Annotated in this window: 188 protein-coding genes, 4 tRNA genes and 7 pseudogenes; 113 read left to right on the plus strand and 86 right to left on the minus strand. The window is 40.4% G+C overall.

Annotation, left to right across the window (positions count from 1 at the left end; all coding sequences use genetic code 11):
- The 7 genes from B5G52_RS22165 to B5G52_RS06170 form a co-directional block, all read left to right on the plus strand.
- A partial coding sequence (locus B5G52_RS22165; RefSeq protein WP_217896162.1) for a hypothetical protein occupies positions 1 to 187 on the plus strand: 187 nt, incomplete at its 5' end.
- Between the two features lie 134 nt (positions 188 to 321).
- Positions 322 to 1,626, plus strand: coding sequence for a hypothetical protein (locus tag B5G52_RS06140; RefSeq protein WP_087531791.1), 1,305 nt, complete (start codon positions 322 to 324; stop codon positions 1,624 to 1,626).
- A gap of 390 nt (positions 1,627 to 2,016) precedes the next feature.
- On the plus strand, positions 2,017 to 2,892 hold the full coding sequence (locus tag B5G52_RS06145; RefSeq protein ID WP_254911151.1) for an alpha/beta hydrolase: 876 nt from the start codon (positions 2,017 to 2,019) through the stop codon (positions 2,890 to 2,892).
- A 128-nt stretch (positions 2,893 to 3,020) separates the two neighbouring features.
- Entirely contained in the window at positions 3,021 to 3,419 is a 399-nt protein-coding gene (locus tag B5G52_RS06150) for a molecular chaperone DnaJ (RefSeq protein ID WP_087531793.1), read from the plus strand.
- Between the two features lie 482 nt (positions 3,420 to 3,901).
- Positions 3,902 to 4,003 carry a transposase gene (locus B5G52_RS22315; protein WP_087531795.1) on the plus strand — a complete coding sequence of 34 codons (102 nt, stop codon included), beginning with the start codon at positions 3,902 to 3,904 and terminating at the stop codon, positions 4,001 to 4,003.
- Between the two features lie 231 nt (positions 4,004 to 4,234).
- On the plus strand, positions 4,235 to 4,549 hold the full coding sequence (locus tag B5G52_RS06165; RefSeq protein WP_087531796.1) for a hypothetical protein: 315 nt from the start codon (positions 4,235 to 4,237) through the stop codon (positions 4,547 to 4,549).
- The gene (locus tag B5G52_RS06170) at positions 4,546 to 5,040 is read left to right on the plus strand and encodes a hypothetical protein (RefSeq protein ID WP_087531797.1); all 495 of its coding nucleotides are present in this window, start codon (positions 4,546 to 4,548) and stop codon (positions 5,038 to 5,040) included. The genes B5G52_RS06165 and B5G52_RS06170 overlap by 4 nt, the downstream gene beginning before the upstream one ends.
- A gap of 37 nt (positions 5,041 to 5,077) precedes the next feature.
- Here the strand turns inward: B5G52_RS06170 and B5G52_RS06175 are convergent.
- Positions 5,078 to 5,257 (minus strand): annotated as a pseudogene (locus B5G52_RS06175) (IS110 family transposase); the annotation flags it as partial.
- Between the two features lie 76 nt (positions 5,258 to 5,333).
- Between B5G52_RS06175 and B5G52_RS06180 the strand changes: the two are divergent.
- The gene (locus B5G52_RS06180) at positions 5,334 to 6,308 is read left to right on the plus strand and encodes a transposase (protein ID WP_087531798.1); all 975 of its coding nucleotides are present in this window, start codon (positions 5,334 to 5,336) and stop codon (positions 6,306 to 6,308) included.
- A 533-nt stretch (positions 6,309 to 6,841) separates the two neighbouring features.
- A complete protein-coding gene (locus B5G52_RS06185; RefSeq protein ID WP_140394304.1) occupies positions 6,842 to 7,384 on the plus strand; it encodes a hypothetical protein in 543 nt (180 codons plus the stop codon).
- A gap of 91 nt (positions 7,385 to 7,475) precedes the next feature.
- On the opposite strand, the pseudogene B5G52_RS22320 reads toward B5G52_RS06185, so the two are convergent.
- Positions 7,476 to 7,772, minus strand: a pseudogene (locus tag B5G52_RS22320) (hypothetical protein); the annotation flags it as partial.
- Between the two features lie 417 nt (positions 7,773 to 8,189).
- Complete coding sequence (locus B5G52_RS06195; protein WP_087531800.1) at positions 8,190 to 11,963, minus strand: TonB-dependent receptor; 3,774 nt, start codon at positions 11,961 to 11,963, stop codon at positions 8,190 to 8,192.
- Positions 11,964 to 13,640: 1,677 nt separating this feature from the next.
- On the opposite strand from B5G52_RS06195, the gene B5G52_RS06205 reads away from it, so the two are divergent.
- Together B5G52_RS06205 and B5G52_RS06210 are read left to right on the plus strand one after the other, a co-directional pair.
- On the plus strand, positions 13,641 to 13,928 hold the full coding sequence (locus B5G52_RS06205) for a hypothetical protein (protein ID WP_087531801.1): 288 nt from the start codon (positions 13,641 to 13,643) through the stop codon (positions 13,926 to 13,928).
- Between the two features lie 267 nt (positions 13,929 to 14,195).
- Entirely contained in the window at positions 14,196 to 14,927 is a 732-nt protein-coding gene (locus B5G52_RS06210) for a DUF2071 domain-containing protein (RefSeq protein WP_369679916.1), read from the plus strand.
- A 162-nt stretch (positions 14,928 to 15,089) separates the two neighbouring features.
- Here B5G52_RS06210 and B5G52_RS06215 read toward each other — a convergent pair whose 3' ends face one another.
- Positions 15,090 to 17,288: a TonB-dependent siderophore receptor gene (locus tag B5G52_RS06215; protein ID WP_087531803.1), complete on the minus strand. Its 2,199-nt coding sequence runs from the start codon at positions 17,286 to 17,288 to the stop codon at positions 15,090 to 15,092.
- Positions 17,289 to 17,522: 234 nt separating this feature from the next.
- Between B5G52_RS06215 and B5G52_RS06220 the strand changes: the two genes are divergently transcribed.
- Entirely contained in the window at positions 17,523 to 18,533 is a 1,011-nt protein-coding gene (locus tag B5G52_RS06220; RefSeq protein ID WP_087531804.1) for an alpha/beta fold hydrolase, read from the plus strand.
- A gap of 107 nt (positions 18,534 to 18,640) precedes the next feature.
- The gene (locus B5G52_RS06225; protein ID WP_087531805.1) at positions 18,641 to 19,354 is read left to right on the plus strand and encodes a deiodinase-like protein; all 714 of its coding nucleotides are present in this window, start codon (positions 18,641 to 18,643) and stop codon (positions 19,352 to 19,354) included.
- 47 nt (positions 19,355 to 19,401) lie between these two features.
- Here B5G52_RS06225 and B5G52_RS06230 read toward each other — a convergent pair whose 3' ends face one another.
- Positions 19,402 to 20,481 (minus strand): methionine synthase, encoded by a 1,080-nt coding sequence (locus B5G52_RS06230; protein ID WP_087531806.1) that lies wholly within the window; start codon positions 20,479 to 20,481, stop codon positions 19,402 to 19,404.
- A 58-nt stretch (positions 20,482 to 20,539) separates the two neighbouring features.
- Positions 20,540 to 21,514 carry a DUF1852 domain-containing protein gene (locus B5G52_RS06235; RefSeq protein WP_087531807.1) on the minus strand — a complete coding sequence of 325 codons (975 nt, stop codon included), beginning with the start codon at positions 21,512 to 21,514 and terminating at the stop codon, positions 20,540 to 20,542.
- Positions 21,515 to 21,880: 366 nt separating this feature from the next.
- Between B5G52_RS06235 and B5G52_RS06240 the strand changes: the two genes are divergently transcribed.
- Positions 21,881 to 22,687, plus strand: coding sequence for a sulfite exporter TauE/SafE family protein (locus tag B5G52_RS06240; RefSeq protein WP_087531808.1), 807 nt, complete (start codon positions 21,881 to 21,883; stop codon positions 22,685 to 22,687).
- A gap of 16 nt (positions 22,688 to 22,703) precedes the next feature.
- Here the strand turns inward: B5G52_RS06240 and B5G52_RS06245 are convergent, their stop codons facing one another.
- Positions 22,704 to 23,594 (minus strand): TIGR01777 family oxidoreductase, encoded by an 891-nt coding sequence (locus tag B5G52_RS06245; protein WP_087531809.1) that lies wholly within the window; start codon positions 23,592 to 23,594, stop codon positions 22,704 to 22,706.
- A 131-nt stretch (positions 23,595 to 23,725) separates the two neighbouring features.
- On the opposite strand from B5G52_RS06245, the gene B5G52_RS06250 reads away from it, so the two are divergent.
- Positions 23,726 to 24,757 (plus strand): AI-2E family transporter, encoded by a 1,032-nt coding sequence (locus B5G52_RS06250; RefSeq protein ID WP_087531810.1) that lies wholly within the window; start codon positions 23,726 to 23,728, stop codon positions 24,755 to 24,757.
- 66 nt (positions 24,758 to 24,823) lie between these two features.
- Here B5G52_RS06250 and B5G52_RS06255 read toward each other — a convergent pair whose 3' ends face one another.
- From B5G52_RS06255 to B5G52_RS06275, 5 genes are all read right to left on the minus strand, one after another.
- Complete coding sequence (locus tag B5G52_RS06255) at positions 24,824 to 25,195, minus strand: hypothetical protein (RefSeq protein ID WP_254911152.1); 372 nt, start codon at positions 25,193 to 25,195, stop codon at positions 24,824 to 24,826.
- A gap of 31 nt (positions 25,196 to 25,226) precedes the next feature.
- On the minus strand, positions 25,227 to 26,564 hold the full coding sequence (locus tag B5G52_RS06260) for an ATP-binding protein (RefSeq protein ID WP_087531812.1): 1,338 nt from the start codon (positions 26,562 to 26,564) through the stop codon (positions 25,227 to 25,229).
- Entirely contained in the window at positions 26,558 to 27,232 is a 675-nt protein-coding gene (locus B5G52_RS06265; protein ID WP_087531813.1) for a response regulator transcription factor, read from the minus strand. Before B5G52_RS06265 ends, B5G52_RS06260 begins: the two co-directional genes overlap by 7 nt.
- A gap of 3 nt (positions 27,233 to 27,235) precedes the next feature.
- Entirely contained in the window at positions 27,236 to 27,499 is a 264-nt protein-coding gene (locus tag B5G52_RS06270) for a PepSY domain-containing protein (RefSeq protein ID WP_140394305.1), read from the minus strand.
- Positions 27,500 to 27,650: 151 nt separating this feature from the next.
- Positions 27,651 to 27,953: a YciI family protein gene (locus B5G52_RS06275; protein ID WP_087531814.1), complete on the minus strand. Its 303-nt coding sequence runs from the start codon at positions 27,951 to 27,953 to the stop codon at positions 27,651 to 27,653.
- 176 nt (positions 27,954 to 28,129) lie between these two features.
- Here B5G52_RS06275 and B5G52_RS06280 point away from each other — a divergent pair, with 176 nt between their 5' ends.
- Positions 28,130 to 29,554, plus strand: a complete 1,425-nt coding sequence (locus B5G52_RS06280; protein ID WP_087531815.1) for a sodium-dependent transporter — start codon at positions 28,130 to 28,132, stop codon at positions 29,552 to 29,554.
- A 62-nt stretch (positions 29,555 to 29,616) separates the two neighbouring features.
- Here the strand turns inward: B5G52_RS06280 and B5G52_RS06285 are convergent, their stop codons facing one another.
- Both B5G52_RS06285 and B5G52_RS06290 read right to left on the minus strand, forming a co-directional pair.
- Positions 29,617 to 30,255: a CPBP family intramembrane glutamic endopeptidase gene (locus B5G52_RS06285; RefSeq protein WP_087531946.1), complete on the minus strand. Its 639-nt coding sequence runs from the start codon at positions 30,253 to 30,255 to the stop codon at positions 29,617 to 29,619.
- 78 nt (positions 30,256 to 30,333) lie between these two features.
- Positions 30,334 to 30,912: an inner membrane-spanning protein YciB gene (locus tag B5G52_RS06290; protein WP_087531816.1), complete on the minus strand. Its 579-nt coding sequence runs from the start codon at positions 30,910 to 30,912 to the stop codon at positions 30,334 to 30,336.
- A 157-nt stretch (positions 30,913 to 31,069) separates the two neighbouring features.
- Between B5G52_RS06290 and B5G52_RS06295 the strand changes: the two genes are divergently transcribed.
- Both B5G52_RS06295 and B5G52_RS06300 read left to right on the plus strand, forming a co-directional pair.
- Positions 31,070 to 31,339: an HU family DNA-binding protein gene (locus B5G52_RS06295; protein WP_087531817.1), complete on the plus strand. Its 270-nt coding sequence runs from the start codon at positions 31,070 to 31,072 to the stop codon at positions 31,337 to 31,339.
- A 136-nt stretch (positions 31,340 to 31,475) separates the two neighbouring features.
- A complete protein-coding gene (locus tag B5G52_RS06300; protein ID WP_087531818.1) occupies positions 31,476 to 32,054 on the plus strand; it encodes a type 1 glutamine amidotransferase domain-containing protein in 579 nt (192 codons plus the stop codon).
- A 59-nt stretch (positions 32,055 to 32,113) separates the two neighbouring features.
- Here B5G52_RS06300 and trpA read toward each other — a convergent pair whose 3' ends face one another.
- From trpA to B5G52_RS06330, 6 genes are read right to left on the minus strand one after another with little or no spacing between them, the layout of a single operon-like run.
- Positions 32,114 to 32,941, minus strand: coding sequence for a tryptophan synthase subunit alpha (gene trpA / locus B5G52_RS06305; RefSeq protein WP_087531819.1), 828 nt, complete (start codon positions 32,939 to 32,941; stop codon positions 32,114 to 32,116).
- Positions 32,938 to 34,122 carry a tryptophan synthase subunit beta gene (trpB, locus tag B5G52_RS06310; protein ID WP_087531947.1) on the minus strand — a complete coding sequence of 395 codons (1,185 nt, stop codon included), beginning with the start codon at positions 34,120 to 34,122 and terminating at the stop codon, positions 32,938 to 32,940. The genes trpA and trpB overlap by 4 nt, the downstream gene beginning before the upstream one ends.
- 7 nt (positions 34,123 to 34,129) lie before the next feature.
- Positions 34,130 to 35,494, minus strand: coding sequence for a bifunctional indole-3-glycerol-phosphate synthase TrpC/phosphoribosylanthranilate isomerase TrpF (gene trpCF, locus B5G52_RS06315; RefSeq protein WP_087531820.1), 1,365 nt, complete (start codon positions 35,492 to 35,494; stop codon positions 34,130 to 34,132).
- Positions 35,487 to 36,554 (minus strand): anthranilate phosphoribosyltransferase, encoded by a 1,068-nt coding sequence (gene trpD, locus B5G52_RS06320; protein WP_087531821.1) that lies wholly within the window; start codon positions 36,552 to 36,554, stop codon positions 35,487 to 35,489. Before trpD ends, trpCF begins: the two co-directional genes overlap by 8 nt.
- Before the next feature lie 8 nt (positions 36,555 to 36,562).
- Entirely contained in the window at positions 36,563 to 37,180 is a 618-nt protein-coding gene (locus B5G52_RS06325) for an aminodeoxychorismate/anthranilate synthase component II (protein ID WP_087531822.1), read from the minus strand.
- 1 nt (position 37,181) lies between these two features.
- Complete coding sequence (locus tag B5G52_RS06330; RefSeq protein WP_087531823.1) at positions 37,182 to 38,750, minus strand: anthranilate synthase component 1; 1,569 nt, start codon at positions 38,748 to 38,750, stop codon at positions 37,182 to 37,184.
- A gap of 422 nt (positions 38,751 to 39,172) precedes the next feature.
- On the opposite strand from B5G52_RS06330, the gene B5G52_RS06335 reads away from it, so the two are divergent.
- From B5G52_RS06335 to B5G52_RS06365, 7 genes are all read left to right on the plus strand, one after another.
- The gene (locus B5G52_RS06335) at positions 39,173 to 40,030 is read left to right on the plus strand and encodes a PHP domain-containing protein (RefSeq protein WP_087531824.1); all 858 of its coding nucleotides are present in this window, start codon (positions 39,173 to 39,175) and stop codon (positions 40,028 to 40,030) included.
- Positions 40,023 to 40,643: an L-threonylcarbamoyladenylate synthase gene (locus B5G52_RS06340; RefSeq protein ID WP_087531825.1), complete on the plus strand. Its 621-nt coding sequence runs from the start codon at positions 40,023 to 40,025 to the stop codon at positions 40,641 to 40,643. The genes B5G52_RS06335 and B5G52_RS06340 overlap by 8 nt, the downstream gene beginning before the upstream one ends.
- 20 nt (positions 40,644 to 40,663) lie before the next feature.
- Complete coding sequence (locus B5G52_RS06345; protein ID WP_087531948.1) at positions 40,664 to 41,488, plus strand: ScpA family protein; 825 nt, start codon at positions 40,664 to 40,666, stop codon at positions 41,486 to 41,488.
- A gap of 377 nt (positions 41,489 to 41,865) precedes the next feature.
- Positions 41,866 to 42,333, plus strand: a complete 468-nt coding sequence (locus B5G52_RS06350) for a hypothetical protein (RefSeq protein ID WP_087531826.1) — start codon at positions 41,866 to 41,868, stop codon at positions 42,331 to 42,333.
- 134 nt (positions 42,334 to 42,467) lie between these two features.
- Positions 42,468 to 42,953, plus strand: coding sequence for a hypothetical protein (locus B5G52_RS06355; protein WP_087531827.1), 486 nt, complete (start codon positions 42,468 to 42,470; stop codon positions 42,951 to 42,953).
- 401 nt (positions 42,954 to 43,354) lie between these two features.
- On the plus strand, positions 43,355 to 43,909 hold the full coding sequence (locus tag B5G52_RS06360) for a cytochrome b (protein WP_087531828.1): 555 nt from the start codon (positions 43,355 to 43,357) through the stop codon (positions 43,907 to 43,909).
- A gap of 1 nt (position 43,910) precedes the next feature.
- Positions 43,911 to 44,489 carry a YceI family protein gene (locus B5G52_RS06365; protein WP_087531829.1) on the plus strand — a complete coding sequence of 193 codons (579 nt, stop codon included), beginning with the start codon at positions 43,911 to 43,913 and terminating at the stop codon, positions 44,487 to 44,489.
- Between the two features lie 36 nt (positions 44,490 to 44,525).
- Here the strand turns inward: B5G52_RS06365 and B5G52_RS06370 are convergent, their stop codons facing one another.
- Together B5G52_RS06370 and B5G52_RS22025 are read right to left on the minus strand one after the other, a co-directional pair.
- Positions 44,526 to 45,377: a TIGR02285 family protein gene (locus B5G52_RS06370; protein ID WP_087531830.1), complete on the minus strand. Its 852-nt coding sequence runs from the start codon at positions 45,375 to 45,377 to the stop codon at positions 44,526 to 44,528.
- Positions 45,378 to 45,497: 120 nt separating this feature from the next.
- Positions 45,498 to 45,665 (minus strand): hypothetical protein, encoded by a 168-nt coding sequence (locus tag B5G52_RS22025; protein WP_167850818.1) that lies wholly within the window; start codon positions 45,663 to 45,665, stop codon positions 45,498 to 45,500.
- 384 nt (positions 45,666 to 46,049) lie between these two features.
- On the opposite strand from B5G52_RS22025, the gene B5G52_RS06375 reads away from it, so the two are divergent.
- From B5G52_RS06375 to icd, 6 genes are all read left to right on the plus strand, one after another.
- Positions 46,050 to 46,592 (plus strand): dienelactone hydrolase family protein, encoded by a 543-nt coding sequence (locus B5G52_RS06375; RefSeq protein ID WP_087531831.1) that lies wholly within the window; start codon positions 46,050 to 46,052, stop codon positions 46,590 to 46,592.
- A gap of 57 nt (positions 46,593 to 46,649) precedes the next feature.
- Complete coding sequence (locus B5G52_RS06380; protein ID WP_087531832.1) at positions 46,650 to 47,594, plus strand: acetoacetate decarboxylase family protein; 945 nt, start codon at positions 46,650 to 46,652, stop codon at positions 47,592 to 47,594.
- Positions 47,595 to 47,614: 20 nt separating this feature from the next.
- Entirely contained in the window at positions 47,615 to 49,858 is a 2,244-nt protein-coding gene (locus B5G52_RS06385; protein WP_087531833.1) for an NAD(P)-binding protein, read from the plus strand.
- Between the two features lie 100 nt (positions 49,859 to 49,958).
- Positions 49,959 to 52,226: a TonB-dependent receptor gene (locus B5G52_RS06390; protein WP_087531834.1), complete on the plus strand. Its 2,268-nt coding sequence runs from the start codon at positions 49,959 to 49,961 to the stop codon at positions 52,224 to 52,226.
- A 29-nt stretch (positions 52,227 to 52,255) separates the two neighbouring features.
- Complete coding sequence (locus B5G52_RS06395; protein ID WP_087531835.1) at positions 52,256 to 54,946, plus strand: 7TM diverse intracellular signaling domain-containing protein; 2,691 nt, start codon at positions 52,256 to 52,258, stop codon at positions 54,944 to 54,946.
- A 113-nt stretch (positions 54,947 to 55,059) separates the two neighbouring features.
- Positions 55,060 to 56,319 carry an NADP-dependent isocitrate dehydrogenase gene (gene icd, locus B5G52_RS06400; protein WP_087531836.1) on the plus strand — a complete coding sequence of 420 codons (1,260 nt, stop codon included), beginning with the start codon at positions 55,060 to 55,062 and terminating at the stop codon, positions 56,317 to 56,319.
- A gap of 1 nt (position 56,320) precedes the next feature.
- Here icd and B5G52_RS06405 read toward each other — a convergent pair whose 3' ends face one another.
- Positions 56,321 to 56,770, minus strand: a complete 450-nt coding sequence (locus B5G52_RS06405) for a hypothetical protein (RefSeq protein WP_087531949.1) — start codon at positions 56,768 to 56,770, stop codon at positions 56,321 to 56,323.
- A 118-nt stretch (positions 56,771 to 56,888) separates the two neighbouring features.
- Positions 56,889 to 58,160 (minus strand): nitrate regulatory protein, encoded by a 1,272-nt coding sequence (locus B5G52_RS06410; protein ID WP_087531837.1) that lies wholly within the window; start codon positions 58,158 to 58,160, stop codon positions 56,889 to 56,891.
- Positions 58,161 to 58,644: 484 nt separating this feature from the next.
- Here B5G52_RS06410 and B5G52_RS06415 point away from each other — a divergent pair, with 484 nt between their 5' ends.
- Positions 58,645 to 59,490 (plus strand): formate/nitrite transporter family protein, encoded by an 846-nt coding sequence (locus B5G52_RS06415; protein WP_087531838.1) that lies wholly within the window; start codon positions 58,645 to 58,647, stop codon positions 59,488 to 59,490.
- 6 nt (positions 59,491 to 59,496) lie between these two features.
- Positions 59,497 to 61,197 (plus strand): protein kinase, encoded by a 1,701-nt coding sequence (locus B5G52_RS06420; protein WP_356948019.1) that lies wholly within the window; start codon positions 59,497 to 59,499, stop codon positions 61,195 to 61,197.
- A 119-nt stretch (positions 61,198 to 61,316) separates the two neighbouring features.
- Here B5G52_RS06420 and cobA read toward each other — a convergent pair whose 3' ends face one another.
- The 4 genes from cobA to B5G52_RS06440 all read right to left on the minus strand — a co-directional run bounded on the left by cobA (position 61,317) and on the right by B5G52_RS06440 (position 66,351).
- Entirely contained in the window at positions 61,317 to 62,180 is an 864-nt protein-coding gene (cobA, locus tag B5G52_RS06425) for a uroporphyrinogen-III C-methyltransferase (RefSeq protein ID WP_087531840.1), read from the minus strand.
- Between the two features lie 21 nt (positions 62,181 to 62,201).
- A complete protein-coding gene (nirD, locus tag B5G52_RS06430; RefSeq protein WP_087531841.1) occupies positions 62,202 to 62,558 on the minus strand; it encodes a nitrite reductase small subunit NirD in 357 nt (118 codons plus the stop codon).
- The gene (gene nirB / locus B5G52_RS06435) at positions 62,545 to 65,121 is read right to left on the minus strand and encodes a nitrite reductase large subunit NirB (protein ID WP_087531842.1); all 2,577 of its coding nucleotides are present in this window, start codon (positions 65,119 to 65,121) and stop codon (positions 62,545 to 62,547) included. Before nirB ends, nirD begins: the two co-directional genes overlap by 14 nt.
- A 282-nt stretch (positions 65,122 to 65,403) precedes the next feature.
- The gene (locus B5G52_RS06440; RefSeq protein ID WP_087531843.1) at positions 65,404 to 66,351 is read right to left on the minus strand and encodes a LysR family transcriptional regulator; all 948 of its coding nucleotides are present in this window, start codon (positions 66,349 to 66,351) and stop codon (positions 65,404 to 65,406) included.
- Between the two features lie 104 nt (positions 66,352 to 66,455).
- Between B5G52_RS06440 and aceK (B5G52_RS06445) the strand changes: the two genes are divergently transcribed.
- From aceK (B5G52_RS06445) to B5G52_RS06465, 5 genes are all read left to right on the plus strand, one after another.
- Entirely contained in the window at positions 66,456 to 68,267 is a 1,812-nt protein-coding gene (aceK, locus tag B5G52_RS06445; RefSeq protein ID WP_087531844.1) for a bifunctional isocitrate dehydrogenase kinase/phosphatase, read from the plus strand.
- A gap of 45 nt (positions 68,268 to 68,312) precedes the next feature.
- A complete protein-coding gene (locus tag B5G52_RS06450) occupies positions 68,313 to 68,705 on the plus strand; it encodes a hypothetical protein (protein WP_087531845.1) in 393 nt (130 codons plus the stop codon).
- 19 nt (positions 68,706 to 68,724) lie between these two features.
- Positions 68,725 to 69,687, plus strand: coding sequence for a zinc-binding dehydrogenase (locus B5G52_RS06455; protein ID WP_087531846.1), 963 nt, complete (start codon positions 68,725 to 68,727; stop codon positions 69,685 to 69,687).
- A 70-nt stretch (positions 69,688 to 69,757) separates the two neighbouring features.
- On the plus strand, positions 69,758 to 70,012 hold the full coding sequence (locus tag B5G52_RS06460; protein WP_087531847.1) for a DUF2999 family protein: 255 nt from the start codon (positions 69,758 to 69,760) through the stop codon (positions 70,010 to 70,012).
- Between the two features lie 94 nt (positions 70,013 to 70,106).
- A complete protein-coding gene (locus tag B5G52_RS06465; protein WP_087531848.1) occupies positions 70,107 to 70,655 on the plus strand; it encodes an HPP family protein in 549 nt (182 codons plus the stop codon).
- 46 nt (positions 70,656 to 70,701) lie between these two features.
- On the opposite strand, the gene B5G52_RS06470 is transcribed toward B5G52_RS06465, so the two are convergent.
- From B5G52_RS06470 to B5G52_RS06505, 8 genes are all read right to left on the minus strand, one after another.
- Positions 70,702 to 70,953, minus strand: coding sequence for a DUF3862 domain-containing protein (locus tag B5G52_RS06470; protein ID WP_087531849.1), 252 nt, complete (start codon positions 70,951 to 70,953; stop codon positions 70,702 to 70,704).
- Positions 70,954 to 70,967: 14 nt separating this feature from the next.
- On the minus strand, positions 70,968 to 71,804 hold the full coding sequence (locus B5G52_RS06475) for a peptidoglycan binding protein CsiV (protein ID WP_087531850.1): 837 nt from the start codon (positions 71,802 to 71,804) through the stop codon (positions 70,968 to 70,970).
- Positions 71,804 to 75,277: a transcription-repair coupling factor gene (gene mfd, locus B5G52_RS06480; protein WP_087531851.1), complete on the minus strand. Its 3,474-nt coding sequence runs from the start codon at positions 75,275 to 75,277 to the stop codon at positions 71,804 to 71,806. The genes B5G52_RS06475 and mfd overlap by 1 nt, the downstream gene beginning before the upstream one ends.
- 43 nt (positions 75,278 to 75,320) lie before the next feature.
- Positions 75,321 to 76,214 carry a carbon-nitrogen hydrolase gene (locus B5G52_RS06485; RefSeq protein ID WP_087531852.1) on the minus strand — a complete coding sequence of 298 codons (894 nt, stop codon included), beginning with the start codon at positions 76,212 to 76,214 and terminating at the stop codon, positions 75,321 to 75,323.
- Positions 76,214 to 77,266: an agmatine/peptidylarginine deiminase gene (locus B5G52_RS06490; RefSeq protein ID WP_087531853.1), complete on the minus strand. Its 1,053-nt coding sequence runs from the start codon at positions 77,264 to 77,266 to the stop codon at positions 76,214 to 76,216. Before B5G52_RS06490 ends, B5G52_RS06485 begins: the two co-directional genes overlap by 1 nt.
- Before the next feature lie 61 nt (positions 77,267 to 77,327).
- On the minus strand, positions 77,328 to 77,942 hold the full coding sequence (locus B5G52_RS06495) for a PilZ domain-containing protein (protein ID WP_087531854.1): 615 nt from the start codon (positions 77,940 to 77,942) through the stop codon (positions 77,328 to 77,330).
- 121 nt (positions 77,943 to 78,063) lie between these two features.
- On the minus strand, positions 78,064 to 81,237 hold the full coding sequence (locus B5G52_RS06500) for an efflux RND transporter permease subunit (protein ID WP_087531855.1): 3,174 nt from the start codon (positions 81,235 to 81,237) through the stop codon (positions 78,064 to 78,066).
- A 14-nt stretch (positions 81,238 to 81,251) separates the two neighbouring features.
- The gene (locus B5G52_RS06505) at positions 81,252 to 82,448 is read right to left on the minus strand and encodes an efflux RND transporter periplasmic adaptor subunit (RefSeq protein WP_087531856.1); all 1,197 of its coding nucleotides are present in this window, start codon (positions 82,446 to 82,448) and stop codon (positions 81,252 to 81,254) included.
- A 219-nt stretch (positions 82,449 to 82,667) separates the two neighbouring features.
- Between B5G52_RS06505 and B5G52_RS06510 the strand changes: the two genes are divergently transcribed.
- Complete coding sequence (locus B5G52_RS06510; RefSeq protein ID WP_087531857.1) at positions 82,668 to 83,267, plus strand: TetR/AcrR family transcriptional regulator; 600 nt, start codon at positions 82,668 to 82,670, stop codon at positions 83,265 to 83,267.
- Positions 83,268 to 83,530: 263 nt separating this feature from the next.
- Here the strand turns inward: B5G52_RS06510 and B5G52_RS06515 are convergent, their stop codons facing one another.
- Positions 83,531 to 84,295 carry a haloacid dehalogenase type II gene (locus B5G52_RS06515; protein WP_087531858.1) on the minus strand — a complete coding sequence of 255 codons (765 nt, stop codon included), beginning with the start codon at positions 84,293 to 84,295 and terminating at the stop codon, positions 83,531 to 83,533.
- A 170-nt stretch (positions 84,296 to 84,465) separates the two neighbouring features.
- Here B5G52_RS06515 and B5G52_RS06520 point away from each other — a divergent pair, with 170 nt between their 5' ends.
- The 4 genes from B5G52_RS06520 to B5G52_RS06535 all read left to right on the plus strand — a co-directional run bounded on the left by B5G52_RS06520 (position 84,466) and on the right by B5G52_RS06535 (position 90,139).
- Entirely contained in the window at positions 84,466 to 85,362 is an 897-nt protein-coding gene (locus B5G52_RS06520) for a LysR family transcriptional regulator (protein ID WP_087531859.1), read from the plus strand.
- Positions 85,363 to 85,470: 108 nt separating this feature from the next.
- Positions 85,471 to 86,025, plus strand: coding sequence for an RNA polymerase sigma factor (locus tag B5G52_RS06525; protein WP_087531860.1), 555 nt, complete (start codon positions 85,471 to 85,473; stop codon positions 86,023 to 86,025).
- Entirely contained in the window at positions 86,022 to 87,098 is a 1,077-nt protein-coding gene (locus B5G52_RS06530) for a FecR domain-containing protein (protein WP_087531861.1), read from the plus strand. Before B5G52_RS06525 ends, B5G52_RS06530 begins: the two co-directional genes overlap by 4 nt.
- Positions 87,099 to 87,223: 125 nt before the next feature.
- Positions 87,224 to 90,139, plus strand: coding sequence for a TonB-dependent siderophore receptor (locus B5G52_RS06535; RefSeq protein ID WP_140394307.1), 2,916 nt, complete (start codon positions 87,224 to 87,226; stop codon positions 90,137 to 90,139).
- Positions 90,140 to 90,207: 68 nt separating this feature from the next.
- Here B5G52_RS06535 and B5G52_RS06540 read toward each other — a convergent pair whose 3' ends face one another.
- The 6 genes from B5G52_RS06540 to B5G52_RS06565 form a co-directional block, all read right to left on the minus strand.
- The gene (locus tag B5G52_RS06540) at positions 90,208 to 90,654 is read right to left on the minus strand and encodes a PA2169 family four-helix-bundle protein (protein ID WP_087531862.1); all 447 of its coding nucleotides are present in this window, start codon (positions 90,652 to 90,654) and stop codon (positions 90,208 to 90,210) included.
- A gap of 168 nt (positions 90,655 to 90,822) precedes the next feature.
- Complete coding sequence (locus B5G52_RS06545) at positions 90,823 to 91,761, minus strand: LysR family transcriptional regulator (protein WP_087531863.1); 939 nt, start codon at positions 91,759 to 91,761, stop codon at positions 90,823 to 90,825.
- A 15-nt stretch (positions 91,762 to 91,776) separates the two neighbouring features.
- Positions 91,777 to 93,501, minus strand: a complete 1,725-nt coding sequence (gene aceK, locus B5G52_RS06550) for a bifunctional isocitrate dehydrogenase kinase/phosphatase (RefSeq protein WP_087531864.1) — start codon at positions 93,499 to 93,501, stop codon at positions 91,777 to 91,779.
- Positions 93,502 to 93,587: 86 nt separating this feature from the next.
- Positions 93,588 to 94,073, minus strand: a complete 486-nt coding sequence (locus B5G52_RS06555; RefSeq protein ID WP_087531865.1) for a hypothetical protein — start codon at positions 94,071 to 94,073, stop codon at positions 93,588 to 93,590.
- Between the two features lie 115 nt (positions 94,074 to 94,188).
- Positions 94,189 to 95,694 (minus strand): DUF3413 domain-containing protein, encoded by a 1,506-nt coding sequence (locus B5G52_RS06560; RefSeq protein ID WP_087531866.1) that lies wholly within the window; start codon positions 95,692 to 95,694, stop codon positions 94,189 to 94,191.
- A 5-nt stretch (positions 95,695 to 95,699) separates the two neighbouring features.
- The gene (locus tag B5G52_RS06565) at positions 95,700 to 95,912 is read right to left on the minus strand and encodes a DUF1414 domain-containing protein (RefSeq protein ID WP_058558974.1); all 213 of its coding nucleotides are present in this window, start codon (positions 95,910 to 95,912) and stop codon (positions 95,700 to 95,702) included.
- Between the two features lie 62 nt (positions 95,913 to 95,974).
- Here B5G52_RS06565 and yejK point away from each other — a divergent pair, with 62 nt between their 5' ends.
- Complete coding sequence (gene yejK / locus B5G52_RS06570) at positions 95,975 to 96,988, plus strand: nucleoid-associated protein YejK (RefSeq protein ID WP_087531867.1); 1,014 nt, start codon at positions 95,975 to 95,977, stop codon at positions 96,986 to 96,988.
- A gap of 181 nt (positions 96,989 to 97,169) precedes the next feature.
- On the opposite strand, the gene rne is transcribed toward yejK, so the two are convergent.
- Positions 97,170 to 100,781 carry a ribonuclease E gene (rne, locus tag B5G52_RS06575; protein WP_087531868.1) on the minus strand — a complete coding sequence of 1,204 codons (3,612 nt, stop codon included), beginning with the start codon at positions 100,779 to 100,781 and terminating at the stop codon, positions 97,170 to 97,172.
- A gap of 613 nt (positions 100,782 to 101,394) precedes the next feature.
- Between rne and rluC the strand changes: the two genes are divergently transcribed.
- Together rluC and B5G52_RS06585 are read left to right on the plus strand one after the other, a co-directional pair.
- A complete protein-coding gene (gene rluC / locus B5G52_RS06580; RefSeq protein WP_087531869.1) occupies positions 101,395 to 102,360 on the plus strand; it encodes a 23S rRNA pseudouridine(955/2504/2580) synthase RluC in 966 nt (321 codons plus the stop codon).
- On the plus strand, positions 102,357 to 103,004 hold the full coding sequence (locus B5G52_RS06585) for an HAD-IA family hydrolase (protein ID WP_087531870.1): 648 nt from the start codon (positions 102,357 to 102,359) through the stop codon (positions 103,002 to 103,004). Before rluC ends, B5G52_RS06585 begins: the two co-directional genes overlap by 4 nt.
- On the opposite strand, the gene B5G52_RS06590 is transcribed toward B5G52_RS06585, so the two are convergent.
- Entirely contained in the window at positions 103,001 to 103,597 is a 597-nt protein-coding gene (locus B5G52_RS06590; protein WP_087531871.1) for a nucleoside triphosphate pyrophosphatase, read from the minus strand. The two genes, B5G52_RS06585 and B5G52_RS06590, sit on opposite strands and share 4 nt — an antisense overlap.
- A gap of 142 nt (positions 103,598 to 103,739) precedes the next feature.
- Here B5G52_RS06590 and yceD point away from each other — a divergent pair, with 142 nt between their 5' ends.
- The 14 genes from yceD to B5G52_RS06660 all read left to right on the plus strand — a co-directional run bounded on the left by yceD (position 103,740) and on the right by B5G52_RS06660 (position 115,481).
- Complete coding sequence (yceD, locus tag B5G52_RS06595; RefSeq protein WP_087531872.1) at positions 103,740 to 104,264, plus strand: 23S rRNA accumulation protein YceD; 525 nt, start codon at positions 103,740 to 103,742, stop codon at positions 104,262 to 104,264.
- 9 nt (positions 104,265 to 104,273) lie between these two features.
- Positions 104,274 to 104,444, plus strand: coding sequence for a 50S ribosomal protein L32 (gene rpmF, locus B5G52_RS06600; RefSeq protein WP_008109865.1), 171 nt, complete (start codon positions 104,274 to 104,276; stop codon positions 104,442 to 104,444).
- A gap of 12 nt (positions 104,445 to 104,456) precedes the next feature.
- Positions 104,457 to 105,500, plus strand: coding sequence for a phosphate acyltransferase PlsX (gene plsX / locus B5G52_RS06605; protein ID WP_087531873.1), 1,044 nt, complete (start codon positions 104,457 to 104,459; stop codon positions 105,498 to 105,500).
- Between the two features lie 61 nt (positions 105,501 to 105,561).
- A complete protein-coding gene (fabD, locus tag B5G52_RS06610) occupies positions 105,562 to 106,488 on the plus strand; it encodes an ACP S-malonyltransferase (protein ID WP_087531874.1) in 927 nt (308 codons plus the stop codon).
- Between the two features lie 13 nt (positions 106,489 to 106,501).
- The gene (gene fabG / locus B5G52_RS06615; protein WP_087531875.1) at positions 106,502 to 107,248 is read left to right on the plus strand and encodes a 3-oxoacyl-ACP reductase FabG; all 747 of its coding nucleotides are present in this window, start codon (positions 106,502 to 106,504) and stop codon (positions 107,246 to 107,248) included.
- 240 nt (positions 107,249 to 107,488) lie between these two features.
- Positions 107,489 to 107,725, plus strand: coding sequence for an acyl carrier protein (gene acpP, locus B5G52_RS06620; protein WP_016707440.1), 237 nt, complete (start codon positions 107,489 to 107,491; stop codon positions 107,723 to 107,725).
- Positions 107,726 to 107,838: 113 nt separating this feature from the next.
- On the plus strand, positions 107,839 to 109,080 hold the full coding sequence (gene fabF / locus B5G52_RS06625) for a beta-ketoacyl-ACP synthase II (protein ID WP_087531876.1): 1,242 nt from the start codon (positions 107,839 to 107,841) through the stop codon (positions 109,078 to 109,080).
- Between the two features lie 54 nt (positions 109,081 to 109,134).
- A complete protein-coding gene (gene pabC / locus B5G52_RS06630) occupies positions 109,135 to 109,956 on the plus strand; it encodes an aminodeoxychorismate lyase (RefSeq protein ID WP_087531877.1) in 822 nt (273 codons plus the stop codon).
- Complete coding sequence (gene mltG / locus B5G52_RS06635; protein ID WP_087531878.1) at positions 109,950 to 110,945, plus strand: endolytic transglycosylase MltG; 996 nt, start codon at positions 109,950 to 109,952, stop codon at positions 110,943 to 110,945. Before pabC ends, mltG begins: the two co-directional genes overlap by 7 nt.
- Before the next feature lie 33 nt (positions 110,946 to 110,978).
- Entirely contained in the window at positions 110,979 to 111,605 is a 627-nt protein-coding gene (gene tmk, locus B5G52_RS06640) for a dTMP kinase (RefSeq protein WP_087531879.1), read from the plus strand.
- 1 nt (position 111,606) lies between these two features.
- Entirely contained in the window at positions 111,607 to 112,494 is an 888-nt protein-coding gene (holB, locus tag B5G52_RS06645) for a DNA polymerase III subunit delta' (RefSeq protein WP_087531880.1), read from the plus strand.
- Positions 112,495 to 112,511: 17 nt separating this feature from the next.
- Positions 112,512 to 112,838, plus strand: coding sequence for a PilZ domain-containing protein (locus tag B5G52_RS06650; protein WP_087531881.1), 327 nt, complete (start codon positions 112,512 to 112,514; stop codon positions 112,836 to 112,838).
- Positions 112,839 to 112,850: 12 nt separating this feature from the next.
- Positions 112,851 to 113,624, plus strand: coding sequence for a TatD family hydrolase (locus B5G52_RS06655; RefSeq protein ID WP_087531882.1), 774 nt, complete (start codon positions 112,851 to 112,853; stop codon positions 113,622 to 113,624).
- A 6-nt stretch (positions 113,625 to 113,630) separates the two neighbouring features.
- Positions 113,631 to 115,481, plus strand: a complete 1,851-nt coding sequence (locus B5G52_RS06660; RefSeq protein ID WP_087531883.1) for an alkaline phosphatase D family protein — start codon at positions 113,631 to 113,633, stop codon at positions 115,479 to 115,481.
- Here B5G52_RS06660 and B5G52_RS06665 read toward each other — a convergent pair.
- Together B5G52_RS06665 and rsmF are read right to left on the minus strand one after the other, a co-directional pair.
- Positions 115,478 to 116,290, minus strand: a complete 813-nt coding sequence (locus B5G52_RS06665; protein ID WP_087531884.1) for a polysaccharide deacetylase family protein — start codon at positions 116,288 to 116,290, stop codon at positions 115,478 to 115,480. The two genes, B5G52_RS06660 and B5G52_RS06665, sit on opposite strands and share 4 nt — an antisense overlap.
- Positions 116,291 to 116,611: 321 nt before the next feature.
- Entirely contained in the window at positions 116,612 to 118,054 is a 1,443-nt protein-coding gene (gene rsmF / locus B5G52_RS06670) for a 16S rRNA (cytosine(1407)-C(5))-methyltransferase RsmF (protein ID WP_087531885.1), read from the minus strand.
- 255 nt (positions 118,055 to 118,309) lie between these two features.
- On the opposite strand from rsmF, the gene B5G52_RS06675 reads away from it, so the two are divergent.
- From B5G52_RS06675 to B5G52_RS06715, 9 genes and pseudogenes are all read left to right on the plus strand, one after another.
- Entirely contained in the window at positions 118,310 to 119,011 is a 702-nt protein-coding gene (locus tag B5G52_RS06675) for a GntR family transcriptional regulator (RefSeq protein WP_087531886.1), read from the plus strand.
- Positions 119,012 to 119,090: 79 nt separating this feature from the next.
- Entirely contained in the window at positions 119,091 to 119,963 is an 873-nt protein-coding gene (gene prpB, locus B5G52_RS06680) for a methylisocitrate lyase (protein WP_087531887.1), read from the plus strand.
- A gap of 26 nt (positions 119,964 to 119,989) precedes the next feature.
- A complete protein-coding gene (gene prpC / locus B5G52_RS06685; protein WP_087531888.1) occupies positions 119,990 to 121,117 on the plus strand; it encodes a 2-methylcitrate synthase in 1,128 nt (375 codons plus the stop codon).
- 94 nt (positions 121,118 to 121,211) lie between these two features.
- On the plus strand, positions 121,212 to 123,821 hold the full coding sequence (acnD, locus tag B5G52_RS06690) for a Fe/S-dependent 2-methylisocitrate dehydratase AcnD (RefSeq protein WP_087531889.1): 2,610 nt from the start codon (positions 121,212 to 121,214) through the stop codon (positions 123,819 to 123,821).
- Between the two features lie 12 nt (positions 123,822 to 123,833).
- The gene (gene prpF, locus B5G52_RS06695) at positions 123,834 to 125,021 is read left to right on the plus strand and encodes a 2-methylaconitate cis-trans isomerase PrpF (protein WP_087531890.1); all 1,188 of its coding nucleotides are present in this window, start codon (positions 123,834 to 123,836) and stop codon (positions 125,019 to 125,021) included.
- A 386-nt stretch (positions 125,022 to 125,407) separates the two neighbouring features.
- Entirely contained in the window at positions 125,408 to 128,542 is a 3,135-nt protein-coding gene (locus B5G52_RS06700) for a hypothetical protein (RefSeq protein WP_087531891.1), read from the plus strand.
- Between the two features lie 62 nt (positions 128,543 to 128,604).
- Complete coding sequence (locus B5G52_RS06705) at positions 128,605 to 129,696, plus strand: hypothetical protein (RefSeq protein WP_087531892.1); 1,092 nt, start codon at positions 128,605 to 128,607, stop codon at positions 129,694 to 129,696.
- Positions 129,697 to 129,705: 9 nt separating this feature from the next.
- Entirely contained in the window at positions 129,706 to 131,580 is a 1,875-nt protein-coding gene (locus tag B5G52_RS06710) for a hypothetical protein (RefSeq protein ID WP_087531893.1), read from the plus strand.
- Positions 131,581 to 131,962: 382 nt separating this feature from the next.
- Positions 131,963 to 133,219: pseudogene (locus tag B5G52_RS06715) on the plus strand (IS256 family transposase).
- Here B5G52_RS06715 and B5G52_RS06720 read toward each other — a convergent pair.
- Together B5G52_RS06720 and B5G52_RS06725 are read right to left on the minus strand one after the other, a co-directional pair.
- Positions 133,192 to 133,551 (minus strand): DDE-type integrase/transposase/recombinase, encoded by a 360-nt coding sequence (locus B5G52_RS06720; RefSeq protein ID WP_087531894.1) that lies wholly within the window; start codon positions 133,549 to 133,551, stop codon positions 133,192 to 133,194. The pseudogene B5G52_RS06715 and the gene B5G52_RS06720 overlap by 28 nt on opposite strands.
- 190 nt (positions 133,552 to 133,741) lie before the next feature.
- A complete protein-coding gene (locus B5G52_RS06725; RefSeq protein WP_087531895.1) occupies positions 133,742 to 134,020 on the minus strand; it encodes a transposase in 279 nt (92 codons plus the stop codon).
- Positions 134,021 to 134,087: 67 nt separating this feature from the next.
- Between B5G52_RS06725 and B5G52_RS06730 the strand changes: the two are divergent.
- Positions 134,088 to 134,414, plus strand: a pseudogene (locus B5G52_RS06730) (glycoside hydrolase family 9 protein); the annotation flags it as partial.
- 89 nt (positions 134,415 to 134,503) lie between these two features.
- Here the strand turns inward: B5G52_RS06730 and B5G52_RS06735 are convergent.
- From B5G52_RS06735 to B5G52_RS22195, 6 genes are all read right to left on the minus strand, one after another.
- Complete coding sequence (locus B5G52_RS06735; RefSeq protein ID WP_176372514.1) at positions 134,504 to 135,412, minus strand: GntR family transcriptional regulator; 909 nt, start codon at positions 135,410 to 135,412, stop codon at positions 134,504 to 134,506.
- Positions 135,413 to 135,743: 331 nt separating this feature from the next.
- A complete protein-coding gene (locus B5G52_RS22175) occupies positions 135,744 to 135,932 on the minus strand; it encodes a hypothetical protein (protein ID WP_217896163.1) in 189 nt (62 codons plus the stop codon).
- Positions 135,904 to 136,170, minus strand: a complete 267-nt coding sequence (locus B5G52_RS22180; protein WP_217896164.1) for a hypothetical protein — start codon at positions 136,168 to 136,170, stop codon at positions 135,904 to 135,906. The genes B5G52_RS22175 and B5G52_RS22180 overlap by 29 nt, the downstream gene beginning before the upstream one ends.
- Positions 136,170 to 136,553 carry a sulfatase-like hydrolase/transferase gene (locus B5G52_RS22185; protein WP_217896179.1) on the minus strand — a complete coding sequence of 128 codons (384 nt, stop codon included), beginning with the start codon at positions 136,551 to 136,553 and terminating at the stop codon, positions 136,170 to 136,172. Before B5G52_RS22185 ends, B5G52_RS22180 begins: the two co-directional genes overlap by 1 nt.
- Positions 136,554 to 136,611: 58 nt before the next feature.
- The gene (locus tag B5G52_RS22190) at positions 136,612 to 136,941 is read right to left on the minus strand and encodes a hypothetical protein (protein ID WP_217896165.1); all 330 of its coding nucleotides are present in this window, start codon (positions 136,939 to 136,941) and stop codon (positions 136,612 to 136,614) included.
- A 43-nt stretch (positions 136,942 to 136,984) separates the two neighbouring features.
- Complete coding sequence (locus tag B5G52_RS22195) at positions 136,985 to 137,314, minus strand: sulfatase-like hydrolase/transferase (RefSeq protein WP_217896166.1); 330 nt, start codon at positions 137,312 to 137,314, stop codon at positions 136,985 to 136,987.
- A 452-nt stretch (positions 137,315 to 137,766) separates the two neighbouring features.
- On the opposite strand from B5G52_RS22195, the gene B5G52_RS06745 reads away from it, so the two are divergent.
- The 4 genes from B5G52_RS06745 (at position 137,767) to B5G52_RS06760 (ending at position 143,464) form a co-directional block, all read left to right on the plus strand.
- Entirely contained in the window at positions 137,767 to 138,042 is a 276-nt protein-coding gene (locus B5G52_RS06745; protein ID WP_087531896.1) for an EF-hand domain-containing protein, read from the plus strand.
- A gap of 95 nt (positions 138,043 to 138,137) precedes the next feature.
- The gene (locus B5G52_RS06750) at positions 138,138 to 139,541 is read left to right on the plus strand and encodes a sulfatase-like hydrolase/transferase (RefSeq protein ID WP_217896167.1); all 1,404 of its coding nucleotides are present in this window, start codon (positions 138,138 to 138,140) and stop codon (positions 139,539 to 139,541) included.
- 131 nt (positions 139,542 to 139,672) lie between these two features.
- A complete protein-coding gene (locus B5G52_RS06755; protein ID WP_087531897.1) occupies positions 139,673 to 141,574 on the plus strand; it encodes an alpha-L-fucosidase in 1,902 nt (633 codons plus the stop codon).
- Positions 141,575 to 141,583: 9 nt separating this feature from the next.
- Positions 141,584 to 143,464 (plus strand): sulfatase, encoded by a 1,881-nt coding sequence (locus tag B5G52_RS06760; protein WP_217896168.1) that lies wholly within the window; start codon positions 141,584 to 141,586, stop codon positions 143,462 to 143,464.
- Positions 143,465 to 143,759: 295 nt separating this feature from the next.
- Here the strand turns inward: B5G52_RS06760 and B5G52_RS22325 are convergent, their stop codons facing one another.
- Together B5G52_RS22325 and B5G52_RS22330 are read right to left on the minus strand one after the other, a co-directional pair.
- Positions 143,760 to 144,218, minus strand: coding sequence for a pirin family protein (locus tag B5G52_RS22325; RefSeq protein ID WP_254911153.1), 459 nt, complete (start codon positions 144,216 to 144,218; stop codon positions 143,760 to 143,762).
- Positions 144,215 to 144,619 (minus strand): pirin family protein, encoded by a 405-nt coding sequence (locus B5G52_RS22330; RefSeq protein ID WP_254911154.1) that lies wholly within the window; start codon positions 144,617 to 144,619, stop codon positions 144,215 to 144,217. Before B5G52_RS22330 ends, B5G52_RS22325 begins: the two co-directional genes overlap by 4 nt.
- 103 nt (positions 144,620 to 144,722) lie before the next feature.
- Between B5G52_RS22330 and B5G52_RS06770 the strand changes: the two genes are divergently transcribed.
- Positions 144,723 to 145,109 carry a LysR family transcriptional regulator gene (locus tag B5G52_RS06770; protein WP_254911155.1) on the plus strand — a complete coding sequence of 129 codons (387 nt, stop codon included), beginning with the start codon at positions 144,723 to 144,725 and terminating at the stop codon, positions 145,107 to 145,109.
- Between the two features lie 150 nt (positions 145,110 to 145,259).
- Here the strand turns inward: B5G52_RS06770 and B5G52_RS06775 are convergent, their stop codons facing one another.
- Together B5G52_RS06775 and B5G52_RS06780 are read right to left on the minus strand one after the other, a co-directional pair.
- Positions 145,260 to 147,791, minus strand: a complete 2,532-nt coding sequence (locus B5G52_RS06775) for a LamG domain-containing protein (protein WP_087531898.1) — start codon at positions 147,789 to 147,791, stop codon at positions 145,260 to 145,262.
- A gap of 299 nt (positions 147,792 to 148,090) precedes the next feature.
- Positions 148,091 to 149,728 carry an arylsulfatase gene (locus tag B5G52_RS06780; RefSeq protein ID WP_217896169.1) on the minus strand — a complete coding sequence of 546 codons (1,638 nt, stop codon included), beginning with the start codon at positions 149,726 to 149,728 and terminating at the stop codon, positions 148,091 to 148,093.
- Positions 149,729 to 150,112: 384 nt separating this feature from the next.
- On the opposite strand from B5G52_RS06780, the gene B5G52_RS06785 reads away from it, so the two are divergent.
- The 4 genes from B5G52_RS06785 to B5G52_RS06800 all read left to right on the plus strand — a co-directional run bounded on the left by B5G52_RS06785 (position 150,113) and on the right by B5G52_RS06800 (position 156,580).
- Complete coding sequence (locus tag B5G52_RS06785; RefSeq protein WP_087531899.1) at positions 150,113 to 151,498, plus strand: sulfatase-like hydrolase/transferase; 1,386 nt, start codon at positions 150,113 to 150,115, stop codon at positions 151,496 to 151,498.
- 27 nt (positions 151,499 to 151,525) lie between these two features.
- Positions 151,526 to 153,391, plus strand: a complete 1,866-nt coding sequence (locus tag B5G52_RS06790; RefSeq protein WP_087531900.1) for a sulfatase — start codon at positions 151,526 to 151,528, stop codon at positions 153,389 to 153,391.
- A gap of 140 nt (positions 153,392 to 153,531) precedes the next feature.
- On the plus strand, positions 153,532 to 155,016 hold the full coding sequence (locus B5G52_RS06795) for an arylsulfatase (protein WP_087531901.1): 1,485 nt from the start codon (positions 153,532 to 153,534) through the stop codon (positions 155,014 to 155,016).
- Positions 155,006 to 156,580 carry an alpha-L-fucosidase gene (locus B5G52_RS06800; protein ID WP_217896170.1) on the plus strand — a complete coding sequence of 525 codons (1,575 nt, stop codon included), beginning with the start codon at positions 155,006 to 155,008 and terminating at the stop codon, positions 156,578 to 156,580. Before B5G52_RS06795 ends, B5G52_RS06800 begins: the two co-directional genes overlap by 11 nt.
- 59 nt (positions 156,581 to 156,639) lie before the next feature.
- On the opposite strand, the gene B5G52_RS06805 is transcribed toward B5G52_RS06800, so the two are convergent.
- Positions 156,640 to 157,416 (minus strand): IclR family transcriptional regulator, encoded by a 777-nt coding sequence (locus B5G52_RS06805; protein WP_087531902.1) that lies wholly within the window; start codon positions 157,414 to 157,416, stop codon positions 156,640 to 156,642.
- Positions 157,417 to 157,800: 384 nt separating this feature from the next.
- Here B5G52_RS06805 and B5G52_RS06810 point away from each other — a divergent pair, with 384 nt between their 5' ends.
- From B5G52_RS06810 to B5G52_RS06820, 3 genes are all read left to right on the plus strand, one after another.
- Positions 157,801 to 160,617: a TonB-dependent receptor gene (locus B5G52_RS06810; RefSeq protein WP_217896171.1), complete on the plus strand. Its 2,817-nt coding sequence runs from the start codon at positions 157,801 to 157,803 to the stop codon at positions 160,615 to 160,617.
- 116 nt (positions 160,618 to 160,733) lie between these two features.
- Positions 160,734 to 162,413: a VCBS domain-containing protein gene (locus B5G52_RS06815; RefSeq protein ID WP_087531904.1), complete on the plus strand. Its 1,680-nt coding sequence runs from the start codon at positions 160,734 to 160,736 to the stop codon at positions 162,411 to 162,413.
- A 111-nt stretch (positions 162,414 to 162,524) separates the two neighbouring features.
- Complete coding sequence (locus B5G52_RS06820; protein ID WP_087531905.1) at positions 162,525 to 164,435, plus strand: sulfatase; 1,911 nt, start codon at positions 162,525 to 162,527, stop codon at positions 164,433 to 164,435.
- A gap of 35 nt (positions 164,436 to 164,470) precedes the next feature.
- On the opposite strand, the gene B5G52_RS22335 is transcribed toward B5G52_RS06820, so the two are convergent.
- A complete protein-coding gene (locus B5G52_RS22335; RefSeq protein WP_254911156.1) occupies positions 164,471 to 164,599 on the minus strand; it encodes a hypothetical protein in 129 nt (42 codons plus the stop codon).
- Positions 164,600 to 164,828: 229 nt separating this feature from the next.
- On the opposite strand from B5G52_RS22335, the gene B5G52_RS06825 reads away from it, so the two are divergent.
- The 8 genes and pseudogenes from B5G52_RS06825 to B5G52_RS22030 all read left to right on the plus strand — a co-directional run bounded on the left by B5G52_RS06825 (position 164,829) and on the right by B5G52_RS22030 (position 177,174).
- Positions 164,829 to 166,316: a sulfatase-like hydrolase/transferase gene (locus tag B5G52_RS06825; RefSeq protein ID WP_087531906.1), complete on the plus strand. Its 1,488-nt coding sequence runs from the start codon at positions 164,829 to 164,831 to the stop codon at positions 166,314 to 166,316.
- 2 nt (positions 166,317 to 166,318) lie between these two features.
- On the plus strand, positions 166,319 to 167,788 hold the full coding sequence (locus B5G52_RS06830; protein ID WP_087531907.1) for an arylsulfatase: 1,470 nt from the start codon (positions 166,319 to 166,321) through the stop codon (positions 167,786 to 167,788).
- A 260-nt stretch (positions 167,789 to 168,048) separates the two neighbouring features.
- On the plus strand, positions 168,049 to 169,242 hold the full coding sequence (locus tag B5G52_RS06835; protein WP_087531908.1) for a putative glycoside hydrolase: 1,194 nt from the start codon (positions 168,049 to 168,051) through the stop codon (positions 169,240 to 169,242).
- Positions 169,243 to 169,582: 340 nt separating this feature from the next.
- Positions 169,583 to 172,021 carry a hypothetical protein gene (locus B5G52_RS06840; protein WP_140394306.1) on the plus strand — a complete coding sequence of 813 codons (2,439 nt, stop codon included), beginning with the start codon at positions 169,583 to 169,585 and terminating at the stop codon, positions 172,019 to 172,021.
- Positions 172,022 to 172,233: 212 nt separating this feature from the next.
- Positions 172,234 to 174,693, plus strand: a complete 2,460-nt coding sequence (locus B5G52_RS06845) for a hypothetical protein (protein WP_087531910.1) — start codon at positions 172,234 to 172,236, stop codon at positions 174,691 to 174,693.
- Positions 174,694 to 174,776: 83 nt separating this feature from the next.
- The gene (locus B5G52_RS22200; protein ID WP_217896172.1) at positions 174,777 to 175,016 is read left to right on the plus strand and encodes a hypothetical protein; all 240 of its coding nucleotides are present in this window, start codon (positions 174,777 to 174,779) and stop codon (positions 175,014 to 175,016) included.
- A gap of 12 nt (positions 175,017 to 175,028) precedes the next feature.
- Positions 175,029 to 176,684: pseudogene (locus tag B5G52_RS06850) on the plus strand (sulfatase-like hydrolase/transferase); the annotation flags it as partial.
- Positions 176,685 to 177,000: 316 nt separating this feature from the next.
- Entirely contained in the window at positions 177,001 to 177,174 is a 174-nt protein-coding gene (locus B5G52_RS22030) for a hypothetical protein (RefSeq protein WP_176372515.1), read from the plus strand.
- 19 nt (positions 177,175 to 177,193) lie between these two features.
- Here the strand turns inward: B5G52_RS22030 and B5G52_RS06855 are convergent, their stop codons facing one another.
- Positions 177,194 to 178,231: a sialate O-acetylesterase gene (locus B5G52_RS06855; RefSeq protein ID WP_217896173.1), complete on the minus strand. Its 1,038-nt coding sequence runs from the start codon at positions 178,229 to 178,231 to the stop codon at positions 177,194 to 177,196.
- Positions 178,129 to 178,707 carry a hypothetical protein gene (locus B5G52_RS22205; RefSeq protein ID WP_217896174.1) on the minus strand — a complete coding sequence of 193 codons (579 nt, stop codon included), beginning with the start codon at positions 178,705 to 178,707 and terminating at the stop codon, positions 178,129 to 178,131. Before B5G52_RS22205 ends, B5G52_RS06855 begins: the two co-directional genes overlap by 103 nt.
- Positions 178,708 to 179,039: 332 nt before the next feature.
- Between B5G52_RS22205 and B5G52_RS06860 the strand changes: the two genes are divergently transcribed.
- A complete protein-coding gene (locus B5G52_RS06860; protein ID WP_087531911.1) occupies positions 179,040 to 180,581 on the plus strand; it encodes an arylsulfatase in 1,542 nt (513 codons plus the stop codon).
- A gap of 79 nt (positions 180,582 to 180,660) precedes the next feature.
- Positions 180,661 to 181,479: a S9 family peptidase gene (locus B5G52_RS06865; RefSeq protein WP_087531912.1), complete on the plus strand. Its 819-nt coding sequence runs from the start codon at positions 180,661 to 180,663 to the stop codon at positions 181,477 to 181,479.
- Between the two features lie 136 nt (positions 181,480 to 181,615).
- Here B5G52_RS06865 and B5G52_RS06870 read toward each other — a convergent pair whose 3' ends face one another.
- The 3 genes from B5G52_RS06870 to B5G52_RS06880 form a co-directional block, all read right to left on the minus strand.
- Positions 181,616 to 181,903: a PDZ domain-containing protein gene (locus tag B5G52_RS06870; RefSeq protein ID WP_087531913.1), complete on the minus strand. Its 288-nt coding sequence runs from the start codon at positions 181,901 to 181,903 to the stop codon at positions 181,616 to 181,618.
- A gap of 136 nt (positions 181,904 to 182,039) precedes the next feature.
- On the minus strand, positions 182,040 to 182,303 hold the full coding sequence (locus B5G52_RS06875) for a hypothetical protein (protein WP_087531914.1): 264 nt from the start codon (positions 182,301 to 182,303) through the stop codon (positions 182,040 to 182,042).
- Positions 182,304 to 182,443: 140 nt separating this feature from the next.
- Positions 182,444 to 182,737: a transposase gene (locus B5G52_RS06880; RefSeq protein WP_087531915.1), complete on the minus strand. Its 294-nt coding sequence runs from the start codon at positions 182,735 to 182,737 to the stop codon at positions 182,444 to 182,446.
- Between the two features lie 472 nt (positions 182,738 to 183,209).
- Between B5G52_RS06880 and B5G52_RS06885 the strand changes: the two genes are divergently transcribed.
- Both B5G52_RS06885 and B5G52_RS22510 read left to right on the plus strand, forming a co-directional pair.
- The gene (locus B5G52_RS06885; protein WP_176372516.1) at positions 183,210 to 183,491 is read left to right on the plus strand and encodes an EF-hand domain-containing protein; all 282 of its coding nucleotides are present in this window, start codon (positions 183,210 to 183,212) and stop codon (positions 183,489 to 183,491) included.
- 401 nt (positions 183,492 to 183,892) lie between these two features.
- Positions 183,893 to 184,138, plus strand: a pseudogene (locus tag B5G52_RS22510) (hypothetical protein); the annotation flags it as partial.
- Positions 184,139 to 184,390: 252 nt separating this feature from the next.
- Here the strand turns inward: B5G52_RS22510 and B5G52_RS22515 are convergent.
- The gene (locus B5G52_RS22515; RefSeq protein ID WP_369679917.1) at positions 184,391 to 184,579 is read right to left on the minus strand and encodes a winged-helix domain-containing protein; all 189 of its coding nucleotides are present in this window, start codon (positions 184,577 to 184,579) and stop codon (positions 184,391 to 184,393) included.
- Between the two features lie 390 nt (positions 184,580 to 184,969).
- Here B5G52_RS22515 and B5G52_RS22520 point away from each other — a divergent pair.
- Positions 184,970 to 185,368: pseudogene (locus B5G52_RS22520) on the plus strand (sel1 repeat family protein); the annotation flags it as partial.
- Between the two features lie 408 nt (positions 185,369 to 185,776).
- On the opposite strand, the gene B5G52_RS06895 reads toward B5G52_RS22520, so the two are convergent.
- The 8 genes from B5G52_RS06895 to B5G52_RS06930 all read right to left on the minus strand — a co-directional run bounded on the left by B5G52_RS06895 (position 185,777) and on the right by B5G52_RS06930 (position 200,971).
- Positions 185,777 to 188,257, minus strand: a complete 2,481-nt coding sequence (locus B5G52_RS06895) for a PDZ domain-containing protein (protein ID WP_217896175.1) — start codon at positions 188,255 to 188,257, stop codon at positions 185,777 to 185,779.
- 47 nt (positions 188,258 to 188,304) lie between these two features.
- A complete protein-coding gene (locus B5G52_RS06900; protein ID WP_217896176.1) occupies positions 188,305 to 189,783 on the minus strand; it encodes a sulfatase-like hydrolase/transferase in 1,479 nt (492 codons plus the stop codon).
- An 88-nt stretch (positions 189,784 to 189,871) separates the two neighbouring features.
- Positions 189,872 to 191,437 (minus strand): hypothetical protein, encoded by a 1,566-nt coding sequence (locus B5G52_RS06905; protein WP_087531918.1) that lies wholly within the window; start codon positions 191,435 to 191,437, stop codon positions 189,872 to 189,874.
- Between the two features lie 124 nt (positions 191,438 to 191,561).
- Positions 191,562 to 193,388 (minus strand): alpha-L-fucosidase, encoded by a 1,827-nt coding sequence (locus B5G52_RS06910; RefSeq protein WP_087531919.1) that lies wholly within the window; start codon positions 193,386 to 193,388, stop codon positions 191,562 to 191,564.
- 125 nt (positions 193,389 to 193,513) lie between these two features.
- Positions 193,514 to 196,630, minus strand: a complete 3,117-nt coding sequence (locus B5G52_RS06915) for an efflux RND transporter permease subunit (protein ID WP_087531920.1) — start codon at positions 196,628 to 196,630, stop codon at positions 193,514 to 193,516.
- The gene (locus B5G52_RS06920; protein WP_176372517.1) at positions 196,620 to 197,744 is read right to left on the minus strand and encodes an efflux RND transporter periplasmic adaptor subunit; all 1,125 of its coding nucleotides are present in this window, start codon (positions 197,742 to 197,744) and stop codon (positions 196,620 to 196,622) included. Before B5G52_RS06920 ends, B5G52_RS06915 begins: the two co-directional genes overlap by 11 nt.
- A gap of 118 nt (positions 197,745 to 197,862) precedes the next feature.
- Positions 197,863 to 199,257: a TolC family protein gene (locus tag B5G52_RS06925; RefSeq protein ID WP_176372518.1), complete on the minus strand. Its 1,395-nt coding sequence runs from the start codon at positions 199,255 to 199,257 to the stop codon at positions 197,863 to 197,865.
- A 145-nt stretch (positions 199,258 to 199,402) separates the two neighbouring features.
- Entirely contained in the window at positions 199,403 to 200,971 is a 1,569-nt protein-coding gene (locus tag B5G52_RS06930; RefSeq protein ID WP_217896177.1) for a sulfatase-like hydrolase/transferase, read from the minus strand.
- A gap of 655 nt (positions 200,972 to 201,626) precedes the next feature.
- Here B5G52_RS06930 and B5G52_RS06935 point away from each other — a divergent pair.
- From B5G52_RS06935 to B5G52_RS06945, 3 genes are all read left to right on the plus strand, one after another.
- The gene (locus tag B5G52_RS06935) at positions 201,627 to 202,868 is read left to right on the plus strand and encodes an acetylxylan esterase (RefSeq protein WP_176372519.1); all 1,242 of its coding nucleotides are present in this window, start codon (positions 201,627 to 201,629) and stop codon (positions 202,866 to 202,868) included.
- Positions 202,869 to 202,978: 110 nt separating this feature from the next.
- Complete coding sequence (locus B5G52_RS06940; protein WP_087531924.1) at positions 202,979 to 203,770, plus strand: IclR family transcriptional regulator; 792 nt, start codon at positions 202,979 to 202,981, stop codon at positions 203,768 to 203,770.
- A gap of 844 nt (positions 203,771 to 204,614) precedes the next feature.
- Positions 204,615 to 206,531, plus strand: coding sequence for an arylsulfatase (locus B5G52_RS06945; protein WP_254911157.1), 1,917 nt, complete (start codon positions 204,615 to 204,617; stop codon positions 206,529 to 206,531).
- 90 nt (positions 206,532 to 206,621) lie between these two features.
- Here B5G52_RS06945 and B5G52_RS06950 read toward each other — a convergent pair whose 3' ends face one another.
- Positions 206,622 to 206,774, minus strand: coding sequence for a hypothetical protein (locus tag B5G52_RS06950; RefSeq protein ID WP_254911158.1), 153 nt, complete (start codon positions 206,772 to 206,774; stop codon positions 206,622 to 206,624).
- Positions 206,756 to 207,043: a hypothetical protein gene (locus B5G52_RS06955; protein ID WP_087531926.1), complete on the minus strand. Its 288-nt coding sequence runs from the start codon at positions 207,041 to 207,043 to the stop codon at positions 206,756 to 206,758. Before B5G52_RS06955 ends, B5G52_RS06950 begins: the two co-directional genes overlap by 19 nt.
- A 1,035-nt stretch (positions 207,044 to 208,078) precedes the next feature.
- On the opposite strand from B5G52_RS06955, the gene B5G52_RS06960 reads away from it, so the two are divergent.
- From B5G52_RS06960 to B5G52_RS07005, 10 genes are all read left to right on the plus strand, one after another.
- Positions 208,079 to 208,384, plus strand: a complete 306-nt coding sequence (locus tag B5G52_RS06960; protein ID WP_087531927.1) for a UxaA family hydrolase — start codon at positions 208,079 to 208,081, stop codon at positions 208,382 to 208,384.
- Positions 208,381 to 209,574 carry a UxaA family hydrolase gene (locus B5G52_RS06965; RefSeq protein ID WP_087531928.1) on the plus strand — a complete coding sequence of 398 codons (1,194 nt, stop codon included), beginning with the start codon at positions 208,381 to 208,383 and terminating at the stop codon, positions 209,572 to 209,574. The genes B5G52_RS06960 and B5G52_RS06965 overlap by 4 nt, the downstream gene beginning before the upstream one ends.
- Before the next feature lie 14 nt (positions 209,575 to 209,588).
- The gene (locus B5G52_RS06970; protein WP_087531929.1) at positions 209,589 to 210,617 is read left to right on the plus strand and encodes an aldo/keto reductase; all 1,029 of its coding nucleotides are present in this window, start codon (positions 209,589 to 209,591) and stop codon (positions 210,615 to 210,617) included.
- A 5-nt stretch (positions 210,618 to 210,622) separates the two neighbouring features.
- The gene (locus tag B5G52_RS06975) at positions 210,623 to 211,471 is read left to right on the plus strand and encodes an amidohydrolase (protein ID WP_087531930.1); all 849 of its coding nucleotides are present in this window, start codon (positions 210,623 to 210,625) and stop codon (positions 211,469 to 211,471) included.
- An 11-nt stretch (positions 211,472 to 211,482) separates the two neighbouring features.
- Entirely contained in the window at positions 211,483 to 212,250 is a 768-nt protein-coding gene (locus B5G52_RS06980) for an SDR family NAD(P)-dependent oxidoreductase (protein WP_087531931.1), read from the plus strand.
- 52 nt (positions 212,251 to 212,302) lie between these two features.
- The gene (gene fucP, locus B5G52_RS06985; RefSeq protein ID WP_217896178.1) at positions 212,303 to 213,649 is read left to right on the plus strand and encodes an L-fucose:H+ symporter permease; all 1,347 of its coding nucleotides are present in this window, start codon (positions 212,303 to 212,305) and stop codon (positions 213,647 to 213,649) included.
- Positions 213,650 to 213,994 carry an L-rhamnose mutarotase gene (locus B5G52_RS06990; RefSeq protein WP_087531932.1) on the plus strand — a complete coding sequence of 115 codons (345 nt, stop codon included), beginning with the start codon at positions 213,650 to 213,652 and terminating at the stop codon, positions 213,992 to 213,994.
- Between the two features lie 25 nt (positions 213,995 to 214,019).
- Positions 214,020 to 214,868 carry a fumarylacetoacetate hydrolase family protein gene (locus B5G52_RS06995; RefSeq protein ID WP_087531933.1) on the plus strand — a complete coding sequence of 283 codons (849 nt, stop codon included), beginning with the start codon at positions 214,020 to 214,022 and terminating at the stop codon, positions 214,866 to 214,868.
- 62 nt (positions 214,869 to 214,930) lie between these two features.
- Positions 214,931 to 216,067 carry an FMN-dependent L-lactate dehydrogenase LldD gene (lldD, locus tag B5G52_RS07000; protein ID WP_087531934.1) on the plus strand — a complete coding sequence of 379 codons (1,137 nt, stop codon included), beginning with the start codon at positions 214,931 to 214,933 and terminating at the stop codon, positions 216,065 to 216,067.
- Positions 216,068 to 216,522: 455 nt separating this feature from the next.
- Complete coding sequence (locus tag B5G52_RS07005) at positions 216,523 to 218,631, plus strand: multiheme c-type cytochrome (protein WP_087531935.1); 2,109 nt, start codon at positions 216,523 to 216,525, stop codon at positions 218,629 to 218,631.
- A gap of 277 nt (positions 218,632 to 218,908) precedes the next feature.
- On the opposite strand, the gene B5G52_RS07010 is transcribed toward B5G52_RS07005, so the two are convergent.
- The 6 genes from B5G52_RS07010 to B5G52_RS07035 form a co-directional block, all read right to left on the minus strand.
- Positions 218,909 to 218,984: transfer RNA gene (locus B5G52_RS07010), tRNA-Val, on the minus strand.
- A gap of 176 nt (positions 218,985 to 219,160) precedes the next feature.
- Positions 219,161 to 219,246: transfer RNA gene (locus B5G52_RS07015), tRNA-OTHER, on the minus strand.
- Between the two features lie 46 nt (positions 219,247 to 219,292).
- Positions 219,293 to 219,369: transfer RNA gene (locus B5G52_RS07020), tRNA-Val, on the minus strand.
- A 26-nt stretch (positions 219,370 to 219,395) separates the two neighbouring features.
- A tRNA-Val gene (locus tag B5G52_RS07025) sits at positions 219,396 to 219,472 on the minus strand.
- Between the two features lie 111 nt (positions 219,473 to 219,583).
- A complete protein-coding gene (locus B5G52_RS07030; RefSeq protein ID WP_087531936.1) occupies positions 219,584 to 220,645 on the minus strand; it encodes a DUF3080 family protein in 1,062 nt (353 codons plus the stop codon).
- Positions 220,626 to 221,978: an MATE family efflux transporter gene (locus tag B5G52_RS07035; RefSeq protein WP_087531937.1), complete on the minus strand. Its 1,353-nt coding sequence runs from the start codon at positions 221,976 to 221,978 to the stop codon at positions 220,626 to 220,628. The genes B5G52_RS07030 and B5G52_RS07035 overlap by 20 nt, the downstream gene beginning before the upstream one ends.
- A gap of 133 nt (positions 221,979 to 222,111) precedes the next feature.
- Between B5G52_RS07035 and B5G52_RS07040 the strand changes: the two genes are divergently transcribed.
- Positions 222,112 to 222,735, plus strand: coding sequence for a riboflavin synthase subunit alpha (locus B5G52_RS07040; RefSeq protein WP_087531938.1), 624 nt, complete (start codon positions 222,112 to 222,114; stop codon positions 222,733 to 222,735).
- On the opposite strand, the gene B5G52_RS07045 is transcribed toward B5G52_RS07040, so the two are convergent.
- The gene (locus B5G52_RS07045; RefSeq protein WP_087531939.1) at positions 222,732 to 222,935 is read right to left on the minus strand and encodes a CPXCG motif-containing cysteine-rich protein; all 204 of its coding nucleotides are present in this window, start codon (positions 222,933 to 222,935) and stop codon (positions 222,732 to 222,734) included. The two genes, B5G52_RS07040 and B5G52_RS07045, sit on opposite strands and share 4 nt — an antisense overlap.
- 147 nt (positions 222,936 to 223,082) lie before the next feature.
- On the minus strand, positions 223,083 to 223,943 hold the full coding sequence (locus B5G52_RS07050) for a fructosamine kinase family protein (RefSeq protein WP_087531940.1): 861 nt from the start codon (positions 223,941 to 223,943) through the stop codon (positions 223,083 to 223,085).
- A gap of 124 nt (positions 223,944 to 224,067) precedes the next feature.
- Between B5G52_RS07050 and B5G52_RS07055 the strand changes: the two genes are divergently transcribed.
- Entirely contained in the window at positions 224,068 to 224,763 is a 696-nt protein-coding gene (locus B5G52_RS07055) for a DUF445 domain-containing protein (protein ID WP_087531941.1), read from the plus strand.
- Between the two features lie 63 nt (positions 224,764 to 224,826).
- On the opposite strand, the gene B5G52_RS07060 is transcribed toward B5G52_RS07055, so the two are convergent.
- Positions 224,827 to 225,195 (minus strand): DUF3718 domain-containing protein, encoded by a 369-nt coding sequence (locus tag B5G52_RS07060; RefSeq protein WP_254911159.1) that lies wholly within the window; start codon positions 225,193 to 225,195, stop codon positions 224,827 to 224,829.
- Positions 225,196 to 225,533: 338 nt separating this feature from the next.
- On the opposite strand from B5G52_RS07060, the gene B5G52_RS07065 reads away from it, so the two are divergent.
- From B5G52_RS07065 to B5G52_RS07075, 3 genes are all read left to right on the plus strand, one after another.
- Positions 225,534 to 226,319: a hypothetical protein gene (locus tag B5G52_RS07065; RefSeq protein ID WP_087531943.1), complete on the plus strand. Its 786-nt coding sequence runs from the start codon at positions 225,534 to 225,536 to the stop codon at positions 226,317 to 226,319.
- 113 nt (positions 226,320 to 226,432) lie between these two features.
- Entirely contained in the window at positions 226,433 to 227,815 is a 1,383-nt protein-coding gene (locus B5G52_RS07070) for an amidohydrolase (protein ID WP_087531961.1), read from the plus strand.
- A 12-nt stretch (positions 227,816 to 227,827) separates the two neighbouring features.
- Positions 227,828 to 229,069 (plus strand): amidohydrolase family protein, encoded by a 1,242-nt coding sequence (locus B5G52_RS07075; RefSeq protein WP_087531944.1) that lies wholly within the window; start codon positions 227,828 to 227,830, stop codon positions 229,067 to 229,069.
- Positions 229,070 to 229,194: the final 125 nt, after the last annotated feature.

Consider the following 229,194-nt stretch of genomic DNA (forward strand, 5'->3'; position numbering starts at 1 on the left):
AGAAGGGCTTGCCCCGGGGATGTTTATTTATACTGATAAACTGTTTTCTTCTGACGCACATTTTAATGATTTACGCGATGCCTTAAAAGGCACTCCATATGAACATCGTATCCTTCTAATGTCAGAAGTTGGAATAACAAAAGAAAAAGAAACGGGGCAGTTTAGGTCTCAAATGATAGTCACTTAACAAGCGCTTTAAACGGAACAAAAACAGTTGGTTAGGTTCCGCTTCGCTCCACATTATAACCAACAATTTTTGTCCGCTTAAGCGGGCGTTAGCACTTTCGCAAGTTTCGTTATCAATCAAATTTAAGGATCAAAATGTCAAAGATTGAATTACCAGCAATTATAGAAAATACACAACCTACATTAATCGCTATTACAAAAGCTTTAGGTGTTCCAAGAGATCTACTTGCATCAGATGATGAAATTGAAAATGCATGGGAAAGCCTGCCTAGATTAATGAAAAAAATTCCTCCAGAATTAAGAACGGAGGGGCTTGCGAAAATGTGCGTAGCTGTTTCAACAGGCCTATTTGATAGTGCGATTAACTACATTTGGAATTCCTCAGTTATTGAGTTGCGTGATAAAGTTAAACGTTTTGGTTTAAATGTAGTGGAACAAGTTACTGATAGATCTAATTTCGATGAAAGAGTTCTATTAGAAATGAAAGATGCTGAGTTACTTACTCTTTGTCTTAAATTGAACCTGATAACAGAAGATGGTTATTTCTTCTTAGATCAATGTCGAGATATTCGAAATAATTTTTCTGCTGCACATCCTGTAGTTGGTCAAATTGATGATAGTGAATTCCTTTCTTTTGTAAATAGATGTGCTAAATATGCTCTAGGCAATGAAAATAACCCTGTAGGGGTAAACCTTCAAGCATTTATACAGGCATTAAAATCAGGCCGCTTTGAAGCAGAGCAAAGAAAACAGTGGGTTAAAAGAGTTAAAAGAACCCATGAAGCTCAAAGAAATTTATTACTAATCACGCTTCACGGTATTTATTGTGACCCAGATGGTAATGAGAAATCTCGTTTAAATGCAATTGACATATGTTCAGCTATCCAAGACGACTTTACGCCTAAAAATAAAGAAGATTTAATTGATAAGCACGCTGAGTATGCGGCGAAAGGTGATGATAAGAGACATAAAGCATCTCAACAGTTTTTTGAAAAGCTAAGAATGCTTGCGTTACTCGATGAAAATGAATGGCATGCATTAATTTCAAATACATGTAAAAAGTTAATAGGTGTTCATCAGTCATTTGATAATTTTTATAATGAACCACCATTTGCGGATAGGTTACTTGAATTGTCTCAGCAAGGAGAAATCCCCGATACTGTAAAAAATTCCTTTGTTAATGCAATTGTAATGTGTGCCATTGGCAATCAGTGGGGAACATCTGAATCTGCGTATGGTAGTTATAAAAAGATGGTTGAAGGTTTTTCGCCAAGTGAAATACAAATTATGCTTCAATTACCAGATCGTAAAAGCATTATTTCTCAAAGAATTAAGTCATATAAACGCTGTAAAAATAAATTTATAGATTTGGTGAAAAGTTTAGAGTCAGCATCTGTACCAACCAATGCAAAAACATTATATAAAAAGTGGTCGGTGTAAAAAGTGCTAACAAGTTGCTCAAACGGACACGTACAGTTTGCTCGCGCTTCGCGCATTTTAGCAAATTGTACTTAGCCGCTTAGCAAAGCGTTGAGGCTGTAGAATTACTCTTTTTTAAGAAAAACAGCTTGTTTTATGGGTTCCAAATGCATTACCTAATGCTTTAAAAACGCTTAGAGTTAATTATAGGAGCTCGTTTTTTAATTGAATTTGGCTGTTAGAGTAATTCTACAGCCTCGTTAGCTGCCTACTAAGGTTTTGTGAAATATTTAACGTTTTGTACCAAAAAGGAATAACATAATTAAATTAGTTTTTTATATTATTTTCGCTGCTTTAGCGTCTGGCTGTACTTCGGTTGGTAGTTACATCATATCAAACCCTGATATTTATTTGTCAGAGGCAGAATTTATCAAAGCTGAGCCTGAAGAAATTGGTTTCACAAGACATGAGTTTTGCTCACAGAAAAAAAAGGTGTGTATTCCATATTTATCTGCGTCTCCATATTTCTCTGAAGATTTCCCAGCGGGTAGCTCTGTTTATTACAACCTTCATGCAATAGGCAATGGAGTAGAAAATACAATATCTCACACGATGACACCGGATACTTTTAACCGCATAAACGGAACAGCCGTTATACTGCATGGATATGGCGGGAATAAAGAAGTAATGATGGCTACTGCGATTTATTTTAGGGCACTTGGCATGAATGTGGTGATTCCTGATTTATTTGGTCACGGTGAATCAAATGAAAAGTTTGCCTTTGGCTCTCGAGAGCATCATCTACTCTCTCAACTTATCCGTCAAATGACAGATAAAAAGGAAAATAAAGAATTACTAGTTGTTGTCGGACACTCAATGGGAACTCTAACTGCAAGTAATTTACTGACATATGAATATGTAGATGCGGCTATTTTGCTTGCTCCTATGATGAGATTCGATCTTGCTGCAAAAGAATATCTACCAAATAAATCCCCGATGCTAAGTAGCTTTTTTTCTAAACACATAGATAATATCGTAACTCACGCAATGGAAGACGCTTCAGTTAAGCTAAAAGAAACAGATATTTTAATTAATTTAAATGAAAGCAATAAGCCAGCTTTATTGGTAAATTCAAATATTGATTCAGTTTCACCGCCAAATTACTTTTCAACTGTTAAAAATAAGCAATTAACAAAACTTATTTTTGAAAATCGTGCTCATTCAAGCTTAATGGTTTTTAATAAAGAAGACTCTAGCAAAATTGAAAAGTGGTTGTTCAATCTTTAAATGGTTACGGCAGCAGCTAACAAGCTGTTTAACAAGGACAAAATACAGTTGGCTTTTGCTCCTTCGTCGCTTCTTCTAGCCAACTATATTTTGCCTATTAACAGAGCGTTATGCATAAGGGGGGATCGATGAATAAAATATTTTCTCTGATATTAGCTACTTCACTTTTTGGCTGTGGGGCTACTTCCCCAGTTAAGGAGGAACTCGGGTATGAAGGTCACAATTCGAATGGGGTGGCTGTCTCAGAGCTGTTGGAGCAATTGAAATCGAATCCTGATGTGCAAGTAAGAGTTGAGCGTGGTTGGCAAATCGCAGAAGTTAAGTCAGAAAGGGCGTTGTATTCATTTACGCCAGAAACGCATCCGGCTCACCCTTCGTATGTAAAACGTGAAGTAATACAGAAGGAAGGTTCTATTTATATTGAAACTAGTGCTCGTTGCGGTGCTGGTAAAAACGTTTGCGACCAGCTTGTAAGAGACTTTATTGAGCTAAACAATAAGGTTAAAAAAAGTGTCGGCGGCAAGTAATGCATAATCGGGTAGCCGGAGGTCTCTAACCTCCAGCCCCCACACCACCCATCATGCGGGTCCGCAATGGGCGGTTCATCTCCCGTAATGAATATTGACCCAAATATCTCTCAATGACACTAAACCTTGTGATGCTAGATAGTCATTACCTAGTGCAATGTTAATTCCTTTTGTTTTTGAGCTTCTACAAGGGCCCTTGCTAGTGATACCACAGGCTATGGCGAGTCGTTCGCTAACACCCAATTTCATTAAACTGCGTACTTTAGTGCGTGCTATTCCTTATAAATAGCGCCATTGGCGCCAGTAGCACATTCTTGTTTATGTGGACCTAGTGTTCTAAATCCACTGTTAGCAAATTTAAATGAAAGTTAAAATAGATAGTCCAATGGGGCGACGGCAGCTTTTAAAAAGGAATGGCAAACGACTTGATTCTATAGAGCCTGCTTTTAAATAAAAAGCGGAATATTACAGTCAATAAAGGCATGAATAAATTGACCTTACGGGGTCAAACGAAAGTGAATGCTCAGTGGCAGCTGTATTGCCTTGTTCATAACATAGAAAAGCTGCAAAACACGATGCATTAAGAAGGAAAAGCCCTTTTAACGTAAAATAAAGCCACGCAAACTCCGCAATTCCTTCCAAAACACCAATTAAAACAACCGCAAATTTTCTTCTTATATTTTATATAAAATAGCGATAACTGATTGAACCAAAATAGGAACTCGGCTATGGTGGATTCATCAATAAAAATAAATTTAAAACGAGTTAATCTACAGGCTCGTTATAGGGCTCTCGAAAATGGAGTATTTAATTAAATGAAATTATATGTCTTGGACAAATCATCCAATGAAAAGACATACTTAAAGCAATCTGCAAGCTCTAAGGAAGAGCTTGCAAACTTACTTGGTGCTAAAAGGTTTCGTCTTGACGATAAAATTTATTCTGTAAATGAAGTTATTGCAGAGGCGGATGAAAATACAGCTGGAGCTATGGCAGCTGGTGGAGTTATTGGTGTTGTCGGAGGAGTTCCCGGAGTAATTATCGGCGGTCTAATAGGTGCATTACTTGGTAACAGCTCCGACAATGAAGACAAATTAAAGACAGAAAAATTCAATAGGAGTCAAGTGTGACTCCAGAAAAACTAAATTTTAAGCTAATCGGTGTTTTTCTCCTCCTCATGACCCTGTCAGTTCTTCTTATCCTAAACAAAGAACCGACCATGTTGCTCGTCAAATCAGTCCTAGAATGGAAACAGCTTAACGCCACGTTATGGTTAGGCTTTTTTTCGTGCTTCATTGTTCATTATTTATCCATAAAAAAAGAAACTGGTTATGTAGGCGGCCTCATCTTTAGTCACTTTGGCAAGTTTGCCGACACCGCGTTTGCAATAATTACTTACGGGCTAGCATCAACAACATCAGCTGCAATATTAAAAGGGGTTTATGTACAGCAATTCTTTGGTGAAAGAGTATATTTTCAAAACTTTGATCAAATTGATATTTATTCAATGCTCGTTGTTTGTATTTTCCTCCTAGGCTATTCACTGTACGCTGCTTTTGCCGCTCTTAAAAATGCTGTAATTCTTTCAAAATCAGAAACAGCTATTCCAGTTAATGAGTAAGCCTTATAACAAGTGACTATGGTGTCAATTCCTAATTTCAAACCATTATAGGATCCCACATGACACCATCTCTCACCATCGAATTAATGATTACTATAAGCTTTCTTAGACAGGCAATAATTGCCACTTTTTTAGGTTTACCTGCCGCGACTAGCCGATGATAAATAGCTTTAAATTTAGGGTTACACTGGATAGCTGACATCATTAAATAAAGAAGACACCCATCCTAAAGTTTGTATTTCGCCAATTTTTTACTAAAGTTTAATTAGTCTAAAAAATAAACAGGGTGAAATATGGCTACTGCAAGAAAACGGCAAGTAAGTTTGGCAGATACAAAGTATTATCACTGTATTTCACGTTGCGTTCGGCGTGCATTTTTATGTGGTGAAGATCATTTTACTGGCCAATCCTACGAACACCGCAGAGGCTGGGTTGAAGATAAGCTATTAGAGTTAGCCAAGGTATTTTGTATTGATGTGTGTGCTTATGCCGTAATGAGTAACCACAGCCATTTAGTACTCTATGTTGATGATAAAAAAGCAAACAGGTTGAATGACAAAGCAATTGTTATTCGCTGGCATAAACTGTGTAAAGGCACCTTGCTAACGCAGAAATACGTACAAGGTGAGAAGCTAAGCAAATCAGAGCTCATCTTTTTTAATCAAACGGTCAAACAGTATCGCGAACGCTTATCAAACATTAGCTGGTTTATGCGGTTGCTAAATGAAGATATAGCGCGCAAAGCGAATAGGGAAGACAACTGCACAGGCCGGTTTTGGGAAGGTCGCTTTAAATCACAAGCTTTGTTAGACGAAGCAGCACTTGCAGCATGTATGGCCTATGTAGACTTAAACCCCATTAGAGCGAAAATGGCTAATACCCTAGAAGAGTCTGACCATACCAGTGTTCAAAAACGTTTAACAAGCGCGACAGAAGGTAAGCAACCTAAACAGTTACTTCGCTTTGCAGGTATGTCGCGTCAAATAATGCCTAAAGGACTGCCATTTGAGGTTAAATCATACCTTGAACTAGTTGAGTTAACAGGACGAATAATACGGGAGGATAAACGAGGGCATATTGATAATTCTTGTCTTCCTTTACTAGAAAGATTAAATATATCCCCAGAAAACTGGTTAAAACTAACCACTCAATTTACACGTGTGTTTCATGGTGCTGTAGGCAGGGCATCATCACATGAAAGTTATTGTGAAAACCTCAACCGCAAACGGCGAACAAACATGAGTAACTGTGAAAAGTTATTCGGATAGAGCGAAATCCCCATAAGAAGTACTTTCACTGCATAATGCAGGTATTCTCATGTCTGTTATTTAAGTTTTACACGAAATTCACTTATTTTGAAACATAAGCTAGTTTCACAAAGTGATATGTGCGTACATTCAGCATTTAAATTTTAATTTTGTAGTGCTATTTGAATAATTTAAAGTGGGTGTCATTGTAGTTGTTTACGGTGGCCGTTAGATCACATGACTTCGCTATCTTGTGCTAGCTCATCTCCAGCCTACGCCTCATATGATGTTTTTGTTCATCAGCTCGCACTTACGTTTATAAAGAATGCTAGCGGCTTCTTCCCGACTATTTCTCGCGATTTAGCCCTTGCCATTCGCGAGTGTCTATCGTTTAATAACAGTATGTTATTTAAACGGTGATCTTCCTACAGAGGACTTTCACCTCATAAGTCAATGCCCATGTCGGGCGTACACAAGAGAATCCAGGTGACGCCTACGGCGCACCTGATTTTGGCGTTTTATGGTTCTTTTGAATATGGAGTGTTCATCAAATTTTGATCTGGTTAATTATATTTTGTGAGGTGGGATTCTGGATTTTTTTGTTTGGTGGTCTGTTTGTACGTTATATAATAAAACTTCCAAAACTTGGTAGTTCCCTGCTTTTATGTGTCCCACTCTTAGATGTTATTTTACTAGTTGCAACAGCATATGATTTGCGTTCTGGTACAACCGCAGAATTTGCACATGGACTCGCAGCAGCATATTTAGGGTTTACATTAGTATTTGGCCATGGCGTGGTGAAGTGGGCGGATAATTATTTTGCCTATAAATATAATGGGCAAAACAAACCTCATGAAAAATATGGTTGGACTTACACTAAGTATGAATGGGGACAATGGTTTAAAGGCATACTGGCCTGTTGTATCGCTAGTGTTATATTGTATTTGGCTATAATTTTTGTAAATAATGAGATTAAAACAGAAGCACTTAAAGATTGGATGTACATATTACCATCGCTCATGTTTTTTTGGTTTTTGTTTGGACCACTCTGGTACACAATATTTCAAAAAACTAAGCCCCAAATTACCAGTGAATAATATACAAACCATAATCGGGTAGCCGGAGATCTCCTCCAGCCCCACACCACCCATCTTGCACTTTTTATTAACAGGAAGTGCAATGGGCGGTTCATCTCCCGTAATGAATATTGATCCAAATATCTCTTAATGACGCTAAACCTTGTGAAGCTAAGTAGTTATTGCCTAGCGCAATGTTAATTCCTTTTGTTTTTGAACTTCGACAAGGGCCCTCGCTTGCAAGCGCCTACTCTTGGTACTGGTGATACCACATGTTATGACTAGTCTCTCACTGACCCCCAATTTCATTAAACTGCGTATTTTAGTACGTGCTATTCTTTAATAGAGAGCGCCATCGCCGCCAGTAGAACACCCTTATCCTACGGCGGATCCAATGATTTAAATCCACTGCTAGCTAATTTAAATAAAGGTCAAAATAGACAGCACAATGGGGAGACGGCAGCTTTTTATTGAAGTAATGGCAAATGATTTGATTGTATAGAGCCTGCTTTCCTTTAAATAAAAAGCGGAATATTACAGTCAATAAAGGCATGAATAAATTGACCTTACGGGTCAAACGAAAGTGGATGCATTCACTTGATTCTGCGGCAAATGTATTGCTTAGTTCATAATATAGAAGGCTGTAAAACACGATGTATTAAGAAGGGTAAGTCCTTATTGGAGTTTTTCAAGTTAGTTGTCGCCTCGAGAGAACAGAACAAACAACAAAATATGCCTGTCCTTTTTATTTGGCTGTAAGCCTAATAACCCCTCTGGGTATATGCACGAGCTTACCCCATAGTTGAGGTAAGCTCGCAAAGTTATTTTAGAAAGTCCAGTTTAGTCCCACATAGTAACGACGACCGTTAGTCCATTCGTTAACATATACCTTGTCTAAATGGTTTTCATAGTAAGGTTTAAGCTCTTCAACAGAAATGCCACTTGCTTCAGATAATATAGCAAATGCAGCATCGCCAGTCACTGATGATTCAACAATGTTATTGCCATTATCATCAGTTGCAATAACACGGTTACCCGTTGGTACACCATCATCACCAATTTCATCTACCCACTTCATATTATTAATGACTGGATCATTGACAATTTGTGAACGATCTAAGTAGTGCACGACATTTTCGTTGGTCAAGTTGGTCACAGCGAAACTAGCTACTACGTTATCCATGATTTGATAGGTCGCTTTAAAGTCTAATTGCGAGCGAGCGTCTGTGTAACGTATTCCCTCGCTATCGCTTTGGTTAGCAAATTCACTACGATAGTTATACGAAAGTCGTGCTGAAAACGTTTCATTTTCAAAATACACAGAGGCATTTAACGTATCTTGAGATTGACCAAACATAGGTTCCGATTGAACGGTTGTCTTGGTGCTAAAGCCTGTTACTTCAAAATAATCACGTTGTGATGGGTCGCTCACATGCGTTTCAACATCGCTCATATCGCCGACTTCATAGGCGAATGTAGAGTTGGTGAACATCTGATCTGGTACGTCAGTGTAGGTATAGTTCACCAAACCACCAAAGCCATTGCCAAAGTCGTGTTGAAGTTGCATCTCAAGACCTTTAACTTTTTGTTCTCCGGTATTGAAGTAAGAACTGACAACGTAGTCACCAAAAACAGGGTAGCCGTTATTATCCGTTCTGCCTTCGTCTCCTAAATAATCTAAGTTTTGCACTTTAGATGTTGCGCGTACCATATCCTTGATATCTTTTTGGAACGCCGTAACAGAGAATATTGAAGACTTATCAAAATACCACTCAACCCCAATTTCACTGTTAATTGAGGTGTAAGAGCCAAGATCTGGATTACCCACCGAGCCCCTACGTTGTGAGTCCATAGCTAAACGCTCGGCTAAACCTTCTTCGGTTAGGTCTTGCTGGCGTCCATCGTTATATAACCTATAACGTTCGGTGGCTAGGTAAAAGGTGCTTCTCATCTGGTTTAGGCTAGGGTGAGAGATATTTTTCGACGCGGCAGCTCTTAAAATCAGATCATCGGCCAAATCATAAGAAATATTAAAGCTCGGTAAGTAATCTTTTGTGCTACTGGTTTGTACTAATGGTGCGTAAATATTAAAGCCGGCCAACTGTTCTACATAACCTGCTTCACTTGAATCTAAAGGGTAAGATAACGGCTGGCCATTTTCATCTTTGGCTACTTCATTACCGATAGATTCACGTTCGGTGTCTACAACACGTAAACCGACATTACCGCGAAATTTTTCGCCGCTAAAGTTGGCCATGGCATAGTAAGCTAAATATTCTTCGTTTACATCGTAATAGTCACCAGCAGATTCCGTCATACCTGAGCGACAACCGTAATAGTTATTCGGGCCAGAGTAGGCGGCAATGGTGTCTTCACAACTGCCTTTGTTTGGCGTGCCTTCTGAGTGTAATACTAAAAAGTGATCGTTGAGTAGTGCATCTCGCTTATTCTGATCAATAGCAAAATATTCATCTGGGATATCATGGCCGGCGGTATCTAAGCCTGATACGGTGCCGCCTGCAATTTCTCCGGCTAAAATAACTGGGAACGCGCTGACTTCGTTGGAATAACCGTGAAATCTTGCATCTTCAGTAAAGTAGTCTTCAGTGTGGTTTAGCTTACGAAGTTTGCCACCAAATTTCACACTGTCAATGTAGAACTTGTTGTCCAGTTCCCAAGTGATATCAGCCTGAAAGAAGTCTTCGGTATTTTCACGGTAGCGAGCTGTGTTGCGTAAACCACCCGTTAGCAAGTAAAACTCATTGGTTGGGGCAAGTAAGAAGTTTTGGGCGCGCTGCTGTGCAGCTGCTAATTCATCACCAGTTAAAGAAGGGTCGGCTTCTACACCCCAATATACTTTACCTGTATCAGGGTTATAACCGTAGCCGAGGTTGACACCTTCATAGGTTGGAATTTTAAGGGCTGTATCATCACCAGAATAGGGGGTTTCAGAGTCGCCATATCGGCTAGCTAGGGTGGTTGCACGATCTAACACGGTGCTTTCAGCGCTTGTGCGTCCTGCTTGAAGTTTAATCTCAAATTGGTCTGCCGTGTAGTCCATAGTAAGATGGACTCTACTTTGATCGGTTTCGGTACCGCTGCGATCATTGGAATCCCTACGCACCATTTCACCCCATGTAGCTGGGTTCGTACGATAGCCATTGCCATCCCAAATTTCACCAGCATTACCCACTAAGTATACGCCATCAACAGGATAGGTTGCTGATAAAACAATATCTTGAACGGGATCCATTACTAACCGAGGATCAACACCGGGTACACCATTACTATAGAGTAGCTGACTGGCTCTGTAGGTTTGCGCGTATAAGTTATCACTCTTATTGTCGCGATCTGAGCTGTTTTGGTTTAATTCAAGGTTAAAGTTTAGTGCATCGGTTGGCGCCCACTGTAAATTTATTGTTGTGTCAAGACGGCTTTCCTCAGTGGAAAAGGCTGGTGAATAAAGCATATTACCGATATTTAAAGGTGCGGTTTGGCCTAAACCGCCATCTCTACGGCTACCCCAGAAGAGCCCCCAATCAGGATCTATATAAGTGGGATTCATCACTTCATCAAGCTGCCCCCAATTTTGGGTGTTATTGTTCCAGACGCCCGAGTTATTTGACTCAACGCCAGCTTGGGCAAATGGCCAGTACCCTTCGTATAGTCCATCAGCATTAAAGCCATTACCTGCTACGGCTTCTAAGTCACCATAGGTATAACCATTTAAGGCCATATGGCGAGTGACAATTAAGTTATGCCCACTCATATGTCTTAACTTAATATCACTGCTTAAACATTCTTCGGTTGGACAATCGATAGGATCAGTTTTTTGAAAGCCTGTACCACTGCCTACGCCACCTGATTCAAAACCAGAGCGTAATGCATTACGTTGTTGTAAGCTGACGCTAATTGACGCACCAAAAGTTTGTTCGTCATTGACAAAGTTATATGCGGTGGAAACTTGTGGCGATGACTTTTCTGAAGAGTCGTTGTATTCCGCTTCAACATTGAAGTAACCATAACCATCTTCCTGCTCTAACGGTTTTTTGGTATGCAATACAACGGTGCCACCAATACCGCCAGCGTCTAAGTCAGCGCGCGCTGACTTGTATACTTCAATTTTCGATACTTGATCAGCAGGGATGTTAGAAAAGTCAAAAGCATTGCTCTCCGACTGACCGGGTAAATAGGAAACAGATTTTGCTGATTGGCCATTAACTAGGGTATTTGTTAGTTCAGGTGATGTGCCTCGAATTGAAACTTTTGAGCCTTCTCCAAATTGCCGCTCAATTTGCACCCCTGCAACACGTTGTAAAGCTTCGGCCATATTTTTGTCAGGATTTTTGGCAATATCCTCGGTATTAATGGAGTCAACAACGGTATCAGCAAAGCGTTTATTGTTTAAGTTCTCACGCAATGAAGAGCGAATACCGGTTACTTGAATAACCTCTATTTCTTCCTGTGATTTATTTTCTAATATTTTATTTGCTGTTTTCTCTGTATTAGATTGCTCCGCGAAAACAGTGGTAGAGACACTAGCAGTAAAAAATATAGCCGAATGAAGTGCAACGGTTATTCTGGATAAGCGTGGTTTCATGTTTTTCCTATTGATTTATTTGTTATTTTAATGCCATCGCACCTTTTCTATGAAAGGTTTATTACGAATGACCCCTTGAACAACTCTATTGTTACTGAATTGAAGTATTAATATAGTGTAAAAAAAATAAATATCAAGAATATAATATTCTAACTACTTTATTTGTTCTTTTATTTTATATTCTTGTGAAAAACGAGATACTGAATATATGGGGTCATCGGATGCTACTGCGCCGCAGTACAATAAATAAAATAGGACAGCCATAAAAATTTTTGCAAGAATCATAGTATCAACTACTGTTGTTATACATAGCTAAATAAGGTTGGTATTTTATGACTCGCGCAAGAAAATAGCTGATTGATTTAGCATCCACATCTTATTATCACTTAATCTCACGGTGTGCTAGGCGAGCGTTTTTGTGTGAAGATGATAAAGATACAGATACAGGTAAAAACTGTGATCATCGTCGGGAGTGGCTAGTAGCACGGATAAAGCTATTAAGTAAGTATTTGCCATAGAAATTGCCGCCTACGCGATAATGAGCAATCACTACCACCTTGTTGTGAATGTCAATAGACGTCAGGCACTTGATTAGTTTGATGATGAAGTAATTAACCGCTGGTATCAGCTTTACAATGGTCATGTTTTGGTTGATCGCTGCTAAAATGGAGAGAAGTTAGATAAGGTAAGTGACTTATTTTTTAATGAAGTTATCGCAAAATGGCGAGAAAGATTGTATGACATCAGCTGATATATGAAAAACCTCAATGAGTACATTGCCCGTGAGGCCACTGAAGAAGATAACTGCACAGGAAAGTATTATTCGCAGCCATCCCTGGCGCTCACCCTTCGGGCTGCCTAACGGCATTCAAATTTATTTCCTATTAATTTGTGGGAAGGGCCTTTCCTTTTGTTAAAGATCAATCACAAGCATTATTAGATGAAACCGCAGTGCTTAGTTGCATGGCCTACGTTGATTTAATCCTATCAGAGCAAACATGGCCGATACGCTTGAAGACAGTGATTTTACGTCAATTCAAGAGCGTATAGCGCATTTCAAAGCTCAAGCCATTTGGCGGCAACCACATTAAAGACACGCTCCCTTTTGCCTTATTGGATTACATTGAATTAGTCGATTGGAGTGGCCGTCATATAGCTCCAAAGAAAAAAGGACATATCAACAAGGTTGTACCAAAAGTGTTGCTCAATTTGAATATAGAAGAAGCGCACTGGCTTGAATCAATTCAACGTTTCAGGCAGCAAACAACGGTTAAAGCAACAAGCTGCAACCAATGACGTGAAATGGTACAAAAGCGCAGGTTGAGTGAAAAGTGAAAGTCTCTTCAAGTGAATTGTCAAAAAAATACAATTAAGTTATTGATAAAAATCAAATCTCTAGATCATATTTACTGCCTAAAATTCATTCCAAGCTACTTAACTCTACGTTTTGCAACAAACATTGCATAAAAAATAATTCCAACGTTATCCACGATGAGAGAGTTGTTAAATTTTTAACCACAAAATATGCCAGTCCTTTTTATTTTATACTTTACGTAAAATCGACGTAACTAATTGAATAAAAATAGGAACTCGGCTATGGTTAATGCATCAATAAAAATAAATTAAAAACGTGTAATTCTACAGGCTCGTTATACGTTTAGTCAGGATTGGAGTTCAATGGACGATCAAGCAATTAAAATTCAACGAAGTGGGTACCTGATAAAAGCTTTGATGTTATTTGTAATGTATTTACAAGTGGCTCAGTATTATCAAACAAACATTTTGGACTTTGGCGAAATAGCTGCCACCTTTGGAATACTGTGTTTCTTTCGTGGTCTTCTGCTAAACCCATTATTACTGGCATCTCCTTTAAAAAGTTGTTTTAAATCAGGCTTCAGATTTACCAAAAGTAGTTATAAATATTTTCTACTTGCTGTAGTTTTAATAGCAGTTGGTGCATTGTAAAAAAATGTACAACACATATGAGCCTTAACTCTATCAATAGGCACTAGTATTTTATTTGACCGTTTTTATACAGTGGCGGTCAATTCCAAATCAACTCTAATTCAATAAGTAAATTCGTTTACTTCGTCTGTCGATGTGGTTATTAAGCAAGTTGCTTACGGCAAACACATTTAGGGTGCGTTACGCAGTAATCTCTTATTGCGATCTCATCGCAGCTAGGCTTTTCCTATATCCTTTTGGGGTTGCTGGAGCACTACGACTAAATGGATTGATGTTTTATGTAAGTTGCAACATTTTGCAATCATCACTTATGCAGTAGACCCTTCAAGGTTCGCTGGGATGTTTCCTGCACGTTTTAAGTTAGACACCTTACAAATCAACGATGAAGAAAAAGCGCTTATTTCAGTAGTACCATTTATTGATGTTGACTTTACTTCCGCAGTTTATCCATTTCCTAAATTTACTATGGGGCAAACCAATTACCGGATCTATATAATAGATAAGCAAACCAATGAACGCTGTGTTTGGTTTTTGGGAACCACGTTAGATTCATGTACTCTCGCAGTACCCAGGTTACTTTGGAATTTACCTTGGTACCCAGGTAAAGTTAAGTTTGATTGTGCGTTTGATGAAACAGAACAAATATACCGTAAATATAAAATGACGACAGAAGCTGCCTGGGCTCCTGTAAGCGTCGAACTAACACAGAGCAAAGATGCAAAAATTGAATTGTTGGGATTCCCTGATACGCAAACGGGGCTTGTGTATTTAACGCATCCATTAGCTGGCTTTTATTATCGTCATGATGGAAAACTAGGTACTTATAGGGTGTGGCACAAGCAATTAGAAGTAGCTTCTGCAAACGTCAATTTAGCTCGTTTTGGCTTATTATCTCGCTTAGGTTTAGTTACAGAAAAAGAGCAACAATTACCGCACAGTGTGCTAATTGAGCCGACAAATGAATTCACTATTTACTTACCGCCAAAAGTAGTGAAATAAAAATATATTATTCAAATTCATTTAAAGAGTGTTTTGAAAACTTAGGTATCACCACCTCTAAAGTAGCAATGACGAATGTTAGTTATACCCGAACAACAAACTAGTTTACTTTGAAATACCACGCGATTATAAAATCGCGTGGTATTTATTATGGCTTATGAGTTAATACGTCCATTTAATTGTAAAGTCGATATTTTGAGGCTCACCGTAGTTGGCAAAATCAATATTAGCCCAATATTTTTCGTCAGTTATATTGGTTGCACTTAGTGTTGCATTCCATGAATGATTAAAGCGCCAGTTAGCGTATAAGTTAACCAGCATGTAAGCACCTTGTTGGTAAGTTACGCCTTCACTTTCTAGTGGATGATTCACACCATATCCAGTGATTTCACTTTGCCAATTAATGCCGCCACCTATATTTAATTTATCTAACGATCCTGTGAATTGATAATGCGTGGAAAGCTGAACAGAGTGCTCTGGTAAATTAGTCCATATGCGGTCATTCTCATTCCGTGTGGTGTCAACATAGGTGTATCCAGCATTGATCTGCCATTCATTGCTGATGCGGCCACTTAAACTAATTTCAACCCCTTTACTTTCAGTGCCATCAACACCTTTATAAGCAGAACTGCCATCTGGCAATGAGTAATCTGGCTGGGTTAGATCTCGTACACCGTAATTATCTTGTTTGGTATTAAATATGGCAAGGGTTGCCATAAGTTGACCATTATAAAATTCACTTTTAATACCTGCTTCTAAGTTGCTACCGAGTACGGGGGCAAGCAAGTTATTATTTTTATCTTTGTAGTTTTGTGGTGTAAAAATATCTGTGTAGCTTGTATAAAGGCTTGTTGCTGGTGTCAGATCATAAACAACACCTACATAGGGGGTAATTTCGTTACTTACTTTATAGTCACCAGTCGTATTGGCATAAGCTGAGTCTGTATCATAATTGTCGGTGCCTGTTTCCCAAGAGGTAACCCGTGCGCCCCCGACGAATGATAAGGCCTCGGTTACCCGAAAGCGCGTTGCCGCATAAAAACCATATTGATCTGTTTGGCTTGTTCGGTACGCCCCAGTAGTAGCATAGCTGGGTTTGGGGGCTTCACCATCATAATCCCACGCATTTGGTACATTGTAAGACCAGTCAGATAGTGAAGAGTAACCTAAGCTTGTTGATTCATGTTGGCTAATGTTAAGGCCGAACATGAGTTCATGCTCACGCTCAAACAAACTGTAACTGCCCGTAAGGTACAAATCTAGGCTGTCGCGCGTGTCTTCAGTAGAGCCCACTGCACCTCGTAAGAATACCCCTTCACCAGTGTCACGATCAGGCAAACCAGAGGCATAAACACGCAAACTTTCAAGCTCACCTTCGGTGTGGTTTAACGCTGCTCGTAATTGCCAATAGTCGTTGAAGTGGTGTTTTACATCAGCAAATACAGTAGATGATTCTCGTTGCCATTTAGTCCACTTAGGCGCATAGCTGGTGGTAACTGGTAAGTTTGCTTCGTTACCATCACTGGCAAAAATTGGGATGGTACCCCATGTACTTCCCTCGGGGTTATTATCTTGGTTTTGATAACCCAATGATACTGTTGTGTTTTGGGTAATGTCGGCTTCAATAATGCCCATCATAGCTAACTTGTCTTCTTGATAACGCTCAAGATAACTATCAGAATCTTGATAAGCAACGACTAGGCGACTTCTAACGCTGCCATCTTCGGTTAGCGGTAAAGAAATATCGGCAACACCACGGCGTCGATCCCATGAGCCAATGCCTGCAGATATAGACGCGTCGAACTCTTGTTTTGGGCGCTTTCGTATCATATTAACCGTGGCCGAAGGTGAACCAACACCACTTAATAGGCCATTGGCACCACGGATCACTTCGACTTGTTGATAGAGTGAGGTGTCGTATTCTTGATTGGTTGAGCCACTATAAGTTGGAATGCCATCTACTTGGAAGTCGGTAATTTGAAAGCCTCGAGCAAAGTAGAGCGGGCGCTGACTATCATATTTTGTGACATTCACCCCTGGTACATTCAGCATTATATCGTTTATGTCAGTAATACCGCTTAAATCCATCAGTTCGCGCGAAATACTCGTAACAGACTGCGGTAGCTCTTTGGCTGACAGTGGTATTCTAGTAGGGTTTTGACTTGAAAAAGGGGAGCTTTTTACCTCTATAACTTCTATATCTTGGTTGTTTTTGTTTATATCTTTAGCTTCTTGCGCCAAAAGTGCTGGTCCATAAAGAGCCGCTGTAATAGCTAAGGCTAAAGAGTATCGATTTTTTTTAAAACAGGGAGCTGATGTCGTTGACGTGTTTTGCAAGCTGTGTTCGTTGTTAAAGCTCATGTATCTATTTTCCCTTAAAAGATTACGTTAATGATAATTGTTTGTATTATCTTGATTTGAGGTCTACGAGTCAATCGAAGATCCAGCAAAAAAGGTAAGAAAGATAAATAAACAGCTATGGTATTGATGACTATAATGAAATAGTTAAGGGCAAACTTAGATAGCAGTAAGTGTTCGTTAATAGAAGGTATAGTAGTTTAGAGTACCTAAATATTTGCGAATATAGGAGTACAGATGGGGTTGTTCAGAGGTATGTTTGCGATATTTAGCACGCTAATTTTATTGAGCGGCTGTGATAAGTTTGACGATAAAGTTGAGGTGTCTGCTGAGCAGCATGCTTATTTACTGCCTGATCGCCAAACACAAAATGCTCAGTTACAGCAGCAATCGGCTAATGGATTATCTCATGAGCAACTTTATCAACGCGCTTTGAGTTTATGGCCTATTGATTATCGTGAGTTAAGTATTCCTACTTCACTTGGTCAAGCTAGAGTTATTGTTGCGGGGCCTATAGAGGGAGAGCCTGTTGTACTATTACATGGTATGCAAGCAAACTCGGCCATGTGGTATCCCAATATTACAGCATTAGCAGAGCATTATCGGGTGTATGCTATTGATGATTTACTGGGCTCCGGTGGTTCGCTTGCCAATACTGATATTACGGACATGACGCAGGTAGTAAGCTGGTATCAAGAATTGTTTAATCTTATGGGGCTAGATTCAATCCATTTAGTTGGGGCTTCTCGCGGTGGATGGCAGGCAACAGCGATTGCTTTAGCAGAGACGCGTAGCGATTCGTCTCGTATTGCAAGCTTGGTATTACTTAGCCCAGCTCAAACCTTTGGGTGGATTGAGTTTAGCGGTGATCTACTGTCGAGCATTCTTTTTACGCTAAACCCTGAGCGGAATAAAGTGCATGAGAGCTTACAAAGTTTGTCGAGCAATGCACATCAGATTGACCCTGTATACCTTGATCAATATGTAGCAGCGCTGGATAACGACCCGGTACCCGATCTAATTACTGAGATACGGCCGTTTTCAGATCAACAGTTACAGCAAATAACCTTACCAACATTAGTTATGATTGGTGATAACGACATAATGAATAATCAAAATAGTCTTGATCGGGCAAGAAAAATGTTGAAATCAGTACAGGCTGAGCAAGTTCAAAGTGCGGGCCACTTTTTAACCGTCGATCAAGCAGAGCATGTAAACCGTGTGGTATTGGATTTCTTATCACAGTAAAATTTTTGCTCTTTACTTGTTTAAATAAGGTGGACAAGGCCATTGTTCAGTGTATCTGGGTTCTATGCAATCAGTGTCGCCACCTATCAAGTTGCGAGGTGTAACCTATGAAAAATTACAATTATGATGAGTTTACAAGTAAAAGCTATGATTTAGATAATTTTTACGGGCCCGATATTGGTGAAAAAGCCATGGATTTCGCATTAACGAACACTGATGGACAAACCGTACAATTACTTGATTTTTATAACGAGTTTTTGGTGCTTGAGCTTGGCAGTATTACATGCCCATTATTTCAAGGTCGACGAGAAGGAATGGCAAAGCTAGTTAGTTTATTTCCCATGGTTAATTTTTCAGTTTTATACGTAAGAGAAGCACACCCCGGAAGTAATATACCTTCACACAAATCGGCAACTGAGAAAGTTAGCTGTGCGATAGCACTAAAAAGTGATCAAGAAACAAGAACCATCCTTATTGACGACATTAAAGGAACTGCACATGATGCTTATGGTGGTTACCCGAATGCGGTATTCATTATTAATCGTAATGGCTGTATTGTGTATAGAAGTGATTGGAATAATGTGTCGGCTATAAAAAAGGCACTTCATAGGCTTTTGAGTGGTAAGCCCGCTAATTCGAAGAGTTACTTTTTGCCAGTGCAACCTACAATAGCTTTAAAAACGTTGAAGCGAAGTGGTCAAGGTGCGATCAAAGATTTTTTGCTGGGGCTACCAACCTTGATATGGAAAAATGTAATTAAAAGAAATGTATTACTTTTCTTTAATCTAACAAAAACTGTCTCGCCAGATAAAAGGTGTTGAACTGTACCGCGAGACGCAAGCTCATGCCTCACGGTACAGTTTGGTTTTTATACGCTTTGCGCACAAAGCTGGTTTGAATTACTTTCTAGCGAAAGCTCTTCACGAACAATGTTTGCTCCTTCACTGAGTGCATTTAGCTTACCTCTCGCTACAGAGCGAGGCAGGGGAGCCATGCCACAGTTTGTACATGGGTAAAGCTTATCTGCATCAACAAATTGCAATGCCTTTCTTAGGGTGTTTGCAACTTCTTCAGCTGTTTCAATGGTATTGGTTGCAACGTCAATTGCGCCCACCATTACTTTTTTACCACGTATTAGTTCAAGTAACTCCATAGGAACATGAGAGTTATGACATTCTAATGAGATGATGTCGATATTTGACTTTTGCAGCTTAGGAAAGGCTTCTTCGTACTGTCGCCACTCGCTGCCCAACGTTTTCTTCCAGTCGGTGTTCGCTTTGATGCCATAGCCGTAACAAATATGCACAGCTGTTTCACATTTAAGGCCTTCAATTGCTCTTTCTAAAGTGGCAATGCCCCAATCGTTTACTTCATCAAAAAATACATTAAATGCGGGCTCATCAAATTGAATAATATCAACGCCCGCGGCTTCTAGCTCTTTCGCTTCTTGATTGAGTATTTTGGCAAATTCCCATGCCAGTTTTTCGCGACTCTTATAATGATCATCATAGAGGGTGTCTATCATGGTCATTGGCCCAGGTAATGCCCATTTAATTGGTTTGTCTGTTTGCTGGCGTAGGAACTTAGCATCCTCGACAAACACTGGTTTTTGTCGTGAAACCGGGCCTATAACACTTGGCACACTGGCGTCGTAACGATCACGGATTTTAACTGTTTGTCGCTTTTCAAAGTCAACACCATTAAGGTGCTCAATAAATGTGGTAACAAAATGCTGGCGTGTTTGTTCGCCATCACTGACAATATCAATACCCGCTTGATTCTGTTCTTGCAATGACACTCGCAGTGCATCCTGTTTGCCCTCAATGAGTTGCTCGTCTTGTAGTTTCCAAGGAGACCAAAGTTTTTCAGGCTCTGCAAGCCAGACAGGTTTAGGTAAACTGCCAGCAGTTGAAGTGGGTAAGAGTATTTTGCTGTTAACTGTATTCATAATAAAATTGAGCCGTTTATTTAGTTAATTTTAAATTTTGCCGTTCTTAGTGCGATACCTAGGCGTAATTTTGAGACCATTGCTCAAGCACATTCTGATATGGCTTTATAAAGTGTTGCTCAGCAAACTTGCCTTGCTCACTCGCTAACTGACTACGCTCTTCTCGGTCATAAACGATTTGTGTTAATGAATGATCAAGGTTTTTTAAATTAGGTTGATAGCATTTTCCAGCAACCGCATTGGCGTTATAGATCTCAGGTCGATAGATTTTTTGAAAGGTTTCCATCGTACTAATTGTGCCTATTAGCTCTAGCTGCGTGTAGTCATTGAGTAAATCACCAAAAAAGAAAAATGCTAATGGTGCAACGCTATTTGGGGGCATAAAGTAGCGTACCTGTAGACCCATTTTTTTGAAATATTGCTCAGTTAACGAAGATTCATTCGGGTGATATTCAACACCTAAAACAGGGTGCTGATTTTCACTGCGGTGATAAGTTTTATTATCAGACACACTAAGGCATATCACAGGTGGCTTCTTAAAGTGCTGCTTGTAAGTTTGTGAGTTAACAAAGTACTGGAATAGTTTACCGTGTAGCTCACCAAAGTTATCAGGAATACTGAATGTGGTCTTTCCTTTATTATGAGCTGGCAGCAATATACTAAAATCGTAATCGCGTACATAAGAAGAAAAGTTGTTGCCAACAATGCCTTCAATGCGCTTATTGGTTTTGCTGTCAATAATGTTTGTTTTTAGTATTTCGATAGATGGAAAGCTATCACCACTGCCTTGCACGTCAATATCAACAGAGACAATTTCAAGTTCAACAGAATAGCGGTCGCCGTTAGGGTTATCCCAATGTGCTAGTGCATTAAAGCTGTTGTCGATCATTTTTAAGGCGTTACGTAAGTTCTCTTGGCGATAACTGCCTCTTGCTAAATTAGCAAAGTTGGTAGTGATACGTGTGCTGTTAGATGGGTGGTAGTTTTCATCAAGGCACTCACTCTTAACTGTAAATGTGAAATTTGTATTCATTGCTGTGGTATCCAATCTGTTTTAAAGCGTGAGTTAGTTATACGTGGATCGATACATGAATAAAAACGGTATAATTTCACATAAAACATGAATCATCTTCATGCTATTTTTTATATACACTCGCTTATTGCGTGATATTAGGTGTTTAAAATAAATTTTTGACCAATGATTTATCTGGATTTCTATACATCTAGACTTCTTTTTTCTTGATGTGTATTTTTTTCATGTGAAACATGAGGATTATTCAGCAGTTATCATCGATTTAAGCCTGAATGGGCATCATTTATATTGATATACTCGCGTTTGGTGGAGTTAGTTACACCTATTATAAGAGCATTGTAATTATTAAAATAAGAGATAAGTTGAATGAGTGAAATGATATTATTGATTGTATACTGCGCAATACTTGGGTGCGGTGTGGGTTTTTTAGCCGGGTTACTAGGTATTGGTGGGGGGCTTGTCATTGTACCAATATTGAGCAGTATATTGCTTCATTTCGAGATTTTACCAGCTGAACAAGTTGTGATTGGCGCAATTGCCACATCGTTAGCCTCAATTTTATTTACGTCTACGTCATCTGCAATCGCCCATCATAAAAATGGTAACGTGCCTTGGGATTTAGCGCCATGGGTAATGACTGGTGTAGCCTTAGGTGCGCTGATCAGCGGCTTTATTGCTGCACTTTTACCGGAATCAGTTGTACGTTTGGTGTTTGCAGTGAGTGTGGTGCTTATCGCAATCAAGATGTTTTTTAGTAAAAGTACCTCAACGAATGAGCGCGACATTCCTAATAAAGGCGTGCTTACTATTTTTACAACACTCACAGGAGGTCTATCTGCCATGATAGGCATCGGTGGTGGTGCATTATTAGTGCCTTTGTTAACGTTCTTCTCAGTTGATATGAAAAAAGCTATTGGTTGCGCATCTGCTTGCGGCATTGTAATCGCATTATTTGGCTCTTTAGGGTATGTCAGCTCGGGGAGTGCTTATTTTTCGCTTGAAGATGGTTTCGCTGGATTTGTATATTTACCTGCGCTTTTTGGCATTGTTTGTACATCTTGGTTTATGGCACCTGTAGGTGCAAAAGCCACTCACTACTTACCAGTTGCGACGATTAAAAAAATCTTTGCCGCCTTATTGGTTGTGACTGCCATAAAAATGATTATGGGTTAACAGTTTGTTTAACCGCCTAAGTTAGGCTATCTAACGCTTTTGACAGGGTTGGGTAAGTAAAGGCAAAGCCTGCGTCTACTAACTTTTGTGGCAAAACAAATTGACCATGAATAAGCAAATCAGCCATTTCGCCCATCAAAATATTAAGTACCCACGCAGGCATAGGTAATATAGCGGGACGATGAAGCGCTTTTGCGAGTATTTTACTAAAATTGTAATTGCTCACAGGTGATGGGGCTGTGGCGTTTATTGCCCCATTTAGGTGGGGGGTTTCAAGCGTAAACTCTAATAATGAAACCATGTCATCAAGATGAATCCATGACATGCCTTGCTCACCACTTGCTATAGGGCCGCCTAAGCCTAGTTTAAATGGCGGCAGCATTTTCGCCAAAGCACCGCCATGACTTGCTAGTACAATACCTGTGCGAATCACGCAGACTCTGGTGTGTTGTGATTGCGCGCTTAGTGCTGCTTGTTCCCAGTCATCGCAAAGTGTGTGGCTAAATTCTGGATGGATTTTTTCATATTGTTCGTTGATAAGTTGAGAGCCTTGACGACCGTAATAGCCAATGGCGCTGCCTGATATAAAAGTGTGCGGGGGAGTGTCACATTGCATTATTGCATCACTAATTTGTTGAGTTAAGCCGATGCGGCTATCTCTGATTTTTTGCTTTTGTTGTGAACTCCAGCGTTTATTTACAATAGGTTCGCCAGCAAGATTAATTACACAATCAATGGTGTTAAAGTTAATGTTACTTACATCATTTACATAGCATAGTTCGTTACCAAGTTTTTGTTCGGCTGATTGTGTGTCTCTAGTTAAAACGCTCAATGTGTGAACGCGTTTTAATTTTTTACACAAAGCACTCCCAACCAAGCCTGTTGCACCAGTGATGAATATGTTCATTTGCCTACCTCAGCGATTATTCAATTAAATTGTTATACGAAGTAAAGCTGCTTTTGATCACTTTGCAAACATTTCATTTTATTAACTTTTCACATACACTGACTGCAGTTTTTATTTTCAAGGATTGTGGTTTGGCGGGACTAACTGGAGTAAACAAAAGTTTAGTTATTTTTGCGGCATTGGTTGTAGGGCTTGCAGGTATTAAAGCTGCAAGTGTTATCGTAATTCCGTTTGTATTAGCGGCATTTTTGGCGATCATCTGTAACCCTTTGTTAGGATTTTTTGCGCGTTATAAGATCCCTAAAGGCATTGCTATTATGTTAGTAATGCTGATGGTAATTGGTATTGGCGTTAGTTTAGGTGGGCTTGTAGGGCAGTCATTAACTGATTTTTCAAAGGATTTACCTGAATACAAAGCTAAGCTACAAGAAGAGTTTATTTGGCTGGTGGATGTAGCTGGGCGTTACAATATATTAATTAATAAAGAACAGTTAATCTCAATGTTTAACCCTGGAAAAATGATAGATGTGGCTACAAACATGCTTACAGGACTAGGTGGCGTAATGGCCAATTTGTTCTTAATCATTTTAACTGTGGTGTTTATGTTATTTGAAGGACCGATGTTTAGTAAAAAAATACATATGGCATTAGATGATCCGGATATGAAAATGAAACAAATCGATCGGTTTTTAAATTCGATTAATTCATATTTAGCTATCAAAACGCTAGTGAGTTTGGGGACAGGTGTATTAGCTGCATTAATATTGTGGGTACTAAACGTTGACTACTTTGTATTGTGGGGAGTGGTTGCTTTTATGTTTAACTACATTCCTAATATTGGTTCGATTATCGCGGCAATACCTGCTGTTTTACTTGCGTTAATTACACAGGGTCCTTTAATTGCGGGGATTGTAGGCGCTAGTTATTTAACTATCAACACGGTAATGGGTAATATTGTCGAGCCAAGGTTTATGGGCAAGGGGCTTGGGCTGTCAACGCTCGTGGTCTTTTTATCTTTAATCTTCTGGGGGTGGTTATTGGGCACTGTGGGTATGCTGTTATCGGTGCCTTTAACTATGATAGTAAAAATTGCACTGGAGACCAGCGACGAAGGGCGTTGGCTTGCTACCTTACTTGGTAATGGTGAAGAGATAGAAAAATAACGAAGCTAATTATGCTTGAGTTAAATTAAATAGCCACGCTCTGATGCGTGGCTTTTTATTGCTTGATTAAAACAACTTAAGTGGCTGCTTTAATACCTCAATATGCTGCTCTAAAATAGCTATTTCACAGCGTTTATAAACAATAGCAGCTTGCGTCGCGTTGGGCATTTTGTGCAGGTAACGCCAACGACAGCTATCTTCTAAAAAGCGGTTTTGGCTTTTAATACTGCGTTTAAAGATTGGCATTAACTGGGTGTTACCCGTATCGTCCTGGATTTTACCTAAATCCAATGTCAGTTTATTGATCCAAGTTTGCTGACTGCGCTCTAAAGAGGCGATTTCTTTATCCAAACATTGAATGTATTTTTTAGATTCATCTGTTGTTGGTTGTTCCGCTAAGGTGCATTCATTTGCATATGATGCAGTGCTAAACATCATACATAGTGTGCTTATATATAGATTTAAGCGGTTATTTTTTGCCATTATAATTAAACTCTAAAGTAAATTGCGCGCCATTAAGTTGCTCTGAATCGGCAATTGTTAATGTGCCGTGGTATGACTTCACAAGATCTGAAACGATAGCCATTCCAACTCCATGTCCGCTTTCGTATGTATCTAAGCGGGTGCCGCGGGTAAGTAATGATTCACGTTTATCTAGGGGGACACCTGGACCATCATCACTTATCACAATGCGAAGCGACTTGCTTTGTATAACTTGTATATCGACCTGAGAGCGACAAGCTTTACAGGCGTTATCGATTAAGTTTCCAAGTAACTCAAGTAAATCTGTTTTGTCCCCTAAAAAGTAATCTTTATCAGAGGCAGTACAATGAAATATAATATCTTTGTCGCGGTAAACTTTACTCATTGCATTCAAAATAGAATCAAGAACAGGCTTAATAGCAGTTTGTTTTTTCCATGTGTCTGATGCGCCAGTTGCTGCACGTTTTAATTGGTGTTCGATCATCACATTAATACGGTCTAGTTGCTCTTGCGCGTCGGCATCATTGGCCAGCGGACTTGATTTTAATACGGCAAGTGGCGTTTTTAGCGCATGGGCTAAGTCACTTAAGGATGCTCTATAGCGCTCTTTTTGGCGTTGTTGTGATTCAAGCAGCAGGTTTAAGTCAGATTTAATCGTTTGTAATTCAACAGGGTAAAGTCCCTTTATTTGTTGAATGTCGCCTGATTCGATGGCTTTGATTTCTTTATCTAAACGTTGCAGGGGGCGTGCGCTCCACACAAAACCAACGGCCATTAATGCTGCAATGGCAACACCCATTACATACATCCAGTTCACTAAGGTTTGTTTAAAGCCATCCATTAAGCGCAGCAATGCATCGTTGCGCTTTAGCAGAATGAACCGGGCTTGCTCTGATTGATCAATATTATTGAGAATAACAGTAAGACTTAATTGCCAATAAATTGTGTTTTTGTATTGTACTCGTCTAAAATCAGCTGCACCGGCTTTTGTTTCTACATAGTCAGGAACAAAGTTCACATTAACAGCAGATTCTGAGTGCCATACTGGCTGATCATCACGATAGATCATGGCGTAGGTATCGGAGTTTAGCCTATTGAGCTCTGGCGCCAAAATTGTGCTAGGCATAATTATGCCGCGCTCAGTAAAGTCGACTTCTGATATCAGGGAATATAAATGTGCTTCAAGTGTTTTTTCTGTCGCTTCAACAAGTGAAGCGTAATAGGCTTTGCCTATAGAGAAAAACAGAATCGGTAAGGCAACTAATAAAACAAAGACAAGGATAAATCCTTGCCTTACTTTTAACGGGATTTGCGAAGCTACCACTGGCTTTTGAGCCTATATCCACGTCCGCGCAGTGTTTCAACTGGGTTTAAGGTACCATCAGGGTCAAGCTTTTTACGTAAACGCAGCACAAATACTTCAATTACATTTGAGTCTAGGTCAAAATCTTGGTCGTAAATGTGCTCAGTTAACTCTGATTTAGAAATTACTTTTTGTGGATTTACCATCAAGTATTCAAGTACTTTGTACTCGTAGGCCGTTAAGCTTAGCTCTTTATCGTCAACCCAAACTTGCTGTGAACGAGTATGAATTTTGATTGGGCCAGCGGTCATTTCAGGATTTGCTTTACCAGCACTGCGGCGAATTAACGCATTACAACGGGCAATTAACTCTTCAACATGAAATGGTTTAGTAAGGTAATCGTCAGCACCAGCATCAAGTCCTTCAACTTTGTCTTGCCAGCGGTCACGCGCAGTAAGGATTAAAATAGGAATAGTCACGCCTTGTGCGCGAGCTTTATTGATTAACTCGATACCGTCGATTTTAGGCAGGCCTAAATCGACAACGGCCATATCAAGTGGGTATTCTGTAATGTGGAATAAACCAGCCTCACCGTCGTGACAAAGATCAACACTGTAGCGTTCTTTTTCTAAAGCATTACGCAGGTTATCTGCTAAGTGTAAATCATCTTCAATTACTAAAATTCGCATTTCTTAATCCTTTTTCACTTTGCCGGTTTTTTTATTAACGTGAACGTCGACTACATGGCCGTCATTTTTTAATATTCTTACGGTATAAATATCGTTTTGGTCAGTAATTTTTAGTGTTTTACCATCTTCGTTTTTTTTAGCAAGCTCAACAGCTTGCTTTTTGCTTATTGCTGCTTTTTTAACGTGGGGTTCTGCAACGCTATTATTCGAATAAACGCTACACAATAAAGCAAACGCCACAAGATTGAAGGCAAATACAGTACGCATGATGGGGAAACTCCTAAACCAGACCTTATTAGTTTAATGAACCAAGCAACTAAAACTCAAGTAAAAACCGTAAAATAGTGTGATTCATTTTAACTAGTCTAGTTAACAACCAGTGAACAAACCCTGAACTTATTATTGAACTTTTTGGTTTTTATTTACCAAACACTTTTTTAAATGGTTTTACTACGGAGCTATCGTAAACACCGCCACTTACATAAGGATCAGCAGCAGCCCATTCACGCGCCTCTTCTAAAGATTCAAATTGTGCAACTACTAACGAGCCTGTAAAACCAGCTTCGCCTGGGTCTTCACTGTCAATGGCAGGTAAAGGGCCTGCTGTTAACAAGCGGCCTTGGCTATCAAGCTCTTCTAATCGAGCAAGGTGAGCAGGGCGAGCCGCTTTTCTAAATTCTAAACTATTCTCTATATCTTTAGAGTAAATCATATACAACATAATGTGTGCTCTGTGTTTGCGAGTAAGAATAAGTCCCATATTAGCACAGGGAATTTAGTCGGCGAAGATTTTAGCTTTACAGTGTGTAACTATTTTTAAACTGAATCTGCTTGAAAAGCCCAGTAGAACACTGGTAGAGTCGCTGGGATAGTACAAAATAATAATAAGGTTTTTAAATGAGCGATAATCGTGAGCACTTTAGCTCCCGCCTCGGATTTATATTAGCAGCTGCAGGTTCTGCGGTAGGTATTGGTAACCTAGTGGGCTTTCCTGTTTCTGCAACAAAAAATGGTGGTGGAGCATTTTTGCTTATTTATGCACTGTTTGTCATTTTTATTTGCTTACCAGTGATGATGGCTGAAATGGCAATGGGCCGCCAAGCGCAAAAAGATCCACTTAATGCGTACAAGCTGCTTTCTGGCAATGATAAAAAATGGACATTTGCTGGCTTTTTAGCTGTGTTAACGCCTTTTATGATTGCAGTATTTTATATGGTTATTACCGTATGGATTTTTGGGTATTTAAGTCAGGTCGCAATGGGTAATCTCGATCAACTTGCGGATCCTAAAAGTTTTGGTGCGTTTATAAATAGTACCAGCGTATTTGGTTACATGGCCGTTGTTGCAATAATTGTAAACTTAATACTCATGGGTGGGGTTAAGCAAGGTATTGAAAAGGCGGCTAAATTCTTAATGCCGGCTTTGTTTGTATTACTCATTGCTCTGGTTGTTTATGTATTGACACTTGATAACGCGATGGCCGGTGTTAAGTATTATATCATTCCTGATATATCAAAAATGAATGCAAGTGTGCTCAATGGCGCATTGGCTCAAGCGTTCTTTTCATTGTCATTAGGTATGGGTATTTTAATGACCTATGCTTCTTATATATCGAAAAAAGACGATATAGTTGGTAGTGCGAAAATGGTTGCTGTTACCGACTCTTTGGTAGCGTTCATTGCAGGCTTAATGGTGTTGCCAGCTATCTTTAGTTTTAACCCAAATACGGATCCAGCGAAGTTATCTGATTCATCAGTATCTATGATTTTTGAATTTTTACCTAAGATCTTACTCGCATTACAAACTGATATTGGTTATCTGGGCGCATCAGTAGTGGCCTTTATATTCTTTTTGTTGGTGTTTTTTGCTGCGATCACCTCTTTGGTGTCAATAGTTGAAGTACCTACAGCAACACTCAGTGAGCGCAAAGGCATCAGCCGTAAGATGGCATTGTTAATTTTATCTGCCACGGTAGGTTTACTCACTGTTTTGTGTACCATGTCATTTGGGATGGTTGAAGGGTTAACATCATTTGTTAACTATGGCGGCGGTTCAAAAAGCATGTTTGACCTTGTGTACGATGTTTTTTATGACACAATTTTACCGCTCAATGGCTTAATGGTGTGCTTGTTTGTAATGTATCGCTGGAAAAAAGCACGCTTAACTGAAGAACTAAGCCAAGGTTGCCCAAGTTACGCCGGTAGTTTCACTGAAAAGTACGTGAACTTTTCACTGTCTACTTTTATTCCTGTCATTTTAGTACTGATATTTATCAATACCGTTGCAACTAAGTTTTTTGCAGTGAGTATTTTTGGTTTTTAGTTCTAGATAATAACTTCCCATAATCAAGCCGTACTTTTTATAGTGCGGCTTTTTTATAAGTGTCATAACGCTCCTGCATCTAAATACTGGCCAATGCCAAGCGTAAACATCCAAAGCCCCCATAAACTATGTTCAATCACACAAACAAAGGTTGAGCGGCTTTGGGCGTAGGTATAAGAGAATAACAACCCGCCCAAAAAAGCTAACAGCACAGCAACCCAATTAGCATACACAATATGGGCTAACGCAAATACAGATGCACTGATCACAATACGTACTGTTTTATTTGGCATTATGCGTTTATAGCGGTGAAAAAAATAAGTTCGAAATATTAGTTCTTGCGGTAATACTGAAAGTAACGGGTAGAGTACAAGCAGTAATAGCCAATCATTAAACGATGTACGGGGCATTATAAACCAGTTGCCTTGATTCATAATTGAATAAAACACGCCTGAGAATAATGCGCCGATAAAAAAGAAACTAAATAACCTGCGCTTAACAGCTGAAAACTCCCCTAAGCTGGTTAATCGAAAACGTTTAAAGTGAGGATCGCCTAATAACAACATACCACATACACTCATCAAAATGATAAGTGCAGGAATAAGCCAATTTGCTAAATGAGCTCTAAGGCCAAACCCGATTAAGGGTAAGGCAATAAATATTAAGGTAAATTCAAACCAACGGTATTGAGAGGCGTTCAAGGTCATCTCGGCTTTGACTTTGCTCGCTAGGCTATCAAGCTAAAACGACATATTTATGACATGGACGGCGATTTTTGCTTATTTACTAGGCTTCACGTTATCCTCGGGGAAGTATTTGTAAAGCGCTAAAATACTGGCAAAGATACTAACAAAGGTGATTGCCATTAAACCAAACACTTTAAAGTTGACCCAAATATCAAGGGGGAAGTTATAAGCAATGTATAAATTAAGCGCTGCTACACTTGCGGTAATGATTATCCAAACTAGATTAAGCTTTTCCCAGGTAGCCTTTGGTACAGCAATCGGTTGCTGCGTATCAAAGGCATTGTTTAGCATCGACTCTAATGCTTTTTGTACTAAGTTTTTAGCAAAAATATACCGGCTAACGATTAATGAAATTGCTAACCCTGCATAAATAATTGTCGCTTTTAGTTTTACGAATTGTGCATCATGAAATACCAGTGTAAGCGTACCGAGTATTATCGCTAAAGCTAAAAATAACCACTGTCGGGTTGGGACTCTGCCTACTTTTAAATAGCTGTAGGCAACTTGGATAAATGTGGTAGCCATTAATAGAGCGGTTGCCCAATAAATATCAGCTAACTTGAATACAATAAAAAATAACAGTAGCGGAATAAATTCAATAATTGCGTGCATACAGCGCTTAGTAAATAAAATTAGGGTTGACGTTTTACCAAGTTATTTACCTAGATACAAGGTTGACTTACGCGTGTGTAAGGCTTAGCCTGCGTGCCTTTGATTTTTAGACCAATTTGAACCGTAACGTTTCGCAACGGGGATTTAGGAGCATTTTATGAATAAAGCAGAACTTATTAGCGCAATGTCTGAGCACAGTAAATTAACTAAAAAAGATTCAAAAGCAGCCTTGGCTAGCATGCTGACAACAATTACAAACTCACTTTCACAGGGTGATCAAGTACAAGTAAACGGATTTGGTACTTTTGCTTTAAGTTATCATCCTGCGCGCTCAGGGCGTAACCCGCAAACAGGTGAAACTATCGAAATTGAAGGTGCGAACAAACCGGTTTTTAAACCCGCCAAAGCGCTTAAAGACGCACTATAATGTAGATTATTCTCACCCTGTTACGCAATTACAGGGTGTTGCTCCTACCTTTTAAATATCTTTAATAATTTCAATAGGTTAGACGTGGCATGTTGTCTGCTTTTAATTCTAAAAGGTTTTTAAATAAGGAGATAATATGTCTACATTACAAACAGGTACACAACTTAGCGGTAAAACCATCGCTATATTAGCAACCGATGGCTTTGAACAAAGTGAGCTATTTTCACCGCGTAGCGCATTATTAGATGCGGGTGCAAAAGTTGAAATCATCTCAATTAAAGAAGGTGAAATCACCGGCTGGGATGAAGATGTATGGGGCGATAAAGTCACTGTTGATAAGCTCGCAAGCGACGCTGACAGTGGTGATTACGATGCTTTACTCTTACCTGGTGGATTATTTAACCCAGATAGCTTACGCCAAGATAAAGATGCAAAAGCGTTTGTGGATGGCTTTTTTGGTGCGAAAATGAATAAACCCGTTGCGGCAATTTGTCATGGTTCTTGGCTATTAGCTGAGATCAATAAACTAAGAGACCGTACTGTCACGTCATTCCCAAGTATTAAAACAGATTTAATGAATGCAGGCGCTAACTGGGTTGATGAAGAAGTGAGTGTGGATAAAGGCTTAGTAACCAGCCGCAGTCCCGCTGATTTAGCTGCGTTTAATCGTAAATTTATTGAAGAAATTATCGAAGGCAAGCATCAAGCGCATTAATGGCATTTAAAATATAATAAAAAGGGGGCGCTTTGTGCGCCCCTTTTTATTGGTAAACCTTACAGCTGTGTCGCTGCTTTCATTGATGCGACAAACTCTTTCAGGCCTGTCAGCATAGCATCTGGGTTATCGAGGTTTGTTTCGATAATTTTAACTACTGCAGAGCCTGAAATAGCACCTGCAGCGCCAGCTGCTAGCGCCGCTTTTACATCATCTGGTGTTGAAATACCAAAGCCTAATAGTGCTGGAGCACTGTGGTACTCTTTTAATTTAGTGACAATTGACGATGCGGGCATTTGTGCTTTAGTTTCAGTGCCGGTAACTCCTGCACGAGATAGCAAGTAAGTATAACCGCGGCCATATGAAGCACACTGACGCACAGTATCATCTGAGGCGTTTGGCGTAGCAATAAAGATAGGGTCAATTCCGTTACTCATTGCAGCTTGGCGAAACATTTTTGATTCATGTAGGGGCACATCTGCAACTAAGATTGAATCAACGCCAGCAGCTTTTGCATCAGTATAAAACTTTTCAAGGCCACGCTTAAAAACCAAGTTAGAGTACAGTAATAGGCCGATTGGAATATTAGCATTATATTCGCGAACTTGTTTAATGATATCAAAGCAGTCTTGGGTATTAATGTTTACATCAAGCGCACGAATATTTGCAGCTTGGATCACTGGACCGTCGGCAATCGGGTCTGAAAATGGAATACCGAGCTCTAGTGCATCAGCACCACCGTCAATTAAGCTTTTAATTATCTCTACACTTAGCTCTTTATTTGGATCGCCAATGGTCACAAAGGGGACGAAAGCACCTTGATTTTGCTCTTTTAAGGCTGCAAACGTTTTACCGTAACGGTCAGATTGTTGAGGTGCTTGGCTCATGATTGCTCTCCTTTTGACAGTACATCCATTACATGTGATAAGTCTTTGTCACCTCGGCCACTTAAATTAACCACTAAAACAGTTTCTTCTGTTTGTTGCTCAGCGTATTTTAATGCGTATGCAAGGGCATGACTTGACTCAAGTGCTGGAATAATCCCTTCATTTTTAGCCAGTAGCTGAAACGCTTCAAGTGCTTCGGTATCTGTTATACCCACGTATTGGGCACGGCCTGTTTCGTGTAAAAACGCGTGCTGTGGACCTACAGCTGGGTAATCGAGCCCCGCAGATACAGAGTATGATTCTTCAATTTGGCCATCATCATTTTGCATAATATAGGTATATGTACCGTGTAAAATACCTTTAGTGCCTTTACAAATTGTTGCGCCGTGTTCATGGGTATCTAGCCCTTTACCAGCAGGCTCTACACCGATGAGTTTTACACTCGGCTCGCCAATAAAATCTGTAAACATACCAATGGCATTTGAGCCACCGCCAACGCAGGCAAGTACGGCATCAGGCAAACGGCCTTCTGCTTTTAATACCTGTTGTTTGGCTTCTTCACCAATCATTTTTTGAAACTCACGAACCATGGTTGGGAACGGGTGTGGTCCAGCGGCCGTACCAAGTAGATAGTGTGCATCTTTATAATTAGCAGACCAGTCGCGAAGTGCTTCGTTTACGGCATCTTTAAGTGTGCCAGAGCCTGCGGTTACAGGGATGACTTCAGCGCCCATTAACTTCATACGAAATACGTTTGGCTGCTGGCGTTCAACATCTTTTGCACCCATGTAAATACGACATTTTAAGCCAAGTAAAGCACACGCTAACGCCGTTGCTACGCCATGTTGGCCTGCGCCTGTTTCAGCGATTACTTCTTTTTTGCCCATACGCTTAGTTAACAACGCTTGACCTAATACTTGATTGGTTTTGTGCGCGCCACCGTGTAATAAATCTTCGCGCTTTAAGTATAATTTTACTTTCGGGTTTTTAATTAAATTACGTGTAAGCGTTAGCGGTGTAGGGCGACCTGCGTACTCATTCAGTAATTTTTCAAACTCTGCCTGAAAGGCTGCATCAGTTTGTGATTTATTAAATTCATCTTCTAACTGCTTAAGCGCAGGAACTAGGAGCTCTGGCACAAACATGCCACCAAACTCACCAAAATATGCTGGATTGTTCATTTTAACCTCAATATTTACGGATGCTGTTAAATGCATCATTTAATTTGTTTTGGCATTTTTTGCCTGCGCTTAGCTCAACCCCAGAGTTTAGATCTAGACCTTGAGCACCTTGGTATAAAGTGCCTTGGATATTACTTGCGTTTAGTCCACCTGCTAACATAAATGGCTGATTCGCATTGTTTAGAATTGACCAATCAAATGTTTTACCTGTGCCACCTTCATGGGTATCGCTGTAGGTGTCGTAAAGGTGGCGATCAACGCTATTAAGTTGATCAGGCAAGTTATCTTTGACCGCTTGGGCTTTCCAGATTTCACAATTGTTTGGTAACAGCGGGCGTAGTTCGTCAATGTAAGCTTGGGTTTCTTGTCCGTGTAACTGCACTGCTGCTAGCTTTAAGGTTTGTGCATGTTCAGCAACCTCACCAATGCTGGCATTTACAAACACACCGACAAACGCAAGAGGCGCGCTCTGAGTAATTTGTAACGCACAATCAAGGTCTATAAAGCGGGGAGATTTAGGCGCAAAAATAAGTCCGCCAAACACAGCTCCACTGTTATAGGCAGCGATAGCATCTTGGCTACGGGTTAAGCCACAGACTTTATTTTCACCTAAAATAACACTACGACAGGCGCGTTCTAAATCGCGTTCAGCCATTAATGAGCTACCAATTAAAAACCCGTTACACAATGGCGCAAGGCGTTTAACATCTTGGTGAGTGTAAATACCAGACTCAGAGATAACGACTTTGTCATTAGGGATCAGTTTACGTAATTTTTCAGTCGTCGCTAAATCAGTGCTTAAGTCACGTAAATCACGGTTATTAATACCAATAATTTGTGCATCAAGAGCAAGAGCTCGCTGTACTTCAGCTTCATTGCTCACCTCGGTTAATACTGCCATATTAAGGCTTTTGGCAACGCTTGCTAAAGCTTCATATTGGCTATCGTCAAGCACTGAAAGCATCAGTAAAATTGCATCGCCACCATAAATTCGAGCCATGTAAATCTGATATTCATCAATGAAGAAGTCTTTACAGATCAGTGGTTGCTCTACTTGACTGCGAACAAATTCTAAATAATCAAAACTGCCTTGAAAATATTTTTCATCGGTTAACACACTGATACAACTTGCATGATTTTTATAGACACTGGTGATTTCGGCTAAATCAAAGGGCTCACGAATAAGTCCCTTCGAGGGAGATGCTTTTTTACACTCTAATATAAACTGTGTGCCAGGGGCCGCTAACGCTTTATAAAAGTCACGGTTTGTTGGTATTGCTTGTGCTTTGAAGCTTTCAAGCGGGCGTTTGGCTTTTCGCTCAGTTAACTCTATTTTTTTATCGGCGACTATTTTGTCTAATACATTAGCCATTGGTTACCTCTGGGTTTATGACTTTATTACTTTGCTCAACAATGGCGTTTAATGTGTTTAAGGCTTGACCAGATTTTAAAACGTCGGCAACTTGCTGTGCGCCTGTTTTAAAATCATCTACTTTAGCAGTTAAATACAGCAGCGCTGCGACGTTAACTATAATCGCTGCATTGTGTGCTGGCATGCCTGTACCAGCTAAAATAGCTCGGCTGGCATTTGCGTTGTATTCTGGGCCTTCACCGGCTAGTAATTCAAGTGAATAGTTTGCAAGACCAAAATCTTCAGGAGTAAGTGTGTATTCTTTAAGCTCACCATTATCAAGCTCAACAACAGTGGTGGTGCCATGTAATGCAATTTCATCCGTGCCGGCACCATGAACGACCATCGCCCGCTGTGTGCCTAACGTTTTCAGTGTTTGTGCCATAGGCAGGCATAAACTTTCATCGTAAACACCAAGTAGTTGTACTTGTGGAGCTGCTGGGTTAGCCAGAGGCCCTAGAATATTAAAGATTGTACGTGTTTTTAATGTAGTACGAACGCCCATCGCATGGCGCACACCACTGTGATAATGAGGAGCGAATAAAAACGTAAAACCTGTTTGCTCAAGGCATGCAACGGCTTGTGCTGGGGTCATATCAATATTAATACCCAAGGCTTTAAGTAAATCGGCAGAGCCTGAATTACTCGATACACTGCGATTGCCATGTTTAACCATATTTATGCCGCAAGCTGCGGCTACAATTGCAGCAGTAGTACTAATATTGATGGTGTTTGAACCATCGCCACCAGTACCGCAACTATCTGCAAGCTGCGTTAATTGTGTTTCAAATTGCACTGCATTGGCACGCATAGAGGCAGCAGCGCCAGCTATCTCGTCGCTGACTTCGCCTTTAATTTTTAATGCGACGAGTAAAGCAGATAACTCAATCTCGCTCACTTCGCCTTGCATGATTGCATTGAACAACTGTTGGCTTTGGCTAAAGCTTAATGATGTTTGTGCGAGTAACACATCAATAAGAGCATGGGTGTTATGCGTTGTTGATTGCTGATTTACTGACATAAAATCCTCTACTGCTGTGCGTTAGCTAAAAACTGCATACTTTTTTGCAAAAGTGCTGCGCCATTAGGCGTTAAAATTGACTCAGGATGAAACTGATAGCCAAGGGCGTTATCTTGCTGGTGGTAAATAGCCATCGGGATAGCGCCGAAGTTTGCAATCACGGCTACACTATCAGGGACCATAGTGGCCATTAATGAATGATAACGTGCAACCGGCATGCGCTCGCCCATCCCATTGAAAACAGGGTGTTCACTGAGCTCTATGATTGATGACTTACCATGCACGGTTTCGCCTGCATGGCCAATAATACCACCGTAACTTTGTGTTAATGCTTGTTGCCCTAAGCATATTCCTAGCATTGGAAATTTCCCTTTGCACAATTCAATTAGTGCCATTAAACAACCTGCATCTGACGGTGTTCCAGGACCGGGTGATAACACTAAAATGACAGGTTTTGTCTCACTGCACATTTTATTAAAAATAAGCTGCGCATCTATGTTGTTACGATATACCACTAAATCGCTGCCCAACATAGAAAGTTCATCGACTAAGTTATAACTAAATGAATCAAAGTTATCTAAAAAATAAATTTTTACATCGGCAAGGCTGCTATTATTCAAGCTCATTTTATTGTCCTTGGTACGTCGATTGAATGGCTGTAATAACCGCTTGTGCTTTAGCGCGCGTTTCATTGGCCTCTGATTGTGGATCTGAATCATGCACTACGCCAGCACCAGCTTGAACGTATGCGGTGTTATTTTTAACAAATGCAGAGCGAATCACAATGCAGCTGTCCATCGTACCATCACCTGTTAAATAACCTACCGCGCCACCGTAACTACCGCGACGTTTTCCTTCAGTTTGGCGAACAAGCTCAGCTGCACTAACTTTAGGTGCACCAACAAGCGTCCCCATGTTCATGCAAGCTTGATAGGCGTGCAAAGCATCAAGTTCGGGCTTTAAAGTACCAACAACACGTGACACTAAGTGCATCACTTGCGAGTAGCGGTCAACTTTTAATAGTTCTTTCGCATGGCGAGTGCCCGGTACACTAATACGTGCTACGTCGTTACGTGCTAAATCGACCAACATTAAATGTTCTGCGCGTTCTTTTTGATCATTACGTAATTCAAGCTCAATACGGCTGTCTAAGTCTGGGTTGATTTGGCCGTTAGCAAACTTGCCACGTGCACGTGTGCCCGCAATAGGATAAACCTCAACCTGTTGACTGGTTGGGCAAAACTTCAATGCTGATTCAGGAGATGCACCAAATAGAGCAAATTCACTGTCGCGCATATAAAACATATAGGGGCTTGGGTTTTGCTGCTTAAGTTTGCTGTAAGCGTGAAGTGGGTTTGCACATGGCAATGAGAATGTCCGTGAGGGAACGACTTGAAAAATATCACCATCAACAATGTGCTTTTTCAAGCCTTGCACTTGCTCACAATATACCTCATCACTAATATCGACATTAACCGTGCTGGTGCCGCTTGTTTGCTCTGCACTGAAATCGCACGCTTGATCGCATACTTTGTTTAAACGTTCGAGCTTTTTGCCTATTTCAAAGCAGTTAGCATGAACATCAGGGCCATTAAATACATTACCGATTAACTCAGTTGTTTTTGCTTGATGATCAATAATAACGAGTGTTTCTGCAAGGTAGAATACATAATCAGGGCAGGTGTTTTCACCATCAGGTACGTCACTGAGCTGTTCAAAGTTAGCTACCATATCGTAGGCAAATACGCCGCCTAAAAATAAAGAAAACGGATTGTGCGTGGTGCTAGTTATATTATTGATACAACAGCGCAGGGCGCTAAATGCGTTATCAGCAACCAACTTACTGGCTTCATCAATATCAGCCGTAGTGCCTTGGTATTCAATGGTTAATGTGTTCTGATTTAATGTTGTGATGCAATTTTCTAACTTATCGTTTAAATAAGGGAGTAATTGCATACCATTGTTAGATTGTGCTGTGACCGTGACGGTTTTACCTGTGCAGGTAATTTTTAATGCGCAATCGACTAAAATTAAACTCTTTACACTGTCTTTTGAATCGATCTCTGCTGATTCTAATAGTAATGAATTATCAGTATCGAGTAACGCATACAATGCCAGTGGGCTGTGTATGTATTCTCGCATTTCGGTGATGCTAGTAACTTCACCTGGCATTGTTGTTATGTGACTAAAAATCAAACCTCATTCCCTCAAAATAATAAACCCCGCAAGCTATGCTGTGCGGGGTTTGAATAACGATATCTATATTTTAGATAGACCATTACCGTCCCGCTATACCAGGCGCCACCACCAACGATGTGTAAGAGTTGTTACGTTATTCATGTTTGTTACCCTAAAATTTAAATATAAAAAAACCCGCATTAAGCGGGTTTAGAATGTGTTAGACACGACAATTCGTCACCCGATAATTTACGAGTGCCACCACCAGATAGTGTTTTGGATTGAATTGATCATTGTTTTTATTCTTTATGTGTCTGTAAGTGGCTACAGTAAACCGTACCTGAGGCGTTAGTGTCAAGTGTTTATTTAAAACAATTTATTTAAAAAATTTGTTATACTTCATAACAATTAAACGATTATAACTTTAGTAGTCATCTCTTTTGATAAAATACGATTTACATAGCCACACCACACATTCTGACGGGCAATTAAGTGTTGAGCAATTATTGCTGCGCGCGGTTGAAAAAAATATCGATGTGTTTGCAATCACTGATCATGACACTGTGGCGGCTATTGAGCCTGCTCAAGCATTTATAAAAAGCCAACAATTACCACTGTCATTGATACCGGGTGTTGAAATATCAACAAAGTGGGAAAGCTTCGAGATCCATATTGTAGCGCTCAACGTAGACGTACAACAGAACGAACTTTGCGATTTACTATCACAGCAGCAGCAAAAACGTGCTGAACGGGCAAAAGAAATTGGCCGACGTCTTGAAAAAAATGGCTTTGATGGCATTTATGAACAGGCAAAAGCACTTGCAGAAGATGCCCAAATAACCCGTGCGCATTATGCCAGAGCATTAATAGAACGCGGTGTTGCTAAAACGATTCCGGGTGTGTTTAAAAAGTATTTAGGCCGCGCTAAAACGGGTTATGTACCAAGTACGTGGTGTGATATGCAAACGGCTATTAGTGCAATTCATGCTGCTGGTGGTGTCGCGGTTATCGCGCATCCTGGGCGCTATCAAATGTCTAATAAATGGCTACGCAAGTTATTGCTACAATTTAAAGAAGCTGGTGGCGATGCAATGGAAGTTGCACAGCCGCAGCAAGCGCCTAGTGAGCGCCAGTTTTTAGGTGAGTTAAGCCGAGAATACGGCTTGCTTTGTTCACAAGGGTCTGATTTTCATTTTCCTACTAGCTGGTTAGAACTAGGAAAAAACTTATATTTGCCAAAAGATTGCCAAGGCGTTTGGCAAACTTGGGAAGGCCAAGAAGGAGACGCACATGAGTGATTTTTTTCATATTCATCCAGATAATCCGCAGCCGCGATTAATAAAGCAAGCGGTTGATATTATTAAAAAAGGCGGCGTTGTTGTCTACCCAACAGATTCTGGCTATGCAATAGGCTGTAATTTGGGTAACAAACAAGCAAAAGAGCGTATTGAACGCATTCGTGGTATTGAAAAACACCATAATTTCACTTTGGTTTGCCGCGATTTATCCGAGTTATCGACTTATGCCAGAGTAGATAATCAGTTATTTAGGTTAATAAAAAATAATACACCAGGGCCTTATACCTTTATTTTTAAAGGTACTAAAGAAGTGCCTAAACGGTTATTAAACGATAAGAAAAAAACCATCGGGATCCGCGTAATTGAACATCCAATTACTTGTGCATTACTGGCCGAGTTAGGTGAGCCGTTAATGTCATGCTCACTGATTTTACCAGATGAACAATTCACAGAATCAGATCCTGATGAAATTCGTGACCGCATTGGCCCATTGGTTGATTTAATCATCCACGGCGGCTATTTAGCAGAGCAAGCAACCACGGTAATAGATTTATCAGAAGATGATGTTGAAGTGCTACGAGTTGGCTGTGGTGACACCGCACCGTTTGAATAGCGCATATTGTAGTGAACGGTGTGGATAACCCAAACCCTGTTGAGCCTCAAGAGCCAGTGCAGCAAAAGCTGCCGCTGGCTTTTTTGCATGGCAAAGCGGTTATTGATACCCCCGAAGATTTATATATTCCTCCTGATGCTCTTGAAGTTATTCTTGAAACATTTGAAGGGCCGCTGGATTTACTACTTTATTTAATAAAAAAGCATAAACTAGATATTCTTGAGTTGTCCATTTTTAGTATCACTGAACAATATGTTCGATACGTAGAAATGATGAGCGAATTTCAACTTGAACTGGCGGGAGAGTATTTAGTAATGGCGGCGCTTTTAGCGCAAATAAAATCGAGATTATTGTTACCAAAACACGAAGAGCTGGAAGAAGAGGAAGATCCTCGTGCTGAGCTGATACGCCGTTTGCAAGAATATGAACAATTTAAAAAAGCAGCTGAAAACCTAGATGAAATCCCTCGAGTTGGGCGAGAAATATTTACAGCTCACGCTTTAATGGCCGAGCAAGAAGAGCCAAGTCAATTATTACCGGATGTAGAATTAAAAGACCTACTTTTAGCGCTCAGTGATGTGATGGCCAGAGCTAAAACCTTTGAGCATCATCAAATAACCGCTGAAGCACTCTCAACCCGAGAGCGAATGAGCTTAATTTTGGCGAAACTCTCTAATGCGGGCACACAACTGCCATTTACTGAGTTATTCACCCTAGATGAAGGACGCAGCGGCGTAGTCGTTAGCTTTATCGCCATGTTAGAGCTCATTAAAGAAAGTTTGATCACTTGTCTACAAGTAGAGCCTGCCACGCAAATATATATAGGTTTAGTTGAAAATAATTAGTGTTGCGTAGTTCATATTCGATCAGTTAGTTTTGGCTGCTATATCAAATCAACGAGTTAATCTGCTTAATTGCTCAGACTCATCGCGACTGTGTGTTAGAAAATATCATTGCTTAATTGTTAAATATTCGGTTTAATAGGGACATAATGAATGCTGAGTAGCGCAGGGATAGCTTAGATACGATAGGCACGCCAGTAAAGTTGGCTTGATATCGCTTAGGTCATAAAAAACCTTTCCTTATAAGTAAAGTCCATAGCATAAACAACACCAACTCTAACACACCGAGCAGGTAGCGCCTCAGTCCAACAAGCGATTATGCAACATAAACTGCGTGTCGCATAAATACTAAAATGTTATGTGCTTCAGAAGTTGAGATTATGCATTTAAAGTTTTTGAGTATTACAATCCTTTTGATTATGTTGTCGGCGTGTGCTGAACGGCGAATTGATATCATTGATCGAAATGGAAAAATAGTTGGTGGTTGTATTGCTGGGTTTGATTGGCATCTTCATGGATTACAAGACTCAATTGATTACATGCTTTATCAATGCGCTAAAGAGTCGATAGCGGCGGGGTATTCTATAACCGATAACTCACTACTCGAAAAGGATTTTTCTCTACCCGATCCCCCAGCGGGTAAATCGTGGAACAGGAAATTAGCAATAGAGAGTTATAAAAAAGGGGACATTACAGAAAGGAAATTAGGGTATGTTCTTGCTGAGATTGAATACAGTTACCAAAAAATCATAATGGCAGCTGAAGATGACCTGTCTGAGGGTAAAATAGATATGGTCGAATTCAATCAGATAACCAGAAAAGCTAGATTTGAGTGGCTTGGTGAGTAAAGCACATAACAAACAACTGTTGTCGCTCACTGCGTTCGCTGGGACAGTAACATGGAGGCTTCTGTTGCTTCGCTCCAAGTTAAGCCTGCATGTTACTGCCCCAAAGTTGGGCGTTAAAATTTTAGGATAGTCCAATGGTAACTCCAATAATAATTCTTTTAATTCTCTTTTCCCCGTTAGTAATTGCTTTTCTTTATTCGAAATTTAAAAAAGTACCAATTAACATAAACAAATATGCTTGTTGGGGGCTAGGTCTAGCATTCATATTCTTTTTTATCGGTCACATAGTAAAAGCAAATGGAATGGCTGAAATGTTACCGCCTTGGGTGCCTTTTAAAATGCCATTAATATATATTACTGGTGCAATTGAGCTGTTAGTTGGTATCGCTCTTTTTGTATCAAGATTTCAACTTGTCGCTGCAAAACTTGGTATTATTATTTTAATAGTTTTCTTCCCTGCAAATATATATGCTGCATTAAATAGCGTTGGCCTTGGTGGGCATCAATGGGGGCCTATTTATTTATTAATACGCGCTCCCTTACAAATAATATTAATAGTATGGGCGTATTATTTGTGCATAAAAAATTATAACACATATAAGCCTTTACTCTGTCAATAGGCACTAGTATTCTTTTTGACCGTTTTTATACTGTGACGGTCAATCCTAAATCAATAAACAAATTCGTTTTCTTCGTCAGTCGATGTGGCTGTTAAGTAAGTCGCTTATGGCAAACATATAAACAACAAAACAGGACATGCACATTTTTAGAAAAATTATGTGTTTTCTTTTTAATTCTCTCCAATTGTAAGTACAATTGACCTGACTCGCCAACTCGCACTCTTTACAATAAATGCAAACTCGCACCTTTGATATGAGGTAGGCCAAGTTACACTTTCCACACATATACAAACTTGCCATTTTTACTGTGCATATACGCACATAACTTGTTTGTTATTCGCTATTTTCTTTTTATTCGGTACGGGATATTCTAGGTCCATCAAATCAAGGAGCCGTTCAGTATGTTTAAAAATACTCAGTCAAGTTATGGCTTGGTGGCAATTTTCCTTCATTGGCTAATGGCTGTGATGGTTATAGGGTTATTTGGCTTAGGACTGTATATGGTTGAATTAACTTATTACGATAGCTGGTATAAAGGGTCAATGGATTTACATAAAAGTGTGGGTATTACACTCGCAGCTTTGCTTATTTTTAGGTTTGCATGGCGGGCATTAGGTACACAACCTGATCCAGTTGCAGGCTCAAGCAAGCTAGTCAATAAAATAGCGCACAGCGCACACCAAGTGATCTATGTGTTATTGATTAGCATCGTGATTTCAGGGTATTTAATTTCAACTGCAGATGGTCGCTCAATTGACGTGTTTACGTTATTTAGCATTCCCGCCATTGAGTTCTCAGTTGAAAATCAGGCAGATATTGCAGGTAAAGTTCATTACTGGGCAGCATGTAGTTTAATTGGCCTTGTAATTTTGCATGCACTTGGGGCATTAAAACATCACTTTATCGATAAAGATAAAACCTTAATTAGAATGATCAAACCACTAAAGGATGATTAGAATGAAAAAGTTATTTGTTACTGCAGCGGTTGCTGCAACACTTTTTAGTGCCACAGCAGCACAAGCTGCGGATTACGTTATTGATACAAAAGGTGCTCACGCGTTTGTTAATTTTAAAATTAAGCACTTAGGGTACAGCTGGTTGCATGGTCGTTTTAATACATTTGACGGTGAATTTAGTTATGATGCTAAAAACCCAAATGCATCAACGATTATGGTCAATATTGATACAAAAAGCATCGATTCAAATCATGCCGAGCGTGACAAGCATTTACGTGGCGGTGACTTTTTAAATGTTGATAAATTTCCAAAGGCGAGCTTTAAAAGCACATCAATAAAATTTGATGATGATGGTGACGAAGCAGATGTAACCGGTGAATTTACACTGCACGGCGTGACAAAAACTATTACTTTTGAAATTGATAAAATTGGCGAAGGTAAAGATCCATGGGGTGGTTATCGCGTTGGTTTTGAAGGTGAGACGAGCCTGAAGCTGGCCGACTATGGTATTGACTATAACTTAGGCCCAGCATCGACTCATGTTGATATTGGCTTATATATTGAAGGTGTACGTAAATAGCCTTTAACCTAACTAGCTAAGTTGATATTGAGCGCCTCATTTTCGTGAGGCGTTTTTTTGTAAGCGCTGGGCCAAAATAGGCCTTAAATTATCGGGTAGCCAACGTAATAAGATTTCATTGTAAGCTTGCTGTTGTTTTACTGCGATAAGGGCTTCATTCAACACATTAATATGCTCATTACCTAGGGTAGTATCTGTACAACCAATGTATCCATCACTCAATTTTGCGGCTTCAATAAGTTGTAATTGGGTTAACTCATCATCGTACCCCATCGATTTTGCAATATAAAAATGCTCACTTGGGTAGCCTAATAAAATATCAATACGTTTCTTTTTTAACATATAAGTAAGACTTGCCAATGTGTCTCGCCCTGGTCTAATAATGATAGAGGCATCGGCACTATTATTAATTATTTTATCTATTTCAACGCCATAAGAGCGACTCATTGAAATACCAAGCGTGAGTTTCTGCTCGTTGAGTAGTTGACTAAAAGATATAGGGTCTGCAGCATCGATTTTTAGCTGGCTAAGAAGTTCTTTATGAATTGATAGCGATGGCGACAAACCCGTTGTGGAGCTTTCCTCACTGAAGCTAATATGTTGGCGGCGATGTTTACTTTGATATAAAGAGAGCATACAGAATGTTTTATTCGGGTTAGACACTTCTTGTAGAGCTCTACTTGACGGGAGTATGACCCTATTAAACGTATAATGAGGTAGTTGTGTTTCTAGTAACGAGATCACACTTTCGTCACGACCTGTACCTGCATATTGCCCATTTAATATATAGTATGGTGCAAAGTCGACTATGACCCAGTTAATTGTTTTGCTTTGCACGTTTAGAGAAACACAACCACATACAATAGAAAAAATGAAAACACGTAACATTGAATAATCTACCGACTTTATGATTCATTAATAGAGTGTAGCAGGGGAATTATTTAAGTAAAAAGTAAAACGCCAGCAAAAGCTGGCGAATATGGTATTGAATGTGTTTATCAAATTAGATTAATTAGCTTTTAGCCATTTAACAAATTGACGAGCATCACTCGCTTTAGTGAATAAGGCGTTTTTTAAACCTTGTGTATCAGAAAAAATGACACGTTGTTTATTCACTGAAATTGATTGCACCGGATGGGCAATTTGGATCATAGATCCGTTATAACTATAAGACATAATAAAACTCACTTTTTTCTTGTTATCTAGGTGCTGCTAATTTTTATTAGCCTCAAAAGCACATATAGATAGACCATTTGTGTTTAGCTTCATTATAGTGTTGACGATCTTTATGACATTTATGCGACCATATTAAAAATATGTCGTAATCTGAATTAGGGTTCTCGCCGTACAATAACTTAGCTTTATAATATACGTTTTTGCGGGCTTACTGGATCAGGGTAAAGGGGTTAACCGCTAGGCTTTTTAGGACCAAGAGATAATCTTATGTCAGTTTTTTACTTTAGGCAAGTGTTATTTATTTTTTCTGGTGTTTAGATTCATTTCATTGTAGTTTAAATAGGTAACAGTCGGATGAGCAAATAACAATAAAGTAACCAACTCATGAAATACATATTTGTTAGTGATATTTTTGGTAAGACCGCCCCTCTTAGCCATTTTGCTAGGCAGTTTAATGCTGAGCATCGAATTATTGATCCATACAACGGACAACTTCAAACTGTTGTTGATGAGCCTATCCAATACGCACATTTTATTGATAAGTGTGACCACGATGGTTACTTTCACAAACTTAACTCTATTTTAACTAAGGTTAGTGAATCTACTACGGTAATTGGTTTTAGTGCAGGTGGTGCAGCTGCTTGGCGTAGCGTAGCTAAAGTGAAAAATCCCCATATTAAAAAGCTCATCGCCTTTTACCCGAGTCAAATTCGACATCATCTTGATGTTGCTGCGCCCATTCCCTGTGAAATAATTTTCCCAAGACAAGAACCCCATTTTGATGTGTATACAGTGATGGAAAAAGTCAGTACACAACATAAAATAACCTGCAAAGTTAGTGACTACCAACATGGCTTTATGAATCCGTTATCTGCAGGGTTTAATAGTGCTGGCTACCAATATTTTAGCCAATATTTATTAGCTTAAAATAAGTGTTACCCACAAAGGGGTCTATACTTGTTTTTTTAATTGAAAATATTGACTATGATTTCTTGTTCTAAGCAGTACCAACACTTTTTATCTAACCCAATTGCTAAGCCGCCTTGCAGAATGACTAACGCCAAGATGTATGGCTTTTTTGCTCAAATTGAAGAAGTAAAAGTGCAGCGATTCATTGATAACACCTTGAATGTCGCCGCACCACCTCATACTCGATTTGAGGGAGTTGGTGAATATGGCCTTATTACATTCACGGATATCGAAAAAATAGCCTCCCTGACAGCACCTTATGATCAACATGGCTGGATGCAAGAAACTGACATAATCATTTGGTTACCTGTGGCTAAAGTGGTAGGGCAGGGGGGTGATGAAAGTATTACTCACTTGTATTGGTACCCGGCGTTTATTTGCGTTAATAATATTTATGCCTTGATTAATGGCCGTGAAACATGGGGTTATAACAAGTACATGTGTGATTATACAATGCCCCTTACACCTTCCCATGAACTCAACTTTTCGATTTCCATGGATTGCTTTAAGTACTTTGCTCCAGATTCAAAATTACAACAGCACGAGCTTTTTACCATTGTATCGGGTGAAAGTGATGGTCATAGTTTACTCTCAATGCTTGAAAATTTTGGTGAGGATATAGCGGATTTATTCGCACAGAAGCATTTAACAATTGATACAGCTTTATTAAAGCAGTTGTTGAGTGGCTTTGTTAATCCACAAATGGATCAAATATTGTTTAAGCAATTTCCTGATGGCAAAGGCGATGAAGCGGTGTACCAAGCCGTTTTATATTCACCGTCTGAAATTAAAAAGGTGCATAGTTTTAAACTATTAAAACCAGATTTTGATTTAACCTTGAACCAACTTGATAGCTTCCCGTTGGCAGACATGTTTGGTTTTAAAATAGGCAAGCAACCGCTTTATTTACCATTTTATATTGAAATGGACTTTGATCAGCTTGAAGCAAATCACCTTTAACCGGTTATATTGAGAAAAACATGAGTCAAGAAAAGATAGTTATCATAGGTGGCGGAGTTGCCGCTATGACAGCGGCTGTGTACCTTACAGAGCAGAATGATTGGCAAAAAAAGCGTCAAATCACAGTGTACCAACAAGGGTGGCGACTTGGTGGAAAGGGAGCAAGTGGGCGTAACAGTGCCAAAGGAGAACGTATAGAAGAGCATGGATTACATGTTTGGTTTGGTGCTTATGTGAACAGTTTTAAAACCATTGAGACGGTTTATGATAAGTTAAATCGGCCTGCAACTAGTCCTCTAGCCACTTGGCAGCACGCGTTAAAACCGCACAGTTTTATTGTCCTTGAGGAGTTTATAGATAACCAATGGCAAACATGGCCAATTGATTTTCCTTTGCTACCTGGTAATCCAGCACAAGGAAGCCTAGATATTACCCCATGGGATTTTGTGAAAATGACCTTAGCATGGCTTAAAAAATGGATTTTTGAATTACAAACTGTAGCTGATAACGCTAATAGAAAAACACAATTAAGTACAACCAAAAATCGAGACCAATCTTTGCTAAGGCATTTATATCAACAGGTGGAAGACGTGGCTGAAGATAGCCAAGAACTTTGGCAACGATTCAGTGATGACATTCATCAGCGAGCAAAAACGATTAGCTCGACTCCGAGTTTATTAATCGATAAGTTAAATAGTTTTGTTCATGCAGATAAAACCTTACTCCCACAGCTTCATGAAAAAAAAGACGGTTTAGTTATTTGGTATATTGTAAGAAAGCTTAAGCGCTGGATAAATGAAGAGCTTATCGAATTAATGGATGAGAATGCTGAACTTAGACGTTTATATATTTGCGCCGATTTAGCTATTGCGATGTTAGTAGGACTCGTCAAGGATAAAGTGTATCGTGACGGCTTTGGTGTTATTAATAAATACGATTTTCGTCAATGGTTAATAAGAAATGGAGCAAATAGAAAGTACAGTGCTGATTCTGCCCCTGTGCGCGGATTTTACGATTTAGTTTTTGCATACCCTAAAGGAGACTTTAGTAAACCTAATGTAGAGGCGGGGGTCGCCGCGTTGGCAATGCTTCGTATAGCGCTGTGTTATCGTGGTGGCGTAATGTGGAAGATGCAAGCGGGCATGGGAGATGTTATTTTTGCACCCATTTATGAGTTGTTAAAAAAGCGGGGAGTTACATTTCACTACTTTCATCAATTGCAAAATATCAGCCCAGGTATTAATCGTCAGGGTGATAACTATATTAAGTCTCTTGAAATACAACAGCAGGTATTACTAAAGCATTCACATTACGACCCATTAATCGAGGTTAAGAACCTACCTTGCTGGCCAAGTGAACCTTTGTACGAACAAATATCTCCTGAACAAGCGACGTTACTGCAACAAAAGAGCGTTAATTTGGAGTCTTTTTGGAGTGATTGGCCATCTATTTATAGGTTACACTTTGGCGAAGACTTACCGTGCGTTAAATTACAACATAAAGTTGATTTTGATTGTGTTGTATTGGGGGTTTCTGTTGCATCATTAAAGCATGTTTGTCCTGAATTACTCTCAGTGGACGCTAAGTTATCAGATCAGGCAAACTACGTTAAAACCGTGGCGACGCAAGCGAGCCAATTATGGTTGAATAAAACAGATGAGCAACTTGGTTGGCAGTTTTCACCTGCGAGTAAAGAAGGGCCGATCCTGAGCGGCTTTAGTGAACCATTTGATACTTGGGCCTCAATGGGGAATTTATTAGATAAAGAATGCTGGCCTAATGCAAATCAGCCAAGCAATATTGCATACTTTTGTAGTGCATTTGCGTGTGATGACACCCCGCCAAAAACAGATCATAACTTTGTAAAAAAAGCACAGGCGCAGGTTAAAGCGAACCTCATAAGTATGCTAAAAGAGAGAATGCAGCCATTGTGGCCACTTAGTTACCATGACAATGAATTTGATTGGTCTGTTTTGTACGGAAAAAACATTGCAGAGCAAAGAGTCGGTGAGCAATATTGGCGGGTTAATGTTGATCCTAGCGAGCGGTATGTGTTATCGGTTGCAGGCTCTAGCCAGTATAGAATTGCAACAGATGAAACGATTTTTAACAACTTATTTATTACTGGTGATTGGATTAAAACGGGAGTGAATGCCGGGTGTGTAGAGGCCGCGGTAATGGCGGGCATGCAAACTGCAAGGGCGATATGTGGCTATCCAGAATATATAAGTGGAGAGAATGCTTTTGAGCCACCGGAATATTAAATAAACTTTTCGCTTTGGTGCAGTTTTAGCCAATGAGTTAGTCTATAATCAATGACATAACAGCATATTTACATACACTCGTAACAAGGTTGGTTGCATAATGAAAACCCACAATAGCTTTATGTCAAAAAACATAGGGTATATGAGCTCATTTGGCTTATTGTTTCCTTTACACCTGCAAGCGACTGGCGTGCAGGTTTTGTACGACAGCAACATGGAAGTCATTGAAGTTTATGCACAAAAAAGGGCGCAAAGAATAGAAGAAGTCGGTATTGCTATCAGCCAAGTAAAAGGTGATGTACTTAAAGCGCAGCATTACAAGGATTCAACAGAGTTATCGGTATTCTCACCTAATTTTAAAATTAGCCAAAATGCGGCTGAAGGCACCCCGCCAGCGGTAAATATCCGTGGCGTTGGTTTAATTGATTACAACACGGCAAATACATCACCGGTTGCTATATATGTTGATGATATTGCTGTTGGCTCTGCTAGTAATCAATTAGTAAACCTGTTTGATATAGAGCAAGTTGATATTTTACGCGGCCCTCAAGGCACACTATTTGGTCGTAACTCAACCGGTGGAGCGATTTTAATTCGTTCAAAACGCCCAGAGTTCGAGCAAAGCGGCTATTTCACCGCAGGAGTTGCTAATAATAATGCCAATAGTGTTGATGCTATGTTCAACAGGTCGTTGAGTGATAATACGGCCTTGCGGGTAGCATTTAACTACCAAGACTATGACTATTCAACAAAAAATACTTATCCTGCGGCTCCCACAGCAGGGATGGAGCAAATAAATGCACGCATTTCTTTTTTAGCTGATTTTGATTCAGTGCAATTATTACTTAAAGGTCATATTCAAGATTGGGAAGGAATAGTTCAACCTGTTGGGAGTATAGGGGTGGTTGCCAACCCGTTAACGGGAGAGCGATGTAGTCCAGCTCAAGCAGGTTCAACACAATGTTTTGATAGCTTTGGCTTTAATGATGCAAGTGATGATTTTTACACCGTGAGCGTAAATAATGACTCTCCTCATAAAAGTAATGGGAAAGGCGTAAGTGCGCATTTAAATTGGCAACTTAGTGATAATTATGAGCTGATTTCTTTAACCAGCTTTAATGAGCTGGAGCGTCAACATGCTTTCAATTGTGATGGCTCACCCGCTCGCTTATGTGAAGGGAGTCTAGGTTTAGATACACATCAATTTACGCAAGAGCTTAGATTACAGTCGCAATTAAGTGAGCATTTTTTAACAGCTGGGTTGTATTTTGCTGATGAATCTATAAAGCAAGATAACGTGAACGATATTTTACGTGATTTTCGCGGCGTTCTGCCCGCAGATCTCACAGCTACTTTTTTTTACGATAACCACATCACAACACAAAGCATCGCGGCATTTACACAGTTAGATTATCAATTATCTACCAATTGGTTACTGAGTGCTGGTTTGCGTTATTCTTATGAGTCCTTGGATTTTGATTCTCTCTCAGAGCTAAATATTGTGGCCACACCTACAGATTTAAAAGGCGTGCGAGTACCTTTTTACCAAGTACAAGGCGCTCAATCTGATAATGGATTTTCAGGACAGCTAGGGCTAAATTATCAATTTGAGAAACACACGCATGGCTATTATCGCTTTGCAAACGGTGCAAAAAGCGGTGGCTATAATGGTGGTTTTTTATCTTCACCTGAGCAAGCTCAGCTTGCTGATTATCAAAGTGAACGTTTGAATGCACACGAAGTCGGCACTAAATCTTGGTGGCCAGAACAAGGAGTGCGGTTCAATTGGGCTGCATTTTATTATGACTATAATGACCAACAAGTATTTATGAATCAGCCTTCAGCATCTCCCCAAAGCCCACCCGTACAGCTGTTGGAAAATGTGGGAGACTCAATAATATACGGTTTGGAGGCAGAACTTGATTACGCTATCTCAAGGGGACTTAACCTTCAATTTACCTTAGGCTATATCCCTCATGCTGAATTTGAAGAGTATATAGACCCACTTGGCAATGAGCTTACAAATAAGCGGCTCCCATTTACCTCAAAATGGAATGCAAGTGCTGGACTTAAGTACACATTTGAGCTTGCGACAAACCCCTTAACTGCGCAGTTACTTATAGATTATCAGTCAGATTACTATTTTGATCAAAACCAGAACCCGTATGCGATGCAAGATGGTTATAGTATTGTTAATGGTAACCTCCGTTATCAATTAGAACAGTGGGGCTTTGTTGTTTGGGGTAAAAATCTGTTCGATACCCAGTACAGTAATTTAAAGTTTGATTTAAGTTCTTTTCTAGGCATGCTCGAAGATTTTAAAGGTGAAGGGCGACGTTATGGGCTGGATATTAGCTATCAATTCTAGCCATGATATATTTATTTAAGGTGCGATGTATGCCAGCTCGGGCAACGCTAAGACAATTGCTATACATTTTAATGATCTGTTGCTCGCATGTGGCCGTAGCAAATAATTCAGATGTATATATTTATAATACGCCCAATCAAAGTGTAAACTTATTAAATCAAGGCCGTGTACTTGAAGTTCGAAATGGCGCTTTTCCTAGTAGTAGTACCGATATCTCCGCTTGGCTTGAAAATAAAAAGCCTCAGAACAGAACCACCTTTTTTGGCGGAAGTTTTTGGTTTGTTATTCAGCTCGAAAATCAAAGTCAGTTACAGGAGTTAGTGTTATTTCCTTACAATACCTTGTTGTCAAAAATTGAAACGCGTATTTATGACATGTCAGACTCTAGTCGTGCTGTTGCGCGTTATGAAACAGGCGGGTTAGTCGAAAATGAATTCGCCTTTCATTATGGTAATAAAATACAGCTTACGCCCAATAAACCCTACTTTTTAATCGCTAAATTTCAAAGTGACTATTTTTATACTCCTCCTAAGCTAGTGCTTACACCTTATGATGAGTTTTTTGCTAAAACGACTATTCAAAATATGATCATGCTGCTGTGCTTTGGAGTGGGTATTGCACTTGGCTTATATAACTTACTGATATACTTTGCCGCTCGTGATGTAACCCATCTTTATTATGCGCTATTCACCGCGTGCTGGGTGCTGGCTTGGAGCCAGTTTTTTCATATTCCGGATCAACTTTTTGGTTTTTACAACGCTCATTTTCATTGGTTGGGCTTTAGTCTTATTCCGATGGCTAATATACTGTTTTATAACAATCTACTAAGGCTGAAAGAAACGTCACCTAAATTATCCTTAGTGTCTTTATCATTAGGGTGTATTGCTACTGCGGGGGTGCCATTAGCGATCATTTGGCCCGGTTTTGGCTTTATTTGGGCCACACTCGTTACTGGATCTACCTTATGCTTAGGTATGCTAGTAGGTATCAGAAGTTGGATGAGTGGCTTTAAACCAGCTCGTTACTTTGTGCTTGCTTATTTAGCAATGGCTATCCCTAATATGATCGGTAATTTAACCAACCTTGGCTTGATTGCGCCGATGGCTTTTGATTTATACTTACTTGGTTTAATTGGTACTGCGCTTGATGCCATGTTATTAGCATTTGCTGTGGCTAATAAATTTAGACTTCTACACGAGGAAAATGTAGCGCTAACGAAAAATTTAGAGCAAAAAGTGCAATCACGTACTCACGAGTTACAACAATTAGCTGAAGAACTGCGTGATGCCAGCGAAGCGAAAAGTCGCTTCTTAGCAAATATGAGTCATGAAATTCGCACCCCTATGACCTCTATAATTGGTTATGCAGATGGTATTATTTTGGGTGATATCAAGCCCCATGAGCGTAATCATGGTATCCGAGTTATTTTGCAAAACAGCCGCCATGTGTTGGGTTTAATCAATGACATATTGGATATGTCGAAAATTGAGGCGAACCGTTTAGAAATTGATTTAGTTGAAACTGACTTATTTGCCACTATCGCAGAGATTGAATCGCTACTTGGTAAGCAAATTCGAGATAAAGGATTAAAATTTGGTGTTGATTATGTCTTTCCGCTACCCGATTGGATTATTTCTGATCCAACGCGTCTTAGGCAGGTCTTATTAAACTTAGCAACGAATGCGCTTAAATTTACCAGTGTTGGGCATATTCAGTTAGTTGTTGCTTGCTCGGCAGAGCAGCTTAAAATTACAGTTAAAGATACCGGAATTGGCATGACACAAAGCGAGCGAAAAGAATTGTTCTCGCCATTTTATCAAGCTGATTCATCAATTTCGCGTAAATATGGTGGGACTGGCCTTGGCTTAAATATCTCTAAGAGTTTAGCTCATAAACTCGGTGGCGATTTAACCGTGAGTTCTGAAGTTGGTTGTGGCAGTGAGTTTTGTTTAGAACTTAACTTAAAAATTACGGATAAAACAAAATGGATTAATTCATTTGATGAGGTGATCTGCCATGAATCAAAAGAGGTCCCCGAAAATATCTGCCAACAAAACCTAGTCGGCGAGGTATTAATTGCAGAAGATCACCCAGAAAATCGCCAGCTTATAAAACGAATTTTGGAACGAATGGGCTTAACAGTAACAGCCGTCGAAAATGGTCAAGATGCAGTTCAAGCAACCCTTGATGAGCAATTTGACTTAATTTTACTTGATATACAAATGCCAATTATGGATGGTGAGCAAGCGATTCATATTATGCAAGCAACAGGACTTTCCACACCCATTGTCGCTTTAACGGCAAACACGATGAAACATGAAATCGACCGCTATTTAAAGCAGGGGTTTATTGATCATATCGCTAAACCAATTGATAGAACACAGTTTAGTCACAAGATTGCCAGTTACTTGGATATAGAAATAGCTGATGATGTGAAGCTCCCTGATCATGAATTTGAATTACTCAAACATGATTATATTAAAGGGCTACGCATTCAAAAAGAAACGTTACTGCAACAGTTTAAATCCGGTGATATGACGGGCTTTGCCCAAAGCGTGCACATGATAAAAGGGACCGCAGGGATGTTTGATTGCTTAAGCCTTTATAAAAAGTCAGTTGAATTAGATAAAGTTATAAAAGCTGATTCAGTCACGCTTGATTCTCAGTTAGTGAATGCTTTGTTTACAGCCATTGATGATGTTCTGGCTGAGCCATCTTAATGGTTAACTATTTAACTGTTGAATAGTCGATATCACTTTTTGAATGCAGACAAGTCAGTAAGTAGATGATTTAATATATTATCTTCTCTGGTATGAATCATGTAAGAGGCTTAATGGATTATCAACACATTTCAGTGCCAAGCGAAGGCGAACAGATTAGCATAAATGCCGAAGGGCAATGGCATATTCCGAATAAGCCCATTATTGCTTTTATTGATGGTGATGGTGTTGGCGCAGATATCTCCCCCTTAGTACGCCAGATTGTTGATAATGCAATAGCTCATTGTTATGGCAGTACTAAAAAAATTTACTGGCTTGAAGTGTTTAATGGTGAAAAAGCTGCAAAGTTATACGACGGTGATTGGTTCCCACAAGAGACAATTCACGCGGTAAGGCAATTTAAAATCGCGATTAAAGGCCCGCTGACTACTCCCTTAGGCGGAGGTTTTCGCTCACTTAATGTAGCGCTACGCCAGGAAATGGACTTATTTGTTAATATGCGGCCAATCAAAGGCTATAGTGCACTGCCTTCACCGTTAAAATATCCTGAAAAAACCAAGATTGTTGTTATTAGAGATAGCTCTGAGGATATTTACTCTGGTATTGAATGGCAAGCAGGTAGTGTTGAAGCCGAAAAAATGTTGGATTTTTTATCTCAAGAGATGGGCGTGACACGATTACGTTTTGATCAGCAATGTGCAATAGGGATAAAGAATATTTCTAAAGAAGGCGCTGAGCGATTAATGCGTTATGCTCTTGAGTATTCACTTGAACAGCAAAGTGATTCACTTACCGTGGTTCATAAAGGCAATGTATTAAAGTTTACAGAAGGTGCATTTAAACGTTGGGGATTTGATTTAGCTAAACGAGAATTTGGTGCGAAGGAGCATGAAAATGGTCGTTGGCTTATTATAGAGCGTGTTCAGCGAGCCCCACTTATTATTAAAGAAGTGATAGCAGATAATATGTTACAACAAGCATTAATGACCCCCGAGCAATTTGATGTAGTTGTAACGACAAATCAAAATGGGGATTACTTAGCGGATATGCTGACTGCACAAGTGGGCGGCATCGGTATTATGCCAGCGGCAAATTTAAATAATGACGTTGCGTTTTTTGAACCCACACATGGGCCATTTGAACGAATTGCTGGCACTGATACTGCAAACCCTAGTAGTAGTATTTTAAGTGCGGTGATGATGTTGCGGTTTATGAATTGGCATGATGCTGCACAAGCGATAGAAAATGCACTTGCCGCTACATTAGATGCGAATGAAATAACATTTGATCTTGATACAAAATCGCATAGCGCGACGATCCTCAGCTGCAGTGAATTTGCAATGAAGATCATCGAGCGTGTAAAGCAGTCATAATTTAAGCTGCGTTACTATTTGTAAAACTTTCGCGGTACATGCAAGGGCGATTAGTAAGTTTAGCAGCACGTTGATAAATAACTTTAGCGTCATGCTCATTGCTTGGCGTGGCACTGAGTGTATCCATTATAGCTACAACAATAATTGCAGGCACTTGACAACAAAACTCATCTAAAACGGCCGTTGTAGTTTGAGCATCTGCATGACAATGTGGGTGCGCGTGCTCAACTTGATACGCGTGAAGCAAAGTTTGGGCATCTAAAGCTGCATCATTTTCATGTTTGTTTTTACGGCACTGGCAGCCAAATTCATCCACCAATGTTGCTAAGGCTTGATAAATCTCTTCGCTCGTTAACCTTGTTTTTTGGCAAAGTTGCTGTTCAATAAATGCATGAAGATTACCATCGATGAATAAGCCGTCTTGTTGGGTGAAACGTTCTGTAGTTTGCATCATAATAATATCTCTTAGTTATAGTGTGAGTGAATCATTTGTATGACTTCACTCTAGCGCTAAGAGTACTATTTATGAAATTGTTGTTTTCAATAACTGATATTGATTTTATTAATATTTAAGAGCTTATAATGTGTTGGTCTTTATTCATGGCTTTGAGCACGTGTTTTGCGACCTCAAACAGAGAACATTGTTGGTCCATTGCTTGTTTCTGCAAACGTTTGTGCGCTTGCTCTTCAGTGATATCTAGATGTTGGATCAAGATTAACTTTGCTCTATTTAATGTTTTTTGTTCACTTATTACTTGTTTGGCATCTTGCAAGGCATCGTTCATCTGTTTTAGGTGTTCACTTTGTTCCATGATTAAATCGTAAAAAGTGCGGTTGCTTGTGAGTCGATGCTGCGCTAAGTTGCTATTATTAGAGGTGTAATCAACGCTCGAACCTGACCCATCTAAAGGAATGTCACTCAGTGCTTTTATATGATTTTTGTGTTCATGTAATTGACGTTTAGCAATATGAATCTGTTTCTCGGCGCTAGTTGTTAGTTGCTCTGCGATTAACTTCTCGATTCTATGCATATGATTAATACGTGTGGTTGTGATGTCGTACCAGACTTCGCTTATTTCGCTGAGCTGTGAACTACCTTGCGGTAACTCTTGTATTAAATTGCGCAGCCTTTGTAGTTGAACGCTTGCTTCGTCTTCAGTTAGTTGTGCGTACGCTGAAGTTAAATCATTACCGGCATATTTTAAAAATATAATAAAATTGTCTTGCTGTGTATTTTGTAAGTGAGCTAGCTGGTCTTTGCGCTGTGTGCTAAATGCACCAGATGCAAAACCGATAGCACCGCAAGCACGCTCTTGTCCGGCATGTTCTTTTGCTTGCACAAAATTAAATAGTGCAATTAAAAGTCGGGTGATCAGTGGATCACTTGCGCCATCAGCGGCTTCTAATAGAATATTTAATAATGAACTAATATGTTGTGAAAAAGCTTGGCTTGCATGCTCTGCCGTTACTTTTTGATTGCGAATTTGTTCTCGTAAAATGGGTAATCGTGCAAGGCATTGTAAGCTAAAAGTTATTCGATTAAATAAACGTGTATTACCTATGCTGTGTTTTGAATTTAAGTAATGTTGCTTTAACTCAGTATAAAGTTGTTGCTCGGATTCAATACTCTGCGCAATTTGTTCACGACGTTGTTGCACAAAACGCTCACAACCTGAAGCAATAAAAATATTACTGATACCACGTTCTTTTTGAAGTTGATGAATAAAGTGGCCTAGAGTTATTAATGTTTTACAACTTATGGCTAAGTGCTGTAGCGCATTAATTTCTTCATGTTTTGCTGCAAGTAAAAATTGTTCTGTGAGAGGGCTGACTCTGGGCATAAAATTTAATATGTTTATATTATTATTGTTAATAATAGTGCAACCCTTGTTCCAGTCAGCAAAAATATTAGGTCAGAATAAAGCATCGCTTTTTAAGGTTATGAAATAACGAGAATTAAAAAGTATATAGTTTATTTTAACTAAGCAACTTTTGGCACTTAGTAATATAAAACACTCACTTTATCTGATCTTTTTGGTGCGTAAAATGGAAATTCGCACTATGTTGGCGCAAATGAATTCACCGTTTATTCTGATTAAAAGTGTATAACCATCTGTTTAAAAGTGACTTTTAAACAGATGGTTATATTGGCACTGTTGTTGCTTTAGTAATAAAGTCAATCGGGTTGTGTGCCCTCACAGTGTGTTTTAGTTAAGACGAAGACGTCTACTTATTTGCTCAATAAGCAAGTAGTAGGCGTTTTTTTTTGCCTGAAATATAGCAACGCACAGTGGTAATTAATCAATAACAACGAAGGTGAATACTATGGCTTATTTAATACCCACAGAATTTGTTACAAAAATGGTCGACTCTGGTGAGTCAAAAATCTATATGTCGACTCGCGATACACTAATACGTGCGTTTATGGCGGGCGCTATTTTAGCATTAGCCGCAGTATTTGCGGTGAGTGTAGCAGTGGCAACTGGATCTCATTTATTAGGGTCAGTGTTATTTCCTGTTGGATTTATCATGTTGTACTTGATGGGGTTCGATTTATTAACAGGGGTATTTGTATTAACCCCTTTAGCATGGCTTGCCAAGCGTCCTGGAGTCACGTGGTCACAAATTCTACCGCACTGGGGTAAAGTATTCGCAGGTAACTTCTTAGGCGCATTAACTGTTGCATTTATGATGGCGTTTATATTTACCTATGGTTTTAATACTGATGGCGGAGCAATCGCAGCAAAGGTTGGCCACATCGGTGAAGCACGTACGTTAGGGTATGCGGAATATGGTACTGCTGGTTGGCTAACTATTTTTATTCGCGGCATGTTATGTAATTGGATGGTCTCTCTCGGTGTTGTCGGTGCGATGATTTCAACACATGTTAGTGGCAAAGTGATTGCGATGTGGATGCCAGTGATGTTGTTCTTTTTTATGGGTTTTGAGCACTCTGTTGTGAATATGTTTTTATTTCCGTTTGCACTTATGATGGGTGGCGATTTCTCAGTAATGGACTATTTAGTATGGAATGAAATACCAACTGCACTAGGTAATTTAGTGGGCGGGTTGGCATTTACTGGGTTAACTTTATATACCACGCATTATAAAACTGCACCAAAGCGCTCTTTAAATACGCAAGAGCCTATTAGTAAACCTGTTACGGGTTAACGCATAGTGACACAGCTAAGCCTACGGATAGGGCAACACTCAAGCGCCGGTAGCAAAGATATTAATCAAGATTGCTACGGCGCTTTTGTGCCAAATAGTCCTGAACTTGAACTCAAAGGAGCTGTTGTTGCATTAAGCGACGGAGTAAGCAGCTCACAAGTCAGCCAAGTTGCGAGTGAAACAGCAATAAAAAGTTTTCTTTCTGATTATTATTGTACCAGTGATGCGTGGTCGGTTAGCCATGCGGCGCAACAAGTTTTGACCAGTACGAATGCATGGCTGTATGCGCAAAATCAGCAAGGTCCTTATCGGTTTGATGTTGAAAAAGGCTATGTTTGCACTTTTTCAGCGGTGATATTCAAAAAACAACATGCCCATATTTTGCATATTGGCGATAGCCGTATCTATCACCTTAGAGAGGGTAATGTATCGCAGTTGACTCGTGATCACCGCTGGTATCAGGGAAGCGATACCAGCTATTTAAGTCGTGCACTTGGTGCCGCAGGCCATTTGCACTTAGATCACGACAGTGTAGAGCTTGTACAAAATGACGTGTTTTTTTTGATGACGGATGGAGTCAGTGATTATTTAACTCCAATCCTGATGCAGGAAATATACGCCGAATATTTGCATGACTTAGATGCTTGCGCTGAGGCGTTTGTTGAAACAGCACTTAATGCTGGTAGTGATGATAACCTCACGGTGCAAATTGTGGTGGTTGATCATGTAGATGATAAAAACCAGCATTGTCTATTTGATGAGCCTCTTCCATTACCACCTATGTTATCAAGTAACGATGAATTTGATGGTTATAAAATACTTCGTTCTATTCATCGTTCAAGTCGCAGCCATGTATATCTAGCTGCGGATTTAACGAGCGCTCAACAATTGATAATAAAAACCCCTTCAATTGATTTATCCTATGACCATGAATACCTAGAGCGTTTAATGCTCGAAGAGTGGGTCGCAAAAAGAGTGAGTAGTCCTCATGTCATTTCGATTCCTCGCATATCACGGGAGCGCAGCTATTGGTACACTGTAAGTGAATATATTCAAGGGCAAACCTTAGCACAGTGGCTTGTTGATCATCCACAGCCTAGCATCATAGACATACGAGCTATCATTGAACAAGTGGCGAAAGGGCTGATGGCTTTACACCGAAGCGATATTTTGCACCAAGATCTACGCCCTGAAAATATAATGGTAGACAATAATGGCACGGTAAAAATTATTGATTTAGGCTCGGTGCGCGTTGCAGGTATTGCAGAGCTTGAGGACTCACAGTTACTTGGCACGGCGATGTATACAGCCCCTGAGTATTTTGTTGGCGGCGGTGGCAGTGCTTGCTCAGATCTGTTTTCATTAGCTGTACTCACATATTATATGCTCTGTGGTCGTTACCCTTATGGAGTCAATGTTGCTAAAGCTCGAACGTTATCAGCACAATATAAATTAAATTATCAGTCAGTTGTTGATCCTGAACGTGATATCCCACTCTGGATTGATGCAACCCTCAAAAAAGCGTTACAGCCCAACCCTGCAAAACGCTATCAAGTATTATCTGAATTCATTTTTGATTTACACAACCCAAATCCTGCATTTTTAACCAATTTAAATCCGCCATGGGTAGAGAAAAATCCAGTGCGTTTTTATCAAGGCTTATCGGTGCTATTAGCTTTGTTACTCGTCGTATCATTAATAACATAGGCACCACTATCTGTTTCCGATGAAATACAACGATTAGCAAAGTCAGTAGTGAAAAAGTGGGCCTGTAGGCCCATCATAAAGTGGTTAGGAAGGGAATGGGGAATCTAGTAATAAAGGTGTTAAACCTGTGCTGCGCTTATTTCAAGCAATTGTTTTTCAATAGCCATTTGATGATGTATTACCTCTCCAATCATGATCAAGGTAGGGCCTGTGAGGTTTGCAGTTGCTGATTTATTGGCGATATCTTCAAACGTTCCACTAATTACTTGTTGGCTTGCGGTTGTGACTTGCTCTAGTAAAGCAATGGGGGTGTTTATTGGCCAACCTACAGAGCATAAACCATCTACTAACTGAGATAGGCGGCCTAAACCCATGTAAACAACTAAAGTTGGATTGTCTTGATTAGGCAGGTGATGATAATTTTCCCATTTTGGCTGTTGTTTTGGGTCTGCAAACTGTGCTGTCATAAAGGTAACACTACGGGCAACCCCACGTGCTGTAAGAGGGATACCTGTGTAAGCAGATGCTGCACATGCGGTAGTTACACCCGGCACTATGGCAAAGGGAATATTATGCTCTGCAAGGGCATCAGCTTCTTCATTAACGCGGGCAAAAATACTTGGGTCGCCCCCTTTTAACCGAATGACTGTATGTCCCTGCTGAGCATAGTTAACTAATAACTTACTTATATTAGCTTGTTGCATTGAGTGTTTGTTAGCACGCTTGCCAACAAAGACCCGTTGTGCGTTTTCAGGAAGAGTACGCAGCAGCTCAACCGAGACTAACCAATCGTATAAAATAACATCGGCACTTTCAATTAACCGCTGCGCTTTAACTGTGATCAGTTCTGGATCGCCAGGTCCTGCTCCAATTAAATAGACATGACCTTGCTTTTGGCGGGTTTTAGATTGATTAAATGGTTTGCTGATCAAATTAGCTAACCAGTTTGATTCTGACCCCATAAAATAAGAAAGTACACTCATAAGTTTTCCCTAAACAATTAACTAAGCTGCGCTAGTTTGCTCTGCACAGACTTGTGCTTGGACAAATACACGGTCGTTTTCAATTTTGACGGGGTACGTTGCAACACAAACATCGCTTTGTTCTATACATTGCCCTGTTTGAAGGCAAAAATGCTGTTTATATAACGGAGAGGCGACAACTAGCGAGTTTTGCATACTGCCGATAATGCCCCGAGATAAAACATTGGCATCACCGATAGGGTCATAGTTATTGATGGCAAAAACCGCTGCTGGCTCTTGTGGAATATAGAATAAAGCGATTTGTGTATTCTCAACTAATGCACATACGCCGCTGTCTGCTACTAGATCATCAATTGATGCGATATCATGCCACAACATTGTCTTGCTCCTTTTCAATTTCAACAACTGGGATTAACTGCTCGGTACTACGCGAATGGTTTCGTTTTTCTGATTTTGTTGCCGGGCGGATTTGGTTCCGCTCTTGGACAAACAAAATATTACTGTCTTGCTCTGGGCTATTTACAAATTGGCGGAAGCGTTTGACAGCTGTTTGGCTTTCAATTGTGGTTTTCCATTCACATTGATAGGTCGCTACTACATGCTCCATTTGTGCTTCAAGCTCGGAACAAATATTTAAGCTGTCTTCGATAACAACTTTACGTAAATAGTCTAAACCTCCTTCAAGGTTTTCCATCCACACAGATGTACGTTGTAGTTTGTCTGCTGTTTTAATGTAAAACATGAGTATGCGGTCAATATAGGTGATCAGCGTTTGCGTATCGAGATCAGTGGCAAATAAGTCAGCATGGCGTGGACGCATGCCGCCATTACCACACACATAGAGGTTCCAGCCATTTTCAGTGGCAATTACACCAATATCTTTACTTTGTGCTTCAGCGCATTCACGGGTACAGCCAGATACGGCCATTTTAATTTTATGTGGTGATCGTAAGCCCTTGTAGCGATTTTCAATGTCTATCGCTTGGCCAACACTGTCTTGTACGCCATAACGGCACCATGTACTGCCAACACAGGATTTAACCGTACGCAAGGATTTACCATAGGCGTGGCCTGTTTCGAAGCCAACATCAATCAGCTTTTGCCAAATGATTGGCAGGTGCTCAAGGCGGGCGCCGAATAAATCAATACGCTGACCACCTGTAATTTTACAGTACAGATTAAACTCTTGTGCTACCTCCCCAAGAACAATGAGTTTATCTGGTGTGATCTCGCCTGCTGCAATTCGTGGAACAACTGAGTATGAGCCATCTTTTTGCATATTAGCTAAGAAGGTATCATTGGTATCTTGTAAGCCAACATGGGGTTTATTGAGAATGAAATCATTCCATGTTGCCGCTAATATGTTAGCCGCTGCTGGTTTGCAAATATCACAACCTTTACCTTGACCAAACTTGTTCAGTAGGTCATCAAAAGTTTTGATGCCATCAACTTTTACGAGGTGCATCAATTCTTGACGAGAGTAGGCGAAGTGTTCACAAATGTGATTGTTAACTTCAACCCCGCGAGACTCTAATTCTTGATCAACCACTGTTTTTAGTAATGCGGCACATCCGCCACAGCCACTAGCAGCTTTTGTACAACTTTTAACTTCGCCCAGCTCACAGGCACCCCCATCAATGGCGCTGATGATGTCGCCCTTACTGACATTGTGGCAAGAGCAAATCGTTGCGGCATCTGGAAGTGCTGAACTAGAAAGTGTTGGAGCGTCACCAGTTACTGGTAAAATTAAACATTCAGGGTTTTCTGGTAGGGTCATGTCGTTCAACATGTATTGCAGTAATGTATCGTAATCACTGGTATCGCCAACAAGTACGGCACCAATTAATTTGTCTGTTTGCTCATTAAAAACGATTTTTTTGTAACTACCACGAATAGGGTCTTGATAGACCATCTCTTTACAATTTTCGGTTTTGCCGTGAGCATCACCAATTGAGCCCACTTCAACACCAAGTAATTTTAATTTAGTGCTCATATCGGCGCCAGAGAAGGCTAAATCACCACCACTGAACTGACTTGCGACAACACGCGCCATATTATAACCAGGTGCAACTAAACCAAATATGAAATTGCTCCACAAGGCGCATTCACCGATAGCATAAATATCCGGATCAGATGTTTGGCATTGATTGTTGATAACAATACCGCCTCGGGGACCTATTTCAAGCTCTGTGGCACGGCCTAATTGGTCGTATGGGCGAATGCCAGCCGAGAATAAAATAATATCTGTTTCAAGGTGGCTGCCATCGCTGAAGTTCATTCGGTAACGGCATTGCTCCCCTTTGACAATTTCTTGTGTGGCTTTACCGGTATGAACGGTAACACCTAATTGTTCTATTTTATTTTTAAGTAATTCACCACCAACTTCATCAAGTTGTACACCCATAAGTTGTGGCGCAAATTCGACCACATGCGTATCTAACCCAAGTTGTTTTAGGGTATTACTGGCCTCAAGACCTAATAGACCACCACCCACTACCACACCTACTTTACTCACTTTGGCGCTTTGTTGAATTGCTTCTAAATCTTCTAATGTACGATAAACCAAACAATGGGGCTGATCATTACCAGGAATTGGCGGCACAAATGGGTATGAGCCGGTTGCTATAACAAGTTTATCGTAGTCATATTGCTGACCAGTTGTTGTTTTAACAACTTTATTTTGTTTATCTATCTGATCAACCCATGTATTAGTGTGTACATTTATATTGAGTTGCTGATAGTTTTCTGCAGTTGTTAAAGCTAAATCAGCAGGGCTTTTACCATCAAAAACGCTCGATAGATATACGCGGTCATAGGCTAAATGAACCTCACCGCATAACACGGTTATGACAGCATTCGCATCGCTGGCACGCATTTGCTCTACAAAGTGATGACCCACCATGCCATTACCAATGACGAGAATTTGTTGGGGTGTTTGCATGTGGTATTCCTTAGTTTTGACGGTTTTACAAACACAAAAAAGCCCGCCACTTAAAGTAATAAAACAGTAAGTATGCGGGCTTCTTTGCCTAAAATTTAAGTTGTTTTTTTTTATTGTTTTAGTAAGCGCAATTAAGTGCTCTTAATTCTTATAAAGCAGATAAAGTGCCAACTTATTAAGTTGTTGAATTTAAGTGTAATTTATAAGTGGAGAATGAAATCATAACGAAGTATTGATCTATTTTAGTGCGCCTTAGCACCATCTTGGTCGGTACAATGATACTTAACGATCTGCGACGGTGCTTGCAAAGTTCAGTAATTCACGGCGTAGCCATTGGTGCGGGCTGGCATGATGTAGCAGTGGGCTCCACAACATCTTTATTTCAATCGGGACCACTTGAAATGGCACTGGGCTGATAACTAAATCTGTATGTTTAGCAAGGAGCATGGCTTGTCGACGAGGCAAAGTGGCGATAAGTTTTGCCGATTGGCAAAGTAAGCTTGCCACCATATAGTGGCGGGTGAACACCCGAATATGTCGTGTTTGCTCTAATTGCCACAGAGCCTCATCAACCCAGCCTAGCTTTTGACTGCCTGACTTATTCGTAACGGCGGCTTCAGCCCCCCAACCGGCTCTATTAACCCATATGTGCTGCGCAGCTAAGTAGCTTTGTAGATCAGGTTTATTTAAATAACGATTATTAGGGTGCATTAAGCAGCAATAATTATCGCGCCATACACTGGCTTGATGAAATGAGCGAGGCATGCCATTAAAGCGATTGATTGCTAAATCAATAGTGCCTTTTTCCATATCTTGAAGGTTTACGTCACTGGGACTGAGCACATCAAAATTAAGGCCAGGGTGTTTTTCGAGTTGTTCAGTAATGAAGGGCGCAACTAAGGTAGACTCTAAATAATCGTTAGCCATTATCCTAAAAGTGACTTGGGCATCGGTTGGGTCAAATAAATCACTGGGTTGTGTTATCGCTTCAGCCATTTTGAGAAGCGCTTCTATTTCAGGCTTGAGGCTCAATGCTTTTGCTGTTGGCGTCATATTACCGGCAGCGCGAACGAGTAGTGGATCATCAAATAAATCACGTAAGCGTTTTAGTGCATTACTCATGGCAGGCTGTGTTAACGCAAGTTTATTTGCAGCTTTTGAGACATTTTGCTCGTCAATGAGTACATTGAGATACACTAGTAAGTTGAGATCGACATTTCTTATATTCATCTGATCAATCTTATTCATTCGCTTTATTAATTATCTAAATTAAAGCCTGCTTGCTATGCTCTGTAAACAGCTAAAATAAAATAGTCGTCATAAGTGATAAAAATATGCCAAATCTACAGCCTGCATCATCTTACAATTGTGCGCTTGAACACGTTATTGCAACTAAACTAGCACGAGCAGTATTCGCAGGCTTTGAAGCCATGTTTGCAGAATTTTTAAATATCACCTTGGGCGCACAAAGCCGTTTTGAACAAAGGCAATGGCATGATATACAAGCAGCTATGCGAGCACGTTTACAAGTATACGAGCGCCAAGTTGCCAATGTTAGCGATACGGTAAAACTCATTGCTTACAATGAATATGATGATGCAGCAATCTGGCAACAAGCAAAAAATGTCTATGCTGCGATGGTGTCGAATCATGAAAACCAACCTATCGCCCATACGTTTTTTAATTCAACATTTGGTGCGATATGGCACGATAAAAAAATTCGCACAGTCCACTTATTTGTTTTAAAGGCAAAATATCGTACAGCTCCTCGGCCATTTGATAGTTTAGTGAAGCGAATATCATTACAATTTGGTTTCTCTGAGGCAGTAAAGCAGCTTATTTTAGCGCAAGCATTTCGGGTCAAGTTTAGTAATTTTGAGCATGATGTTACCCAGTTACAGCATACTTTAACAATGGGGGCGAAACACCAGTGCCGCCAAGTATATGAACTTATAAACTTAAATAATGGTTATATAGAATATGCCAATTCATTGTTTTTTAGAAATAAAGCATGTTATTTGATAGGCCGGTGCATTGCTAAAAATGGCGACAACATGCCCTTTGCGATTGCCATATTAAATACCGAGGATGGTTTAAAGTTAGATGCGGTGATGATGGGGGCAGATCAACTCAGTTTACTATTTGGCTTTGCTCGTACTTATTTTATGGTAGATACCGACCAACCAGCACGCTATGTAGATTACCTATCAGTGCTATTGCCACATAAACAGCGGTTTGAGCTGTTTAATGCGATTGGATTTATTAAACATGCAAAAACTGAGTTTTATCGTTACAAGGTAGACACCACTAAAAACAGTCCAAAATCAGATAAGTATATCAGCGCCCCAGGTACCCCTGGTATGGTAATGTTAGTGTTTACCACCCCTGGTTCTGAATACGTTTATAAAGTAATTAAAGATAAATTTAACGGACCCAAAACCGCTACAAAAACCCAAGTTATGGCTAAGTATGATTTTGTAAAGCAAGCTGATAGGGTGGGCCGGCTGGTTGATACACATGAGTTTAGGTATTTAGCGTTTGACTTATCTCGCTTTAGTGATGAACTCCTAAGCCATATGCAACAAATGATTGGTAGCAGTATGGCCATCTCTGAAAAAGCACTTATTTTAAAGCATGTGTATGTTGAGCGTAAAATGACACCGCTTAATTTATACTTGAATCAATGCGATGACACAGAACTAACCAAAGTGATGATTGACTATGGTAAGGCTATCAAAGATTTAGCTGGGGCAAATATATTTCCAGGCGATATGTTAATGAAAAACTTTGGCGTTACCCGCTGGGGTCGTGTGGTATTTTATGATTATGATGAAATTTGTCCATTAACTGAGTGCAATTTCAGAGATATTCCAAAAAGTGACAGCCAACATGATGAGTTAAGTGCGCACAGTTATTTTGATATTGCAGATAACGATGTGTTTCCGAGTCAATTTAACATTTTTTTTAGCGCTAACGACACGGCATTTACTGTATTTAAGCAACATCATAGCGATATTTTTTCAGCGTCGTTTTGGCAACAATGCCAAGCAAATATAACCGCAGGGCACATATACGACGTTTACCCGTATAAAACTAGTTGGCGGTTTAAGAATATCGATCCTAACCAGAAGTATGATAGGGATTAATTTCAGTAAAAGGTACAATTTGCAAAAACTTTTAAAGGAAAAATTGTGAAAGCCTATTTACTAACAGGGTTACTACTTGTCGCGGGGCAAACATTTGCAAACCCACTGTTGGGGAGTTGGGAGTTTGTAGAGGGAAAATATGCGGTTGATGATGGCTATGTAACAGCCAAAGCCCCGCAGTTAACCTCAGTAAAATTAATAACAAAAACACACTTCAACTACATAACACAAAAAAGCGGCAAGTTTCATTATGCTGGCGGCGGTAAATACATAATTAAAAATCAACAATTCATAGAAACATTTGGTTATGGTAATATTTCTTCATTATTGGGTAAAACAATGGCTTTTGATTACAAAATTGAAGGTGATTTGTGGCATCATTCGCTCACTGAAAATGGTAAGTTAGTAGAAGCTGAAATATGGCGAAAGTTAGACTAAAGACCACACTGAGGAGCCTATGAAATTTATTGCACACGAAAATAAAACATTATCACTGAGTGAAACAACAAAACCAAACTTACAAGCAGATGAAGTACTTATAAAGGTTGCAGCTATAGGAGTTAACCGTGCCGATTGTATGCAACGACAAGGTAAATACCCTGCACCAAAAGGCGATAGCCCTATTTTAGGGCTTGAATGTGCTGGCACTGTGGTTGAGCTTGGCGCTGATGTAGAAAAAAGTTGGCTCAATCAGCGCGTTTTTACATTGTGTGCCGGTGGTGCGTATAGTGAATATGTGGCAGTGGATGCTGCACAAATAATGGCTTTACCAGATAGTATATTGATGGAGCAAGGCGCAAGCATAAGCGAAGTGTATTTAACTGCATATGGTGCACTCTTTGGGTTAGGTAACTTACAACAGGGGCAAACCGCGCTTATTCATGCTGGGGCCAGTGGGGTAGGCGGGGCTGCAATTCAAATGGCGAAACGCGTGGGAGCGACTGTTGTTATTACCGCAGGGAGCGACGAAAAGTGCCAACACGCCAAAGAGCTGGGTGCAGATCATGCCATTAATTATAAAACAGATGACTTTGTTGAATATATGCAAACCCATACATTAACAGCCAATGTCATTGTTGATCCGGTATCTGGCCGATACTTAAATAAGAATGCAGCAATCGCGGCAATGGATTGTCAAATTATTATGCTGGCGTTTTTAGATAGTCGATTTGCTGAGGTTGATTTTGCTCGACTATTACAAAAACGTATTTCGTTTCATGCCTCTACTTTACGTAACCGCAGCAAAGCATTTAAACGCCAATTACGCGATGAGTTCGTTAACCAATTTTATGATGATATTGCTAACCAACATTTTGATTTTAATATTTATAAAACCATGCCATGGCAACAAGCAAATGAAGCCCATGCAATTTTAGAGCGCAATGAAAATGCCGGTAAAGTCGTGTTACAGGTTAAATAAGTAATATCTATTTAAAACTAATTATTTGCCCATATAATTAGTGCAATTAAAAGTAATGTAAGGTAAGAATATGAACCCAATTATAGCAACATTAAAAGAACATGATGTGAGTGATGAAAAAGTTCACGAGCTTTTTCAAGCATTTACGCAAAACCCAATGATGGCAATGGGGTTAGTACAACAATTAGGTATTCCACCAGAGAAACTACAAGCGTTAATGGGTCTTGTTATGACCCAGCCACAGCTAATCAAAGAAGCTGCTGCATCATTAGGTATTTCTGATGGCGAACTTGAAAAAGCCAAAGAGCAATATCAAAATCAGTAATAACTAGTTTTTAAGCTGTTTGACTAATCAAATAACTAATAGAGCATTGCTTTGGTACTGCTCTTTTTTATGTATTTATTTTTTAGAGATATTAATGCGATTGTTTTTGTCCCGTATGGCTGCAACGAGCCAGTGCCCACCACGCAAACCCGTGAGTAAAATCATGTGGTCGTTGTTAGGCTCTTTTTTAGGTATTTACTTAGTAGCCTTAATTGGTAAAACGTTGCAATTTGATCCCTTAACTAACTTATTTTTAATTGGCTCATTAGGCGCAACAGCAGTCCTCATATATGGAGCGCCACTAGCAGAATTTTCACAGCCGAGAAACCTTGTAGGTGGGCATGTTTTAAGTGCTTTGATAGGCGTTACAGTGGCTAAGTTTTTAACTGCTGATTTAATGCTAGCGAGTGCTATTGCAGTGTCACTTTCAATCGCCGTTATGCACTTAACACGAACTTTACATCCTCCGGGTGGTGCAACAGCATTGATTGCAGTTATCGGTGGTGAAGGAATTAATCAACTTGGTTATTATTATGTGATTAGCCCCGTTTTATTTGGCGCGTTGATTATGTTATTGGTGGGTTTACTTGTTAATAACTTATCGCGTAACCCTAAGCGGCATTACCCTGTGTATTGGTGGTAATGCACAAAGGTTTAAGATGGTAGCAGGCTACCATCTTATGACTTACTTACTTTTCTAAGCCTGTTTTGCTATACAAAGATACTTTATCTGAGACTAAGGTGATCTCGATGTTTTTTGTTTCATCTCCCCACGTACAATTAGTATGGAGGGTTTTTTCAACGCAGTCATCAGCACTTCCTAGAATTGCTTCAACCTCAGTTTTATCCATCCCTATTGAGATTTTTTCGTAGTTTTCTAAACTTACTTTTGAGCAAGCAGCAAGTGATAAAGTAGCCGCAATAATTAAAAGCTTTTTCATAGGTAGTGTCCTTTTTAGTGTTTAAATTTTCTTATTTGTACAATCATGCCCATTTTGGGGTGGTCAAAATAATGAACTTCACCACTTATTACGCGTTTAAATTGTGAAAAACGGGCGCTTTGGATTTCTCCGTTAACACGCTTTTCACTGATATCAATATTTGCATTAATATAAAGGTAGTGGCGTAGATAAATATTAAAAAAACCGTCTAATTCCCATTTTTCAGAAGCTTGTTGCATTGCTGGCTCAAATGATTGGCTTGGATTAACTAAGCTTATAAAGTTAGCGTTATTAGCGAGGCTAGTATTTGTAATTGGCGGTGTGGTTAGGTGTTGCCCACCAAATAGTTTGATACTTTGTGAACGCGATTTACTTGCTCCTTCAAATCGCCAACCAGTGTGCAGTAAAGGTTTTAAACCTTTACGCACCAACTCGCGTTGTTGGCTTTTAAATTGTAGCTGCTCAGGGTTTAACAAATAGGTGCTGACCATGTCATCTCTGGTTTCTGCTTCTGGGCTCAGCGGCAAAGAGTCATAGCTAGCAATGTAATCAATAGTATCATCACATAAACTTGAACGGCTGGCGCCAATTACAGTATCAGTTAGCGAAGTTGAACTAAATCGGCTGTCTCCAGCAATACATTCTTGTTTAGCTTGTTGAGCATACAAAGGTGTTAGTAAGTCAATTTTGTTGCTTGCCTTAATAGGCTCTTTTTTAAGGCTAAAATCTTCTTGTAAATAAGGAGCAGGGCGCTGTTTGAATATAAGCACTTCTACTTCAAACCATCGCTCTGCGAATGCTGCGCTGCTAAATACACAACACAAAATTAATAATGATTTTTTTAACAACATTAATGGCTAACCTTTTTAGAGAAATCTGCAATCATTGCAGTGACCATCTTTAAGCGTTCACGGGCATTAGCCTCGCTGATCGCAAAGCGCAGTTTATTTGCGCCATCCATTTTGTACACATGGGGTGCACTTTGTATCAAACCAATGATGAAGCTTGGGTTAACCTTTGTATTTTGGCTAAACTCAAAATAACCACCTTTTGGATTTGCTTCAATCTTTTTAATACCTAATTCACTGGCTTTTAGCTTAAGTTGCTGCAAACTAAATAGGTTTTTAGTTGCATCGGGCAGTAAACCAAAGCGGTCAATTAGTTCAACTTGAAGTTCATCCATATCATCTACAGTAGCACAGCTTGCAATACGTTTGTAAATACCCAAGCGGGCGTTTACATCATGAATATAGTCATCAGGTAGTAATGCGGCGAGTTTTAAATCGACCTCGCTTTGTTGTTGTAATAAATTATCAAGGGTTGGCTCTTTACCTTCGCGCAGTGATTGTACGGCTTGTTCGAGCATTTCCATGTATAAATTAAAGCCAATGGTTTGCATTTGCCCTGATTGGTCATCACCGAGTAATTCACCCGCGCCACGAATTTCTAAATCATGTGTCGCTAATGCAAAGCCAGCACCTAAATCCTCAAGTGATTCGATAGCCTCTAAGCGTTTTACAGCATCTTTAGATAATGACTTAGGGTGACCAGTTAATAAATAAGCGTATGCTTGATGATGGCTACGACCTACACGGCCACGTAGCTGATGCAGTTGGGCAAGGCCTAACTTATCGGCTCGGTCCATGATGATGGTATTGGCGGTTGGAATATCTATACCGGTTTCAATAATGGTGGTACACACTAAAACATTGTATTTTTGATGATAAAATTCACTCATTAACTGTTCGAGTTCACGCTCGCGCATTTGTCCATGCGCTGAAGCAACACTCGCTTCAGGCACCCACTCACTGATCTCTTGAGCTACGCGGTCAATGGTTTCTACATTGTTGTGCAAAAAGTATACTTGGCCACCACGCTTGATTTCACGTAATACAGCTTCGCGAATAAGCTCTGCATCGCGCTGGCGAACAAAGGTTTTTACTGCCAAACGCTTAGCTGGTGGAGTGGCGATAATTGATAAGTCTCGCATGCCGCTCATTGCCATATTTAATGTACGTGGGATAGGTGTTGCGGTAAGCGTTAAAATATCGACATCGGCGCGTAATGATTTGATCTTTTCTTTTTGACGCACACCAAAGCGGTGTTCTTCATCAACAATAAGTAGACCTAAATCTCTAAAATTAATATCTTGCTGTATTAACTTGTGCGTGCCGATGACAATATCGAGTTTACCTTCGGCCATCTTTTCAAGGGTGTCTTTTTGCTCTTTAGGTGAGTTAAAACGTGAAAGCACACCAACTTCAATAGGAAAATCAGCAAACCGGTCTTTAAAGTTTTCAAAATGTTGTTGGGCAAGTAGGGTCGTGGGCACTAATACGGCCACTTGTTTATTGTCGTTAACAGCAATAAATGCGGCGCGCATAGCAACTTCTGTTTTACCAAAGCCAACATCACCACAAACCAGTCTATCCATGGCATGTTTACTTTGCATATCACCAAGCACAGCTTCAATGGCATTGCGTTGATCATCGGTTTCTTCAAATGGGAAGCCATCACTAAATACGCGGTATGCACTGCCATCAAGGGCGAAAGCATTACCGGGTTTTGCTTGGCGCTGAGCGTAAATATCAAGCAGCTCTGCGGCGACGTCGCGTACTTTTTCAGCAGCGCGTTTTTTGGCTTTCTCCCAAGCGTCAGAGCCGAGCTTATGCAACGGCGCCGTGGCTTCTTCACCACCAGAGTATCGGCTTAACATGTGCAGTGCCGATACGGGCACGTAAAGTTTAGCTTCACCGGCATAGGTTATGGTGACAAACTCAGTGACGAGTCCAGCAGCATCAATAGTTTGTAGTCCTTGATAACGCCCAACACCATGATCTAAATGCACAATGGGTTGACCAACTTTAAGCTCAGCTAAGTTGCGGATCAGCGCATCTTGGCTTGCTTCGTATTTATGCTTTCGACGACGGCGCTGAGATACTTTAATTCCCAGTAATTCTTGTTCGGTAATAATACTAAGCGCGGGCTTTGCACTTAATAGTACACTTTGCTCAAGGGGGCTGACGATTAAACCGACATCGCTATTGCTAGCGGTAAAGTCATCAAACGAGTCAAACTCTTTGAGTTTTAAGCCACTGGGTTTGAGTAATGCAAGTAAAGACTCACGACGTCCGTCAGATTCTACCGAGATCAGCACGCGGCCTTTTTGTTTCTTTTGCGCCGCTATATATTCAATAAAAGCTTGATACGGTTCATGTTGCTTGTGATCAATTCGTACAGCAGGGAGATCGCTTGTGGCTAAATTCTTATTCCCTGCTTTGGTGGGTAATTTTGCTTGGCTTAAGCGTATGCGGGCAAAGTTACCTAAGTTTGAAAACAGCTCATTGAGTGGCTGATAAAGCTCAGTTGGCTCAAGTAAAGGTCTTAACGGGTCTACGCGACGGTTTTCATAGCGAACATTTACATCATGCCAAAATTGATCGGCTGCATGCTCTAAATCACCATATTGCATCACTGTTGTAGTATCTGGTAGATATTCAAATATGGTTGCAAGCTGCTCAAAAAACAGCGGCATATAATACTCAATACCCGCAGGCCAGTTTCCTTTAGTGACTTGCATGTAGACGGAATCTTGCTCTGAGCTGGCGCCAAACTTTTCGCGGTAGTTTATTCTAAAACGCTCAATGTCAGTTTCATTGGTCGGAAACTCATGGGCAGGGAGTAGTTCTATTTTATCTACTTTTTCGTCAGAACGTTGAGTTTCAACATCGAATAGGCGAATTGAGTCGAGCTCGTCATCGAAAAAATCTAACCTAAATGGGTGCGGGCTCCCCATAGGGTATAAATCAACTATGGAGCCACGAATAGCGTATTCACCATGCTCCATAACCTGTTGAACATGCAAATAACCCGCTTGCTCAAGATTACTCCGTAAGCTGTGTGTGTCGAGATTATCGCCTACTTTAAAGTTTAGCGTAGAGCCATAAATAAACGAGGCAGGGGCAGTGCGCAGCATTAAGGTAGATACAGGAACAATTAATACACTTTGTTGTTCTTTTTTCAGTGTATTAAGAGTCGCCAAACGTGACGAAATAATATCTTGGTGTGGCGAAAAGTGATCATACGGCAGGGTTTCCCAATCAGGAAACACCATCACCGGGTGATCAGGTAATAAATAATCAAGTTCCGTCTCTAAACGCAGCGCACTGGGTGTATCTGGGGTAACAATCAGCACTAAGCCACTTTGTTGTTTTACCCCTTGTGCAATAGCGATACTTAACCCGCTACCGGTGAGTTGCCCCCATTGAATTTTATCTTTTTGAGATTTTACCCAAGGCAAGGCTGCCCATTGCGCAAACGCCATTTATTACTCCTTAAATGCGCCTCAACTGAGGCGCTAATTTATTCTAATCGCGGTAAATTTTAGTGAGGTCTTGATAGTGATCAATTCGACGATCACGTAAGTAAGGCCATATACGTCTTACGTTCTCTGAGCGTTTTTGATCAAGTTCTACCACTAAAATTTGCTCGTCAGTATTATTTGCTTCGCTGAGCATTTCACCCTGAGGGCCTGCAATAAATGAATTGCCCCAAAATTGAATACCGTCACTTTGCTCGCTTGGATCACTTTCATGACCTACGCGGTTGGCACTGATAACGGGCACGCCATTGGCAACAGCATGAGCACGTTGCGAAATAACCCATGCATCTTTTTGTCGTGTCTTTTCGCCGTCATCGTCACGTGGGTCCCAACCAATCGCGGTTGGGTAAATTAATAACTCAGCACCCGCCATCGCCATCAAGCGTGCAGCTTCAGGAAACCATTGATCCCAGCACACTAATACACCTAATTTACCTACTGAGGTTTGAATCGGCTCAAAGCCTAAATCGCCTGGGGTAAAGTAAAATTTTTCATAAAACCCAGGATCATCAGGAATATGCATTTTGCGATATTTACCCGCAATCGTGCCGTCTTTTTCTAGCACAATAGCGGTATTGTGATAAAGACCTGTGGCACGTTTTTCAAATAATGAGGCTACGATGACAATGTTTAACTCATTTGCTAATGCACCCAATGCGTCACTACTTGGCCCAGGGATAGTTTCTGCTAAATCAAAAACATCAACGTCTTCGGTTTGGCAAAAGTAGAGGCTGCGGTGCAGCTCTTGGAGCACCACAAGTTGAGCACCTTGGCTTGCAGCATCACGTATGGCGGCAATTGATTTTGCCATGTTTTGCTCGGCGTTATCACTATTGCTTTGCTGCACTAAGGCAACTGTTAATTTATTTGACGAAGTCATTATGCTGCTCCAACTAAAAATCCGCGAGGTAATTGCATCGTGATGCAATGTAAGCTGCCAAATTGATGAATAATAGGCAAACAGTTTATAGCAATAATGGTGTGCTCTGGGTAAGCGCGTTGAACTTGCGCAAGTGCCTGTTCATCGTTTTCATCATTATAGGTAGGCACTAATACGGCATCATTGATAATTAAATAGTTTGCATAGGTCGCAGGTAGTCTATCACCATCGCTGTTATACACAGCTTTTGGCCATGGTAAATCAATCAAGGTATAAGGGTGACCTGATGGTGTTTGAAAACCTTGTAATTGTGTTTGCATTTTATCGAGCGCGTTAAAATGCTCATCCGTTGTATCATCACACTTTACATAAACTAGGGTGTTGTTCGGTGCAAAGCGTACAAGGGTATCAATATGGCTGTCAGTATCATCACCGGCTAAATAACCATGATCAACCCATAAAAATGAACTGACACCTAATTGCTGTTGTAACTGTGCTTCAATTTGCTCAGCGCTAAGTGTTGGGTTACGGTTTGGATTGAGTAAACATTCGCTGGTGGTAAGCAGTACACCGTGCTCGTTTATTTCAACCCCGCCGCCTTCTAATACTAAATCAATTTTTTGGTATTGATTTGCAGGTGCTGCCAACTGTTTAACAAGTATGTTGTTAATTTGGTTATCAAGGGTGCTTTCAAACTTGTTACCCCAGCCATTGAAGGTGTAATCAAGAATAGCTAATTGGTTCGCATCCTGTTGGTTTGCACAGGTCAAAGGGCCATGATCGCGCGCCCAGGTATCATTACAAGGGGTGATCACAAAGTGCACCCGAGCAAGGTCAATCTCATTGCTGGTTAATAATTGGCTTATGTGTGTTTTTAATGCAGTGTTATGTGCAACAATAACAACCAATTGATGCTGGCATATATGCTTACAAAGGGTAATATAAACAGGCTCTACAGCACTGAGGTTATCTCGCCAATCAGTATCTTGATGTGGCCAAGTAAGCATAACAGCATCTTGCTCAGCCCATTCAGGTAAAAGTCTAAAGTTCATGAATTTAATAAACAAATAAAGGTGTGCCTAGTTTAGCATTTCAAACAGATATGTCAGCTTTTTATAGCTCAGTAGGTTGCTCATTTTCAGGTTTGTCTAATTGTTGCTGTTGGCGCTTTTTTAGTTGCCTTGTTTGTGCGTGCAAACTGGCTCTTACGACTAGCTCTTGATCAGAATCGCGGATAGCAGTAAATAAAAGTGTGTATTGCTTTTGTCCATCATCAAGTTTATCTATAGCAATTACTTCGGTATAACAATAAACCGCTGACGCTTCATGTTGCAAAAATAGTTTAGTACGAAATGCTTGGCCTATTGTATATTGCTCGCTGGTGGTAAATTTAACCCCACCGCCGCCATAGCTATCGCAGTACATGGCATTATCTTGTGGCTGTTCAGACGCGAGGATATGGCTCATTATGAGGTCAATTTTACGCGATTGGGCTTGTAAAAATACAGCCAGTTCTTGGGCCACATCACCTAAATTACGCAATGGTCTTAATGAGCTTTGCTCAAGCTCGCTTACTTCATTAGCTAGTTTAAATAGTGGGGGAATATCAGCTTCTAATTGAGCAGGGCTTTGTGGCACGCTGTGCTTGTCAACAGCAAATAAATTGACTCGGTTACTTTCTGCTATTTGAAAATACTGCTCAAACTCAGCTATTTTTTCACTACTCATTAGTTTGCTCCACAACGCGCGTTTACTAATAGTAGCGCTGACAAGCTTAAATTGCTAGTGATGTAACTGTTATAAAAAAGGGCAAACCTATGTTTGCCCTTAATTTTTTAAAGGTTAATGGTTATAAATTACCTTCAGTGGTATCTACGTTTTCGCGTTTATGATGCGCGGCTATTTCATCCGCCAGTTCATTACGGGAGCGTTTTTCACTGAGTTTACGATCTGTCAGCCAGTAGAAAAACAAAGGAACAAAGAATACTGCTAAGAAGGTTGCAGCCATCATACCACCCATAACACCCGTACCAACGCTATGACGTGCACCTGCACCCGCACCTGAGCTCAGCACTAATGGCACAACACCTAATATAAACGCCAGTGATGTCATTATGATAGGCCTAAATCTAAGGCGCGCTGCTTCAAGTGCTGCCGCACTTGCACTCCAACCTTGCTGGTGTTTCATTAAGGCATATTCAACTATCAAAATGGCATTTTTACTGGCAAGACCAAGTAAAGTAACCAAACCAATTTGGAAATACACATCGTTAGTCATGCCTACCAACCAAATGGACACTAGCGCGCCAAAGGTACCAAAAGGCAGAGCCAGCATTACTGATAATGGCAGTGACCAACGCTCATAAAGCGCAGCAAGAATTAAGAACACCATGATCACAGCAAGACCAAGCGCAATACCGGTTGTGCCCGAGCTGCGTTTTTCTTGGTAGGCAGAGCCAGTCCAATCGTAAGTCATGTCTGGTGGAAGTACGGCTTTTGCAATACGCTCCACTTCGGAAATAGCTTGCCCTGAGCTGTAACCTGGTGCTGCATTACCCAATAACTTAACCGCTGAAAGGTTGTTATAACGGTTTAGGCTTTCAGGACCACGACTAAATTCTATATTAGTAAACGCAGACATGGGCACCATAGTGCCTTGGCTATTTTTAACATAAATACGGCCGATGTCGTCGGGTTTCATTCTAAACTCAGCTTCAGCAGACATAAGTACTTGCCATGCTCGTCCAAATTTATTGAAGTCATTAACGTAGTAAGTGCCTAGCGTACCGGCAAGAGCAGTGAAAGCATCGTCAATTTCAATACCCATGGCACGGGCTTGTTCACGATCAACATCCACTTTTAACTGTGGCGCATTAGGGCGCCAAAGTGTCTGTAAGCCACTTAGAACTGGGCTTTTCTGCGCTTCTGCCATCATTAATCCCATGGCTTGTTGCAGTTTCTCGGGGCCACCAGCGCCTTTGTTTTGAATATAAAACTCAAAACCACCGGTGTTTCCTAAACCAAAAATAGCGGGTGGGTTAAAAGCCAGTACCAGTGCTTCGTTTATATGAGCGGTTTTCATAAATAGCTCATTAACCAAGCTTTTAGTATCTATTTCACGTTCATCCCAGTGTTTTTGCGTAACAAATAAGGTTGCCGCACTATTTTTATAGCCACCACCAATAAAATCAAAACCGGTAAATGCGACAACATTTTCATTTGCAGGGTTTGATTGCACCGCTGCAACAACTTGTTTTACCACTTCTTCAGTACGCTCAAGGGAAGAACCGTCGGGTAAGAAGATAGCCGAAATGTAATAGCCTTGGTCTTCATCTGGCACGAGGGAGTTAGGGGTGTTTTTCCAAAGCCCAATAGTGATAGAGACCATACCTATCATTAATAGCAAACCCAGTGCACCGCGACGAACCATAAAGCCAACAGTACCAACGTATTTACTGGTTATTTGCGTAAAGACTCGATTAAACCATAAAAAGAAGCGTGCGGTTTGTTTGTGCTCTTGTTTCAAAATAAGTACACACAAAGCAGGAGTCATTGTTAGTGCAACAACACCAGATAAACTCACTGCAATTGAAATGGTGATTGCAAATTGGCGGAACAGTTCACCTGTGAGACCACCTAAAAATGCAATGGGCACAAATACAGAGCAAAGCACCAATACAATGGCGACAACAGGCCCAGATACCTCTTTCATTGCTTTAATGGCTGCTTCATGAGCACTTACATGCTCTTCGTGCATAATTCGTTCAACGTTTTCGAGCACAACTATCGCATCATCAACAACAATACCAATTGATAACACCATACCAAATAATGTCAGCGAGTTGATTGAGTAGCCCAGCATGTACATGCCAGCAAAGGTGCCAAGTAATGACACGGGTACTGCTAATGTAGGAATAAGCGTTGCACGCCAGTTTTGTAAAAATAGATACACCACCAAAAACACTAAGATCATGGCTTCGATGAGGGTGATGACCACTTCTCGAATAGATACTTCAACAAAGCGTGTGGTGTCGTATGAATTTAAATGAGCAAGTCCGGTTGGAAATTGCTGTTTAATCTCAGCAAGTACACCGTTTACTTCAGCAGCAACATCTAGCGCATTAGCACCCGGTTGTAAAAATATGCCTAATAAAACAGCTTCTTTGCCATTAATTGTACCACTAAAGTTATAATCTTTTGAGCCAAGCTCAACGCGAGCAATATCTTTTAAGCGTAAACTACTGCCGTCAATATTTGAACGGATAATAATTTCTTCAAATTGTTCAGGCTCCGATAAGCGCCCTTGGGCTGTAACACTGTAGACAAGCTCTTGCGCTGATTGTGAGGTTGGCGTTGCACCAATAGAGCCCGCAGCATATTGCGAGTTTTGGCTACGAATTGCGCCAGCGACTTCTTCAACGGTCACACCGAGTTGGCTCATCACATCTGGGCGTAACCAAATACGCATCGCGTAATCTTTCGCCCCAAATATTTGTACGCTGGTGGTACCTGGAATACGTTTTATGCGATCCAATATATTGAGGGTAACGTAATTTGACGTCCATAAACTATCTCGACTGCCATCGGGTGAGTAAAACGCGTGAACTTGTAAAAAGCTTGAAGACCCTTTTTGCACCACCACACCTTGACGGCGTGTTTCTTCTGGCAAACGGGCTTCAACTTGTTTAACACGATTATTAACGTTAACAGCTGCTTGGTCAATATCAGTGCCAATTTCAAAGGTTACTTCAATGGTGGTCGCGCCTGAGCTGGTTGAGGTTGATGCCATATACATCATGCCTTCAACACCTGTAATTGCATTTTCAATCGGTGCAGCGACAGTTTGTTCAAGTACTTGCGCTGACGCACCGGGGTAGGCTGCTGTAACCTGTACTACAGGAGGGGCAATTTCAGGATACTGTGCAACCGGCAAGCTGCGCATTGCGGCAAGGCCTGCCAGCACAATAACAATTGATATAACAAACGCAAATATGGGTCTGTCTATAAAATAACGAGAAAACATAAGACTCCCTGTGCTTATTCAGCGTTCGCACTGTTTGATGCATTATTTACCGCGACAGGCATGCCTGGGAAGAAAATCTTCGCCATGCCATCGATGATCACTTCGTCACCTTTATTAAGCCCTGACTTAATCAGCCAAAAGTTTTTATCGCCTTCGTTTTCTGGCTTTTGGATCCATTCACCTACTTCTACAGGTGCAGGGCGAGCAATTGTGCCACCTTGTTCATTTTTAGCGACAAGGTAAACAAATTTGCCTGTGCCATTATCAAGCACTGCACGCTGAGGAATAACAAATGCATTTTTACGCACAGCGCCATTTAAACTAACACGCACAAATTGGCCAGGTCGTAGTTGAAAATCAGGGTTGGGAATAATAGCCTGTAATTCGCTGGTGCCGGTATTTGGGTTGATACGTACATCGGAAAAGTTTACCTCACCGGTGTGGCCATAAAGTGAACCATCTTGCAGTTTGAGAGAGGTTTTCCATTGACCATTTTTAGGTAGAGTGAGTGAGCCATTAGCCATATCTTGGCGCATTTGTAATTGTTCGCGCTCAGAAATACCAAAACGTAAGCGAACAGGGTCAAGTTGTGTGATTTGCGTAAGTAATAAATCAGGGCCAGAGACATAAGTGCCCTCTGAGACAAATTCACGGCCCATAACCCCAGCTACAGGCGCTTTGACTTGAGCGTATTCAAGATTAAGTTTTGCTTCGTTTAGCGCTACTTTAGCAGCCGCTAAATTGGTTTGTGCAATATCTTGTGTTGAGCTGGCATTATCGTAATCACGTTGTGAAACCGATTTATCTGCACGCAGCTTTGCCAACCTTTTAACATCGCGCTGTGCTTGGATAAGCGATGCATTTGCACCATCAAGCGCCGCTTGCGAACGCTCAACGGCCAATTGATAAGGTTCTAGGTTGATTGTAAATAAAGACTGATCTTTTTTTACTGTTTGGCCTTCATCAAAATTACGTGATTCTAATATACCTGTTACACGGGCTCTTACTTCAACTTCTTTAGAACCTGACAGTGTCGCAGGTAATTCAATAGTGAAAGGCGCATCTTCTGTTGTTGCTAAGATGGTCGATACTGACGCAGGATGCATAGCGGCTTGTTGTGCTTTAGGTGCTTCACTACATCCTTGAAGAAAGAGCGAGGCAGAGGTAAATAAAAATAATGACAATTTCGATAGTGCGAAAGGCTGACGCATGGTTACTCCACAGTTCCAATTGTATAAGTATAGGTTCAAAGCAAGTTAAGCTGGTTGAGTATGGTTTGTTGTGTGATTTATAACCATAGCGTTCAATTAATGATAGATATTCAGCTTAAGTAAACGCAAGTGTATACCTATTTTCTAAATGGGTATACACTTGCGTTTACTTTTTTCAATGTTAATGTGAAAAAGAAATTGATTAAAATAGGGGGCGATTTGGAATCAAGTAATAGTAAACAAAATGATGTGTTGTGTGCCGCGATTCAAGAATTTGCACAATACGGATTGCTCGGAACTACAATGGAAACAATTGCCAAGCAAGCCAATGTTTCAAAGCGCACCTTATATAAACATTACCCGAATAAAAATGCGCTATTTGACGACGTTGTTGCATTACTATTAGAACGCTTCTCGCAATTACACAAATACCAGTATCAAGCTGATGTCAGTATTTACGCGCAATTGAAAGAATTAGCAAAGGTATGTTTGTCACTTGGCAATGATGAAAACTACGTAACCTTATCGCGTATTGTGATCATTGAGTCGATGCGTGATAAAGAACAAGCCGCACGATTAGAAGAAAAGTTTTTAGACTGCGAGAAGGGGTTACTTACTTGGTTTGAGCAAGCCCATAAAGCGGGTGTATTAAACGATGTGCCTGCGGATATCGCTGCTTCATTTTTTTACGGTGGATTAAAAAATATGGGCTATTGGGAGCAAGTTATAATGTGGAAGCCAGCTCTTGATGAACAACGCTTAGAGCAATTAATAGATTTGACTTCACGGTTTTTTGTTAGCGGTATTAAGTTAACCTGAACTCTGGATAATAAATCTATCTCCAGCGGCTACTTTCAACGCTAACTGCGTTGAATTTACTTGCAATAGGCTAGCTATTGACGCGTAAATTCGCCTTGTTATCGCTAAAAGTCTCCGGCTGGAGACTAATAAATATATTTGTGATTTAATATCAATACATTAGTACATCTCTTAACCAGAGTTCAGGTTAAGTTAAATAAAAAGAGGTTGAGCCTATCCTTAAGTTCAACCTCTGGGTATTGATTTATTTCAGTGTAATATAGTTATTTTAGTAGTTCGACTAACTCAGTTAAATTTTGCACATTAAAGTCTGGTTTTTGTGCTAGAGGGTATAATGCCTTACCAGGACGAGCAATAAATGCAGTTTGTAAGCCAGCTTCCTTCGCTCCAGCTACATCCCAACCATGAGCTGCGACCATTAAGGCATCTTCAGCTTTAACGTTTAATTGTTTAAGTGCCCATTCATAGGCTCGTAGGTCAGGTTTATATATTTTGATATCTTCAATACTGTATCTAGCTTCAAAGTAATCAGTTAAACCTGCACTTTCAAATTGAGCTTTTACGCCATTATTAGATGAGTTAGTTAAGCTGACCAATTTATAACCACTGTCTTTCAAAGCTTGCAAGCCTGCTTTAACGTCAGGGTGAGCAGGTAGGCTTAATAATGGTGTGACGATAGCTGTTTTAGCTTGTTCAGCATTAATTTTGATATCATTGTTTTGTGCCACCATTAATAATGATGCAACGCCAATTTTGCCAAAGTCTTGATAATCACCAATTGCAGTGCTTACTAAAGAATGGTGTAACATAGTCGAAAACCAAAGCGGAAGTAAATCTTCTCGTCCACCAAGCGCTTCACCAATCGATTCACGCATTGAATTTAGATCAAGTAAAGTTTCATTTACGTCAAAAATAATTACCTTAGGTTTAGGTTGAACAGATTCTGCTGCCATCGCATCCCCTCCAATTAATTGGCCCAACAGAACTAATGATAGACTTAGTTTTGTTAGCGATTTAAAAATAGTCATATATTTAATGCCTTTTAGTCACAGTTACAGAGGAGTAGTAATTAAAGATAATAACTTTCCAAACCCTCTAGTATAAAACTTTTGATCAGTATAATGTTTGGATTTTATAAATAAACTCTGTAAAACTAAAAGCTATATTCGAAAATATTAAATGTTATTGAGGAGTGTTTATGTATAGTGTGAGTGATCTCGAAACATTTATTGCAATAGTCGAAAACAAAGGCGTACTAGCAGCGGCAAGCGCACAAGGACTTTCAGCTGCGACCGTCAGCCACAGGTTAGCAAAACTAGAGCGTGAATTAGCGACAGTATTGGTTTTTAGGGATAGCCGACGAATTCGTTTATCGCCAGCAGGTAAAGTGTTTTATCACAAAGTGGCAACCATTCTAGAGGCATTGCATGATGCTGAATATTGTATTGGTGCACGAGGTTCGTCAGTGAGTGGCTTGTTGAGAGTAACCATGCCGCCATGGGTGTTTTCAAAGTTTGTAATGCCTAAACTAATCGCGTTTGAGCAGCAATACCCTGATTTGCAATTGGATTTTTCAATTTCTGATAATTTCGTCAATGTGGTCGATGATGCACAAGATATTGCAATTAGAGTCGGTAAGTTAAATGATTCGGCGCTACTGTCACGAAAAATAGTCAATAATCATCGTGTCTTATGTGTTGCGCCAAGTTATGTTGAAAAATACGGTATGCCTGCGTCTTTTGAGCAACTCCAAACACATTTTTGGGTATGCTTACCTTGGCAGCGGCAATTAAAGTTGAAAGATGACAAGGGAAAAATAGTTAATTTCAACGCCAAGACGCGCTTTACTATTTCAAATTCAGACAATATGACCCAAGCGGCTATTGCAGGGCACGGTATTGCAATTAAATCTAAGTTAGCTATTCAAAATGAGTTAGATAATGGAACATTGCTTGAGGTATTACCTGGCATTTTAGCGGATGGTGACGCACCAGTCTGGTTTTTAAAACCACAGAACAGCTTAACAACACGTAAAACAGAAGTATTTTTTGAGTTTATGAAATCATTATTTGTAAGCCAAAATAGCTTATCTTAGCTAGAGTAAACATGGTAACCCTAAAATAACGATAATCTAACAATTTGTCTTGTAATTAGCGCTAAAACTCGTAACCTTAGCGTAATAATAATATTATGGGGTGATAGGATGGCACAAAGTAAAGTACCAAGCGCATTTGTTGAGCTGTCGTCACAAATACGACGTTTTGTTTCCCGCATAGTATTACCAGATGACGTTGAAGACATTGTTCAAGAAACCTTCGTGAAAAGCTATGAAGCTGATTTAAAACAAGATATTAAATATACCCATAGCTACATGCTAAAAACCGCAAAAAACTTGGCGCTAAATCACATAGCTAAATGGGATAATAAGCATAACGATTCACTCGATACGGGTGATGATTATCAGCAGCATCTAAAATCGATGCAGCTCGAAGACGAAGTAACATCGAAAGAACGGTTTTTACTTTTCTGCCGCGCGACTGAACAGTTAAGCCAGCCTGTACGTAAGTGCTTTATTTTAAAAAAAGTCTATGGCATGAGCCAAAAAGAAATTGCACAGCAAATGAAGTTAAGCGAAAGTACGGTTGAGAAACACATAGCTAAAGGGCTGCTAAAATCGATGCAATATATGCAGCAACAAGAGCAAGTATCCACAGGCACTGAGCAAGTAAATGCGACTACCAGGAGGGTGGGTAAATGAGCAATATTCATCAATTTTCATCTAAAGACGTTATTCAAGCACAAGCAAGCCGATGGATCAGCGCTATGGATCGCGGTTTAAATGACGACGAAAGAGCACAATTCCAGCAGTGGGTACAACAAAGTAAAGCACATCAAGATGCCGTATTTGATTTAGCGCAGCTGTGGGATGAGCTAAGTGTACTCAATGAGTTAAGTAGCTTATTCCCTAATAAACAAGTGCCTTCAAAAAATTCAATTTCAAATACTCGCTTTACATTAGCCGCAAGTATTTTTGCAGTGATGCTAATGGCGACATTTATGTTTGCAGGACACAACTATTACCCGAACTCAGTGCAAGATCAGGCCAAGTACAGCAAAATATACCGCACTAAAGTGGGAGAGCAGGCAACCTACGTATTACCAGATAGCACCATAGTGCAATTAAACACTAATAGCTTATTAGAAGTGGCTTATACCCAAGGACGCAGACAGCTCATTTTAAGTCGTGGTGAAGGGCGCTTCAATGTCGCTAAAGATGCATCACGGCCTTTTAGCGTCATGGCGGGTGACAAATCGTTCACTGCGTTGGGTACTGTGTTTAATGTTCAGCGTAACGACTCATCTGATTTAGAGCTGGTGGTTACTGAAGGGAAAGTGATGATCACTGATCCAAGTGTGGCGGTTAACGCGGATGATTTTGTTAGATTGCAACAGGCTAATAATGAGACTGAGCAAGTGAAGAAAATTAACGCCAGTATTGTTATCTCTGGAGAAAAAGCACTTATTAAAGAAAGCATTACAAAACCAATTAAACAATTATCTATGGATGATGTGCAGCGAGATTTAGCATGGCAGCATGGCATGTTAATTTTTAACGGCGAACCTTTGAGTGAAGCATTACAAGAAGTGAGTCGTTATACTGCTACACGATTTGAGTTAAAAGACCCTTCACTAGCGTCGCTGAAAGTCGCAGGGGTGTTCAAAGCCGGAGATATAATAGGTTTATTAGATAGCCTGCAAGCAAATTTAGCAATAGAGCATGAGCGATTAGGTGAGCATATTGTTAGCCTAACACAAGGCGATCATAGTTAAGTTGGTGAGTTAAACTCTGACTAAAAACATGAAAAGTAGCAATGCTGAAAACAAAAAGTAAAAAAATAACAAATAAAAAGTCAAAGGCATGTAGAGGATTATTCGTTCTCAACTGTTTGTATAAGTTGCGTAGTAACCAAACGTATCCATTATGTGGGTTTATAGCATTAGCACCTTTAGTATGTAGCCTAAATGTGCATGCCAATGCTGTTGAATCACAAATGGTGCAATTTGATATTAAAGCGCAACGAGCAGACCTAGCACTGATTGAATTTGCAAAACAAACTGAACAAACCGTGGTTTTTTCATTTGAATTGGCAAAGCAATATCAAGCTCAATCAGTGTTTGGTTATTACACCCAGTTGGATGCACTCAATACGATGTTGCAAAATACTGAACTCGATGCGGTTGTTGATCAAAATGGTTTACTGAGCGTAAAACTCAAACAAATCAATAGGAATGATAACAACATGAAAAAGCTTTCTGGGGTCAGTGCAGCCGTTATACCACTTTTAATGGCAACAAACAGCCAAGCCGTTAATGCGCAAGAGCAAGCGGCACAAGAGAACATAGAAAAAATAGCTATCGTTGGTAGCCGTGTAGCAGGGCGTTCGGTCGAAGATTTACCTGTTCCTGTTGATATCTTAAGTGCAGAAGCGCTGGAAAATACGGGTCAGACAGAAGTTGGCCGGATGTTACAAGCCATTGCGCCTTCATTTAACTTTTCTAGCTCATCAATCAGTGACGGTACAGATGCACTTCGCCCCGCAACGTTACGTGGCTTAGGGCCAGATCAAACGCTGGTACTTATCAATGGTAAGCGTCGTCACCAAGCCAGTATCATTCATATTAATACATCCGTTGGGCGTGGTACTGCCGGAACAGACATGAATGCCATTCCTGCTGCATCAATTAAACGTATCGAAGTTTTACGTGATGGTGCTGCCGCACAGTATGGCTCTGATGCGATTGCAGGTGTTATCAATATTGTACTTAAAGATGCCGAAGAGGGCGGAAAAGCGGCAATTAACTATGGTCAATACTCAGAAGGTGATGGCGAAACCGTTAACATTGACTTTAATAAAGGCTTTGCTCTGGGTGATGATGGATATTTAAATACCACGATTAATTATCGCGATCGTGCGCCGACTAATCGCGCAGGCCTGCATGGTTCTTGTCAATTTTACGGTTGTGAGGAGCTAAGCGATGGTACTTTACTTGCTTCAGATCCACGTGAACTCACAGCACCGCGAGATACGTTCAGAATTGGTGACGCTGACTCACAACAGTTTGCCTTAACAGTAAACACAGGTTACGAGTTAGCGGGTGGTGAGCTTTATGGTTTTATCACTTATTCAACCCGAGATAATGAGTCTGCGGCGTTTTTCCGTCATAATGCTAATGCAGATGGTAACCCAGTATTACAAGATGGTGATGCTGTTATCCCGATGGGTTTCTTGCCAAAAATAAACACCACGATAGACGACATTTCATATAACTTTGGTTTTAAGAAAGAATTTGATAATGATTCAAGCCTCGACCTTTCATACACCTATGGTGAAAACAGCATAGACTACACCACCAGTGATACTATCAACGGCTCATATGCTAATTTATTACGCTACGAGCAAGGGCTAAGTGCAGATGATATTCGCGCAACTATTCCTCGCGAGGCTTATGCTTATGGCATGGAGCTTTCTTTGCAAACCCTAAACTTGGATTACACAAAAGATTATGATGATTTTTCACTCGCCATGGGGGCAGAGCTGCGAACAGATGAATACCGAATACTTGAAGGCAGTGAATATGCATACCGCGATTACGACACCAATAATGGTGTTAATATTTATGATGGCCTAAGTGGTGGTGTCGGCAGTGAAAATGCAGCGGGTGGTACGCAAGGCTTTGGTGGTTCTTCGCCAGAATCATCAGTAGATGAATCTAGAGATGTTATTTCGTTCTATGTTGATGCTGAAACTTATGTAATTGATGATGTGATCATTTCAGGTGCATTGCGTTACGATAACTATAAAGGTTTTGGTGACACGGTAAACTTTAAACTTGCCGGTAACTGGTCAGTTACTGATGATGTTTCATTACGAGGTGCGGTTAGTACAGGCTTTAGAGCACCTTCAATGCAGCAATTGTACTTTAATAATATTAGTACGCAGTTTGTTGTGGGCCCTAATGGAGATTTAATCGCAGAAGAAGTGGGCACATTTAGAAATGACAGTACCCTTGCACAAAGCATTGGTATTCCAAAACTTAAAGAAGAAAAGTCAGACAATCTCAGCCTAGGTATTGTTTATAACGTGACTGATAACATTAATGTCACTATCGATTATTACTCAATTGACATTGATGATCGCATCGTGATCAGTAACCGTTTAGGTAAAGGTTTATCTTCAACGCTTGATGCTGCGCTGGTTAGTTCAGGTGCTGGTGCTGGCCAGTTTTTCTTAAATGGTGCTGATACCGAAACGCAAGGTGTGGATTTTGTTGCAACGTGGAACACAGAAGGTCTTGGTGGCACGCTAGATTTCACCTTAGCAGCTAACTTCACTGAAACTGATGTGGTTGACTTATTTACCCCTGCAGGCAGTGGCCTTGAAACCATCCCGGTAGAAGATGTTTTTTCAGCTCAAGAAACATCTATTATCGAAGAGTGGCAACCACAAGATAGGGTCAATTTAAGCGCGCTTTACCGTTTAGAAGATTGGACTGTGAACCTATCACTGAACCGTTATGGTGAATACACTGTGGAAGATGGCGGCCGCCAAACGTACGGTGCTGAAATTCTGACAGATGTAAAAATAAATTACTTTGTTACCGACAATCTATCATTAAATATTGGTGCTAATAACTTATTTGATGTCTACCCAGACAAAAACACCATTGGTAACTCAAGATCTGGCACAATTGTAGACGCCTCAGGCAATACAATTGTCAGTTCAACAGGTGTATTTGAATATTCACGTCGTTCTGCACCATTTGGCTTTAATGGTGCTTATTACTATTTAGGTGCCGAATACCGTTTCTAAATAACTTCTCCTACGTTATTTATCTTTTGAAGGGCCGTAAGGCCCTTTTTTTGACTTACCGAATTATATTAGTGCTTTTGTTGCATGCGGCTCATCTCAGTATGGCAGCTTTGCATTGTGAGTAAAACTTTAGATAATGCAGCTTCGCAATCATGAGGCTGGGGTTCTTTCATAGCGGCTTTAATTTCTTCTAGCGTTTTATCTTCAACTTCTTCAAGCTCTTTCACGTAAGTTTGATCGTTGTCTGAGCTGAATTTAGTAATTAATGATGTATACGCACGGCGTGCTTCAACAGCAAACGATGAACCATCTTCGCGTTCACCTTGTTCATTAATAGCATAGGGTTGTAAGCTTTCTACACTTACTTTACGGGCATCTATCATACGTTGAAAAAGTGCGCCAATTGCAGGGTCTTCAACTTTATCTTGGGCTTTTTCATAAAATTCAATGCCGCTGTTCATTACTTGGATAATGTCAGTGATATGATTTGCGTCTTGTCCTTGATGGGTATTCATAATAATGACCTCTTTAAGTTAAATGAATTTAAATGTCACTTACTTCAAGCAAGGCCTGTTCCATCTTGGTTTTTGTTTTTAACACCATGATTCAAAATAACTTATATGAAAAATGAGTTTAACTTACTCACTGGCTTCGCAAATTTTACAAGCTATTATGTAATTGTTTTACTTTAACTCATTTGCCACTTCAGCTATTTTCTGTCTAAGCCAAATATGACTGGCATCACGGTGGAGCAATGGGCTCCATATCATATCTAACTCAAAAGGTGGGATGGGAAAAGGCGGCTCAAGAATTGTTAAACCAGGATCGTCTACATATATATTGGCAGCCTTTGACGGCAGTGTAGCAACTAAGTTTTGTTCTTTGGCTAAATGAATTGCAACGTGATAGTTACGGGTAAATGTGGCAATGTTTCTATGTTTGCCAAAGTGGGCAAGGGCTTCATCAACCCAGCCAAGCTTTTGCACATCTTTAGGATCCATACCTACACCGACGCCAAAACCGGTTTTACTGACCCAAATGTGGCGTGCTTTTAAATAACTATCAAGGCTGAAATTTTCAATGATTGGGTTATCGGTTTTTACTAAGCAGCAAAAGCTGTCTTTCCATATGCGCTTATGATGAAAAGACTGAGGTAAGTTTTCAAAGCGATTGATGGCCATATCAACTTTACCATTTTCAACATCGTGGAAGGTGACATCACTGGGTGTGAGTATATCTAAGGTGGTGTCTGGGGCTTCTTCATGTAATTTACTTAGTAAACGTGGAGCGAGCGTGCTGGCTGCATAGTCACTGGCCATAATTCTAAACACGCGCTTACTCTGACTCGCTTCAAACTCTCTGTTAGGTGCGAGGGTTTCCTCTAGTGTCATTAAAATCCCACGGATCACTGGCTGTAATTCAATAGCGCGCTCTGTCGGGACCATGCCATCACTGGTGCGTACTAAAATAGGATCATTAAATAAATTACGCAGCCGTTTTAGGCCATTACTCATTGCTGGTTGGGTGATACTGAGTTGGTTTGCTGCACGGGTAACGTTGCATTCACGTAGAAGCGTGTCTAAATATACCAGTAAATTTAAATCTATCTTGCTGATGTTCATTGTGTGTCCTTGCGTTTACCAGTGCTGAATAAAACGTTGTGTGTTCGGATATGGATAAATATGGCTCACTACACCATCTTTAATATTCTTTTGAGCCTGCTGCCAGTAACCTACATCCAAAAGCTCTGGATGTGCCTGCATAAAAATAGCTTTATAACGCGGGTTTGGCATTACAAATGTACATAACTGCTCAGGAAATACATCTTGTGGTGCTACAGAGTAACTTTGTTCATCAGTTAAGTAGTCCTCATAACTTTTTGCTTTAGGCAGTGTCCGAAAGTTCATGTCTGTCAGGTATTGCACTTCATCATAATCATAAAAAATAATACGATTATGATTACTAACCCCAAAGTTTTTGAGTAACATGTCACCAGGGAAAATATTCACTGCAATCATCTCTTTAAGCGCTTGCCCGTATTCATTGATTGCTGTTACCGCTTCTTCGTCAGTGGCTGATTCTAAAAATAAATTCAGCGGGGTCATACGTCGCTCTATATATAAGTGCTTTATAATGACTAAATCATCTTCGATAACCATTGACTCACCAATAGTGTTTTTAAGCTGTAGGAGTAAGTTATCGTCAAAACGGGATAAAGGAAATAAGACGTTCGAATACTCTATGGTATCAGCCATACGACCGACTCGGTCATGACTTTTAACAAGCTGGTAGCGTTTTAGTACGGTGTTTCTGCCAAATGGTTTGCTCTCGCCAAATTTATCTTTAATAACTTTAAATACATAGCCGAATGAAGGAAGGGTAAACACCATCATTACCATACCAGGGGTTCCTGGCGCTATAACAAAGTCATCATTCGAGCGGGCAAGGTGAGTCAAAAACTCTCGATAAAATTCTGTTTTACCTTGCTTGTGAAATCCAATTGCATTGTAAAGCTCAGCTAATGTTTTATTTGGCATTAGCTGATTTAAAAAGCGCACCAATGCCGAAGGGGCATGCGTTTCGACCATAAAGTATGCACGAGCAAAGCCAAAAATAACCCGCATTTGTGAGGAATTAGTAAGTAGTGCATCTAGATAGAGGCCTTCCTCTTTATGATGTAACACTGGAATAATAAAGGGTTGTATACCACTGCTTGAAACAACCCGGCCGACAATATATGCCGCTTTATTACGGTAAAAAGGGGTTTGCAATATATCAAAGCGCATCTGCCATGCACTGTGATGGGTATCCGGTGCTTGATTATAAAATGCTTTTACGAGTAGGCGAATATCACGTTCTAAGTTTACAAAAGGGGCTTTAAAATCAAATTGGTTTATTATTTTACGGATCGTGGGCTTTAATCCATCAACAACAGGAAAGAAACTTCTATATTCAGCTTCGATTGGTAAAGCTGGGGCATTAGCGAGTGAGGTTTCTACAAAGATAAAATCATTATTAAAATAACGTCGATGAAATAGCCTGCAAAATACGGAGTTATAGAATGTTTCAGCAAGTTCAGCCTGCGGGTGGAACTGTAAAAACTGTTGATAATGTCGCTTACTTTCAAGCCAGAGTTCTTCATCTAATTGATTCGCTAAGGCAAGGTGAGCTTCTTTTAATTGTGTAATGGTTTCATTTACACGGGTGTCGTAGTGGCTAATTCTAAGACGGCTGATTTCATGTAATTGCGGCCAGTCCTGCTCTGAAAAAGCTATTGGCGCTTGCGAAGTGATTTTTTGAAATAACCGATAGTGCTTTTTAAAGCCCTTTAATATGAACTCTGCAATTGTGTGTGCGTGCATGTGTGAGAGTACTCCTAAAAAAACGACATAGAGTTATTACTCTACGCTTGTTAAGAGTATGCTAAATAATAGTAAAACCCAATAGCTTATTCATAACGTTTTAGTTTTTTTTCAAGCTTATCTATTTGCTTTTCGACTTTTTTAACATCTCTAGCATAACGTTTATTAATCTCTTTGAGTTGTTTTTTTATATCTTTAGTAACTTTTTTTATTTCACTGTCACTCAAAATACGCTTTAAGCGTTGTTGTTGATTAAATTCGGCACGATCTCTGTCGCGTGAAAGTATATCAAGCTGGTGATTTTGACTTCGAATTTGTGCATTCAGGTTACGAATTATTTGTTGTTGTTCCAGCGTATTAAGTGTTTTAACATGGTTCGCGTTAGGATCCGAAAAAGCTACATTGGTTTGTTTAATTTTGTGCTCAGTTGCATTGGAACCACAAGGGAATTGACTAAATACAGTGCCACGATCAGTAGTGCATTTGTAGTAATGCGCATTAGCGGCAATACAATAGCCCGAAAATAGCAAGGTAAGTAAAAAAGATAAAAATAGGATGAGGTTGGTTTTCATATCAGCTTCCTTGCATAATTATCTTATACAAATATAACCCAAAATAGGTAAATAACAAGTCATGTAATAGAGCCACTTAAAATAATTACAGTGGCCCTCGCTTCATAGCTTAAGCTTAATTAGTAAACGTTTTTAACTTTTTAATACTTTGCACTAAAAACGGAATATCTAAGCCTTGCTCAATAGAAAAACCTTGCGCTGCAGAGATGTTTTTATAATTCCCGTCTGAATCAATTAATGTGATCCGGTCTTTTTTATAAGCAATAAACACACCTTGTGAGTAGGTTACCCCTGTATCATCTTTTTTAGCGTATAAGTTTACACCCAGCATACTTTGATTGGTGATTTGCGAGCAATTTAAGTACTCACCAATACTAGTTGCAATGATATCACTTGGCTGAATAAGCCCTTCGACTTGGTTAATTTTTTTATCTGAACTGTAAAGAGTGGAAGTAGTTACTACGTCATTGCTATTTTTAGCTAAGCTGAATGCAAAAATATGGGCTGCATCATCGAATATAAGAGATTCAATGTCCGTATCATTTGCATTAATTATACGAATCGCAGCGTTTTTAGATGCTGTCTCATTGATATAATCAAAATCTGCAAACCCTGTTATTGTTAAACTGCGCTGCTTATTTTGCCAAGCAGGAAGCGCTTGCTGTGTAAACAAAGCGGGTTTGTAATAAGCGGGTAAGCCATAAATCAAGTTAAATAAGCTATCTTGGGTATTTACTGGCTGTAAAAACTGCTCTGTTTGATGTAAGTTGCTGTGCTGATTAGCAAATTCAGCTAAAAATTCATTGTCATTAAATACTAAAATTGTAATGTTAGCTGCTTCATTCGCTTCACAACGTGGGAGCGGTGTGGGCAAAACATAATTAATGTTTTGGCTAGATAGCTTCACGTTATGTGCTTGTTTATAGCTTTCGATATCGAGTAAATCGTTTTTTGCCAGTAAGCTTTTGGCGGTAGTAGGGTATGACAATGGTAAAACGTTATCTTGTTTAGTTATGTCAAACTCCAGATTTGCATCAGCCCAAATGTGAATACTGTGGCTTAACGCAAAGCAAGTGACCAACACAGACGTGGCATAACGGCCAAACTTATATTGTTTTAAGCGTGCTAAATGGTGCCAAGTATAATTACTAACGAGTAGCTGGAACGCTAAAATTAGTATAACAATCCCGCCAGCCAATAGTGTAGTAAGCGCTGGTGAGCTTGTGAGGCGGTGCCACAACAGAGAGACGATTTCAGGCAGCGCTGAGCTACTTAGATGATACCCTAAATTAAAATATACATAGGCGTCTAATGTTAATAGTGATGCCCCTAATGTGGCTAATACCGCTGCCATACCACGAATGTGGCGAGGATAAGGAAACACTAAACTAAGCGGAAAAACCGTCAGCACAAATGCAATGAAGGTAATAAAGCTAGTGTGGCTAAGCCAAGTAACCAGCATGTACAGGGTACCCATTGCTGTTGTCGGTGGCGAGTCGGCAAATAAATAGCTTAAACTAATAAATAAGACTAAACCGATATTAGCAAAGGTAAACCAATGCCCCCAGCTTAGTAATTGACTCGCTTTAGACGAAAACTGATTGTGCTGCGATAAATTCATATATGTTATTTAACCGATTGCGCTAATGCTTTGGCAAAGTTATCAGCAACGGCTTGTCTTTTCCCTGTTGGTACATGCTCTTTTAAGATATGCGTGATAGAATTTCCTAAACACATAAGACTTAAATCAACCGGCGCATTGTGCTCAGTTAACACATCAATGAGCTGATCGACGATTTGTTCTACTTCATCATTAGAATATTTTGATAAGATTGGCATCAGTTGGTTCAATAAAAGAGTTATATTCTCGTATTTTAACACCAGAGGCGTGAAAAACAAAGATGACAATAGATGTTAAAAAGTTAGTCGTTCATTATGTAGACAAAAAAGACGACGATACACAGATCCATTTACGCAACGATGAAATGGCTGTTAATGATAAAGTTGCAGTTTTTATTGAGCAACTACATCACGCATACAATGGCAAACCAGGTAAAGGCTATTGTGCTTTCAGTGGTGATAAAAATAGTGTTGTTGCATCAGCAATGCAAAGCTATCGCAACGACGAGCTTGGCTTTTGGCACATGACAGAGCAAGCGACAACAGTATTGAAAGAAGAGTTAAATAAGTACGCGTTCAATGAAACCGGTTATTTAATTTTTTGTCATTACCAGTATGTTGCCACTGATTATATGTTGATTGCCATGATCAATATTAAAGAACATTACTCTATTACTTCAGAGCTTGATTTAGCCTCATCACGTCACTTAGATATTTCGCGGATGCAGCTAGCGGCGCGAATTGATTTAACAGGGTGGGATACCCAAGCCGACGACAACCGTTATATCTCTTTTATAAAAGGGCGTGCTGGGCGTAAAGTTGCAGACTTCTTCTTAGACTTTTTAGGCTGTGAAGAAGGTATAGATCCAAAACAGCAAAGCCAAGCCATGCTTAACGCCGTTGAAGATTATTTATCTGAGCAGCAATTTGATAAGTCAGAAAAAGATGACTTACGAAAACAAGTGTTTGATTACTGTAATGACTGTGTAACCACAGGAGAAGATGCCAATGTCAGCGAATTATCGCAAGCACTTACAAAAGGCGACGACAACCCATTCGATAGCTTTTGCAAAGAGCAAAGCTACGATTTAGAAGAGTCATTCCCGGTAGATAAAAAAACAGTTACTAGTATGGTGAAATTTTCTGGCCTTGGTGGCGGCGTGAGTATCAGCTTTGAGCGCAAACACTTAGGTGAGCGTGTAACTTATAACGAAGCCACTGATACGTTGGTTATTAAAGGTATTCCGCCTAATTTAAAAGACCAGCTGCAACGGTTTATGGAAAGTGAAGACTAGAGCGGTCAGTTTTAGCTTTAAGTCATAAGCGGTAAGTCTTAAGCCGGTTTGAGTTAGTTTAAAGCGAAGTGTAGGCACTTCGCTTTTTTTTGAGTTTATAATAAGTGAAACGAGTATTAAAAAGCCGCGCTAAAATTAATTAACGCGGCTTTTTAGTGTGCTTTAAGCTAAACCAAGCGTGTTAGTCAACACTCATAGTTTTAGTCATTTCAGCGCTTGCGCGACCAGCTGGCTTGATAGAGCCGGCACGTAAGCCGCTATCTGGGATAGCTTCCCGTTGGTCGTGTGCCATCGCTTTTGGTGTATGAGCAGCAACATCACTATCAGCAACTGGAGTAGGCTGTGCCATTGGTGCGCTTGCATGTCCAGCAGTAATCACTGTTTTAGTGTTTACGCTAGCAGAAGCTACTTTAGCTGTATCTTCAACTATAGCCGCTTCTTTAGCTTCTACAGGCGTCTCTACAGTGCTAACCGGTGCTGCTTTAGCTTCAACTGGTGCTTCTTCAGTTGCAGCAGGTGCTGCTTCAGCTTCAACTGGTGCTTCTTCAGTTGCAGCAGGTGCTGCTTCAGCTTCAACTGGTGCTTCTTCAGTTGCAGCAGGTGCTGCTTCAGCTTCAACTGGTGCTTCTTCAGTTGCAGCAGGTGCTGCTTCAGCTTCAACTGGTGCTTCTTCAGTTGCAGCAGGTGCTGCTTCAGCTTCAACTGGTGCTTCTTCAGTTGCAGCAGGTGCTGCTTCAGCTTCAACTGGTGCTTCTTCAGTTGCAGCAGGTGCTGCTTCAGCTTCAACTGGTGCTTCTTCAGTTGCAGCAGGTGCTGCTTCAGCTTCAACTGGTGCTTCTTCAGTTGCAGCAGGTGCTGCTTCAGCTTCAACTGGTGCTTCTTCAGTTGCAGCAGGTGCTGCTTCAGCTTCAACTGGTGCTTCTTCAGTTGCAGCAGGTGCTGCTTCAGCTTCAACTGGTGCTTCTTCAGTTGCAGCAGGTGCTGCTTCAGCTTCAACTGGTGCTGCTTCAGTTGCAGCAGGTGCTTCTTCAGTTGCAGCAGGTGCTTGTTCAGTTACAGCAGGTGCTTCTTCAGTTGCAGCAGGTGCTTGTTCAGTTGCAGCAGGCGCTTCTTCAGTTGCAGCAGGTGCTTGTTCTTCAGTTGCAGCAGGTGCTTGTTCAGTTGCCGCTGGTGCTTGTTCAGTTGCAGCAGGTGCTTCTTGAGTTACTTCAACTTTTGCTAAATCTTCAGTAGCAAGTGCTTGTTCTACTTGCTCAGATGCATCAGTTGCTGTTTCTTCTGATTTCGCTTTTAGTTCTGCTTCATATTCTGCAGCGGCTTGATCCGCAACTGGAATAAACGCAGGTGGCTGTGTACTTTGTGTTTCACTGCCTTCTTCACCTTGTTCAGGACGACGGCGACGTTGACCTGCAGCGCGTAAATGGCGAGGTGAACGGCGTGAGCGAGTACGTGTTTGACCTTGCTCTTCATCAGCTGATGCATCTTGCTCAGGAGCAGCAGTTTGCACTGGCTCTGATTTTGCTGTTTCAGGTGCTTTCACCGCAGTTGCATTTGTTTGTGCTTCAACTTTTTCAGTTTCAACAACAGGTTTAGCCTCAGGCTTTTGTTCAGCGGTTTTAACAGGCTGTTCAGTTGTCGACTCTACAGCTGTACTTTCGTCATTTTGCACACGAACTTTTTTACGAATATTACGACGTTGACGACGTGCTTTTGGCTTTTGCTCAGCTTTTTCAACGTTAGCGTCTTTATTTTCTACAGACTCTTTAACGTCAGTTGCTGGCTTTTTGTCATCATTGCGGTTTTCATTGCGCTTACGAGAATTCGGGTTACGACGGCGCTTATTGCGATTTTCGTTTCTGTTTTCTTTTTGCTCAGTGTTGCTGCTATCAACTGCAGTAACTTCCTCAGCTGGGCGTTCATTACGCTCATTTTGAGGTTTGTTACGTGAGTTATTATTGCGGCGACGTTGGTTATTACGACGACGATTATCACCATCATTATTACGATTGCGATTATTACGTGTATTCGTTTTATTAGTTTGTTCTTTTTTCTCTGGCTCTTGCTTTTCGCTTGAGTCAGCAAACAAAGATTTAAACCAATTACCAATGCTAGCTAAAAGACCAACTTGTTCAGTAGCTTGTGGGGCGGCTGCTTTTAGCGCTGGAGCTGGTTTTTCCGCGGCTTGAGGAGCTGGGGTTGAAGGCATTACGACACCTTTCAATCTTGGCTCTTCACGTACTGCAACAGCGGGGGTTTTAGATGTCTCAAACACTTCTGGTTCAGGTGCTACAACTTGGTCATAGCTCACTGTTTCAAGTGTTTCATCTTTACGTAAGCGCATTACTTCGTAGTGTGGTGTTTCCATGTGTTGATTTGGAATGATCACTACATCACAACTATGACGTTTTTCGATACGGTGTACACTACGGCGTTGTTCGTTTAGTAGGTAAGCGGCAACAGCAACAGGCACTTGTGCGTTAACTTGTGCTGTGTTGTCTTTGATGGCTTCTTCTTCGATTAAACGTAGGATAGATAATGCAATTGACTCGTTTGAACGAATAGTACCTTGACCACTACAACGAGGGCATGGGCCTTGGCTTGCTTCACCTAGTGAAGGGCGCAGACGTTGACGCGACATTTCAAGTAAACCGAAGCGTGAAATTTTACCAATTTGCACACGAGCACGATCTGGTCTAACAGCATCTTTTAAGCGGTTTTCTACTTCACGCTGATGACGCGGTGGTGTCATATCGATAAAGTCGATAACGATTAATCCACCTAAATCACGTAAACGTAATTGGCGTGCAATTTCGTCTGCGGCTTCTAAGTTTGTGTTCAGTGCGGTCTCTTCGATATCACCGCCTTTAGTGGCTTTTGATGAGTTGATATCGATAGAAGTAAGCGCTTCAGTTGGGTCAATAACAATTGAGCCACCAGAAGGCAGACGTACTTCACGTTGGAACGCAGATTCGATTTGGCTTTCGATTTGATAGTGTGTAAACAATGGCACTTCGCCAGAATAAAGTTTTACACGGCTCATAAAATCAGGGCGAAAACGCTCGATATGGGCTTTAGCTTCTTCAAATACACGCGGCTTATCAATTAAGATCTCACCAATGTCGCGGCGTAAATAATCACGAATAGCACGGAAAATCACGTTGCTTTCTTGGTGGATTAAAAACGGCGCTTTGCCACTGTTTGATGCTTGTTGAATCGCATCCCAGTGAACAAGGAGTGCTTTTAAATCGTAGTTTAGTTCTTCAAACGATTTACCTACACCTGCTGTACGAACAATTAAGCCCATGCCTTTAGGCAATTCTAAACGGCTCAATGCTTCTTTTAGCTCAGTACGTTCATCACCTTCGATACGACGTGAAATACCGCCAGCACGAGGGTTATTCGGCATAAGTACTAAGTAGCTTCCGGCAACACTGATAAAGGTAGTAAGTGCCGCGCCTTTTTGGCCGCGTTCTTCTTTATCAACTTGTACGATAACTTCTTGGCCTTCTTTTATTACGTCACGAATGTTCGGACGACCTTGGAAGGTGTAACCTTGCGGAAAGTAAGTACGAGCGATTTCTTTTAAAGGAAGGAAACCGTGTCGTTCAGCGCCGTAATCAACAAAGGCTGCTTCTAATGACGGTTCAATACGTGTGATCTTGCCTTTATAAATATTGGCTTTTTTTTGTTCGTGACCCGGGCTTTCGATATCTAAATCATACAGGCGCTGGCCATCAACCAGTGCTACGCGCATTTCTTCTTGCTGCGTCGCATTGATTAGCATACGTTTCATATTGTTACTCTACTGTGTTATGTCGCTGACATGACGAAACTTTTCGCCTGTTCAGTTGCCCCTTTCGCTTCTTTTTATGCAGTCTCACGACTGGAACTGTGGCGGAGCTTGGTGCTGTATTAATTACAAGTATCTTTATGGTGCTGGCTGACAATAACGAGTTGTCACGTTATTAGGTTCATAATGGCGACAAAACTAGCGGCTGTTGTACAGCATCGTCTTGGTGTTTTGTCCTGAGTCGACCATTTATTAAATAAACTTGTGCATTTACAGCACATCTGCTGAACGGCGTTTAACGCCGTCACGATCAGACAAATTATCTGTTCAAATTGCTTTTATTTCTGCAATTAAGGCTGTTCATGCTCAAACTTAACTTACGATATATTACGCGCACCGTAGTTAATTGAACGCACGTGTAAACTAGGTCTGTATAAAAGCTTTGGAAAACTTATCTCGGATCTGTATGATCAATTACCTAGAATGTGCATCACGAATGTCTTAATGTGTTAAAAAGCACCGTTGTTATTGCAAATTTAAATCTGCGACGGTGATTATCCCACTATTATAACCGTGTTAGCAACTAAATTATTTTACTTAAATCAGTGATTAGGCAATGTCAGAAAAAACCGGCTTACAAGTATCTTTCGTCACGATTACCGAAGACCACCTAGGTCAACGGATTGATAACTTTCTTATTACCCATTTAAAAGGGGTGCCTAAAAGCGCTGTTTATAAGATTTTACGTAAAGGTGAGGTGCGAGTTAACAAAAAACGCATTAAACCTGTATATAAACTCCAGCTTGATGATGTGGTACGTATACCTCCGATTAAAATTGCAGATCGTCAAGACGACTTTGTACCAAGTAAACTTGAAAAAGTTAAGCAGCTTGAAGATGCCATTTTATTTGAAGACAAATACCTTATTGTGATCAACAAACCTTCGGGTATGGCTGTGCATGGTGGCAGTGGTCTAAGTTATGGCTTAATTGAGGCATTACGCTCATTGCGCCCAGATGAGCGTAGCCTTGAACTCGTTCACCGACTCGACCGTGACACTTCTGGCTGTTTATTAATCGCAAAACGTCGCTCTGTATTAACGGCTTTACATGAGCAACTGCGTGAAAAAACCATGGAAAAAAACTATTGGGCACTTGTCGATGGCCAGTGGGAGTCTAAAACCAAGAATGTGAAAGAGGGCTTACGCAAAAATACCTTGCAGTCCGGCGAGCGCATTGTCAGGGTAGATAATAGCGAGGAGGGCAAGCCATCACATACCCGTTTTAAAGTACTTGAACGTTTTGATGAATGTTCGTTAGTACAAGCATCACCAGTAACAGGGCGTACTCACCAAATCCGTGTTCACACCCAGTGCCAAGGTCACCCAATTGCCTGTGATGATAAATATGGCGATCAGGCATTTGATGCCGGCATGCGTAAAATTGGTTTGAATCGATTATTTTTACATGCCCATGATTTGAGTTTTTATCACCCTAAAAACGAAACCACTATGCGTGTTGAAGCGCCACTTGATAAAACGTTAACTAATTGCATAAAAACGTTACGCGCAGCTAAATCGTGAAAAATTATAAATTAGTGATATTTGATTGGGATGGCACCGTAATGGATTCGGTGACTAAAATCGTCAATTGTATGCGTGAATCTGCATTAGAGTGCGGCTTAGTTGCGCCAAGTGATGAGGCAATAAAAAATATTATTGGCTTATCGCTTGAGCATGCCGTGGCGAAGTTATTCCCCGGTAACGCCAATTTATACGCTGATTTGATTGCACAATATAAGCATCAGTATAAATATGTTGATGTAACACCTACGCCTTTATTTGCCGATGTAGCAGAGACATTGGCAAGTTTAAAAGCCAAAGGCGTTATGTTAGCGGTAGCGACAGGGAAGAGCCGAATAGGGCTTGAGCGTTTATTGGAAGAAACAAAGCTTGGTTATTATTTTTCGACCACACGCACAAGCGATGATGCACAATCTAAACCGTCACCAGATATGTTGCTTCAGCTACTTAAAGAGCTTGATGTAAGTGCTGATGAAGCGCTGATGATTGGTGATACTAAAATTGATATGGCGATGGCTCAGGCTGCTCATATTGACCGGTTAGGTGTCACTATGGGGGTGCATAATGAAGCGCAACTAAACGAATTTGAGCCAATTGCTACGGTTGGCTCATATCAGCAGTTATCTGCGCTGTTACTCGACTAGCCGGCTTGGTTGTCTAGTACGTCTAATCCAAACTCAGTCAACATTTGGCTGAGTTTAATCAGCGGTAGTCCAATTAAGCTATTTGGATCATCGCCGCTTAGCTTTTCAAATAAACAAATACCGAGTCCTTCACTTTTAAAGCTCCCCGCGCAGTTATACGGTTGTTCAGCATCACAGTAAGCACTTATTTGTGCTGATGTGAGTGTTCTGAATGTCACCTCAAAAGGCTCTACAATGGTTTTTGACCTGTCGGTATTTAAATCGTACACAGTTAAACCTGTTAGAAACGTAACCGTATTTGCACTAAATAAGCTGAGCTGTTTAATGGCGTTTTCTTTATTATGTGGTTTACCTAATATTTGATCATTAAAAACCGCGACTTGATCTGAACCAATGACCAGCCCGTTGTCAAATTGACCTTTTGCGGCTTGGGCTTTTAATGCACTTAAGCGCATAACTAACTGGCTGGATGATTCGTTGGCAATAGGTGTTTCGTCAACATCAGGGGAAAAACTGGCAAATGGAAGATTAAATTTTTGCAATAAAGACTGACGAAAGGGTGAACTTGAAGCTAAAATAAGTGAGTGCTGCATGGATTATTTTCCTAATGAAAATCAGATTGAGTTAGGATAAATCAGATCCGTTGGCAAAACAAAGAAATGAATCAGGAAAAACCAGCTAAAAATGGTTTTTTACTTTGACTAACTAAGTAACTATCTATATGATGCAGCCCCTATGCAAAAGGTGAAAATTCCCATCACTCTTCATCCAGGTAAAGCAGCTCAGCACCGTTTAAGTTATGACGGTATTGTACAGCTTGAGAAACTGACTCGTTTACGAGAAGTTATCCAGGAAGAAGTAGGTGAAATAGCGGTAAAAATTCATTGCAAGAATGATGAGCAAGGTTTAGTTGTGATCCGTGGCAATTTGTCCACACACGTAACTGTAACTTGTCAACGTTGTAATGGTGATTTAGGGTTGGATTTGGATCAAGACTTTGTGTATTCGCCAGTCGGTTTGGATGCAGAGTCAGATGATCTTCCAGAAGACTACGATGAAGTAGCACTTGATGAAAATGGTGAAATAGACGTTTACGAGTTAATCGAAGACGAACTATTATTAGCAGTTCCATTAGTGCCTACACACAACGAAGCTTCATGCAGTTATTCAGCAAAGCCTGCCAGCTTTGGTGTATTAAAGGCGGAAGATGATAAACCAAATCCATTTGATATTTTGAAACAACTTAAGAAAGATTCTTAGGAGAAGACTATGGCTGTACAAAAAAGCAAAAAGTCTCGTGCAAGACGCGGCATGCGCCGTTCACACGATGCGATCAGTGGTCCAACTTTAACTGTAGACCAAACATCTGGTGAGACTCATCGTCGTCACCATGTGACTGCAGATGGTTACTACAAAGGCGTTCAAGTAATTTCTAACTAAGAGATTGCTTATATGCTGACCAATCTAACCATTGCGTTAGATATGATGGGGGGCGATTATGGCCCCCGTTCATCTATCCCCGCAGCCGTTAACGCGGTAAATGCCAATGCCAACTTAAGACTCATCTTATGTGGTAATGAGCAAGTAATATCTAAAGAACTTGAATCTCTCGATTCTTTATCTCATCCAAGATTAACTATTCGTCACTGCAGTGAAGTGGTCACTAATGGCTGTGAGCCTGCTTTAGCAGTACGTTCTAAAAAAGATTCATCAATGCGCGTAGCCCTTGATTTGGTTAAATCAGGTGAGGCACAAGCGTGCGTAAGTGCTGGTAATACCGGTGCATTATTGTTTATGGCGCATTACGTATTGAAAATGTTGCCCGGCGTTAAACGCCCCGCATTGATTTCAGCGGTTCCAACCGAGCAAAAACACCCAGTATATTTACTTGATTTAGGGGCAAACGTGCACTGTGATGCGCAAACCCTATATCAGTTTGGTATTATGGGCTCAGTGGTTGCAGGTCAAGCACTCGGTTGTGATAATCCGAAAGTCAGCTTATTAAATATTGGCTCAGAAGACATAAAAGGCCATGAAGATATTAAACAAGCCGCGCAGCTTATGCAGCAATGTGATTACATTAATTACACGGGTTACAGTGAAGGCAGTGATATATTCACGGGTAAGTCAGATGTTATCGTGTGTGAAGGTTTTGTGGGCAATGTTGCGCTTAAAACCTGTGAAGGCATCGCAAAGCTGATTATGTTTAAGCTAACAAAAGCGCTGAGAAAACACTTTTTCTATAAATGCATGGCTTTTATGCTACGCCCTGTCATAAAAAAACTCTATAAAAGGGTGAACCCCGACCAGTATAACGGCGCTTCTCTGGTAGGATTGCGCGGTATTGTTGTAAAAAGCCATGGAAATGCATCAGCTAAAGCATTTCATGCCGCTATCGATGAAGCCGTCAAAGAAGTAGAACGTCAACTTCCCGAGAAAATAGCCGCTATCTTCGAGCAAACACATTCAACTACAAAAGTAACGGCTGACGAGTAATTAATTATGTCAGGCGCTTACTTAAACATTTATTTATTTGTTTAATAAAAAAGAGCAAAGTATGGCACAAAAAATCGCACTTGTTTTTCCAGGTCAAGGCTCACAATCTGTGGGTATGTTAAGTGAGTTACTTGCAGAGTCTGATATTGTAAAAGCAACATTTGCTGAGGCGTCAGACGCACTTGGTTATGACTTAGCAGCACTCGTACTGAACGGTCCAGAACAAGAACTAAACCAAACCCACCGTACTCAACCTGCTTTATTAACTGCTTCGGTTGCTCTTTATCGTCAATGGTTAACAGCTAACCCAGACGCAGAGGTTACTATGGCTGGTCACAGTTTAGGTGAATACTCTGCACTAGTGTGTGCAGACGTACTGAGCCTTGCTCAGGCAGTTAAACTCGTTGAAAATCGTGGTTTATACATGCAAGAAGCCGTGCCTGCGGGTGTGGGTTCAATGGCTGCAATCATCGGTCTTGGCGATGATGAAATAAAAGCTGCTTGTAGCGCATCAGCGCAAGATGAAGTTGTAGCACCGGTAAATTATAACTCGCCAGGCCAAGTTGTTATAGCCGGGCACAAAGCGGCCGTAGATAGAGCGTCAGAAGCGTGTAAAGAAGCAGGTGCTAAACGTGCATTGCCACTGTCAGTAAGCGTACCTTCGCATTGTGAATTGATGAAGCCTGCTGCAGATAAACTAGCAGCTGATTTAGCCGCTTTAACATTTAATACACCTAAGTGTGATGTAATTAATAACGTTGACGTTAGTGCAGAAAATGCAGCTGATGCAATTAAAGATGCATTAGTACGTCAATTATATAGCCCAGTTCGCTGGACCGAAACAGTACAAGCATTGGTAGCCCAAGGTATTACCCAAAGCTATGAATTTGGCCCAGGTAAAGTATTGACTGGGTTAGCAAAACGTATTGATAAAGCAATGGTATGTGGTTCGGTGAATAGCCAAGCTGCCATTGATGAAGCTAAATAAGAGTAGGATAATAATGGCAAATTTATTTTCACTAGAGGGCAAAGTTGTCCTTATTACTGGCGCGAGCCGTGGTATCGGTAAAGCAATTGCTACGACCTTAGTGGCACAAGGTGCTAAAGTTGCAGGTACTGCAACGAGTGAATCAGGCGCTGCTAAAATCAGTGAATATTTAGGTGATAATGGTAAAGGTTATGCGTTAAACGTAACCGATCCTGCATCGATTGAGGCGACACTTGCTGCAATAAAAGCAGATTTAGGCGATATTGATGTATTAGTCAATAATGCCGGTATTACCCGTGATAACTTATTGATGCGTATGAAAGACGGTGAGTGGGATGATATCATCGACACCAACTTAAGCTCTATATTCCGCTTATCTAAAGCGGTATTACGCCCAATGATGAAGAAAAAGAATGGCCGTATCATTAACATTGGCTCAGTAGTGGGCACTATGGGTAATGCAGGACAAGCCAACTATGCAGCAGCGAAAGCAGGTGTGATTGGTTTTTCTAAATCATTGGCGCGTGAAGTAGCGTCGCGCGGTATTACCGTAAATGTTGTTGCGCCTGGTTTTATTCAAACAGACATGACAGATGAGTTGACAGAAGAGCAAAAAGCAGCAACGCTTGCAAATGTACCTGCAGGTCGTTTAGGTCAACCAGACGAAATTGCGGCTGCTGTTTGTTACTTAGCATCAGATGCTGCTGCGTACGTTTCGGGCGAAACGCTGCACGTTAACGGCGCAATGTATATGGTTTAAGGAACTTTGTTCCTAATTTGTTTTAAGCGAGTTTGTCGAAAAATGTTGAATTTTTTGTGATCTTGCTTTAAACATACTTGAATTCGCTGTGAAAATAAGCGATAAAATACACAAATAACTCTCAAGAGGTTTGACCAGATAAATAATTATCAGCAAATCCTTGAATCACAGAATTATGCGCCGTAAACTACGCCGCAATCTGAAAATAACGCATTGGCGTTTTTAATAAAGGAAAGAAGAATGAGCGACATCCAAGAACGCGTAAAGAAAATCATCATTGAGCAACTAGGTGTTAAAGAAGAAGAAGTAAAGCACGAAGCTTCTTTCGTTGATGACTTAGGCGCAGATTCACTTGATACTGTTGAATTAGTAATGGCTCTTGAAGAAGAGTTTGACACTGAGATCCCAGACGAAGAAGCTGAAAAGATCACAACAGTACAAGCTGCAATCGATTACGTTACAGCTCACGCTGAGTAATCAATCGCAAATTAAGGGCAGCATTCGCTGCCCTTAATCTATCCGTAATATGATACTAATTAATTTAGTACACACCCCACCTAAAATAATAATTCCCTTATTGGAGGCAACCCGTGGCTAAACGTCGAGTAGTCGTAACTGGCTTAGGAATGTTGACACCGCTAGGTAACGATGTTGAATCAACCTGGCAAGGCTTGTTAAACGGCAAAAGTGGTATTCAAACTATCACGCATTTCGATACTTCAAGTTTTGGCACCAAATTCGCAGGCTTGCTGAATGATTTTAATGCGTCTGACTTTAATATGTCGCCTAAAGATGCTAAAAAAATGGATTTGTTTATCCAATATGGCATAGCAGCGGGTGTTCAAGCACTACAAGATTCTGGCCTTGAAATCACAGAGCAAAATGCACCGCGCGTTGGTGTTGCTGTTGGTTCAGGTATTGGTGGTTTAACGTTAATCGAAGAAAACCACATAAAACTATTAAACAGTGGCCCACGTAAGCTTTCTCCTTTTTACGTGCCGTCGACTATTATCAATATGATCTCGGGTCATTTATCGATAATGCACGGTCTACGTGGTCCAAATATTTCGATTGTCACAGCCTGTACTACAGGTTTACACAACATCGGTCATGCAGCTCGTATGATTGCATACGGTGATGCTGATGCCATGGTAGCAGGGGGCGCTGAAAAAGCCTCGACACCAATTGGTATGGGTGGCTTTAATGCGGCTCGCGCGCTTTCAACTCGTAACGATGACCCACAAGCAGCTTCGCGGCCTTGGGATAAAGACCGTGATGGTTTTGTACTTGCCGACGGCGCCGGTGTTATTGTACTTGAAGAATATGAGCACGCTAAAGCACGTGGCGCTAAAATTTACTCAGAGCTCGTTGGCTTTGGCATGAGTGGTGATGCATACCACATGACTTCGCCTCCTGAAGATGGTGCAGGTGCAGCCCTTGCGATGGAAAATGCGTTAAACGATGCAGGCGTAAATGCTGATCAGGTGGGTTATATTAACGCTCACGGTACTTCTACCAACGCAGGTGATAAAGCAGAAACTTCAGCGGTTAAATCTATCTTTGGTGATGCAGCCAAAGATGTGATGGTGAGTTCATCTAAATCAATGATGGGTCACTTACTCGGTGCTGCAGGTTCAGTTGAATCAATCATTACTATTTTGTCGTTGCAAGATCAAAAAGTAAGCCCAACAATTAACCTTGATAACCCTGATGAGGTCTGTGATTTGGATTATGTTCCTCACACAGCACGTGATGCGAAATTAGACTACGCATTATGTAACTCGTTTGGTTTTGGTGGTACTAATGGCTCGTTGCTATTTAAAAAGGTATAATATTTTTAAACAACGAGACAGAATAATAGCCCAGTTGTGACTGGGCTTTTTTATATGCAGAATACACAACAAATACAACAAAATATAATCACTGAACAGCCTAGCGCTGTTAGTAACCGTGATCGCGGCTTAAACTATGGTGATGGCTTTTTTACTACAGCAAAGATTGTTGATGGCAATGTTGAACATTGGTCATTGCATCGTGCGAGATTAATTGAGTGCGCAAGCCGTTTAGCATTTCCTGAAATAGACTTTATTGAACTTGAAGCTGCAATCAGCCAACTTATTGCAACACAAAAATGTGCAGTCCTTAAAGTGCTCGTTACGCGCGGCGAAGGCGGGCGTGGGTACGGTTTACCTGAGCAACCGTTATTAAACATTGTGCTCAGCGTTGTTGATTTTCCAGCTCATTATGAAGCATTGGCTACAAAAGGCCTTAGCTTAGCTGTAAGCCCCATTAAATTGGCATCTCAACCATTACTTGCTGGCCTAAAAACACTAAACAGGTTAGAGCAAGTCATGATCAAGCAAGCCATGCAAACACAAGATAGTGATGATGTACTGGTTCTTGATTATCAAAACAATGTGATAGAAACCTCTACAGCCAATGTATTTGCAATTAAAGACGGACGACTCTTTAGCCCTTTACTTAATGAGTGTGGAATTAAAGGGGTTTACCTGCAATCGTTATGTGCTAAATTGCCTATAGAGTTTGTGAATTTAACATTAAAACAATTAAAACAAATGGATGCAGTATTTATTTGTAATAGCTTAATAGCTGTTATACCTGTAAAAACAATTGATAATGTTAACTTTGATATTGATAATAGTTTAAGCGTATTAAATGGTTTAATCGCCAAGGAGTTTACTTGTTAAAAGTGATAATGGGCATTATAGTCCTAGCCTTGCTAACGACAGCAATTGGCTATCAGCAATTACAAGCGACTATTAACAGCACCTTAGCCGTTCCCGCTAATACTCAATTTGAAGTAAAAAATGGAACAGGGTTTAATCAGCTATGCCAGCAGTGGCAGGCAAAAAAATGGCTTAATAGCTGTTTTAAGTATCAAATAGTGGCAAAATTAGACCCTAGTCTCACTGATTTAAAAGCAGGCCTTTACGAGCTAAACCAAGGCACAGTACTTGATAATATTCGTCGTATTAATGAAGGTGAACAAGTTAGCTTTAGTTTTACCATTATCGAAGGGCAGACAGTACGGGATGTGCTAGCGGCAATTCAAAATGCAGCTAATTTAAACCAAGATTTAACTCAGGATAACTTAAGTCAACAAATCTTAGGCTCAGATCAGCATTTAGAAGGCTGGTTATACCCAGATACATACCACTACCATGCTGGCGATAGTGCAAGCTTATTGCTCAAGCGTGCGCACACTTTAATGAAACAGATTTTAGCTGATGCTTGGCAGCAACGTGCCGATAATTTGCCAATTAATTCTGCGTACGAGGCGTTGATCATGGCATCAATCATCGAAAAAGAAACCGGCCTTGCCAGCGAGCGACCTATGATAGCGTCTGTGTTTACTAATCGACTTAATTCAAAAATGCGTTTACAAACCGATCCTACCGTCATTTATGGTCTAGGGACTGATTATGATGGCGATATTAAACGCAAAGACTTAACCAGTTACACACCGTATAATACCTATAAAATAAATGGTTTACCGCCAACGCCAATTGCTATGCCCTCGAAGGCGGCGATTTTAGCAGCGGTCAACCCACCAAAATCTGATTATGTGTATTTTGTTGCGAAAGGAGATGGTAGCCATCAATTTTCAAAAACACTTAAAGCACATAACAAAGCTGTGCAAGATTACTTACGTTATCAAAAACAATTAAGTAACTAGCCAGTCGCAATCTGAATTACTAAAAGAGATACCATGACAGCAAAATTTATTGTGATCGAAGGGCTAGAAGGAGCAGGTAAATCAACTGCTATTTCAATTTGTCAGCAGTTTTTAACCCAGCATAATGTTGATTTTGTCAATGTACGAGAGCCTGGTGGTACCCCGCTTGCTGAGCAGCTTCGTAGTTTGATAAAAGCGAATCACCAAGAGCAGATTGCCAGCGAAACAGAGTTGTTGATCATGTATGCAGCGCGTTCTCAATTAGTTAATAATGTTATTCGCCCTGCGCTTAATAATGGTCAGTGGGTACTTGGCGACCGCCATGATTTATCATCGCAAGCGTATCAAGGTGGTGGGCGAGAAATCGAGCATACAACGTTAAAAGCACTTTCTGATATTGTATTAAAAGGGCTGAAGCCTGATTTAACAATTTACTTAGATATTGAGCCTTCAATCGGCTTAGCCCGTGCGAAAGGCCGCGGAGAGTTAGATAGAATTGAACAAGAAGCGTTGAGCTTTTTTGAGCGCACTCGTGCACGCTATTTAGCACTTGCAAATAGCGATGATTCCATTAAAACGGTCAATGCAAATCAAACGATGGCGCAAGTTCATAATGATATCATTGCGGTTTTAGAGCAGCTTTTGCAAAGTAATAATTAATATGACCTACCCATGGCTCAACGATATTGAACAACAACTTAGTACTAGCTTTGCAGCTGGGCGTTTTCATCATGGTCAATTATTTAATGGTCAGCAAGGTGTTGGTAAAGCTGCCTTAGTTGAACAACTTGCCAATGCGCTATTGTGCCAACACCCAAACGGTGTTCAGCCTTGTGGTCAATGTAAGAGTTGTCATTTGAATCAAGCGGGCACACACCCCGATAAATTTAATGTCACAATTGAAGGGCAGAGTATTGGGGTTGATGATATTCGTACAGTGAGTCACTTTATGAGTCATTCAGCGGCGCAAAACGGCAATAAGGTGGTGATCATAAAAGACTGCCACAAAATGACCACAGCCGCGGCAAATGCACTGTTAAAAACACTTGAAGAGCCAAGCCCTGAACGGTTTTTATTACTTACCAGCACGACAACCACGCAGTTACCCGCAACCATATTAAGCCGTTGTTCGCGTACTGATGTACAAGTGTCTGATATAGTGAGTGCTCAACAGTGGCTCGCATCATTACAAATAATTGACTACCCTTGGCTTAGTTTGTTTTATAAACAGCCTTTATTAGTTCAAGCTTGGCAAGAGGCTGAGCAATTAGAGAGCGTTGATCAACTCTATAAGTTTGCAACTGAACTAAAACAAGGCCATAATTTCAGTGCGTTAGTAGATATAATAAATAAAGACAGTGAACTAGTACGGGTCTTTTGTTTATTTATTAGTGAGCAGTTAAAGCAACAACTCGTGTCTGGTATGGATTTTGATACTTATCAGCAGTCACAACAGGCTTTAACGGAATTTTATCAAAATAGTACGCAAGTGCTGGGGCTCAATCTGCCTTTAGCTATTTCTCGTTTGGCGTACTCACTACGTAAATAACAATAATTAGGATTTTTATGCAAGAACTACTTGTTGATTTAGAAGACTTAGATGAGCTATATCGCAGCTATATGCCGTATTTAAAAACCGGTGGTTTATTTGTACGGACAAATATGCGTTACGAAATGGGGCATTCACTGGCGTTAAAAGTAACCTTACCTGATGCCCTTGAAGATGATGTCATAACGGGTAAAGTCACGTGGATCACACCACAAGGTGCGCAAAGCTCAAACCCACCGGGTATAGGTATCAGCTTTTTAGATGATAAAACTAACCTTAATGCGAAGATCGAAAAATTACTAGGGACTATGTTAAACTCTGGTAATCCAACTTATACCATGTAGTAAGCAGCAACCGTGATTGTAGATTCTCATTGCCATTTAGACCGACTCGATTTTGATAAACTTGATTTAAACCTAGACCAAGTACTTGATAGCGCACGCGAAAAACAAGTAGAACACTTTTTATGTGTGAGTGTCACGTTAGATCAATTCCCTAGCATGCTTGATAAAATTAAAGATTATAACGATGTTTCGGCTTCTTGCGGCGTACACCCACTTGATCAAAAAGATGCTCTTGATAAACAACGCTTAATTGATTTAGCAAGCCACGACAAAGTGGTTGCGATTGGCGAAACTGGCCTTGATTATTACTATTCAAAAGACACCCATACGATTCAGCAAGAGAGTTTTGTTGGCCATATTGAAGTGGCAAACCAATTACACAAGCCGTTAATTATTCATACCCGTGATGCCCGCGCCGACACGATTAACTTAATGCGCGAGCACAATGCTGAAAAATGCGGTGGTGTATTACATTGTTTTACCGAAGACTGGGATATGGCTAAAAAAGCCATCGATTTGGGTTTTTATATTTCTATCTCTGGTATTGTTACATTCAAAAATGCTACAGAGCTTAAAGACGTCGTTAAACAAATTCCACTCGATAGACTACTTATCGAAACCGACTCGCCTTATTTAGCACCCGTGCCTTATCGTGGTAAAACAAATCAGCCAGCGTATGTGCAAGATGTGGCTTATTATATCAGTGAACTTAAAGGCATTAGTTATAAAGAGCTCGCAACTGCGACCACAGCCAACTTTTATTCCTTATTTAATTTAGCAGGTTAACACTTTATGAGCCAAGCACCACTTCCTCTACTTTTAATGGGGCCAATGGTGCGCCGTGCTGATATAAATGAGGTTTGCATTCAATTTGCAACCTCAAGCCCAATTAACTGCCGTATTGAATTTGCTCATTATGATACTTACTGTGAACATGAGCCGATTCGTTTAGGCGAGCAGTTGTTCTTTCACTTCGTTATTGTAAAGCCTATCGGTGTTGAGTTTCCTTTTGATGAATTAATCAGTTACCGATTGTTTAATAACGAGGAAGAAATTGCTCTCAACGCATTTTGTTACCCGAATAAACATTCCCCAGAATTTGCAATTCCCAACACGTTAAGGCAAATTTTACACGGCTCGTGTCGAAACCCTCATCATCCTGCAAAAGATAGTTTGGTTGCTGCTAATCACTTTGTACAAGCAAAGCGCAGTGATAATGAAATAGGCGCTGATATTTTGCTGCTATCGGGGGATCAAGTTTATGCCGATGATGTCGCCGGTGCCATGCTAATCGCGATTTCGCGCTTAATCGATGTGCTGGGTATTTATAAAGAGCAAGCGCTTGATATAGACTTACCCCAAGATTTACAACAACAGCTGTATCAGCGTCATTTGTATTTACCCAAAGTACCTTGGCAAAAGCGAAATAAAATTGGGGTAGGATATTGGCTGAAAAAAGACGTACCACATTTTTCAAGTTTAAAAGCCGATAACCATTTAGTGTTTTTTGAAGAGTTTATTGCCCTTTATTTATTAAACTTCAGCCCATCGGTTTGGCAGTTAATCGATTTTGACAGCATTGACTATCAAGCTAGCACAGCTAAATGCCAGCAAATATTTGATAATGAAAAAGCGGCCTTATCAGGTTTTAAAGACGGCCTAAAAGACGCACAAGTTTTATTTGCCAATGTACCCAGCTTTATGATGTTTGACGATCATGATGTGACCGATGACTGGAACTTAACCGCAGGGTGGGAGCAAGTTATCTATCAGCATCCAGTTAGTAGGCGAATCGTTAATAATGGTTTAATTAGTTATTGGCTATTTCAAGGGTTTGGCAATGATGCAGGAAATAAAACTAAAAGCCTTTTAAAACCGTTTCAACACAGTTTTACTGCAGATAAGCAGTGGCAATTTAAACCCTTTGATAAAACCATTTTAGAGTTTAACCATTGGCATTATGAGCTTAATACCGTGCCTAAAGTTGTAGTGCTTGATACACGCACCCATCGTTGGCGCAATGAGCAAAACTTTAATGAACCATCAGGCTTATTGGATTGGGAGCGGTTAACAGAGCTTGAAGACAGCTTATTATCTCATGAGCAAGTAATTATCGTGTCGCCTGCGCCAGTTTTTGGTGTTAAATCGATAGAAGCCATTCAAGCAATGTTTAATATTTGTGGTCAACCATTATTGGTTGATGTTGAAAACTGGATGGCACATGAAGGCTCGGCGAAAAAGTTACTCGATACCTTTCGCCGTGACGACACTCCCAAAGAAACGCTTATTTTATCTGGCGACGTGCATTACTCATTTTGTTTTTCGGTACAAAAGCGTTTTGGCAAACACCCTAACCGTATATGGCAACTTACCGCCAGCGGAATTAAAAATGAATTCCCGCGTAAGTTAATTAATATTCTTGATAAGCTCGATTCAATTTTATATGCCCCCAAGAGTCCTCTCAACTTTTTTACTAAACGTTGGCAAATGGAAGTTGATAAACATCAAACCAAAGGTGAAGGACAAAAATATTTAGTGAGCGACTCAGCCATCAGCTTAATTAGTTTGGAGCAAGGTAACCTTGATAAGTACGAGCTAATTCATGGGGATGGGCGCACCACCGAGTTTGATTTAGAGCATTAAATTCCATCTCTATGGTGTTTAATATAATCCGCAACCTCACTTACAGTGCCTAACCAATAGCCATTCTTAGGGTCTTTAATATGGCGAATTAGTTGCTCAAGTACTTTTTTATCAGTGGTGTATTGGTCGCCTTTGCCGATTTCATGGCCAGCTAAAATAAGCCAGCTGTTATTACCTCGAAGTTGCTCTAACATTGCTATGATTTCATCAAAACGTAGGCCATCAATTTTCAGACTCGTTAATTGAGCAAAGTCGGTGAAATTTGGGTTGTTTGCTGTTTCATCTAGCCAAGTACGGCCGGTATCAAAGTGTTTTGCGATCAGCGGAACATAGCTTTGGGTATTTATACCCCGACCAACAAAGGTATTACCGCAAGGGTAGGCAAACGCGCGAGGAGTAACCCCTAAATTAGCTTTTATATACACTTGCGCATCTAAGATATCTTTTTCTAGCCACTTCAAGGTTGTTTGTTCAAGCGATAGATCTAGTTGGCGCAGCCATTCAAAGTTACCTGTGCATACATGCGAACTTGTGTGGTTGGCAATTTCGTGATCAGCAGCCACTGCTTTTTTCCATTTATCGAGTCGCTCTTTAACGTTAAAAGGTGATACATAAAATGTGGCCTTAACATTATGTTTATCTAAAATTGCTAAACCGGTATCAACTTGGCTGTGGCGGGCATCATCAAACGTAATGCTAATAGCGTTTTGAGCTTGATCAGGGTAACCAAAGCCAACGTATTTATTCGTAGCTGCTACATTTTGGGCACAAAAAAGTGCAGTAGAAATTAACAGTAATTGTTTGAACATACTTGTTTCCTTTTTCTTTTATGGAAACAAATTAAGAAAGTGAAATATATGCTACTTAAGCATATTAAAGATAAAAAAATGCCCAGAACGAATCCGCATTGTTCTGGGCTTAGGGGTGGCTCTTGGCGAGCCTGCGCTAACTTTAAAAAACACCTTCTATTCGTTAAGGGAGAAGTAGAAAGTAATATTAAGTGTAGTTAACAAACGTAAAAACGCCCAATAATTGTTGTTTTTTTATACTATGTTAAAACAAGCGCTTGCATAATTAATTTATAAAAAGTGTGATTTTTATACAGGGTTTATTTGCAACTTACCCACAGTTTATGCTTGCCATGTGATTAGTTGACTATTTTGTACCAAATCTCGTGGTAGTGAGTTTTTGATTTTGTTTTTTTGCCATTTACCTAAGCCAATGGGGCAACCACATAAAGTTAATACCACCTCATCAGTTGCATTTGTTACCTCAGCTAAGCGGATGTCTTTACCTTGAAAGTAATCGTTTGCTTGCTGATCAGATAGTGCATAGGTATTTTTTACACAACTCCCACCGAATACAGTGGCAAATTCGTGCGTTAGCCGTACACCGTTTTTATGGATCATACCTAGCTGAATCCCCAACCGCGCATATTTAATTTTATTTTCAATTGCGTTAAACCCATCGGGGAATAACCAAAGCTCTTTATCACGCTGCATCAAGGTCCCTGGTAGTGAGCTTAAACCAAACTGTTTTTTTATAGTCGCGGTAAAACTCTGGCTGGCTTTTTTATCAAATGGTTGAAAAGGGAAGGCCCCTTTTTTGATCTTTTGATTAGGGTTATCAGCACTTACAACTTTTTTAAACTTGGCGATAAAAAAGCCTTCACTATCGAATGTTTGCGGCCAAACGTGTAAATAACCTTCGTCAGTGGTGGCTTGCTCTGCATTTGGAAATAAGTTGGCTAGACTTTGAGCTTCAATACAATCAGGGAATTGCTCAAGCAAATAATCACACACTTGTTGGTTTTCAAGCGGTGTTAAAGTACAGGTTGAGTACACTAAGGTACCACCGGGTTTTAACGCATAAAAGGCGCTTTTAATTAAGCTTTTTTGTACTTTAGCAATATCAATATTCGACTCAATCGACCAGTTTTTTAGGGCGTCAGCGTCTTTACGTACTGTGCCTTCACCCGAGCAAGGCGCATCGAGCAATATGCTGTCAAAGCACTCGAACATGTAATCACCAAATATGACGCCATCAAAATGCGAGAGTGCACAATTACCGACACCCATACGCTTTAACGTAGCACTAAGCACCTTTAAACGAGATGACGATAACTCATTGGCAACGAGCACACCTTGATTGTTCATCAATGCCGCTAATTGTGATGTTTTTGAGCCAGGTGCTGACGCCATATCGAGCACATGCGTAGCATCAAGGAGTGACTCTTTAAGTGCCATGGGTGGTAGCATTGAGCTTGCTTCTTGTACATACATTGCGCCACTTAAATGTAAGTCGGTATTACCGAGGGCAAGGGCATTTTCTTCATCTGCAGGACGCTCTAGCCAAAAACCATCTTCACACCAAGGAATTTGTGTTAACTGCCAGTCTTTTTGTTTTGCCGCAAGTTTAAACTCTTCAACTGACATTTTTAATGTATTTACACGTACGGACTTACGCAGTGGCTTGCGACACGCATTAATAAAATCGTCTAGTGTTAGGTGCGCAGGTAAGTAGCTGGCTACATCATCTATAAAATGCTGAGGAATATACGTGTTGGCGTTCAAGGCTGTGCTCACGAAGAATAATAAAAGCGTATTCTATCATTTTCAATGTGTACTCATAAACATAAATTTGGTGATATGACCTGTCGACACTTAAAGGGGGCTAACTAGTTATTAGGGATATTAACTAGTATTTACTTTGCTTATGTCGACAATAATTTGTTTTAAGCTCCATTTTTGTCGATTTAAGGTTGACACAATTTCACATAAAGACCATAGTGTAACCATGAATTGTCGACAATCTTAAAGAAGTAACCAATGACACAAGACGCTTTTAGCAAAACGCTTATTACTACCGCATCGGATCAGGTGTTTGTCGATATGCGCCGTGAGATTGTTGAGGGCAGTATTGAGCAAGGCAGTAAAATTTCAGAGCCTGAGCTTGCTAAGCGTTATGGTGTAAGCCGCGCAACGCTTCGGGAAGCGCTGAACCGCCTTGAAAGTTGCTACCTAATTGAACGAAAGGCGAATGTAGGGTGTAGAGTGGTTGCACTTACCGCGGAGCGATTAATCGAAGTGTATCAAGTCCGCAGTGCTCTTGAAGGTTTAGCATGCCGCTTGGCTGCCGACAATATGGCAGCTGATGAAGTGCAAAGCTTAAAACAATTACTCAACCAGCATTTGCAAACACAACGAGTAAAAGAAGGCGAGTCTTATTACCAAGAAGCGGGTGATTTAGACTTTCACTATCGAATAATCAAAGCCAGTAAGAATGAGCACCTTATTCATTTATTAAGCAACGGTTTATATCAGTTAATTCGCATGTACCGTGTGCAAATGGGCATGGTAGGGCCGCGGGTGTCTAAAGCGTTTGATGAGCACTTAGCCATTATTAACGCGATTGAAAACCATGATGGTGAATTAGCAGAGTTATTGATGAAGCGCCACATAAGTGCATCACAATCCAATATCCAAGCAAAATTTGACTTAATAGCAGCACAAAAGAAGGCTGCGCAGTAATTTAAGACAGTCACACTGTCATAGTAAGTATTTAAAAATAAACGCTGCCTCGAGCAGTGACCGTTCAAAGGAGACAGCAATGTCAGCAGGATCAAAGTTTAAACAGGCGATAGCAAACAACCAGCCATTGCAAGTGGTAGGTACTATCAATGCTTATACAGCCATGATGGCTGAAAAAATGGGTCACCAAGCTATTTATCTATCAGGTGCTGGGGTTGCTAATGCCTCTTTCGGCATGCCTGATTTAGGTATGACCAGCCTTGATAACGTACTTGAAGATATCCGCCGTATCACAGGTGCCAGCGATTTACCTTTATTGGTTGACGCAGACACAGGTTGGGGCGGGGCATTTAACATTGCGCGCACAGTAAAAGAAATGACTAAAGCTGGCGCAGCAGGTTTTCATATTGAAGACCAAGTAGCACAAAAGCGTTGTGGTCATCGCCCTAATAAAGAAATTGTGAGCCAAAGCGAAATGGTTGACCGTATAAAAGCAGCGGTTGATGCTAAAACAGACAGCGACTTTTACATTATGGCGCGTACTGATGCGTTTCAAAAAGAAGGCTTAAACGCTGCGATTGACCGTGCTGCGGCTTGTGTTGAAGCGGGCGCAGATGCCATTTTTGCTGAAGCCGTGCATGATCTTGCGGATTATCAGGCATTTGCTAAAGCGGTTAATGTGCCAATCTTGGCAAACATTACCGAGTTTGGTCAAACGCCCATTTATACAAAAGAGCAATTAAGTGATGTTGGCGTGCAAATGGTGCTTTACCCGTTAAGTGCGTTTAGAGCGATGAATAAAGCGGCGTTAAACGTGTATTCAGCTATTTTGAATGAAGGCTCACAACAAAGCCAGATTGAGAATATGCAAACACGTGCTGAGCTTTATGACTTTTTAGATTATCACACGTATGAAAACACCCTTGATAACCTTTTTTCAGCAAATAAATAATAATAAAAAATAGTAGGAGAATACTCATGGTCGATAAAGCATTAGGTGGCGCAGGACTTCGCGGACAAGTAGCAGGTCAAACAGCATTATGTACAGTAGGGCAAACAGGCTCAGGTTTAACATATTGTGGTTACGATATTAGCGAGCTTGCAGACAAAGCACAATTTGAAGAAGTATCATTTTTACTTTCACGTGGCGAGTTGCCAACTACCTCAGAACTTGCAGAATATAAAGCTAAACTTAAAAGCCTACGTGGTTTGCCAGATGCACTTAAAACAGTGCTTGAGAATATTCCAAAAGACGCTCACCCAATGGATGTAATGCGAACAGGCTGTTCAATGCTGGGCAACCTTGAAATGGAAAACGACTTTAGTGGCGCAGATGATGCAATTGACCGTATGGTTGCAATATTCCCAAGTGTTATTTGTTATTGGTACCGCTTTACTCATGATGGTGTGCGTATTGAAACACAAACGGATGATGACTCTGTCGGCGCGCATTTTTTAACAATGCTGCATGATGAAGCGCCATCTGAGCTTTTTGCTCAAGTCATGAATGTATCGCTTATTTTATATGCGGAGCATGAATTTAATGCATCAACCTTTACAGGGCGTGTATGTGCGTCAACATTATCTGATATTCATTCATGTGTAACAGGTGCAATTGGTACTTTACGTGGTCCATTACACGGTGGTGCTAATGAAGCTGCGATGGACATGATCCAAGGGTTTACGAGCGCAGAACATGCTGAGCAAGAAATTATGGGTATGCTCGAGCGGAAAGACAAAATTATGGGCTTTGGTCATGCTATTTACCGAGAGTCGGATCCGCGTAATGTGATCATTAAAAAATGGTCTGAAAAATTAGCGGCAGAAGTAGGTGACGATGTGCTTTACCCAGTGTCTGTTCGTTGTGAAGACGTAATGTGGCGTGAGAAAAAACTATTTTGTAATGCTGATTTTTTCCATGCATCGGCTTATCACTTTATGGGTATTCCGACCAAACTGTTTACGCCTATTTTTGTAATGAGCCGTGTAACTGGCTGGACAGCACACGTTAAAGAGCAACGTGCTAATAACCGTATTATTCGCCCAAGTGCCGATTATACCGGGCCTGAAGCACGTAGCTATACACCAATTGAATCAAGAGGCTAATCAGTTAGCGTTTAAGGTGAGCACTCGGCTCACCTTTTATTGTTTATAACGCTTTTACCACACTCTCCTCCGTCACCAAATTAGCGAATTTATTATGACCATTATTAATAACACCCAATTTCGAAAACCGCTGCCGAACAGCAATGTCGATTACTTTGACACGCAAGCCGCCGTTGATGCCATTAAACCGGGCGCTTACGCCACTCTCCCTTATAGCTCTCGGGTATTTGCCGAAAATTTAGTGCGTCGCTGTGAGCCCGATATGTTAACCGATGCGCTTAGCCAAATTATTGAGCGCAAACAAGATTTAGATTTTCCGTGGTATCCGGCACGCGTTGTATGTCACGATATTTTAGGGCAAACAGCCCTTGTTGATTTAGCAGGTCTACGTGATGCAATTGCTGAGAAAGGGGGCGATCCTGCAAAAGTAAACCCTGTGGTGCCCACTCAGTTAATTGTCGACCATTCATTAGCCGTAGAGCACGCAGGATTTGACCCTGAAGCGTTTGAGAAAAACCGCGCTATTGAAGATAGACGTAACGATGACCGTTTTCACTTTATAAACTGGACTAAAACCGCGTTTAAAAATATTGATGTGATCCCACCGGGCAATGGCATCATGCACCAAATCAACCTAGAGAAAATGTCGCCGGTTATTCAAAACCGTGATGGTATTGCGTTCCCAGACACGCTAGTAGGTACCGACAGCCATACTCCTCATGTTGATGCGTTAGGTGTTATTGCTGTAGGCGTGGGCGGCCTTGAGGCTGAAAGCGTAATGTTAGGGCGAGCATCGTACATTCGTTTACCAGATATTGTGGGTGTTGAACTCACAGGTAAACGCCAATCAGGTATTACTGCTACGGACATCGTGTTAGCTATTACCGAATTTTTACGTGAGCAACGTGTGGTATCGACTTACCTCGAATTTTACGGTGAAGGGGCTGATGCACTAACCCTAGGTGACAGAGCGACCATTTCTAACATGACCCCAGAATTTGGCGCAACCGCGGCTATGTTTTACATTGATGATAAAACCATTGATTACTTGCGTTTAACTGGTCGTGATGAAGAGCAAATTGCACTGGTTGAAAACTACGCTAAAACAGCAGGTTTATGGAGCGACAGCTTAAAAACAGCGCATTATGACCGTGTGCTTAAATTTGATTTATCAAGTGTTGGGCGCAACATTGCAGGACCTTCAAACCCGCACCGTCGTGTATCTACCAGCGATTTAGCTAAAGAAGGTATTTCGGGCGTTGTTGAGAGCGAAGAAGGCTTAATGCCCGATGGCGCGTGTATTATTGCCGCTATTACTAGCTGTACTAATACCAGTAATCCGCGCAATGTAATTGCGGCAGGTTTATTAGCGAGAAATGCAAATGCCAAAGGATTAATGCGTAAACCTTGGGTTAAAACCTCATTGGCACCGGGTTCTAAAGCAGTGCAATCGTACCTTGAGGACGCAAACTTATTACCAGAGCTTGAACAGCTTGGTTTTGGTATTGTTGGTTTTGCCTGTACTACCTGTAACGGTATGAGTGGTGCACTAGATCCTAAAATTCAACAAGAAGTAATTGATCGCGATTTATACGCAACAGCGGTGCTTTCGGGTAACCGTAACTTTGATGGTCGTATTCATCCATATGCTAAGCAAGCGTTTTTAGCGTCTCCACCGCTTGTGGTTGCTTACGCAATTGCCGGTACCATCCGTTTTGATATAGAAAAAGATATACTCGGTAAAGATCAGCAAGGTAACGATGTAACCTTAAAAGATTTATGGCCATCTGATGAAGAAATAGATGCAGTGATCAAGCAAAGCGTTAAGCCTGAGCAGTTTAGAAAAGTATACGAGCCAATGTTTAACTTAACCGTTGATTACGGCGAAGATAACGACCCACTCTACGATTGGCGCCCAGAAAGTACCTATATTCGCCGTCCTCCTTATTGGGAAGGTGCATTAGCAGGCGAGCGCAGTATGACAGGTATGCGTGCATTAGCAGTACTAGGCGATAACATTACCACCGATCATTTATCTCCTTCTAATGCAATTATGGCAAGCAGCGCTGCAGGTGAATACTTGACTAAAATGAATGTGCCAGAAGAAGACTTTAACTCATACGCAACCCATCGAGGCGATCACTTAACCGCGCAACGAGCCACGTTTGCAAACCCTAAACTATTAAATGAAATGGTACTGGACGAAAACGGTGAAGTGAAGCAGGGCTCCTATGCACGTATAGAGCCAGAAGGTGAAAATACACGTATGTGGGAAGCAATAGAGACTTACATGGAGCGTAAACAACCGCTTATTATCGTCGCTGGGGCTGACTACGGCCAAGGTTCGTCGCGCGATTGGGCAGCAAAAGGCGTAAGGCTTGCTGGTGTTCAAGTTATTGCAGCTGAAGGGTTTGAACGTATTCACCGTACTAACTTAATTGGTATGGGTGTATTGCCGCTTGAATTTAAACCAGGCACAACACGTAAAACACTTAATCTTGATGGCAGCGAAAGTTATGACGTTAAGGGCGAACCAGCACCAGGTGCAACCTTAGAATTGCTGATCACCCGTAAAAATGGTGAAGTGCTAACTGTGCCAATGAAGTGCCGATTAGACACGCAAGAAGAGCTCTCTATTTATGCTGCAGGCGGTGTATTGCAGCGTTTCGCGCAAGACTTTTTAGAAGCAACACAAGCTTCATAAGGACGTACGTTTATGTTTAAGCCACAAATTAAAGTGCCAGCAACCTACATGCGTGGTGGCACCAGTAAAGGGGTGTTTTTTAATTTAACGGATTTACCAGAGCCTGCCCAAGTGGCAGGTGAAGCCCGCGATAACTTATTGCTTCGTGTTATTGGCAGCCCTGATCCTTATGGCAAACAAACCGATGGCATGGGCGGAGCAACATCAAGCACCAGCAAAACGGTTATCTTAAGTAAAAGTGAACAACCTGATCACGATGTAGACTACTTATTTGGCCAAGTCGCTATTGATAATGCATTTGTCGATTGGAGCGGTAATTGTGGCAATCTCACCTCAGCTGTCGGCGCTTTTGCAATTAGTAACGGGCTAGTTGATAGCGCACGTATCCCACAAAACGGGATAGCGATAGTGCGTGTGTGGCAAGCTAATATTAAAAAAACTATTTTAGTACACGTGCCAATTACACAAGACGAAGTACAAGAAACGGGTGATTTTGAACTTGATGGGGTGACATTTCCTGCAGCAGAAGTAAAACTTGAGTTCATGGATCCAGCTGACGGTGATGGGGCGTTATTCCCAACAGGTAATCTAGTTGATGAGCTTGAAGTGCCAGAGTTTGGCGCACTTAAAGCGACCATGATCAATGCAGGTATTCCTACTGTGTTTGTTAATGCACAAGATATTGGTTACAACGGCACAGAGCTACAAGACGATATAAACAACGACGACGCTGCGCTTAAAAAGCTTGAGTCTATTCGTGCCCACGCTGCAGTTAAAATGGGATTGATCAACAATATTAATGAAGCGGTAGGGCGCCAACACACACCAAAAGTAGCCTTTGTAAACAAGCCAACCTCTTACATTGCATCAAGCGCAAAAGAAATAGCAGCTTCAAGTATTGATTTAGTGGTACGCGCTATGTCGATGGGCAAATTACATCATGCCATGATGGGCACTGCGGCGGTTGCAATAGGCACCGCTGCTGCTATCGAAGGCACTCTAGTTAATTTAGCCGCTGGTGGCGGTGAGTTGAGCGAAGTAAACTTTGGTCATCCATCAGGTACCTTAAAAGTCGGCGCAGAGGCTAAGTTAGTCAATGGTAATTGGCAAGTAACGAAAGCCAGTATGAGCCGCAGTGCACGGGTACTGATGGAAGGGGTTGTTCGTGTACCTTACGATTTCAATGGAGCAAATCACTAAAATAACTGCAAAGTGATTTTACATATGTGAAAGAATGTAAATAGTCCAACAAAGGGGGGAAATCCCCCCAATCTACAGTAAAAAGAATCTATTAAATTAAATCGACAAATTATACTCGCTAGAGTTTAAGTACATCCTCCTGTTTTTGTTTACTTTTATTTGTCACTTCAATGGTGTTGGAGAGCTTGAAAGGGATTGAATTTTAAATTAGTAATTACCGCAAATTGTCATAAATCAATGCTAAATTAGAAAACTCATGAGAATTAATGGCTCATTACATAAGCATGTACAGTTTGATACAAAATTTTAACTTAATAGTTCAATCATATTGATGTAGTCTTATCTTAAATAGTACTATTTAATAACAAGCGCTCAAGGAGATTTACATGGCGACTAAAATAATAAAATTTACTCCAATTGCAGCCTCGGTTGCACTGACACTCGGCCTAACAGGTTGTGGTTCGGATAATGACAACAATAAATATGTTAAACCGGATCCTGTTACCGTTTATAACGCAGAAGTATCTACAAGTTTTAACACACAAGTATCAGGTAAGGCTGTTAAAGGGGCTTTGCAGTCGGCTCAAGTAAGTGTAATGACACTTAATGATGCAGGTGAAGAAGTTCCAGTTGCTTTTCGTTTAGAGGCCGCTGAAGAAAGCTTTACGGCAGAATCTACAACATCTCAAGCTGATGCAGATGCAAGCGCTCAAGCAAAAATTCTAGAATCAAACCCAGAATCAACAATGACAGCGTTAAACGGTGTTTATTCTATTTTCATTGAAGATGGTTTTACAGGCCCACTGACAATTACAGTAACTGCAGCTAAAGAAGGTGATGAGAGCTACGTTAAGTGTGACTCTTTTGTTGGTTGTGGTGATTACACAGAAACGCCAGCAGCATCTGAAGAAGCAGGAATAGTAAATAATGGCGATATGAGCATTGATTTTGGCGAGTGGTATAAAGATGATTTAACACTGCAAGTTGTTAAATATATTAAAGCACCCGAAACAGCGGTTAGTAATGTTCGAAGCGCAAATTTTGCTGAAGGGGATGCATCGGTCAACTCATACTCTGCAAACGTGACTTTATACACAAGTATTGCTGCGAAAATGCTACTTGACTCAGCTAAAGAAGGAACGGCTGTATCAGATGACACAATTGCAGCTGCGAGCCTTAAAACTTTAGTGCAAGTGCTTGGTCCAGATACGGCAATAAAGGCATCTGCTTTACTTGCTGATATTTCACTGGGCGGTGCAGTCGATTTTACCGATATTAGCGAAGGCGATGCGTTAGATGCTGGAACATTAGCACTTGTTCAAACTGCCGTATCATTGCAGTCACTTGCAGGGACCGGGGAAAATGGCTCGTTGAGCGATGTTATTGCTAACCTTTCAACCGCGGTGCAAGAAGGTAAGGTGGCAAATAATGATAATGACGCGATAAAACAAATTGCGGCTGAGCTACAAAAAGCCGTTGAGAATACAAGTTTAATTTTTGCTGCCGTAATTACTGGTGAAGGTATTGACGAAGCGTTTGCCAAAGTTGCAGAAAATATGGGGATCACTGACCCTGAAGCGATTGCAAAATTAAAAGAAAATGCAACTAAAGCAGTTGAAGATGTAAAAGCTAAAGCGACTGAAGCGGGTGTTGGCGAAGATCTGATTGAAACAGCTAAAGAAGTAAAAGATGCTCTTGAGAAAATTGGTTGTGAAGATAACTGTGATGTAGGTGAAGATTTTGATGCAGAAGTTGCTGCACAAGTAAATGAACAACTTACTGCCGTTCAAAGTTTTATTGATCAAGTTGCACCACAAGTTGAAGTTGCTGAAACAGAATTAAATACAGTTGTTGAGTTAGGTGATGTAGGTCTTGAAACATCAGATCAAGTATTAGCATTTAACGATGCGGTATTTACTCTGTCTACTAACTTACCTAAATACAATGATTGGCAACTTGCTATCCAAACGGCTCTAACTAAAGCATCTGGTTTAGTTAAAACGGCGCAAATCCTAGCCGATAATAATACAATTTATGATCAAATACTTACAACAGCTCAAACCGTTGAAGCTGATTTAACATCTGGCCTAGCTGAAGTGGTTGCTATTATTGCAGGTGTTGAAGCGCAAGTAATTCGTGCTAGTGATGCTGTGACTGAACTTGGTTTAGAGCTTGATGTAGCTATTGCAAATGCGACAGCGGCAACTACAAGCATTGAAACGACACAAAGCGCAGCTAACACCTCAGCAACAGAATTAGAGACTGCAATGATAGCAGTAGATGCAGCGATGCTGACAAACTCTGAAACAGCGACTTCTGCCGTTGAAGTTGCTAATACTGCAATTGCCGCAGCTCAGTCACTTGCACTTGATGCTGAACAATTAGAACTTGCCGCAGTAGCAGGCTCATCGGCAGCAAGTGCGTTAGCAGGGCTAGCACAAGAAGAGGCTGATAAAAATTTAGCAACAGAACTTGCTGCATCAGCAACGAGTGCGATGACTTCGTCAACAGAACTTGTAAGCCAAGCGGCAACTGCTTTATCAACAGCACAAACATTACTTAATGATGCAACCATGGCCATTGCTAAGTTTGAGTTTCTTACTCAAGTTAAAGCGGATACAGCAACTATAAGCGACGTTTCACTTGTGACTAAAACAGGTGGTAAAGCTGCATTTGATGTCGGTGAAATGGTGTATGACGTTTTAGATGAGGCTTATGACTTAGGTGATGAAGCCACTGATGTTGTATCAACTCGTTACCCACAATGGACATACAGCTTTAATAAGACAAACCAAGGTGAGCAACGCTTGTTCTTATCACTTAGTCACGAAGATGGTGATCAGTTTGTTGAATTAAAAGGCGAGTATATTTATGACTCAAGTAAAACCGAAGCCCCAGCTCGTTTAGCGTTAGCTTATAATGGTTACCTTGCAGTTGATGTGCTTGATGAAAACGATGAAGTTACTCACACAGTAATGGCATCCTTAGGTAATTCAAACGATGACTTATCAATAGTTGCATCAGCGTGTTTAGCCGGTAATGCAGAGCAAGGTGATACCTGTACTATTTTTGATTTCAGTGGTGATGTGTCATTTGATGATATATTCAACAGCTCACTAGTAGGTGTTGAATCACAAAATGAAGTCACTTTCACAGATGGTGACGTAGGCTTTGTTGGCACTGTTACAGCTAGCGGTGATGATATTACAGAAATGGGTAACATTACAGCCACAGGCGTGACTGGAGATTTAGATTTTACCGCTATGGTTTGGTTGGATGACTCTGTGGAAGATGAAGCATATGGCGTAGAAGTGAAGCTTCATAATGAAATTAGCTACAGCATTTCAATGTTTGCTACTGATAGTAATGATGAATTTACTGGGTCTGTAAATGCAACTTATAACGACATGATGATGCAGTTTGGTACTGTTACTGAAATCACCAATGGAATTTCTGTTGAATACATTGATGGTGAAGTAATCGACTACACTGATATTACATTTTTAGACGAGTCTAAGTAATGTAACACTAAGAGGGAGAAATGTTCTCCCTCTTAACTACAATAATAACAAGTGATAAAAGTATGAAAAAAAAAATTCTTACGTTAGGATTTTCCACATTACTAATTTCCCCATTTAGCTCCGCAGATAGCGATTTTCAAATTTTCTCAACGTTTGATTCTGAAGTTTATACCGAAGCACAACCCGTTAAAGCATTTATTGATGATTTTGATGCACCGTTAACATCAGGTGATAGCGCATTCACTTATAATGTTTTTGAACTTGGTGTTGGTTACGGCAATTTTAAAATAGGGTATCAAAGCCGTTTTGATTATGTGTTAAGTTTTGATCCAGACACAGCCAATTATCTGCATACAGAAAAGAATGACCTGCCATTTGAAGAGCGCGATTATGTTTATTATTTAGATGGTAAACAATCGACTACCAATGGTTTATTTATCTCTTATGATTTTAAATTTTTAGAGTCAGATGCGCTTACAATCACCCCTAAACTTACCGTGTTCGCTAGTACTCATTTTCAAGATGCGAATGTAGAGGGCACTGTATACAGTGATGAAATCCAAGGCGCGTTAGAAGTCGATTATTACTTTTCAAAAGATGTGTTATTCAAGCGTTTTACTCCCGATGAAAACCCATCAGGTGTAGGTTACAGCTTTGATTTAGCCGCTGATTGGAAGGTCAATCAAGATTTAACTCTAGGTTTCTTGGCACAGGATTTATTTTACGAAACAGAATATGAAGACAGCGGCTTCGTTACTGGTTACTCCACAGAGGTGCCATTTACCGAGACTTCAGATGGTGGCATTGCTACTGAACCTACCATACGTTTAGCCACATCTGAACTGGGGCACGAAAAAACACATACATTTGAAATGCCTGTCCGGTTAAAAGCCTATGTGGATTACCGTATTAATTCACAGTTCTCTAGTGAAATAATGATAAAGCGTTACGATCAAGATACTTTTTCACAAGTTAAAGGACGTTTTCACTTTTGGGATCATTGGGCTTTAATTGGCGGTTATGAAACTAATAGTAAATCATTTTTACTTGGTGTAGAAAATGAGTACTTTGGATTAAATGTACAAACAGATAATCTAAACATTGATAAAGCCTATTATGCCAATTTGAATTGGTATATGAAGTTAGCGTTTTAAGGATCACCTATGTTGAAAAAAATATTGTCAACCTGCTTAATTTTGGCGCTATCTGGCTGTGGTAGTTCTTCTGATGACTCATCTGAGAACGAGTTAACGTCAGTTGCGGTTGAAACATCATCGACAGTGAGCTTTTATATTGCCCCGTGGCAAAGCCCAGCAGGTACTTTAATAATAAGTAATGAAGACTCATCACAGGTTCAAACACAGTTAGTCGACGACATTAACAGCGTTACCTTGGCATTAGATAGTTTAGACTTTCACCGAGTAGAGTTTATCTCTGAATCAACAAGTTTAACGTGCCCAAGCTTTGATGGTTGTGGTCGTGCCCTACGAGATAACGAAAATGATCTTAATGGAAACCGCCTAATTGATTTTGAAGAAGTTATGCCGTTTTCTTTAAGTTATAAAGCTATATTCTTTACCGCACCAGGGGAAAATAAAGTATACCTTTCACCTTTGAGCTCACTTGCTGTCGATGAAAGCTTAGATATGAGCCTTGCAAGCTTGAGTGCAACGCCTTTTTATCATCTGACTCATAGTCAACTGAATGATAACCTTGAAGCTGAAATACTGACTAATGCGCTGACTTTTGGTGTCATTTTGCAAGTAGCAAAAGAGATCGAAGCGAATCTTGGTACAGATATAGAACCGCTAACCACCATTGCGACTAGTTTAACTGACATCACAGATTACGCTACTTATGCACAGCAATACGCCACCGAAAACTTGCTAAATACACAAGGCAACCAGCTGATTCAAGCGGTCATTGGTGATGTCAAACAACGGTTATTTTCAATCGGTCAGATGAAAAGTACACAACCTTTTGATATCACCGAGCAAGCGCTTGATTCGCGGGTATTGCTTGAAGATGTTCGTGATGTAATCGGTGTTATTCGACTACAAGAACAAAAATACAGCGATGAGCTTGAAGCAAAATTAACAGAAGTTGAAACTTTATTAGATACTGATTCGCAACAGACAGTGCTGACCCTTAGCAATGTTTTATATGATGTACTTTCTAACTTTTCACCCATATCAAATGAAGATCCGGGAACTTACAGTCTAGGTGATTTAAGCGTTGTGTATACGGATTCTCCTTATACTTGGCAAATCACAGGTACTTATGATGGACAAGACGTTTCTATTGACATGAATGTACCAAAGTGGCAAATAAGCAGTGTACTAGGTAATCAAATCATCGGTGAACTAAATGCAAAAATCAGTAACGAGACGACTGTACTTAGTGTCGATGTAAGTGAGCTGACAATTAGTTTTGACGGTACAGATGATCCATTTGAGCTGGAGCAAGATGAGGTAACAGGTATTGGCACAATCACAACCGATATCTTACTTGAAAAGGATAACGCTCAGCTTGCAGGGACGATAACAGCGTCAATCGATAGATTTGTCAGCCCATTCGAAGAGTTGCTAACGGTGGTGTCAGGATTTGACTTTGATGGCGAAGTTAGTTCAGAGCTACAAAACACAGGGATTATCGTTCAGGCCATTGAAACGACACCTTTTATTAATGAAGAGAATGCAAATATCGCTTTTTCATTAGAGTTGGCTATGGCTTTAAATGGGGCTCCAGAATTTAAACTAGCCTATGTTGGCGAGCTTGATGAGCTAGATAATGTAAGTAATGCTGATCTATTTTTAACGCTGCAAAACAAACCATTAGATGTCAATATTCGCCAAGTTGGTGAAAATATCAATGCGGTAATAAAAGGTCAATATGGTCGCTGGCTTGATATTAAACAAAAGGGTCGAAATTACAGCGGCGGTTTGTACTTCGGTGATACTCAAATTGCTGATGTGACCGCGGTTAGAGGTGTTCCGGGGATATTATTTCCTGATGGCACATTTGAATCTTTGTTTTAAACCTGTTTTGGCTGCCTCACTGGGTGAGGTGGCCATAAATTTTAGTAGTTAAACCTTATAACTATTCTTTAAGCGCTATGATTATTGCCTAAACCTGCCACTCTCAATTAGGCTTTACTGCAGCAATAAACGATTTAATTGCTTATTGGAAGGGCATTAGTCTATTTTCTTTATGACAATCGTAAGTTTTATCTTAAACAAATACTGCTCTATCGTTTCTGATAAAGGAAAAGTCATTGTTTTAATGTATATTTTCGCGTTTATTATGGTGTTAATATTGACAATAGAGCTATAGCCGTTTCTGGTGTATGAGAAAAAGTCATTGCGATGTAACCTGTTAATTGATCTTGGCGGATCAACAATTAACCAGAGAGACATCGCAATGACTGAAAATGATAATGTTATTTCCATCGAGACACCAGTAAATCCGTTAGAGCAATTAATAAAAATTGGGGCTCAGCAGCTGTTAGCTCAAGCTATAGAGGCGGAATTGGCGGAGTTGCTTACTCAATACCAGCATGAGACCGTCGAAGAGCTTCAGCGGATTGTAAAAAATGGTCACCAGCCTGAACGTACTATTCAAACAGGCCTAGGTGATATTGAAGTCAAAATACCTAAAGTAATGGACCGAAAAAAAAGGCGTTAAATTCAATAGTGCATTGATCCCGGCTTATTTAAAACGGACAAAAAAATATAGAAGAACTGATCCCATGGCTCTATTTACGAGGGATTTCAACGGGTGATATGCAGCCTGCTTTAGCGTCATTGCTAGGTGAGCAGGCCAAAGGGTTGTCCGCAAACAGCGTCTCTCGATTGAAATACGCTTGGGAGAAAGAATATCAGCAATGGTCAGGCCGTTCTTTAACTAAACGTCAGTATGTGCATATCTGGGCTGACGGGATTTACAGTAAAGTTCGAATGGATGACAAACTTGTTTATTAGTTATTATGGGCGTGGATGAAACGGGTAGAAAGGAGCTACTAGCGGTAGTTGATGGCGTTCGTGAGTCAGAGCAGAGCTGGACTGAAGTGTTAAACCAGTTACAATCTCAAGGATTAAGCATTCCACCAAAGCTTGCTATAGGTGATGGTGCGCTTGGTTTTTGGAATGCGCTGACAAAAGTGTGGCCAACGACTCAGCATCAGCGTTGCTGGGCGCATAAAATCGCTAATGTACTGAACAAAGCTCCTAAATCAATGCAGCCTAAAATCAAAGCAAGTTTACAAGATATCTGGATGGCAGAGAGTCGCTCCTCAGCTTATAAAGCGTATGATCTATTTGTTAAAAACTATTCAGTTAAGTACAAAAGAGCAACAGATTGCCCGACAAAAGACAAAGATGAAATGCTGGCGTTTTATAATTATCCAGCCGAGCAATGGGTGCACATTAGAACGAGTAACCCGATAGAGTCGACGTTTGCAACGGTGCGCTTGAGAACCCATAAAGTGAAGAGTTGTGGCAGTCGGACAACGATGTTAATGATGGTGTTTAAGCTTGCTCAATCAGCGGAGAAGAAGTGGTATCGTCTGAGGGGGTTAAGTTGTTAGCGGATGTGATAACAGGCGTAAAATTTAAAGACGGAGAAAGAATAATAAAAGATCAAGCAGAGCATCAAGATGAGCTCATACACCAGATTTGACAATAACTCATCAATAGTGCGTTTATAACAAGGTGCTTATCCATATTTTTATCCATCGACCAACCCACTATGCGCCTAGAGAATAAATCCATAACCGTTGCTACATATAAAAATCCTTCATAGGTTCTTATGTAGGTTATGTCGATTACCCACGATTGATTCGGCGCAGGTGGGTTAAACTGGCCTGCTAATAGGTTATCTGCAATACGCGATGTTTTCCCACCTGAGATATGGCGACGCTTGTAACCAATTTGCGCTTTAAGCTTATGTTGTCGCATGATCTTAGCAACACGATTTACGCAGCATTGCTCACCGGCTTCACGTGTATCCAAGGACTGCCATACGTGCCGCCACTGGCGACATAAAACGCTTTAATGAGTTTCAACAAGCGATTGTCTTCAAGCGCTCTATCGCTTATGGGCTTTTTTAACCACGCATAAAAACCACTACGATGCAGTTTAAAAAGGCGGCACATCGAAGTGATGGAAAACTCATTTTGGTGATCACGAATGAAGCCGTACTTTACTCGGGGTTGTTGGCAAAGTACCTTGCGGCCTTTTTTAAAATGTCCCGTTCCTCCGTGACACGTTTCAATTGTGCTTCTAATTTAGCGATCTTCAGCTTTTCATCGGATGATTGAACGGATTTAGGTTTATCTGATAACTGGCTCCGCCAGTGATATAACGTTTTGGTACAAATATCTAATCGTTCAGTGACTTCAGTAACTGAATATCCACGCTCAGTAATTTGCTTAACAGCACCCAGTTTAAATTCGTGAGTATATCGTTTGCCTTTACTCATAAAACACCTCTTATTAGAAGTTACAATGTAACTTGTTTGGTGTTTAGTAAACTATGGGAAGTCCAGTGTTACTGCAAGCCGCACAGCTGCACAGGGATTGGTGGATTATATTTTAGGACGTAACCCCACCGGGTACTCGTTCGTTACGGGCTTTGGCGAAAAAACTCCCTTACATCCCCATCATCGTATTTCGCAAAGCGATACCGTGGCAGCTCCTGTACCGGGTATGCTTGTAGGCGGTCCTCACGCTTGGCAGCAAGATAAATGTCACTACAAATCTAACGAGCCGACTAAATCGTACAGCGACAGCTGGTGTAGTTATTCCACGAATGAAATTGCTATTAATTGGAACGCCCCCTTAGTGTATGTACTTGGCGCGTTAACTAGTCAGTAAACATTTAACACCGTGAGTAGCCTAATGAGTACTCAGTACAGTTATAAACAAGCGGACTATACAACTGTAATGCTTGTACACGCTGTTTGTTAACTTTCTAGGCCATGAACACAACGTAACAAAGTAATTTCAGCCGTTTGTAAATGTTTCTCTAAACTTAAGATGGCCCCGGCATTATTATGGGTGACTAAATTATTCAATAAATCAATATGTTCATGGATGGCGATTGTAAAGCGCTCAAGCTCTCCAGTCTTATCCCATTGATAATGGTAGTGACAGACAAAGGACACAATATCAAAAAATTGCTTTGTAAAGCGGTTCTTTGCACTTTTAAGAATAATAAAGTGTAGCTCTCTATCAAGATCTGGAAATTCTAAATATCGATTTTCCATATCTAAGCTAACTTCTTGATGTTTGACTAAAAGCTCTCTTAACTCTTGCCAGACAGGATGATCTTTAGGCTGCTTTAATAGCTCGGTGATAGCACGCATCTCCACCATTTCTCTAAATGAAATGAGTTCTCTGGCAAAATCCTCGTCAAATTTAACCATTTTCCAGCGGCCACGCGGTATTTTCTCAATGAGACCATTATTAGAAAATTTAATCAGAAATTCCCTAACACTAATGGTGGTACAGCCGGAGTTCTTCGCTAGGCTTAGTTCAGAAAATCGATCTCCGGGTAGTAATTTTCCATGATGTATTAGGCTCATGAAATATTTTTCTATCTGCTTATCCTTCGTTGATGCTTTATCTTCAATATCAAAAAAGTCACTGTCTTGAGGTTGGCGCAATACAACTTTATGAGATCCTTGTCGCTTAACTAAGCCATTTTCTATTAGATGCTCAACACACGCTCTAACAGTCGTACGACTTATTTTTAGTTGCCTCGTTAATTCCATATCATTGGCCATAATATTCTGATCTTCAGGTAGTTCTTGGATATGGTCCAACATCAGGTTGATAGATTGTTTGAACAGATATGTTTTATTCGATTCCATTTTTATCTCGCTTGTTGTAAACGTTATCCATACTATTGAGAAATATCATTATTTAAGCAGAATTTTATAGTTAATTAGCACGTACTTTAACACCACTTTTAGTTTAAACTGGAGTTATTTATAAAACAATTGCTTTTGAGGTATTAGCAGGGGTGCGGCATTTCTATCGTAGTGGTTGCTTAAGTTGCTGGTTTTTAGTTGAGCTTCTTTAATACCCATTGGCGATAACGTGTCATCCATTTTTACAACAGTTTAAGGTTAACGGCACTTTTACTGTCATGTTAGTTGCCGCTACGCCACCCGAACTAAGGGGTGGCGCAATGAATTATGGTTATTTATTTAGATGGGGAGCCGACCCATCTTGCGTTTTTATTTGTTCTAATAGCTGGCGTAACTGACGGGTTTTTTCTGGGTGCTTTTCAATGAGATTAAAGCGCTGCCCACTGTCATCTTGCATATCAAATAATTGACCTTTTTTGTTAACGTCAGTTTTATAACCATGTTTTTTGCCAATCTGCATAATTGAAGCGTGCCAAATTACCATTTTGATTGCCTGAGGGGACATCAATTAAGGTCCAATCATTGCTACGAATGGCAAATTTCCCTGTAGTTGTATTATGAACCAAAGCGTGACGAGGACTTTTAGCAGATTGACCAGTCCAGAGCTGCAATAAGTTAAAGGAGTCTTCGGCAGCATCGTCTGGTAGGCTAAAATCGATAATGGCAGCAATGGTGGTCATTAAATCAATTTGCGACACTAATTCATCAGTTTGCTATTGGCTTGCACATGATTTGGCCAGCGCACTATCATCGGCACTCTATGGCCGCCTTCATAGGTATCTCGTTTTAAACCGCGAAAAGGATAAGATGACCAGTGATCAAATTTCTCATCTATAAGGTATGCGTAATTTTCAGGGCCGTTATCAAAGCTAAAAATAATTAGCGTATTGTCTGTAATGCCAGCTTTATCGATAGCACTAAGGAGTTGACCAATCGAATCATCGGCTTCCACTATCAGATCGCCATACGTCCCTGCCTGCGACGTATTGTCAAACTCGTCATTCGCAATGATAGGGGCGTGAGGAGAAGGGTAGGCAACGTATAAAAAGAACGGTTGCTGATGTTTGGCTTTTTCAGTAATAAATCGATGCCTTTTTGGGTGGTGGTGGGAATATTTTCATAAGGATCCCACCCGGTTATCATTGGGCCCTCTCGATAACGCATTTTTCCTTTTTTATTTTTCCATAAGGTACCATCGTGTCGGGTATTTGGGTTACGCGGTTATTTTTGATCCAGACATAAGGCGGAAAGTTAATTACGTTGTCTCCAAAGGAATAGTCAAAGCCATGGGCGGTTGGCCCGTTTTCTATTGCTTTGTGCCAATCAAAATTGTTGGGCGCAGCGCCTAGCGGCGCATCTTGCTTTCTGATATAGCTCCAACCCCAATCTAAATACCACTTGCCAATGGCAGCCGTGATGTAGTCTTTTTTGTTGCAACATTTCTGGCAGAGTAAGTTGCTCAGGGTCAAAAGCAGACTCTCCGAATATCTTTACAATGTCGTGGAATTTACGCTAATGATATTGCCCAGTCAGTAATGCATATCGAGAAGGGGAACAGACACCCGATGACGAATGAGCATCGGTAAAGCTTCGCCCTTGCATCGCTAATTTATCTAAATTAGGGGTGGGTATTTTAGAGCTTTGATTGAATCTACCTAAATCGCCGGCGGCAAGAGCATCGGCATATAAAATCACGATGTTAGGTAACTGCTTAGTACTGGGCTTTGTCTGGCTGACAGTGTTATCGTCTGAACATGCTGACGTTAATGCGATAGCGACGATTAATAGTAGCTTATTTACAAACGGTGCCGGTACTTTTCTATGTCTATTATTAAAAATCATATTGAGATATTCCTGCAGACTTACATTTCGTTTTATATTTGAATTAAAGTTTTACTAGCAAATTTGAAAAATAACAGCTTTAATTGGTTTTAATAAAGATTCAACACTGATATTAAGCGAGCGATCACTTTTATAGTGGCAGTGAATAATAAAACGCCACAGTTAAGTTATCGCTGTTTATAAAAATAGATGTAAAATCAGAACACCTTATTTATATATAAAATATATTTTTACATACGAGATTATCTTGTGTTAATCTGATGTTATCTAAATCTCTCATGGTTTAAGGGGTTATAAAGAGAAGTGAGCGATACGAGTGTTTAAATTGCTTAATCGAACGTTTCAAACCGCATTAAAGCTCGGTGGATTAGATGTAGTTACTGGGTGACAGATGAATTGTCATCAGTTTAAAAATTTCACACACACACAAACAGTGAATTAAGGATGTCACCATGAAAAATGTTTTAAAAACAACATTATCAAGTGTAGTTGTCACAGCACTATTATTTGTAGTTTCTACAGAGGCACACGCTAAGCAAAGTCGCTTTAGTAAATTCGATACTAATTCTGATGGCGCATTGTCAGTAGAAGAGTATTCCGCAAAAATTAAAAACCCTAAAAAAGGTCCTAAGCGTTTCGCTCGATTAGATGTTGATGGAGATGGTTTACTGACGCCAGAGGAATTTGCAGCACAAGCAAATAAAAAGAAAAAGAAAAAAAATAAGTAAGTTAAATAGCAGTCTCTGAATAGTTAAGGCCCTTGTTGTATGCAAAAGCCTTAACTTATCAGCTTAACTTCCTTAAAAGATGTAGGGGGATAGTAGTGACATTTAATAAAATAAAAATCGTTGTTGCGGTTGCAGGCATATTTATGGCATCGGCGTCTTATGCAGCTATTAAAGTTGACTCTGCGGAACAGACAGAAAAGCCAAATATCATTTTCATTTTCGCAGATGATTTAGGTTGGGGAGATATCAGTAAACATGGCCATCCAGATATTCGAACTCCAAACATTGATAGGATAGCAAATGAAGGTTCTGAATTTTATCAATTTAGTGTGTCTAACCCTGTGTGTTCTCCTAGTCGAGCAGCGGTTTTAACCGGTCAGTATCCGGCAAGAAACAGTGTTCATCGTCACTTTGCCACTTTTGAGCACCACGATAATTATGCCATGCCAGATTGGCTTGATAAAAATGTTGTGACCATGCCCAGAGTTTTGCAACAGGCGGGCTATAAAACGGCTCACTTCGGAAAATGGCATTTAACCAATCGAAATATTAAAGATGCGCCATTACCCACTGAATATGGGTACGACGAAGCGGCTGTATTTAATGGGCCGGGTCCACAAACCGATACCTTTAAATTATATGATGATGCGACCGATTTTATTAAACGTAATAAAGACGTCCCTTTTTTTATCAATTTATGGATCCACGAAACACATACGCCGCATTATCCGCCGCAAGATTCAATGGCGAAGTACACCCATTTAAACGAGCAAGATCAAGTTTATGCTGCGGTTGTAGATGGGGCCGATCAGCGTATAGGCAAAATACTAAACCTGTTAGACGAATTAAATTTAGCTGAAAATACACTCATTGTGTTTTCTAGTGATAATGGCCCTGAAGTGACGGGGTCGAAAAACAACCATTTTCACCATCATGACCCAGACGGGAAAGTAGAAGGTATTGACCCCTTAGGCACTTATTTTAGTGTTGGTACAACTGCAGGATTACGCGGACAGAAACGTGACACTTATGAAGGTGGATTACGAGTTCCCTTTTTAGTGCGTTGGCCGACCACTGTACCAGCAGGGCGAGTAGATACTGAATCCGTTGTGACCGCGGTCGATTTATTACCTACTTTTGCAGACATTGCGGGTGCAAAATTACCTCAAAATTACCAACCTGACGGACAAAGTATTCTGGCTTTATTAAAAGGTGGCACTTTGACGCGTGAAAAACCTTTGTACTGGCAATGGCAATATGGCAAAAAGTCGGGCAAAAAACCAATGCTTGCGGTGCGTGAAGGACCCTGGAAGTTATTCTATTTTCAACATGAAAACCGTATCGAACTCTACAACATTATGAGAGATCGCGCTGAAACGATGAATGTTGCCAGTCAGTATCCAGCAATTGTTAAAAAGTTAACTGGCTTAGCAATCGCTTGGAACGAGACACTGCCTACATCGCCTAAGCCATCGACATTCTCAGAATTAAGACAGTAATTTATTCACAATTAAAAAAGTAGTGTCAACACTGCAGTCGAACACTGAATTTTGCACTTTTACTTTGGGTAAAAACAGTTTTGAGTGCAAACAAACGACACATACTAAATATTTAGATTATAGGAACACCCATGAAATTAATTAAACAAAAGTGTGCAGTTGCCATTGCGAGTGCCTTACTTATTTCTACAGCATTATCTGTGCCTGCATATGCTCAAGAAAGCAATGCAGAAAAATCGCAATCTATGGATGAGTTGTGGGGCGATAGCGCCATCGACAAGGCCAAGCATGCCAATGCGGAACGTGGCGAATGGTTTGCACAAGACAAATATTCAATGTTTATACACTGGGGATTGTTTTCTATTCCTGCGGGTGAATGGCAAGGAAAGACATACTATGGGATTTCTGAGTGGTTAATGTCGGGGCGAGTTGCTGATATTCCAAAACAAGAATATAAAGAATTAGCGGCCCAGTTTAATCCAACTGAATTTGATGCAAAAGCTATTGTTCAATTAGCGGTTGATGCGGGTATGAAAAACATTGTGATAACGGCTAAGCACCATGAAGGCTTTGCAATGTACCACTCTAAAAGCAGCACTTATGACATTGAAGATGCAAGCCCATATAAACGCGATCCGTTAAAAGAATTGGCAGATGCATGTGCCGAAGCGGGCATAGGTTTGGGCTTCTATTATTCGCAAATGCAAGATTGGTACGAACAAGGTAGTGCAAGTATTCCTTGGTCTTCAGAAAAACAAGAAGGCGACTTTACGGAATACTTTGAGCGCAAAGTTATCCCTCAAGTTACTGAATTATTGAGTGAATATGGGCCAATTCGTACAGTATGGTTTGATACCCCTGGAGATATGACAAAGGAACAATCTCAACAATTAGTTGATTTAACCCGTCGCTTACAACCAAAAACCATGATAAATAGCCGCATTGGTAATGGTGTTGGCGACTTTTCCACGTTAGGTGATCATAGCCTGTCACTTGTAAATCACCCAGGCCTTTGGGAAACCATTGATACAACAAATAACAGTTGGGGCGATGCTTGGTACGACAAAAACTGGAAATCGGGTACAGAAATTCTACACCGCTTAATCTCAACAGTAGCACGTGGCGGTAATTACATGCTTAACATTGGTCCTAAAGGTAACGGCAAAGTACCCGAAATGGCAGCTAAAGGCTTACTTAGAGCTGGAGAATGGTTAAGGCATAGCGGCGAAACTATCTATGGCGCGGAGGGTTCTCCATGGGGACGAGCACAAGCTTGGGGAGATATTACGGTTAAAGGCAACAAACTATATTTGCATGTTTTTGACTGGCCTGAAAATAACCAAATTCACTTAGCGGGATTAAAAAACCAGATAAGTTCTGCTCGTATATTAAACTCGGAAGAACCTGGCCTTATCGATGGTTTATTCGGTGAGAATTCAAGCGAAGTAACCTTTGATAAGAATGATAATGGTTTTACAAGCTTTACCTTAGCAATGGAAAAGCCAGATGTATTAGTGCCTGTTATTGTTGTTGAATTGCAAGGAAAGCCTGAAATAGATAAAACTATTGGTATCGATCCAAGTATTACAACCACACTTAATTCGGTTTTCGCGAGCTGTGATGGTTGTGTGAAAAAAGAAATTCGCTGGATGCAAAAATTTGGTGACTGGAATTACGCCAACAATTTATTGCGTTGGACTGATGGCGCCAAAGGCGAGTGGGAAGTCGACGTGGCTGAATCAGGAGATTACTTTATAGAGGTGGAGTACTCGGCGGATGACGTGGTTGATTATAGTGAATGGGTATTTTCCTTTAACGGCGAAATTTTGATGATGCAAGCACTTGATACCGGTGAGCGTAAAAACTCTAAACGTATGGGCGGAGGAAAAACCTTATATCGCTACCGCACCGATGAAGTTGGCGTAGTATCACTAAAACAAGGCAAGCAGTCGATTACCGTTACACCTAAAGGTAAGGTTGTTGGTGGTGGCATTAATCTTCGCGCTATTCATTTAACGCCCATTGTAGAATAAGGATTTCTGATGAAAAAAATACTACTGGCATCATTTAGCTTTTCAATACTAATGAGTGTATCCGCGGGTGCTTTAGCCGGCACCACGATGGCAGAGAGATCTGAGCTTGTAAAACCAAATGTTATCGTTTTTTATGTGGATGATTTGGGTTGGCAAGATAGCCAACTCAATGATGTAGATGAGCCAACACCCTGGGAAACTCCCAATATGTTAGCGCTCGCGAAGCAGGGCATGAACTTTACTCAAGCTTATTCCTCGGCACCAACATGTGCACCCTCGAGGGGAGGTTTGCTGTCAGGCCAGCATCCTGCAAAAACAAACCTGACTCACGTTTTAGGTGCTGGGATCCCAACACCTCTAAATAGTCGCAGTCAACTAATCGAGCCTTACTACAACGATCATCTTTCGGATGATGTTCTAACACTAGCGGATGCCTTAAAAGCAAACGGTTATAAAACAGGGCATGTAGGAAAATGGCATTTAGGGCATTACGCAAATAATGCACCTACAACAGCGGGTTTCGATTTTTCATTTGGTAAAAGGGGGGCACACACAGGCAGCAAACAGCGGCATAGAGATTTTGATAATGCACAGTTTCCACTGAGCGAAGAAAAGTATCCTCCTTACAGTGAAAAGAACCCTGACGGCATTTCTTATCCTTTGGATTTGGTGACAGAAAACGCGTTAAATTTTGTGCAGGAAAATAAGGATGACCCCTTCTTTCTTTATCTAGCCCATTGGATGGTACACACGCCAATTATTACTAAGAATAAAGCGTTGTTAGAGCACTACACGGATAAGTTAGGCATACCTTTTCCAACGAGTCCTGATCCGGTAACAACGCTTGGTCAGACTAATCCATATTACGGCGCGATGGTAACAACCGTTGATTGGAGTTTAGGTCGCTTAGTGTCGTTACTTGAACAAACCGATGATCCACGTAACCCAGGTAAAAAGTTAATAGAAACTACCTATATTTTCTTCTCATCTGATAATGGTGGTGCTGAAAAATCGGGGAAAGAAATGATCACCGATAACTTCCCTTTAGATATGGGTAAAAAACATACCGAAGAGGGTGGAATAAGAGTGCCAATGGTCGTTACAGGCCCAGCGGTTAATAAAAATGTGACGCACCATGGAATCGTTAATCAACTTGATTATTACCCAACGATTTTAGCGCTCACGGATTCAACGATAGCTAAAAATGCCAAAGAAAAGTTAAGCGGTGTTAATTTGTCGCCGGTACTGCAAGATGAAAATAAGCCAGCAACGTATGATAATGGTGAGGTTCGGGAAAATCTCTTTTGGCATTTTCCACACAATAGTGATGCGTCTATGCAAAGTGCTATTCGTGAAGGTGACTTTAAGCTAACGTTGCATCACATAGATAACACTTATTCGTTATATCGTTTATATAAAGACGGTAAGCGGTTTGATATCGAAGAGAAAAACAATTTAGCACAAGCACCTGAATATGCTGATGTTGTAGAGAAGTTATCAAAGAACCTAGATCAGCTATTATCAGAAAATAACGCTATTTTCCCCAAGTTGAACCCAGACAATGCAGCAAATGGCCCGACACGATTATTAGCGCCTGAAGTTGCATCCAGTACGTTTAATAAAAAAAGCCGTGTTGCGAAAATTAGCTTAGTGCAAGGTAAAACTAAGCTTAAAGAGGCCTATATACTGGCAGAAATAGCGAAAACAAGAGGCAGTGATAAAATTGAAAAGCGTGGAAAGCTCGTTATTACTTATAAAAAAATACCGGTAGAAATTAATCAACAAGAAATGACTGTGTCTGGGGTTGTTCCTAAAGAGCACAAAGACTATTTATTTATTCTGGTTGATGAGAATAACTTCTTAGTAAGGTCAGATAAGTATAAATCGTAGTTTTGAGTCTAACATTGGGAGCATAAGGTTAATTTACATACTTATGCTCCGTGATTTGTTATTTATTAAGCTCGTATGGATTGCATAAATGTCCATGCGAGCTTTTGTTTATACTCACTAAAAGCGACTCAATGACGTAAGACGCAAGTAAGCATTAGTCAAATTGAGAAAGGATAATCAATGAATCGAAAGTTATTCAGGTTTTCAGTTTTTCCATTTTGTCGAGACGATTATAGTTAAAGCTCATAATTAGTTCCTCAATGGTAATGGTAGTACGGCAGATAGCCGCGTCATTTTACAGACGGCCAAAACAGTTGTTCTCTAGATCGTCAAAGGCCTGCAAAATCTCTGATTTATTATTCATCACAAAGGGGCCATGCCCGACTACTGGTTCATTAAGCGGCTCACCACTAAGTACCAATACCAAGCTAGGTACTTGTGCATGCACCTCGACACTCGTGTCACCGCGACTGAGTAATACCAATTGACCTTCGGTGACCGGCCAAGAACGATTCACACAAACCGCGCCTTCAAGTACTACTAAAGAAGCGGTCCAACCGTCTGGCAGATGAAAACCAGCTTGTCCACCGGCGTTTAAGCGAGTATCCCAGACCTGCATAGGCGAATGAGTATGCGCTGGCCCAGTGGTCCCCTCGAACTCACCTGCTATTGGCCGCAAAGTGCCAGCGTTATTAGGCAGATCAATCACTGGAATGACATCGCTATGTAGTGCCTGATATCCAGCCGTCGTCATTTTTTGATCCGCCGGTAAATTAACCCATAACTGCACCATCTGAAGCACGCGCCATTGTTGCTGAATGCTTGAGAATGGAATTCCTCGTGTAAGATACCAGCGCCCGCGGTCATCCATTGAACATCACCGGGACTTATGACGCCGCCCTCACCAGTTGAATCGCGATGCTCTACTTCACCCTGATATACGATGGTGATAGTTTCGAATCCACGGTGAGGGTGCACGCCGACGCCGCGTTTCTTGCCGTCACCCTGAAACGTCATAGGGCCTGCATAGTCCAGTAGTAGGAACGGGCTTAGCTTTTGCGCTTGTTGGTGATAGGAAAATAGCGACCGCACGGGAAACCCGTTACCAACCCAATGCGATGAAGGGGGACTTACAATGCCTTCCACTTTTTTCATGCTTTCTCTCCAAAGAATGTCTTTGTATAGATAATACATATGGCACAATAATCCGGTAGATTGCTACAATGCGAATCACAGTTCCAAAAATAGAACACTGAAGATGCAAGATCTGAATGACCTTTATTATTTCGTCAAAGCCTGTGAATACGGCGGATTTGCACCTGCAAGTCGTGCGTTAGGAATTCCAAAATCTAAGTTGAGTCGACGGGTGACAGGTCTAGAAAACAGGCTGGATACTAAGTTGATCTATCGTTCGACACGTAGTTTCCATCTAACCGAAGTCGGTCAAACCTATTTTCAGCACTGCAAAGCAATGTTAATTGAAGCCGAGACTGCCCAAGAAGCCATCGATTCACTCAAATCTGAGCCGAGGGGGACGGTTCGATTAACCTGTCCTATCGCGCTGTTACATGCGCATATTGGCGATATGCTCGCTCAGTTTATGGCCAGGTACCCGGAAGTCGTAGAGGAATGTTACCGGCCGTGAGAACGTTAATAGATTTCCTTGCAGAACAATACAAAAGCTTTGACGAAGAATAACGAACAGACGGTGCGGGTACACGTTGGAATTAAGTTTAGTTTCTCTTCATCCGTGTTGTTTGAAGAGAAACTAAAACGGTTATGACGTAATTTATTATTAAAGGTTTGCTTTGGCTTTTATTTCAAACAATTTTAAGGCGCGTTGGTGGATTAAAACATCATCCATTTCGCCGATAAAATTTTCGCCAATTTCAACATCTATACTTTTTGATCTAAGGGTATAAGTGCTAATAATTGTTTGCTCGCCTGCAAGCGTTGTTGATTCTAATACCCCATCAACATATAGCTTTGTACTGCTTAGTTGTTCGTTTGGCGAGACAACTGCAATATGATGCCATTCGCCATCATTAAGCAGGGTGGTACCTTTAATTGATCCACCAGTAATGCTTACACTCAATACCTCATTTTGCACACTGACAACATATTGTTCACCATCGACAGTTTTCTTATTGCCCCATTTAATAATGGTGCCATTACCGTTTGTTGATCTTATCCATGCCATAACAGTGCGAGGTTCGCCTTCATTAACACCATTGTAACGGTCGGCAACAACCGTCGCGTCTCCGTCAAACGAGTACACTTCGCTGTCGCGGCTGCTATCATATACGCCAACAATTGCACCATTGTTAGTGGCGCTTCTTTTATAAATTGAGCTATCAGTAACGGTGTTACTAGATACCTCATTAAAACGCAGATCGTAAGCCACTTCTAAATCGAGATCGGCATCCGCTGAGTTTGCAAGGTAATCTATTTCAGTTTCGGCCAAAGCGCGATCATGAATAGCGACTTTGTCTATCAGTCCGGTAAATGCCCCCCCTATTTGGACAGTGCTATCTTCCACGGTTTCAAATGTAGCAGTATTAGCGCTGAAAGAGACATTTTCCAAGATGCCATTTATATATATTTCAATATTGCCAACGGTATTGTCGGGGGCAACAACCGCAGTGTGATGCCATTGATCATCGTTTATAGCGGTTGTACCGACAACTGTTGCATCATCTAAAAGTAATCTAAGTACTCCATCAGCGAGGTCTAATTGCCATTGCTCACCCGCGGCAGTGTTACCCCACTGGATGATATCGCCTGTAGTGTCTGTGGTTTTTATCCATGCTGATGTGGTACGCGCATTATCACCTAAAACACCCGTATAGCTATCTAGCGTCAGGGTATCGTCTTCAGTTAAGCTGGCAACGTTTCCTCTTGTCATATCTTGCACAAATGAAGCACCATTAACGGTTGCCGTATATTGGTTTACAGAATCATCATAAGCAGTTGAACCGTCAGCACCTTCTAAATTTAATTGTAACTGTTTTCCTCTATTGACTTGCATACGCGTCATCAGCTTTGCTTGAGGCTCAGAAATCAACATGGGCTCTCCTCCTGAAATTGAGCCTTCATGGCTTAAAGCCCAACTATACGCGCCGTTAGCGTTTGTAGCTCTATTTAGCCAATCACTGCCTTTTGCTTCAGAAAATACCACGGTACCGCCATTCCATGCTTGTTGCAGGGGCATAAACATGTGTCCAACGGCATCAACATCATCATCAACAGTCGCTGGAAAGAAACCATTTTCTGTTGCTTCAATCGCGGTTAACATGGGTAAATTAATGTCAGAAGACGACACTGTTCGCGCTATCGGGGTAGGGTGTCCACCCGTGAAGTCCTCTTGGACGTCAGGATTATTATCAAGATGAACGTCTTCAGATAAACCTAAAGCAACGACAGCTTCACTATTGCCAGCTTTTGCTGCATCAGGCAATAATGCGTAATCGCCGTATGTGGCATGATCAAACCACCAACCATCAATAAGCTCGCCATAGCGAAGCGATAATGTTTTTACGATATTGACTAAAGACAATTGAAAACTGTGATGCAAACTCGTTGATGGATATTTTTCTAAGACATGATCTCGCCAGCGGTTCATATTCTCAGAACAATACACTTGCGTGTCTGGATCGCTTACAAGAGGTCTTTTCGATTTACAGGGGCTACCGTCTGTCTCATCAATAATCGAATCGTCATAATCCATTGATCTTTCAGCGCCATGTTTCAGCATCCCTGGCCCTTGGGTGGCAACGTAAGCAATGACTTTTATACCTTTAGCGTGAAGTGCAGTGGCTATTTGGCTGAAAAGATCGGTGCCTGGTAAGGTAGGATCATACAAATCATTTATGCTATTGGGGGCAGAATTGGGGTTTATTGCTTCAACTTCCGGTACGGGTACAATGAAACGGTCACCAAAAGCGCCATTCGTTAAATTTACTTGTAACCAAGTTAGTCCAGGAATTGCAGCCATTTGTTCGACAGCCGGTGTTACTTGATATTCATTTACATGGCTTTCGCCTTGACTGATATCGCCACCTGATATTCTGAAACTAATTCCCCAATTCCCTTGCATCCAGTGTGCTTTTATTGCTGCCTGACTCTCGCCAGCTCCGGGTTCTTCCTGGGTATCTTCAGCTCCGGGTTCTTCCTGGGTATCTTCAGCTTCGGGTTCTTCTTGGCTATTATCCGCTATGAGTTCTGCCTCGTTATTATCAGCATTGGGGTCTGTATGGCTATTACAAGACACGATCCCTAAGGTTAACGCCGTATAGCATGCTGTGTAACACGCTGTTCGTAATTTCATATCAGATCCTTTAGCTAATGTGCTTACTATGTTGTTGTGTATTTAAAACATTGTTTCATATACGGTATGATGAAGCCTGTTAATTGTCAATAAAATGTTACTTTTTATTGCCTTTAGGGGAGCAAGGGCCTTTTTCCTCATTACAATTGTTATAGGCGAGGGGGGGGCAGTCAATGGCGAATGCATTCATAAGTGTTAACAGCTCGACAGGCAACGCTAGGGCGATATATAAAATGGCACCTAGCGTTGCATATCAGGTATTACTTGCTGAGATCGCAGGCAATGAGCGGGGTATATTTTTAATGGCTGATTTTTTTACTTTTTACTTTGCTCTTCTTGTAAATCGTGACAGGGACATCATTACTCCCTGTTTTCCCATCAACGGTGTAACCATTATATACCGCTTGCTCTAATTGTTGTTTAAGCTGTGCCACTATGTCAGGTTTTTCGTTAAACAAATTAGTGGTTTCTGCACGGTCGGTTTTCATATTGTATAACTGCATAGGCGTATTTTTATCCCCTCCTTTACTCCAGCCACATGAGCCTTTACAAGTGGCTAGTTTCCAATCACCTACACGCACAGCAAAGTGACCTAATACGGAGGCATGAATGGCTATTGGATGGGTCTCTTCTTCAGAACCTTTTAATGCAGGTAATATCGAAAAACTGTCTACCGCAGCATTGTTTGGTAGGTCAACATTTAATATGTCTGCGCTTGTCGCGAATAAGCTGTTATGTACTACAGGTTTATCATACGTTGAGCCTGCTTTTACGTGCCCAGGCCAACGAACAATATAAGGCACTCGGTGTCCACCTTCCCATATATCTGCTTTGGTGCCACGCAAGTCTGCAGTTGGATGATGCCCTGCCGCAATCAATTGTTCTATTCTAGCACTGGGCGAAGTACCATTGTCTGTTGTAAAAATAACAATCGTGTTGTCTGATAGCTTAGCCTTGTCTAAAGCATGCAATATGCGCTCTACCGAATTATTGGTTTCCATTACAAAATCAGCATACTTATTAATTCCGCTCTTACCAATCCAATTTTTACTAGGTACTACAGGGCTATGCGGAGCACTAAATGGCACGTATAGGAAGAAGGGGGCTGCTTTCCTTGCTGGATCCGATACATAATCTACCGCTTTCACCGTGATTCGATTTAACATCTCATCAGTATTTTCTAAGTTATAAGTAACCTCATCTTGCTCAATCCAAGTACCCATTTGACGAGCATGATGAAACCCCCAGTATTTATCAAACCCCCTTTCAATTGGGCCACCGACTATTTTGGTGCCCACAGGAACCGCATCGTAATATTTACCTCGACTTTTATCTATTGCAGTATCTTTAGGTAATATATATTTAAAGCCTAAATGCCATTTTCCGGTTATGGCAGTATCGTAACCTTGCCCTTTCAAAAACTGAGCGACTGTGAGTGTTTTTCCATCAATTAAAGGCTCGTCGCCGACACTGATACTTCCATCTGGTAATTTGCTGGTTCTAGCACCTAGCACACCTTTTTGCAGACGAGTACGCCATGGATAGCGACCTGTTAATACCCCATATCTTGTTGGCGTACATACAGCAGAGGCACTATGTGCGTCAGTAAACATCATGCCTTCTTTTGCTAATCTATCAATTGCGGGGGTATTAATTTTACTGTTTGGGTTAAATGCAGACACATCTCCGTAACCCTGATCGTCACTCATTATAAATATAATGTTTGGCTTGCTTACTTCTGCATACGAAAATAGGGGAGCGAGTAAAAAGCTAGCTATGAGCATAAACCTGCAACGCGTTGTTGCGGCACCTGTCGTAATCGTTGCTTTCAATTTATTTATACCTACTTGGTAGGTTTTGCTGCTCATAACGCGGTTTACGAACGTATCAATACGAGCATCATTTATTGTGTCTATAGTGCGTTGACCTATTTTCATTGTACTGTATTTCCTAGTGGGTGCATGGGTAATTGAAAATAATTGTGTTGTGACTGATATTTTTATCAACAGGCTATTTACATCAGTCAGGTGTATCTCGCAATGGGCTAAACAGCAATAAAGCGGGGTTAGCGCATCGAGAGGCTATGACGACAGTATGCCATTGAGTAGCCACAGTTTGATTGCTGTCCCTATAACTAAATCATCAAATAGATATTTTATTAATGGTGAAGCGCGGATTCGCCATTTAAATTTTTGTTAATAACAAGCGAATTTTTTGTTGATATACAACTTGTTCTCAATATAGAATACTGTTTCAAATATAAAATAGTAATTTTATTTTGTCTAATATTAAATAGTATTCGGCGGTCAGAGAGGTTAAGAATGAGTATGAGAAACAACTATCTAGTAGGGGTTATGCTGTGGGTATTGCCTTTAATCGCGTTAGCGGCTAATGATGTCTCTGCTGCATCAAAACCGAACATTATAGTGGTGATGGCCGATGATATGGGATGGGGAGACTCTGCAACCTATGGTCATCAAACGATAAAAACGCCAAATTTAGATAAATTAGCTGCCCAAGGTGTTAAGTTCACGCAAGGGTACTCTGCAGCAGGGGTATGCTCACCGGCACGCTCAGCAATTTTAACCGGCAGAACACCGTACCGTAATGGTGTATGGCGCCACCTATCAGGTAGCCATAAAGCGCATTTACGCGCGAGTGAAATTACTTACCCCACTTTGTTTAAACAAGCCGGTTATACCACTGGGCATTTCGGTAAATGGCACTTGCTATCGAAACAACAATTTCATAAAGAAGGTTATCCTCATCCCGACGACCATGGATTCGATTACTGGTTTGCGACTCAAAATAATGCTGTACCAAGTCATAAAAATCCAAATAATTTTATTCGCAACCACCAACCCGTAGGCGAATTAAAAGGGTATTCAGCGCCATTGGTTGCTGACGAAGCGATAAAGTGGATTGAACAAGGAAGGGATGCAAGCAAGCCGTTTATTATGTCAGTTTGGTTTCATGAACCACATAAGCCTATTGCAACAGATATTAAATTTTCAGAACTGTACCCAAATGAAAATGCGGTAAACAAGAAGTACTTTGGCAACATTACTCAAATGGATTTCGCTTTGGGGAAAATAATGGACGTGCTCGACGAGCAAAATCTCAGCGACAATACCTTAATTATGTTCTTGTCAGACAACGGCCCTGTAGTGGGTGTTGGTGGCAATAGTGGTGGCCTTAGAGGGCAAAAACGAAATGACTTTGAGGGCGGGATTCGAGTGCCATTTGTGGTACGTTGGCCAAGCCATATTGATGCCGGTTCAGTGAACGATACGCCTATAATTGGCTCCGATATTTTTAGTACTGTTCTCGCCGTAGGCGGTATTGCAGCCCCTAGCGATCGTAAAATTGATGGTGTTAACTTTTTGCCCGCGCTAGAAGGCAAAGAACTTAACCGCAGTACTCCTTTATTTTGGCGAACTCACGTTTCTCCGGCAGAAGATCGCGTGGCAATGCGTATTGGCGATTGGAAAATAGTGGGTAACGATACACTTACTGAATTTATGTTGTTTAATGTGCAAGAAGATTGGCAAGAGAAAAACAACCTTGCGACCAAAATGCCAGAAAAGTTAAACACGATGAAAGCCAAGTTAATTGAAACCTGGGAAGACATTAAAACTGACGGGCCAAATCAATGGTGGGAAAATGAAACAAACCCGCCAAGAAAGGGCGCCACCCTGAATTACTAATACACCGTTATTTTATAGGGATAATTTATGTATAAATTTTTAGGGCTTATTTGCATTGTGCTCCTAAGCCAAGAGGCAATAGCAAATAAGGCCACTGTAACGGTTGATAAACCTAATATTATCATTTTTTATGTTGACGATTTAGGATGGCAAGACACGCAATTAAACGATATCGATGAACCAACACCATGGGAAACTCCTAATCTGGTAGCACTTGCTAAACGCGGTATGAATTTTACCCAAGCTTATTCTCCAGCACCTACCTGTGCCCCCTCAAGAGGGGGATTATTATCGGGACAACATCCAGCAAAAACTAACTTTACCCATGTTCTTGGGGCGCAAATTCCAACTGCCTTAAACAAACATAGTAAATTAATAGCCCCTTATATTAATGATCACCTTTCTCCCGAAACGCTAACACTAGCAGAAGCATTAAAAGACCGCGGTTACAAAACGGGTCATGTTGGGAAGTGGCATTTAGGCAATTATGCGAGTAATTATCCCAAAGCACATGGTTTTGATTTTTCTTTCGATAAGCGAGGAGCGCATAGAGGATCAAAGCAACGTCATAAAGATTTTGATAATAAAAAATTTCCTTTAAGTAAAGAAAAGTACTTGCCATATAGTGAAAAAAACCCAAACGGTATTTCCTATCCCTTCGATTTAGTCACCGAGAATGCACTACATTTTGTGCAAGAAAATAAAGATGAGCCATTCTTTCTTTATTTAGCCCATTGGATGGTACACGTTCCCATTATTACTAAAAACAGGGCCCTGCTACAACATTATACCGACAAACTAGGTATTGCCTTTCCACAATCAAGCGATCCTATTACTACGCCAGGGCAAACCAATCCTTACTATGGCGCAATGGTTACAACGGTTGATTGGAGTTTAGGTCGTTTAGTATCGTTACTTGAGCAAACTGATGACCCTCGCAATCCAGGTAAAAAGTTAATCGATACGACTTATATTTTCTTTTCTTCTGATAATGGTGGGACCGAAAATAAAGATACAGAAATAATAACCGATAATTTCCCACTGGATAAAGGGAAGAAGCACACAGAAGAAGGAGGAATTAGAGTGCCCATGGTCGTGGCTGGTCCAGTAGTTAAACCTAACACGACTCACCACGGGATGGTAAATCAGCTAGATTATTATCCAACCATTTTAGCTTTAACTAATACCACAATCTCCAAGCAGTATGAAGCTAAGCTAAGTGGAGTGGATTTATCGTCAGTGCTTCAAAATGAACAAGAAAAAGCAACTCATGCTGATGGTTCGCTGAGAAAAAATTTATTTTGGCATTTCCCGCACTACGAAGGTTCTCAAATGCGCGGTGCAATCCGGCAAGGGGACTTTAAACTTTACAAGTATTACCTTGATGATAGTTATTCTTTGTACCGTTTATATAAAGACGGCGAACGCTATGATCTTGAAGAAAATAACAATTTAATCACAGAGCCAGAGTATGCCCGTGTAGCAAAAGAGTTATCGACTAATTTAGAACAGCATCTCAAAGAAAATAATGCAGTTTATCCACATTTAAACCCCCAGAGTAACGACAATGTTGCGGCCAGAACACTCGTTCCAGAAGTATCATCGAGTGAATTTAATAAGGCTAAACGAAAAGCTCAAATAAGTTTAGTTGGCGGTAAAACTGCCATAAAAGAAGCCTATTTACTGGCAGAAATTGCAAAAACGAAAGGTAGTGATAAGCGAGAGGCGCGAGGCAGAGTGGTAATAACTTACGAGAAGTTGCCGGTAACGATTAATTCAACTGATATGACCGTAAGTGGTCATGTACCAAAAGGTCATGATGCTTATGTATTCGTATTAATTGATGAAAACAACTTTTTAGTGACCAGCGATAAGTATCAAACGCCGCGCTAGTTAAATCAATATTATTAAACGGTGATATTAGCTGATGATATACAAGCTGTAGGGGCTTAGCTATTTCGAATATAGGAGCCAAATGGCTGTTTATCTCGCTATTGAAACTCTTAAATTAAACTCAGAAGGAGGAGCGTTTTTTGACATTAAAGTATGCGTTCGTTTTTATTCTACTAACAATAGTGTTAACCGATGCAAGTGCAAAGCCGCTTGATGAAGCTTTGCCAGGTTCCAAACCAAACATTATTTTGGTTATGACTGATGACCAAGGCTTAGGGGATCTTTCCTTTACGGGCAACGAGATAGTAAACACCCCTAATATTGATCGTTTTGCTAGCAACGCAGTGCGTTTTAACGATTTTCAAGTTAGCCCTACGTGCGCACCCACACGTGCTGCTTTAATGAGTGGTCTACCCCCCTTCAAAGTTGGTGTTACCCATACCATTTTACAACGGGAGCGTATGGCACTAGATGTGCTTACTCTGCCTCAGGCATTGCAATCTGCAGGGTATAAGACGGGATTGTTTGGCAAATGGCATTTGGGCGACGAAGCGCAATATTTGCCGCAAGCTCGTGGTTTTGACGAAGTATTAATGCACGGTGCTGGTGGAATTGGTCAAACTCGTTTAGGAGATTTTCCACCCAATAAAGATAATTTATATTTTGACAATGTATTGCTGCATAACGATACGATTGTTCAAACAGAAGGCTTTTGTACTGATTTGTTTTTTAGCGCAGCATTGTCGTGGATAAAAAAACAGCACTCGGCAAAGCAACCGTACTTCGCTTATGTCTCGCTAAATGCATCGCATGGACCTTATATAGCTCCTGAAAGTTACAAGAAACGCTTTTTAGATGCTGGATATGATGAGAAAACTGCTGGTCGCTATGGAATGATAGAGAATATTGATGATAACGTCGGTCGCCTAATGTCGAAATTAGCACAATGGGGCGCATTAGATAATACACTCATTATATTTATGACCGACAATGGCATGTCTATGCCTCCTATGATTAAAAATGGCAAGAAAATCATACCGTTTAATGCGGGATTAAAAGGTCGTAAAAATTCTGCTTATCAAGGCGGTACAAAAGTTCCCATGTACTGGCAATGGCAAGGTGTACTCAATAAAAATATCGATATTAATGCTTTAACTGCTCATATTGACCTCTATCCAACATTAACTGTTTTAGCCGGTGCAAAGCTGCCTAAAAGCATGCAGCAGCTTGATGGGCGTTCATTAGTACCCTTATTAAATAATCCTAGAGCGTTATGGGATGATCGTAAGCTATTTTTTCATACTGGACGCTGGAAAGCGGGTGAAATGGAAGCGAATAAATACGGTAAATATGCAGTACGGACCGAGCGGTGGCGCTTGGTTAATAATACAGAATTATATGACCTTAATGCAGACCCAGGGGAAACTAAAAATCTAGCATCACAGTACCCTAAAGTGGTAATTAGTCTTCGTAAAGCTTATGAAAAATGGTGGGAAGAGGCTGTTCCGTTAATGGTTAATGAAGGCCTACCTAAAGTGAAAGAAGCTGATTTACCACTGGTTAAACGATATTACCAACAACGAGAAAAAAGCGGAATAATACATTGGAGTCCAGATGAAAGTTAGTAATAATTTATTTAAAGCCTCATGTTTAGTGACCCTCATGTGGTGTTGCCAAAGCACGTTAAGTGCTTACGCTCAGGAAATTAACGATAATCAAACCCATTCTGAAAATAAGAACAAGTTGGTTGAGCCCAATTGGCAGTCTTTGGCAGAGAATTATCAAGTACCAGAATGGTTTGTGGATGGGAAAATAGGGATTTGGACCCATTGGGGGATTCCCTCAGCGATAGATGAAAATCGTCCTCATGATGGTTCTCACTATGGACGCAGAATGTACGGCACAGAAGGTTTTATCACTCCCTCTCCAAACCCTCAAAGAGATATGCAAACCACTGCTACCTTAACCGAGTGGCATACCAAACGATACGGACACCCTTCAAAGTTTGGCTATGAAAAGTTTATACCCACCTTTAAAGCTGAAAACTGGGATCCTGAGGGCTTAGTTAAATTTTTTAAAGACAATGGTGCTAGGTTTGTTATGCCAGTGGCGACACACCATGATAACTTTGATATGTACGACTCGTCTCATCCATGGAATGCGGTAGATATGGGCCCCAAGAGAGATACGATCCAGGAGTGGAAAAATGCAGCAACTAAGTTTGGCCTTAAGTTTGGCGTATCGACACATCTGTATTGGGCCCCCCGATTTTTTAACGCCGCTCGTCAATATCAGCAACCTAATACGTTAGAGTGGCAACTTTTTGCAATGGACTACCATCCAACAGAATTTGCATCCCAGGAATCTTGGAACAGACATTGGTTTGAGCGCAGTTGGGAATTGATAGAAAAATATAACCCAGATATGTTTAATAATGATTCACCTTATCCGTCTGATAAATTTGGCGATGTTTCTGGTGTGGCGTTATTTTCCGATTTCATTAATCGCGATTTGATTGAAAATAACGGTAAACAAACGCGGGTGCTATCATTTAAAAACACCAAAGTGGATAAGGCCGCTTTTACGTACAATCTAGAGCGCGGAATGTTTGGTGAAATACAGGCGCAACCATGGATGTGGGCCACGGATGTTTCAGGTAACTGGTTTTATCGTAAAAATTTAATAACCAAAATGAGTGTACCTGTGTTACTTGGTAACGCTGTTGATGCCATTAGCAAAAATGGCGTAGTAATGATGAATGTAGCATTGCGCGGTGACGGCACTTTACCAGCAGAACAAGCTGCCTATATTCGTGCATTTGGCGACTGGATTAAAATTAATGGTGAAGGTATCTATGCTACGCGGCCCTGGAAAATTTTTGGTGAAGGCCCATTAAAGATTGTCACAAAGCGGGCAGGTGAAAACTTGAGAGCTTTTTCTGCTCAAGACATTCGCTTTACGCAAAAAGACAACAGTTTATTTGCCTTTGTACTTGCGCCACCCGAAAAAGACATTCAAATCAAAGCATTGAAAACGGGTGGGCTATTGGAGAAAGATATTCGCTCGATATCTATGCTTGGCTCAAACAGCAAGATTGACTGGCAGCGCAACGAGCACGGACTGATTATAAAACTGCCTAAGACTTTACCGCAGCAACCTGTCATTGGGTTTAAGATTTTACTAAATTAAAGCGGCCAAGCTTGCAAGACTGTGCCGCGTTTTTTGCAAACGCGCCAGTCTTGCATTGCCTAAAAGCCACTATAGGTTTGTGCTAACTCCGAAAGTTCTGCGGCGGCTTCTCGAACATAAGATTCCGTTTCGGACAGGCTCAAGGAAATACCTTTTTCGACAATATAAGGGACGGTGATACACGCAATCACTTCTTTAGTTTTGCCCAGAAAAATGGGGAAAGATAGGTCAATTAAACCAGAAACAATGGGGCTTTGTGATCTCGCATGGCCCTTACTTAAAATCCGGCCAATCAATTCTTCACATTCATCACGATTAAAATCGTTATCGGTTTTTTCGAACATATTTAGACTGTCTGCTCTGGCTTTTTCAGGCATATAAGATAGCAGCACTCTTCCTGAGCCTGTTTTATATAAATCAAGATGATGACCCACTCGAACAGATAAGCCAACAATACCAGGGCTCTGTACCCTGGCAATCACTACCATACGTTGCTGGTTTGCAACCGCGATATGACAAGATTGCTTAATATCTGCAGACAGTTTATGCATAACCGGAAATGCCGCTTCTACTAACGTACCAACAGGGGGGACTTTCATCCCTAAATCAAATAACTTATTGGTTATGTGATATGAGTCACTCCCTTCATTTTTTGACAGATAGCCTCTATGCTCTAATGCCGAAATCATTCTATATATTTCACTTTTAGAGCGCTCTAACGTCGTCGAGATTTTGGCAAGTGACATCGGCTCTTGGACTTCAGCCAATAGTTCTAAGATTTCAAATCCTTTCTCTAATGCCGGAGCAGAATAACTTCGTTTCTTTTTCTCTTCCATCTGAAGGACAACCTCTAATTTAGTTTGTATATAATATAGTGTTTCATATTCTACTAATGGTCAATAGTTATTCCTCTAGCCTATGCTGCATTGTTAATAATGCGTTAAATTAAATTGCCAAAATTCAACCTGATGATCTTTTTTTAAACGCTTTATAGAGGCTTAAACCTTAAAAAATAGAGGCTTAAACCTTAAAAACAGCCTTTTTAAGTAAATATATACTGCTGGGAATCGTACCCTAAGATATTGTAAATAATGTGTTTTATTTTTATTAAAAAATCATTTTAAAAAAATAACAAAAAAAACTGTTTTAAATGTGAAACATTGTTTACCATGTAAATAATAGGTAAGTGAATGAATGAAATTTATACAGGAGCACACACAATGTCTTTGAGTTTTCATAAGAAGAAGAAGCTGACAATTGCTATATCAATGGCAATCTTCTCTACGGGCCTGTTAACTGCAAATATTGCTGCAGCGCAAGAGTCGAAACGGAAGGTTGCTGATCCAGAAGAATTTGAAGTGATTGAAGTTCAGGGGATTCTAGGTAGTTTAAAAGATGCTGCACAAATCAAACGCTATGCTGATACCGTTGTTGATGCAATCAGTGCTGAAGATATCGGTGAGTTTTCTGATGACTCGATTGCCGGTGCAATCCAACGGATTCCAGGTGTTCAAATAGAAACAGATGATGCTGGTACCGACGGTGACCGTGTTTCTATCCGTGGTCTTGGCCCAGAGTTTGTAAACTCGACGATTAACGGGCGCCGGTTATTATCATCAGGTAATGAAGGACGAAATCTACGCAAAATGAATTTTAATGCCTTCCCGCCAAGTGTTTTATCTGGTGTGAAGGTAACGAAAGGATCAACAGCTAGCCGTCCTGAAAGCGGTTTAGCGGGCCAAATTGATTTAGAGACAATGAAGCCGTTGGATGTAAAAAAACTAAGAAAGAAGAGCAGTTATTCGACAATCGGTGTTCGAGCTGGTTTAAATGATATTGATGATGAAATTGGTTTTCGCGTGAATGCACTGAGTGCATTTCGTAATGAAGATAAGGATCTAGGTGCTTATTTTGCGCTTGTAGCAAGTGAGGAAAAAAATGCACGAGACCAAGCAAGAATTAATTGGGGGGACGATTTAGCAATTGAGCAAGTAACAAATGGTGTAAGTGAAACTATAAACGCTAGAGCACCAAGAAATGTCACCTTAAACCCCATTCGTGAATCCCCCACACGCGTGGCATTTGCAACGGGCATTCAATACCAGCCGAATGAAGATGTAGATATTAACTGGGATTTAATGTATTCGCACTACAACAATAAATCTCATCGTAATCAGTTTCAATTAAATATAAACCAAAATAGAGTTTGGCGACGTACTGTATTTGATCAATCTGAAGCTGGAAATCCAGCTGTAGTGGTTGATGATAATGGCACTGTTCGTTATGCTAATTTTGCTCAGTCTGATCTTGAGGATCAGGGTCTAGCCGCTAGAACAACGTCAACACAGTTTGACAACGAAACAAAAAATTTAGTGACTGGGATCAATGTTGATTGGATAGTAAACGACGTCCTTACTGCAAATTTTGATGCCTACGTTTCTACTCTTGACTACACGCAAGATTTACGTTTTGTTCGGTTTGAAAAAGAGCTAGATCCAGCTACATTTATCTATGATGGAACGGGTAGTTTACCTAATACTACCGCACCCGATGCCCATGTGCTTGAGGGATGGGAGTATTCGAATGCATCTATTCGAGAAATTGCTACCGATGGTACAAACTATGGACTAACTGCTGCTTTTAATTACGCTATTGACAATAACCGGTTTTTCTCTTCTGTTGATTTTGGGGCTCACTTTGATAGAACGGATATCGATGCAAGACGCACAGGTGATGGTTCAAGAGTAAATGTGTTAAATGAAGATGGCTCTATACTGCTAGATGAAGATGGCGAGCCAGTATTTAATGTGGATGCTAATAAATTAAGTGACTTCCCTGATGAAATGGTAAGCGCTGCTTTAATCGGTAATACATTGCCCGAAGCTTTTTTGGGTGGTGAAGGCTTTTCACCTACAGGCTATTTCATTCCTCTTTATTCATCTGCCGTTACCATTGACCCAAGAATCGCAACTAATAGCTGGGATGAGTTAGGTGTCGACCCTATGCAGTCCTATGAGATGGTTGAAGATATTTATGCGCTTTATGCCCAAGCAAACTTGTACACAGAAGTATTTGATTTACTTTTAACGGGTAACGTTGGTATACGTGCAGTTTATACCGATAATGAAGCAACTGCCTTGCAGGAGATTGAACTACCGGGTAATGAATTTTCTGAAGAAATAGTTACAACCGTTAATGACTATTGGACATACCTGCCCAGTCTGAATTTAAAGCTTGCTTTAAATGATGACATGGCCCTGCGCTTAGCTTTATCACGGACGATGTCCCGCCCTGATTATCAAGATACTGCGCCAATAAACAGAATTAGGTTAGATGACGAGGGGACTGATAATTCTGCTGTTATAGGCAACCCATCATTGAAGCCTATGAGCTCACAAAATCTAGATGTTACCTTTGAATGGTATTCGCAATATGATGGCGCATTCGTATTAAGTGGTTTCTATAAAGAAATCGATGACTTTATCATCAGAGATAGAATCCCAGATCAGCCTTTACCTGGTTACGAAGGTCTTTGGGAGCTAACTACGAATGTTAACTTCTCAGATGGTACTGCCGAAGGTGTTGAAATCGGTTTACTACAACCACTTGAAAAGTTAGTGCCCGCTCTAGCTGGTTTTGGTTTCTCAGTAAACTATACCTATGTTGATTCTGAATTTGATGAAGACGTGGGTGATGCGGGTTTTGGTTTCCCAGGCTCATCTAAAGATAACTTCAACTTTATTGGCTTTTATGAAGCCGATTGGTACTCCATACGAATGGCATATACCTATCGCAGCTCTTTCTTCCGTTCTTTAGGAGGAACAGGTTCACAATCAAGCACTTCTCGTTTTAGTGGCGAACAAGAAAAGCTAAACCTAAACCTTAGCCTTAAACCGATGAAAAATGTATCTGTTAGGTTAAGTGCCAATAATATAACAGGCGAAAAACGTCGTGACTTTTATGGCGATGAATCTACTTTCTTAGATTACTTCGATCGTGGAAGAACTTACTCTGTTTCAGTTAACTATAGATTTTAATGTGATTTTGCAGGTGCTTTATAAAAACACCTGCAAATAAATTAATGGTTAATTGCATTATGTGAAATTAATTAAATACTAAATTGTAAATATAAAACAATAATTTAGGACATAAAATGAATAATTTAAAAAGTATTTTTACGGTATCGGCACTTGTTTTAGCACTAAGTGCTTGTGGCGGGGATTCTGAAAACCAACTCAATGTAGAGGGTGGGGTGTCTCTATCAGGCCAAACAATGTCTGGTGAAACATTGTCGGCAACAGTTCGTGATGTTAATGGGGTCAATGAATCTGCCATATCATATCAATGGTTAGCCGACGGGGTTGCAATTTCAGGTGCTAACTCAAGCAATTATTTACTAACTGACAACGAGGTAGACACTACTATAACGGTAGTCGCAAGCTATACTGATAATGACAATTTTGCTGAAGAAGTTACATCAGCTGCAACAGACGCGATTGAAGCTATTCCTGTAAATGTTGAAGGCACAGTCGAAATTACAGGTACTGTTGAATCAGGACAGCAATTAACGGCCACAGTGACTGATGATAATGGATTCTCACTTGAAAATGTTAGCTACACTTGGAAAGCTGACACAGATATTATAGGTTCGGATTCATCAACAGTCATTTTGACCAATGACGAAGTTGGCAAAACGGTTACGGTTACTGTTAGCTATATTGACGATGAAGCGTTTTCTGAAAATATTACGTCTGACGCTACGGCTGCTGTTGCACCTATACCTCCTACCGATGCAGAATTTTCTGGCGATTTAAGCGCTACGATTTTCTCTAGTGAGACTGAAAGTACTACGGGTACAGCGATTGTTACCGACATTAATGAAGGTGAAGATTCATTCGAAGAATTAAATGATATAACAACAACTTACGGTGTTTTTAGCATAACAGAAAGCGGTGCTTGGACATATACTTTAGATACCAGCAATGCAACGGTTGCAGGGCTGACGAGTACGGATGATGATTTAGTCGATACGATTTTAATCACTTCTTTCGATGGTACGGTAGGCACGCTACTTATTAATGTTACTGCTGCTGAGCTTGTTCCCACTAAGGTAGTGAAAATATCGGACACTAACACTAATACCAGTACAATCGCCAACAATAATGGTGATGGTGAGTTAAAGAAGATAATTGGAGCTGACCATATTGTAGCTGGAAAAATGACCTTCTCATTCAAATTTGAATTAGGTGAAAATTTTGATCCTGCGACTGAGCTTACGACTGAAACACAAAGTCCACGCGTTGGTATATATGGTGACAGAGACAATTTCCCAAGAGCATTAGTTGAATTAAGGTTTCATAAAGAGGGTGATATTGCGATCCGTGACGGTGGTAGTCAAATTTTGATTGACCAAAAATTCGAATTAGGTGAGTGGGTTGATGTTGCAATAACATGGGATACAACGAATGCTGATGGTACAACTCCACCTATTATGAACATAACAATTGATGACACACCTATAAGCAGTTCAGACCCAGCATTAGTGATAACGAATGGTTCTTATTCTTCCCTTACAAGTCATCCAGGTGATGTTGAAAATGGTGTGTTAAATACAGTATTTAGATTAGGTTTAAAAAACGAAGTGGTGACCGATGGCGCATATTACATTGATGACTTAAAAATATACTCTGATTTAGACGGTACAACTATAGCATTTGAAGATGACTTTGAAGCTTTCGCTGAAAATACGCAACTTAGCAGTGAGACGTCTACATATGAAGAGAGTTCAAATGAAGCGATTATTGTCACGCAGCAAGTAATGCCTAAGATTTAATAAGCGTAGGTATCACATTTAATTTTAATATTGACCAATTAGCGCTAGTTTTATAGCGCTATTTTTTTATATATTAAGTGAATATTTAGAAGGTTTTAGGATAAATATAAAATGAGAAATTACAAAAAACTGATAACGTTCGTATCACTAGCGTTGCTTTCCTCTAACTATGCCAATAGTCAGGAAAACAATGATTTAATAAAGCCCAATGTCGTTATATTTTATGCAGATGATTTAGGTTGGCAAGACACATCATTAAATGATTTAGATGACCCCGTTGTATGGGAAACCCCAAACATTACAGAATTAGCAAAAGACTCTGTCAATTTTACTAATGGATATTCCCCCGCACCTACGTGTGCACCTTCACGAGCAGCCCTTTTAAGCGGCTTACATCCGGTGAAAACAGGCATAACCAATGTGTCTGGAGGAGGGGTTCCAGCCGCGAAGAGATCAGAAAAGTACATTACCCCCTATTTTCCAATTGGGTTGATGCCAGAGCATTTTACTATCGCAGAAGCGTTAAAAATGAATGGCTACAGAACGGGGCATGTCGGAAAATGGCATGCCGGATCGCTTCAGATTCAAAGCTCAAAGAATCAAGGTTTTGATTTTGTTAATGAATCTAGAGGCGCGCATCAAGGTCCTAAAGGTTCAAATAATCGCGTAAACTATTTTGCGACCCATGATAAAAATGATAAATATCGCTTAAGTGACGAAAAATACTACCCGTTCACAAAAAAATCGCCTGAGGGAATTTCATACCCAACTGACGAAGTGACTGAAAGTGCACTTGAGTTCATGAGTAAAAACAAAGAAGAACCTTTCTTTTTATATATGGCCCATTGGATGGTGCATTACCCAATTCACACTAAGAACCGAGAATTATTACAATATTATTCTGATAAATTAGGTATGGATTTCCCTACGGAAGATGTAGACATGACTAAGGGCGGACAAAACAACCCTTATTTTGGTGCAATGGTGACCACGTTAGATTGGAGCCTAGGACGTGTTGTTAATTATTTAAAGAAAACAGACGACCCTAGAAATCCAGGTAAAAAGTTATACGACACAACCTACATATTTTTCTCATCTGACAATGGTGGCGCCGAAAAACGTAGATTCGAAGTAATGTCAGATAATGCACCTTTGGATAAGGGTAAAAAATACACTCAAGAAGGTGGGATCAGAGTTCCCATGCTTGTTTCGGGACCAAACATTGCTAAAGGAAGAACAAAGGATGTTTTAATCAACCAGTTAGATTTCTATCCTACACTGTTAAATCTTACCAAGAGTAAAATCCCAGAAAAATATAGCTCGAATTTGGATGGTTTAGATATTTCGGGAGTGTTACTCAATAATGAAGATGACGTCAAAGATAGTAATGGCAATACCAGAGAAGAGTTATGGTGGCATTACCCGTTCGGTCTCGATTCTACACAACAGTCTGCGATAAGATCTGGAGACTTTAAGTTATATAAAAACTTTTTGAGCGGTGATTACCTTCTATATCGTTTATACAAAAATGGTAAACGACATGATCTAGAAGAAATGCATAATATCGCCAAACAAGAACCCGAGGTTGTTAAAACGTTATCGCAAAAATTAGAGAAATATCTAAAAGATTATGATGCAAAATATCCTCATAAAGATCCTACTCGATTTAAAGATAAAGCACATAAAGAACAAGTAGCCCGTATCCCGAGCATTGTTAATGACGATTTTGATGCTAAATCTCGCCAAGTTTCTATGACATTAGCAAAAGGTAACACTAACGTTGTTGAGAGTTATGCCCTTATAAAAATATCAGACGAGGCTAAAGCAAACAAAAAAGCGAAGAAAGGCAAAAAAGTTAAGAAAAAGAAAGTTAAATCCACGTATATAAAAATACCGGTAGATGTTGCTGCTAATAAGCTAGATTACACATTTACGGTGCCTAAAGAAGCGAAAGAATATGGTCTCATTTTAATTGATGAAAATCAGTTTATGGTTAAAAGTAAATTTCATACCGTAAATTAATTGGCCTAGGTAACTTATATAGTTAATTTATATAGTTATTTTACGTAAACTTTAGCCCACTGCCATGCAGTGGGCTTGCATTCGTTAAATCTACTCCCCGCGCGCTCAGTTGCAGACAACTCCTTTAAATTTGCAATATCAATCATCTCTAGTGTTCTACTCATTTAAAGTGACCAACTTTAATTATACCAATTTGGCATTACGCCACAAATACAAAAGTCACCCCTGTTGAGTACGCTTATTTTATGTACTTTTCGATCAATTTCACCCTCAAGTAAATCATATGTAAAATATGATTTTAAATATGATTTACATAAAGGTGATTTATGTTAGTCTTGAGTTATACGCTTTACTCAATAATATGGGTGAAATAAAATCAAAGGGAAAGCAGAAATGAATAAATATAAATTTGCTAAAGTAGTAAAGAATATTGACTTGACTAGTTGCGCAGTATCCAGGCTATTAAGACAGGCTAAGATCGTGGCGTTAACGAGCTTAGTCAGTCTGACACTCAACGCCTGCGGTTCTGCAATAGATGCTAACGATGGAACAAATTCGCCAGAAAAACTCTTGGTAAAGCAACCCAATATTATTTATATTTTTGCTGATGATTGGGGATGGGGAGATTTAAGTGTTCATGGTAATGAGCAAGTAAAGACACCCAATATCGATAAATTAGCTAAGGAGGGGACTGATTTTTACCAATTTTCAGTGAGTAGCCCTGTTTGTTCTCCTAGTCGTGCGGCGGTGATGACAGGGCAATTTCCCTCTAGAAACAATATTAATCAACATTTTGCAACCATCGAACATCATGAACGTGCGGGTATGCCTGATTGGCTTGACGCTGAAGCTGAAATGTTACCACGTATTCTCAAAAATGCAGGTTATGCTACAGCACATTTTGGCAAATGGCATTTAACCAATGTACAAATTAAAGATGCGCCGCTGCCAACTGAGTACGGCTACGACGAATACGGTGCATTTAATTTACCCGGCTACAATATGCCTCCATCCGAGACTGCCACGCAAGCCATTGACTTCATTAGACGCCACAAAGACCAACCGTTTTTTGTTAACTTGTGGATCCATGAAACACACACGCCACATTATCCAGAACCTGCATTAATGAAAGAGTATGGGCATTTGAAAGAGCAAGAAATGCTTTACTCAGCCATTATTGCGGCAGGAGATCGTGATGTTGGAAAAATTATGGCATTACTCAAAGAACTGAATATTGATGACAATACCTTAGTTATATTTAGCTCAGATAATGGCCCTGAAGTCACAGGGGAAAGAAAATTTATGAATGATGATTCAACCGGTCCAGGCTTTGGTACTTATTATTCTGTGGGTAAAACACTAGGCTTGAAAGGCGCTAAACGTTCACTCTATGCAGGTGGAGTGCGCGTACCTTTTATTGCGCGTTGGCCTGGCGTTGTGCCTGCTGGCGTTATTGATAAAACATCAATGTTAAATGCGGTTGATTTACTGCCCACTTTTGCTGATCTTGCAGGCGCTACACTACCATCAAAATATGTGTCTGATGGAGAAAGCATACGTTTGGCGCTTACTGGTGAGACCTTTGCGCGAAGCAAAGTTATGTATTGGGTATGGCCACCGGGAAAAGGAAGTAAAAGCACGGCAACACCCAATTGGCCAAATTACGGAATACAGAGAGGGGACTGGAAACTGTTAGTCAATGATAGCCTTGGGATAGAAGAATTATACCAAGTAAAAGAAGATTGGTACGAGAAAACGAATGTTGCTGAACAAAACCCTAAGGTTGTAAAAGCGCTTCGCGCTGAAATGCTTCGCTTACAGCAAGAGTTCCCCTCAACTATTTCTGAACATGTGAAATCTACATTGCGGGATAAAGGTTAATTATGACTATCAATAAATATAAAGCAAAATTAACTCAGGGTGTTGTTTCCTTGGTTGCTGGGCTAGCTTGTAATGCTGTATTTGCACAGCAACAACCGACACAACCGATAGAAAAATCACAACCTAATATTGTTATTATTTTTGCTGATGATATGGGGTATGGCGATATACAGGCTTATAACCCTGAGAGCAAAATAGCGACTCCTAACCTTAATGAAATGGCTGCCAATGGCGTGTCATTTACTGACGCGCATACATCGTCTGCTGTATGCACACCTTCTAGGTACTCATTGTTAACCGGTAGGTATGCATGGCGTACTCATTTAAAGCGTGGTGTATTAAGAGGGCATTCTCCCGCACTTATTGAGCCAAACCAAACCACCATGGCCTCAATGTTAAAGTCGCAAGGTTACAATACGATAGCGGTTGGTAAGTGGCATATCGGTATTGGCTACCCTGAAACTGAATATTGGAGTAGATTGACTAGAGGTCCAAATTCAGTCGGCTTTGACTATTTCTATGGGATACCGGCTTCGCTTGATATGGAGCCCTATGTCTTTATCGAAAATGAAACGTTGTCGACACCATTAACAGGAAAAATTGTCGAAGGAAGTCAACATCGTCGAGGCGGTGGAGAAGGATTTTGGCGTAAAGGACTTATTGGCGATGGTTTTGAGCACCAAGACGTATTACCCACGCTAACCAAAAAAGCGATTGAAAAAATTCAATTAGCGTCACAATCTGACGACAATAAGCCTTTCTTTTTATATTTCGCGTTACCAGCGCCACATACGCCTTGGTTACCCAGTAAAGCGTCACAAGGTAAAAGCGGCGCAGGTTATTACGGTGATTCTGTGATCGATGTGGATAATGTGGTAGGGCAGGTTAACGCTGAACTCAAACAGTTGGGCATTGCTGATAATACCATTGTTATTTACTCTTCAGATAACGGTGCGCATTGGACTGAAGATGATAAGAAAAAATATGGACATTACGCAAATGGCAAGCTTCGTGGTCAAAAAGCGGATATCCATGAAGGGGGTCATAGAGTACCTTTAATTATTAGCTGGCCTAAAAAATTTGTTGAAGGCAAAGTCAGTTCATCATTAGTGGTACTTAATGATTTGTTGGTCACATTGGCTTCTATTACGGGCGCGAATGTTAAACAGCTGGATAGCTTAGATAGTGTCGATTTTTCATCTGAATTAGTGGCAAAACAAAACATCGATTACGATCGTGGTGCCATTATCCATCACTCGCATAGAGGTATGTTTGCTATTCGAAGAGGTGATTGGAAGCTTGTCGAAGGTCAAGGCAGTGGTGGTTTTACACGCGTTAAGCCAGATGGACAAAAAATGCAGTTATATAACCTGAAAGATGATCCGGCAGAAACCACTAATCTATTTGTAAAGCGACCTAAGATAGCTAAGCAATTACTGATTGAGCTTCAGCAAATTCGAAATAAAAAGTAATGATCGACAATAACTATAAACAATATTTATAGCTATTTATGTGTTTGTATTTAGGCTTTTGTTCCTGTTATTAAAAAACAGCGATAAAAAGTCAGTTAATAAAAAGCAGAAATCGAATAACTAAACTGAGTAAACCTATGCTGCCAGAGCCCTTATCTTGCCTTCACTAGAAGATACTTGGGCATGGCAGCCAATTGTGACGAAGACACTAAAGTACAGGTATTTAATACCATCTTTCTTAAATAATAAGTAAATAAACAATGTTAAAAAAGACAATTAAAACACTATCCTTGCTTACCGGTTTTGTGTGTTCAAATCAGGTGTTGGCAACAAATTTAGATAAATATCCCGAATTTTCTTGGGATACGGTACCGTTATATATGCACGTTTGGAAACAGACGTCATATACCAAGGACGAACTTAACTATCTGGCACAATTTCCACTTATCACGATAGAAAAAGCACAGGGTAATAAAGAAGGGTCTATACAAAAGGGTACTTTAAAAGCAGCGCGTGAAATTAAAGCAATTAACCCAACAAGTAAGATACTTTATTATAAAAATATAGTGATAGATTGGAACAGTGGCGTGAGTAAAGAACTCGCCAATATCCCCAATGGATATTTGCAAGCTGAAAATGGCGATTATCCTGTGGTGAATGCTCAAAGTAAGGCAAAGTTTTTCGACATCACCAAAGAAAGCGTTCAACACTGGTGGCTTAAAGATGCAAGTGCAATGGTTGCAGATGAGTCAATAGATGGCCTATTTATCGATGCCAATATTAAAGTACTGATTGGTACCTACTTTGCTAATGCAAAGAAGTTGGGACAAGATAAAGCCGATGCGTTAATTACTGGTTACCATGACTTACTCAGCACAATTAATGAAAAATTCAGAAAAGATAACATTATTATCGGCAATATTATTAGAGCACGCTTTGATAATGCAGGGCTAGAATACATAGAATATTTTGATGGCTCATATTTTGAAGGGTTCGAGCATAACGTTGGAGGTATTTCCAAGCCTGACTATCTTGTAAAAGGGATTGAGGCAGGTCAAAAGGCTGGTCAAGAAGGAAAAATTTTAGCCTTTACTGCAGGGCTTGGTGAAGCATTAAAAAAAGACAGTTCAGAAATAGGGCTAGATGAAGCCCGAGGGAAAATAGATAGTGTTCAAAATATACAGAAACGTTTAGATTATCTAACAGCAATTTTTTTGGTTATGGCCGAAAAATATAGTTACTTTTACCCGCATGATGGTTTTGGTGTAAAAACCGATAGACAAGGTGTACAACAAAATCGAACCTGGATGCATATGTTTCCCTCATTTAAAAATAGACTCGGTGCGCCGAAAGGACCAGCGAAAAGATCAGGCTACATTTTTACTCGGGAATTCGAATACTGTTCTGTGTACCTCAATGTCGAAACTGGCGAAGCTAGGTTAACGTGGAAGTAATGGTGCTGTATTGACAGAGCAGGCAATCAGTTAGTAACGAGGGCTGTAAAGCATTTATGCTGATCGATGCTAAGCGCAATGTACATACCGATAAGTCTTATCGCAATGGGGCTAGCAGCAGGGCTTACATATCTGTGATGCCGCATTTAATAAACATGATATTAAAGTACTTTTAAATATTTCGTTTCATATGTTAAATAATGTTTTAAATGTTATTTTTGTTGCTATAATATTCGTACACAAAGCAATCATTCATTTTTATAGTTAATCGAATTAAGAACTGAATGAGAATATAAAGTAGGGAAATATCTTGGTTAATTATCACTCTATAAAAAATAAAATGAAAACCCTTAAAACCGTGCAGCTTAAATCTGTTGGGTTTGCGTTGGGAACCTTGTTATTAGTGTCTTGCTCAAGCGGCAGTGAAGAGGTTGCCGCAGGTGACTTGGTTAAGCCTCAAATAGATGTAAATATTGATTACAAATCTTTTTTATCGCAACAAGATCTTATTTGGGATCGTATCCCCAATAAATGGACTGTCGCGCCTTATACCGGTAACGGTAATGTTGGTTTTTTATTCTACCAGGCTGAAAATGAAGCAAAAAATGTTATTTCCATACACACTGGAAGACATGATTATTATGACCATCGCTTACCCTACAAGGGTGAGGAAATGCTATGGATTTATCGAGGTAGATTGCCATTAGGGCACTTTAATCTTACCTCTAAAGGCGATATTGAAGACGTAGACTTGAGACTGGGTTTATATGACGCAGAACTTACTGGTGAAATAACCACAACGCTTGGTTCATATAAGATTAAAGGCATCACGCATAGTGACGAAGATGTCATCTATTTCGAAACAGACGCAGCAAATGGTGAGTCAATCGTAATTAGCTGGCATCCAGATGAGCCATACCCACCAGTAAAAGGCTTTTTCGATAGAGGAAGGGGCCCAAAATCAGCGGGTTGGGATCGCATGCGTAATGCACCTATGCCTATGCCCGAAAAAGTCTCTTTGTTCAAAGAAGATGACATGAATTTCAGTTTTCAACCTTTATACCAACACCGCGGTGAAACCACAGTAGGTTGGGAAGTCGTTGGAAAAGAGTCAGGTAAACAATATTTATCAGCCAGTATTCATCATAGTTTCCCTGAAAAAAACAGTCACGAGAAAGTAAAAGCGAATCTATTAACTGCGCGTAAGATGTTAAAAGAAAATACCTTTTTCGACACCCATCAAGCGTGGTGGCATAGTTATTATCCTCAGAGTTTTTTAACTATCGGAGAGCCTGAAAAAGAAGCCTTTTATTGGATACAAATGTACAAATTAGCCTCTGCTAGTCGCGGCGATGGACCTATTCTTGACTTAATGGGACCATGGTACAACGATACCTTCTGGCCAATGGTTTGGGGTGATTTAAATGTTCAGCTAATTTATTGGACACACTTAACAGCGAATCGCATGGAATTAGGTGAATCATTAGTAAATAACATTGATAAATATCACGATAATTTAACCGGGAATGTACCTAAACATTGGTCTGATAGTGCTGCTGTAGGTGCGTTATTTCCGCAAGACATGAAGTCTACTAATGGTGGTAAAGTACCTGACATGTTGGCTTGGTTGTTACATGATTATTGGTTGCATTATACGTACTTAGGTGACAAGAAAAAATTACGTGATGGTTTATTTCCTATCTTACGTAAAACAGGGAATAGTTATTTAAATTACCTGAAAGATAATGCTTTAGTGTCTGACGATGGCACCATTCATATCAAACATAGTTGGTCTCCTGAGTATAAACCTGGTCGTGGTCAGGACATCAATTTTACGATTGGCTTGCTTCGCTGGACATTTGAAACACTAATCGAACTTGATGAAACTAATAATATTAATGATCCACTTGTCGCACAATGGAAACACGTATTAGACAATCTTGTACCATTTCAAGTTGATGAGAATGGTTTGAGAATAGGCAAAGATATTCCGTTTGATAAACCTCATCGCCATTATTCACATTTGCTTCCAATATACCCTTTAGCACAATTGAATGTTGATAACGAAGAAGATGCTAAGTTAGCACGCACCTCAGTTGATCATTGGTTAAAGGTGACTATGGATCCTTCAAGTAAAGCCCAAAAAGCTATGAAAGTAACAGGTTACACCGCAACAGGTGCAAGCTCTATTTATGCCACCCTAGGTGACGGTGAGCAAGCCTATAAATATTTAGACTTTTTCATTAATCATAAAAATGTGTCACCCACTACAATGTACGCAGAAGTGAAAACGCAACCCGTAATAGAAAGTCCACTATCGTATGCAACATCAGTGCACGACATGTTATTACAAAGTTGGGGCGGTAAAGTTAGAGTGTTTCCTGCAATACCCCAACATTGGGAAGATTTGGCGTTTCACCAACTACGTACACAAGGTGCTTTCTTAGTAACAGCTAAGAAAACTGAGGGGGAAACACAATTTGTAGAACTACAGAGTTTAGTGGGAACGCCTTTAGTTATTAACCCTGATATTGCGAATCCAACAATCTATATTGATGGTAAGTTGGCTGATACCACCCTTGTTAGACAAGATGAAAATGGTTTTTTCCACATCGAACTGGCCAAGGGCGAACGAGTTTTATTTATGTCGCCACACATATCTCAAAAAGACTTGTTTATTAGCTCACAGGATATTGAAAAGTCACAGCAAAATTTATTTGGTCTAAGCGAAAAAACTAAGCGTTTGCCTTCTCATACGTATTATTATGGTGAGAAATGAGCTCAAGTTAAGTAAGTGTTGTAATATTTGATTTTGAACAAGCGCTACCGTTGTAGCGCTTGCCTATTTGTAATTAAATGTTAAATTTCAAAATGTTAATTCGTTTTCTAGTAACCCTATTTCCCAACCCCCAACTAACTAATTTTTTACTGCCTGAATAAGTTATATTTTCAGGCGTGAATTGTTTTCACTGTATGTCTTAGGAATATCGAATGAAGTTACTGTCCATCCCATTTTTATGCTTAGTGCTGATTTCTTGTATTAACATAAACTCAAGTCAAATCAGCGCACATAAACAACAAGTATTAGCAGATCCTATTACGCCAGATAATAGTGCTTATCCAGCTTCGCTAATGTGGAAAAATGGCGTCCCATACTTAAATGTTTCTCGCCCCGAAGACAACTATTTAAAGGGTTTTAATAAAGAGAAAACAAAGTTAATTTGGCAGGCAGGAAAGAACCAAATAGAAGTAAATCCTGTCGATATGCAATTTTATTTCAGTAACGCAGATAAAAAACAAACGAGCTCCTTATCATTTAATGTTTTAACGACAACAGGCGATAAGTATGCTTTAAAGTTACAACTACCGCCTAAACTAAACCATGCTTTTCCTGTTCGCTTTATTGAAACCGGTAATTGGTTTCAATATGTATCGTTTCATGAGTTTTCTTTAGTTCCAGAAAATAATGCTTATCCAACCATTAAGATAGGAGGCCACCTAGATTGGAAAGCTTGGCACAACACTGGTGCTATTTCCTTAACATTAAAACCCTCTAAAAAGATTGAAATTCATGCGATTAAACCAGTTTGGCACAACAATACCCAAGATGTAGAAAATAAGGTTGAGCATGAAAAGCAACAAAATTTTACCTTGGCACTAGCTTATAAGTTACCTGAAAATCAAGATATACAGTGGTTCAATTTAGCAGAAAACCCAGTTAACAATGTTAAAGTTGAGTCAAAAAACTCAAGCGTTTCATTTGAAGCTGTTAATAATGCATGGGAAATAACACTGCCTAAAATAGAACGAAAAAAGTATCTAAGTCGCACTTCGCCTGAAGCTTTAAATCAAAGAACAACAAATCGCTTTTCTCTCTCCAATGATAGCGCAGTAGATCAAATCGTTAATTTGCGATTTATACACTCTAATCACGCAAAAATAGGTTTTGTGCCTATTATCCGTGACAACAATGGTATTCAAACCGGTTGGCCAATTCAGGTTAGTAAAAACTGGCATACTCGTGATGGTTTACCTCGTATAGAGAATGATGGTGCATGGGTACATACATCTATTAGTTTAAAAGTTCCGGCGAATAGTCGGCACGACTATACCTATGAAATAGTGCACGCTAATTTTAATGGCGTACCCGCAGCTTCTGTGGCTCAACTGAGTTTAGTGGGTTGGGGCGGTAATGGTTTCTGGCTACAAGCAGCGTTAGGTAATTGGAGTGAGCATTTTTGCTTTCAACCGGGACGGGCGCTGCGTCGTTCAATGATCACTGATATTAGACCGCTTTTTCAAAAAGGCATGAATCCTAATAAGTCGGATGACGCTTATAGTTGGACCAGTAATGTTGGCGGCGGTGACACGGGCTTATTACATGATGAAAGTGGACGTTATATTCAGTGGAAACAAGCAAAAACAGAATTTCATTCCTTAGGGCCTATATTAACTGAAGTATCTGTCTCTGAAATTACCTCGGATGATTCGGCAACATTGCAAAGCACTTTTATGATGCCCCGCAGCGATGATTTAAATCGTAACTATATAAAACTTGAATTTAAAGTCCTTAAGCCTTTAGCTATTTCTCGTTTGGCATTATTCCAATTTGGTGGTGATTACTATGCGTCAGGAAAATCATTATCGGTAAAATACGGTCAAGGCAATACAATCACAGAAAAACCGAAATCGTTAAGAGCTCTACAAAGTTCAAAGAATATCAAATCAGCTTCTGCACCGTGGCTTGGTAATGCGCCTTGGGCTTTGTTGCCCGCAGAACTAAACCCTAATGATTTACGAATCGGACATGGTAATCGTGCGGCCATTCTTCGTGATTTTAGCGCATCAATTAATGGTGAAAAGTTGAATAATGCTTGGTTACATTCCTATAAATTGGGCGACAATAACCAAGCTGATAACGTGAATATTGAACTAGGTATAGACCCTAAAATAGTGAAGTTGATGCCTGGAGATAGCATTAATGCCACAATTGAACTACTGACATTGCCAGCGCGAGCTGATTATTACCTTGGAAATGACAGCACCATCAATAGAATTATTAACGCCGATAACGGCATTCAAGCTTTAACCATAAATGAAGCTGTTAATAATCAGGTGGTTATTACCAAAGCTGATGGAAGCAAAGTGGTATCAACATTACCCGAGTTAACGTACGCCGATGCGATACAGGGTTTTACTGTTTCAGGTGGACAAGGTTGGTATCCGATCAAAATTACTGGATTGCCACAACCAACAAGTGTTTATTGGGTCGAAGAAATAAATGAACGTTACGTACCATTAGGGACTAGTTTTAATGAAGAGGTTGAAGGGCAGTGGAATTGGCAAGCTGATACTAATACTTGGAATAGTATCTTAAGCCTACGTTCTTTAGCTAATAATAAAACATTACGACGGCTGAAGTTAATGCCAAGATCGGCTACCGAACAATAATAAACACTTTTTTCAAAATAACACGAGTTGAGCAAACTACTATGAGGTCCATACTATGAGGTCCATACCATGAGGTCCATACTATGAGAACTTTTAATAAAATAGCGCTATTGAGCGTCATCTTGATTTCAAGTTGCGGCACTGTTCAGAAGGAGAGCGCACAACAGCAGACTGAACAGCAACGCCCTGAAAAACCGAATGTGATTTTACTGCTAACTGACGATTTGGGTTGGCAGGATGTGAAAGCCTACGACATTGATGAACCGTCGCCATTTGAAACACCAAACATCGACGCACTAGCAGGTAAAGGCGCAATGTTTTAGCAGGGCTATTCACCCGCTCCGTCTTGTGCACCAAGCCGTGGTGCCATTATGACGGGTTTACATCCAGCCCGCACTCAATATACCCATGTGATCGGTGGCACACCGCCAGCACCTTATAGTAAAACCAATCATCGCATGATGCCGCCTTGGTATAGCGGACGTGTCTCGACCGAGTTTACTTCACTGCCACAAGCACTCAAGGATAATGGTTATACAACAGGGCACAGTGGTAAATGGCATATGTCTAGAACTTACCCTGAACCACAAGAACTTGGCTTCGACTGGACGCGATCTAACCCAGGTACAACTAGGCGAATGACACCGCATCGTTTAACCGGTTTTGCGACCGACGACCCTAAAGACAAGTATCGTCTTGACGAGAATGGGTTTGCCACGCACGAACTGAGTGAAAATGCTTTGACCTTTGTGCGTGAAAATAAAGCGGATCCGTTTTTCCTTTTTTATGCCACTAAACTAGTTCATGCGCCTATTCATACACGTAGCGAACGTTTGCTGAAAAAATATGTGAAAAAAATGGGGGTTGAACTACCAGAGAACCCTCAAGAATGGAAAGGTGACGGACAAACAAACCCTTTTTATGCTGCTATGGTTGAAGAGCTTGATTATTACGTAGGGCAAATGTTCGACTATTTGGAAACGACCGAAGATCCACGTTGGCCTGGACATATGTTGAGTGAAAACACTTACATTATATTTACCTCGGACAACGGTGGTATGGAAAACATGCCAGGTGAAAAAATTGCCGAAAACTTCCCATTAGATCGTGGCAAAATTTCTGCTATGGAAGGCGGTACACGTGTGCCTCTAATTATTGTTGGCCCTGGAATTGAAGCTGGCGTGCAAACCGATGTTATGGCTAACGGTCTAGATTTTTATCCAACCATTCTCTCTTGGACCAATACACAAAAGTCTGAAGGTCTTCAGTTTGACGGCAGCGATCTTTCCGAATTACTGGCGACAGATGTTACTAATCCTCAGCTGGTGAAACAAGAAGACGGACAGGTACGTGATACACTCTTGTGGCACTTTCCAAATTCTTTGGCGCTAGAGAGTACGATCCGAATCGGTGACTATAAGCTGGTGCGTAACTACGATCATCTAGATCCTAGAAATGATGAGTTAGAGCTGTATCAACTTTATAATACCGAAGGCGATAAACAAACTCGAGTGGACATCGAAGAAGCTAAAAATCTAGCGAAAAAGATGCCAGAAAAAGCGCAGGCAATGAATGCAAAACTAACTGAAAAGTTAGAGGCCATGGACGCAAGCTATCCTTATTATAACCCATACTTTAAAGATGCATTGCCTCATAAAGAAACTGTGCCAACAGTCTTGTCTCATCAAAGAAATGGCAAAGTGGTTGAGTATCGCTATCAAGAAAATGGAGCCAAGCTAGCACGAGCGCAACTTATGTATACATTAAATGGTGGCGCTAAGAAGGAAGAATGGTTCAGAACGCCTGCTAAGGTGTTACCTGGCAATAAAGTGACAGCCACTTTGCCTGAGGGAACGACTCACTACCTGATCAACTTAATCGATGAGAACAATTTCCTGGTAAGTTATCCATACGTGAAAAAATCGTCACGGGGTAATAACCTGCCGTCAAAGATTGCGCCGTCTGTTAAGGAAAACCTGAAAAAGAAATAGTTTAAAGGACTATAAAGTGCTTGAGCTAAGGCTTGAAATTGGTGGTAAGTACCACCAATTTCAAGCTTAGTGGTTAACATAAATATCTCAACTTAGAACCACCCACCACGTGATCTTGGCGCACAAATATCACCATTAGATATCACGACATTTTATCAATAATACGTTTAATATTTATTTGTCAACAACACAAGTGTATGTAGTCAGTAGTAAAGTCGTTTCTTCGAGCTTGGTGAGCCCTTTATAAGCTAAAGAGTTTGACCCTAAATTACATGAGAGTGTGTTTTTAACTGCAACTGAATAAGCTCAGCCCTTTGTGGGAGAAATTTCGAATTGGCATGACTACATTATGTATACCGATGGTGGGCGCAAAGTTGTTGTGCCCAAAACAGTGGCAGATGGCAAGCCATGGGTTTGGCGTGCTCGCTTTTGGGGACATCAACCACAATTTGACCTTGCTATGCTCGAAGGTGGTTACCACGTTGTTTAATTGTGAATGTAAAACTCTATTAAGGTTTTAAGTTATCAGTACGAAATGGTTGGGTAGGCAAGCCCGCACGGTTAACTAAATTTACTTTGGCTGTGCCTGAAAATGCATACCTTACGTAAAGTGGGTGGGTAATTTCTCCACTGGTAAGTACCACAGTATTGTCGATAATTTTTGCGTTTGCTTTTACCCAATGTTGTTTGTCGTTGGCAAGCCAGAATCCCGTAGGGCTTTCGTTATTAGTGGTAGTTAAACCATGGTTGTGGTGAAAATTCACGGTGATTTTGCCACTAGAAACTACAGCGTTTTTCAACACGGGCCCTTGAGCTTCAATACTTTGCTGTAAAGTGTTTTGCTGTAAAGTATCTTGCGCGGCTAAATTAGCTAGGCGTTGGCCGATAGGTAATTTGTCTTTGGGGTGCACATCGCTAGGGTGGCCTAAATCTATGGTATTCACCACTGACACATTAGCTAAGTTTGATGCGGCTATTTGCGACTCACGTAACCATGCCCAAGAATGAGCGCTTGGGTTCTCTGCATCTTTTGTAGGGCTTGATTTTAGTAATTTACCAAATTGCGGCAACATCACTATCATGAAATTCATCTCATCATTATTCCATTCTTGGCGGTAGCGTTTTATCCATGCTTGCAGCGCTTCTTTATATTTCAACATGCCTTGCATACTGCGTGTATTGCTTTCCCCTTGATACCAGACCAAGCCTCTTGAAGTATAAGGAGCAATTGGTTTCATCATGGCATTAAACAGTATATTGGGTTGGCGACGCAGATAAAGATTGTCTTTTCTAGGCCGTGGTTTAGGGCCTGCCAATATATTGGTAATTTTGCTAATGCGGTTTGTGTCGTTGTCAAACTTATCCATGATTGTAGCAAAGTAAGGTAATTGACTCGTTAGATCACGAGGCATCCAACCTTCTATTGATGAACTGCCCCAAGCGCTTAGGATAATACCAACGGGAACTTCAGCACGTTGTTGTAAATAATAAGCAAAAGAAAAAGCGACGGCACTATTTGGAATGTCGACTTGCCAGTTACCTTGCATACTAACTCTTCTGTAAAAGAAGCAGTATGTTCAACCATGAAACTACGGATGTGTTTAGCGGTTGGTATAAGTGCTTTAATTTCTTTTACGCTGGTTACTTTCATCTCCATATTAGATTGACCAGAAGCAATCCAAACTTCACCTACGACAACATCATCAAGTTTTATTTTTTGGTCATTGCTAGAGGATATGGTCATTGTCTCAGGTGTAAAACTACCTTTTAGCGGTGATAACTGTAATTGCCAGTTACCATTATTATCGGTAACTGTGGTGTGCTTTTGATTAGAGAATGCTACTGAAACTTTACTACCAACTTGCGACGTTCCCCAAACAGATATAGGTAAATCTTGTTGCAACACCATGTGGTCTGAGAAAATAGAAGCAATTTGTAACTTATTCTCAGCGCTATTCACCACAGGAGAAAAACTGAAGCCGAACAAAAATATCATAAGAAGTGTAAACATTACTTTTTGCATGTCTTTATACCCTTTATTATTTTAGAGGAGTACTGCAGAAAAATAGGTTTTATAAAAGCCGAAGTTTACCTTGCACTACACATAATTGGTGCATGGACAGAAGTACAAATTCAAATTAAAAGTACTTAGTTACATAGAATTAACATTCTGGTATGATGGTTTTGTATTTGCAATGCTATTTCGTATTTGATTTAATATTTAGATCTAGGCGGTAAGATAAATTTATGTGGCCATAATAAATATCTTATGTTGTTTTATTAATAATCCTTTGCATGTTGCTTCGATAAAGAAAGAACCTGTGATGTATAACCTGATTGTAGAGTAGGAATTTTATGAAAAATTCTAAGTTTTATTCAGTTGTTAGCTTGCTAATGTTAGCGAGCTTGTCTTCATGTTCGACGACAGACTTAGAGACAAAAGAAGCTATAACAGCAAAAATGCCTAATATCATTATTTTATATGCGGATGATTTAGGAATGGGAGATTTAGGTAGCTTTAATAGTCAGTCGAAAATTCCTACGCCCAATTTAGATAAGTTGGCGGCTCAAGGCATGCGCTTTACAGACGCTCATTCGTCGTCGGCGATATGTACGCCGTCTCGTTATGCATTGCTCACTGGCAGGTATCATTGGCGTAAATTTCACAGCATAGTGCCATCATTTGGCCCTTCGGCATTTTCACCACAAAGGCTGACTATGCCTGAAATGTTGCAGCAAAAGGGGTATAACACAGCCGCTATTGGTAAATGGCATTTAGGTTGGGACTGGAAGGCTATACGCATTAAAAGTGGTGTAACACCAGATGCTTTTGATTGGGATAAATCGATACCTGGTGGTCCTCTAGATAATGGCTTTGACTATTACTTCGGCGATGCGGTAATTAACTTTCCTCCTTATGTTTGGATTGAAAATGATAAAGTGACTCAAGCTCCAGACACTATGGTTGACAAAAACCTTTGGTTGGTTAAAGAAGGAAGTATGCAATTTCGCAATGGGCCCATGATCACGGGTTGGGATCCTTATGAGAATATTCCTACCACTACTCAAAAAGGTGTTGATTATATTGTGCAACATGCAAATGATGACAAACCCTTCTTTTTGTACTTTGCCTATCCGTCACCTCATGCGCCTATTATTCCAAATGATGAATTTGATAATACCTCTAAAGCAGGGCCATACGGTGATTTAGTGGTGGAAACAGATGACTCTATCGGAAAATTATTAAAAGCAATAAAACAAGCTGGGATTGAAGATAACACGATAATTATTTTTAGCGCAGATAACGGACCTGAGCATTATGCCTATTTGCGTGACGAAAAATTTGAGCACTGGTCAGCTTATCCTTATCGAGGTTTAAAGCGAGATATTTACGAAGGTGGACATAGAATGCCTATGATAGTGCGTTGGCCAAATAAGGTACCCGCAAATAGCCAAACTGATGAGCTCATTTCACAAATAGATATTATGGCAACACTCGCTAATGTTGTAGGCTTTGAGTTACCCAACGATGCGGCTGAAGACTCGTTTGACCAACTTGCCTTGTGGACAGGCAAATCACAAACTAGCAGTCGTGACGCTTTGGTTCATAATACCTTCGCCAATAAATATGCTGTTCGTAGTAATGACTGGACCTTAATTGATAACAAGACAGGTAATGAAAATAGTCGTTTAGAGAGATTTAATTATGCCAATTGGCAAAAGAGGCATGGTTATGTGAGTGATGATAATGCTAAAGGGCAGTTGTTTGATATGGCGAATGATAGTAGTCAACGCTTTAACATTATTGAAAAGCATCCGCAAAAAGCCGCTGAACTACGTAAAATTTTAGAAAAAATTAAAGCACAAGGCTGGTCAGCACCCCACGCCAAACCGTAATTTTACTTCTCAATAATATGCCCTATCTGATTAGACAGTTAGGGTTTTCAAATAAAAATAAGCCTTACTAAGGGAAATAATGACAAAAATAATGTTGCTTGTCCTTGTGTGTTTCACCCGTTTTTTAGCTGCTGAAGAAGAAAAACCCTTTGTGGGAGAAATTTCGAATTGGCACGGCTACATTATGTATACCGATGGTGGGCGTAAAGTTGTTGTGCCTAAAACAGTGGCAGATGGCAAGCCATGGGTTTGGCGAGCTCGCTTTTGGGGACATGAACCACAATTTGATCTTGCTATGCTTGAACGCGGTTACCACGTTGTTTTTTGTGATGTTAAGGGGCTATTTGGTAGTCCTCAAGCGGTTAAACGTTGGGATGATTTTTATCATTATTTACGCGTAGAGCAGCGCTTTACGGATCGAGCCATTTTAGAAGGTATGTCCCGTGGAGGTCTTATTATCTATAATTGGGCTGTCGCTAACCCTGAAAAAGTCGCCGCCATTTACGGCGATGCCCCTGTCATGGATTTCAAAAGTTGGCCTGGTGGTAGGGGTATAGGCCAAGGAGCTGTGGGTGCTTGGAAAACAGCGCTCAAAGCCTATGGTTTTAACGAAGAACAAGCCCTTAATTATCAGTTCAATCCCATAGATACTCTTAAAACGCTTGCAGCCGCCAATATTCCTATTATCCATGTGGTCGGTGATGCAGATAAAATTGTTCCCATTGCTGAAAATACAACTATTGCGCAGCAGCGTTATATTAACATGGGTGGCACCTTTGAGGTCATCCACAAAAGCGACGTAGACCATCATCCTCACTCACTCAAAGACCCTAAACCTATTGTTGATTTTATGCTGAGATACACGACAACAATAAATGATGAGCCTGGCGCAAAATAGTCTGCGATAAGAACTTTATCCTGCATAGAAATCTATAAAATAGTGGCATTCAATTTGATGAACCCAAAGGGGCCAAGGTAGTTTTTGAATCCTAAAATCAAGGTCTTATTTATTCTTTTTATCGCGGATACTCTTTTCAACTGTAGGTTTTTATCCATTTTGAGCATAAATTCAATGACTTGCTGATTGCGCACCAGTTTAATATTGAGTAAATCCGACGGGTACGTTTCAAGGTTTGATTCAACTGACGTAGATTGGAAACTGATTGGCCACTAATATTTTGAATGACATCACCTACGTGCAAGCCCGCTTGCGCGGCTGCACTATCTTTTGCCACTTTATTTAGAACGATTCCTCCGACTTGCTTACTAACGCAAAATGCAGAAAAGTCATTACCGGGAAGGTTGACTAAGCTCGCTCCCATCCAGCCGCCTGTAAACGCTGGTCGTGCTTTGTGTTTACTTTTTACAGGGGCACTAAAACTAAGAGTTCAAGAGATAGCGCGTAACGAAGCTTTTTTGACACCAAATTGATCCATCGAAAATTATCAAAACCAATCTTCAAAGCCGGGTGATATCACCTGCCCATTTTTGGTTCGGTTTATCGGCGGTAAAGTCCTGCTCAAGTATATTAGGAGCCACAGGAAAGTTGTGTCTACTGTCGGTGGTAGACTTGAATTTACGCGTGGCTTTAGCCACTAAATCCTGACGTCCCATGCTTTTGTTAATGGTTTTGATATCATGTTTATATCCTTGTTCAGTAAGCTCTACTGGGATATGTCTGGCACCGTGTCGCTGTTTACTGTCAATAAATACGGCTTCCACCTGAGTATCTAATTTGCTGTTGTTTACGCTTAAACGTATGCTCGCATGATTTTATCTCTGCATAAAACCCTCTTGGCGATACACAAAGTACCTTAGTCATTCTGATAATGCTGAATGTGCTTGGGTAGCTTTGCATAAATTCAAATCGTGTTATTTTTGATTTTTCGCGAAGTAGGTGGCGGCATTTTTATGATGTCTAGCTCCTCTTCTTGCACCACTATTTGGTGTTTCAAATGAGCATTCTCGAAAGCTAACGTACTTTCTCTATCTGATGTAGATGCCTTTATCAGAGCAGCAGGTCGCCAATAATAAAGCGGAGACTCTGCGATACTTAATTCTCTGGCAGCTTGAGCAAAACCGACTTTACTCGCCAGGTTTAGCGCTTCTGCTTTGAATTCTTCCGAATAGGATTTACGTTTGGTCTTGGTTGTCATGATTCACCTCTATGAGTTAGTTTACTCACTTAATGAGGTGTCCAAAACTGTTGGTTCAGATCATATTTTATGGGGGTAAAATAGGAGAACAAATTAAATTAGATAAGTACAGCAAGCTTAGCGCTTGTAAAAAGGATGGTAATTAATGATATGAAATTATTATGTTATGCGTGGTAGCGCCACAGTCGACATCCTCCTTGCTATCGCAATAAGGCATACTCACCTAATTTAAATATGGAATGATGTTTTACATGTGGTTTGGCTTTATGTTAACCTGATGTTGTTATTTTGCGATCTCGTTATTGAAAGTTATTCGTTTAGAGACTTGAAAAGTGACAGGAAAAATTTTTGAGCTCCATCTGAATTGTATAACGAGCACATTGTGAATGGGTCGTTAAATGTTAAACGAAGAAGCTTATGGCGACAGCTGGATTGCCGCCATAAACTTCTTATAAAAAAAGAAGGTGTTATTTTGAAAATTTTATTAAAAACAGTGGTTACTACAGCACTTGTAACAACATTATTTGCATGTTCAACAACCTCACCAACCTCAAATACTAAGAAAGACCGATTTAGCAAAGTAGATGCTAATTCTGATGGTCGCGTAACCGTCGAGGAGTTTTCGTCTAGTATTAGAAAGCCGAAAAATGGACCAAAGCGCTTCAGCCGACTCGATGTTGATAAAAACGGCTACCTTAATAGAGCCGAACTTGAGGCTGAAAGAAAGAACAAGAAAAACAAGAAAAAAAATTAACTGAATTATTTGGTAAAAATGCCGTGATATTTGATGTCGATACTATTACTGGTATTGTTCATAACAGCAAAGCTCGGTTTATCGCAACTGAATCACATGTGGTTGCTCTAATAGCAAAAATGGATGATTCAGTTGCGGTTATAAACTAACTTTAGGTTACCTTGCGATGCATAAGTTTGTGGCCATAAATTAATAGCAAATTAATAGGACGCCCACTCAAATTTGTATTTTATTAACGCTGTTCTATAAAAAAGATTGATTATCCTTAAATATATTGACAAAGCTTCATTGCACATTTAAATCCATCCATCAGATTTTGCTGCCGTTATATCAACAGACAATATTGTGATGACTGGTAAAATTATTATTTACATTAGGGCTGAAATGGAAAAAGAATTATGATGTTTTTAACTAAGCTAATAAGCATTACAACAACCCTATGTTGTTTATCTTCATCGCTTGTCTTTGCCCATGATATTTTTAAGGCCGAAGAATATTATACTGCGAAAAATTTTAAACTCGCAAAAGCTAGTTATTTGGATGCGGCAAAAGTAGGTAACCCTTATGCTTACTATCGGCTTGCTACTATGTATTTCAAAGGCTTAGGGACCGATAAAGATGCGTTCAATGCACTTATATATTTTTCATTCGCGGCCGAGTACGACTTTCATGATTCGAAATTGTTAGTAGAGAAAATATTAAGTAACATGCCTATTCAAGAAAGGCTAAACATTCAAAAATTTCTGAATAAGTTACTAAGCGAAAAAGGTAAAAAATACATCAGTAAAAAATATTTGCCTGAACTTGCTGCAAACAGATTGGTAAACAAGATTACCTTTGACGGAAAGGCGCAATTAGAATTAGACGATTTTGAATTAGACCTTGCTGACAATGACTTTCTAGATGATTCTGAATACGGAATGGACGGTGACAGTGACAGTGAAGACTCGTTGGATATGGATTTCAGTTTCACGGCGACGTCTAGCGAGCCCTTTGTCATTATAGATTTTGACCTTGCGCCTGACGGCTCTGTTCGAAATATTGTAGAAGTGCAGCGCGATGGGCGTGCCACTACTTTGCTCGATCAATTCTCTCGGATTTCTTTAGCTAAGCCTACAATACAACACGAAAACGTTGAGTTTGTTGCTAGAGTCAATTTAGGTACTGCTAGTTACGATAAACTCACTTTACGTAGAGAAAACGCGCACTTCTACAGATCGCTACTTCGGTTGAGTGAAAGACTCAAGGCGAGTTCTAGCTTAACAGACCGTTTTCAATATGCGCAGGTATTGCAGTATTTTAGTTGGTTAGAGCAGTATGAAGGAGAAGCAAACGAACGCCTCAAAAGCTTGGCGGAAGAGGGCCATCCAGACGCTATGTATGAATATGGCCTTAAGCTTTACCGAGAACAGAATAATATTGAACAAGCCATTGATTGGATTGCGCAAGCCAGTACTTATGGTCTGGCGAAAGCAGAATCTCGCTTAGGTAAATTATTGATTAGTAGCCCTTGGGTGCAGAAAGACGAAACGAAAGCCTTGTTTTGGTTAGAATCTGCAGCGGAGAAAGATGATATTTCGGCTACCTTAAAGGCTGCAGAATTGAGATTATTTGCTCAAGATAAAGCATTACGCAACTTTTCTTTGGCACTAGAATATCTAACAAAAATAGGCGAGCAACAAAAATGGAATCCAGAATACTACTATTTACTTTCACAAGCATATCGTTTTGGTGAACAGCGTAATTTCCAACTAGTTGTTCAATATCTAAAACGGGCAATAAGCATGGGAGAAAGAGTCAATTGGGACATTGAGCCATGGCAAACGCTGTTAGCACAACTCACCATAGGGAAAGTGTTTATTATTGATGAAAGTTAAGAAAATTTCAATACAATATCAAGCTGTTATTTTGACTCTGTAGTTGTCGCCGAGCACCAGTAACTGTGCGGTAATTAGCCCAAGAAAATACTAAAATATAGGCGGGTTATCGCTACTCATCTCATATTCCAGACAATTTTGGCGAAGACAGCTCCCCGTTTGCTAGCCATTGTTCTTCTATAGATTTATCAACCCTACCGTAATTGCGGTTTGGAACAAACACATAGGGCGTAGTAAACACAACATGATGATCCATATAGATGCGTCAAATGGGGGAGGTAACACGCTGACAAACTATAACTCGTCAACATTTCCTTGATACTCGGTCATAATAGATTTTAAGTTGCACCTGTGCCACGTTGGTAAATAGAACAGACCATTTGATAGTATGACAAGAGTTAATTTCATTTATTGAAGCTGCTTCTTTTTAGGGCTTGATACTCTTTTTAACTGCAGGTTTTTATCCATCTGGAGCATCAACTCGATGACTTGCTGATTGCGCACCAATTTTAGGTTGAGTAGATCCGCAGGAGTACGTTTCACCACTTGATTCAACTGACGTAACTTGGAAACTGATTGGCCATTAACATTCTGAATAACATCGCCTGCTAATAAACCTGCTTTAGCGGCTTCGCTATCTTTTGGCACTGTTTTTATCACAACGCCTCCAGCTTGTTTACTGACGCCAAAAGCAGAAAAGTCATTACCGGAAAGGTTTACTAAGCTCGCTCCCATCCATTCGCCTGTAAATGCTGGTGGTGCTTTGCGTTTGGTTTTTACAGGGGCACTAAAACTAGGAATTCGAGCGATAGCACGTAACGAAGCTTTTTTGACGCCGAATTGATCCATCGGAAAATTCTCAAAACCAATCTTCAAAGCGGGGGAGTTAGACTTCACGCGAAAATCTCCGTTTTTTGCATCGATAAACATCGGGTCGCCAAAGATTGAGTTGTTATCCCACGCTAAGTTGTTAGAGACAGACATTACTTTTTCTTCGCTTTCGCCATAAAAGTTTTTATCTACTATAACTTGGTCAACAAAGGGGCGAGTCATTCGAGCAGGCTTGTGCTGCGACATAAAGATATTTTGATAAACCTTATCGCCACTTTTATTATACCAAACATGAGGGTGCAGACCGCTGTGAACCGTAATATTATTCCAAGCGTGACGGCGAAAACCTTCACGCAGTTTTAATCCTCCAGCCAACATCACATTATTATAAATATCGTAATTGGAAGAACCGTCATCTAAGTCAATATCCCAGCCATGCTCACTGCGCCAGCGGCTATTACGGATGGTGCTGGTATTAACTGCGTCCAAAAAGGGTAAGTTGGGGTCTTTATCAACCGCTGCCTGTGATGTGGTTTGGTCACTGCGCCAATATCGATCACGTCCCCACGAATTGAACGAACCATGGTCGTGTGTTTCAAGAACAGTATCAAACACATCAACGCGCTCAATTAGATGCCCCCCCCAGGTACCATCGCCAATATTAATACCCGCTCGGGCGGTATCGTAAATGGAGACATCGCGAACCGTGATACCTTTGGCCATAGAAATTTGTATGCCAGCAGGTTGACGCTCTACAGTGCCTATTTTATGGATAAGACAATCTTCAACCGTCGAATTAGCAGGGTAGTTGTTGCTTTTTGGCCCTGGCGTTTTGTTAATTTTAGATAAGTCGTTTTTCTCACCGTATTCAAACAAAGGGTTCCGCACCGCATTTGGGTCACCAACAAAGGCGATACCACTGGCTCCGGTATCATGAATATGACAACCTTTGATCAACACGTCACGATTATAGTTGTTGACGAAAATAGCATTGCCACCCACTTGATCGAATTCAGTATCCAAAATATGAATATTTTCACTGCCGGTAAGAACGAAAGCGCCTCCGCGATAGATTGTCCAATCTGAACGCAGCAAAGGCTCTTTAGTTTGCATGAAAGTGCGAGCCGCATGACGCACGACAAAACCTTGTAAGGTAATATGCTGTACTGGGTTTAATTCAGTGCCATTAAACTCGACAAGATGATTCAGGCGAACCACTTCTACCTTAGCCGCTTGTAGATCTATCTCTTTGGCTGGTTTAAAATAAAGTGTATTTTTTTGGGTATCATGAAACCATTCGCCTGGCACGTCGAGTTCTTCGAATATATTCTCGACCATTCTAAAGTCTTCATGCATGCCCATTTGGCGGTTATTCTGCCAACCACCTTCATAAGTTACCTTATTGTTGTTTTTCCCCGTGATTTTATAATGGTAGCCGCCCCAGCGTGAACGATGCATGGCATGAATATAACCACCGCTTGGGTCGGCCCAGGCTTTGGCTCGTTTTTCAGAAAACGCATCGGCCGCATAACCTTGATACGCCGCTGTTTTTTTGCTTGCATCATAATTGGGATAACGTGCCATGCGCTGATTTTTACCATCAATAAAAAGCTGATCGATGTGTAAACCTGCTGGTGTATTGGCTTGGAAAATACCATTTTTATAAGCAGACCAAGTAAGCTGCAATTTGGTACCGCCGCTTAATACTGCAAGCCCTTCATGCTCTGCTTTGTAAATGACCGGATATTGCTCACTACCAGAATCCATCCGTTCAAACACTAATGTTTCGGGTAGATAATAAACGCCATCGGCAATGTGTACTGTTACCGCTTCTTTTCCTGCAAAAGATCGCGCTAGTTTTTTGGCTCTAGCAAGTGAAGCAACAGGTTGCCCTTGTAGCCCGTTGTTGCTATCAGCGCCTGATGGTGCGACAAAAATGTCTGCTGCATGAGCCGAAGATATTAAACCAACAGCACATAGCATTATCGGCGCGAGTGCACATTTATAAACGGCACTTTTGTGACTGTGGAAGTTTTTTATAAAGTATTCTGTACGCATGAAACGTTCCTAGTAATATGGTTTGTAAGTAAGTGTCTTGTGTTGGCCTACTGAAGGACTTCTGCATAAAGCTTTGCTGCCTTTTTGCGCATTTCTGCTAACGTCGATTTATAGTTCGGATCAGATACGAGGTTATTTTGTTCATCAGGGTCGTTTGCTAGCTCATAAAGTTCTTCAACGACCGGTGTATGTTCGAAATACTCAAAATATTGATACTGTTTAGTACGTATTCCACGGCTACGATAAGAGCGATTATTTTTTACTACATCATCGTTCATGGCTTCGACATTTTTCCCTCTTGTTCTTACTAATTCCTGAATGAAAAAGTTCTCTGTTAATACCCCATCTCGCCACTTTGTCATGTCTTGATTGCCGTTCATAAGTGGAACTAAATCATAGCCTTTCATCACTGCCGGAATGTCCAATCCGGCTAAAGACAAAATAGTGGGGGCAATATCTGCAGACGACACCATGGCATCAATCCGATGCCCTTGGTTTTCTTTGGTGGCTCTTCCGTCAAATATTATCAATGGTTGTTTAATGGCTTCATCGTATTGAATCGCTTTGTCGTAAAGCCCACGTGAACCGTGATAGCGCCCGTTGTCGCTGGTGTAAATGATGATCGTATTATCTAGCACGTCCATCTCTTCTAATTTAGCCAGTAAACGACGTACCTGATCATCTACACTATAACTCTGTACTGCAAAGCGTCGTGCAAGCGTTTGGTACAGTTCAGGCGTAGATGTTCGTTTCATGTGAAGGTAGGTGCTGCGGCTATAGTCCAATACTTTAGGAAGCCGTTCATTTTTTCCTTCGACCCAATTGTCAGGTATTTGCATTTTCTTATCTTTAAACAGTTCAACATGTGGACCATACATGTCAGTATCACGGTCATTCTTAACCGCATCGAAACTGACTGAGAGGCTAAAAGGTCGACCCTTTGGCTGTGTTTCTAAAAAGCGGATCATAGCGTCCCCTTTAATTAAGGTACGCTCTTTAGGATTACGATCTTTACGGTAAATATGAGCTAACTTCTTATCACTTTTCGGGAAGTGAGGTCCTTTTTTACTGGTAGTAGAAATACCTGCATAAAAATCAAAGTGTTCGGCAACTGTCTCGGGTAAAGTTTCCAAGCGAACGCCAAACTTGCCAATAAACCCTGTACGATAACCGGCGTCTTGCATTAGTGCCGGATAGCTTTGAGCAAACTCTTGCGCCGGTAACGTACGTTTATATGGGTAGGTGAAGCCTACACGATGATCTGAAAAATAACGTCCGGTGAACATCGTCGTCCTGCTAGGCATGCAAATGGCCACAGCATGATAGGCATTGTCAAAACTAACCCCTTGAGCGGCAAGCTTATCAACATTAGGGGTGATAGCATCTTTACTGCCATAACTGCCTATTGTGTCCCAACGTTGGTCGTCGGTCATTAAAAACACAATATTAGGAGGGAGCTCAGTTTTGACTGGTGACGTCGGTGTAGCTGATTTCGCGGATAAAGCTGTTGGTTGCGAAAATAGCAATATCAAAAATACCCTATGAAATAGTTTAAACTTCATCATAATTAAAGTGCCTTAAGTTTGTAAATGACGAATACGCTGTCTATTTTGCTTAATTAAATATCAGCTCAACCGTATCGATAATTGGCTTGGATGGGTTATCAGTGGTATCTGTGATACGCAGCTCAAACTGAAATCCATAACCAGGTGGCAGCCCACTAAGATCGAGTCGCGCAGGTGTTTTCGCTATCTGCTTCGAAAATCCGGGGATTGCAGCGTAGTGTTCTTTAACTTCATGCCAATCAATCCATTTATCTACACCACCATTTCCATCTGTATCAACGCCGGCACGTACATCCACACTTTCTACCCATGGCCCAGGACTTACAAAATCAGTAGGTCTTTGAGTGACTAAGTAAAACTCTCCTTCGGCAAAAATAATATCTGGATCAGGGTGACCTCTGCCAATTTGACCGCTAAAAGTAAAGGGCTTGTCGATACTAGAGGAAGTGAACCATGCCACGCTCATTGGGCTTTTTTTAGGGTGAGAGGTCGCGGGATCAAAATCGCTAAAGAGGTAATACTGTCCGCCAATAGCAATGGCGGCCCAATCACCATATGCATTCTGCGCGGGCTGATGAATTTCATACTCACCAAAAGCCACTTTTTCACCGGGTTTGATCCCATGATAGGTTGCTGTGCCCGTATATGTTTTTCCGGTATAATTGGCGGGGTCTTCTTTAAGCCAATGAGGGTGTAGATATTCGCTAAATTTACCTGTTGGCTGAGTGCGTTCATCAACTGCTGGCGCAAGAATTTTAAAGTTACCTTTGCCATCTTCGCTAACAGCATGACCGGCCAGAGGTGAATCCCACGCATGTCGACTTGCATCTATCGGGCTCCAATCTTCATAAATCAAATGAAATTTACCGTCTAAGTCACGAATAATCGCGGTATCTGAACCATGCGAAGGGTCTTTAAATACCATGCCGTAACGCTTGCCAATTTTACCATCGGTCAGGTCATCATCGATGATAAGATGCGGGTCTTGATCATTAGGAAAGTCATAATATAAATAGGCCTTGCCATCAACATATTCAGCCGTTGTCATCCAACGGCCTTTGCGGTCCGATACTGGGCCGTAGTGAACCCAGTTGATAAAATCTTTACTATGCCAAGCGTGATAGCCTTTTTCTGTTTTTTTTAGCCCTACAGGGGCATTAAACACATTCGGATATGGCGTTGTCACTAAAGGCTCATCGAAGCCTTTGATTTCAATAGATTCAGCATCAAACTTTTCTTTAGGTGCTTTGTAAAGACCGAACATCCAATAATTTCCGGGGGCTACCTGTAATGCAACTGGTGCACCGCGTAAATTCATTGGGCCAACACTTGTAGCCGGTTGCCAATTTGCCCACTCGGATGATTGATTGATCGTAATCGCTGCAGCATTGCGTTTATTTTCGAATACTTTTAAATGACTTTTTACCATAATCGTTTTCGCGTTTGACGTGACTTGGCCATTTTTTATTTCGACATCTTTGTGCACAAAAGTATTATCGACCCACTGTTGTTGTGTGCCGATAGTCCACTTGTCTTGAGCTAAACTAACTTGTGCTTGTGCACTACTAATCAAGGTAGTGAGGGAAACCAACACTGTGGTATAACAATTTTTCATTCTTATCTCTATCGTTGTTATCAGTATGCTACGTTGTTTGTTAGCAAGGGCTTTAATTTGTTCTTATACGTCAGAGTAATAAAATTGCTCTTATTTTGGGGGGCAATGTGTTTGCCAAGTAGTGTTATTCAAAAATGACCTCTACGGCAAAACCATTTTCTGTGTTTTGCCAGTTACGGGCATCAATTTCGAGGGCTTGTTCGGTTTGTTTCCATGTTAATTTTTGAGTACTGCCAAGTAGCCTTACCGCACCAATTTTTCCTTTATCTTTTCGCAAAGAAACAATATTAACTTTGTCTTGTGGAGGTACTAAGGACATTGCATACACTTTATTTTGCTTGGCTGTAAACCAAAAATCTTTATGGGTGAATTGACGATTAAACCCTGATTTTTCACGATGTCCCGTTCCCGATAACAGGGTTTCGCTCGCGCCTTCATAACTTATATCCCAGCGCGTTGTACCAAATATCGCTTCGCTATTGGTTAATACCCACAGGCCCATTTCAGTTAGGTGTTGGGCACTCTCTTGAGGGATATTGCCTTTACCATCAGGTCCTATATTGAGTAAATAATTGCCACCTTTGGAGATAATGTCGATAAAATAATAAAGTAATTCTTTGGTACTCTTCCAGTCGTCATCATACGACTTAAAACCCCAAGAGTTATTGGTTGTGCCAACGGTTTCCCATTGTTTGTTTATTTTTTCTGATGCAGAAGGAATAACATTGTCTCCTGCATCTAGGTAGTCACCAAATTGATAACCAACACGACGGCTCACTAATACATTAGGATTGATTTTGTATGCCAATTTGTAAAAGTCAAAAGCTTGCTTTTCGGTAATCAATCCATCTCCATCAAACCAAATTAAACGAAGTTTTGGTAATAAAGTGAGTAATTCTTTAATTTGCGGGTAGGCTTTGTTGTTTAAGTATTCTGCATGGGTATTGCTACTAGGATCCCATAAGTTCTTACCTTGTGGATGGGTGTATATTCCTAGTTTGTCGTTCTGCTTTTTAACATTCGCGTAGTTGCCGTCAGTGCCATCTTGCCAGTCGTTACCATGGGAGTAATACACGCCAAACTCTAGTCCTTCAGATAAACAGGCGTCATACAGTTCTTTGATTAAGTCGCCCTGATAAGGCGTCGCATCTGCAATATCGTATTCTGATACGGCTGAATCGTACAGTGCAAAGCCATCGTGATGTTTAGCCGTAATAACCACATACTTCATGCCGGCATCTTTCGCCAGTTTTGCAAAATTTTCAGCAAAGGATTTGTCTGGGTTAAAAGACCTCGCGAGTTGTTGATATTCTGCGCGAGAAATTCTGAAGGTCGACATCAGCCACTCTGCCACTCTAGGGCCAGGGTAGGGGGAATTTTCTATGTGGGTATTATTCCAAATACCACCTGCCTGAGAATATAAGCCCCAATGAATAAACATGCCAAAGCGCGCGTCTTTAAACCAACGTAAAGCTTGTTGTTTTTCTGATGATTGGCGCATCTTCAGCCATTCACTGTCATATTGACCTGTTCCGATAGGGTTTTTAAAGTGAGGAATAATTCTAATTTGTTTGACTTGCAGTTGTGTTGTTAATTTTAGCTGGTATTGAGTTTTAGCTTCCAACGTTACCGGCTGGGGAAATTCATAAACAGTGCCCGAATCAATCTTGTATTTAGCCTCCAATACTTCGCTTTGGGTTTGACCGTTGATGTTTATTTTACTTAAACGTTTTTCATCAGTGTTATTGCTAAGCAATTGGACGACAAACTGACCTTTGTGTTTAGCGACGAACGACAATTCTTTCGAGTCATTTGCTGAATTAATATCGAGCACAACCCAATTTTGTTGGCTTGAATGTGGCTTGTTTACCGTTAATGTGCTGCAGCCATTACACAACAGAACAATACTAATAAAAGTGATACCAATGGTGATTCTATTGACTATTGTCATGTTGATTCCTTTTAGTTGAATAACTTAAATGTGAAAGCCTTTAATACTATTATTAATAAATATTAATAAAGTTCTTTTACCAATGACTTCCTGCAAACTAACCAATTTAGTTAACACTTTAATATTTATGCTTTATCTAAATGTCTCCAGAGGTGGTGAGCTTTGTTTGTTGCGCTATTGATATCTACGCCAATTAAATATAAGCATGGCGTTAAAATTAGGGTAGTCAGTGTAGCGAATATAATGCCGTATGCGAGTGATACCACCATTGGCACTAAAAACTTGGCTTGCTCTGTATCACCAGAAAGCATAGGAATTAAGCCGACAAAGGTGGTAAAAGAGGTGAGAGTAATAGCGCGAAAACGAGCACGGCACGCTGCCTTTACCGCCATAAGTGGGCTGCTGCCTTTAGCCCGTAAATTATTTAAGCAGTCTACTAGCACAATATTGTCGTTTACCACGACACCAGCGGCCGCTAAAATGCCTAGCATCGAAAATGCGCCAAAATAAACCTGATGGGCTAAATGGCCGAAAATAGAGCCAGTGAATGCAAAGGGTATCGCCGACATGATCAGTAAAGGTTGGCTATAAGACTTAAAGGCCACGGCCATTAATACGTAAGCAATAAGCAGTGCTAACCCCTCATAGTGATACACTTTATCCATAAATTCATCTTGGTTTCGTGAACGGCCTTTTCTATCCATATTAACTTCGGGATGGCGTTTGGCCCAAGCGACTAAGTATTCATTGCGAATGCTTTGTTTTAATGCATTCAAGTTGTTGCCGGCATAGTCGGCATAGACCCAGGCGACCTTCATGCCATCTCGTCTTTGTATTCGGCTAACACCGGGCTTGAGTTCAATATTCACCAGGTTAATTAGCGGAATTTCTATTTTATTTCGGGTTCTAATTTTTAATGCGTACAGTGAGTCAATGTCTTCTCTTTCTGCCCGGCTATAGTGCACGCGTACTCTTGAATCGCCGCCTTCTCTGGGCAGGCGTTGTACTTCTTGGCCATAAAAAGCTTGTTTCACTTGTTGACTGATATCTTTTAAGCTCACTCCTAATGCTGCTGCACCGGGTTTCATGGTGAGCATGATCTCTTTACTGCCACGGGCTAAACTGTCTCTGACTAAATATACATCGTCATATTCGGCTAAATGATTTTTAAGTTCTTTTACCGCAACGGTCATGGCATCTAAATTATGACTTTGTACCATAAACGCCACTCTAGGCTCACGCTCGTTTAATGTGGCTTTAAACTCTATTTCTTCGGCATCAGGAATATCGCCAATGTATTCAGTTAATAACTTAGTCGCGGTGTCGGTATCTATTATTCGCTGTTCATACGGCACTAGTTTTAAATAACTTGAAATTCGACTGCCGGATATCCGACTGTAATGATGATCGATAAATTGACCATTACCGTCTAGGCTAAGCTTTGCAACATGCTGAGTAAGCAAATCTTGGCCTGCATTCATTTGATTGAGTACTTGGTTCATACGTTCAAATGAGACATTTTCGGGTAAGGTGACGTTTAGCCTAATGGTGTCGGCTTCAATTTTTGGCTCAAAAGATTGCAATATAAAATTGTCATTCAATAATTTAACCGACAAACTAAATACTAAAATAAACACCGCAACGACTAAATAACGATACGCTAATAAGACGTCGATAACAGGGCCGTAAACGTTATTACCTAACCAGGCTAAAAAGTCAGCAAATTTTTGTTGCAATAGAGCGAGTTTAGACGGGCTATTGTCAGCATCATCATCGGGTAAATGACGTAAGTGAGAAGGCAAAATAAACAAAGCTTCAAATAATGAAAAAGCTAAGGCCAACATAACCACGATGGCAATAGTACGGGTGAACTCTGCGGTGCTGCCAGGTAAAAATGCCATGGGCATAAATACAATGATAGTCGTGAGTACGCCAAACACCACAGGTTTAGCAACCGCTTGTACGCCTAATAATGCGGCTTTTGCTCCGTGATGCCCCAACTCATGTTGTTTATGAATACTTTCTCCGATTACTATCGCATCATCTACCACTATGCCAATAACCATCATAAAGGCGAATAAGGACAGCATATTGAGCGAGATCGAAAAGCTAGGCAATAACCAAAAAGCGGCGGCGAATGTTGTCCCTATACCAATAGATACCCATACGGCAATACGAGGTTGTAAAAACAATAACAACAAACTAAAGACCAAAATTAAACCACTCAGCGCGCTATTAAATATCGTATCTAAGCGACTCTGATAAGCATCATTCCAGTCTTCCCAAATGGTTAAGCTGACTCCTGTGGGTAAGTGCTGAATTTTTTCTTTTATATATTCTCTGACATTGGCTGACATCTGCACAATATCCATATAATCGCCGTTGTACACATCGATCAGTAAAGCGGTTTCACCGTCGAAGGAGGAATAACGTTTACTGGCGGCAAGGCCATCATAGATGGTGGCGACATCGCCTAATGTTAATATGGCGCCGTCAGCTGAGTGGCGTAAGATGATTTTTTCGAAGTCTATTTGTTTTTCAGCCCGGTTGCGTACATTTAATCGAAAGGTTTCAGTTTCGCCATAGACGCTACCTGCGGAAGTATTAATCGAGTTATTACGTACCGCCGACTCTATTTCATTAAATGATAAGCCAAATTGACGTAATTTTTGCTCTGTGACTTGGATAGATATTTCTTCGTTAATATTACCGCTGATATCGACATTGGTAATTAAGGGCAGCGCTGCCACCTCTCGACGAATTTCCTGAGCCAATTTATTTAGCGTGAGCTCATTAATATTGCCATGTAAGGCGATTCTGATCATTTGATCACGTTTTATACGCTCTGTGACTATGGGTCTATCGGCGTCAGAGGGTAAGCCATTAACAGAATTAATTTTTTCGCGCACATCATCAGAAAACTTACGTCGGTCGACTCTTTCCTCCCCAGTGATGGTAACTTGGGCACGCCCTTCGAAGGCATTTGAGACAATAGATTTTATTCCTTCTACATTTTTTACCGCCTCTTCAAAACGGACGATTATTTGATCTTCGATATCTCTAGGACTCGCTCCTTGCCAAGTCATACGTACATCCATGATAGGTAACCGAACGGTCGGGAAGGGTTCTTTTTCTATGGTTAATAAATAAGACATACTGCCAGCTACAACCAGTATTAACATTGCGAGATTAGCGGCTATAGGGTTACGTATCCACCATGCGAGAATAGAGTTATTTTGCATGGCTTTTGCCTAGTTGAGCCAGTTGCTCATTTTCAAATAACGGTAATAATGGCATACCCGGTGTCGGGATGGCTAAGGCTGAGGTGATCACTAAGCTTTGGTCAGGTAAATTTTTCACTATGATAGAGCCCGGAGTGCGCTGCACGATATCAGCCATGTGTATTTGCAACTGATTGTTTTGATCTACTATCCATAATTGCTCGTTACTACGCAGAGCCAGCTTAGGCAGTGACGTAACATGCTCGACTAATTGGCCCGTAATTTCTGCATTAACATATAAGCCTTTCAGCAGTGGCTGCTGCTGGTTTTGCTGTTGATGTATTTCGGCTACGGCATAAAGGCTATGTGTTTGGGGATCAATGGCCGCTTCTACACGGGTAACCTGTGCTTGCCATTGGTAATGTTGATTGCCAATAGTGGCACTAAGATTAACCGGAAACTCAGAGCGAGTGTGATCAGTGTAATAATCAAGTGGTAAGCCTATTTGGCTAAATTGTTCAGAGGTCATTGGCAACCTTATTTCCATGATATCTGTGCCATGTAATTGCGTGATTAATCCGCCGCGATTGATATATTGACCCACGGTTAAGTTTTCTTTTTCGATACGGCCATCAAAGGGCGCAAATATTTGCGTTCGAGCCAAGGCTAGCTCAGCGATAGCTAAATTTGCTTTTGCAGCGTTTAAAGCGGCTTCGGCTTGTTTTAGTTGTGGAATACCTAATGCTAAATCAGATGGGTTTTGGCGGCCTAAGTCGGCCAGCTCTGCTTGTGCTGATTGTGATTCGGCTTTAACTTTAATTAATTGCTGGGCTGCTTGGGCAACGCTTGACTGCCTTTGGATCACTTGCAATTGATAATTTTGTTGGTCGATTTGTACTAACAGTTCACCTTTTGAAACTTTACCGCCATTCACTAGGTTTTCAGATAACTTCGCTATTTTTCCCGCTACTTCGCTACGAATTTCTAAATCGTATTTGGGCAACATTTGACCTTGGCTATAGCCCAATAAAGCCACACTCGTTTGCTGGGCTTTATGGACAAATACTTTATGTAACTTAACCCGAGAGGGACGCTCACTCGGCTGAGGTTTATTTTCATCTAGCCAGTTGACCACGGCCCAGCTAAGCAAAAATAACCCAAAAGGTAATAGAAACCACTTAATTATTTTGCCGATTAATATTTTACGTTTAGCAGGGGGCAGGTTGCCAATGAAAAAATATGTGCCAGACATGTTACAAAATCTCACTAGAAATAGGGAAGGGTTCACCTAGCGCTAAAATTAAATTCACTCGGTTTGATAAAATCGCAAAACGGCTTCGGATCAAATTGACTTTGGCAGCAATACGCCGCGTTTGTATATTGAGCAGTTCAAAACTGCTGGCTAAACCATTGTGATAGTTTGCTAGCGTGCGTTTTTCAGCGTTATCAATTTGTGTATACGCATTTTTTAAGGCAATAAAGCGCTGACGTTGCAGCTTCTCGGTGTATAAGGCTTGCTCTATTTCTTGCCAAGCCGTAAGTAAACTCTGTTGATATTGGGCTAGGGCTAAGTCCTGCCTAGCATGTTGTTGTTTTATACGTGCATCAATAGCACCGTTGCTAAATAGAGGCTGCACTAAGTTAGCGGTTAAGTTTGCGAGCCAATACTGCCAATCGAATAGTTGGCTAAAATCGGCGCGGTTTACTTGCAGGTTCGCGCTGAGGTTAATGTCGGGCAAATGCCCTTTGTCTGCCGCTTTACTTTGATAATATGCGCTCATTAAGCGAAATTCTGCCACTAATAAATCAGGTCTTTGCGCTAATACTTTGTTAGGGGAAATAACCTTGATGAGAGTAGGTAAACCAATCTCTAAGTTGGTACTGGCAATGGGCGTACTGGGGTAGCGCCCAACTAAAAGGTTAAACCTCTGCTTGGCTAGATTAAGACTCAGTTTTTGTTGATTAAGATCCGCTTCAATGGTGTGTAAGCTATTTAGTGCTAAACGGTAATCTTGAGTGCTAGAAAGTCCAGAATCTAAGCGTTGGGCGGTCATTTTTACTCTTCGTTGTTGGCGGGCTAAGTTTTGTTTAGACCAATAAACCAGTTCATTCCCTTGTTGGATATCTAAATACCTTAATAACACTTGCCCCATTACAGATTGTTTTGCAGCCGCTAAGTCAAACTCGGAGGCGGTAAGTTCAGCCTGGGTAGCGGCACGCGTATTGGCTAATTTTTGCCATAAATCTAATTCCCAGCTCGCTCGGAAATTAGTTGAATACTGACTTTGTACCCCTTTTTCATCAGCCCATATGAATTGCTCTCGGCTAGAACCTAAAACAGCATCCAACTGGGGTAAGGCAGTGGCCTGAGCGCTTTGCTTAGTCGCTTGACTAATTTGAAGGCGTGCTAATGCCATTTTAATGGTTAGGTTATCTAGCTGAGCCTGTTTGAGAATGTGTTGTAGTGCTTTAGGGATGCTTATTAAGGGCTCGGCACTGAGTTTATTTTCACCCCCCGCCAGTTGCCCAGTATTAAACCAGTCTGCAGGAATGGTTTGCCTGCGTGAGAGTTCACTATTCGCTGTTTCTACAGAGGAACTACACGCGCTGAGAAATAATACAGTGATTAAAACAACAAGTTGATACATGAGGGTAGGACATCCTTGTCTCGGTAAATGTAAAATGCACAGCAACTTGTTTCCACTTATATTGATAGCTAATAAAAAATTGATAAACATGCGTTTTCACTGTTTATTAGCGGTGTAAATACAGATAAAGCGTTTAAATTGGCTTTTAGTAAAGCTCTTGTACCAATGACTGGGTTCTCGCGCGATAGTACGCTAGCTCTTTCGCATAGTTAGGGTCTTTAGCGAGGTTGGTTAATTCGTTAGGATCTGCAACGATATTAAACAGCTCTTCATAAATAGGTTCTTCGTTGGTAGTAAAAGACTGCGCTGGTAAATACTTCAATCTATCTTGTTTTTTACTGAACGAGCGAATGTATTTAAATTTCTTATCTCGCACCCCTTCTTGTCTTGGGTAGCCTTGGTCGGTAAACAAGTTTTCAAGAAACACCTCTTGTCTCCATGGTGAGTCTGTTTTCTTTCCCTCTATCAGTGGCACTAGACTTTTACCTTGATATGACGAAGGTATATTTGCACCGGCCATATCTAAAATAGTTGCTACGATATCTTGGCCAACCACTAACTCATCTACGTGCTTACCTTGCGTGTTATTGTCAAAAAACGGAGAGTAGATAATAAGCGGAACGTGCACCGACTCGTCATACAGAATCGTTTTTCCACCTAGCCCATGTTCGCCAAGTAACAAGCCATTATCTGAAGCGAAAACGATAATGGTATTTTGATCTTCATTCATACTTTTTAGCTGTTCACGCAGCTCACCAACAAACAGGTCTATGGCATGTACTGCTCGTGTCATCTTTAATTTATCGTTTAACAATTTTTTCTTATTACTCGTGACATAGTATTTGGTTAAGTCACTTGTGCCATAAACGTCTTTAGGTAAACTAATTGGCACAGGATAACCCGCAGGTAAGTCTATTTGACCGCGTTTATCTTCAAAAAGGGTTTTATAAATAGCGGGGTCGCTTTTCAGACTACCCATTGAACCAATGCTTGATGCATGAGGTAAATTGAAGTTAATCCATGCCGCAAATGGTTTGTTGGGATCTCTACGCTGTATACTTTTTTTAGTTAAAGGCTCAGCATTCTCATAAAAGTAGTCGTAATCTTTGTTTTGAGTTAAATAAGCTTTAGTCGCCTCCATCAAGCCTTCAATTTGTGTTTGATTTTTTAAATTTGAGAAGGCTTTATGCTTACGTTTAAAATGAAATCCCAAATGGCCATTGCCAAAGTAGGCAAAATCGATATTTTTACGTAAAGGCGTATCATTTTTATCGGCAATTTTTGTATGGTGTTTGCCAATAAACGCAGTGGAGTAACCCTGCTTTTTAAGCTGCATTAACCAACTATCATCAAAAACCTCTTTTGTAATAACGTTTTTAGATCTGGTGTGAAAACCAATTTTATTTTTTCGCTCCCACTGACCGGTAAACATGTTTGCTCTGCTAGGGCCACAAATAGGGCTGGTAATAAATGCATTGTCGAAGAAAATACCTTCTTTAGCCAACTTATCGATATACTTAGTTGGCGATAAGGGATCGCCGGTCATGGTAAGCGAATTAAAGCGTTGGTCGTCGGTAAAAATGAAAATCACATTCGGTTGCTTGCCTTCTTTACTGCCAGCGGCGCTTAAGGACTCAGCAAACGCTGGCATATTCAGAGTAAGTAACGACACAAAAGCTAAACAGTGTAATAGGGATATTGAATTTCGGCGCATTGTATTTACCTGTTGTGATAATCAGTCAAACGGTTTGTGGTAACTAGTTGCTTAGTCATCACACTTTAAGTTGTCAGTCGTCATTGCTTTGAACACTCATAGAGCAAGCAATTAATTAAGCGTTATGCTGTTTAGCTTATTAAAAATGCAGCTACAGCGGATTAAAATCCCATTCTGGTGGGTTTTTTTAAATATGAAACGACAAGTTGTATATGAAATATATTTTGATGTTACTTTTTTGTCAATTCTTTATTTGCATAGCTATTAAATTCGCAATTTCTTTAAAGTTCGTCCTGGCTATTATTTAACAGTACAGCACTGACTCCTTTTTCAAATATAAAATTTAATTGAGTATATAAAATTAATCATTTATGTTAATTTTTTGTATAAAATACAACAAAGAATGACTTGTTTAAAAATGGGCTGTTCGGTAGTGATGAGGACTTTGCTCTTCAGCGCTCCTCTAAATTTGCTGCTGTGAGCGTTAATTTATAGATTAAAGCCAAGACCATTGATTGTCATTTGCTCGTTATTAATCGAACAATGACAACACCTTTTTGAAATTTGAGCCGGATAATTAATGAAAAGACTTAACATTTTGCTGGTTAGCATTTTATGTAGCAGCTTATTGAACGCGTGCGCATTTGCAAACTCTATGCAGATTAATACAAGAGCGCAATTAGAGGCGCATTTTTCCCAGCTATCGGCAAACGCGAACGCAAAGGTTATATCTTCTAAACGTCGAGCAGACGGTATGATGGAGCTCTATTTAGAAGGAGAGCCCTACACCGCAGCCAATGGCAATATGACAACCACGCAGATTTTTGCTCTTTATAAGCTGCCCGTTATGCCGTTAAAAACAGCTAAGGGTAAAACGCCTGCGATGGTACTCGTTCATGGTGGGGGAGGCACAGCCTTTAAACAGTGGGTAGAAAAGTGGAATGATGCGGGATTTGCAGCAATGGCTATCGCTGTTGAAGGGCAAACTGACACGGTTGTTGATAACCTTAACACAACAAAAATTAAAGGCAGTTTGAAGTGGCAAAAACATTTAAACTCTGGGCCCTCTCGAGATGGAATTTACGCTGACTTTGATAAACCCTTAACAGAGCAATGGATGTTTCATGCCGTGTCAGCAGTGATCCGTGCCAAGAGTTTTCTAGCATCGCAACCGGATATTGACGAGCAACATATTGGCTTAGCCGGGATTTCTTGGGGCGGGGTGATCACTGCAACGGTTATGGGATTTGATAATAGCTTCGATTTTTCAATTCCTATTTACGGCTGTGGTTTTTTAGACAGCATGGAGAATCAATATAAAGAAGCCTTACAGGGGAACTTTGCATACCAAACTTTTTGGGAGCCAGGCCTGGCGGTTGGTCATTATTTAAAGCCTTCTTTGTGGTTAACGTGGCGAGCAGATAAACATTTTTCCTTAGATGCTCAAGCGCGTACTTATCATCAATTAACGACTGATTATTCGGTGAGTATTAAGCCGGGTATTAAACATGGGCACAGAGTGGGTTGGCAGCAGGACGAGCCTTATCTTTTTGCTACGCAAGTTGTGCGTCAAGGTAGCGTTTGGGCTAAGTCACTTGCAGTTAAAAATCTCAACTCAGGCAAAGTACAAGCCGAGTTTATAGTTAACCTAGGTAATCAAGAGTACCAAGTGACAAAAGCAACAATTCACTACACAAAAGATAACGGCCATACCGGCAATGCGAAATGGCTAAAGGCTGAAATGGAGCTGGTGGCTTCAAAAACACAACCTGGACGATATACAGCAACGTCAGACGTACTTGCTATGGGGGTGCGCCATTGGTTTGTTAATTTAGAAGTGAAGATAGTGAATGAAAATAAAACATATACTGTGAGCAGCACTCTTTATTCAAATTAAGCAAGGTTGATTTTGATATTGGTGTTGCAGAAAACAGGCTTGTTCTTATAAAAAATGTAAAGCATCATATTACACAGCGAATATTAGCAAAGACTAAACAAGGTTAAAAAATGACAAAAGATAAGCCAGAGCAATCTAAGCGCAAAACATACAGTGCACCCGCACTTGAAAAAGGATTAGATATTCTGGAACTACTAGCAAATCAGGCTGAAGGTTTAAACATTGGTGAGATCACCAAAACGTTAAATAGATCAGTCGGTGAGTTGTTTAGGATGTTAGTGGTGTTAGAGCAACGCGGTTATGTTTCACTGCAACCGGGTAGCGATAGATATATGCTAACCTTAAAAATGTTTGGTTTAGCACATCGTTTCCCGCCAGTTAAACGCTTGACCAGTATTGCAACGCCTGTATTACAACGCTTATCGTACGCGATAGAGCAGTCTTGTCATTTGGTGATATATTATGAAGGCAAAGGGCATGTTGTGGTGCAACAAGACTCACCATCAACAAGAGTGTTTAGTGTTCGATTAGGCGCTGAAGCCCCTCTAATGCGCACTTGCTCTGGACATTTGTTATTAGCATTTGCCGATCAACATACCCGCGAACAAATGTTAAGTCGTATTCCTGCCCATCATGCAAATGATACTGAATTTGATCTTGACAAAATGGTAAATAAAGTACGCAAGCAAGGTTACGAAAGCATTCACAGTGCACAGGCTCAGGGTATACAAGATATTGGATATCCAGTTTTCGACTACCAAGACCAAGCTGTAGCGGCTTTAGTTGTTCCTTTCTTTGCATACTTAGATGGCTCACATCAAACGAGTATCGACGATGCCCATAAATTAATTAAACAAGCCGCGCTTGAGATATCCGCTGCGTTAGGGTTTGATGCTGCTTAGCTCGCCTTTAAGTATTTATTATTTGGCGTTATTCTAAGCAGCGTGCCGTGATCATAATGTTGTGAAAATGTGTAGCGGGTTTGGAAAGGCTTTTTTGTTTTTAAATTAATTAACCGTTCACTACACCCATATCAGTTAAAATGTGGCTCATTTGTTTTCAGCAATGAGCTGCTCTTCTAGTTATTCTATGTAACATAAAATCATTCATACAGTGACTGTTAGTCAGTGTATAAAAATACGTTGGATTTACACGGTTTAAACTAAGTCTGTTTTAGCCGCTGCTTACTAGCTGGTAAAATGATATTAGCATGAGCATTTCACCTTTGTATTCTTTTATATTTAAAAGTGCATTTAAACTAAAGTTTGATAGCAGAATTTAAGTTTTTTATATTATGCTCTGCTAATTTGCGTTGGTAACAGCTTAACGACCGAGAAGGCATTGCAGAGGCAAGGCTAACGAGCACAAGCTATTTTTATTCATTGATCACGAGCTTTATTTTAAATAGATCACCAGCTGCAATCCCAGAATGACTTATTTATAGCTGAGCTTATCGCTGCTGAAGCTGCTGTTTAATTAGTTGTTATAAAACGGCAGTATGGGTTAAATACTTGTTATTTTCGAGCGATGCAAATTGTTGACATATTAAAAAACCCTGTGTATCTTTTTATATATAATAAAACCTTGTTGTCACTTGTGTTCTATTAGTGGTGACTAAGCTTAAATTGTTGTCAATGTTGTTAAGTTGATCTCTGCTAGTTGCATGTTATTTAGCATGAACGCCTCGAGATTTTATACATGGACTAATGAAATTTTTTTCCATAAAAATTAGTTAAGGGAAAGGTTATGAAGTTAAGTATGTACTCCATTCAGCGTAAAAGGTTGAATATTTTTATGTTGGCCATCGCTGGGGTGATAAGTCTGGCTGGGTGTGGGGAAAGTAGTCGTTCAGATGCAAATGACCCAACTGGCGAAGTTGTATCCGCGGCTAAAAAACCGAACATTATTTTACTAATGACAGACGATCAGGGGTATGGTGATTTTAGTATGCATGATAACCCAATTGTGCAAACCCCAAATATTGCGACGTTGGCTGAAGAAAGTCAGCGTTTTAGCAACTTTCATGTTGACCCTACTTGTTCACCAACTAGAGCCGCTTTAATGAGTGGTCAATATTCATTACGTGCTGGGGTATGGCATACCGTAATGGGGCGACATATGTTGTCGAACCAACATAATATCCTGCCAGAAATTTTGGGTGACGCAGGTTATACCACCGCGATGTTTGGTAAATGGCACTTAGGCGAGAACTACCCATTTCGACCAGAAGATCAAGGCTTCGACCATGTGTTAATGCATGGGGGAGGCGGTGTTGGCCAAGCACCTGACTATTGGGAAAATGATCAATTTGATGATACCTACTTCCTTAACGGCCAAGAAAAGAAGTATACCGGCTTTGCTACCGATGTGTGGTTTGATGAAGCTATCGAGTTTGTACATCAGCAAGCTAAACAAGATGCCCCTTTCTTTTTATACCTATCTACCAACGCTCCACACACTCCTTGGCGGGCACCTGAAAAGTATATAGAACCCTATAAAGCATTAGGCCTTGATGATGACTTAGCTAAATTTTACGCCATGATCACCAATATTGATGATAACGTTGCACGCCTTCGTCAAGCCATGCGCGATGATAATATTGAAGACAATACAATCTTTATTTTTATGACTGATAATGGCTCATCAATGGCGACTAAAAGTAATGGTGAACCGCTTACTCGACTTTCTGCCGAGGTGAAGTCTGCTATTGAAGCTAAAACAGGAAAAAAATTAAGTACGCTTAATAGTTATATGCGTGGGGGTAAGGCCTCAACCTATGAGGGTGGACACCGAACCCCATTTTTTATTAGATGGCCGAATGGTGATTTAGGTAAACCAGGTGAGTTTGTTGATTTGGCTGCTCACATTGATTTATTACCCACTTTACTAGATTTAGTAGGAATAGAAGCGCAAGGCATCGACGTAGATGGTATTTCATTAGTGTCTCTATTAAAAGAGGGGACGCCTTTACCAGATAGAACCATGGTGGTGACTAATCAGCGGGTGTTAAACCCAAGTCCTCAGCGCCCTTATTCAGTAATGCAAGGTAACTGGCGTTATGTTCATGCCGAGCAAAATGGGGGAGTTGAATTATTCGATTTAAGCACCGATCCAGGGCAGCAACTTGATGTGAGTGCACAATACCCAGAACGTGTTGCAGCGATGGCTAAAGCTTATGATCAGTGGTGGGAGCATACAACTAGTAAAGGAACACCGACTACACGTCCTATTATTGGTTCTGAACATGAAAACCCATCTCGATTAACAGGTATGGATTGGTTGTCGCCTAATACAGGGCAAGTACCATGGTGGCCGGGATTTGGCACCGATAAATGGGGTAAAGGCCATGGTTGGGTAGGTAACGAAGACAAATTTATGGTTTCACCTTGGGCTTTAAAAGTAGATAAGCAAGGCACATATAAAATGACCTTATATTTACATGATATCCCAGCTAATAAAGTAATCGGAAAAAAGTTCGCTCACTTACAGCTTAATGGCGAAACAATAACCCAGCCTATTAAGCCTGGCGCGACTTCGGTAAATTTCGAAACTCGTTTAGAAACTGGCAACTTAGATGTTCGAGCTTGGTTTGATGATATAACGGACGAAAGTGGTTTAGCGAAAGGTTTACCGGCGTTCTATATGTACGTGGAAAGAATTTAAATTAGAAAGCTTAATTTTTTATAGCAATCTAAAAGCGTCAACATAGAAATGCCTCTGCAACGGCCGTTAATGAGTTTAGTGTTAAACTCATTAACGGCCGTTGTTATTTTTACTATTACGCCCGAAAACATATTCGGGTAGTACATTTAAATTAACAGAGCGAACACTGCTTTGCCCACCTTCTCTACCAGCAGATAATAAAGTACGGCCATCAACAGTCGCAGTTACAAACTGTGGTCCCAAACCACGTACACTAATTCGGTCTCCTTGCTGACCTCCATCATTTCTTTCAACTTGACCCCAGGGACTCGAGACAAGCCATCCACAATATTTTCATCTGCAAATTTACCTAAATCATCGGCTGAAATAGCTTCTACGACAGATGCTGAATATCGTTTAATCATTTGTGAGTGACTTAAGCTTGAGCGAATACCTGTTACAGATATTGTTTCATTATCATCTGTTTCTATTTCGTTTTGCTGGGCTGCATTCGCTAATGTTGAAATAGTCAATGTGTTGATAATTGCTAAACTTAATGCACTAACCTTTAGAGCTTTCTTTATTGTGTGTGTTCTCCATAGTTTAATTAATAAAATTTACATTATTTTAAAATGACACGTTGATACTTTTAAATATAAAAAAACACAGTAAGCAATGATAAAGAATATTTTCAATAACTTATATTATTTCAATTGGTTATGGGTGGGGGTTAAGGTTTTATAGCGGTTTTTTAAAAAATGCACTCGTGGTGAAGTGTGTATTATTGTTGTGGTCATTCAAAACTCAAATGGTATTTACAGTAAAAAATCTGCTACAACCGAGTGTGTTTAGTTTGTTAGTAAAGCTTAAAAGGTAATTAAAGTAATAGGTTGCAACACTATAAAGAGTCAACTTAATTTTTAAGTATTATCCATTTTTAGGAGTTTTATTTGCTGTCGACTCGCTAGATCACGTATCTCTAAAGTTTCTTTTTATTAAGATATTATAATGCTAACTAATTGTAATTTATTATTTTTAAATTTTTTGAGGAGGGGGTAAGTTTATGATCTTGTCATGTTTGAGTTGAGGCATACAGTATCACTCCTACTTTAAGTAACGAGTCACCCGGCTATGGCTTGAACCAGCCACACGGTTTAACCCCGTTAAGTGTTTTTAATGATTGCGTTTAGATTGGCTGTAAGCTTCTGACCTACCTTTATAGACTGCTAAATTTCGCTTTCCTAAATATGTATGATCATGTCTTAGTTGCATTTATGTTAATTAAATTTAAATTGAATGCTTTATCCGTTTCCCTCCGTTTATTTTCAGTTTATCAATTTAAAATCAGTAGCTTACAATTATTTCTTGTTTGTTGTTGCCTTCCTTGTATTGTACATTTAAATATAAAAATACACATTTCTTATTGACCGGATTTTAAATAAGTGCTTAAATCAAATCATGCTCAGGAAAGCTTGTTAGCAGCCAGGTAAATATTTTCAATTAATGTGGGAAAGGTCTTTTACTTGGACAAGAATGGCCCACTAGAACAATATTTTTAGGATGTAGAAATGATAAATAAACATTTTGTTCTATTGAACAAAGAAGACAATGTTTTTGTATGTTGTAGAGAATTACTTGCTGGTAACTCGATAACGTTAGAAGGCGTCACAGTAACGATGACCGCAGATATTACTGTTGGGCATAAATTGTCTCGAACACAAATTGCCGCAGGTGACAAAATTTTAAAATATGGCGTTTCTATTGGTTCAGCAACTCAAGACATCGCTTTTGGCGAACATGTACACCTGCATAATATGAAAAGTGATTACATAGCAAGCCATACTCGTCAATCGAAAGTAGGGAAAAACTCATGAAAGGCTATTTAAGGAAGGATGGCCGCAAAGGCATTCGTAACGTTATTTTGGTGACTTATTTAGTTGAGTGTGCCCATCATGTAGCAAGAGCAATTGTGAATGGCTCAGCTCAAGACGATGTGCAGTTAATCGGGTTTCCAGGTTGTTATCCAAATGATTACTCTTTAAACATCATGGAAAAATTATGTACTCACCCAAACGTAGCAGGTGTGTTGATTGTGTCTTTAGGGTGCGAAGGGTTTAATCGAGAGCAATTGGCAAATACTATCACTTCGAGTGGCCGTGATGTTGAAACCTTGGTCATTCAAAAAACGGGTGGTACTCGTAAAACAATTGATGCTGGTTTAGCTAGCGTTAAGAACCTTCTCCAAAGTGCATATCAAGCAGAAATCGTGCCTATGGACATCAGCGAATTGGTGGTTGGCACCATTTGTGGCGGTTCAGATGGTACCAGTGGTATAGGGGCAAACCCAGCTGTTGGCGTTTGTTTTGATAAGTTAATTACTGATGATGCCGTTTGTATGTTTGAAGAAACGGGTGAGTTAATTGGCTGCGAACAAATTATGGCTGAACGTGCCATTACCCCAGAGTTGGGCGTGGAGATCATGAAGTCGGTCGAAAAAGCTGAACGCTATTATACCAAAATGGGGTACGGTAGTTTTGCGCCAGGTAATGCGGAAGGTGGTCTGTCAACGCAAGAAGAAAAATCAATGGGTGCTTACGCAAAGTCGGGTAGTTCAAAAATACATGGTTTAATTAAACCCGGTGATATTCCCACACAAGGTGGCTTATACCTAATGGATGTGGTCCCCGATGGCGAACCCATGTTTGGCTTTCCGAACATTGTTGATAACGCCGAGATAGTCGAAATGATTGCATCTGGTTCGCATATTATTTTATTCACTACCGGTCGCGGCTCGGTTGTTGGCTCTGCGATTTCGCCTGTAATTAAAGTGTGCGCAAACCCAGAAACCTATGACAATTTGTCAGACGATATGGATATTAATGCGGGTAAAGTGATTAATGGCGAGGCAAGTGTCGAGCAAGTTGGTGAAGAAATTTATCAGCTGGTACGCGAAGTTGCTCAAGGTAAGTCATCTAAATCAGAGGCATTAGGCCACCAAGAATTTGTTTTAACTTATAAGAAGTTTGAGGCGATTGGCCCAACTTGTTTACCTACAATTAGGTAGTGGAGTTAAGTTGTATGTTTAAAAATAGACAAATTGGTAATACAGCAGTAAAGGTATCTGAGCTAGGTTTTGGTGCGGCATCACTCGGTAATTTATATAAAAAAATATCTGATGATGAAGCCCAAAAAACATTGCATACGGCGTTATCTTTGGGGATCAATTTATTCGACACTGCGCCACGCTATGGCTTGGGGTTAAGTGAACGTAGGGTGGGCGATGTACTGCGCACTCGCGCTAAGTCTGATTATGTTATATCGACTAAGGCTGGGCGGATATTAACCCCCGATCGCAATGCCAAAGTAGATGAATTGAGATATGGCTTTGATACCCCGATGCCATTTGATGCCCATTATGACTATACCTACGACGGTATTATGCGCTCGTTTGAAGATAGTATTCAGCGCTTAGGCTTAGCGGAAATTGATATTTTGCTGGTTCACGATATTGGTGTTGATACGCATGGTGATAAAGACTCTTACTATTACCAACAATTAATTTCAGGTGGCTATAAAGCACTGGATGAACTTCGCCAACAAGGCTTGATCAAAGCAGTCGGCTTAGGCGTAAATGAAACTGAAGTTTGTGAAAGAGTGATGGGTTTAGGTCAATTTGATTGTTTCTTATTGGCAGGACGTTACTCGTTATTAGAGCAAGATGCCTTAGATAGCTTTTTACCTAAGTGTCAGCAGTATGGCGCTTCGATAATCTTAGGCGGTCCTTATAACTCAGGGATTTTAGCGACAGGCGTACAAAATGGTGGTGTGCCGCATTACAACTATGAACCTGCACCTACAGATATCATCACTAAGGTCAGTAAAATAGAAGATATTTGTAAGGAATTTGCGGTTCCTCTTGCAGCAGCCGCACTGCAGTTTCCACTGGGCCATGATGCCGTTGCAACCGTTATTCCGGGAATGGGCAGTGAAAGCAGAGTGAGTAAGACAGTCGAGTTATTTAAGCACGAAATACCAGACGAATTTTGGTCAAGCTTAATCCAGGCTGGTTTATTAAGAGAAGATGCGCCACTTCCTAATAAAAGGTAAATGTTATGTCTCATACAGTGATAGATAGCCATCATCATTTTTGGCAGTTAAGCCGAGGTGACTACCAGTGGTTAACACCAGCGCTAACGCAATTGTATCGTGATTATTTACCTGAAGACTATACGCAAGCAGTCAGTCTGCATAAACCAGCTCAAACTGTGCTGGTCCAGGCGGCTGCCACAGATGCTGAAACTGATTTTATGTTAGCACTGGCTAAAAATAGTGCAGTTATTGGCGGGGTTGTGGGTTGGATTGATTGGACCTTATCTGAACAACAGGTATGTCAACGATTATCTACCCTTTGCGAGCTGCAAAAATTTAAAGGTGTACGGCCTATGCTGCAGGATATTGAGGATGTTGAATGGATTTTAAATCCCGCTTTTGCACCGATATTTAAGCAGTTAGAAACCCGGGGTTTAACCTTTGATGCGTTAGTTAAAACAGAGCATCTGGAGAGTATAAAAAACATTTCGCAGCAGTATCCGCAGTTAAACATTGTTATCGACCATTGTGCGAAACCAGACATTGCCAATAATGAGTTTCAGACATGGGCAACCGCGTTAAGTACTTTTAAAACCTGTAGCAATGTGTATATCAAACTATCTGGCCTAACAACAGAAGCTGCGAGTGAGCAAACTGAGGCTGTAAATTTCATTCATTATTTACAGCTCGTGACTGAAATTTTTGGCTCGTCACGAATGATGTGGGGCAGTGATTGGCCGGTGGTCAATATTAACAGTAGTTACACGGATTGGTACTCATTAACCGAGCAACTAACTGATGATTGGTGCGCAGAAGATAAACAAAACCTTTGGTCTAATACGGCGAAAGCTTTTTATAAATTAGTAAGTTAAGGAATATTAAAATGAAAAATAAAATAGCAGTAGTAACCGGCGGTGGCAGCGGCATTGGCTACAGTATTTGTAAAGCTCTCGGCGACGCTAACTATAAAGTAATTGTCCTTGATTTAAATTTAGCAGCGGCAGAAGCCACTGCCACAGAAATTAAAACTACGGGCGGGCAAGCCGATGCATTCACGGTTGATGTTTCAAATGCAGCAGCGGTGTCTGACGTATTTTCACAAATTACACAAGACAATAAGAGCATTGATATCTTAATCAATAACGCGGGTATTGGTTCAGTTGGCACAATTGAAGAAACATCAGAGCAAGAACTAGATAAAGTCTATAACGTCAATGTTAAAGGTGTTTATAACTGTGCTGCTGCGGTAGTGCCTATCATGAAGGCGCAACGTGCCGGGGTTATTATTAATATGGCGTCGATAGCGTCAACGGTGGGTATTCCAGATCGTTTTGCCTACTCAATGAGTAAAGGGGCTGTTTTAACGATGACCTATTCAATTGCCAGAGATTATGTTGATTACGGTATTCGTTGTAATTGTATTGCGCCTGGGCGTGTTCATACTCCTTTTGTTGAAGGCTACCTAGAGAAAAATTACGCCGATAAAAAAGAAGAAATGTTCGAAAAGTTATCTAAATCTCAACCTATTGGCAGAATGGGAACACCGGAAGAAATTGCGGGCTTAGTACAGTATTTATGCTCAGAGCAGGCATCGTTTATTACTGGCTCTAATATTCCGATTGATGGTGGGTTTGTCACTATTAATAACTAGTCCAATACAAAGCTAACACACAACACAATACACAATAAAAAAGGTTGTCAAAATGAACAACACGTGCGTAATGAGCAATACATCTCAAAAGTATGAAGTCGTACCGAAGGCGTTTTTAGCATCATTTATTTTGGTGACGTTATGTTTCCCTTTATGGGGATTTGCTAATGATATTACTAACCCTTTAGTGAAAGCGTTTTCTAAAATTTTGCAAATGAGCGCTGCTGAAGGCACGTTAGTGCAAGTTGCCTTTTATGGTGGGTATGGTTTGATGGCTATTCCCGCTGCTATCTTTATAAAAAAGTACACTTATAAAGCGGGCTTAATTTTGGGATTAGCTTTTTACGCATTAGGGGCTTTTTTATTTATTCCTGCAGCGGGAGCACAAGCGTTTGCGCCCTTTTTACTGGCATTCTTTGTAATGACCTGTGGTTTGTCTTTTTTAGAAACCAGTGCTAACCCGTATATTTTATCAATGGGGCCAAAAGAAACAGCTACACAACGCTTGAACTTAGCTCAAGCATTTAACCCTGTTGGATCTTTATTGGGTATGTTTATTGCCACCCAATTTATTATTCAAAAACTAAATCCGGCAACAGATGCACAGCGCAGAGAGCTCGCTGCCCAGGGATCTAATTCCGCTTTAGAGCAACTGGCTGCAATTACAAGTAATGATTTACAGGTTATTCGTAATCCTTATTTAGTTATTGGCTTTGTAGTACTTGTGGTTTTAATCATTATTGCTATTAAAAAGATGCCTACGACAGAAAAAAAATCGAGTGACTTAGATGTTCGCGGCACGTTTAAACGCTTGTTTGAAAACCGTAACTATCGTGAAGGGGTTATCGCACAAATGTTTTATGTGGGTGCACAAATTATGTGTTGGACCTTCATTATTCATTATGGCACTGAAGTGTTGGTTAAAACGGGTATGTCAGAAAAAGCGGCTGAAGCGCAATCACAAATGTACAATATATATGCCATGATCATTTTTTGTATAAGCCGTTTTGTATGTACGTTTTTACTAAAGTACATTAATCCAGGTCGCTTACTGATGATATTAGCCGCGGCAGGCATTGGCTTTACTATTGCCACTATCTTTTTAGAAGGTATAGCGGGTATTTACGCATTAGTTTGTATTTCAGCTTGTATGTCACTTATGTTCCCTACAATTTATGGTATTGCGCTAGAAGGGACTGGCGATGACGCGAAATTAGGCGCTGCAGGTTTGATAATGGCTATTGTCGGTGGCACGTTCTTACCAATGGCACAGGCATCAATCATCGATATGAACACTGTGCTAGATGGATTCTCTGCGACAAAAGCATCGTTTGTACTGCCACTTATTTGCTTTGTTGTTATTGCGAGTTATGGCAAACGCTCTCAAAAAGTAGGGTAAATGATGAAACAGTATTGTTTGGCGCTGGATCTCAAAGATGATCCTGAGTTAATTAACGAATATAAAAAGTACCACGCTAAGGGCAATGTTTGGCCTCAAGTGATTGACTCAATTAAGCAAGCCGGAATTATAGATATGCAGATTTATTTGCTAGGTAATCGCTTGTTTATGACTGTAGTGGCAACAGATGATTTTAGCTTTGCACAAAAACAACAAATGGATCTTATGAACAATAAGGTACAAGAGTGGGAAGCATTAATGAGTACATTTCAGCAAGCATTACCAGGTTATGACTTGGGGAGTAAGTGGCAGCTGATGGAAAGAGTTTTCGATTTAAATGAATAGTAATAATTAACGAATAGAGGTATTTATGAAATTAGTAAGATTTGGTGAAGTAGGTCAAGAAAAGCCAGGTATTTTAGATGCTGACAATGTACTTAGAGATGTATCAGAGCATATTAATGACTATGACAGCGCCTTTTTTGCTGAAGATGGCCTAGCTAAATTACAGAAAATTGACCTCGCATCTTTACCTGCAGTTGCAGACAATGTACGTATTGCTGAGCCAGTCGCAGAAGTAGGAAAAATGATTTGTGTCGGGCTTAACTATGCTGATCATGCTGCTGAGTCAGGCATGGATGTACCGCCAGAGCCGGTATTATTTTTTAAAGCGACGTCATCAATTGTCGGTCCTAATGACAATGTCGAATTACCTCCTAAGTCTGAAAAAAGTGATTGGGAAGTTGAGCTAGGTGTGGTAATTGGTAAAGAAGCGAAGTACGTATCAGAAGCCGATGCTATGGATTATGTTGCTGGGTTTTGTGTCGTTAATGACTTATCTGAGCGCGAGTACCAAATTGAGCGTGCAGGCCAGTGGTGTAAAGGCAAGGGCTGCGATACTTTCGGCCCAGTAGGACCATTTTTAGCCACCCCAGATGAAGTAGGTGACTTTAATAATTTAAGTATTTGGTTAGAGCTTAATGGTAAAACAGTACAAAATGGTAATACCAATACCATGGTCTATAAAGTGCCTTTTTTAGTGCACTATATTAGCCAATATATGAGCCTACAACCAGGTGACATCATCAGTACGGGTACCCCTCCTGGAGTTGGTCTAGGTATGCAACCGCCAGTGTACCTTAAAGAAGGTGATGTAATGCGCTTAGGTATTGGTGGTTTAGGTGTGCAAGAGCAAACCGTTGTGCGCTATAAAGGTTAATAAGTGTAAGAGCAATTGAGAAACATAACTTAATTGCTCTTAATTATTCTAAGGAATAGACGATGATTATATCTGCACCAACAGATTTCAGAGCAGCAGCCAAAAAGCGGCTGCCTCCATTTTTATTTCATTATATTGATGGCGGCTCTTATAAAGAAGATACACTGCGCCGTAATGTTGAAGACTTATCTAATATAGCGCTAAAGCAACGTGTATTAAATGATATGTCTAAGCTTGATTTGAGCACTGAGATATTTGGCGAAAAGTTAGATTTACCGATTGCTCTTGCGCCTGTTGGCTTAACCGGAATGTATGCTAGACGCGGCGAAGTACAAGCGGCTAAAGCGGCTGAAAATAAAGGCCTGCCTTTTATCATGTCAACGGTTTCAGTATGCCCTATAGAAGAGGTTACTCCAGCAATTCAAAGACCGATGTGGTTTCAGCTGTATGTGCTAAAAGATCGTGAATTCATGAAAAATGTCTTGCAACGGGCTAAGGCTGCAGGTGTAACAACGTTAGTGTTTACTGTTGATATGCCAGTACCGGGCGCACGTTACCGCGACATGCACTCTGGGATGAGCGGTCCTTTTGCTTCTTCTCGGCGTATTCTCCAAGCTATGAAGCACCCTAAATGGGCGTTGGATGTTGGGGTGTTAGGTAAGCCTCATGATCTTGGTAATATCTCTAAATATCGAGGTGCTCCCACCGAGCTTGAGGATTATATTGGTTGGTTAGGCACTAATTTTGACCCTTCAATTAGCTGGAAAGACTTAGAGTGGATCCGTGATTTTTGGGATGGCCCTATGGTCATAAAAGGTATTTTAGATGTCGAAGACGCTAAAGATGCAGTCAAGTTTGGTGCTGATGGTATTGTGGTGTCTAACCACGGTGGCCGCCAACTTGATGGCGCAATGTCTTCCGCTCGCGCACTCCCTGCTATTGCTGATGCCGTGAAAGGCGATATGAAAATATTTGTAGACTCTGGTATTCGCTCTGGTTTAGATGTTTGTCGGATGATGGCTCTCGGTGCAGATTGTGCGCTATTAGGCCGCTCTTACATATATGCTTTAGCTGCTAGAGGGCAACAAGGTGTTGAGGAACTTCTTGATCTATATGATAAAGAAATGCGAGTAGCAATGACGCTGACAGGGGCGAATAGTATTAAGGAATTAACTCGAGATTCATTAATAACAACATGATGTTTGTTGCACGATAATCGTCTACTTAAAAGCCTATTGAGTTATTAATCAATAGGCTTAATTTGCTAAGCTGAACACTAAAATTGCACAGCACTGAATTACATCTCTGGGGTACAACCTTTTTCTGCATCGTTTTACTATCAACTTGCTAATGACTAACAGCAAACATCTGTTTATATTAGAAAAATTCAAAGTTAAGCGAAGCTGTTAACTATCTAATTTTCTTGAATAACTGCCAATAGTGTGAAATATTAGATACTGATTTAACAAGCAAATAACATCGCCTTTTGTCGAGTCCTGACACCATTTTTAGAGGGAATGTTATTCGGTTTTCATACTTTTTTGATTTTAGTTTACTGACTACTTATGCTTTGACCAGCACATAATGAGAGCTGTGACTTAATAAAAATAATTTAAAAAATAAGCAACATTTTGCTTTTGAGTGCAGGGTTAAAATGAGAAATATATTTAAAATTTTACTGGTTATTAGCTTTTCCGTTGTCGCTTTTCCTTCAAGTGCAAATGATGACTGTCAATCTTGCCATCAACAAGAAACTGCCGAATGGCAACAATCTCATCATGCCAACGCTATGGCGGTTGCAAATGAAGAAAATGTGTTAGCAAATTTTGATAATGTAACTGCTAAACACTTTTCTCAAACAGCTTTTTTTTATAAGAAAAACAACCAGTTTCTTATCGATTTAACCGAAAAAAAGGAAAAAAAAACCTACACGGTTAGCTATGTTTTTGGTTTTACGCCATTACAACAATATTTAATTGAGGTTGAAAAAGGGCAATATCAAGTATTTCCTTTTGCTTGGGATAGTCGTAGCTTAGAAGATGGCGGGCAACGTTGGTATGCAAATTATGAGAAAGAAGATGTTGCTCCAAACGACCGGTTGCATTGGTTACAGCCGCTACAAAATTGGAATGGCATGTGTGCGGATTGCCATTCAGATAATTTAAAGCGCAATTACAATATTGAAAAAGAGACCTTTGATACACACTTTACCAATATAAATGTAGGGTGTGCTTCTTGTCATAGCAATATATCGGATGAACATAAAGAAAAAAAATATAATAAAAGCAATAAAGTAGGGCCAAGCGATATGTCGCACTGGCAGTTTGTTGGCGATGATAAAATTGCCAGTTGGCAAGGCGAAAAGCGCGATAATAGTTTTATGGAAGGGTGTTATGCTTGCCATTCTTTACGCAGCCCACTGACAGATGGCTTTGATAATAGCACTGAGTTTTTAGATCAGTTTAGCCCTTCTTTTATAGAGCCTAATTTATACTACCCAGATGGACAAATAAAAGAAGAAGTGTATGTTTTTGGCTCATTCAAACAAAGCAAAATGTATGCAGCTGGCGTAAATTGTATTGATTGCCATGACAAGCACTCGATGAAGGTTAAAACTAAAACCAATGGCCTTTGCTTGCAGTGCCATAGTGCGACAGAATACGAAACAAAAACTCATCATCGCCATGAAGATAACTCTGCGGGCGCACAATGTGTAAATTGTCATATGCCAACCAAACGTTATATGGGGGTTGATGATCGTCGTGACCATAGCTTCAAAATTCCTCGCCCAGACATTTCTATAAAATATGACACTCCAAATGCCTGCGTGGAATGTCATACTGATCAAACTAATGTTTGGGCTAAAGACACACTTGAACAATGGCATGGTAAAGCGCCTGAATTAAGTATTGCAGAGCACACAATGTTAGAGCTACGCTCATTAAATTCAGTGCCTTTTAATGCGCATATGAACACGATTAATAATTTATCTCTGAATGAAATCGACAGAGCAAGTGCCATTGCTTTTTTAGCAAATAGCGGTGTGGAGCTAAATAACTCAATTGTGGAGAGCTGGGTTAACTCTCCATTCCCTTTGGTTCGTTTAGCGATCGCAAGAATAGGGTTTTTGCTTCCTGAAATGGAACGGCTAAAAAGCTATAAACAGTTACTTAATGATAAATTTAAAGCGGTTAGGGTTGCTGCTGCTCAAAATTTAAGCAGTCAACAACGGCCGTCAAATGAGCTGAGCCAAGCGATTGTGGAGCTTGCACATTCAAATAATGTTAATTCATGGCGTGGTGAAGGAAACTTAAACCAAAGTAGTTTAGCGTTGAATAAACAAGATGTTAATGCTGCAATTAAATCTTTAGAAAAAGCAATCTCAGTTGATCCTTATTTTGATGTCAGTTATGTCAATTTAGCGGACATATATTTTCGATTGGGTCAAACCGACAAGATGCAGCAAACGATTGATAAAGGCTTAATCGCCGTGCCGATATCTGCTCCGCTTAACTTTACCCATGGTATGGCATTAATTAGAGCGGGTGAAAAGCATAAAGCCGTGCAGTCTTTTAAAACCGCTATGGAATTAGACAATACTAATGAGCAGTATGCTTATTTATATTTCTTAGCGTTAGATAACGTAGGGCTTACAGCTCAGGCTGTTGAAGAGTTGCAAGCAAGCTTAAAGCATTACAATAATTCTAATAGACTGAGAGAATTAGCAATGGGCTTCATGCAAAAATTAAACAATACTAAGTAATGAGATAGATACACAGCCGCAGTGCTGACTATTCATAACGGGCTATCTTACTCGTGAAACGCCACCGTGGTTTACGATATGTTGTAATGCATTCAAATAGAGCAGCCTCTAAAGCGTACAGCTAGCCTTGTGAGCAAGGCCTGGCCTTCTTTTGGTTTTTTCACCGCCGTCTCATATTTTATACATAGCAGCTATTATCCAATGCCGATGCCAATTAAACTCACACATTTTTTATATTTTAGCGTTGAGCTCTTTTGCATATAAGTTTATTTGTGATTGGTACGACTGAGTGGATTCGAACCACCACCCCTATCATGTCAAGGTAGCGCTCTAACCAACTGAGTTACACTCGTACAATAGAATTCTTAAATTAAATTCATCACAGGGAGTAATAAATTTGGTACGACCGAGTGGATTCGAACCACCGATGTCGGCGTGGGGCATAAAGAGTAGGTAGCGCTCTAACCAACTGAGCTAAGGTCGTACAATAGAATTCTTAAATTAAATTCATCACTGGGAGTAATAAATTTGGTACGACCGAGTGGATTCGAACCACCGATGTCGGCGTGGGGCATAGAGAGTAGGTAGCACTCTAACCAACTGACCTACGGTCGTACAATATGAATACTTAAACTAACTTTATTACAGGGAGCAATAAGTTTGGTACGACCGAGTGGATTCGAACCACCGACCTCTACCATGTCAAGGTAGCGCTCTAACCAGCTGAGCTACGGTCGTACAATTTTTTTAGGATTCTTAAATGTTGGTACGACCGAGTGGATTCGAACCACCGACCTCTACCATGTCAAGGTAGCGCTCTAACCAACTGAGCTACGGTCGTATCATAAATTTAAGCGCTGTTAATTGCTTAACAACGGTCGATAATATATAGCGTGCGCTTGTGTGAATCAAGCGAGAATAGTGTTTTTTGGTTTGTTTGCCGTTTTTTTATTCATATCGGACTGATTTCGCACGTTTTATAAAATCTTTGCCACCAAATTACATGCTCTTTCGCTGATTGCTTTAAGCCGTTAAGTAGATTGTTTGACTGACTGGGTTGTAACATAGGTGCTAAAGCGTTATCCACGTGATCATTTTGTAACCAAATAGCGCGATAATAGGGCATGAGTCGCTCTAAAGCACCGGTGAGCTGTGCTTGATATGGCTGCAATTGCGCTAAATAATATTTTTTAAATACATTGCTGACAATATGCGCCTGTTTTTTATTTTTTATTGGATTACAAAGACTCGTTAAATCTATATCTGCAAGGTAGTTTGTCGTTACATTGTTAAGTAGCGTTTGCTTTCTTACGGCTGTGATGAGTGCTTGATTAAAGTTAAAGCGATTTAGTTGCTCTAAACTTTTATAAATATGATGAGTATTAATTTGCTGATATTGCTCAGCGGTTATTTGGTTTTTTATATTCGCTAATTGCTGTAAAGCCAACTCTGTTTCTACTAAGCCGTTGAGGTTGGTATCGAGTTCATAATGAGTTAGTTGCCAACTTTGTTTGAGTTCAGCTTCGGCATATAAAAATTGCATGAAGTAGGCAGGCAGCTGCGCCTGTTTATAATGCAGTGCGGCCTGTATTTGTTGGTAGCTATTTGATGTTTTGTCGAGGGTCCGCAAACACGTTGGAGCGGTCTTAATGAACTCTATTTGATAAATCAATTTAGTCGCAGGAGTGGCTACTTTACCTAGTTGAGAGTTGTGCTGAGCAATTAAGGTGCTCAGTGCGCATGAGCTAAGTTGCGCTAGTTGTAGAATGCTCACGTTGAGCTGTGTTTGGCTTAATAAAAGTTGGGGGGTTAATTTTATATTAGTAAGCTGTGCGTTCGTTGGCACAGGGGATGACAGCGCATTAGCAAGACGCGACTGGTATTCGTGATACGTGTCACTGGGTTGCTCGCTACAGGCTGTAGTCAGTAAAATTGAGACAAGCATAGTCAGGTAAACAAAAACGCGTTTGTGCTTACCTGATACTGTTTTAAAGTTATTGAATAAATGGTTCACGTTTAAAGCGCTTAGCGACGGTTAACATTAATAAAATAGCAGCTACGGTTAAACCAACAATAATACCTATCCAAAACCCGTGTGGGCCCATCGCTGGCACAATCAAATTAGTACGAGCTAAAACATAGCCTAATGCAAAGCCTATTAGCCAGTACGAAATAAACGTAATGTACGAAATTGGCGCTGTGTGTTTTAAACCTCTTAGAATGCCATTTGCGGCAACTTGTAGAGCGTCTGGTAGCTGATAAATACAAGCTAAAATCATAATCGATGTTGCAAGTGCGATTACTCGCGAATCGTCGGTGTAGAGTTGGCTTATAATATCACGACCAAAAAATGTTATGGCTGCTAATAATATCGCTATCATAACGGCTAATAAGTAGCTGGTGGAGATTGCTTTTTTCAATTGCTCAAAGTGATTTTGCCCATACAAGTTACCAATACGAATACTGATAGCGATAGACAAGCTAAGTGGCATCATAAAAAGTAGAGTGGTGACACTGGCTGCTATTTGATGCCCAGCAACCGCCACCGCTCCTAAATGGGCAATAAAAAGTGGAATACAGGCAAATAAGGTAACTTCAAAAAAGGTGGCCAGTGAAATAGGAATACCTACTTTGGTAATATTCCACATTGTCGCTATCTGTGGTGCTTTAAAATTCGCGAGTAGCCCTTTTGCATCGACTTTTTTACTCATTTGACAATATATCACCTGCGCGATTGCCATGGCAGTAAATACCAGTGCAGTGGCGATACCACACCCAGCGCCGCCCAATTCAGGCATGCCAAATTTACCGTGAATGAATATATAGTTAGCGGGGATGTTAACAGTAAGTCCGAGTAAACTAATATAAAATGCAGGTTTAGTCATGCCCATGCCTTCGGTAATATTACGATAAACACTGAACACTAAAAAACCGCCAATGCCCCATTTTACAAAATGAATATATTCATAGGCCATAGCAGCAATGGCTGGGCTAGTATCAAGTTGCAAAATGATTAAGTCAGCAAAATAAGCAATTGAAAAACCAAGTACACTTAATAAACCGGCTAAATAGAGCCCTTGTTGAAAGTAGTGACTAATGCCGTTTTTATCATTAGCGCCTGAGAACTGGGCAATAATACCCGTTAAGGCCAGTAGTATACCTTGCAGGGCAAGCATTGCAGGGTTCCAAACACCGGTAGCTATTGACAGAGCGGCTAGATCAGTAGGGCTCACTTGACCTGCCATAATGGTGTCAACCACCGACATTAATACTAAGGTTACTTGTGCTAAAAATACTGGGATCGCAAGAGAAATAAGGCGTTTAGCTTCCCAATTACAAAAAGTCATAGTGCTTGCTAAATAAGAAATAATTGGCCGCTAGTGTAATTGATTTATAAAAGAATAAAAGTTTATATCGATGATTCACTAACCCTTAAGTGATAAACTCACTACCAACGTAGAAAAGTGAAGATGATTTAATATGTTTACTGGAATAGTACAAACTAAAGCGACAGTTTTATCGACAGAGCAGCGTGAAGGCGTATTACGCTTAACACTCTCGGTAGGCATCCAATACATTGATAAATTAGAAATCGGTGCAAGCATTGCGATTAATGGTTGTTGTTTAACTGTAGTGAAATTTAGTCCGGCTGAGAACCAATTAGCGCATGTTTATTTTGATGTGATTGACGAAACCCTCAAATTAACAAACTTAGGTCAATTAGCGGCTGATGGCAAAGTTAATTTCGAGCGCTCAATGATATTTGGTTCTGAATTAGGCGGGCATATTATGTCGGGTCATATTCATTTTACAGCACGTATCGATGACATTATTAATACGCAAGATAATTGTAAAATAAGACTAGCTTTAACCTCTCAGTGGCAGAAATTTGTATTGTATAAAGGCTTTGTTGGTGTAAATGGCGCGAGCCTAACTGTGGGTGAAACCGATGATAATGGCTTTTGGTTGCATTTAATTCCAGAGACATTAGCTATTACCAACTTAGGCTTAGCAAAGGTTGGCGAACAGCTAAATATTGAGGTTGATCAACAAACCTTTACAATCATCAACACTGTTGAGAACTATTTAAAGCAAAGCCGTTAAAATATTTGTTCGTCGTCACTATCGATGTGTAACTCTATTTTATTATAAGCATGATCGATATGCATATTAAAATGAATAGGGTTACAGCAGGCACTGCAATCTTCAAAGTAATCTTGGTCGCCTTCGCTGGCGTCTAAGGTTACGTGGATATGATGCCCGCAATGTGGGCAGGTAATGCGTTGTGAGAGTTGATTTTTCATAATTACTCCAACCTGGCAATTGAGCCAAAGGTAACAGTGCTAAACACGTATCGAGTCATTTTAGCGACTGCACGGGTTTTCAAAATCCTATTTTAAATATAGTCGGTATTACGGCTTTATGACATCGTCTTTACAATAAAAAGTACGTTATTTTAAGAGTGAATCAATTTGTTTTTTAGCTTCAGTGAGATAATGACCAGCAAAAATATTAGCATGATTTAATATTGGGTAAAGTTGGTAGATTTGTTTGCGGCTCTCGTATCCATTACTCAGCGGGTACTGCTTATTGTAAGCTAGGTAAAATGCTTCGGGAAGCGGGGCGAATAGTTCACTCATGGCAATATCGACTTCCCGATCACCATAATAACAAGCAGGATCAAATATACAGGGTACGTTTTGAATAAAGCCCATATTCCCACGCCAATAATCGCCATGCAGTAGCGAGGGCTCCACATGGTGACTATGGAGTAAGTCTTTTATAAATCGGATCAAATATTCTTTATCAACTAAATTAATGCCTTTTTCTTCAAGTAACTGTAATTGCCAACCAATACGTTCTTCAGCGTAAAATACATCCCACTTTTTATGCCATCGGTTGGGCTGTAGAGTTGGGCCAACAAAATTGTCATGATCAAAACCAAACATCGCTTGTTGATGTTTTTGGTGGAGGCTTGCCAGATGTTTGCCCATAATATGCCACATAGTGTGTGGTTGTTGATCGAGCTTAAGCCATTCAAGTACTAAAAATGCATATTCAATGTTGGATCCACTTGTGACGCAATCGGGCACCATAAAGAGGCTTTCTTGGGTTAGAAGTTTTAAGCTATGAGCCTCAGACTCAAACCGCTCTAATTGTGTATGATGGGCAACTTTTACAAAGTATGTGTGAGTACCATCGCTTATTTCAAATAACATATCGTCATTTGAACTTTGCAATTGGCGTTTAAAGGTATACTTAAAGTCAAAATGCATTGCTTGGCTGATCTGCTCATTAACGGTATTCCACATAATATTGCTCGCCTTTTATACATATTACTAAACTATGGCAAAAAGTAGTTAAATAAACAAACTCTTGTATGTAAAATTCAATAATCAGTTTTAAGCAATGATTTAGCCTTCTATGGAGAATAAAATGAACAAAAGTACGCTCACTAATTTTACAGCTGCAATTCTAGTATTAGTTGGTTACTTTTTTAACCAGGCGATTGTACTCTCAATTGGTTTGTTTGCTTTATCGGGGGCTTTTACCAACCTACTTGCAGTGCATATGTTGTTTGAAAAAGTACCATTTTTATATGGCTCAGGTGTTATCCAAGTAAAGTTTGCCAAGTTCAAACAGGCTATCAGAGAGCTAGTTATTACTGAGTTTTTCTCTAAAGACAAAATAGAACAATTACTTGCAACTAAACAGCCGCAGCTAGATTTAAAGCCAGTGATTGAAGAAGTGGACCTAAACCCAGCATTTGACAGCTTACTTGAAGTTATCGAACAGTCTCAATTTGGCGCAATGCTTGCTATGTTTGGCGGCACAGAAGCGGTTGAGCCAATGCGTGAATCATTTATTGAAAAAATGAAAAATTCACTGTCAAATATGAGTGAGACCACACAGTTTAAACAACTTGTAAATGACAAACTAATGCAAAAAGCAATGTCTTCAGACAAGTTATACGATACGGTATTGGGCCTTGTTGATGACAGGTTAAATGAATTAACGCCAGCGATGGTCAAAGATATAATTCAAACCATGATCCGTGAGCATCTTGGTTGGCTCGTGGTTTGGGGTGGGGTATTCGGTGGTTTATTTGGTTTGCTTGCAGCTATTATTTAACTGTAAAAATATTAAGCAGGCCAACTACACGCCTGCTTAATTATGGCTTAAGTATTCCATACTCTATTTTGAACCAGCGACGACTAAAATAGTGCTATCGTTTGTTTTCGCTAAATCATGAATACTTGTTTTGCCAGTTGTATCGAGATTTAAGTATTTCGCGCTTTTATTAAAACCATGCATGCCTGCAAATTTTCCTAGCTCCATATCGTTACAGTGTAACTTGTTTATTGCTACTTTTTTGCTCATTCGTACGTCACGCAAAGTGGCTGACAATGTAATAGGTTTGTTTGAAGTAACGGCCATACATACTACAGTACCTGGGCTGTTATCTGCCGCAACAAATTCTGCTGCTTGAGTTGTGGTTGCTGTCAATGTTGCTGTGCCAATAAGTAAAGTTGTACAAAGAGTAGTTGCTAAAGTTTTCATCATCATTCTCCAGTGTTTGATGTTAGTTGACGAGTTAATTATTGGCTTTATTTATAAAGAATGCTGTAAATGAAAATCGACAATATGTAAGTAACTATGTCAGTCATGTATTACTAATTTAAATGCTTGATTTAAGATAATTTAAAATATGTCTTTTGACACATTTAAGGTGATTTATTTTCCAGTTTTTATTGGCTTTTGATTGTTTTTCATCCTGTTTTCATTGGCTTTACAGCACATTTACTTTAGAGTAAAAGCACTTTATAGATTATCTTGGCTGACATATATTCTCAGGCTGTTATCATTCTCAATAATTATTTTTATCTCGCTATGGAGACTATGTGAGTAGCAAGTTTTCCCGTTACTACCAGCAAGCGTATGCTTGCGAACAACAAAACTTTAATCAGTGTTTTTATTGTGGCTGCGAGGCTACAGAGCGAGATCATTGCCCGCCATTGCATATGCTACAAAGCATTATAGATTTGGGTGAGGATGCGGATTTTATTAGTATAGCTGCCTGTTATGAGTGCCATGCATTACTACATAATGAACGATTATTGACAATTGATGAGCGCTTTACCAAGCTTAAGAAAAAGCTCGCATCTAAATATGCTAAGCCATTACGAGTTTATAATATGTGGCACGAAAGTGAGCTCATTGATATGAGTGATGAATTTGCGCATAGTATCAAGGCCGGTATGACACTCGGTGAAGAAGCGGCACAGCGCATGGCGTTTACGGGCTTTAGTTATGCAACTGAAGAAGCTAAAGTTACCGTTAGAGAGAAAACACCTGAGTTTGATGTTGAGGGCGTGATCTTTACAGACTTTAAAGAAGCACTTAATTACTGTATTACAGAGCTCAAAGTACACAAAAGCGACTTTTATAAAATACTTGTAGAAGACTACCAAGGTGATTTTAATAAGGCACTGAGTCAGTATCGCCATCGCCACGACAAAGTAACAGCAGCAAAAGATGGCAATAGCTTAATAAAAGATTTTTCAAAACAGCATAAACAAAACTCAGACTTTGTTACTCGCACGGTAAAACATTTTATTAATAAAGATCCAAGTTTAACTACAGAAGCTGCTTTAGATAAGCTCTACATTAACTATATAAAAAAATAACATATGATGTAATTAAATTACATTTACCTTAAATAAACGCAGCTTCAGCTTATTTTTTGGCTTTATGCTGCGCATTTATATACATTAATAAAAAAACAACAGAGATTAACATGATGCAAAAATTTGCTCCCTCATTGCTGGTCGTTGCACTGGGTGTCGCTTTAGCCGGCTGCCAAGATAACGGACCACAAGACGAAAAAGTAACAATCAATAAAAATCCATACCCAAGTACCTATCAGCCACTTAAATCAACTAGTACGTTGATCACCAATGCCACAGTTTTAACTGGCACCGGTGAGCGTTTAGAAGAAGCTGACGTTTTACTGGTTGATGGTAAAGTACAACAAGTGGGTAAAGACTTATCAGCCAGTGCCGATCTTACAATTGATGCACAAGGTAAATGGGTAACGCCTGGATTAATCGACGTTCACTCACATTTGGGTGCGTATCCAAACCCATCAGTTGAGTCACATCAAGATGGTAATGAAATGACCAGCCCTAATACAGCAGAAGTATGGGTTGAACATTCTATTTGGCCACAAGATCCAGGTTTTAACCGTGCTCGTGAAGGCGGTATCACTTCGTTACAAATTCTACCTGGTTCTGCAAACTTATTTGGCGGGCGTGGGGTAACACTTAAAAATGTGCCAGCTCATACGATGCAAGGGATGAAGTTCCCAGATGCACCGTATGGCTTAAAGATGGCGTGTGGTGAAAACCCTAAGCGTGTTTATGGTCGTAAAGGCGTATTACCTTCAACACGAATGGGTAATATGGCAGGCTATCGTACTGCATGGATTGGTGCGGCTGAATATAAGCGTGAATGGGATAAATACGAGTCAGATTACGCTGCAGGTAAAAACCCGGAAGTGCCACACCGAGATATCAAATACGATACATTACGTGGCGTATTAGATGGCGAAGTCATGATCCATAATCATTGCTATAAAGCCGAAGAAATGGCAATGATGATTGACCTATCTAAAGAGTTTGGTTATCACGCTGGTACATTCCACCACGGTATAGAAGCCTATAAAATTGCTGATTTATTAGCAGAAAATGGCTCATGTGCTGCACTTTGGCCAGATTGGTGGGGCTTTAAAATGGAAGCCTACGACATGGTTCAAGAAAACGTTGCGATTGTTGATGCGGTTAAAAACTCGTGTGCCATTGTTCACTCGGATTCTGATACAACCATACAGCGCTTAAACCAAGAGGCGGGTAAAGTAATGTTCCGTGCAAATGACAATGGTTTTGATATCTCCGAAGAGCATGCCATTAAATGGATCACTGCTAATGCTGCTAAATCACTGGGTATTGCAGATAAAACAGGCTCACTTGAAGCAGGTAAGCAAGGCGATGTAGTAATTTGGAATCAAAGTCCTTTTAGTGTTTATGCTAAAGCAGAACAGGTCTTTGTTGACGGTGCCAAAGTGTATGATCGTGATGATGAAGCATTCCAAGCACAAAGTGATTTCATGTTAGGTCAAAAATAAGGAGTAACTAGAATGACAAAATTAAAACAATCATTTTCGCTCTCACTAGTTGCTGCTGGTTTAATCGCAAGTGCAACAGCTAATGCAGAGTCTTTAGCCATCATTAATGCCACAGTTCACACATCAACAGAGCAAGGTGTTTTACAAGGTGCCAGTATCATTATTGATGAAGGCAAAATTACTGCCATTAATCCAGCAAAAGTAGATGCAGATACAATTATTGATGCTAAAGGCCAAATCGTAACCGCTGGTTTTATTGGCAGTATGAATCAGTTAGGTCTGGTTGAAGTTGGGGCTGTAGCTGGCTCGCGTGATGCCGGTGATGATAAAGCAGGTATCGACTTTGATCCAAGCTTAGCTTTTAACCCTCGCTCAAGTCTTATCCCTTATGCGCGCAAAGGCGGTATTACTCGTGATGTTGTTACTCCGCACGGCGGTGACAGTATTTTTGCAGGTCTTGCCAGCGTAGTTGATTTAAGTGGTGAGTTTGACAGCGTTGAACAAACACAGGTTGCATTAGTTGTTCACTTAGGTGAAAAGCGTAAAGGCTCTCGTGCTATGTCGCTTAAAACATTGATTGATAAGCTGACTAGCCATCAGCAAAAATCAACGAAAAAAGATAAAAAAGACGATGGCAAGCCGAGTACTGAAGATACAGTATTAACAAAAGTACTTGCCGGTGAGATGCCACTTTTAGCCAGTGCTTCACGTGCATCTGACATTATTGAGCTTATTAAGCTAAAACAGCAATTTTCACTTAATTTAGTGATTGCAGGTGCGCAAGATGCAGTGGTTGTTAAACAGCAACTAGCAGACGCGCAAGTTCCTGTGATTGTAAGTTCGATGGACAACTTACCGGGTAGCTTTGATTCATTACATGCTGGTTTAAGTAATGCGGGTGAACTTGAAAAAGCAGGCGTAAAAGTGTTACTCGCAATTGCTGGTGATGGCAGCCATAATGTGTATCAACTGCGCTTTGATGCAGGTAATGCTGTGTCGTATGGTATGACACAAGAAGGTGCGTTAAAAGCCATTACAGCTAATGTTGCTGATGTGTTTGGTATTAATGCAGGTCGCGTTGCAGTGGGTACTACGGCAGATTTAGTTATGTGGAATGATGATCCGTTTGAGCTCAACAGCCACGTGACTAAAATGTTCATCAACGGCGAAGAAGTATCAACTGAATCACGTCAGGACAAATTACGTAACCGTTACATGACTGACTCAGAAATGCCACGTGCATACACTAAATAGTGTTTAGTTAGTGTAAAAAAGCCGCAGCAGCGGCTTTTTTTATACACTTTGTCATAGAGCTGGTTTATCCCAGACACAAAAAAGGCGCTCAGTGAGTAATGCCGATCAGTTAAGCAAGAAAAAGC

This window comes from Pseudoalteromonas sp. A601, assembly GCF_002165575.1.
In the GTDB taxonomy this organism is placed as follows: domain Bacteria; phylum Pseudomonadota; class Gammaproteobacteria; order Enterobacterales; family Alteromonadaceae; genus Pseudoalteromonas.

Excerpts from the sequence above, each read along its gene's own strand:
- B5G52_RS06140 (WP_087531791.1), top strand. The coding sequence starts at position 322 with ATGTCAAAGATTGAATTACCAGCAATTATAGAAAATACACAACCTACA.
- B5G52_RS06150 (WP_087531793.1), top strand. The coding sequence starts at position 3,021 with ATGAATAAAATATTTTCTCTGATATTAGCTACTTCACTTTTTGGCTGT.
- B5G52_RS22315 (WP_087531795.1), top strand. The coding sequence starts at position 3,902 with ATGAATAAATTGACCTTACGGGGTCAAACGAAAGTGAATGCTCAGTGG.
- B5G52_RS06165 (WP_087531796.1), top strand. The coding sequence starts at position 4,235 with ATGAAATTATATGTCTTGGACAAATCATCCAATGAAAAGACATACTTA.
- B5G52_RS06180 (WP_087531798.1), top strand. The coding sequence starts at position 5,334 with ATGGCTACTGCAAGAAAACGGCAAGTAAGTTTGGCAGATACAAAGTAT.
- B5G52_RS06195 (WP_087531800.1), bottom strand. The coding sequence starts at position 11,963 with ATGAAACCACGCTTATCCAGAATAACCGTTGCACTTCATTCGGCTATA.
- B5G52_RS06205 (WP_087531801.1), top strand. The coding sequence starts at position 13,641 with ATGGACGATCAAGCAATTAAAATTCAACGAAGTGGGTACCTGATAAAA.
- B5G52_RS06215 (WP_087531803.1), bottom strand. The coding sequence starts at position 17,288 with ATGAGCTTTAACAACGAACACAGCTTGCAAAACACGTCAACGACATCA.
- B5G52_RS06220 (WP_087531804.1), top strand. The coding sequence starts at position 17,523 with ATGGGGTTGTTCAGAGGTATGTTTGCGATATTTAGCACGCTAATTTTA.
- B5G52_RS06225 (WP_087531805.1), top strand. The coding sequence starts at position 18,641 with ATGAAAAATTACAATTATGATGAGTTTACAAGTAAAAGCTATGATTTA.
- B5G52_RS06230 (WP_087531806.1), bottom strand. The coding sequence starts at position 20,481 with ATGAATACAGTTAACAGCAAAATACTCTTACCCACTTCAACTGCTGGC.
- B5G52_RS06235 (WP_087531807.1), bottom strand. The coding sequence starts at position 21,514 with ATGAATACAAATTTCACATTTACAGTTAAGAGTGAGTGCCTTGATGAA.
- B5G52_RS06240 (WP_087531808.1), top strand. The coding sequence starts at position 21,881 with ATGAGTGAAATGATATTATTGATTGTATACTGCGCAATACTTGGGTGC.
- B5G52_RS06245 (WP_087531809.1), bottom strand. The coding sequence starts at position 23,594 with ATGAACATATTCATCACTGGTGCAACAGGCTTGGTTGGGAGTGCTTTG.
- B5G52_RS06255 (WP_254911152.1), bottom strand. The coding sequence starts at position 25,195 with ATGATGTTTAGCACTGCATCATATGCAAATGAATGCACCTTAGCGGAA.
- B5G52_RS06265 (WP_087531813.1), bottom strand. The coding sequence starts at position 27,232 with ATGCGAATTTTAGTAATTGAAGATGATTTACACTTAGCAGATAACCTG.
- B5G52_RS06270 (WP_140394305.1), bottom strand. The coding sequence starts at position 27,499 with ATGCGTACTGTATTTGCCTTCAATCTTGTGGCGTTTGCTTTATTGTGT.
- B5G52_RS06275 (WP_087531814.1), bottom strand. The coding sequence starts at position 27,953 with ATGTTGTATATGATTTACTCTAAAGATATAGAGAATAGTTTAGAATTT.
- B5G52_RS06280 (WP_087531815.1), top strand. The coding sequence starts at position 28,130 with ATGAGCGATAATCGTGAGCACTTTAGCTCCCGCCTCGGATTTATATTA.
- B5G52_RS06290 (WP_087531816.1), bottom strand. The coding sequence starts at position 30,912 with ATGCACGCAATTATTGAATTTATTCCGCTACTGTTATTTTTTATTGTA.
- B5G52_RS06295 (WP_087531817.1), top strand. The coding sequence starts at position 31,070 with ATGAATAAAGCAGAACTTATTAGCGCAATGTCTGAGCACAGTAAATTA.
- B5G52_RS06300 (WP_087531818.1), top strand. The coding sequence starts at position 31,476 with ATGTCTACATTACAAACAGGTACACAACTTAGCGGTAAAACCATCGCT.
- trpA (WP_087531819.1), bottom strand. The coding sequence starts at position 32,941 with ATGAGCCAAGCACCTCAACAATCTGACCGTTACGGTAAAACGTTTGCA.
- trpB (WP_087531947.1), bottom strand. The coding sequence starts at position 34,122 with ATGAACAATCCAGCATATTTTGGTGAGTTTGGTGGCATGTTTGTGCCA.
- trpCF (WP_087531820.1), bottom strand. The coding sequence starts at position 35,494 with ATGGCTAATGTATTAGACAAAATAGTCGCCGATAAAAAAATAGAGTTA.
- trpD (WP_087531821.1), bottom strand. The coding sequence starts at position 36,554 with ATGTCAGTAAATCAGCAATCAACAACGCATAACACCCATGCTCTTATT.
- B5G52_RS06325 (WP_087531822.1), bottom strand. The coding sequence starts at position 37,180 with ATGAGCTTGAATAATAGCAGCCTTGCCGATGTAAAAATTTATTTTTTA.
- B5G52_RS06340 (WP_087531825.1), top strand. The coding sequence starts at position 40,023 with ATGAGTGATTTTTTTCATATTCATCCAGATAATCCGCAGCCGCGATTA.
- B5G52_RS06350 (WP_087531826.1), top strand. The coding sequence starts at position 41,866 with ATGCATTTAAAGTTTTTGAGTATTACAATCCTTTTGATTATGTTGTCG.
- B5G52_RS06355 (WP_087531827.1), top strand. The coding sequence starts at position 42,468 with ATGGTAACTCCAATAATAATTCTTTTAATTCTCTTTTCCCCGTTAGTA.
- B5G52_RS06360 (WP_087531828.1), top strand. The coding sequence starts at position 43,355 with ATGTTTAAAAATACTCAGTCAAGTTATGGCTTGGTGGCAATTTTCCTT.
- B5G52_RS06365 (WP_087531829.1), top strand. The coding sequence starts at position 43,911 with ATGAAAAAGTTATTTGTTACTGCAGCGGTTGCTGCAACACTTTTTAGT.
- B5G52_RS06370 (WP_087531830.1), bottom strand. The coding sequence starts at position 45,377 with ATGTTACGTGTTTTCATTTTTTCTATTGTATGTGGTTGTGTTTCTCTA.
- B5G52_RS22025 (WP_167850818.1), bottom strand. The coding sequence starts at position 45,665 with ATGTCTTATAGTTATAACGGATCTATGATCCAAATTGCCCATCCGGTG.
- B5G52_RS06375 (WP_087531831.1), top strand. The coding sequence starts at position 46,050 with ATGAAATACATATTTGTTAGTGATATTTTTGGTAAGACCGCCCCTCTT.
- B5G52_RS06380 (WP_087531832.1), top strand. The coding sequence starts at position 46,650 with ATGATTTCTTGTTCTAAGCAGTACCAACACTTTTTATCTAACCCAATT.
- B5G52_RS06385 (WP_087531833.1), top strand. The coding sequence starts at position 47,615 with ATGAGTCAAGAAAAGATAGTTATCATAGGTGGCGGAGTTGCCGCTATG.
- B5G52_RS06390 (WP_087531834.1), top strand. The coding sequence starts at position 49,959 with ATGAAAACCCACAATAGCTTTATGTCAAAAAACATAGGGTATATGAGC.
- B5G52_RS06395 (WP_087531835.1), top strand. The coding sequence starts at position 52,256 with ATGCCAGCTCGGGCAACGCTAAGACAATTGCTATACATTTTAATGATC.
- icd (WP_087531836.1), top strand. The coding sequence starts at position 55,060 with ATGGATTATCAACACATTTCAGTGCCAAGCGAAGGCGAACAGATTAGC.
- B5G52_RS06405 (WP_087531949.1), bottom strand. The coding sequence starts at position 56,770 with ATGCAAACTACAGAACGTTTCACCCAACAAGACGGCTTATTCATCGAT.
- B5G52_RS06410 (WP_087531837.1), bottom strand. The coding sequence starts at position 58,160 with ATGCCCAGAGTCAGCCCTCTCACAGAACAATTTTTACTTGCAGCAAAA.
- B5G52_RS06415 (WP_087531838.1), top strand. The coding sequence starts at position 58,645 with ATGGCTTATTTAATACCCACAGAATTTGTTACAAAAATGGTCGACTCT.
- cobA (WP_087531840.1), bottom strand. The coding sequence starts at position 62,180 with ATGAGTGTACTTTCTTATTTTATGGGGTCAGAATCAAACTGGTTAGCT.
- nirD (WP_087531841.1), bottom strand. The coding sequence starts at position 62,558 with ATGTTGTGGCATGATATCGCATCAATTGATGATCTAGTAGCAGACAGC.
- nirB (WP_087531842.1), bottom strand. The coding sequence starts at position 65,121 with ATGCAAACACCCCAACAAATTCTCGTCATTGGTAATGGCATGGTGGGT.
- B5G52_RS06440 (WP_087531843.1), bottom strand. The coding sequence starts at position 66,351 with ATGAATATAAGAAATGTCGATCTCAACTTACTAGTGTATCTCAATGTA.
- aceK (WP_087531844.1), top strand. The coding sequence starts at position 66,456 with ATGCCAAATCTACAGCCTGCATCATCTTACAATTGTGCGCTTGAACAC.
- B5G52_RS06455 (WP_087531846.1), top strand. The coding sequence starts at position 68,725 with ATGAAATTTATTGCACACGAAAATAAAACATTATCACTGAGTGAAACA.
- B5G52_RS06460 (WP_087531847.1), top strand. The coding sequence starts at position 69,758 with ATGAACCCAATTATAGCAACATTAAAAGAACATGATGTGAGTGATGAA.
- B5G52_RS06465 (WP_087531848.1), top strand. The coding sequence starts at position 70,107 with ATGCGATTGTTTTTGTCCCGTATGGCTGCAACGAGCCAGTGCCCACCA.
- B5G52_RS06470 (WP_087531849.1), bottom strand. The coding sequence starts at position 70,953 with ATGAAAAAGCTTTTAATTATTGCGGCTACTTTATCACTTGCTGCTTGC.
- B5G52_RS06475 (WP_087531850.1), bottom strand. The coding sequence starts at position 71,804 with ATGTTGTTAAAAAAATCATTATTAATTTTGTGTTGTGTATTTAGCAGC.
- mfd (WP_087531851.1), bottom strand. The coding sequence starts at position 75,277 with ATGGCGTTTGCGCAATGGGCAGCCTTGCCTTGGGTAAAATCTCAAAAA.
- B5G52_RS06485 (WP_087531852.1), bottom strand. The coding sequence starts at position 76,214 with ATGACTTCGTCAAATAAATTAACAGTTGCCTTAGTGCAGCAAAGCAAT.
- B5G52_RS06490 (WP_087531853.1), bottom strand. The coding sequence starts at position 77,266 with ATGAACTTTAGACTTTTACCTGAATGGGCTGAGCAAGATGCTGTTATG.
- B5G52_RS06495 (WP_087531854.1), bottom strand. The coding sequence starts at position 77,942 with ATGAGTAGTGAAAAAATAGCTGAGTTTGAGCAGTATTTTCAAATAGCA.
- B5G52_RS06500 (WP_087531855.1), bottom strand. The coding sequence starts at position 81,237 with ATGTTTTCTCGTTATTTTATAGACAGACCCATATTTGCGTTTGTTATA.
- B5G52_RS06505 (WP_087531856.1), bottom strand. The coding sequence starts at position 82,448 with ATGCGTCAGCCTTTCGCACTATCGAAATTGTCATTATTTTTATTTACC.
- B5G52_RS06515 (WP_087531858.1), bottom strand. The coding sequence starts at position 84,295 with ATGACTATTTTTAAATCGCTAACAAAACTAAGTCTATCATTAGTTCTG.
- B5G52_RS06520 (WP_087531859.1), top strand. The coding sequence starts at position 84,466 with ATGTATAGTGTGAGTGATCTCGAAACATTTATTGCAATAGTCGAAAAC.
- B5G52_RS06525 (WP_087531860.1), top strand. The coding sequence starts at position 85,471 with ATGGCACAAAGTAAAGTACCAAGCGCATTTGTTGAGCTGTCGTCACAA.
- B5G52_RS06530 (WP_087531861.1), top strand. The coding sequence starts at position 86,022 with ATGAGCAATATTCATCAATTTTCATCTAAAGACGTTATTCAAGCACAA.
- B5G52_RS06540 (WP_087531862.1), bottom strand. The coding sequence starts at position 90,654 with ATGAATACCCATCAAGGACAAGACGCAAATCATATCACTGACATTATC.
- B5G52_RS06545 (WP_087531863.1), bottom strand. The coding sequence starts at position 91,761 with ATGAACATCAGCAAGATAGATTTAAATTTACTGGTATATTTAGACACG.
- aceK (WP_087531864.1), bottom strand. The coding sequence starts at position 93,501 with ATGCACGCACACACAATTGCAGAGTTCATATTAAAGGGCTTTAAAAAG.
- B5G52_RS06555 (WP_087531865.1), bottom strand. The coding sequence starts at position 94,073 with ATGAAAACCAACCTCATCCTATTTTTATCTTTTTTACTTACCTTGCTA.
- B5G52_RS06560 (WP_087531866.1), bottom strand. The coding sequence starts at position 95,694 with ATGAATTTATCGCAGCACAATCAGTTTTCGTCTAAAGCGAGTCAATTA.
- B5G52_RS06565 (WP_058558974.1), bottom strand. The coding sequence starts at position 95,912 with ATGCCAATCTTATCAAAATATTCTAATGATGAAGTAGAACAAATCGTC.
- yejK (WP_087531867.1), top strand. The coding sequence starts at position 95,975 with ATGACAATAGATGTTAAAAAGTTAGTCGTTCATTATGTAGACAAAAAA.
- rne (WP_087531868.1), bottom strand. The coding sequence starts at position 100,781 with ATGAAACGTATGCTAATCAATGCGACGCAGCAAGAAGAAATGCGCGTA.
- rluC (WP_087531869.1), top strand. The coding sequence starts at position 101,395 with ATGTCAGAAAAAACCGGCTTACAAGTATCTTTCGTCACGATTACCGAA.
- B5G52_RS06590 (WP_087531871.1), bottom strand. The coding sequence starts at position 103,597 with ATGCAGCACTCACTTATTTTAGCTTCAAGTTCACCCTTTCGTCAGTCT.
- yceD (WP_087531872.1), top strand. The coding sequence starts at position 103,740 with ATGCAAAAGGTGAAAATTCCCATCACTCTTCATCCAGGTAAAGCAGCT.
- rpmF (WP_008109865.1), top strand. The coding sequence starts at position 104,274 with ATGGCTGTACAAAAAAGCAAAAAGTCTCGTGCAAGACGCGGCATGCGC.
- plsX (WP_087531873.1), top strand. The coding sequence starts at position 104,457 with ATGCTGACCAATCTAACCATTGCGTTAGATATGATGGGGGGCGATTAT.
- fabD (WP_087531874.1), top strand. The coding sequence starts at position 105,562 with ATGGCACAAAAAATCGCACTTGTTTTTCCAGGTCAAGGCTCACAATCT.
- fabG (WP_087531875.1), top strand. The coding sequence starts at position 106,502 with ATGGCAAATTTATTTTCACTAGAGGGCAAAGTTGTCCTTATTACTGGC.
- acpP (WP_016707440.1), top strand. The coding sequence starts at position 107,489 with ATGAGCGACATCCAAGAACGCGTAAAGAAAATCATCATTGAGCAACTA.
- pabC (WP_087531877.1), top strand. The coding sequence starts at position 109,135 with ATGCAGAATACACAACAAATACAACAAAATATAATCACTGAACAGCCT.
- tmk (WP_087531879.1), top strand. The coding sequence starts at position 110,979 with ATGACAGCAAAATTTATTGTGATCGAAGGGCTAGAAGGAGCAGGTAAA.
- holB (WP_087531880.1), top strand. The coding sequence starts at position 111,607 with ATGACCTACCCATGGCTCAACGATATTGAACAACAACTTAGTACTAGC.
- B5G52_RS06650 (WP_087531881.1), top strand. The coding sequence starts at position 112,512 with ATGCAAGAACTACTTGTTGATTTAGAAGACTTAGATGAGCTATATCGC.
- B5G52_RS06660 (WP_087531883.1), top strand. The coding sequence starts at position 113,631 with ATGAGCCAAGCACCACTTCCTCTACTTTTAATGGGGCCAATGGTGCGC.
- B5G52_RS06665 (WP_087531884.1), bottom strand. The coding sequence starts at position 116,290 with ATGTTCAAACAATTACTGTTAATTTCTACTGCACTTTTTTGTGCCCAA.
- B5G52_RS06675 (WP_087531886.1), top strand. The coding sequence starts at position 118,310 with ATGACACAAGACGCTTTTAGCAAAACGCTTATTACTACCGCATCGGAT.
- prpB (WP_087531887.1), top strand. The coding sequence starts at position 119,091 with ATGTCAGCAGGATCAAAGTTTAAACAGGCGATAGCAAACAACCAGCCA.
- prpC (WP_087531888.1), top strand. The coding sequence starts at position 119,990 with ATGGTCGATAAAGCATTAGGTGGCGCAGGACTTCGCGGACAAGTAGCA.
- acnD (WP_087531889.1), top strand. The coding sequence starts at position 121,212 with ATGACCATTATTAATAACACCCAATTTCGAAAACCGCTGCCGAACAGC.
- prpF (WP_087531890.1), top strand. The coding sequence starts at position 123,834 with ATGTTTAAGCCACAAATTAAAGTGCCAGCAACCTACATGCGTGGTGGC.
- B5G52_RS06700 (WP_087531891.1), top strand. The coding sequence starts at position 125,408 with ATGGCGACTAAAATAATAAAATTTACTCCAATTGCAGCCTCGGTTGCA.
- B5G52_RS06705 (WP_087531892.1), top strand. The coding sequence starts at position 128,605 with ATGAAAAAAAAAATTCTTACGTTAGGATTTTCCACATTACTAATTTCC.
- B5G52_RS06710 (WP_087531893.1), top strand. The coding sequence starts at position 129,706 with ATGTTGAAAAAAATATTGTCAACCTGCTTAATTTTGGCGCTATCTGGC.
- B5G52_RS06725 (WP_087531895.1), bottom strand. The coding sequence starts at position 134,020 with ATGAGTAAAGGCAAACGATATACTCACGAATTTAAACTGGGTGCTGTT.
- B5G52_RS06735 (WP_176372514.1), bottom strand. The coding sequence starts at position 135,412 with ATGGAATCGAATAAAACATATCTGTTCAAACAATCTATCAACCTGATG.
- B5G52_RS22175 (WP_217896163.1), bottom strand. The coding sequence starts at position 135,932 with ATGCAGATTGGCAAAAAACATGGTTATAAAACTGACGTTAACAAAAAA.
- B5G52_RS22195 (WP_217896166.1), bottom strand. The coding sequence starts at position 137,314 with ATGATTTTTAATAATAGACATAGAAAAGTACCGGCACCGTTTGTAAAT.
- B5G52_RS06745 (WP_087531896.1), top strand. The coding sequence starts at position 137,767 with ATGAAAAATGTTTTAAAAACAACATTATCAAGTGTAGTTGTCACAGCA.
- B5G52_RS06755 (WP_087531897.1), top strand. The coding sequence starts at position 139,673 with ATGAAATTAATTAAACAAAAGTGTGCAGTTGCCATTGCGAGTGCCTTA.
- B5G52_RS06760 (WP_217896168.1), top strand. The coding sequence starts at position 141,584 with ATGAAAAAAATACTACTGGCATCATTTAGCTTTTCAATACTAATGAGT.
- B5G52_RS22325 (WP_254911153.1), bottom strand. The coding sequence starts at position 144,218 with ATGACGACGGCTGGATATCAGGCACTACATAGCGATGTCATTCCAGTG.
- B5G52_RS22330 (WP_254911154.1), bottom strand. The coding sequence starts at position 144,619 with ATGAAAAAAGTGGAAGGCATTGTAAGTCCCCCTTCATCGCATTGGGTT.
- B5G52_RS06770 (WP_254911155.1), top strand. The coding sequence starts at position 144,723 with ATGCAAGATCTGAATGACCTTTATTATTTCGTCAAAGCCTGTGAATAC.
- B5G52_RS06775 (WP_087531898.1), bottom strand. The coding sequence starts at position 147,791 with ATGAAATTACGAACAGCGTGTTACACAGCATGCTATACGGCGTTAACC.
- B5G52_RS06780 (WP_217896169.1), bottom strand. The coding sequence starts at position 149,728 with ATGAAAATAGGTCAACGCACTATAGACACAATAAATGATGCTCGTATT.
- B5G52_RS06785 (WP_087531899.1), top strand. The coding sequence starts at position 150,113 with ATGAGTATGAGAAACAACTATCTAGTAGGGGTTATGCTGTGGGTATTG.
- B5G52_RS06790 (WP_087531900.1), top strand. The coding sequence starts at position 151,526 with ATGTATAAATTTTTAGGGCTTATTTGCATTGTGCTCCTAAGCCAAGAG.
- B5G52_RS06800 (WP_217896170.1), top strand. The coding sequence starts at position 155,006 with ATGAAAGTTAGTAATAATTTATTTAAAGCCTCATGTTTAGTGACCCTC.
- B5G52_RS06805 (WP_087531902.1), bottom strand. The coding sequence starts at position 157,416 with ATGGAAGAGAAAAAGAAACGAAGTTATTCTGCTCCGGCATTAGAGAAA.
- B5G52_RS06810 (WP_217896171.1), top strand. The coding sequence starts at position 157,801 with ATGTCTTTGAGTTTTCATAAGAAGAAGAAGCTGACAATTGCTATATCA.
- B5G52_RS06815 (WP_087531904.1), top strand. The coding sequence starts at position 160,734 with ATGAATAATTTAAAAAGTATTTTTACGGTATCGGCACTTGTTTTAGCA.
- B5G52_RS06820 (WP_087531905.1), top strand. The coding sequence starts at position 162,525 with ATGAGAAATTACAAAAAACTGATAACGTTCGTATCACTAGCGTTGCTT.
- B5G52_RS22335 (WP_254911156.1), bottom strand. The coding sequence starts at position 164,599 with ATGAGTAGAACACTAGAGATGATTGATATTGCAAATTTAAAGGAGTTG.
- B5G52_RS06825 (WP_087531906.1), top strand. The coding sequence starts at position 164,829 with ATGAATAAATATAAATTTGCTAAAGTAGTAAAGAATATTGACTTGACT.
- B5G52_RS06830 (WP_087531907.1), top strand. The coding sequence starts at position 166,319 with ATGACTATCAATAAATATAAAGCAAAATTAACTCAGGGTGTTGTTTCC.
- B5G52_RS06835 (WP_087531908.1), top strand. The coding sequence starts at position 168,049 with ATGTTAAAAAAGACAATTAAAACACTATCCTTGCTTACCGGTTTTGTG.
- B5G52_RS06840 (WP_140394306.1), top strand. The coding sequence starts at position 169,583 with ATGAAAACCCTTAAAACCGTGCAGCTTAAATCTGTTGGGTTTGCGTTG.
- B5G52_RS06845 (WP_087531910.1), top strand. The coding sequence starts at position 172,234 with ATGAAGTTACTGTCCATCCCATTTTTATGCTTAGTGCTGATTTCTTGT.
- B5G52_RS22200 (WP_217896172.1), top strand. The coding sequence starts at position 174,777 with ATGAGAACTTTTAATAAAATAGCGCTATTGAGCGTCATCTTGATTTCA.
- B5G52_RS06855 (WP_217896173.1), bottom strand. The coding sequence starts at position 178,231 with ATGCAAGGTAACTGGCAAGTCGACATTCCAAATAGTGCCGTCGCTTTT.
- B5G52_RS22205 (WP_217896174.1), bottom strand. The coding sequence starts at position 178,707 with ATGCAAAAAGTAATGTTTACACTTCTTATGATATTTTTGTTCGGCTTC.
- B5G52_RS06860 (WP_087531911.1), top strand. The coding sequence starts at position 179,040 with ATGAAAAATTCTAAGTTTTATTCAGTTGTTAGCTTGCTAATGTTAGCG.
- B5G52_RS06865 (WP_087531912.1), top strand. The coding sequence starts at position 180,661 with ATGACAAAAATAATGTTGCTTGTCCTTGTGTGTTTCACCCGTTTTTTA.
- B5G52_RS06870 (WP_087531913.1), bottom strand. The coding sequence starts at position 181,903 with ATGGGAGCGAGCTTAGTCAACCTTCCCGGTAATGACTTTTCTGCATTT.
- B5G52_RS06880 (WP_087531915.1), bottom strand. The coding sequence starts at position 182,737 with ATGACAACCAAGACCAAACGTAAATCCTATTCGGAAGAATTCAAAGCA.
- B5G52_RS06895 (WP_217896175.1), bottom strand. The coding sequence starts at position 188,257 with ATGCGTACAGAATACTTTATAAAAAACTTCCACAGTCACAAAAGTGCC.
- B5G52_RS06905 (WP_087531918.1), bottom strand. The coding sequence starts at position 191,437 with ATGAAAAATTGTTATACCACAGTGTTGGTTTCCCTCACTACCTTGATT.
- B5G52_RS06910 (WP_087531919.1), bottom strand. The coding sequence starts at position 193,388 with ATGACAATAGTCAATAGAATCACCATTGGTATCACTTTTATTAGTATT.
- B5G52_RS06915 (WP_087531920.1), bottom strand. The coding sequence starts at position 196,630 with ATGCAAAATAACTCTATTCTCGCATGGTGGATACGTAACCCTATAGCC.
- B5G52_RS06925 (WP_176372518.1), bottom strand. The coding sequence starts at position 199,257 with ATGTATCAACTTGTTGTTTTAATCACTGTATTATTTCTCAGCGCGTGT.
- B5G52_RS06930 (WP_217896177.1), bottom strand. The coding sequence starts at position 200,971 with ATGCGCCGAAATTCAATATCCCTATTACACTGTTTAGCTTTTGTGTCG.
- B5G52_RS06935 (WP_176372519.1), top strand. The coding sequence starts at position 201,627 with ATGCAGATTAATACAAGAGCGCAATTAGAGGCGCATTTTTCCCAGCTA.
- B5G52_RS06940 (WP_087531924.1), top strand. The coding sequence starts at position 202,979 with ATGACAAAAGATAAGCCAGAGCAATCTAAGCGCAAAACATACAGTGCA.
- B5G52_RS06945 (WP_254911157.1), top strand. The coding sequence starts at position 204,615 with ATGAAGTTAAGTATGTACTCCATTCAGCGTAAAAGGTTGAATATTTTT.
- B5G52_RS06960 (WP_087531927.1), top strand. The coding sequence starts at position 208,079 with ATGATAAATAAACATTTTGTTCTATTGAACAAAGAAGACAATGTTTTT.
- B5G52_RS06965 (WP_087531928.1), top strand. The coding sequence starts at position 208,381 with ATGAAAGGCTATTTAAGGAAGGATGGCCGCAAAGGCATTCGTAACGTT.
- B5G52_RS06970 (WP_087531929.1), top strand. The coding sequence starts at position 209,589 with ATGTTTAAAAATAGACAAATTGGTAATACAGCAGTAAAGGTATCTGAG.
- B5G52_RS06975 (WP_087531930.1), top strand. The coding sequence starts at position 210,623 with ATGTCTCATACAGTGATAGATAGCCATCATCATTTTTGGCAGTTAAGC.
- B5G52_RS06980 (WP_087531931.1), top strand. The coding sequence starts at position 211,483 with ATGAAAAATAAAATAGCAGTAGTAACCGGCGGTGGCAGCGGCATTGGC.
- fucP (WP_217896178.1), top strand. The coding sequence starts at position 212,303 with ATGAACAACACGTGCGTAATGAGCAATACATCTCAAAAGTATGAAGTC.
- B5G52_RS06990 (WP_087531932.1), top strand. The coding sequence starts at position 213,650 with ATGATGAAACAGTATTGTTTGGCGCTGGATCTCAAAGATGATCCTGAG.
- B5G52_RS06995 (WP_087531933.1), top strand. The coding sequence starts at position 214,020 with ATGAAATTAGTAAGATTTGGTGAAGTAGGTCAAGAAAAGCCAGGTATT.
- lldD (WP_087531934.1), top strand. The coding sequence starts at position 214,931 with ATGATTATATCTGCACCAACAGATTTCAGAGCAGCAGCCAAAAAGCGG.
- B5G52_RS07005 (WP_087531935.1), top strand. The coding sequence starts at position 216,523 with ATGAGAAATATATTTAAAATTTTACTGGTTATTAGCTTTTCCGTTGTC.
- B5G52_RS07035 (WP_087531937.1), bottom strand. The coding sequence starts at position 221,978 with ATGACTTTTTGTAATTGGGAAGCTAAACGCCTTATTTCTCTTGCGATC.
- B5G52_RS07040 (WP_087531938.1), top strand. The coding sequence starts at position 222,112 with ATGTTTACTGGAATAGTACAAACTAAAGCGACAGTTTTATCGACAGAG.
- B5G52_RS07045 (WP_087531939.1), bottom strand. The coding sequence starts at position 222,935 with ATGAAAAATCAACTCTCACAACGCATTACCTGCCCACATTGCGGGCAT.
- B5G52_RS07050 (WP_087531940.1), bottom strand. The coding sequence starts at position 223,943 with ATGTGGAATACCGTTAATGAGCAGATCAGCCAAGCAATGCATTTTGAC.
- B5G52_RS07055 (WP_087531941.1), top strand. The coding sequence starts at position 224,068 with ATGAACAAAAGTACGCTCACTAATTTTACAGCTGCAATTCTAGTATTA.
- B5G52_RS07060 (WP_254911159.1), bottom strand. The coding sequence starts at position 225,195 with ATGATGAAAACTTTAGCAACTACTCTTTGTACAACTTTACTTATTGGC.
- B5G52_RS07070 (WP_087531961.1), top strand. The coding sequence starts at position 226,433 with ATGCAAAAATTTGCTCCCTCATTGCTGGTCGTTGCACTGGGTGTCGCT.
- B5G52_RS07075 (WP_087531944.1), top strand. The coding sequence starts at position 227,828 with ATGACAAAATTAAAACAATCATTTTCGCTCTCACTAGTTGCTGCTGGT.